The 224,919-nt window shown below is 64.1% G+C and carries 220 protein-coding genes, 5 tRNA genes, 2 pseudogenes and 1 riboswitch (1 of these 228 only partly in view); of the genes and pseudogenes, 110 read left to right on the forward strand and 117 right to left on the reverse strand.

The genetic code is table 11. The features are described from left to right. Window positions 1-346 precede the first annotated feature (346 nt). Window positions 347-691, reverse strand: coding sequence for a SorU family sulfite dehydrogenase c-type cytochrome subunit (gene sorU, locus CSC67_RS11855; protein WP_118994748.1), 345 nt, complete (start codon window positions 689-691; stop codon window positions 347-349). 168 nt (window positions 692-859) lie between these two features. Continuing rightward, on the reverse strand, window positions 860-2,092 hold the full coding sequence (sorT, locus tag CSC67_RS11860; protein WP_118994749.1) for a SorT family sulfite dehydrogenase catalytic subunit: 1,233 nt from the start codon (window positions 2,090-2,092) through the stop codon (window positions 860-862). Window positions 2,093-2,383: 291 nt separating this feature from the next. On the opposite strand from sorT, the gene miaB reads away from it, so the two are divergent. The 5 genes from miaB to lnt all read left to right on the forward strand — a co-directional run bounded on the left by miaB (window position 2,384) and on the right by lnt (window position 7,932). Continuing rightward, window positions 2,384-3,814 carry a tRNA (N6-isopentenyl adenosine(37)-C2)-methylthiotransferase MiaB gene (miaB, locus tag CSC67_RS11865; protein WP_118994750.1) on the forward strand — a complete coding sequence of 477 codons (1,431 nt, stop codon included), beginning with the start codon at window positions 2,384-2,386 and terminating at the stop codon, window positions 3,812-3,814. Then, window positions 3,811-4,824, forward strand: a complete 1,014-nt coding sequence (locus tag CSC67_RS11870) for a PhoH family protein (protein ID WP_118994751.1) — start codon at window positions 3,811-3,813, stop codon at window positions 4,822-4,824. The genes miaB and CSC67_RS11870 overlap by 4 nt, the downstream gene beginning before the upstream one ends. Further along, window positions 4,817-5,278 (forward strand): rRNA maturation RNase YbeY, encoded by a 462-nt coding sequence (ybeY, locus tag CSC67_RS11875; RefSeq protein ID WP_118994752.1) that lies wholly within the window; start codon window positions 4,817-4,819, stop codon window positions 5,276-5,278. Before CSC67_RS11870 ends, ybeY begins: the two co-directional genes overlap by 8 nt. Before the next feature lie 138 nt (window positions 5,279-5,416). Continuing rightward, complete coding sequence (locus CSC67_RS11880) at window positions 5,417-6,304, forward strand: CorC family transporter (RefSeq protein ID WP_118994753.1); 888 nt, start codon at window positions 5,417-5,419, stop codon at window positions 6,302-6,304. Continuing rightward, window positions 6,301-7,932: an apolipoprotein N-acyltransferase gene (lnt, locus tag CSC67_RS11885; protein ID WP_118994754.1), complete on the forward strand. Its 1,632-nt coding sequence runs from the start codon at window positions 6,301-6,303 to the stop codon at window positions 7,930-7,932. Before CSC67_RS11880 ends, lnt begins: the two co-directional genes overlap by 4 nt. A 43-nt stretch (window positions 7,933-7,975) precedes the next feature. Here the strand turns inward: lnt and CSC67_RS11890 are convergent, their stop codons facing one another. Beyond that, a complete protein-coding gene (locus CSC67_RS11890; RefSeq protein ID WP_118994755.1) occupies window positions 7,976-10,066 on the reverse strand; it encodes a putative bifunctional diguanylate cyclase/phosphodiesterase in 2,091 nt (696 codons plus the stop codon). 370 nt (window positions 10,067-10,436) lie between these two features. Between CSC67_RS11890 and CSC67_RS11895 the strand changes: the two genes are divergently transcribed. The 4 genes from CSC67_RS11895 to CSC67_RS11910 all read left to right on the forward strand — a co-directional run bounded on the left by CSC67_RS11895 (window position 10,437) and on the right by CSC67_RS11910 (window position 11,589). Continuing rightward, window positions 10,437-10,512: transfer RNA gene (locus CSC67_RS11895), tRNA-Ala, on the forward strand. A 136-nt stretch (window positions 10,513-10,648) separates the two neighbouring features. Beyond that, a tRNA-Glu gene (locus CSC67_RS11900) sits at window positions 10,649-10,724 on the forward strand. A 29-nt stretch (window positions 10,725-10,753) separates the two neighbouring features. Then, window positions 10,754-10,830 (forward strand) — tRNA-Asp (locus tag CSC67_RS11905). Window positions 10,831-10,926: 96 nt separating this feature from the next. Continuing rightward, window positions 10,927-11,589 (forward strand): dihydrofolate reductase family protein, encoded by a 663-nt coding sequence (locus CSC67_RS11910; RefSeq protein WP_118994756.1) that lies wholly within the window; start codon window positions 10,927-10,929, stop codon window positions 11,587-11,589. Window positions 11,590-11,623: 34 nt separating this feature from the next. Here the strand turns inward: CSC67_RS11910 and CSC67_RS11915 are convergent, their stop codons facing one another. The 6 genes from CSC67_RS11915 to CSC67_RS11940 form a co-directional block, all read right to left on the reverse strand. Continuing rightward, window positions 11,624-12,769 carry an alpha-hydroxy-acid oxidizing protein gene (locus CSC67_RS11915; RefSeq protein ID WP_118994757.1) on the reverse strand — a complete coding sequence of 382 codons (1,146 nt, stop codon included), beginning with the start codon at window positions 12,767-12,769 and terminating at the stop codon, window positions 11,624-11,626. Window positions 12,770-12,818: 49 nt separating this feature from the next. Beyond that, entirely contained in the window at window positions 12,819-13,964 is a 1,146-nt protein-coding gene (locus tag CSC67_RS11920) for a porin (protein WP_245220214.1), read from the reverse strand. A gap of 144 nt (window positions 13,965-14,108) precedes the next feature. Beyond that, on the reverse strand, window positions 14,109-15,254 hold the full coding sequence (locus tag CSC67_RS11925; protein WP_118994758.1) for a mandelate racemase/muconate lactonizing enzyme family protein: 1,146 nt from the start codon (window positions 15,252-15,254) through the stop codon (window positions 14,109-14,111). 75 nt (window positions 15,255-15,329) lie between these two features. Continuing rightward, window positions 15,330-16,802, reverse strand: coding sequence for a tripartite tricarboxylate transporter permease (locus CSC67_RS11930; protein ID WP_118994759.1), 1,473 nt, complete (start codon window positions 16,800-16,802; stop codon window positions 15,330-15,332). Between the two features lie 25 nt (window positions 16,803-16,827). Then, complete coding sequence (locus tag CSC67_RS11935) at window positions 16,828-17,283, reverse strand: tripartite tricarboxylate transporter TctB family protein (protein ID WP_135227463.1); 456 nt, start codon at window positions 17,281-17,283, stop codon at window positions 16,828-16,830. A 24-nt stretch (window positions 17,284-17,307) separates the two neighbouring features. Further along, entirely contained in the window at window positions 17,308-18,285 is a 978-nt protein-coding gene (locus tag CSC67_RS11940; RefSeq protein ID WP_118994761.1) for a tripartite tricarboxylate transporter substrate binding protein, read from the reverse strand. Between the two features lie 300 nt (window positions 18,286-18,585). Between CSC67_RS11940 and CSC67_RS11945 the strand changes: the two genes are divergently transcribed. Further along, window positions 18,586-19,518: a LysR family transcriptional regulator gene (locus tag CSC67_RS11945; protein WP_118994762.1), complete on the forward strand. Its 933-nt coding sequence runs from the start codon at window positions 18,586-18,588 to the stop codon at window positions 19,516-19,518. Between the two features lie 138 nt (window positions 19,519-19,656). Here CSC67_RS11945 and CSC67_RS11950 read toward each other — a convergent pair whose 3' ends face one another. Together CSC67_RS11950 and CSC67_RS11955 are read right to left on the reverse strand one after the other, a co-directional pair. Continuing rightward, complete coding sequence (locus tag CSC67_RS11950) at window positions 19,657-20,058, reverse strand: type II toxin-antitoxin system VapC family toxin (RefSeq protein WP_118994763.1); 402 nt, start codon at window positions 20,056-20,058, stop codon at window positions 19,657-19,659. Next, complete coding sequence (locus CSC67_RS11955) at window positions 20,055-20,327, reverse strand: antitoxin (protein ID WP_118994764.1); 273 nt, start codon at window positions 20,325-20,327, stop codon at window positions 20,055-20,057. Before CSC67_RS11955 ends, CSC67_RS11950 begins: the two co-directional genes overlap by 4 nt. A 247-nt stretch (window positions 20,328-20,574) precedes the next feature. Here CSC67_RS11955 and CSC67_RS11960 point away from each other — a divergent pair, with 247 nt between their 5' ends. Next, a complete protein-coding gene (locus CSC67_RS11960; protein ID WP_209304319.1) occupies window positions 20,575-21,576 on the forward strand; it encodes a PDR/VanB family oxidoreductase in 1,002 nt (333 codons plus the stop codon). A gap of 127 nt (window positions 21,577-21,703) precedes the next feature. Here CSC67_RS11960 and CSC67_RS11965 read toward each other — a convergent pair whose 3' ends face one another. The 5 genes from CSC67_RS11965 to CSC67_RS11980 all read right to left on the reverse strand — a co-directional run bounded on the left by CSC67_RS11965 (window position 21,704) and on the right by CSC67_RS11980 (window position 26,779). Then, complete coding sequence (locus CSC67_RS11965) at window positions 21,704-23,206, reverse strand: sodium:solute symporter family transporter (RefSeq protein ID WP_118994766.1); 1,503 nt, start codon at window positions 23,204-23,206, stop codon at window positions 21,704-21,706. Window positions 23,207-23,408: 202 nt separating this feature from the next. Next, window positions 23,409-23,543 carry a hypothetical protein gene (locus CSC67_RS21655; protein WP_280813374.1) on the reverse strand — a complete coding sequence of 45 codons (135 nt, stop codon included), beginning with the start codon at window positions 23,541-23,543 and terminating at the stop codon, window positions 23,409-23,411. 110 nt (window positions 23,544-23,653) lie between these two features. After that, complete coding sequence (locus tag CSC67_RS11970; RefSeq protein ID WP_167752880.1) at window positions 23,654-24,421, reverse strand: enoyl-CoA hydratase/isomerase family protein; 768 nt, start codon at window positions 24,419-24,421, stop codon at window positions 23,654-23,656. Continuing rightward, complete coding sequence (locus CSC67_RS11975; RefSeq protein ID WP_209304320.1) at window positions 24,418-25,599, reverse strand: CaiB/BaiF CoA transferase family protein; 1,182 nt, start codon at window positions 25,597-25,599, stop codon at window positions 24,418-24,420. The genes CSC67_RS11970 and CSC67_RS11975 overlap by 4 nt, the downstream gene beginning before the upstream one ends. Before the next feature lie 70 nt (window positions 25,600-25,669). After that, on the reverse strand, window positions 25,670-26,779 hold the full coding sequence (locus CSC67_RS11980) for an aromatic ring-hydroxylating dioxygenase subunit alpha (protein ID WP_118994768.1): 1,110 nt from the start codon (window positions 26,777-26,779) through the stop codon (window positions 25,670-25,672). Between the two features lie 233 nt (window positions 26,780-27,012). Between CSC67_RS11980 and CSC67_RS11985 the strand changes: the two genes are divergently transcribed. Then, window positions 27,013-27,936 (forward strand): LysR family transcriptional regulator, encoded by a 924-nt coding sequence (locus tag CSC67_RS11985; RefSeq protein WP_118994769.1) that lies wholly within the window; start codon window positions 27,013-27,015, stop codon window positions 27,934-27,936. Here the strand turns inward: CSC67_RS11985 and CSC67_RS11990 are convergent. From CSC67_RS11990 to CSC67_RS12020, 7 genes are read right to left on the reverse strand one after another with little or no spacing between them, the layout of a single operon-like run. Continuing rightward, the gene (locus CSC67_RS11990; RefSeq protein WP_118994770.1) at window positions 27,917-28,618 is read right to left on the reverse strand and encodes an ABC transporter ATP-binding protein; all 702 of its coding nucleotides are present in this window, start codon (window positions 28,616-28,618) and stop codon (window positions 27,917-27,919) included. The genes CSC67_RS11985 and CSC67_RS11990 overlap by 20 nt on opposite strands. Beyond that, the gene (locus tag CSC67_RS11995; RefSeq protein WP_245220215.1) at window positions 28,611-29,429 is read right to left on the reverse strand and encodes an ABC transporter ATP-binding protein; all 819 of its coding nucleotides are present in this window, start codon (window positions 29,427-29,429) and stop codon (window positions 28,611-28,613) included. Before CSC67_RS11995 ends, CSC67_RS11990 begins: the two co-directional genes overlap by 8 nt. After that, the gene (locus tag CSC67_RS12000) at window positions 29,426-30,415 is read right to left on the reverse strand and encodes a branched-chain amino acid ABC transporter permease (protein WP_118994771.1); all 990 of its coding nucleotides are present in this window, start codon (window positions 30,413-30,415) and stop codon (window positions 29,426-29,428) included. Before CSC67_RS12000 ends, CSC67_RS11995 begins: the two co-directional genes overlap by 4 nt. Next, window positions 30,412-31,287 (reverse strand): branched-chain amino acid ABC transporter permease, encoded by an 876-nt coding sequence (locus CSC67_RS12005; RefSeq protein ID WP_118994772.1) that lies wholly within the window; start codon window positions 31,285-31,287, stop codon window positions 30,412-30,414. The genes CSC67_RS12000 and CSC67_RS12005 overlap by 4 nt, the downstream gene beginning before the upstream one ends. A gap of 13 nt (window positions 31,288-31,300) precedes the next feature. Continuing rightward, window positions 31,301-32,197 carry an alpha/beta hydrolase gene (locus CSC67_RS12010; protein ID WP_118994773.1) on the reverse strand — a complete coding sequence of 299 codons (897 nt, stop codon included), beginning with the start codon at window positions 32,195-32,197 and terminating at the stop codon, window positions 31,301-31,303. Then, window positions 32,194-33,432 carry an ABC transporter substrate-binding protein gene (locus CSC67_RS12015; protein ID WP_118994774.1) on the reverse strand — a complete coding sequence of 413 codons (1,239 nt, stop codon included), beginning with the start codon at window positions 33,430-33,432 and terminating at the stop codon, window positions 32,194-32,196. The genes CSC67_RS12010 and CSC67_RS12015 overlap by 4 nt, the downstream gene beginning before the upstream one ends. 34 nt (window positions 33,433-33,466) lie before the next feature. Next, window positions 33,467-34,135 (reverse strand): cysteine hydrolase family protein, encoded by a 669-nt coding sequence (locus tag CSC67_RS12020; RefSeq protein WP_118994775.1) that lies wholly within the window; start codon window positions 34,133-34,135, stop codon window positions 33,467-33,469. Between the two features lie 137 nt (window positions 34,136-34,272). On the opposite strand from CSC67_RS12020, the gene CSC67_RS12025 reads away from it, so the two are divergent. Together CSC67_RS12025 and CSC67_RS12030 are read left to right on the forward strand one after the other, a co-directional pair. Continuing rightward, window positions 34,273-35,544 carry a LysR family transcriptional regulator gene (locus CSC67_RS12025; RefSeq protein WP_118994776.1) on the forward strand — a complete coding sequence of 424 codons (1,272 nt, stop codon included), beginning with the start codon at window positions 34,273-34,275 and terminating at the stop codon, window positions 35,542-35,544. Further along, complete coding sequence (locus tag CSC67_RS12030; RefSeq protein WP_118994777.1) at window positions 35,541-35,894, forward strand: winged helix-turn-helix domain-containing protein; 354 nt, start codon at window positions 35,541-35,543, stop codon at window positions 35,892-35,894. The genes CSC67_RS12025 and CSC67_RS12030 overlap by 4 nt, the downstream gene beginning before the upstream one ends. A gap of 98 nt (window positions 35,895-35,992) precedes the next feature. On the opposite strand, the gene CSC67_RS12035 is transcribed toward CSC67_RS12030, so the two are convergent. After that, window positions 35,993-36,511, reverse strand: a complete 519-nt coding sequence (locus CSC67_RS12035; protein ID WP_118994778.1) for a MarR family winged helix-turn-helix transcriptional regulator — start codon at window positions 36,509-36,511, stop codon at window positions 35,993-35,995. 202 nt (window positions 36,512-36,713) lie between these two features. Between CSC67_RS12035 and CSC67_RS12040 the strand changes: the two genes are divergently transcribed. Then, complete coding sequence (locus CSC67_RS12040; RefSeq protein ID WP_118994779.1) at window positions 36,714-37,643, forward strand: amidohydrolase family protein; 930 nt, start codon at window positions 36,714-36,716, stop codon at window positions 37,641-37,643. Window positions 37,644-37,736: 93 nt separating this feature from the next. Here CSC67_RS12040 and CSC67_RS12045 read toward each other — a convergent pair whose 3' ends face one another. From CSC67_RS12045 to CSC67_RS12065, 5 genes are all read right to left on the reverse strand, one after another. After that, window positions 37,737-38,141 (reverse strand): acyl-CoA thioesterase, encoded by a 405-nt coding sequence (locus tag CSC67_RS12045; RefSeq protein ID WP_118994780.1) that lies wholly within the window; start codon window positions 38,139-38,141, stop codon window positions 37,737-37,739. Window positions 38,142-38,183: 42 nt separating this feature from the next. Next, complete coding sequence (locus CSC67_RS12050) at window positions 38,184-39,356, reverse strand: ABC transporter substrate-binding protein (RefSeq protein ID WP_118994781.1); 1,173 nt, start codon at window positions 39,354-39,356, stop codon at window positions 38,184-38,186. Window positions 39,357-39,391: 35 nt separating this feature from the next. Beyond that, window positions 39,392-39,955, reverse strand: coding sequence for a cupin domain-containing protein (locus tag CSC67_RS12055; protein ID WP_167752881.1), 564 nt, complete (start codon window positions 39,953-39,955; stop codon window positions 39,392-39,394). A 76-nt stretch (window positions 39,956-40,031) separates the two neighbouring features. Continuing rightward, window positions 40,032-40,928: a beta-keto acid cleavage family enzyme gene (locus CSC67_RS12060; protein ID WP_118994783.1), complete on the reverse strand. Its 897-nt coding sequence runs from the start codon at window positions 40,926-40,928 to the stop codon at window positions 40,032-40,034. Between the two features lie 102 nt (window positions 40,929-41,030). After that, window positions 41,031-42,167, reverse strand: a complete 1,137-nt coding sequence (locus CSC67_RS12065; RefSeq protein ID WP_118994784.1) for an FAD-dependent monooxygenase — start codon at window positions 42,165-42,167, stop codon at window positions 41,031-41,033. 192 nt (window positions 42,168-42,359) lie between these two features. Here CSC67_RS12065 and CSC67_RS12075 point away from each other — a divergent pair, with 192 nt between their 5' ends. From CSC67_RS12075 to CSC67_RS12085, 3 genes are all read left to right on the forward strand, one after another. After that, entirely contained in the window at window positions 42,360-43,313 is a 954-nt protein-coding gene (locus tag CSC67_RS12075; RefSeq protein WP_118994786.1) for a LysR family transcriptional regulator, read from the forward strand. Between the two features lie 280 nt (window positions 43,314-43,593). Beyond that, window positions 43,594-44,628 (forward strand): biotin synthase BioB, encoded by a 1,035-nt coding sequence (gene bioB / locus CSC67_RS12080; protein WP_118994787.1) that lies wholly within the window; start codon window positions 43,594-43,596, stop codon window positions 44,626-44,628. A gap of 52 nt (window positions 44,629-44,680) precedes the next feature. Continuing rightward, window positions 44,681-45,577: an EamA/RhaT family transporter gene (locus CSC67_RS12085; RefSeq protein WP_118994788.1), complete on the forward strand. Its 897-nt coding sequence runs from the start codon at window positions 44,681-44,683 to the stop codon at window positions 45,575-45,577. 36 nt (window positions 45,578-45,613) lie between these two features. Here the strand turns inward: CSC67_RS12085 and CSC67_RS12090 are convergent, their stop codons facing one another. Beyond that, window positions 45,614-46,897, reverse strand: coding sequence for an MFS transporter (locus CSC67_RS12090; protein WP_118994789.1), 1,284 nt, complete (start codon window positions 46,895-46,897; stop codon window positions 45,614-45,616). A 208-nt stretch (window positions 46,898-47,105) separates the two neighbouring features. Further along, window positions 47,106-47,609 carry a peroxiredoxin gene (locus CSC67_RS12095; protein ID WP_118994790.1) on the reverse strand — a complete coding sequence of 168 codons (504 nt, stop codon included), beginning with the start codon at window positions 47,607-47,609 and terminating at the stop codon, window positions 47,106-47,108. 281 nt (window positions 47,610-47,890) lie between these two features. Here CSC67_RS12095 and CSC67_RS12100 point away from each other — a divergent pair, with 281 nt between their 5' ends. From CSC67_RS12100 to CSC67_RS12125, 6 genes are all read left to right on the forward strand, one after another. Then, window positions 47,891-48,283 (forward strand): hypothetical protein, encoded by a 393-nt coding sequence (locus CSC67_RS12100; RefSeq protein WP_118994791.1) that lies wholly within the window; start codon window positions 47,891-47,893, stop codon window positions 48,281-48,283. Between the two features lie 99 nt (window positions 48,284-48,382). After that, window positions 48,383-48,880 carry a cyclic pyranopterin monophosphate synthase MoaC gene (gene moaC / locus CSC67_RS12105; protein WP_118994792.1) on the forward strand — a complete coding sequence of 166 codons (498 nt, stop codon included), beginning with the start codon at window positions 48,383-48,385 and terminating at the stop codon, window positions 48,878-48,880. Then, window positions 48,861-49,112 carry a MoaD/ThiS family protein gene (locus tag CSC67_RS12110; RefSeq protein WP_118994793.1) on the forward strand — a complete coding sequence of 84 codons (252 nt, stop codon included), beginning with the start codon at window positions 48,861-48,863 and terminating at the stop codon, window positions 49,110-49,112. Before moaC ends, CSC67_RS12110 begins: the two co-directional genes overlap by 20 nt. 2 nt (window positions 49,113-49,114) lie before the next feature. Then, entirely contained in the window at window positions 49,115-49,573 is a 459-nt protein-coding gene (locus CSC67_RS12115; RefSeq protein ID WP_118994794.1) for a molybdenum cofactor biosynthesis protein MoaE, read from the forward strand. A gap of 10 nt (window positions 49,574-49,583) precedes the next feature. Then, window positions 49,584-50,123 (forward strand): molybdenum cofactor biosynthesis protein B, encoded by a 540-nt coding sequence (moaB, locus tag CSC67_RS12120; RefSeq protein WP_118994795.1) that lies wholly within the window; start codon window positions 49,584-49,586, stop codon window positions 50,121-50,123. A gap of 90 nt (window positions 50,124-50,213) precedes the next feature. Further along, window positions 50,214-51,419, forward strand: coding sequence for a molybdopterin molybdotransferase MoeA (locus CSC67_RS12125; protein WP_118994796.1), 1,206 nt, complete (start codon window positions 50,214-50,216; stop codon window positions 51,417-51,419). Window positions 51,420-51,509: 90 nt separating this feature from the next. On the opposite strand, the gene mobA is transcribed toward CSC67_RS12125, so the two are convergent. The 4 genes from mobA to CSC67_RS12145 all read right to left on the reverse strand — a co-directional run bounded on the left by mobA (window position 51,510) and on the right by CSC67_RS12145 (window position 54,832). Then, window positions 51,510-52,121: a molybdenum cofactor guanylyltransferase MobA gene (gene mobA / locus CSC67_RS12130; protein WP_167752882.1), complete on the reverse strand. Its 612-nt coding sequence runs from the start codon at window positions 52,119-52,121 to the stop codon at window positions 51,510-51,512. A 61-nt stretch (window positions 52,122-52,182) separates the two neighbouring features. Further along, window positions 52,183-52,386, reverse strand: a complete 204-nt coding sequence (locus tag CSC67_RS12135) for a tautomerase family protein (RefSeq protein ID WP_118994798.1) — start codon at window positions 52,384-52,386, stop codon at window positions 52,183-52,185. Window positions 52,387-52,601: 215 nt separating this feature from the next. Further along, window positions 52,602-53,699, reverse strand: coding sequence for a GTP 3',8-cyclase MoaA (gene moaA, locus CSC67_RS12140; RefSeq protein ID WP_118994799.1), 1,098 nt, complete (start codon window positions 53,697-53,699; stop codon window positions 52,602-52,604). A 23-nt stretch (window positions 53,700-53,722) separates the two neighbouring features. Then, window positions 53,723-54,832, reverse strand: coding sequence for a substrate-binding domain-containing protein (locus tag CSC67_RS12145; protein WP_118994800.1), 1,110 nt, complete (start codon window positions 54,830-54,832; stop codon window positions 53,723-53,725). A gap of 169 nt (window positions 54,833-55,001) precedes the next feature. Between CSC67_RS12145 and CSC67_RS12150 the strand changes: the two genes are divergently transcribed. The 5 genes from CSC67_RS12150 to CSC67_RS12170 all read left to right on the forward strand — a co-directional run bounded on the left by CSC67_RS12150 (window position 55,002) and on the right by CSC67_RS12170 (window position 61,139). After that, complete coding sequence (locus tag CSC67_RS12150) at window positions 55,002-55,493, forward strand: formate dehydrogenase subunit gamma (RefSeq protein WP_118994801.1); 492 nt, start codon at window positions 55,002-55,004, stop codon at window positions 55,491-55,493. Between the two features lie 2 nt (window positions 55,494-55,495). Beyond that, entirely contained in the window at window positions 55,496-57,067 is a 1,572-nt protein-coding gene (locus CSC67_RS12155) for a formate dehydrogenase beta subunit (RefSeq protein WP_118994802.1), read from the forward strand. 14 nt (window positions 57,068-57,081) lie between these two features. Then, window positions 57,082-60,024 carry a formate dehydrogenase subunit alpha gene (fdhF, locus tag CSC67_RS12160; RefSeq protein WP_118994803.1) on the forward strand — a complete coding sequence of 981 codons (2,943 nt, stop codon included), beginning with the start codon at window positions 57,082-57,084 and terminating at the stop codon, window positions 60,022-60,024. A 93-nt stretch (window positions 60,025-60,117) separates the two neighbouring features. Beyond that, complete coding sequence (fdhD, locus tag CSC67_RS12165; RefSeq protein ID WP_425337653.1) at window positions 60,118-60,885, forward strand: formate dehydrogenase accessory sulfurtransferase FdhD; 768 nt, start codon at window positions 60,118-60,120, stop codon at window positions 60,883-60,885. Beyond that, window positions 60,882-61,139 (forward strand): formate dehydrogenase subunit delta, encoded by a 258-nt coding sequence (locus CSC67_RS12170; RefSeq protein WP_118994805.1) that lies wholly within the window; start codon window positions 60,882-60,884, stop codon window positions 61,137-61,139. Before fdhD ends, CSC67_RS12170 begins: the two co-directional genes overlap by 4 nt. A 117-nt stretch (window positions 61,140-61,256) precedes the next feature. Here the strand turns inward: CSC67_RS12170 and CSC67_RS12175 are convergent, their stop codons facing one another. The 3 genes from CSC67_RS12175 to CSC67_RS12185 form a co-directional block, all read right to left on the reverse strand. Next, complete coding sequence (locus CSC67_RS12175; protein ID WP_118994806.1) at window positions 61,257-61,721, reverse strand: universal stress protein; 465 nt, start codon at window positions 61,719-61,721, stop codon at window positions 61,257-61,259. A 132-nt stretch (window positions 61,722-61,853) separates the two neighbouring features. Further along, entirely contained in the window at window positions 61,854-62,195 is a 342-nt protein-coding gene (locus CSC67_RS12180; protein WP_118994807.1) for a protein tyrosine phosphatase family protein, read from the reverse strand. A gap of 64 nt (window positions 62,196-62,259) precedes the next feature. Then, complete coding sequence (locus CSC67_RS12185; RefSeq protein ID WP_245220216.1) at window positions 62,260-63,087, reverse strand: ChbG/HpnK family deacetylase; 828 nt, start codon at window positions 63,085-63,087, stop codon at window positions 62,260-62,262. A gap of 24 nt (window positions 63,088-63,111) precedes the next feature. On the opposite strand from CSC67_RS12185, the gene CSC67_RS12190 reads away from it, so the two are divergent. Next, window positions 63,112-63,510, forward strand: a complete 399-nt coding sequence (locus tag CSC67_RS12190; RefSeq protein WP_118994808.1) for a GtrA family protein — start codon at window positions 63,112-63,114, stop codon at window positions 63,508-63,510. Window positions 63,511-63,622: 112 nt separating this feature from the next. Here the strand turns inward: CSC67_RS12190 and CSC67_RS12195 are convergent, their stop codons facing one another. Further along, complete coding sequence (locus CSC67_RS12195) at window positions 63,623-64,660, reverse strand: glycosyltransferase family 2 protein (protein ID WP_118994809.1); 1,038 nt, start codon at window positions 64,658-64,660, stop codon at window positions 63,623-63,625. A 359-nt stretch (window positions 64,661-65,019) separates the two neighbouring features. Between CSC67_RS12195 and CSC67_RS12200 the strand changes: the two genes are divergently transcribed. The 3 genes from CSC67_RS12200 to CSC67_RS12210 are packed head-to-tail and all read left to right on the forward strand — an operon-like array spanning window position 65,020 to window position 67,072. Then, window positions 65,020-65,424, forward strand: a complete 405-nt coding sequence (locus CSC67_RS12200) for a group III truncated hemoglobin (RefSeq protein ID WP_118994810.1) — start codon at window positions 65,020-65,022, stop codon at window positions 65,422-65,424. Further along, a complete protein-coding gene (locus CSC67_RS12205; protein ID WP_118994811.1) occupies window positions 65,421-66,629 on the forward strand; it encodes an NnrS family protein in 1,209 nt (402 codons plus the stop codon). Before CSC67_RS12200 ends, CSC67_RS12205 begins: the two co-directional genes overlap by 4 nt. Further along, window positions 66,626-67,072, forward strand: a complete 447-nt coding sequence (locus tag CSC67_RS12210) for an RrF2 family transcriptional regulator (protein ID WP_118994812.1) — start codon at window positions 66,626-66,628, stop codon at window positions 67,070-67,072. The genes CSC67_RS12205 and CSC67_RS12210 overlap by 4 nt, the downstream gene beginning before the upstream one ends. A gap of 71 nt (window positions 67,073-67,143) precedes the next feature. Here the strand turns inward: CSC67_RS12210 and serA are convergent, their stop codons facing one another. Beyond that, window positions 67,144-68,346 (reverse strand): phosphoglycerate dehydrogenase, encoded by a 1,203-nt coding sequence (serA, locus tag CSC67_RS12215; RefSeq protein ID WP_118994813.1) that lies wholly within the window; start codon window positions 68,344-68,346, stop codon window positions 67,144-67,146. A 187-nt stretch (window positions 68,347-68,533) separates the two neighbouring features. On the opposite strand from serA, the gene CSC67_RS12220 reads away from it, so the two are divergent. Then, entirely contained in the window at window positions 68,534-68,986 is a 453-nt protein-coding gene (locus tag CSC67_RS12220) for a hemerythrin domain-containing protein (protein ID WP_118994814.1), read from the forward strand. A gap of 71 nt (window positions 68,987-69,057) precedes the next feature. Here the strand turns inward: CSC67_RS12220 and CSC67_RS12225 are convergent, their stop codons facing one another. Further along, on the reverse strand, window positions 69,058-69,762 hold the full coding sequence (locus tag CSC67_RS12225) for a pirin family protein (RefSeq protein WP_118994815.1): 705 nt from the start codon (window positions 69,760-69,762) through the stop codon (window positions 69,058-69,060). A gap of 111 nt (window positions 69,763-69,873) precedes the next feature. On the opposite strand from CSC67_RS12225, the gene CSC67_RS12230 reads away from it, so the two are divergent. Beyond that, on the forward strand, window positions 69,874-70,776 hold the full coding sequence (locus CSC67_RS12230) for a LysR family transcriptional regulator (protein ID WP_118994816.1): 903 nt from the start codon (window positions 69,874-69,876) through the stop codon (window positions 70,774-70,776). Here the strand turns inward: CSC67_RS12230 and CSC67_RS12235 are convergent. Continuing rightward, on the reverse strand, window positions 70,773-71,201 hold the full coding sequence (locus tag CSC67_RS12235; RefSeq protein ID WP_118994817.1) for a RidA family protein: 429 nt from the start codon (window positions 71,199-71,201) through the stop codon (window positions 70,773-70,775). The genes CSC67_RS12230 and CSC67_RS12235 overlap by 4 nt on opposite strands. A gap of 250 nt (window positions 71,202-71,451) precedes the next feature. Here CSC67_RS12235 and CSC67_RS12240 point away from each other — a divergent pair, with 250 nt between their 5' ends. The 3 genes from CSC67_RS12240 to CSC67_RS12250 are packed head-to-tail and all read left to right on the forward strand — an operon-like array spanning window position 71,452 to window position 73,678. Further along, entirely contained in the window at window positions 71,452-71,712 is a 261-nt protein-coding gene (locus tag CSC67_RS12240; protein WP_118994818.1) for a hypothetical protein, read from the forward strand. Further along, a complete protein-coding gene (locus CSC67_RS12245) occupies window positions 71,709-72,038 on the forward strand; it encodes a hypothetical protein (protein ID WP_245220217.1) in 330 nt (109 codons plus the stop codon). The genes CSC67_RS12240 and CSC67_RS12245 overlap by 4 nt, the downstream gene beginning before the upstream one ends. Next, window positions 72,035-73,678: a PepSY-associated TM helix domain-containing protein gene (locus CSC67_RS12250; RefSeq protein ID WP_245220218.1), complete on the forward strand. Its 1,644-nt coding sequence runs from the start codon at window positions 72,035-72,037 to the stop codon at window positions 73,676-73,678. The genes CSC67_RS12245 and CSC67_RS12250 overlap by 4 nt, the downstream gene beginning before the upstream one ends. 96 nt (window positions 73,679-73,774) lie before the next feature. Here the strand turns inward: CSC67_RS12250 and fes are convergent, their stop codons facing one another. Both fes and CSC67_RS12260 read right to left on the reverse strand, forming a co-directional pair. Further along, a complete protein-coding gene (gene fes / locus CSC67_RS12255) occupies window positions 73,775-75,427 on the reverse strand; it encodes an enterochelin esterase (RefSeq protein ID WP_118994819.1) in 1,653 nt (550 codons plus the stop codon). Then, the gene (locus CSC67_RS12260; RefSeq protein WP_118994820.1) at window positions 75,427-77,559 is read right to left on the reverse strand and encodes a TonB-dependent receptor; all 2,133 of its coding nucleotides are present in this window, start codon (window positions 77,557-77,559) and stop codon (window positions 75,427-75,429) included. The genes fes and CSC67_RS12260 overlap by 1 nt, the downstream gene beginning before the upstream one ends. 281 nt (window positions 77,560-77,840) lie before the next feature. Here CSC67_RS12260 and sugE point away from each other — a divergent pair, with 281 nt between their 5' ends. From sugE to CSC67_RS12280, 4 genes and pseudogenes are all read left to right on the forward strand, one after another. Further along, the gene (gene sugE / locus CSC67_RS12265; RefSeq protein ID WP_118994821.1) at window positions 77,841-78,155 is read left to right on the forward strand and encodes a quaternary ammonium compound efflux SMR transporter SugE; all 315 of its coding nucleotides are present in this window, start codon (window positions 77,841-77,843) and stop codon (window positions 78,153-78,155) included. Between the two features lie 156 nt (window positions 78,156-78,311). Beyond that, the gene (locus CSC67_RS12270) at window positions 78,312-79,529 is read left to right on the forward strand and encodes an MFS transporter (protein ID WP_245220219.1); all 1,218 of its coding nucleotides are present in this window, start codon (window positions 78,312-78,314) and stop codon (window positions 79,527-79,529) included. Window positions 79,530-79,879: 350 nt separating this feature from the next. After that, complete coding sequence (locus CSC67_RS12275; protein ID WP_209304321.1) at window positions 79,880-80,428, forward strand: YqaA family protein; 549 nt, start codon at window positions 79,880-79,882, stop codon at window positions 80,426-80,428. Window positions 80,429-80,475: 47 nt separating this feature from the next. Beyond that, window positions 80,476-80,897 (forward strand): annotated as a pseudogene (locus CSC67_RS12280) (VOC family protein). Between the two features lie 19 nt (window positions 80,898-80,916). Here the strand turns inward: CSC67_RS12280 and CSC67_RS12285 are convergent. Beyond that, complete coding sequence (locus CSC67_RS12285; RefSeq protein ID WP_118994823.1) at window positions 80,917-81,582, reverse strand: hypothetical protein; 666 nt, start codon at window positions 81,580-81,582, stop codon at window positions 80,917-80,919. A 280-nt stretch (window positions 81,583-81,862) separates the two neighbouring features. Here CSC67_RS12285 and rssA point away from each other — a divergent pair, with 280 nt between their 5' ends. Together rssA and CSC67_RS12295 are read left to right on the forward strand one after the other, a co-directional pair. Beyond that, on the forward strand, window positions 81,863-82,774 hold the full coding sequence (rssA, locus tag CSC67_RS12290) for a patatin-like phospholipase RssA (RefSeq protein ID WP_118994824.1): 912 nt from the start codon (window positions 81,863-81,865) through the stop codon (window positions 82,772-82,774). Between the two features lie 212 nt (window positions 82,775-82,986). After that, a complete protein-coding gene (locus CSC67_RS12295) occupies window positions 82,987-83,352 on the forward strand; it encodes a COG4315 family predicted lipoprotein (protein ID WP_118994825.1) in 366 nt (121 codons plus the stop codon). Here CSC67_RS12295 and CSC67_RS12300 read toward each other — a convergent pair. Further along, window positions 83,349-84,419, reverse strand: coding sequence for a PA0069 family radical SAM protein (locus CSC67_RS12300; protein WP_118994826.1), 1,071 nt, complete (start codon window positions 84,417-84,419; stop codon window positions 83,349-83,351). The two genes, CSC67_RS12295 and CSC67_RS12300, sit on opposite strands and share 4 nt — an antisense overlap. Window positions 84,420-84,526: 107 nt before the next feature. Here CSC67_RS12300 and CSC67_RS12305 point away from each other — a divergent pair, with 107 nt between their 5' ends. The 3 genes from CSC67_RS12305 to CSC67_RS12315 all read left to right on the forward strand — a co-directional run bounded on the left by CSC67_RS12305 (window position 84,527) and on the right by CSC67_RS12315 (window position 85,487). Then, on the forward strand, window positions 84,527-84,724 hold the full coding sequence (locus CSC67_RS12305) for a hypothetical protein (protein WP_118994827.1): 198 nt from the start codon (window positions 84,527-84,529) through the stop codon (window positions 84,722-84,724). An 89-nt stretch (window positions 84,725-84,813) separates the two neighbouring features. Then, a complete protein-coding gene (locus CSC67_RS12310; protein ID WP_118994828.1) occupies window positions 84,814-85,062 on the forward strand; it encodes a type II toxin-antitoxin system Phd/YefM family antitoxin in 249 nt (82 codons plus the stop codon). Beyond that, window positions 85,059-85,487, forward strand: coding sequence for a type II toxin-antitoxin system VapC family toxin (locus CSC67_RS12315; protein WP_118994829.1), 429 nt, complete (start codon window positions 85,059-85,061; stop codon window positions 85,485-85,487). Before CSC67_RS12310 ends, CSC67_RS12315 begins: the two co-directional genes overlap by 4 nt. A 56-nt stretch (window positions 85,488-85,543) precedes the next feature. Here the strand turns inward: CSC67_RS12315 and CSC67_RS12320 are convergent, their stop codons facing one another. Then, on the reverse strand, window positions 85,544-86,887 hold the full coding sequence (locus CSC67_RS12320) for a carotenoid oxygenase family protein (RefSeq protein ID WP_118994830.1): 1,344 nt from the start codon (window positions 86,885-86,887) through the stop codon (window positions 85,544-85,546). A gap of 225 nt (window positions 86,888-87,112) precedes the next feature. Between CSC67_RS12320 and CSC67_RS12325 the strand changes: the two genes are divergently transcribed. The 6 genes from CSC67_RS12325 (at window position 87,113) to CSC67_RS12350 (ending at window position 91,275) form a co-directional block, all read left to right on the forward strand. Continuing rightward, on the forward strand, window positions 87,113-87,451 hold the full coding sequence (locus CSC67_RS12325) for a GNAT family N-acetyltransferase (protein ID WP_245220220.1): 339 nt from the start codon (window positions 87,113-87,115) through the stop codon (window positions 87,449-87,451). Between the two features lie 135 nt (window positions 87,452-87,586). After that, complete coding sequence (locus tag CSC67_RS12330) at window positions 87,587-88,807, forward strand: MFS transporter (RefSeq protein ID WP_118994832.1); 1,221 nt, start codon at window positions 87,587-87,589, stop codon at window positions 88,805-88,807. A gap of 60 nt (window positions 88,808-88,867) precedes the next feature. Then, the gene (locus CSC67_RS12335) at window positions 88,868-89,689 is read left to right on the forward strand and encodes an alpha/beta fold hydrolase (RefSeq protein WP_118994833.1); all 822 of its coding nucleotides are present in this window, start codon (window positions 88,868-88,870) and stop codon (window positions 89,687-89,689) included. A gap of 137 nt (window positions 89,690-89,826) precedes the next feature. Then, entirely contained in the window at window positions 89,827-90,726 is a 900-nt protein-coding gene (locus CSC67_RS12340) for a glycoside hydrolase family 18 protein (RefSeq protein WP_118994834.1), read from the forward strand. Beyond that, window positions 90,674-91,078 (forward strand): PIN domain-containing protein, encoded by a 405-nt coding sequence (locus tag CSC67_RS21765; RefSeq protein WP_118994835.1) that lies wholly within the window; start codon window positions 90,674-90,676, stop codon window positions 91,076-91,078. Before CSC67_RS12340 ends, CSC67_RS21765 begins: the two co-directional genes overlap by 53 nt. Further along, on the forward strand, window positions 91,066-91,275 hold the full coding sequence (locus CSC67_RS12350) for a ribbon-helix-helix protein, CopG family (protein ID WP_118994836.1): 210 nt from the start codon (window positions 91,066-91,068) through the stop codon (window positions 91,273-91,275). The genes CSC67_RS21765 and CSC67_RS12350 overlap by 13 nt, the downstream gene beginning before the upstream one ends. Window positions 91,276-91,326: 51 nt before the next feature. Here CSC67_RS12350 and CSC67_RS12355 read toward each other — a convergent pair whose 3' ends face one another. Then, window positions 91,327-92,976: a thiamine pyrophosphate-binding protein gene (locus tag CSC67_RS12355; RefSeq protein WP_135227464.1), complete on the reverse strand. Its 1,650-nt coding sequence runs from the start codon at window positions 92,974-92,976 to the stop codon at window positions 91,327-91,329. Window positions 92,977-93,361: 385 nt separating this feature from the next. On the opposite strand from CSC67_RS12355, the gene CSC67_RS12360 reads away from it, so the two are divergent. Further along, window positions 93,362-93,943, forward strand: coding sequence for a DUF2239 family protein (locus CSC67_RS12360; protein ID WP_118994838.1), 582 nt, complete (start codon window positions 93,362-93,364; stop codon window positions 93,941-93,943). Between the two features lie 593 nt (window positions 93,944-94,536). On the opposite strand, the gene CSC67_RS12365 is transcribed toward CSC67_RS12360, so the two are convergent. From CSC67_RS12365 to CSC67_RS12410, 10 genes are all read right to left on the reverse strand, one after another. Beyond that, a tRNA-Val gene (locus tag CSC67_RS12365) sits at window positions 94,537-94,611 on the reverse strand. Between the two features lie 57 nt (window positions 94,612-94,668). Continuing rightward, window positions 94,669-96,201 carry a class I adenylate-forming enzyme family protein gene (locus tag CSC67_RS12370; protein ID WP_118994839.1) on the reverse strand — a complete coding sequence of 511 codons (1,533 nt, stop codon included), beginning with the start codon at window positions 96,199-96,201 and terminating at the stop codon, window positions 94,669-94,671. Window positions 96,202-96,215: 14 nt separating this feature from the next. Further along, window positions 96,216-97,373 carry an acyl-CoA dehydrogenase family protein gene (locus CSC67_RS12375; protein WP_118994840.1) on the reverse strand — a complete coding sequence of 386 codons (1,158 nt, stop codon included), beginning with the start codon at window positions 97,371-97,373 and terminating at the stop codon, window positions 96,216-96,218. Between the two features lie 41 nt (window positions 97,374-97,414). Beyond that, window positions 97,415-97,915, reverse strand: coding sequence for an acyl-CoA thioesterase (locus CSC67_RS12380; protein WP_118994841.1), 501 nt, complete (start codon window positions 97,913-97,915; stop codon window positions 97,415-97,417). Between the two features lie 264 nt (window positions 97,916-98,179). Further along, window positions 98,180-99,076: a TetR/AcrR family transcriptional regulator gene (locus CSC67_RS12385; protein ID WP_118994842.1), complete on the reverse strand. Its 897-nt coding sequence runs from the start codon at window positions 99,074-99,076 to the stop codon at window positions 98,180-98,182. A gap of 41 nt (window positions 99,077-99,117) precedes the next feature. Then, the gene (gene dnaQ, locus CSC67_RS12390; protein WP_118994843.1) at window positions 99,118-99,828 is read right to left on the reverse strand and encodes a DNA polymerase III subunit epsilon; all 711 of its coding nucleotides are present in this window, start codon (window positions 99,826-99,828) and stop codon (window positions 99,118-99,120) included. A gap of 137 nt (window positions 99,829-99,965) precedes the next feature. Further along, window positions 99,966-102,998 carry an efflux RND transporter permease subunit gene (locus CSC67_RS12395; protein ID WP_118994844.1) on the reverse strand — a complete coding sequence of 1,011 codons (3,033 nt, stop codon included), beginning with the start codon at window positions 102,996-102,998 and terminating at the stop codon, window positions 99,966-99,968. A 13-nt stretch (window positions 102,999-103,011) separates the two neighbouring features. Further along, entirely contained in the window at window positions 103,012-104,112 is a 1,101-nt protein-coding gene (locus tag CSC67_RS12400; protein WP_118994845.1) for an efflux RND transporter periplasmic adaptor subunit, read from the reverse strand. 172 nt (window positions 104,113-104,284) lie between these two features. Then, a complete protein-coding gene (rnhA, locus tag CSC67_RS12405; protein WP_118994846.1) occupies window positions 104,285-104,752 on the reverse strand; it encodes a ribonuclease HI in 468 nt (155 codons plus the stop codon). Beyond that, window positions 104,749-105,549 carry a class I SAM-dependent methyltransferase gene (locus CSC67_RS12410; RefSeq protein WP_118994847.1) on the reverse strand — a complete coding sequence of 267 codons (801 nt, stop codon included), beginning with the start codon at window positions 105,547-105,549 and terminating at the stop codon, window positions 104,749-104,751. Before CSC67_RS12410 ends, rnhA begins: the two co-directional genes overlap by 4 nt. Before the next feature lie 31 nt (window positions 105,550-105,580). On the opposite strand from CSC67_RS12410, the gene gloB reads away from it, so the two are divergent. From gloB to fabI, 3 genes are read left to right on the forward strand one after another with little or no spacing between them, the layout of a single operon-like run. Further along, a complete protein-coding gene (gloB, locus tag CSC67_RS12415) occupies window positions 105,581-106,375 on the forward strand; it encodes a hydroxyacylglutathione hydrolase (protein ID WP_118994848.1) in 795 nt (264 codons plus the stop codon). Between the two features lie 7 nt (window positions 106,376-106,382). Beyond that, a complete protein-coding gene (locus CSC67_RS12420; protein ID WP_118994849.1) occupies window positions 106,383-107,780 on the forward strand; it encodes a transglycosylase SLT domain-containing protein in 1,398 nt (465 codons plus the stop codon). Between the two features lie 30 nt (window positions 107,781-107,810). Then, window positions 107,811-108,593 (forward strand): enoyl-ACP reductase FabI, encoded by a 783-nt coding sequence (fabI, locus tag CSC67_RS12425; protein WP_118994850.1) that lies wholly within the window; start codon window positions 107,811-107,813, stop codon window positions 108,591-108,593. A gap of 48 nt (window positions 108,594-108,641) precedes the next feature. Here fabI and CSC67_RS12430 read toward each other — a convergent pair whose 3' ends face one another. The 3 genes from CSC67_RS12430 to trhO are packed head-to-tail and all read right to left on the reverse strand — an operon-like array spanning window position 108,642 to window position 111,360. After that, window positions 108,642-109,409 carry a glutathione S-transferase gene (locus tag CSC67_RS12430; protein ID WP_118994851.1) on the reverse strand — a complete coding sequence of 256 codons (768 nt, stop codon included), beginning with the start codon at window positions 109,407-109,409 and terminating at the stop codon, window positions 108,642-108,644. An 8-nt stretch (window positions 109,410-109,417) separates the two neighbouring features. Next, a complete protein-coding gene (locus CSC67_RS12435) occupies window positions 109,418-110,380 on the reverse strand; it encodes an NAD(P)H-dependent flavin oxidoreductase (RefSeq protein ID WP_118994852.1) in 963 nt (320 codons plus the stop codon). An 11-nt stretch (window positions 110,381-110,391) separates the two neighbouring features. Continuing rightward, the gene (gene trhO, locus CSC67_RS12440; RefSeq protein ID WP_118994853.1) at window positions 110,392-111,360 is read right to left on the reverse strand and encodes an oxygen-dependent tRNA uridine(34) hydroxylase TrhO; all 969 of its coding nucleotides are present in this window, start codon (window positions 111,358-111,360) and stop codon (window positions 110,392-110,394) included. A 167-nt stretch (window positions 111,361-111,527) separates the two neighbouring features. Between trhO and CSC67_RS12445 the strand changes: the two genes are divergently transcribed. Further along, complete coding sequence (locus tag CSC67_RS12445; RefSeq protein WP_118995052.1) at window positions 111,528-112,580, forward strand: D-2-hydroxyacid dehydrogenase family protein; 1,053 nt, start codon at window positions 111,528-111,530, stop codon at window positions 112,578-112,580. On the opposite strand, the gene CSC67_RS12450 is transcribed toward CSC67_RS12445, so the two are convergent. After that, a complete protein-coding gene (locus CSC67_RS12450; protein ID WP_118994854.1) occupies window positions 112,552-113,511 on the reverse strand; it encodes a LysR family transcriptional regulator in 960 nt (319 codons plus the stop codon). The two genes, CSC67_RS12445 and CSC67_RS12450, sit on opposite strands and share 29 nt — an antisense overlap. A 115-nt stretch (window positions 113,512-113,626) precedes the next feature. On the opposite strand from CSC67_RS12450, the gene CSC67_RS12455 reads away from it, so the two are divergent. Continuing rightward, a complete protein-coding gene (locus CSC67_RS12455) occupies window positions 113,627-115,138 on the forward strand; it encodes a CoA-acylating methylmalonate-semialdehyde dehydrogenase (protein WP_118994855.1) in 1,512 nt (503 codons plus the stop codon). 100 nt (window positions 115,139-115,238) lie between these two features. On the opposite strand, the gene CSC67_RS12460 is transcribed toward CSC67_RS12455, so the two are convergent. Then, complete coding sequence (locus CSC67_RS12460; RefSeq protein ID WP_118994856.1) at window positions 115,239-116,447, reverse strand: amino acid aminotransferase; 1,209 nt, start codon at window positions 116,445-116,447, stop codon at window positions 115,239-115,241. 128 nt (window positions 116,448-116,575) lie between these two features. Here CSC67_RS12460 and CSC67_RS12465 point away from each other — a divergent pair, with 128 nt between their 5' ends. From CSC67_RS12465 to CSC67_RS12490, 6 genes and pseudogenes are all read left to right on the forward strand, one after another. Next, a complete protein-coding gene (locus tag CSC67_RS12465) occupies window positions 116,576-117,652 on the forward strand; it encodes a metal-dependent hydrolase (protein WP_118994857.1) in 1,077 nt (358 codons plus the stop codon). Between the two features lie 603 nt (window positions 117,653-118,255). Beyond that, window positions 118,256-119,353, forward strand: a complete 1,098-nt coding sequence (locus CSC67_RS12470; protein ID WP_118994858.1) for an LLM class flavin-dependent oxidoreductase — start codon at window positions 118,256-118,258, stop codon at window positions 119,351-119,353. Beyond that, on the forward strand, window positions 119,350-119,865 hold the full coding sequence (locus tag CSC67_RS12475; protein WP_118994859.1) for a flavin reductase family protein: 516 nt from the start codon (window positions 119,350-119,352) through the stop codon (window positions 119,863-119,865). Before CSC67_RS12470 ends, CSC67_RS12475 begins: the two co-directional genes overlap by 4 nt. Before the next feature lie 135 nt (window positions 119,866-120,000). After that, entirely contained in the window at window positions 120,001-120,999 is a 999-nt protein-coding gene (locus CSC67_RS12480) for an AraC family transcriptional regulator (protein ID WP_167752883.1), read from the forward strand. Between the two features lie 294 nt (window positions 121,000-121,293). Then, a pseudogene (locus CSC67_RS12485) lies at window positions 121,294-123,347 on the forward strand (putative bifunctional diguanylate cyclase/phosphodiesterase). A 120-nt stretch (window positions 123,348-123,467) separates the two neighbouring features. Beyond that, window positions 123,468-124,649, forward strand: a complete 1,182-nt coding sequence (locus tag CSC67_RS12490; protein WP_135227465.1) for a GGDEF domain-containing protein — start codon at window positions 123,468-123,470, stop codon at window positions 124,647-124,649. A gap of 11 nt (window positions 124,650-124,660) precedes the next feature. Here CSC67_RS12490 and CSC67_RS21250 read toward each other — a convergent pair whose 3' ends face one another. The 4 genes from CSC67_RS21250 to CSC67_RS12505 form a co-directional block, all read right to left on the reverse strand. After that, entirely contained in the window at window positions 124,661-124,852 is a 192-nt protein-coding gene (locus tag CSC67_RS21250) for a hypothetical protein (RefSeq protein WP_135227466.1), read from the reverse strand. 117 nt (window positions 124,853-124,969) lie between these two features. After that, window positions 124,970-125,060, reverse strand: a tRNA-Ser gene (locus CSC67_RS12495). An 81-nt stretch (window positions 125,061-125,141) separates the two neighbouring features. Further along, complete coding sequence (locus tag CSC67_RS12500; protein WP_118994862.1) at window positions 125,142-125,954, reverse strand: NAD(P)-dependent oxidoreductase; 813 nt, start codon at window positions 125,952-125,954, stop codon at window positions 125,142-125,144. A 9-nt stretch (window positions 125,955-125,963) separates the two neighbouring features. Continuing rightward, window positions 125,964-127,799: a thiamine pyrophosphate-binding protein gene (locus CSC67_RS12505; RefSeq protein ID WP_118994863.1), complete on the reverse strand. Its 1,836-nt coding sequence runs from the start codon at window positions 127,797-127,799 to the stop codon at window positions 125,964-125,966. A 231-nt stretch (window positions 127,800-128,030) separates the two neighbouring features. Between CSC67_RS12505 and CSC67_RS12510 the strand changes: the two genes are divergently transcribed. Beyond that, on the forward strand, window positions 128,031-128,768 hold the full coding sequence (locus CSC67_RS12510) for a GntR family transcriptional regulator (protein ID WP_118994864.1): 738 nt from the start codon (window positions 128,031-128,033) through the stop codon (window positions 128,766-128,768). Between the two features lie 37 nt (window positions 128,769-128,805). Here CSC67_RS12510 and CSC67_RS12515 read toward each other — a convergent pair whose 3' ends face one another. The 6 genes from CSC67_RS12515 to tyrS form a co-directional block, all read right to left on the reverse strand. Beyond that, complete coding sequence (locus CSC67_RS12515) at window positions 128,806-129,429, reverse strand: riboflavin synthase (RefSeq protein WP_118994865.1); 624 nt, start codon at window positions 129,427-129,429, stop codon at window positions 128,806-128,808. A gap of 27 nt (window positions 129,430-129,456) precedes the next feature. Further along, entirely contained in the window at window positions 129,457-130,608 is a 1,152-nt protein-coding gene (gene ribD / locus CSC67_RS12520) for a bifunctional diaminohydroxyphosphoribosylaminopyrimidine deaminase/5-amino-6-(5-phosphoribosylamino)uracil reductase RibD (RefSeq protein WP_167752884.1), read from the reverse strand. Between the two features lie 15 nt (window positions 130,609-130,623). Further along, window positions 130,624-131,100 (reverse strand): transcriptional regulator NrdR, encoded by a 477-nt coding sequence (nrdR, locus tag CSC67_RS12525; RefSeq protein WP_118994866.1) that lies wholly within the window; start codon window positions 131,098-131,100, stop codon window positions 130,624-130,626. A 39-nt stretch (window positions 131,101-131,139) separates the two neighbouring features. Beyond that, the gene (glyA, locus tag CSC67_RS12530) at window positions 131,140-132,384 is read right to left on the reverse strand and encodes a serine hydroxymethyltransferase (protein WP_118994867.1); all 1,245 of its coding nucleotides are present in this window, start codon (window positions 132,382-132,384) and stop codon (window positions 131,140-131,142) included. A gap of 210 nt (window positions 132,385-132,594) precedes the next feature. Further along, window positions 132,595-133,233 (reverse strand): YbhB/YbcL family Raf kinase inhibitor-like protein, encoded by a 639-nt coding sequence (locus CSC67_RS12535; protein ID WP_118994868.1) that lies wholly within the window; start codon window positions 133,231-133,233, stop codon window positions 132,595-132,597. A 15-nt stretch (window positions 133,234-133,248) separates the two neighbouring features. Continuing rightward, window positions 133,249-134,478, reverse strand: a complete 1,230-nt coding sequence (tyrS, locus tag CSC67_RS12540; RefSeq protein ID WP_118994869.1) for a tyrosine--tRNA ligase — start codon at window positions 134,476-134,478, stop codon at window positions 133,249-133,251. Between the two features lie 287 nt (window positions 134,479-134,765). Between tyrS and CSC67_RS12545 the strand changes: the two genes are divergently transcribed. Together CSC67_RS12545 and CSC67_RS12550 are read left to right on the forward strand one after the other, a co-directional pair. Then, a complete protein-coding gene (locus CSC67_RS12545; RefSeq protein ID WP_245220221.1) occupies window positions 134,766-136,127 on the forward strand; it encodes a M23 family metallopeptidase in 1,362 nt (453 codons plus the stop codon). A gap of 25 nt (window positions 136,128-136,152) precedes the next feature. Then, on the forward strand, window positions 136,153-137,271 hold the full coding sequence (locus CSC67_RS12550; protein WP_118994871.1) for an anhydro-N-acetylmuramic acid kinase: 1,119 nt from the start codon (window positions 136,153-136,155) through the stop codon (window positions 137,269-137,271). Between the two features lie 36 nt (window positions 137,272-137,307). Here the strand turns inward: CSC67_RS12550 and erpA are convergent, their stop codons facing one another. The 6 genes from erpA to pmbA all read right to left on the reverse strand — a co-directional run bounded on the left by erpA (window position 137,308) and on the right by pmbA (window position 142,323). Then, window positions 137,308-137,676 (reverse strand): iron-sulfur cluster insertion protein ErpA, encoded by a 369-nt coding sequence (erpA, locus tag CSC67_RS12555; protein WP_017525747.1) that lies wholly within the window; start codon window positions 137,674-137,676, stop codon window positions 137,308-137,310. Between the two features lie 61 nt (window positions 137,677-137,737). Next, window positions 137,738-138,508, reverse strand: coding sequence for a DUF6776 family protein (locus CSC67_RS12560; RefSeq protein ID WP_118994872.1), 771 nt, complete (start codon window positions 138,506-138,508; stop codon window positions 137,738-137,740). A 43-nt stretch (window positions 138,509-138,551) separates the two neighbouring features. Then, on the reverse strand, window positions 138,552-139,610 hold the full coding sequence (gene argC, locus CSC67_RS12565; protein WP_118995054.1) for an N-acetyl-gamma-glutamyl-phosphate reductase: 1,059 nt from the start codon (window positions 139,608-139,610) through the stop codon (window positions 138,552-138,554). A gap of 222 nt (window positions 139,611-139,832) precedes the next feature. Continuing rightward, window positions 139,833-140,225 carry a 30S ribosomal protein S9 gene (gene rpsI / locus CSC67_RS12570; RefSeq protein WP_017525744.1) on the reverse strand — a complete coding sequence of 131 codons (393 nt, stop codon included), beginning with the start codon at window positions 140,223-140,225 and terminating at the stop codon, window positions 139,833-139,835. Between the two features lie 9 nt (window positions 140,226-140,234). Then, a complete protein-coding gene (rplM, locus tag CSC67_RS12575; protein WP_017525743.1) occupies window positions 140,235-140,663 on the reverse strand; it encodes a 50S ribosomal protein L13 in 429 nt (142 codons plus the stop codon). 292 nt (window positions 140,664-140,955) lie between these two features. Further along, window positions 140,956-142,323, reverse strand: coding sequence for a metalloprotease PmbA (gene pmbA / locus CSC67_RS12580; protein WP_118994873.1), 1,368 nt, complete (start codon window positions 142,321-142,323; stop codon window positions 140,956-140,958). Window positions 142,324-142,383: 60 nt separating this feature from the next. Between pmbA and yjgA the strand changes: the two genes are divergently transcribed. Continuing rightward, complete coding sequence (gene yjgA, locus CSC67_RS12585; RefSeq protein ID WP_118994874.1) at window positions 142,384-142,935, forward strand: ribosome biogenesis factor YjgA; 552 nt, start codon at window positions 142,384-142,386, stop codon at window positions 142,933-142,935. Further along, window positions 142,932-143,606, forward strand: a complete 675-nt coding sequence (locus tag CSC67_RS12590) for an alpha/beta hydrolase (protein ID WP_118994875.1) — start codon at window positions 142,932-142,934, stop codon at window positions 143,604-143,606. Before yjgA ends, CSC67_RS12590 begins: the two co-directional genes overlap by 4 nt. 10 nt (window positions 143,607-143,616) lie before the next feature. Here CSC67_RS12590 and CSC67_RS12595 read toward each other — a convergent pair whose 3' ends face one another. Then, window positions 143,617-146,100 carry a bifunctional acetate--CoA ligase family protein/GNAT family N-acetyltransferase gene (locus tag CSC67_RS12595; RefSeq protein WP_118994876.1) on the reverse strand — a complete coding sequence of 828 codons (2,484 nt, stop codon included), beginning with the start codon at window positions 146,098-146,100 and terminating at the stop codon, window positions 143,617-143,619. A gap of 120 nt (window positions 146,101-146,220) precedes the next feature. Here CSC67_RS12595 and gltX point away from each other — a divergent pair, with 120 nt between their 5' ends. Next, window positions 146,221-147,636: a glutamate--tRNA ligase gene (gene gltX, locus CSC67_RS12600; protein WP_118994877.1), complete on the forward strand. Its 1,416-nt coding sequence runs from the start codon at window positions 146,221-146,223 to the stop codon at window positions 147,634-147,636. Window positions 147,637-147,661: 25 nt separating this feature from the next. On the opposite strand, the gene CSC67_RS12605 is transcribed toward gltX, so the two are convergent. Then, window positions 147,662-148,180, reverse strand: a complete 519-nt coding sequence (locus CSC67_RS12605) for a hypothetical protein (protein ID WP_135227467.1) — start codon at window positions 148,178-148,180, stop codon at window positions 147,662-147,664. A 165-nt stretch (window positions 148,181-148,345) separates the two neighbouring features. Here CSC67_RS12605 and CSC67_RS12610 point away from each other — a divergent pair, with 165 nt between their 5' ends. The 5 genes from CSC67_RS12610 (at window position 148,346) to CSC67_RS12630 (ending at window position 154,684) form a co-directional block, all read left to right on the forward strand. After that, on the forward strand, window positions 148,346-148,783 hold the full coding sequence (locus CSC67_RS12610; protein ID WP_118994879.1) for a CopD family copper resistance protein: 438 nt from the start codon (window positions 148,346-148,348) through the stop codon (window positions 148,781-148,783). 367 nt (window positions 148,784-149,150) lie between these two features. Then, window positions 149,151-152,066, forward strand: coding sequence for a ribonucleoside-diphosphate reductase subunit alpha (locus CSC67_RS12615; RefSeq protein ID WP_118994880.1), 2,916 nt, complete (start codon window positions 149,151-149,153; stop codon window positions 152,064-152,066). A gap of 19 nt (window positions 152,067-152,085) precedes the next feature. Next, window positions 152,086-153,258, forward strand: coding sequence for a ribonucleotide-diphosphate reductase subunit beta (locus CSC67_RS12620; protein WP_118994881.1), 1,173 nt, complete (start codon window positions 152,086-152,088; stop codon window positions 153,256-153,258). 156 nt (window positions 153,259-153,414) lie between these two features. Next, window positions 153,415-154,002, forward strand: a complete 588-nt coding sequence (locus tag CSC67_RS12625; protein WP_118994882.1) for a histone H1-like DNA-binding protein — start codon at window positions 153,415-153,417, stop codon at window positions 154,000-154,002. Window positions 154,003-154,120: 118 nt separating this feature from the next. Beyond that, window positions 154,121-154,684 carry a YggT family protein gene (locus tag CSC67_RS12630; RefSeq protein ID WP_118994883.1) on the forward strand — a complete coding sequence of 188 codons (564 nt, stop codon included), beginning with the start codon at window positions 154,121-154,123 and terminating at the stop codon, window positions 154,682-154,684. 168 nt (window positions 154,685-154,852) lie between these two features. Here CSC67_RS12630 and CSC67_RS12635 read toward each other — a convergent pair whose 3' ends face one another. From CSC67_RS12635 to CSC67_RS12670, 8 genes are all read right to left on the reverse strand, one after another. Continuing rightward, window positions 154,853-155,353, reverse strand: coding sequence for an outer membrane lipoprotein (locus tag CSC67_RS12635; RefSeq protein ID WP_118994884.1), 501 nt, complete (start codon window positions 155,351-155,353; stop codon window positions 154,853-154,855). Between the two features lie 31 nt (window positions 155,354-155,384). Further along, the gene (locus CSC67_RS12640) at window positions 155,385-156,323 is read right to left on the reverse strand and encodes a carbohydrate kinase family protein (protein ID WP_118994885.1); all 939 of its coding nucleotides are present in this window, start codon (window positions 156,321-156,323) and stop codon (window positions 155,385-155,387) included. 8 nt (window positions 156,324-156,331) lie between these two features. Further along, window positions 156,332-157,339 (reverse strand): zinc-ribbon and DUF3426 domain-containing protein, encoded by a 1,008-nt coding sequence (locus CSC67_RS12645; protein WP_118994886.1) that lies wholly within the window; start codon window positions 157,337-157,339, stop codon window positions 156,332-156,334. A 19-nt stretch (window positions 157,340-157,358) separates the two neighbouring features. Beyond that, on the reverse strand, window positions 157,359-158,273 hold the full coding sequence (gene prmA / locus CSC67_RS12650; protein ID WP_118994887.1) for a 50S ribosomal protein L11 methyltransferase: 915 nt from the start codon (window positions 158,271-158,273) through the stop codon (window positions 157,359-157,361). A gap of 59 nt (window positions 158,274-158,332) precedes the next feature. Further along, window positions 158,333-159,679 (reverse strand): acetyl-CoA carboxylase biotin carboxylase subunit, encoded by a 1,347-nt coding sequence (gene accC / locus CSC67_RS12655; RefSeq protein ID WP_118994888.1) that lies wholly within the window; start codon window positions 159,677-159,679, stop codon window positions 158,333-158,335. A 7-nt stretch (window positions 159,680-159,686) separates the two neighbouring features. Beyond that, window positions 159,687-160,130, reverse strand: coding sequence for an acetyl-CoA carboxylase biotin carboxyl carrier protein (accB, locus tag CSC67_RS12660; protein ID WP_118994889.1), 444 nt, complete (start codon window positions 160,128-160,130; stop codon window positions 159,687-159,689). 87 nt (window positions 160,131-160,217) lie between these two features. After that, on the reverse strand, window positions 160,218-160,652 hold the full coding sequence (gene aroQ, locus CSC67_RS12665; protein ID WP_118995055.1) for a type II 3-dehydroquinate dehydratase: 435 nt from the start codon (window positions 160,650-160,652) through the stop codon (window positions 160,218-160,220). Window positions 160,653-160,735: 83 nt separating this feature from the next. Continuing rightward, entirely contained in the window at window positions 160,736-161,233 is a 498-nt protein-coding gene (locus CSC67_RS12670) for a TlpA family protein disulfide reductase (protein ID WP_167752885.1), read from the reverse strand. Between the two features lie 100 nt (window positions 161,234-161,333). Between CSC67_RS12670 and mpl the strand changes: the two genes are divergently transcribed. From mpl to CSC67_RS12710, 8 genes are all read left to right on the forward strand, one after another. Beyond that, complete coding sequence (gene mpl / locus CSC67_RS12675; protein ID WP_118994891.1) at window positions 161,334-162,719, forward strand: UDP-N-acetylmuramate:L-alanyl-gamma-D-glutamyl-meso-diaminopimelate ligase; 1,386 nt, start codon at window positions 161,334-161,336, stop codon at window positions 162,717-162,719. Then, window positions 162,716-163,309: a YqiA/YcfP family alpha/beta fold hydrolase gene (locus CSC67_RS12680; protein ID WP_118994892.1), complete on the forward strand. Its 594-nt coding sequence runs from the start codon at window positions 162,716-162,718 to the stop codon at window positions 163,307-163,309. The genes mpl and CSC67_RS12680 overlap by 4 nt, the downstream gene beginning before the upstream one ends. Window positions 163,310-163,399: 90 nt before the next feature. Beyond that, entirely contained in the window at window positions 163,400-165,286 is a 1,887-nt protein-coding gene (locus CSC67_RS12685; protein WP_118994893.1) for a ribonuclease catalytic domain-containing protein, read from the forward strand. 12 nt (window positions 165,287-165,298) lie between these two features. After that, window positions 165,299-166,198: an energy transducer TonB gene (locus CSC67_RS12690; protein ID WP_118994894.1), complete on the forward strand. Its 900-nt coding sequence runs from the start codon at window positions 165,299-165,301 to the stop codon at window positions 166,196-166,198. After that, on the forward strand, window positions 166,195-167,049 hold the full coding sequence (aroE, locus tag CSC67_RS12695) for a shikimate dehydrogenase (RefSeq protein WP_118994895.1): 855 nt from the start codon (window positions 166,195-166,197) through the stop codon (window positions 167,047-167,049). The genes CSC67_RS12690 and aroE overlap by 4 nt, the downstream gene beginning before the upstream one ends. 3 nt (window positions 167,050-167,052) lie before the next feature. Continuing rightward, the gene (gene mtgA, locus CSC67_RS12700) at window positions 167,053-167,769 is read left to right on the forward strand and encodes a monofunctional biosynthetic peptidoglycan transglycosylase (RefSeq protein WP_118994896.1); all 717 of its coding nucleotides are present in this window, start codon (window positions 167,053-167,055) and stop codon (window positions 167,767-167,769) included. A 114-nt stretch (window positions 167,770-167,883) separates the two neighbouring features. Next, a complete protein-coding gene (lptG, locus tag CSC67_RS12705) occupies window positions 167,884-169,062 on the forward strand; it encodes an LPS export ABC transporter permease LptG (RefSeq protein ID WP_118994897.1) in 1,179 nt (392 codons plus the stop codon). Then, a complete protein-coding gene (locus tag CSC67_RS12710) occupies window positions 169,059-169,901 on the forward strand; it encodes a symmetrical bis(5'-nucleosyl)-tetraphosphatase (protein ID WP_118994898.1) in 843 nt (280 codons plus the stop codon). Before lptG ends, CSC67_RS12710 begins: the two co-directional genes overlap by 4 nt. Before the next feature lie 22 nt (window positions 169,902-169,923). Here the strand turns inward: CSC67_RS12710 and CSC67_RS12715 are convergent, their stop codons facing one another. The 4 genes from CSC67_RS12715 to CSC67_RS12730 are packed head-to-tail and all read right to left on the reverse strand — an operon-like array spanning window position 169,924 to window position 171,956. Further along, on the reverse strand, window positions 169,924-170,715 hold the full coding sequence (locus CSC67_RS12715) for a lysophospholipid acyltransferase family protein (RefSeq protein ID WP_118994899.1): 792 nt from the start codon (window positions 170,713-170,715) through the stop codon (window positions 169,924-169,926). 35 nt (window positions 170,716-170,750) lie between these two features. After that, window positions 170,751-171,167, reverse strand: coding sequence for a Holliday junction resolvase RuvX (gene ruvX, locus CSC67_RS12720; protein WP_118994900.1), 417 nt, complete (start codon window positions 171,165-171,167; stop codon window positions 170,751-170,753). Then, on the reverse strand, window positions 171,160-171,750 hold the full coding sequence (locus CSC67_RS12725; RefSeq protein ID WP_118994901.1) for a YqgE/AlgH family protein: 591 nt from the start codon (window positions 171,748-171,750) through the stop codon (window positions 171,160-171,162). The genes ruvX and CSC67_RS12725 overlap by 8 nt, the downstream gene beginning before the upstream one ends. A gap of 41 nt (window positions 171,751-171,791) precedes the next feature. Beyond that, window positions 171,792-171,956, reverse strand: coding sequence for a rubredoxin (locus tag CSC67_RS12730; protein WP_026068197.1), 165 nt, complete (start codon window positions 171,954-171,956; stop codon window positions 171,792-171,794). 164 nt (window positions 171,957-172,120) lie between these two features. Here CSC67_RS12730 and thiD point away from each other — a divergent pair, with 164 nt between their 5' ends. The 3 genes from thiD to hemL all read left to right on the forward strand — a co-directional run bounded on the left by thiD (window position 172,121) and on the right by hemL (window position 175,012). Then, a complete protein-coding gene (gene thiD, locus CSC67_RS12735) occupies window positions 172,121-172,927 on the forward strand; it encodes a bifunctional hydroxymethylpyrimidine kinase/phosphomethylpyrimidine kinase (protein WP_118995056.1) in 807 nt (268 codons plus the stop codon). Then, window positions 172,917-173,591, forward strand: coding sequence for a thiamine phosphate synthase (gene thiE, locus CSC67_RS12740; protein ID WP_118994902.1), 675 nt, complete (start codon window positions 172,917-172,919; stop codon window positions 173,589-173,591). The genes thiD and thiE overlap by 11 nt, the downstream gene beginning before the upstream one ends. Window positions 173,592-173,734: 143 nt before the next feature. Then, window positions 173,735-175,012, forward strand: a complete 1,278-nt coding sequence (hemL, locus tag CSC67_RS12745; protein ID WP_118994903.1) for a glutamate-1-semialdehyde 2,1-aminomutase — start codon at window positions 173,735-173,737, stop codon at window positions 175,010-175,012. Between the two features lie 781 nt (window positions 175,013-175,793). Here the strand turns inward: hemL and CSC67_RS12750 are convergent. The 6 genes from CSC67_RS12750 to CSC67_RS12775 are packed head-to-tail and all read right to left on the reverse strand — an operon-like array spanning window position 175,794 to window position 183,074. Beyond that, entirely contained in the window at window positions 175,794-176,204 is a 411-nt protein-coding gene (locus CSC67_RS12750) for a RidA family protein (RefSeq protein ID WP_118994904.1), read from the reverse strand. 26 nt (window positions 176,205-176,230) lie between these two features. Then, entirely contained in the window at window positions 176,231-177,874 is a 1,644-nt protein-coding gene (locus CSC67_RS12755; RefSeq protein WP_118994905.1) for an AMP-binding protein, read from the reverse strand. A 29-nt stretch (window positions 177,875-177,903) separates the two neighbouring features. After that, on the reverse strand, window positions 177,904-179,076 hold the full coding sequence (locus CSC67_RS12760) for an acyl-CoA dehydrogenase family protein (RefSeq protein ID WP_118994906.1): 1,173 nt from the start codon (window positions 179,074-179,076) through the stop codon (window positions 177,904-177,906). Beyond that, window positions 179,076-179,927: an enoyl-CoA hydratase family protein gene (locus CSC67_RS12765; protein ID WP_118994907.1), complete on the reverse strand. Its 852-nt coding sequence runs from the start codon at window positions 179,925-179,927 to the stop codon at window positions 179,076-179,078. The genes CSC67_RS12760 and CSC67_RS12765 overlap by 1 nt, the downstream gene beginning before the upstream one ends. A 28-nt stretch (window positions 179,928-179,955) precedes the next feature. Next, window positions 179,956-180,738 (reverse strand): SDR family NAD(P)-dependent oxidoreductase, encoded by a 783-nt coding sequence (locus CSC67_RS12770; protein WP_118994908.1) that lies wholly within the window; start codon window positions 180,736-180,738, stop codon window positions 179,956-179,958. Beyond that, window positions 180,735-183,074, reverse strand: coding sequence for a bifunctional salicylyl-CoA 5-hydroxylase/oxidoreductase (locus CSC67_RS12775; RefSeq protein WP_118994909.1), 2,340 nt, complete (start codon window positions 183,072-183,074; stop codon window positions 180,735-180,737). The genes CSC67_RS12770 and CSC67_RS12775 overlap by 4 nt, the downstream gene beginning before the upstream one ends. A 247-nt stretch (window positions 183,075-183,321) precedes the next feature. Here CSC67_RS12775 and CSC67_RS12780 point away from each other — a divergent pair, with 247 nt between their 5' ends. The 6 genes from CSC67_RS12780 to proB all read left to right on the forward strand — a co-directional run bounded on the left by CSC67_RS12780 (window position 183,322) and on the right by proB (window position 188,420). After that, window positions 183,322-183,810, forward strand: coding sequence for a MarR family winged helix-turn-helix transcriptional regulator (locus tag CSC67_RS12780; RefSeq protein WP_118995057.1), 489 nt, complete (start codon window positions 183,322-183,324; stop codon window positions 183,808-183,810). A 131-nt stretch (window positions 183,811-183,941) separates the two neighbouring features. Then, the gene (argJ, locus tag CSC67_RS12785) at window positions 183,942-185,168 is read left to right on the forward strand and encodes a bifunctional glutamate N-acetyltransferase/amino-acid acetyltransferase ArgJ (RefSeq protein ID WP_118994910.1); all 1,227 of its coding nucleotides are present in this window, start codon (window positions 183,942-183,944) and stop codon (window positions 185,166-185,168) included. A 150-nt stretch (window positions 185,169-185,318) separates the two neighbouring features. Continuing rightward, the gene (gene rplU, locus CSC67_RS12790) at window positions 185,319-185,630 is read left to right on the forward strand and encodes a 50S ribosomal protein L21 (protein WP_017525700.1); all 312 of its coding nucleotides are present in this window, start codon (window positions 185,319-185,321) and stop codon (window positions 185,628-185,630) included. Window positions 185,631-185,663: 33 nt separating this feature from the next. After that, complete coding sequence (rpmA, locus tag CSC67_RS12795) at window positions 185,664-185,924, forward strand: 50S ribosomal protein L27 (RefSeq protein ID WP_118994911.1); 261 nt, start codon at window positions 185,664-185,666, stop codon at window positions 185,922-185,924. Window positions 185,925-186,074: 150 nt separating this feature from the next. Beyond that, entirely contained in the window at window positions 186,075-187,199 is a 1,125-nt protein-coding gene (gene obgE / locus CSC67_RS12800; protein WP_118994912.1) for a GTPase ObgE, read from the forward strand. A 72-nt stretch (window positions 187,200-187,271) separates the two neighbouring features. After that, a complete protein-coding gene (gene proB, locus CSC67_RS12805) occupies window positions 187,272-188,420 on the forward strand; it encodes a glutamate 5-kinase (protein WP_118994913.1) in 1,149 nt (382 codons plus the stop codon). Here proB and CSC67_RS12810 read toward each other — a convergent pair. Continuing rightward, a complete protein-coding gene (locus CSC67_RS12810; RefSeq protein WP_167752886.1) occupies window positions 188,381-189,271 on the reverse strand; it encodes a helix-turn-helix domain-containing protein in 891 nt (296 codons plus the stop codon). The genes proB and CSC67_RS12810 overlap by 40 nt on opposite strands. 133 nt (window positions 189,272-189,404) lie before the next feature. Here CSC67_RS12810 and CSC67_RS12815 point away from each other — a divergent pair, with 133 nt between their 5' ends. Beyond that, the gene (locus CSC67_RS12815; RefSeq protein WP_167752887.1) at window positions 189,405-189,809 is read left to right on the forward strand and encodes a helix-turn-helix domain-containing protein; all 405 of its coding nucleotides are present in this window, start codon (window positions 189,405-189,407) and stop codon (window positions 189,807-189,809) included. 103 nt (window positions 189,810-189,912) lie between these two features. On the opposite strand, the gene CSC67_RS12820 is transcribed toward CSC67_RS12815, so the two are convergent. From CSC67_RS12820 to CSC67_RS12830, 3 genes are all read right to left on the reverse strand, one after another. Beyond that, window positions 189,913-190,590 carry a YiaD family glycine zipper/OmpA-like lipoprotein gene (locus CSC67_RS12820; protein ID WP_425337649.1) on the reverse strand — a complete coding sequence of 226 codons (678 nt, stop codon included), beginning with the start codon at window positions 190,588-190,590 and terminating at the stop codon, window positions 189,913-189,915. Window positions 190,591-190,797: 207 nt separating this feature from the next. After that, window positions 190,798-191,880 (reverse strand): amino acid ABC transporter permease, encoded by a 1,083-nt coding sequence (locus CSC67_RS12825; protein WP_118994916.1) that lies wholly within the window; start codon window positions 191,878-191,880, stop codon window positions 190,798-190,800. Between the two features lies 1 nt (window position 191,881). Next, window positions 191,882-193,066 (reverse strand): amino acid ABC transporter permease, encoded by a 1,185-nt coding sequence (locus tag CSC67_RS12830; protein WP_118994917.1) that lies wholly within the window; start codon window positions 193,064-193,066, stop codon window positions 191,882-191,884. Window positions 193,067-193,169: 103 nt separating this feature from the next. On the opposite strand from CSC67_RS12830, the gene CSC67_RS12835 reads away from it, so the two are divergent. From CSC67_RS12835 to mutY, 3 genes are read left to right on the forward strand one after another with little or no spacing between them, the layout of a single operon-like run. After that, window positions 193,170-193,841 carry a cell division ATP-binding protein FtsE gene (locus CSC67_RS12835; protein ID WP_118994918.1) on the forward strand — a complete coding sequence of 224 codons (672 nt, stop codon included), beginning with the start codon at window positions 193,170-193,172 and terminating at the stop codon, window positions 193,839-193,841. Beyond that, window positions 193,838-194,746, forward strand: a complete 909-nt coding sequence (locus tag CSC67_RS12840) for a cell division protein FtsX (protein WP_118994919.1) — start codon at window positions 193,838-193,840, stop codon at window positions 194,744-194,746. Before CSC67_RS12835 ends, CSC67_RS12840 begins: the two co-directional genes overlap by 4 nt. Further along, on the forward strand, window positions 194,746-195,864 hold the full coding sequence (mutY, locus tag CSC67_RS12845) for an A/G-specific adenine glycosylase (RefSeq protein WP_118994920.1): 1,119 nt from the start codon (window positions 194,746-194,748) through the stop codon (window positions 195,862-195,864). The genes CSC67_RS12840 and mutY overlap by 1 nt, the downstream gene beginning before the upstream one ends. Here mutY and rodA read toward each other — a convergent pair. The 5 genes from rodA to CSC67_RS12870 form a co-directional block, all read right to left on the reverse strand. Continuing rightward, the gene (gene rodA, locus CSC67_RS12850; protein ID WP_118994921.1) at window positions 195,843-196,979 is read right to left on the reverse strand and encodes a rod shape-determining protein RodA; all 1,137 of its coding nucleotides are present in this window, start codon (window positions 196,977-196,979) and stop codon (window positions 195,843-195,845) included. The genes mutY and rodA overlap by 22 nt on opposite strands. Next, on the reverse strand, window positions 196,976-198,868 hold the full coding sequence (mrdA, locus tag CSC67_RS12855; protein WP_118994922.1) for a penicillin-binding protein 2: 1,893 nt from the start codon (window positions 198,866-198,868) through the stop codon (window positions 196,976-196,978). Before mrdA ends, rodA begins: the two co-directional genes overlap by 4 nt. A gap of 16 nt (window positions 198,869-198,884) precedes the next feature. Continuing rightward, the gene (mreD, locus tag CSC67_RS12860) at window positions 198,885-199,469 is read right to left on the reverse strand and encodes a rod shape-determining protein MreD (protein ID WP_118994923.1); all 585 of its coding nucleotides are present in this window, start codon (window positions 199,467-199,469) and stop codon (window positions 198,885-198,887) included. After that, window positions 199,447-200,334 (reverse strand): rod shape-determining protein MreC, encoded by an 888-nt coding sequence (gene mreC, locus CSC67_RS12865; RefSeq protein WP_118994924.1) that lies wholly within the window; start codon window positions 200,332-200,334, stop codon window positions 199,447-199,449. Before mreC ends, mreD begins: the two co-directional genes overlap by 23 nt. Before the next feature lie 96 nt (window positions 200,335-200,430). Further along, on the reverse strand, window positions 200,431-201,474 hold the full coding sequence (locus CSC67_RS12870) for a rod shape-determining protein (protein WP_017525311.1): 1,044 nt from the start codon (window positions 201,472-201,474) through the stop codon (window positions 200,431-200,433). 172 nt (window positions 201,475-201,646) lie between these two features. Between CSC67_RS12870 and gatC the strand changes: the two genes are divergently transcribed. Genes gatC through gatB form a run of 3 tightly spaced genes read left to right on the forward strand, consistent with a single transcriptional unit; the run spans window position 201,647 to window position 204,935 of the window. Next, window positions 201,647-201,952 (forward strand): Asp-tRNA(Asn)/Glu-tRNA(Gln) amidotransferase subunit GatC, encoded by a 306-nt coding sequence (gatC, locus tag CSC67_RS12875; protein WP_118994925.1) that lies wholly within the window; start codon window positions 201,647-201,649, stop codon window positions 201,950-201,952. A gap of 2 nt (window positions 201,953-201,954) precedes the next feature. Continuing rightward, window positions 201,955-203,481, forward strand: a complete 1,527-nt coding sequence (gatA, locus tag CSC67_RS12880) for an Asp-tRNA(Asn)/Glu-tRNA(Gln) amidotransferase subunit GatA (RefSeq protein WP_118994926.1) — start codon at window positions 201,955-201,957, stop codon at window positions 203,479-203,481. Then, window positions 203,481-204,935, forward strand: a complete 1,455-nt coding sequence (gene gatB, locus CSC67_RS12885; protein WP_118994927.1) for an Asp-tRNA(Asn)/Glu-tRNA(Gln) amidotransferase subunit GatB — start codon at window positions 203,481-203,483, stop codon at window positions 204,933-204,935. The genes gatA and gatB overlap by 1 nt, the downstream gene beginning before the upstream one ends. On the opposite strand, the gene pyrE is transcribed toward gatB, so the two are convergent. Together pyrE and CSC67_RS12895 are read right to left on the reverse strand one after the other, a co-directional pair. Beyond that, window positions 204,904-205,602: an orotate phosphoribosyltransferase gene (pyrE, locus tag CSC67_RS12890; protein WP_118994928.1), complete on the reverse strand. Its 699-nt coding sequence runs from the start codon at window positions 205,600-205,602 to the stop codon at window positions 204,904-204,906. The genes gatB and pyrE overlap by 32 nt on opposite strands. 185 nt (window positions 205,603-205,787) lie before the next feature. Continuing rightward, a complete protein-coding gene (locus CSC67_RS12895; protein WP_245220222.1) occupies window positions 205,788-207,233 on the reverse strand; it encodes an iron-containing redox enzyme family protein in 1,446 nt (481 codons plus the stop codon). A 136-nt stretch (window positions 207,234-207,369) separates the two neighbouring features. On the opposite strand from CSC67_RS12895, the gene CSC67_RS12900 reads away from it, so the two are divergent. Next, window positions 207,370-208,332 (forward strand): methyltransferase, encoded by a 963-nt coding sequence (locus CSC67_RS12900; protein ID WP_118994930.1) that lies wholly within the window; start codon window positions 207,370-207,372, stop codon window positions 208,330-208,332. A 63-nt stretch (window positions 208,333-208,395) separates the two neighbouring features. Here the strand turns inward: CSC67_RS12900 and CSC67_RS12905 are convergent, their stop codons facing one another. Beyond that, window positions 208,396-209,775 (reverse strand): GGDEF domain-containing protein, encoded by a 1,380-nt coding sequence (locus tag CSC67_RS12905; protein WP_118994931.1) that lies wholly within the window; start codon window positions 209,773-209,775, stop codon window positions 208,396-208,398. A gap of 199 nt (window positions 209,776-209,974) precedes the next feature. On the opposite strand from CSC67_RS12905, the gene CSC67_RS12910 reads away from it, so the two are divergent. Next, window positions 209,975-210,676, forward strand: coding sequence for a hypothetical protein (locus tag CSC67_RS12910; protein ID WP_425337650.1), 702 nt, complete (start codon window positions 209,975-209,977; stop codon window positions 210,674-210,676). 192 nt (window positions 210,677-210,868) lie between these two features. Next, complete coding sequence (gene aqpZ / locus CSC67_RS12915; RefSeq protein ID WP_118994933.1) at window positions 210,869-211,612, forward strand: aquaporin Z; 744 nt, start codon at window positions 210,869-210,871, stop codon at window positions 211,610-211,612. Window positions 211,613-211,645: 33 nt separating this feature from the next. Here the strand turns inward: aqpZ and CSC67_RS12920 are convergent, their stop codons facing one another. The 5 genes from CSC67_RS12920 to metX all read right to left on the reverse strand — a co-directional run bounded on the left by CSC67_RS12920 (window position 211,646) and on the right by metX (window position 216,526). Next, window positions 211,646-212,224: a YceI family protein gene (locus CSC67_RS12920; RefSeq protein ID WP_118994934.1), complete on the reverse strand. Its 579-nt coding sequence runs from the start codon at window positions 212,222-212,224 to the stop codon at window positions 211,646-211,648. A gap of 144 nt (window positions 212,225-212,368) precedes the next feature. Next, the gene (locus tag CSC67_RS12925) at window positions 212,369-213,148 is read right to left on the reverse strand and encodes an exodeoxyribonuclease III (protein WP_118994935.1); all 780 of its coding nucleotides are present in this window, start codon (window positions 213,146-213,148) and stop codon (window positions 212,369-212,371) included. 114 nt (window positions 213,149-213,262) lie between these two features. Beyond that, window positions 213,263-214,516, reverse strand: coding sequence for a muropeptide transporter (locus tag CSC67_RS12930; RefSeq protein WP_425337654.1), 1,254 nt, complete (start codon window positions 214,514-214,516; stop codon window positions 213,263-213,265). Window positions 214,517-214,547: 31 nt separating this feature from the next. Then, complete coding sequence (metW, locus tag CSC67_RS12935; RefSeq protein ID WP_245220224.1) at window positions 214,548-215,219, reverse strand: methionine biosynthesis protein MetW; 672 nt, start codon at window positions 215,217-215,219, stop codon at window positions 214,548-214,550. Continuing rightward, window positions 215,216-216,526 (reverse strand): homoserine O-succinyltransferase MetX, encoded by a 1,311-nt coding sequence (gene metX / locus CSC67_RS12940; protein ID WP_209304323.1) that lies wholly within the window; start codon window positions 216,524-216,526, stop codon window positions 215,216-215,218. The genes metW and metX overlap by 4 nt, the downstream gene beginning before the upstream one ends. Further along, window positions 216,516-216,594, reverse strand: a riboswitch (SAM riboswitch). Its footprint overlaps the gene before it by 11 nt. Before the next feature lie 200 nt (window positions 216,595-216,794). On the opposite strand from metX, the gene CSC67_RS21660 reads away from it, so the two are divergent. Beyond that, window positions 216,795-217,079 carry a helix-turn-helix domain-containing protein gene (locus CSC67_RS21660; RefSeq protein ID WP_118994937.1) on the forward strand — a complete coding sequence of 95 codons (285 nt, stop codon included), beginning with the start codon at window positions 216,795-216,797 and terminating at the stop codon, window positions 217,077-217,079. On the opposite strand, the gene CSC67_RS12950 is transcribed toward CSC67_RS21660, so the two are convergent. Continuing rightward, window positions 217,006-217,533: a hypothetical protein gene (locus CSC67_RS12950; RefSeq protein ID WP_118994938.1), complete on the reverse strand. Its 528-nt coding sequence runs from the start codon at window positions 217,531-217,533 to the stop codon at window positions 217,006-217,008. The two genes, CSC67_RS21660 and CSC67_RS12950, sit on opposite strands and share 74 nt — an antisense overlap. 192 nt (window positions 217,534-217,725) lie before the next feature. On the opposite strand from CSC67_RS12950, the gene gshA reads away from it, so the two are divergent. The 6 genes from gshA to CSC67_RS12980 form a co-directional block, all read left to right on the forward strand. Then, window positions 217,726-219,306, forward strand: coding sequence for a glutamate--cysteine ligase (gene gshA, locus CSC67_RS12955; protein WP_118994939.1), 1,581 nt, complete (start codon window positions 217,726-217,728; stop codon window positions 219,304-219,306). Between the two features lie 40 nt (window positions 219,307-219,346). Then, complete coding sequence (locus CSC67_RS12960) at window positions 219,347-219,967, forward strand: glutathione S-transferase family protein (protein WP_118994940.1); 621 nt, start codon at window positions 219,347-219,349, stop codon at window positions 219,965-219,967. A gap of 28 nt (window positions 219,968-219,995) precedes the next feature. Then, window positions 219,996-221,321, forward strand: coding sequence for a sodium-dependent transporter (locus CSC67_RS12965; protein WP_118994941.1), 1,326 nt, complete (start codon window positions 219,996-219,998; stop codon window positions 221,319-221,321). 64 nt (window positions 221,322-221,385) lie between these two features. Then, entirely contained in the window at window positions 221,386-221,775 is a 390-nt protein-coding gene (locus CSC67_RS12970) for a DUF2946 domain-containing protein (RefSeq protein WP_167752888.1), read from the forward strand. 177 nt (window positions 221,776-221,952) lie between these two features. Further along, complete coding sequence (locus CSC67_RS12975) at window positions 221,953-224,121, forward strand: TonB-dependent receptor (RefSeq protein ID WP_245220225.1); 2,169 nt, start codon at window positions 221,953-221,955, stop codon at window positions 224,119-224,121. Between the two features lie 40 nt (window positions 224,122-224,161). Continuing rightward, a protein-coding gene (locus CSC67_RS12980; protein ID WP_118994943.1) for a PepSY domain-containing protein crosses the window boundary here: on the forward strand, window positions 224,162-224,919 show its 5' portion. Its footprint extends 880 nt past the window's final position; 758 of the gene's 1,638 nt are visible here — the first part of the coding sequence; it begins with the start codon at window positions 224,162-224,164; its stop codon lies off the right edge, out of view.

Consider the following 224,919-nt stretch of genomic DNA (forward strand, 5'->3'; position numbering starts at 1 on the left):
GGAGAACTCGACCTCCGCCGCTGCGCGGCTCCGGGACTCGGACAGGCTCTCGCCGACATCCCCCACGCCGGCGCGCTCAACGCGGCGCCCTCCAACGCCCGCTTCGAGCCTGCCCGCCTCCAGCGGCTTGCATTTGCGGCCTGCCGGCTTGCCCAAACATAAGCCGCTGGAGCAGGGGGTATTTGCGCCAGGCGTTGGAGGGCGCTGCCTCGGAACGCCCGACCGCCCGGCGCAAATACCCCCTGCTCCAGCGGCGTTTAAAGACCCAAAAAAACCGGCGGAATAAAACTCAACCAGGGCCGGCAGATAATATTCAAAAAGCCGGCACGATTAGATTCCGGCGTCCCTACTTGCCGCCACCCGTCGCATGCACGACATAGCTCGACACAGCATCCATCTCCTCTTCGCTGAGCGTAGCCGCAAACGAAGGCATCACGCCCACGCCCTCATGCAGTGCCTTTTTCACGGCCGCCATGTCCGGCTTTAGCTCATCCAGGTCGGGACCGATGGCGCCCTCCGAGCCCGCGTCGGCCAGGGTATGGCACACGGCACAGGCCGGAACCGCCTTGGTAAGGAATAGCTCTTTGCCCTGCTCCAGCACCGCTGGATCGGGCGCGTCCGAGGCGTGAGCTGAAAAGGCCGCGCCCGCGATGGACGCGGCGGCCAAAAAGAAACGTGCTGCTTGCTGCATTGAAGAGTCCTACGAAATTTTTTGTATGAAAAACAAGATTGGCCCCGCTCAAGCCATGCGGCTTGGCAGAGGCCGCCTAAGTTCGAGCCGCCTCGAGCGCAGAAAAGCGCCGGCCGGTTCAAGCCGCCTTGGCCTTGCCAAAGCGGCGACCGGCTCAGTGCGACTACTTCAAGCGACCTTGACGGTGACCATGTGGTCGCGCCAGCTGTTGTTGATGTAGCCGCGGTTATTCTCGACGCGCTCCTCGGGCTGGGTGTCGCCGTCGTCGTTGGTGACGCGCGAAGCCAGTTGATGTTCGCCGGCCGGCAGATCGACCGTCAGCGCAAAAGCGCGCCACGCATACTTGCCCAGATCTGGGCCGATGAACTCGGCTTTCTGCCAGTCTTTGCCGCCGTTGATCGACACCTCGATCTTCTCGGCTTCGCTCATGCCGCCCATGGCCACCCCATTGATGGTGACCTTGCCCGCCTTGACGGTCTGCTCGGCATCGGACGGATAATTGATCCACGACTTGGGCGGCATTTCCCAGACGGAATCGTGTTCGGGCGTGCCTTTGACACCCACCGGCGACATGCGATAGCTGTTCTGCTGGATGCTTGCGGGCGACTGCTCTTTGGTGAAAGCCAGCTTCTTCACATACTTGACGTTGTTCACGCCCGTATAGCCCGGCACGATCATGCGCAGCGGCCCGCCATGGGCCAGCGGAATGGGCTCGCCGTTGATTTCCCAGGCCAGCAGCGCGTCTTCGATCGCCGACAGGGGCACGGAGCGCTCGACCATGATGGTATTGGCGTCCAGGCCCGCGGGAATCTCCTCGCCGCCCGTGCCCGTCATGTATTCCATGCCGTCCACCATGCCGCCCGTGGCCTCGAGTACGGCCTTGACCGGCACGCCGGTGAACACCACGCAGCCCGCCGCGCCCACCGTCCATTGCGTGCCGCTGGGCTTGTGAGGAAAGTAGGCCCGGCCGTTGCCGGAGCATTGCAGCACCATGGCCACGGAAGTCAGGCCCAGCGTCTTGAGCTCGGCCACGGTGAAGCTGCGCGGCTTGTCCACGCCGTCGACCTGAACCTGCCATGCGTCGGGGTCCTTCACGATGTCGGCCGAGGGGGGCGTCACGTTATTGCGGATGAACAGCTTGTCCAGCGGCGTGATGCCGCTGGAGCCGAAGGCCGTGCGGCGCGTCTCGATGGTGTTGGCGCTGTGCACGATCATGCTGTCGGCGTCTTTCCATTGGGCATAGCCAGGCAGCGGCTTGGCGTCCGACACGGGGCCGGGATTTGACTGCGACGCGGGTTCGGTGGAGTCGGCCAGGGCCGGCGCCCCCAGGCCCGCCCAGGCGACGGCGCCTCCTGCGGTGGCCAGCAAGCGGCGGCGGATGATGTTCGTCTTATGTTCCATGATGATCTCCTTGTCGTAACCCGGCGGCGGTGCGCCTCTGAATGCTGGCCCTGTTTCCAGGGCCGAATTTCTTTCTCTCCCCTATATATGGCCATATATAGCCAGAGGAAATTAGCTTATTGCCATTAATAATATATCAATATATGCCCTCGCAGCCGCGCCGGCGCCGTCCGTTCGAACGAGGCGCAAGGCGTACGGGAAATGCGCCGCGCGGGCCGAGGAGCCCGGTTCGCAGTACAATCGTGGGTTTCCATCTGCCCCCGGGATCGACACCCGTAACGGCCGCTCATCATGCAAGAAACCACCCTCAAGCGCGCCGGTGGCGCGCCCGCCGACTCCGGCGCCACGCCGCTTTCACCGTCCGCCGCTGGATCGAGCCGCAAGCTCTTCATCAAGACCTTCGGCTGCCAGATGAACGAGTACGACTCCGACAAAATGGTCGACGTGCTGCGCAACGACCAGGGGCTGGAGCTCACCCAGGACCCTGAAGAAGCCGACGTCATCCTCTTCAATACCTGCTCGGTGCGTGAAAAGGCGCAGGAAAAAGTCTTTTCGGACCTGGGCCGGGTGCAGCACCTGAAACAGCTCAATCCCGACCTAATCATCGGCGTGGGCGGCTGCGTGGCCAGCCAGGAAGGCGAGGCCATTGTGCGGCGCGCGCCCTACGTCGACGTGGTGTTCGGGCCCCAGACGCTGCACCGCCTGCCCGCGCTGATTTCGCAGCGCAAGCAGTCCGGGCGGTCGCAGGTGGACATCAGCTTTCCCGAAATCGAAAAATTCGACGCCCTGCCGCCGGCCAGCATCAACGGCCCCAGCGCGTTCGTCTCCATCATGGAAGGCTGCAGCAAATATTGCAGCTTCTGTGTCGTGCCCTATACCCGCGGCGAAGAGGTGTCGCGTCCCTTCGACGACGTGCTGGTCGAGGTGGCCGACCTGGCCGACCAGGGCATCAAGGAAGTCACCTTGCTGGGGCAGAACGTGAACGCCTATCGCGGCCCCATGGGCGACAGCGCCGAAATCGCCGACTTCGCCATGCTGCTCGAATATATCCACGAGATTCCGGGCATCGAGCGCATCCGCTACACCACCTCGCATCCCAAAGAGATGACCACCCGCCTGATCGAGGCCCACGGCGCGCTGCCCAAGCTGGTGCCCTTTCTGCACCTGCCCGTCCAGGCCGGCAGCGACCGGGTGCTGGCGGCCATGAAGCGGGGCTATACCTCGCTGGAGTTCAAGTCCATCGTTCGCCGGCTGTGCGCCGCGCGGCCCGGCATGACCCTGTCGTCCGACTTCATCGTGGGCTTTCCCGGCGAAACCGAAGACGATTTCGAGAAAACCCTCGACCTCATCCGGCAAGTGGGCTTCGACCAGTCCTTCTCCTTCATTTACTCGCGACGTCCCGGCACGCCCGCCGCCGACCTCGAAGACAAGACCACCAAAGAAGAAAAGCTGGCTCGCCTGTACAGGCTGCAGGCGCTGGTCAACGACCAGGCGGCCGCCATCAGCCAAGCCATGGTGGGCGGCATCGAGCGCGTGCTGGCCGAAAAGCCCTCCAAGCGCGACCCCAACGAGCTGATGGGCCGCACCGAGAACAACCGCATCGTCAACTTCGCCGCGCCGGCGAACCTGATCGGCCGGATGGTGGACGTGCGCATCGTCTCCACCAACACCAATACGCTCAAGGGCGAGCTCGTTTCTTCCGAGGCGGGCCCGGGCCTATGAGCAGCGCCGCCCGCCACAAGCCCGTCGCCGTCGTGCTAGAGGGCGACAACACCCATCTGGCCAACCTGTGCGGCCCGCTGGACGAAAACCTGAGACAGATCGCCGACGGCTGGAACGTCAAGCTCAACCGGCGCGGCAATCGCATCACCATCGAGGGCGAGCAGGCGCGCGCCGCCGCCGACGCCCTGCGCCTGTTCCACCGCCGCTCGGTGCACAAGCCGCTCTCGGTCGACGACATCCAGCTGGGCATGGTCGAGCTGGGCGCGGGCCGCAGCCGCGACGAAGACGAGCCTGCCGACGCCCCCGCCCTGCCCGAACTGCCGCCGGTCGACGACCATAGCGGCGATATTTCGTTGCGAACGCGGCGCAGCGACCTGCGCCCGCGCACGCCGCGCCAGCGCGACTACCTCAACAACATCCTCAAGCACGACATCACCTTCGGAGTGGGGCCGGCCGGCACGGGCAAGACCTGGCTGGCCGTGGCCTGCGCCATCGATGCCCTCGAGCGCGAGTCGGTGCAGCGCCTGGTGCTGACCCGGCCCGCCGTCGAGGCCGGCGAGCGCCTGGGCTTCCTGCCCGGCGACCTGGCGCAAAAGGTCGATCCTTATCTGCGTCCCTTGTATGACGCCCTGTACGACCTCATGGGCTTCGAGCGGGTGCAGCGCCTGTTCGAAAAGCAGACCATCGAAATAGCGCCGCTGGCCTATATGCGCGGCCGTACCCTGAACCACGCTTTCGTCATCCTGGACGAGGCGCAGAACACCACCCCCGAGCAGATGAAGATGTTCCTGACCCGCATCGGCTTCGGCAGCAAGGCGGTGATCAACGGCGACCCGTCGCAGGTCGACCTGCCGCGCGGCCAGCCCAGCGGCCTGACCCATGCGCTGGACGTGCTCGACTCGGTCCAGGGCATCGCCACCACGCGCTTCACCAGCCGCGACGTGGTGCGCCATCCCCTGGTGGCGCGCATCGTCGACGCCTACGAAAAAGCGGGCTCGGGCGATGCATGAGCTTTCATTGGCGGTGCAGTACGCCGAACCCGCGCCCGAACTGCCGCGCTGGCGCTTGAGGCGTTGGGTGCAGCGCAGCCTGGACGTGGCCGGCGACACGCTGCCCGGACTGCGCGCCGCCGCCATTACGCTGCGCCTGGTCGGCCAGGACGAAGGACGCGAACTCAATCGGCAATACCGCGGGCGCGATTACGCCACCAATGTCCTCACCTTCGAATACGGCATGGACCCCGAGGGCACCCTTGCCGGCGACATCGTGCTGTGCCTGCCGGTGCTCGAGCGCGAGGCGCGGGAACAGGGCAAGACGCTGCTGCATCACGCCGCCCACCTCACCGCGCATGGCGTCCTGCACGCCTTGGGGCACGACCATCTGGACGCCGCCGAGGCGCGCGACATGGAAACGCTGGAAACACGCATTCTCGCTACTTTCGGCATCGCCGATCCTTACGCCTGATCACTGTGCCGGAACCCACGGCCGCGCCCGTGCGCCGCGCACTTCAGCGCCCATGCGAGCCCGCCGCAACAATCACTGCGACCGAAAAATTTTGCAATTTCGGTTATGCTAAATGCTTCATAACCAGTCCTGTGGACAATGTCAGAATCCCATCCCAACGACCCTGAGCCCCGATCTAGCAAGGCGTCCTCGAAATCCCTGCTCGCCAAAATCGTCTCCCTCATCCGGCCGGAACCGGAAGACGAAGAAGACATCAAGGCGGTACTCGAGGCCGCACACGACAGGCAAGTGCTGGACGGCGATGCCTTCACCATGATTTCCGGCGCGCTCAACGTCGCCAACCAGACGGCCGCCGACATCATGGTGCCCCGCTCCAAGATCGACATGCTGGACATCACCAAGCCCCTGTCCGATCTCCTGCCGGAAATCATCGAAACCGGCCATTCGCGCTTTCCGGTTTACGAGGGCGACCGCGACAACATCGTCGGCATCCTGCTGGCCAAAGACCTGCTCCTGACCCTTACCAACCCCTCCATCGACCTGCGTCCGCTGGTGCGGCCGGCGGTGTTCATTCCCGAGACCAAGCGCCTGAACGTGCTGCTGCACGACTTTCGCAGCAGCCGCAACCACCTGGCCATCGTCATCAACGAGCACGGCGGCACCGCGGGGCTGGTCACCATGGAAGACGTGCTCGAGCAGATCGTCGGCGACATCGAGGACGAATACGACGAGGACGCCGAAAAAACCATCTTCCAGACCGGCAGCAACAGCTGGCGCGCCATGGGCGCCACCGAAATCGAGATCTTCAACCGGGCGTTCAACACCAGCGTGCCGGACAATGACTACGATACGCTGGGCGGCTGGTTCACCGCCGAGCTGGGGCGCATACCCAAGCGCGGCGACACGCTCGATTTCGAAGGCCTGAACATGACAGTGGTGGGCGCCGACAACAAGCGCGTGCTCTGGCTTCACATCCAGCACGACGCGCAAAGCCCCCTGGCCCTGTCCGAAGCGGCCAAGCCTTGAAGCCCACGCTGCAATCATGGCGCCATGGCGCCAGCCTGCTCCTGCTGGGCGCGGCCCACGCCCAGGCCTTCGCGCCCGAGCCGCTGCCGGCCGTGCTCCTGCCCTACGTGCAGCTGCTCTGCCTGGCCTTCCTGGCCCGGGTGGTCTGGCGCGCGCCCAGTGTCAAGGGCGCGGCGGCGACGGGCTTCCTGTTCGGATTGGGCAGCTTCGCGGTGGGCCTGTACTGGATCTTCATCAGCCTGCATCGCTACGGCGGCATGGCGGCGCCCCTCGCCTCGGTCGCAGTATTGCTGCTGGCCGCGGGAGAGGCCCTGTTCTACGGGGCGGCCGCCGCGGCGGCCAAATGGCTGGCGGGGCGCGGCCTGCGGGAGGGGGACGGCTATGCCCGCCATTTTCTCGCGATAGCCGCCTGGGCCTCATGCTGGACCTTGGCCGAATGGCTCAGAGGCACGCTCTTTACGGGGTTTCCCTGGATGGCCGTCGGCTACGCCCACGTCGACGGTCCTCTTGCCGGCTGGGCGCCGATTATCGGCATGTACGGGCTCACCTGGCTGGCAGCCTTCATCTGCGGCGCGGTAGGCCTGCTGATGCACCTGCAGCGCTCCGGCCGCGAAGCCCCGGCTGCCGCCACCGTCGCCGGGGCCATCGCTCTGGCCCTGATCGGCTGGGTGCTGGGCGGGCTTTCCTGGGGCCAAGCCGACGGCAGGCCGGTGCTGATGCGCCTGGTCCAGGGCAATGTCCCGCAGTCCGAGAAATTCGACCCCGCCCTGATGCAGCAAGGCATAGAGACCTACATGCAGCTTGCCGCCCTGCCGCCCCGGCAGCCGGACATGAATCCCGCCGTCATCGTGCTGCCCGAAACCATCGTGCCCCTGTTCCAGGACCGTTACGCGCCGCAGTTCTGGGACCAGTGGCGCCAGATCGCGGCCCAGCGCGGCGCCGGCATCATCATGGGCGTACCCCTGCATTCGCGCGGTCCCGAAGGAGAACGCTACACCAACAGCGCCATCGGCTTCGACGGCGCCACTTCCGTAGAGCGGCTGGTCTCGGGTTCGACTGCCATGCGCTACGACAAGCACCATCTGGTTCCCTTCGGCGAATTCGTGCCGCCGGGGTTTCGCTGGTTCGTCGACGCCATGCACATTCCGCTGGGCGACTTCGACCGCGGCGAAACCCGCCAGACCCATTTCGAACTGGCCGGCCAGCGCTTCGCCCCCAATATCTGCTACGAGGACGTGTTCGGCGAGGAAATCATCCGCGGCGTGCGGGACAGCGCGGAACATGGTCCGGGCGCCAGCATACTCGTCAACATGAGCAATCTCGGATGGTTCGGCGAGTCGTGGGCTTTGCGCCAGCATCTGCAGATCTCGCGCATGCGCGCGCTGGAAACCGCCCGGCCGATGGTGCGCGCCACCAACACCGGCATGACCGCGGCCATCGACCCCGACGGCCATGTCAGGGCCGTACTGGACGCCCACGTGAAGGGCGTATTGGACGTCGAAGTGCAGGGCATGGCGGGCATCACCCCCTATGTCAGGGCGGGCAACTGGCCGGTACTGGCATGGAGCCTGTTGGCGGCTGCCGCCGTACTGCTGCGCCGCCGGACATCGGGGGCTGCTGGCGCGTAGGCGGAACCGCTCGTGCAGGTATCGGCGCGCCGGCGCCATACTGCTAATCGCCGAACGAGCGGTCCAGCAGCTTTTCAAAGCCCTGGGCATTGACGGGAGCCGAATACAGAAAGCCCTGGGCGAAGTCGCAGCCGGCCTCGGCCAGCACCTTGCGCTGCCCCGGCGTGGTGACGCCTTCGGCGATTACCGACAGCCCCAGCTTGCGCGCCATGAGGATGATGGCCTCGCACAGGCGCTGGTCCTGCGGGCTGCGTTCGATATTGCGCACGAAGGACATGTCGATCTTCAGATAGCCGATGTGATGGGTAAGCAGATAGGGCAACGATGAATAGCCGGTGCCGAAATCGTCCAGCGCAATCTGTATGCCGGCATCGCTGAAGGCCAGCAGCTTGTGGCTGATCTGTGGACTGATGTCCATGAGCAGCCTTTCGGTGATTTCCACCACCATGCCTTCGCCGGGCACACCGAGCTTGTGCAGGCTGGCCAGCAGATCGGCCGGATGCAGCTTGCGGCTGGCGAATTGCGCCGGCGACATATTGACCGCCATCTGGAAATCAGGCTGCCTTCGGCGCCACTGCGCCAGCTGACGGGCGGCTTCTCGGAACACCCAGTTGCCCATGTCGACGATAAGGCCGGTTTCTTCGGCCTCATGCATGAAATGCATGGGACTGAGCAGGCCGTTGCGCGGATGCTGCCAGCGCAGCAGCGCCTCGGCCTTGACCACCCGGCCGCTGAGCAGGTCGATGATGGGCTGGTAGTACAGGACGAGCTGCCCGGCGTCCAGCGCCCCGGACAGGTCGCGCACCAACTGGCGGCGCAGGCCGGCCTCGCGCCGCATGCCGGGCGCGTATACGCTGTAGCCGTTGCGGCCCTGGTCCTTGGCCGCGTACATGGCCAGATCCGCATTGTGGATGAGCTCGTCGGCGCTCTCGCCGTCGCGGGGGTAGAAGGCCGCGCCTATGCTGACGGATATTAGGCCGCGGTCGTCGCCCAGCAAATAGGGTTCGGCCACGGCGCGCACGATTTTCTCGCACAGGCCGCGGGTTTCCTCTTCGCCGCAGATGCCGTCGGCGACAATGCAGAATTCGTCTCCGCCCAGCCGGGCGACCAGGTCCGAGCGGCGCACGCAGGCCAGCAGGCGAGCGGCCACCTGACGCAGCATTTCGTCGCCCTTGCCGTGGCCCAGCGTGTCGTTGATTTCCTTGAAGAGATCCAGGTCGAGATACAGCAGGACGAACGCCGAACCGGTGTGGCGGGCATACAGCATCTTGGCTTCCAGCCCCTGTTGCAGCATGAGCCGGTTGGGCAGGCCCGTGAGATAATCGTAATGAGCCTGGTGCCAGATTCGCTCGTCGCGCCGTTTTTTTTCGGTGACGTCCGAGAACAGCCCGACCCGGCAGCGTACGCTGCCATCGTCGTTATAGGAAGTGCTGATCGTCAACCGTTCGGCGTACTCTTCGCCGTTCTTGCGCCGGTTCCAGATTTCGCCCTCCCAGCTTCCGCTGCGGCGGATGGATCTCCACATCGCCCTGAAAAAAGCCGGGTCGTGCCGGCCCGAACTCAACACGCTGATGCGGCGCCCCACCACTTCGTCCAGGCTGTAGCCGGTGATATCGGTGAACGCGGGATTGACGGTGATGACGATGCCGTTGGCGTCGGTCACGACCATGGCATCGCTGCTGTGCTGGTAAACCAGCGACGTGAGCTGCGCCATGGCTTCTTCCTGCTTGCGGCGCGTCACGTCGAGCATCACTCCCGCGATCAAGCGCCTGCCCTCGACATCCAGCCGCGAGCCGAAAACCTCCACGTCGATAAACGAGCCGTCCTTGCAGCGCGCCCTGCGTTCGTAGTGGATGTCTTTTTCTTCGGCGAGCGTCTGCTGCAGTTTCTCGGCCACACGCTGGCGCTCGTCGTGCGCCACCACGTCGAAGATGGAAATGCCCAGCATTTCGGCGCGCTGATAGCCCAGCATCCGTGCCAAGCGGTCGTTGACATACAGGAAGCGATCGTCTTCCAACAGGTACATGCCCACAGCGGCGTGATCGGCCAGGCTTGCGTGCATGGCCGGCGTCCATGGGGAAATGCGATCCAGACGGGAGAATTCGGGTCGATGACGTTGCCACTCTTCAACCATAGGCCGTCCATCCAAAAATAGGACTGCTGCTGTGAAGCCGCCCTGCTGCAAAGGCGGGCGCCGATCAAGTGCGCGGAATCAGGCGCATCTAAATTTGAATATCGGCATTAGACGTCTATTGTACGCTTTTCGAAACCCGTCGTTACAAAAGCTCGCAAGCAAAAATTCCTGTCTTCTTCCGCTTGCATTTCGGGGCGATCGAAACGCGCAAAAGCGCTTCAGTCCTTACTGGCCGCGGCCTCCTCACCGCTGTCGGCCCTGCCGCGAAGGCGCCAGCCATTTCCGTCGCACGCTCATCTGTTTCCTTTTCTACTTGCACAAAAAAATTTTATGGTGCATAATTTCGCTTCTTTGCTAGGCACCGCAACACGGGGGTATAGCTCAGCTGGGAGAGCGCTTGCATGGCATGCAAGAGGTCAGCGGTTCGATCCCGCTTACCTCCACCAGTTCCTACAAAGAAGCAGTAGAAAGGCTTGTTAAGCAAATAGCAGTAATGTGGGCCCAAACGCCCGGCGCTTGAAGAAGTTGCCGCCAAAAGCAGCGTACGCTTCGTGCTATAATTTACGGCTTGTTTGTCCTTGTGTCCCCTTCGTCTAGAGGCCTAGGACACCACCCTTTCACGGTGGGTACAGGGGTTCGAATCCCCTAGGGGACGCCAGCACTTTCTGGCAAGCAGTACACCGCTGCGGAGCGGTAGTTCAGTTGGTTAGAATACCGGCCTGTCACGCCGGGGGTCGCGGGTTCGAGTCCCGTCCGCTCCGCCACCGAATTCAGTAAAAAAGCACTTACAGCAAGTAAGTGCTTTTTTTTTCGCCTCGCTCGTGCCTTCCCATGCATGAAGAGGTTGCCGGAGGCAAACGATGACACGAGTTCGCGTCGAGGGCTTCACCATCTCGCTCGATGGATACGGAGCCGGTCCGCATCAAGACATCGACCATCCGCTCGGCGTTGGCGGGGCGGAACTGCATCAGTGGCTGATCCCGACACGCACGTTCCAGCGGACCTTGTTCGGCAAGGATGACGGCACGACCGGCGTCGACGATGACTTCGCCGCTCGCGGCTTCCTGAACGTCGGAGCCTGGATTCTCGGAAGGAACATGTTCGGGCCCGTTCGCGGGGAATGGCCGGACACGAGCTGGAAAGGCTGGTGGGGAGACAACCCGCCGTACCATGTACCCGCCTTCATCTTGACTCATCATGCTCGCGCCCCCATCGAGATGGAAGGCGGCACGACGTTCCACTTCATAACGGGGGGCATACACGAAGCGCTCGACCGCGCACGCGAAGCCGCCGGCGGACTGGATGTGCGGATCGGCGGCGGGCCGGACACGATTCGGCAGTATCTGCGCGAAGGCTTGATCGACGAGCTGCACATCGCCATCGCCCCCGTCCTGCTCGGCCGGGGAGAATCGCTGTTTCAAGAGGTCGACCTGCGGACGCTGGGATACGAATGCGTTGAATCCGTAGCAACGGAGAAGGCCACGCATATCGTCCTAAGGCGCCAAGGGCACACGGGCGCCTGACTGCCGCCATCGTCCTTCGGCGCCTTTCGCTTGGTCAGGGCGCCGGCCCGATCGTCGGGACGCCTCGCCGAACATATTCGGCGTCCAGCAACTTGGTATCGGGGCAACCCAGCTGGACGAGTGTGTTCCGGTACTCTTCCTGCAGCAGGCCCAAGGCATGGAATACGCCCGCTTCGCCGGCGCAGGCCAGGCCGTACAGCGCGGCGCGGCCCACCATGACGGCGCGCGCGCCCAGCGCCACGGCCTTGGCGATGTCGCTGCCGCGGCGTATGCCGCCATCGACCAGAATGTCGAAGCCGGGCATCGGCGCCAGCTGGGCCAGCACGTCCAGCGGCGCGCATGCGTCGTCCAGCTGCCGGCCGCCATGGTTCGACAGCACCACGCCGTCCATGCCCATCTTGCGGCAGCGCTCGACGTCGTCGGAATGCAGCACTCCCTTGACCAGCATTTTCCCGGGCCAGCTCTGGCGGATGGCGTCCAGGGCGGCCCAATCGAAGCTCTGGTCCATGGACCGGCTCAGCAAAGCCGCCCGCGCTTCGGGGGACGGCATCTGGGAGGCATGGAAGTTTCCCAGCACCGGAAGGCCATGGCGCAGATAGCGCCATGACCAGGCGGGATGGCAAAGGCCGTCCCAAAGCGTGCGGATTCCATAGCGCACGGGCAGCCCGAAGCCGTTGCGCAAGTCGCGCTCGCGCTTGCCGTTGGCCACGACGTCGGCGGTGACCACCAGGCATTCGTAGCCTGCGCTCTTCGCCCTCTCGACCAGCGACCGGGCCAGCCCCGGTTCGATGACATACAGTTGGAACCAGAGCCGCCCCGCGCTGAGTCCGGCTACCTGCTCCAGCGACATGCTGGACGCCGTGGACAAGGTGAAGGGAATGCCGCAGCGCTGCGCCGCGCGCGCCAGGGCCAGGTCGGCCTGCGGCCAGAACAGGGAGTTCAGGCCAGTGGGCGCCACGACGGCGGGAAACGCAATGTCCCGACCGAACATCGGGGTTTCGGGCCTGACGGCGCTCAGGTCGACCAGGCGCCGCGGCAGGAAGCGCCAATTCCGGTATGCCGCCGGATTGTCCCGCAGCGTACGCTCATCCAGGGCCCCGCCCTCGAGATAGTCATACACCATCTTCGGCAAAGTGCGACGCGCCTGCCGGCGCATGTCATATACGCTTACCCATTTCATGTATCAACTACCGCCTTCATTTCGCCTCGCACTCATGGCCCTTGCCACGTCAGAAATGGTGGGTCAGCCCTACCGCCACGCTGGTCTGGCTCCCTCCCGCCTCGGCCTGGAAACCCGCGCCAGACGTGCCGCTCGAGGCCGAGTTGGCGGCATAGCCCTTGTTGTCCATGTAGGCAGCCGATATGAAGACATGGGTACGCTTGGAGAACAGATAGCGGGCGCGAGCCACATAGAACCATGACTTGGAGCCGACGTCCGCGTCCTTGTAGCGCAAATAGTTCACCGAACCGTCCAAGACCACGGCAGGACTCGCCTGATATGCCGCGTTCAGGGACCACATGTCGCTGCGATCGCCCAGAGACCCCGCATAGCTGGCCATCCCCGCATCGTTCTTGCGGTTCAGGTAGATCAGGCTGAGCTTGAGGTCGTCGAACTTGACGTAGCCGTTGAGCGTCCAGTGCCTGTCCTTTTCGTCCTTGAGCAGGGGCGCTCCGGCGCCATACCATTCGTTCCAGGCGCCGCCGCCGGCGTCCGTGCCTTGCAGGACGTCGTAGGCCGCCGCGACGCCCCAGTTCGCCGCATCGTAGCCCAGCATCACCGACCAGGCCTGGCATGCGGTCTGGTCGGTGTAATCGACTCCGCAGCCCTTCAGCGTCTCGCGGCCGCGCGCGTAGGCGGCGCCGAAGCGCAAGCCGTCGAACTTGCCGAGATAGGTGATGGAGTTGTCCATTCTCGTATTGGGTATGTAGCTGTTCAGCGACGCCAGGCCGTGCGTATTGGACCCAAGCAGGTCGGCCTCCGCCAGGCCCCGCTTGAGCATGTTGTATTGCCGGCCGAAGGCAAGCTGGCCGAAATCGCCCTTCAGGCCGACCCATGCCTGGCGGCCGAACAGGCGCTCCCCTTGCCGCGCAACGCCCGTGGCGGTGTTGAATCCCGACTCCAGTACGAAGGCCGCGCTCAGGCCATTGCCCAGGTCCTCTTTGCCGCGCAGGCCCCAGCGGGACGAGATGGAAGACGTGACGTTGTTGAAATGGACCGAACTGTGCTTCTTGCCGGTCTCGACGTCGTAGACGTTGTTGACGTACTCGATTCCCGTCCCGACGATGCCGTACAAGCTCACGTTCGTCGAGCTCTGCGCACTTGCCATCATCGGAAGTACGGATGCAATACCGATTGCAATAGTTTTTGGTTTCACTGCTATCTCCTCCATTGGCGGTCAAAAGGGTTCAATATCGTTGTCGCGGGCAACACGCCGCCAATCGGGACGCCAGTCGGACGCCCGTTGCGGCCCTGAGCCGCCGCTTGGCTCAGGGAAAGCTATGGATGCAAGCGGAAGGGGTCAGGACGGCCGCGTGGCAAACTCGCTCAGCGCGTCACGATTCAAGGTGAATCCGAGGCCTGGAGTGTTCGGCAGCTCGAGCCATCCGTCGCGAGGGACGGGAAGATCATTGAATATCTTGCTCAGGCATTCGACCGAAAAGATGTGGTACTCGATCATTCCTCCGTTGCGCAGGCCGGCGTGCAGATGCATGTTGTGGAAGGGCCATGCCCCGCCGTTGTCGATGTTGACGCCAAACCCTTCCGCCATGGCCGCAATTTTGCGGCACAAGGTGATGCCTCCGGTGATGGCCACGTTGGGCTGCAGCACATCCAGCGAACCATGAAGGAGGAAATCCCTGAACTTCTGGATCTGCCCTTCGTTCTGCCCACCCGCCAGGGGGATTCTCGTTTTGCCGCGCAGTTCGCGCAGGCCGTGCACGTCGTTCGCGACCAGCGGCTCTTCGAAGAACGAGATGTCGAAAGCCTCGATGCGTTGGGCCAACCACGTCGCGTGATAAAGGTCCAGATTGCAGTTCGCATCGACGAACAGCTCGGCCTCCTCGCCCGCCGCCTCGCGCAGGATCTCGACCCGCTTGATGTCCTCGCGCATCACATCCATCAGGGGACGCGGCTCGTCCCGCCGCTTCAGGCCATTGTGTCCCACCACCATCTTGAACTTGCTGAACCCCCTCGCCTTCCAGGCGGTGGCCACTTCAGCCAGCTGCTCGCGATCGAAGAAGTCGAATCCGATGGTGGCATAGGTCTGCACTTTCGGACGCGCCCCGCCCAGCAGCCTCCAGACGGGCAGGCCCAGCTCCTGTCCCTTGATGTCCCACAGGGCCAGGTCCACGGCGGCGATGGCATGCATGGCATAGCCCGATTGTCCGCGAGGCGTCATCATCCAGTAGAGCTTGTCCCAGATTCTCTCGATATTCAGCGCGTCCTGGCCGACCAGCGCCGGCGCCGCGATGTCGTTGATCGCGCATGCGACGACGCTTTCCTCCGTGATCGCGGTCATGCCGACGCCGACATGGCCCGCCTCGGTCGTGATTTCAACGATACAAATACCCAGCTCGTGCTGGTTCTTCCGACCGCAATAGTCGAAGGAAGCGGGAACAGAGAGGGCCGTCGCCCGGACCTCGGTGATTTTTGTCGACTTGCTCATGACTGCAATAACTCCTGATGAGTGATGCGTCGCCGGCTACTCGCCGGACCGGACGCATCCATTCCAAAAAACAGATCAAGCCTTTCTGGATTCGCGCAGGGCGCTTATGGCCACCCAAAGCAATGTCGCGACCGACGCGGCGACGAAGAACAGGCTGATCGGGCGTGTCAGCAGCGGCAGGTAGCTGCCGTCATACAAGACCAGGCCGGATCTCAGATTGACTTCCGCGATCGGGGTCAGAATGTAGGCGATGATGAACGGACCGACGGGCATCCTGGCCTTCTGCAGCAGGAAACCGAAGACACCGAAGCCCAGCATGACCAGGACGTCGAAGAAGTCGTTCGACACGGAGAAGGCGCCGATCACGCAGAACACCACGATCACGGGAAACAAGACCGATTTGTCGAGATACATCAGCTTGGCCAGAAGCGGCGTCGCGATCCACATGATGAGGAAAACGATGATGTTCGCCAGCAAGGCGCCCGCAATGATGGTGTAGGCGATGTCGGGGTTGGAGCTGAACAGCAGGGGCCCCGGATTCAGATCGTGAATCACCATTGCGCCCAGCAGTATGGCGGTGGTCACCGAGCCCGGTATGCCCAAGGCGATGAGGGGCGCCAGAGAGCCCACCGCGGCGGCGTTGTTGGCCGTCTCGGACGCGACAATGCCCTCGCTGGCCCCCTTTCCGAATTGATCGGCGTTCTTCGAGGTGGCCTTGGCCACGCCATAGGAAACGATGGAGGCGGTGGTGGCGCCGATACCCGGCAAGATCCCGATCCATGTCCCGATGACCGAGGAACGGATCAGGTTCCAGCCGTTGATACGGAAGTCCCTCAGCTTGAAGGCCACTTTATTGGACACGCTGTCGACGATCTCCGCCACAGCCGCCGTCTTCGACACGTCGATCAGCACCTGGCTCAGGACCAGCATCCCGAGCATGACCGGCAAGAGTGAAAAGCCGTTGTCCAGGGCGCTCACGCCGAAGGTCAGCCTCAGCGATCCGGAGACGGGGTCGATGCCCGGGAAGGACAACAAGGCGCCGAGTCCCGCCGAGATGAGACCGTTGACGAATCCTCCCTTGGAGATCGCCGCGATCAGGACCAGCGCCACCAGCGTCATCGAGAATATCTCGTACGGACCGAACCGCACGGCGAAGTCGGAAAGCGGCGGGGAGAATACGGCCAGAACCACCCATGCCAGCATGCCTCCCGCCAGAGAAGCGCCCACTCCCAGTCCCAGGGCCCGCGAAGGCTCTCCCTTCTGGGCCATCGGGTAACCGTCCAGCGTCGTCATGATCGCGGACTCTGTCCCCGGCATGTTCATCAACGTGGCGCTGATCAGCCCGCCGGTCGTGGCGCCTATGTATATCGTTATCAGAAGAATCAGCGCATCGCTCGCGCTCATGAAATAGGTCAGCGGCAGCGCCAGCGCAATGACCATCGCGCCGGACAGGCCCGGAATGGCGCCCACGAAAATACCAAGGCTCGCGCCGACTGCGGCCCAAAGCAAGCCGTTCACCGAAAAAGCGGCGAGATATCCTTCCATCATGTCTTAGCCCTCTCTGGATTCCCGCTCACAGGAAGAAATGAAAAACCCGGGTGGCGACATAATCGACGGCGGCGGAGAAAATCGCCGTGGCGACGACCGCCTTGATGATCGTTCCGGCCGTGCGCAGCCTGACCAGATACAGGAAGGAAACGGTCAGAAAACAGAACACTGCTATACCGAACCCAAGCTTGAACACATCGATCGCGAGGACGAACAGCACGATGAGGCCCAGCATGGCCAAAGATCTGAGCAAACCGCTTTCAGGCTGGCCGGCCTGCATGCCCCGCCCTTTCAGCATTGCGGCCAGCTTGGCCAGGGCCATGACAAACAGGAAGACGGCTACCGCCTTGGGCAGCGAGGCCGCCCCCAGGGGCTCGTAGGCGCTCGGCTCGATGCTTAGCGACGAGGCATAGAACAGGGCCGCCAAGCCCAAAGAGAGCACAACGCTGATCCAGTCGTATCGGACACGTGGAGTAAACATGGCTTATCTCGCTATCGCTTGGTTTTATTTGGATGCGGACGTGCCTTTCACAATGTCCACGACATCTTCGAAAGACTTGAACTCCGCCGCCACGCGCTGCTTGAGCGCATCGCCGCGCACTATCTTGAGTTCTTCGCCGGTGCGCGAGAGATAATCACCGACGCCTTTCGAATGAGCGGCTTTCTCGATAGCGTCGGCGATGACGTCGATACGCTCGGCGGGCGTGCCTTTGGGCGCCCAATAGCGGCGGTTGATGCAAGAGGAAATCGGGTAGCCCAGCTCTTTCGCCGTGGGCAGGTCCGGCGCGATCGCCGAACGCTCCGGGCTCATCATCGCCAAGGGCCGCAGATCGGCCTCGCCTCGCTTGATCCACAATGGAGACATCAACGCCATGTCCGTGAAGCCGCCTTTCAGCGACACGAATCTTTTCGCCGTCGAGCCGACGGGGACGATGGACCACTGCGTCCCGAGTAGCTTCATCAGTTCGGCCGACGGAAAATGCGTCACGCCTCCGATCTCGTCAGCCTGCTTCAGGCCCCTGCCCTCTTTCTTGACGGCGGCGACGAAACCCTCGAAGTCCTGGATCGGAGATTTTTTCGGCACGGCCATGAACATGCAGGCTTCGCTCACCTGGATCACCGGCTCGAAGTCATCGACGGAGTAGTCGACCCGGCCCATCGCCATCGAGCTGAACATCTCCTGGTGTATCTGCAGGATGGTGTATCCGTCGGGGTCGGCCTTCAACACCTGGCGGGTTCCGACCGCGCCACTCGCCCCCTCGGCGTTGGTGATGACCAGGGGAACGGGCAGGAGCTTGTCGGTTTCGATGACGTTCTGAATGGCACGCGCCAAGCCGTCGGAGCCGCCGCCGGCACTGAAAGGAACGACCAGATGGACGGGCTTGCCCGGAAACGCGTCTTGCGCGATCGCATGCTGCGCCGCGGCCATCTGGGTGAGCCCCAGCACGGCGGCGGCAAGGCTCGAGGTTACAGCTTTCTTCATAATGCCTCCTTGTAAAGCGCCCAGTCCTTCCACCTCGTGGTGTTCGCCTGGCCGGCATCTGATTCCATTGTCCAGCGCCGCCTTCATGGCCGGCCTTCCCGCTTGGGAAGGAAAGGCTCGTCGGCGATGAAGCGCCGGCGGCCATGGACAAGGTTTGTCTCGGATGTAGAAATTTTTCTCGGATCCCCTGAACGCTGCGTCGCCTTGCCGGCGGCCGCATCCTTTTTTCAGGTTGAATCTATTGTGTGGTGAACATCGATATAAGACAATAAACATGAACTAATAAACAACATTAGCCAAATGAATGTTAATGATCTCGACCTGAACCTATTGCGGCTCTTCAATGCGATATACACGCGCAACAAAGTCAGCCTCGCGGCGGACAGCCTGGGAATCAGCCAGCCCGCGGCCAGCCAGGGGCTGGCTCGCCTGCGGGTTCTGGTCGGCGATCCACTGTTCGTGCGCGCGCCGGGCGGGGTGCGGCCCACGCAACGCGCCGAAAGGCTTGCGGCGGCGGTGCGCAACGCACTCGACATACTCGACCTCGCGCTTGCCGATACGGACGCCTTCGATCCGGCCCAGTCGCAACGCGTGTTCCGGATTCAGATGATGAGCGACATGGGCGAAGACCGGTTTCTTCCCGGCCTGCTGGCCGAGATAGAGCGCCAGGCGCCAAGAATCGGATTGAAGTCCATATCGCTCGAAACGATTGAACTGGCTCAGGCCATGGACAACGCGCAAGTGGACTTCGCCTTCGGCTATTTTCCCCGCCTCAACGGTACCCGGCGCGTGCCGCTGTTCAACGACCGCTACGTCGTCCTGCTGCGCAAGCGCCATCCCCTGTTGTCGCGCGCCAAAGACCACCGCGTACCCGCGGCGCTGCTGCAGCAAGTGGAATTCGTGGCGGTCGAAACCCATCTCGATACGCTGCGCATGCTCAAGCTGCTCGGCCTGGAGCAGCGTTTGCGCCTGGTGTCGCAGCACTTCATGACGCTGCCGTCCATTATCCGCGCGACCAATCTATGCGCCGTCGTGCCTCACACCACCGTGGGCGAGTTCAATCGCCACGGCGAATTCGCGTATATCGAGCCGCTGGATCTCCCCCTGCGCAATTTCACGGTGTCGCTGTACTGGAGCCGGCGGTTCGAACAAGATGCCGGCATCATCTGGTTCCGCGATCTGGCAAGCCAGCTGTTTGCGCGCTCGCCTTATGGCGGCAAAGACGGTCAATGAGCCGGCTTGGCCAGCCAACGGCGGCGCGGCGATCGAAGTGGATTGACTGGTTGCAAAGTGGTATTGGAGTAGTGCCGCTCCACCATAGACCTCAAAAAAGCCTGATCGCTCATCGAGCACCGGGCTTTTTTTCATTTTTCAGATAAGCCAGTTTTCCACTGCCAGGCCGCGAATTCGCTCGAACTCTCTGACATTGCCCGTCACGAGTGTCATGCCAAGCGCGTAGGCGTGGGCGCCGATCAACAGATCGTTGGCGCCGATGGGCTCTCCAGCTGTTTCAAGTTCGGCGCGAATGCCGCCATATTTAGTATCGGTCGGGATGTCCAGAGGCAGAACGGGAATCGTCTCCAAAAGACTTTCAACCCGGGCCAGGAGTTTGGCGGAGCCCTTCTTCGCGCAGCCATAGCGCAACTCGGCCGCGACGATGATGCTGGTGCAGATTTCTTGGTGGCCGACGCGCTCGATGTGATGAGCAGCAGGGCCGTCCGGGTCGCGCAGAAGCGCACTGATGATGTTGGTGTCCAGCAGATAGCCGCTCACAGGAGGTCTTCCGGCGCAGTCGGTGTGTCGGAGATGTCGGGGAATTGGTCTTCAGGAGCAAGCGGCTCGTCTTTTCTCCATTGGACCAAAAGCTCGACGATGTTCCTTGGTCCGGTCACAGGCTCGATGATGAGCTTCGTGCCTTCTCGCCGTATCAACACGCGATCGCCCGGCAGTTCAAATTCTGCCGGAATCCGCACAGCCTGGCTGCGGTTGTTCCGAAAGAGCTTGGCTTCCCGCGGTCTGGAATTAGTGGTCGTGGCGGTCATGTTCTCGCTCCTGGAATGCATATGCCACATTGTATATGCCAAAACATGAGAACAAAAGTAAGGCAGGACAGTTTTTGCCGTCGGATGTATTGCATTCTCGATCGAGCGCCTGGCGCAGGCCTCATACATCAAATAATTTGAGGTAAAACCGAAAAATAACTTGTTTGAACTTCATGCACGCGCTTCCTATACTGGACTGAACACCAGCGGCTTCTTTCCGGCCGCAATTCAAGACCAGCGAGGAGCCATGATGACTGTAGCGGCAGCGACAAACTCGATCGGCGAACGCCATGAAAATCGGAAAACGGCCATCGCAGTCAGGGTGGCCGATGTGCAGAAGATCGCCGAGGACATCTACAGCTACGAGCTGGCGGCCGACGGCCTGCCCGCGTTCACCGCGGGTTCGCATATAGACCTCTATTTACCGAACGGGCTGATACGGCAGTATTCCCTGTGCAACGATCCCGCCGAACGGCATCGCTATGTGATCGCCGTGCAACGGGAACAGGAGGGGCGCGGCGGGTCCATCTACATCCATGAAAACCTGCATGCGGGCTGTGAACTGAGCATTTCCGCCCCGCGCAACCACTTCCCTCTGGAAAGGTCGGCCCGACGCTTCACATTCATCGCCGGCGGCATAGGCGTGACGCCGCTGGCGGCCATGGTCAAGACCTGCTTGCGGGAGCAGGCTGATTTTCATCTCCATTATTGTGTCCGTTCGCGCGCGCGCGCGGCGTTCATGGAAACCCTCCTGCCTCTTGCCGCGAAGGGCCGGGTCTCCCTGTACTTCGACGATGAAGGCGGCCGCCCCGACTGGGCCGAAATATTGAAGCATCCCGGTGAAGGCGAGCATGTGTATTACTGCGGCCCTTCGGGCTTTCTGGACATCGTCGGCGCGGCATCGGCTCATTGGCCGGCGGGCCACGTCCATTTCGAACGGTTCAGCGCGGGCAGTCCTTCAAGCACAGAGGCGCCCGGCGAAGCGGACGAGCCCTTCGACGTCCGGCTGGCGCAGAGCGGCGAAACCTATACCGTGGGCGCGGATGAAACGATTGTCGAGGTGCTCGAGCGCAACGGCGTGCACGTCGACGTATCCTGTGAGGAAGGCTATTGCGGCACCTGCATGACTCGTTATGTGGGCGGGGTGCCCGAGCACCGGGATTCCGTCCTGGACGACGCAAACCGGAAAAACTACGTGATGGTATGTTGCGCCCGCGCCAAGCAAGGCCCTCTGGTCCTGGACATCTGAACGCCGCCGCATCCGAGCGGGGTCTTCACGAAGACCCCGATTAAGCAACCCATGCAAGTACGACTGCCCGAAAGCCGGACGGCGCGTCCGGCTTTCGGGGCAAAGCCGATGCAGCGCGGTCAAGCCTTCACTCGGCGTGAGCCATGTACTCTTGCGGCACGCTGACCCGGCTCGTCGCCAGGCACACCACGATCATCAGCACAAAACCCACGATCGAGCTTATGCCCAGCGCGACGAAGACGTTCTCCTGTATCCCCGTCACTGTAAGAACAATGTAGCACCCCGCCCCGCCGATGGTCGAAGCCAGGGCCCCCAGGCGATTCGCCTTCTGCCAGACGTATCCCAGCGCGATGGGGGCGATGACGCCGCTGATGATCGCCGATATGCCAAATTGCGTCAGCAGCGCCAAAGAGTCCGGCCGCTTGAACGACATGATCATCGACACCACGCCGACCACGATGAGACCCGCCCTGGACACCACGAGTGTGCTTTTTTCGATCTTGTCGCTGTCCGCGTTGGCGTCACGATAGATCAAGGGCGCGATCAAAGGCTTGTAGATGTCGTTTCCAATGATGGCGGACATGCCCAGATAAAGGCTGTTGGTGGTCGAAAGAATGGCCGACAGCAGCCCTCCTATCATCAGCGCAACCACAATGGTGGGGAACGCGTGCTCAATATAGACGGGGATGGCGCTGTCCGCCGAGGCCAGGTTGGGCATGATCACCCGGGCGGCCATGCCCGCAAACACGGCAAAACAGGACAACAGGAACAAGGTGATGCCCGAAGACAAGATGAACGGCCTCAGGTCTTCTTCCTTTTCTATTGAAAGGACTTTGTTCATCAGGTGCGGCAACAGCCCGAAGGTAAACAACAGCCAGCTGATGGAGATGATGGCCAGCCAGCTGTAGAAGGGACCGGATTGCGCCACCGGCGCCGTCAGATTCGGATCGATCGCATGCAGCTGTGCGCCGAGCTCGCCCAGAAAATTCCATCCGCCGCCGATGGTCCAGGCGAGGGAAACAAATATGGCCAGTCCGGCCACGCACATAAAGACACCCTGGATGCCGTCCCCGATATACTGCGCATAGGCGCCGCCTACGAACAGATAGGCGACTGTCACGGCCACGCCCAGTATGACACCCCAGGCATACGGCAGGCCCATGATCGCTTCGAACGTGGTGGCCAGGCCCACGTTCTGGCCGACGACATAATAGATATTGAACAGCGCCAGCAGCCCCACCAGCACCTGTATCGACACACTGCCATACCGGATCTTGAGCCAGTGAGGCAGCGTCAGGGCGCCTTCCTGTTTCTGGCCGTCGCGCCAGAACTTGCGCGCGAACAGCACCAGGCCGCTCCATGTCAGGACAAAACAGCCGAACGTCCACCACAAGGTGGGCGCGCCATAGGTATAGGCCCAGCCGGGGACACCGAGAAACAGATTGGCGCTCGCATAGGTTGCGCCGAAGCTGATGCCGATGATCCACGGGTTGACCTGCCCGCGCGCAATGGAATAGCCGCGCATGGATCTGCTGTGCTTGGCCCCGAGCTTTCCCACCCATAGTATGACCACTAGGTACAACAGCAGAAAGGCTGTGATAGACCATATGAGAAAGGTTTTATCAGCCATAGTCGCCTCCAAATATTATGTAAGTACTTCATCTCTCTGCGTTAGTAGCTACCCATAAAAACAAACCAATAACCCGCGCGCACATCTTCCCGGACGCCTTGAGAAAAGCGCCTTCTTTCAATGTCTTGCTGAACTTTCTAAGTTGGCCGCCCAGGCGGCGTTACAGCCGCCCTGAGCGGCGCCGATACGGCTCGTCGAACGCTTAATGCGGATGTGCGATATAGCGCGACCGGTGTGCCTTGCTCAACCCCGCGCTCGATCGCGGATACATATGGTTCCAGATGGCGACCACGATTCCGCCACAGACGACGATGCCTATCCAATACAGACTGAACATGAGTTTTACCTCCTCCTTTCAAATAAACCAGCTCGACCGCAACGACTGTTATTGTTGTAGAAAGCTTGAAACTCGATACATCACACTGCTTGCGACGGCCCGCTGCGTCTTCAACTTCTGGCGGCAGACTGTTTGACGCTCGCCCAATATTCCTGCATTCGCCTCTTCAAGCCCGGCTCGGCCACCGTTCCGGCCAAGATGCCCATGTCCAGGTCGGCCTGCCGGGAGTCGCGCCTGAACAGGCGCGCCCGGGTTCCGGAGGGTATGCGCGTCAGCGATTCATATTGCCGGGTAATGGCTTCATCCAGTTCGTGGCCGTCCATCACCTGATGCACCAGTCCCAGATCCACAGCCTCCTGGGCAGTGATGCGCTGCTGCTCGACCACCGCCCGGTATGCGTGATCGCCGATCAAAGCCGCCAGGCGATTGGTGCCCAGCAGGATGCCGAAACGGATGCCGGGGAAACGAAAGGACGCGTCCGGCGCGGCAAGGCGCACCCGGCAGGCGGCCATGAGGTCGGCGCCCGCGCCCATGACGGGCCCATGCGCGTACACCAGCGTCTGACAGGGCGCATAATGGAGTTTCTGCAACAGCGTTTCCAGCCGCAGGAAACGATGGGCGAGGCTGGCGTCGGACTCGCCGTCCAACCCTCTTAGATCGAACCCGCCACATAGCGTGGAGCCGTGGCCGCGCAGGACGATGAGCGCCACCCCGCTGTCTATGCTTTGCTGCAGGCTGGCCGACAGCGCCTCGACCATCTCGACATTCAACGCATTGGCGAACCGTGCGCGGTTCAGGCAGATTTGCGCGACCGCGCCCGCATGGCTGAAAGCCGTTTCGACGAGCCCTCCGCCCGAGGCATCGGACAGGTCGTTCACGATTGAGCCTCCGCCTTGCTGGTCCATTCGTTGAGGACGGCCTGGTTGTGCTCTCCCAAGCGAGGAGGAGTCCGTCGGACCTTGAACGCGTAGCCGCTCATTCCTATCGGAAAGCGCGTGGTCCTGGTCGACACGCCATTGGGCAGCATCAGGTCCTCGACGATTCCCATATGCCGGACATGCGGGTCGGCCATCACATCCGCAAAGGAATTGATGGGGCTTGCCGGGACGCCGCGCCGATCGAACTCGGCCAGCCAGTATTCCGCCGTGCGTTCGACGAACTTCGATTGCAGGATTTCCGCCAGGCGCTCTTGATTCTTCGCCCGCGACAGCTGGTCGATGAAGTCCGGTTCGCTCGCGAGCTCGGGCTTGCCCACCGCCTCGCATACTTGCAGCCACAGCTTGTCGGTACCGGCGGCAATTACAAAGTAATCGTCGCTGGCCTTGAAAGCCTGGTACGGCGCATTGCGCGGATGCGCCGAGCCCAGGCGCCCCGCCGGAACGCCATTGCCGAAGAACTCGCTGGTCTGAAGCGCGGAAATCCCGATGAGGCTTCCCAGCATCGAGCAATCGATATGGCAGCCCTCGCCCGTTTCACGAGTGCGCAGCAGGGCCGCCGTCACGGTGTACGCGGCGTACAGCCCGGCGCAGAAGTCCCCTACCGGAACACCGCATTTGACGGGGCCGCTGGCCGGCTCTCCCGTCACGCTCATCAGCCCGCTCATGGCCTGCACCGTGACGTCGAAAGCACCCCGTTCGGCGTAAGGGCCCGTCTGGCCGTAGCCGCTGATGGAGCACATGACGAGACGCGGATTCAACGCCTTCAGCGCCTCGTACCCCAACCCCAGGCGCTCCATGACGCCGGGGCGGTAGTTTTCGACCAGGGCGTCGGCCGCCGCGCACAAGTCCTTCAAGGCCTCGACGTCCTTCGGGTCTTTGAGATTCAGCGCAACGCTGCGCTTGTTGCGATTGAGCGAAGCGAAGTTCTCGCTGTAGGTCTCGCCGTCCGCGCCGTCCGCAAGAGGCGGCCACGACCTCATCCCATCGCCTTGGCCCGGGCTTTCGATCTTTACCACGTCGGCGCCGAGATCCGCGAGCAACGAGCCGGCGAAAGGCCCGGCCGCGATCTGCCCGAGCTCCAGGACGCGAATCCCAGCAAGAGGGCCAGGAATGTTCATGCTGATACCTCATGCACTGATGGTTGGCGGCAGCCGCAGCGAGTTGCCTGGTGGCTGCACGGGGAAGCAGTCAAGCGATGGTTTCTTGCGCCACCCGGACGCGGCGGGGCGCCGGCTCGGCCTGGCGTTCCGCCCGCTGCATGCTCAGCATGATCTGACGCGCCCGCCGCAGCGCCGCGTCCGAACCCAGGAACAGTTCGGAATAGCCCTCGTCGGGGTACTCCATCATTTTCTGCTGCCGCTCCAGGGCCCATTCATCCTCGGCCACCACGGCATGGAACATGTCGGCGATTGCCTGCGTGGTCGAACGCGATGTGTCGTTCAAGGGGGTATGCCCCTTCCTGCTGGAAATCAGGATTCGCCACACCAGATTGCTCTTGTCGACCGGATAATGCAGATGCAGCAGCGTGTAGCCGCGCTCCATGTCGGTGCCCAGCTGTCCGGGAGGCGCCACATTCATGACCACCCGGGTCAGCCCCGGCGTCACCATGGTGTGCGTGTGAACCCGGTCTATCACCTCGTAGTGGAACCACTCGCGGAAATAAGGCGGCTGCTTGTAGTTTTCCACTTCACGGATCGTCCGCACATACTTGAAGCCATCCTGCTCGCCCTCTTCGAGCTGCACCGGTATGTCGCTGTTGGCGCGATCGCCGATGTTGCCGTCATGCAGCGGATAGAAGTGGCTGATGTCGAGCAGGTTTTCGATCAGCAGCAGATAGTTCGATGGCGAATGGACCACCTGGGGCAGCGGCATGGCCGTCAGGTTCTCGTCCACCGCTTCTTGGGTGCGAGGCGGCGCAATCCCCTCGCAGGCGCTCGGATCGCCCGGCCACATCCACACAATTCTGTCCTGCTCGCAAACCGGGATATTGCGCAAATGAGCCTGCTTGGGAATGGGGCGGTCTGCCTGCGAGGGAATCTCGACGCACTGTCCGCTGGAGTCGTATTGCAGGCCGTGGTAGGCGCATTCCAGATTGCCGTTGTCGAGCAGCTTGCTCTCCGACAATGGGAAGCGCTTGTGACAGCACCGGTCGTCAAAGGCCACCACTTCGCCTTCTTCGGTGCGCCAGACCACCACCGGCTTGTCGGCGATCTTCAGCCCTTTGAGCTTCGATGTCTCGAATTCTTCGGAAAAGCCTATCGGATACCAACAGTTCCTCACGTACTCAAACTCAGACATTAGTCTTCCTCCTTGCTGGACTCGTTCGTGTCAAGACCGTTTCAGCCAAGACCGCTTCGGTGATTCATTCTGGTTTGAATACAGCATAGGGGCTGGATTTATTAACAACAAGCGATATATTATGGGGTTAAGCATCAAAATTATTGATCTGTTTATGCCGGGGCAAATCGAGCTTTTGGTCCAGATCGATGTCTCGCTGACATGCGGAACCCTTATCAAGGCGGTGACTGACTATGTCGTTCCAGCAGATTGAAGCCTTCTACTGGGTGGTTGTGCTGGGCAGTTTCGCTGCCGCGGCCGATCGCCTGTATGTCACCCAGTCCACCATTTCAATGAGGATACGAGAGCTCGAAAAGCATCTCGGCGTAGAACTGTTCGACCGCTCCAACCGGTCGGCCCAGCCCACCGCCACGGCGCTTGAATTGATGCAGTACGCGCGCCGCCTGCTCGGGCTGAACACCCAGCTGAAGCAGAAGATCATGTCCGCCACGGCCTTTACCGGACAGGTGAGGCTGGGCGTGGCCGAGGTGGTGTCCCTGACCTGGCTGCCAAAGCTGATCGAGGCCATATCCGCGTCCTATCCCCGGGTCAGGCTGGAAATCGAACAGATGCTGACCGAGGACCTGATGCACAGCCTCAGGAAAGGCGCACTGGACCTGATTCTGGCGCCCGGCCGCGAGCCCGAGCCGGGGCTCGACACGACGTCTTTGGGCAGCGTCGAGTTCTCGTGGATGGCCAGCCCCAAACTGCGCCTGGGCGGCGCGAAGCGAAGCGCGCAAGAGCTCGCCGAGCAGCCGGTGATCGGGCTGGCGCGCCAGTCCTATCACCACGCAATGATCGAAGACTGGTTCAGGAAGGGGCATGCCTACTGCTACTACCAGCTGCGCTGCACCAGCATGCTCGTGGCGGCCTCCATGGCCGTCAGCGGTGTCGGCTGCGCCTATCTGCCGGCACGGTGCTTCAGAAAAGAACTTCAGGCGGGCGAACTGGAGCTCATCAACACCACCATGAACTCCCGCGTGGGATTCATCACGGCGATGTCGACCGATGAAATAGACCCTTTGCTATTGCGCATCGTCGACCTGGCTCTGGAGGCCAGTGATTTCGACGATAAAGAAATCAAAGAAGGCGCGGCCGTCAAGCCACTCCCAACATAGAATCCAGCAACGCTTCGTCCGCGGCGAGCTCATCGCTGGCCGCCCTGTGGCAGATGCGCCCGCGCTCCAGAACAATGGCCTGCGAGGTCATCTTCAGCGCCACGATGGGATGCTGCTCGACCACGATGGCGGTGACCGTGCCTTGGCCTATCATTTTTTGAACCGCCACGGCCACTTCTTCGGCGACGATGGGCGCCAGGCCTTCCAGCGGTTCGTCCAGCAGCAGCAGAGCCGGGTTGGTCATGAGGGCGCGGCCGATGGCCAGCATCTGTTGTTCGCCGCCCGAAAGCTGGTCGCCGTAATGGTGTCTGCGCTCCTTGAGCCGGGGGAAGAGCGTCCATACGGCATCGAGGTTCCAGTGCCCCGGCCGCGCGACGACCGACAGATTCTCTTCCACCGTCAGCGACCTGAACACGCCCCGCTGCTGGGGTACCCAGCCCATGCCCATGCGGGCGCGCCGGACGGCGTCGACGCCGGCCAGCGAATCGCCGCGCCAGCGTATGACGCCGCCTGTCTGCCGGGTGGCGCCCAGCAAGGTGCGCAGCAAGGTGGTCTTGCCCACGCCGTTGCGTCCCAGCACCGCCAGGCTGGCGCCTTCTTCGATCGTGAGGGAGATGTCTTCGATGATGGTGGCATCGCCATAGCCGGCGTCGATTTCTTGCAGGGTCAGGAGTTCAGGCATGGCTGTGTCCCAGATAGCTTTGGCGCACTCGCTCGTCATGCGCGATTTCCTGCGGCGTGCCCTGGGCCAGCAGCGCGCCTTCGGCCAGCACCGAAATGCGCGACGCGAACTGGAACACCAGCTTCATGTCGTGCTCGATGAGCAGAATGGTGAGTTCGTCGGGAAGCTCGGCCAGCGTCTGGAACAGGCGGCGGCTTTCGGCCATGGGCACGCCCGCGGCGGGCTCGTCGAGCAGCAGCACGCGCGGCCGGCAGGCCAGTGCCAGCGCAATCTCCAGCAAGCGCTGATGGCCATAGGCCATGAAGCGCGTTTCGTCGCGCGCATGCTCCAGCAGGCCCACGGTGCGCAGGATCTCGGCCGCCTCGTCCACCGCTCCGGCATGGGCGGCCGAGGCGCCCACGAAGGAAAGGCCCGCGCCGTTCGCCTGGCACACCGCCAGCGCCACGGAGTCCAGCGGCGTCATTTCTCCGAACAAGGCGGTGATCTGAAAGGTCCTGACCAGCCCCCGCCTGACCCGCTGGAACGGCGCGAGCTTGTTGATGCGTTCGCCTTCGAGCAGGATATCGCCGGACTGAGGCTGCAGAGCGCCGGCCAGCAAGTTGACCAGGGTGCTTTTACCGGCGCCGTTGGAGCCGATCAGGGCATGGCGCTCGCCCGCCCTCAGTTGGAAGTCGACATTGCGCGTAACCTGCAGGGCGCCGAAGCTGAGGCATAGCTTGCGGGTCTCGAGCACCACCCTGGCCGAGGCGCCGGCGGCCGGCGGCGAAGTTGCGGCGTCGGCGGACTGCATGGCGGTTGAAGCCGGGCTCATGGCTGCCTCCGTTGCATGCGGCGGCCCAGGCGCTGGGCCATCCGGCGCACCACGGCCACGACGCCGCCCCGCACGAACAGCACCACCAGGATCAGCACCAGGCCCAGCCAGAATTGCCAGTAGACCGGATTGACGGCGGCGAGCGAGTCCTGCGCCACCAGAAAGCCCGTGGCCCCCACCAGCCCGCCGTAGAGCTGGCCCAGGCCGCCGATGATGAGCATCGTCGCCACGTCGGCGCTGCGCTGGAAGGACAGCACGTCGATGGCGACGAACTGATTGGTTTGCGCCAGCAGGCCCCCCGCCACGCCGGCCATGGCGGCCGACAGAATATAAATGCGGCTCAGGGCGCGCGTGTTGTCGATGCCGATGGCGCCGGAACGGACGGGGTTGAGCCGCACGGCATGCAGCGCCAGGCCGAAGGGCTGGCGCACCAGATGCCGCGCCAGCAGGAAGCCGAGAAACAGGCAGACGGCCGAGTAGACATAGGCGGTGCGCCCCCACATGTCGAACTCGAACGTGCCGAACAGCGGAGCAATGACGATGTCCAGCATGCCGTCGAGGCCGCCCGTGAGGCTGGCCGCCTTGTTGGCCACCTCGTAGAACAGCATGCCCAGGCCCAGGGTGATCATCAGCCGGCTGAGGTCGTTGCCGCGGCAGACCAGGCGCGCCGTCAGTGCGGCGATGAAGGCCGCTGCCGCCGCGGCGATGAACAGGCCCGACAAGGGCTCGGTCCACCCCTGCTGGCCCAGCTTGCCCGCCGTGTAAGCGCCTATGCCGAAGAAAGCCGCATGGCCCAGCGTGACGATGCCCGCGTATCCCATGACCAGGTCGAGCGACAAGGCGAACAGGGCCGCGATGAGGATCTGGGTGCCCAGCACGAGATAGCCCGGAAATACGAACCAGGCGGCGGGCACCAGAAGCCAGAAGACGATTTCGGCCCAGTGCCAGCGCCGCTGTTCGCGCAGATATTCCGCCCCGCCGTTCATGGATGCCTCCTTCTCACGCTGCGCAAGCCCGTCGGACGCAAGGTAAGCACCACGATCATGACCAGATAGATGATGAACGCCCCCATGGCCGGCACGTAGTAGGCTCCCGCTATGATGACGATGCCGATGAGCATGGACGACAGGAAGGTGCCCATGATGGAGCCCGCGCCGCCCAGCACGACGATGAGCAGCGCCAGAACGAGATATTTCAGCCCGAAGCTGGTGTCCAGCCCCATGGCCTGCACACTGAGCGCCCCGCCCAGGGCGGCCAGCGCCGACCCCACCGCAAAAGCGCCCATGAAGACCCTGTCCACCGGAATGCCCAGGCTGCGCGCGACATCCTGGTCGTCGACCGAGGCGCGCACCATGGCGCCGAAGCGCGTGCGCACCATGCCCAACTGCAGCAGGACGAGCACGGCCAGCCCTACCACCAGCAGGAAAAGCCGGTAGCGCGAGAAGCCGAAGGGTCCGATGCGCAGGCGTCCCTGGAGGAACTCGGGAATGGTGACGGCCTGCAGGCCCGGCCCCCATATGTAGGTGGCGGCGGCGGCGATCATGAAGAGGGCGCCTACCGTGAGCAGCACCTGGGCCAAGGGCGGCGCGCCGTAGACGAAACGGAACAGCCCCCTCTCGAGCACCACGCCGAACAGGCTGGTCAGGACAATTGCCAGCAACAGGGCGGGAAAGAAGGACCAGCCCAGCATGGACATGCCGCTGATGAGCGCATAGCCGCCCAGCATGGCGATGGCCATGTGGGCCAGGTTGACGAAGCCCATGAGGCCCAGGGTAATGGACAGGCCGACCGACATCAGGAACAGCAAGGCGCCATAGGCGAACCCGTCGAGCAATACCGCAATGCCGTTGATCAGCATGAAGCCATTCCTTTTACGCGCCTTCCAGGCCCAGCCAGGCCGCCATGGGCCGGCCGAATCGGGCTTCGGGCCCGTCGAGCGCCGCGATCATGGACAGATGATTCAGGCCCGCGCCTTCCTGGTAATCGACGTGGGCATGGCCGAGCAGGTGCCTGGCGTATGCGCGCGACTGGGCAATGAAGGCCTCCGGCTCATCGGCCCCCACGGCCACCATGACAGGCGCCCGCAATGGCGGAGGCGCTTGGCACAAAGGGCTGAGCCGCAAAGCCTGCTCGGCGTCGAGGCGCAGCCACTCCTGCGCCGGCGTGGCGACCACCGGACGCAAGTCGTACAGGCCGCTCAGCAGCATGCAGCCCGCAATACGGCATGGCGCCTCGGTCGGCAGGGCGTCGACCAGGGCCTGCGCCACCAGATGCGCGCCCGCGCTGTTGCCCGCCAGCACGACGGGGCCTTCGACCATTTCGAATGGCGACCCGCCGCTGACGACGGCGTGCAGCGCGCCGCCGATCTGGCGGGTGATTTCAGGCAGGGGCGTGTCGGGCACCACCGGGTAGCCCAGATTGATCCATTGCACGCCGGCCTTCACCCACGCGGGCGCCAGAAATGCCCGATTGGGACGCCCCTTGCCCTTCCAGTAGCCGCCGTGCACGAAGACGATGGTGCCGCGAACCGGCCCTTGGATGGGCCGGAAGATGTCGGCCGCGGCCAGCGGGTCGGCACCATACGAGACAGTCGTATGCTGGATGCCGGGCTGGGCCCGCGCTGCTTCGCTGAGCTGCTGGAAGCGCGCCAGCTGCCCGGCGGCGTCGGGCGTGCGCGCATCGATGTCGTAATCCTCGAAGCCGTTGCCCAGGCCGGAAATATCCAGCCCGGCCCAGGCAGGCGATTGTGCATCGGACGCCGTGCTCATTCTTGCGTGGTTCCTACATTGGGGATGGTTTCGAACTCGACGTTGGCCAGCTTGCCATCGACCTTCTCGACACGCCGGATGTACATGTTCTGGACGATGTCGCGGTTCTGGTCGATGGAAATGGGCCCGCGCGGGCTTTCGGACTTGAAGCTCTTGAGCGCTTCGATGGCTTTGTCGCCGTCTATCTTGCCGCCGAGTTTTTCGATGGTGTAGTAGATGGCGGCCATGCCGTCCCACGCGCCGGTGGCGTACCAGTTGGGCTGCTCGTTCTGGCCGTAGGCGGCCTTCCAGGCCTTGACGTACTTGCGGTTTTCGTCGGAATCGTGCGCCACCGAATAATGCATGCTGGTGATCAGGCCGACGGCGTCGTCGCCCAGACTGTCGAGCACGACTTCGTCGGTGAGCTCGCCGGTGGACAGGAGCTTGATGTCTTTTTCCATGCCGCGGCCGCGGAAGGTCTTGAGGAACTGCAGGCCCTGGTCTCCGGAGGGGCTCATGAAGAAAATGGCATCGGGTTCGGCCGCCGCGGCCCGCTGCAGGTAGGGCGCGTACTCGACCCCGCCCAGCGGCGTCTTGACCGAGCCCACCATCTTGCCGCCCGCCGCCTCGAAGGCCCTGGAAAAGTATTTTTCGACGTCGATGCCGGGCGCGTAATCGGGCACGATGGCATAGACGGACTTGATGCCCTGCTTGGCCGCCCATTCGGCCAGGGGTTCGGCAACCTGCTGCTGGCTGAGCGACACCCGCGCAATGTAGGGGGAACGGGTCGGCACGAAAACCGTGGCCGCGGCGTTCATGACGATCATCGGCGTCTTGGTCTGGGTGGCTACCGGAGCTACCGCCAGCGCATTGGGCGTCAGGCCGAAACCCGCCAGGAACTGCACGTGCTCGCGGGTAACCAGCTCTTGCGCGGCCCGCCGCGAAACTTCGGGATTCAGGCCGGTGGTGTCGCGATAGACCACTTCGACACGGGTCGACCCGGCCTTGTCGCCGTGCTCTTTCATGAAGAGTTCGATGGCGCGGCGCGACTGCTGCCCGTATATCGCATATGCGCCGGAGAATTCGCCGATGACGCCCACGCGCACGACGTCCTCGGCCCAGGAGGGGGCCGATCCGCCGGCCAGGAAGGCGCCGGCCGCAAGCGCCGCCATCGCGGCCCCGAAGCGGCGGCGGGACGGGCGCGGCCCGCCGGGTGCGGCATGGGAATCTAAAGAGAGATGTCCGGATGTCTTCATTTTTTGTCGCCTCCTTGGCTAGGGCCCGTTAACACTAACGCAGCACTTCATCGAGCATCTCGTCGGACGTGAGCACGTCGCCGAAGCTCTGGAATACCGTCGTGAAACCCGCTTGATGGTCTTCGGGATAGCGGGCGGCGTTGGCGTCGGACACCATGGCCACCTTGTAGTCGAGCATCATGGCGTCGCGCGCCGAGGTTTCACAGCAGAAGTTGGTGACCACGCCGCCTATGGCGACGTTCTCGATGCCCCGGGCGGCCAGTTGCTCGTGCAGATCGCACACGCCCGGAAAGAACGCGCTGAACCGGGTCTTGCTGGCCTGGATGTCGCCGGCCTGGACATCCAGGCCGGGATGCAATTGATGCCCCGGGTCGCCGGGCGTGAGGCCGTCGCGGTGCCGCGCGCCGTTGTCGGCCGAGAAGAAATAGTCGTGGTACAGAGGCCAGAGGCTCTTGCCGTCCTCCCCGGCCGTCATGCTGACCCAGGCCACGCTGGCGCCCTTGGCCCGGAAGCCCTGGGCTAGACGATTGATGACGGGAATGATGCGGCTGGCGGGCGGCAAGCCCTCGACATAGAATCGCTGCATGTCGATCACGACGAGGGCCGTGCGGCTGGGTTCGAAGCGGTCGAAAATGCGCATGCGCCCCCGTTTTTGCATGACACGCTCGACGACGTGGCTGGGCATGAGCTGCGATGTGGTCATGGCAATCGGCACATCCGTAAAGTTGATCGGTCTAGTGCGGCGGGCCCTTCGGCATAGGGCCAGTTTTTTTTAGTCTAGGGTGGAAAAACCCCTCTGAATAGACGAAAATCGCCTCATTCACTATCGAAAAAACTTATATGCACCTGCCCGTCACCCGTCCCGCCGAGCCCGCCGCGCCGTCCGTGTCGACCCGCCACTTGCGGGCGTTTCATGCGGTGTGCCTGCATGGCAGCGTCTCGCAGGCCAGCGCCGCGCTGTGCCGCGCGCAGTCGGCAGTGACGCGGGCCGTGCTCCAGCTCGAAAGCGAACTTGGCGCTCCGCTGTTCGAGCGCTCGGTGCACGGCATGCTGCCGACGCGGTTCGGCCAGGTGCTGCTGCGCCGCGTCGAGCGCGCCTTCGCCTACATGGACACCGCCTACCGCGACGTGGCCGTGCTGTCCCGCGACGCCCGGCGCAGCGGGCTGTACAGCCTGCACATGAACGAACGCCGCCTCAAGGCGCTCATCGAGCTGTCGCGGCGGCGTCACATGGGCGCCGCGGCCGAGGCGCTGGGCATTTCCCAGCCGGCGGTGAGCCTGATGCTGCGCGACATCGAGCAGGAAATCGGCGCCACGCTGTTCGAGCGCGGCGTTCGCGGCCTTTATCCCACCCAGGCGGGCGAAACGGTCATCTGGCAGCTCAAGCTGGCCCTGAACGAGATCCGCATCGCCGCGGACGAGGTTGCCGCCATTCGCGGGCTGAAGCAAGGCGAGGTGCGCGTCGGCGTGCTGTCGTTGGGCCGCAGCTACGTGCTTCCGGTGGCCATCACCCGGCTGCTGCGCAAACATCCCCAGCTCAAGGTCTCGACCATGGAGGGCGCGTTCGAAGTGCAGGTGAATGCCCTGCGCGCCGGCGAGATCGACTTCGTGCTGGGCGCCCTGCGGCCGCCCCAGCACTGCAAGGGCCTGAGCCGCGAGCCGCTGCTGAACGACATGATGGCCGTCGTATGCCGCGCCGGCCACCCGCTTTGTGCCCGGGCGGGCGTTTCGCTGGCCGACACGCTGGCGCACGAATGGGCGCTGCCCCATGCCGGAACGCCCACGCGCAGCCTGTTCGAGACCCTGTTCAGCAGCCGGGGCATCGGCCAGCCGCAGATCACGCTCGAAACGACAGACCTTTCCATCATCCGCGAAGTCTTGCTGGAAAGCGATATGCTCTCGCTCGTATCGCCGCATCAGTATCGGCGCGAATTCTCGTCCGGCATGCTTTGCCAGCTTCCGCTGGCCCTGCCAGAAACGGCCCGGCAAGTGGGCCTGCTGCGGCGCACCGACGACCGGCCCTCTCCCGGCGCGCAATTGCTGCTCGCCGAAGTGCGCGCCATCACATCCATACCCGAAGTGCCCCTAACGGAGCTCGAGCTTTCACTATGACCCACACCCCCCAAGTCCAGTTTCGCATGCGCATCTATCGCGACGGCACGATCGCCATCGGCCCCGGCCGGATCACGCTGCTCGAGGCCATCGACCGTACCGGCTCGATTTCCGCCGCCGCCAGGCACTTGAAGATGTCCTACAGGCGGGCCTGGCTATTGGTCAACGACACCAATAACGCTTTGAAGCAGCCGGCCGTCACATCGTCCGAAGGCGGTGCGTCGGGCGGCGGCAGCCGGCTGACCGAAACGGGGCAGGCGCTGATACGGCATTACCGCAACATCGAAGCCATCGCAGCCCAATCGGCACAGTCCGACATCGACGCGCTCACCGCATTAATCGCCCGCTGACCTGACAGAGATACTATTTTCGGGCGCTTGCAGCGCAGGCCGTTTAAGTTGAGGCGAGCGCCGGCGTGCCGTTGATGTTCCACAGGGACGCTGTCGACTCATTTGTCCGCGGCGACCTTGCCCAGCAGCTTGATCAGCGTCGCGCGTTCGCGGCCGGTAAGCTGCGCCGCGATGATGTCTTCGTAGCGGCGCGACAGCGCCGTCAGCCGGCGCAGTTCGGCATGCCCTTCGGAGGTAACCGCCAGCGCGTAGCTGCGCCGGTCGTCGGGTATGCTTTGGCGCTCCACGTAGCCCACCGATTCCAGGGCGTCGATGACCTTCACTACGCTGGCCCGGTTGACGCGCAAGGCGTCGGCCAAGGCCGACTGGTTGATGCCGGGCTGGGTGCCGATGATGCACAGGGCCGTCATGCGGGCTGGCGACAGCGCATCGGGGCCGAAGAGTTCGAACAGCACTTCGTACGACCGCACCTGGGCCTTCTTGATCTCGTAAGCCAGGGAATCGCGCAACAGATCGATATCGTCTTCCTTGCCCCGGCCCGAGTGCGCGTCGCGCTCGCCGGAGGCGAGCGGTTGTGGAAGGTCGCCGGCCGCGCCGGCGGAATGGTATGTGTTCATCGATAGCGCCACTGGAAGTACGCGGCAATCCTCCGTCGAATCCGGGCCCCAGGCCAGGGTTAGCACCGATGGAAGGCAGCCATCCGAGATAATATGATCTTTATAACTGTTAACCAGCCTAACAATATATTAGTATCGGCCCTGATGGACAAGCGCGCATCTCCGCGCAAGCCCATGCAACACGAATCTTCCAAGGACACCCATGACCGGCCTTAATCAGGTAGTGGCCATCGACATCCACACCCACGCCACTGTTTCCACGCGCAACGCGCCCGACGAAGTCGCCATCGCCTTCGATGCCGCCATGGCGGCCTATTTCAAAGAGAAAATGCCGCGGCCGACCATTGCCGAAACCGCCGACTATTACCGCGAGCGCAATATGATGGCCGTGATCTTCACGGTGGACACCGAGAGGGCCAACGGCCAGGTGCGCATCTCGAACGAAGAAGTGGCCGAAGAGGCCGCCCAGCATCGGGACGTGCTGATTCCCTTTGCCAGCATCGACCCGCTGCGCGGCAAGATGGGCGCGCGCGAGGCCCGCCGCCTGATCAAGGACTTCGGCATCCGGGGCTTCAAGTTCCACCCCTCGCAGCAGGAGTTCTACCCCAACGAGCGCCGCGCCTATGATCTGTACGAGGTCATCGCCGAAGCGGGTCTTCCGGCCATTTTCCACAGCGGCCAGACGGGCGTGGGCGCGCGCATGCGCGGCGGCGGCGGCGTGCGCCTGAAGTATTCCGATCCCATGTTCCTGGACGACGTGGCGGTGGACTTTCCCGACATGCCCATCGTCATCGCCCACCCATCGTTTCCCTGGCAAGAGAACGCCCTGGCGGTGGCCACGCACAAGCCCCAGGTCTATATCGATCTGTCGGGCTGGTCGCCCAAGTATTTCCCGCCCATTCTCATCCAGTACGCCAACACCGTCCTGAAGGACAAGATGCTGTTCGGGTCAGACTTCCCGGTCATCACGCCCGACCGCTGGCTGGAAGACTTCGACAAGATCGGCATCCGCGACGAGGTGAAGCCGCTGATCCTGCGCGACAATGCCATCCGGCTGCTGGGGCTGGACAAAGACCCGGTCTACGGCCGCTACGTGCGCCTGCAGCCCCCGGCGGGCGACGGCTGCTGCTAGAGCGGGTAGCGGCGTTCATCCAGGCATGCAGCGCATGCCTGCGTATAAGCCCCGGCCGTGACCGGGGCTTGTCGTTGCCATGCGGCGATGGGCTCAGGAAAAACAAGCCTTGAACTCGTCTGGAACGGCGGCGCCCTTCAGGCGGCCTTCGCCGACGAGTTCGGCCCAGGCGCGCAGTTCGTGGCCCGTGGCCACGAGCCGGTCGCCGCATTTCACGGTATAGCCCACCTTGAAGCGGCGCTCGGCCCACTCGACGATGTCGGCTTCGACGGTGATGACGTCGTCGTAGGTGACGGGAGAGCGGAACACGCTGCCGGCATCGACCAGCGGCGTCACCGCATTGAAGCGCGAGCGGATGATGCGCTGGCTAAGGCCCCGGCTGCGGCAAAGCCCTTGATAAGTGCTGTCGTACCAGTAAAAGAAAGTGGGGTAAAAGACGATGCCGGCATCGTCGCAATCGCCCCACTCCACGGTAAGGCTACGTTCAAACAGGCTCATTGTCGCCATGCTCCGCAATGCAAAAGGTCTGATGATAGCCTTTTACGACATCGAGCACTGCTCGTGATAGACGTCTTTATGCATTTCGAGCGGGGTGTCGATCTTCTTTAGCACCACATCGTCGCCCTCGCCCTTGACCGCTTCGAAGGCATAGTAGTTCTGGATGGGCATGTGGTTGTTATTGAACTTGAACGGCCCCCGCACCGACTTGAGCTCGTCGCCCGCCGCTTTGACCGCCTGCGCGAACGCCTTCTTGTCGGAGACGTCGCCGTTCAACTTGCCGACTGCAATGTCCAGCAGGTTGCCCGCATCGTAAGCCGCAGCCGCGTACATGCTGGGAGCGCGATTGTATTTTTCCTTGAACGCCTTGACGAATGCATTGTTCTCGGGGCTGTCGTATCCCGCGCTCCACATGGCGCCGGCGATGACGCCTTCGGCCAGGTTCTTGAGCGCCGGCAAGGTGGTGCCGTCCACCGTGAACACCGACAGCACGGGCAGCTTGCCCAGCATTCCGGCCTGGCGCATCTGCTTGACGAAATTGATGCCCATGCCGCCCGGATAGAACACGAACAAGGCATCGGCGCCCGAGGTTTGCAGCTGGACGATTTCGGCCGAGTAGTCGGTCTGGCCCAACTGGGTGTACAGCTCTTCGACCACCTCGCCCTTGAAGTAGCGTTTGAAGCCTTCGAGCATTTCCTTGCCGGCCTGATAGTTGGGCGCCATCAGGAACACCTTGCCATAGCCCTTCTTTTGCGCATACACGCCCATGGATTCGGCGGGCCCGTCGCTTTGCCAGGCGGCGGCGAAAATATTGGGCTTGCACCCGTCTCCGGATATGGCGCGGGCCCCGGAGTTGGTGGAAATGGCCACCACGCCCGATTCGACGATTTGCGGAAGCTGGGCCATGAGCACATTGGTGTAGCCCATGCCCACAATGGCATCGACATGGTCGCGTTCGATCAGCTTGCGCGCAATCTGCACCCCTGTTTCGGGCTTGACCTGGTCGTCTTCCTTGATGACGGTCACGGCCTGGCCGCCCAGCTTGCCGCCATGCTGGTCGATAGCCAGCATGAGGCCGTCGTACTGGTCTTGCCCAAGGGCGGCGCCCGGCCCGGACAAGGGGCCGCTGAAGCCGATCTTGATGTCGGCGCTGGCCGGCGAAGCCAGCAGCGCGAGCGAGCTCGTCAAGCCCGCGATAAGCATTTTGCATTTCATGTTTGTCTCCTGGGGAAACTCAAACCGAGTGATTGTTATGGGTTTGAGACGGGCACTGCATCGATCAAAACGAAGCCCACCATGCAGGGCTTGTCGCTTCTGTTGCTCCACGAATGGTTGGTGCCCCGCTGGACGAGCACGTCGCCGGCGGTCATGCGCACTTCGCCCTCGTCCATGACGGCCCAGATCTCGCCTTCGAGGACGAAGGCGTAATCGACCGAGTTCGTCCGATGCATGGCTTCGTGGCGTTCGCCGCTTTCATGCATCGCGTCCGCGCCGGAATCGCCCATCGAAGCGAAGGCCTGGTCGCGCTTCCATTTGCCGACGTATTCTTTGTCGGGAGGAAACTGCACCACCCTGAACACCGAGCCGGAGGGCGGCGGCGCCAGGCTGATCTGGGCCGAGCACGGGTCGGCGCTGCCCTCGTTGCTGGCCGGCGCCCGGTCGGTCTTCCAGATGTCGGTGACGCCGAAATTGGACACCCCCGCCAGCGCCATCGAGTGCGGCGACGGCGCGTCGGAAATGATGATGGACCTGCCCCGGGCGTCATGCCCCGTAACGATGCGGCGCACGGGCCGGATGTCGCTGCCAGTCTCCATGATGGCTCCTCCGATTGTTGTTGTATGTGTAGCAGGAACAGGGGGGGTGCCGCCTGGGCGCCCCGCCCAGACACGGCTATTGCTTGAGCGGCGCCAGGCCCATGATCTCGCGCGCCTCGGTTGCCGTGGCGGGCTCGTGACCCAGCTCGCGGACGATGCGCACCAGGCGCTCGACCAGCTGCACATTGGTGGCCAGCACGCCGTGTTCATAATACAGGTTGTCTTCCAGGCCGGTGCGCGCATGGCCGCCCAGCAGGATGCCCTGGACCGTGGCCGGCAACTGCGCGGGACCGATCCCGCTGACGTTGAAGATGGAGTCGGGCGGCAGATGGTCGACCATCATCTGCAGGATGCGGGGGGTGTAAGGCAGCGCGCCCTGAAAGGCGTTGACGCCGATGACTATGTTGATGAAGTACGGCGCCTTGTCCTGTCCGGCCTTGATGGCCCTGCTCACATCCTGGACGATGTCCTCGAGGCTGAAGACCTCCCATTCGGGCTTGATGCCGCGCGCCATCATCTTCTCGGCCAGTTCCTGGATGCGCGTGGGAGTGGTGGGAACCAGAATCTCCTTGCCGCCGAAGCTGGCGCAGATGGTCTGCGCATCGAGCGTGCACATTTCGGCGCCGGGGGCTTCCATGCCCTTGAGGCGCTCTTCGAAGTTGATTTCCCACAAGCCGTTGTTGAGCTGGTGAATCATGTCGCCGTTGATGCCGCCGCCGGTCGAGTTGTTGAGCACGATGTCGCATTTGTCGCGGATCAGGGCGTTCATTTCGCCGTAGACCGCCGGATCGCAGGTGGCCTCGTCGTCGCTGGCGCGGCGCGCATGCAGGGCCACCACACTGGCGCCCGCGTTGTAGCACCGCAGCACGTCTTCGGCGATTTCCTTGGGCTGGGTGGGCAGGTTCGGGTTCTGCTTTTTGCTGGCCATGCCGCCGGTGGGAGCGACGGTGATGATGACTTTGCGCTTGCTCATTGTTTGTCTCCTGGTGCAATGCGGCCGATAGCGGATCTTTGCATCGTATCGGCCATGAGGTGGCTTGAATAATGCCCGAAGGCTATATGCGCTATTCAGTTTTCAAGTATCGGACGTCAGCTTTTCGTATGCCGAGGCCAGTTCGGGGTCGATGCGGCGCATGTCTTCGTGGGACACGCGGCCGGTGCGGGTCATGTAGCTGTAGGCAAATTCTACTGGACTCATGGAGGGCACCAGCCGGTCCATTTTTTCGTACCATTCGATGCTTGCGTTCGCGGCCTCCCAAATCTTGCGCATGGGCGGCAGGCGCAGTTCGCGGAAGCGCTCGCGCGCTTGCGCGACGTCCTCGCCCTTCTCTTTGAAGGCCTTGAACAGCGCGACGGCGTCCTCCATGGCCAGGCGGGTGCCCGACCCGATGGAGAAATGCGCCGTGCGCAGCGCATCGCCCACCAGCACGACGTTGTCGAAGCCCCAGCGCTCGTTCCAGATGACGGGAAAATTGCGCCAGTAAGAATGGTTGCTGACGATGGGATGGCCTTCGAGGTCTTTGGCGAACACCCGCTCGCAGTAGGCAATGGTGTCTTCCGGGCTCATGGTGTCGAAGCCCGCGCGCCGCCAGGTGTCCTCTTCCACTTCCACCAGGAAGGTGCTCATGTCGGGCCGGTAGCGGTAATGGTGGGCGCAGAACACGCCCTGCCCGGTTTCGCGAAAGGTGAGCGTGAGACTGTTGAACGCCTTGGTGGTGCCATACCAGATGAACTTATTGGGCCGCCAGTCGGTGGTGGTGCCCAGTTTTTCTTCGTTCTCGGCACGCAGCCAGGACGACACCCCGTTGGCGCCCACCACCAGATCGGCCTCGCCGAGTTCTTCCAGGCCGGCGACTTCGGTCTGGAAGCGGATATGGACGCCCAGTTTTTCGACATATTCATACAGCAGAGTCAGGAGCTCGAGCCGGCCGATGGAAGCGAAGCCGTTGCCGGCGATGGGAATTCGGGTGTCGTTATGGACCACGGTGATCTCGGGCCAGTTCTCCAGATGGGGAGTGAGATAGTGGTAAAGCTGCTCGTCGTCGCCCTTCAGGAACTCCAGCGCGCGGTCGGAGAACACCACGCCGAAGCCCCACGTGGCGTCGCGCGGATTGCGCTCATAGATGACGATGTCGTGCGCCGGGTCGTGCTGCTTCATCAATGCGGCAAAGTAGAGCCCGGCCGGGCCGGCCCCGATGATCCTGATCTTCATTGAACTGTCTCCTTGACTGCGTTCGCCCTTTGGGCGCCGCGCATACCGCCATAGTAGTGCAAGCCGGGGTTATAAAAATAATGCCTGAGTGATATAGTCGTTATTCGAAATTCGGTTAACCCTGCCGCCTCCTGGCCGGCGCCGGCCTCTTTCGCATCGACCGGTTTCCGTCTTTTTTTCAGCCCACCCACCATGCACACACGCCTGCTCGAATACATGCTGCGGGTCGCCGAACTGGGCAGCATCAACAAGGCCGCCCTCGACCTGAACCTGTCGCAACCCACGCTTTCGCGCCATATTGCGGCGCTGGAAAAGCTGATGGGCACCGCGCTGTTCGTGCGCACCCAGGGCGGCGTCAGCCTGACGGAGGCGGGCAGGCTGCTGGCCGATCGCGCCCGTCCCCTGCTGAGGCAGTTCTCGATGCTGAAGGACCAGGTGGGCGAAATGGCGACCGGGCAATTGTCCATAGGCGTGCCCACATCATGGCAAAAGGTCTTTACCTCGCGCTTCGTGGGCACGCTCGTCAAGCAGCATCCGGAAATCAAGCTGCGCGTCCACGAAGGCGTCAGCAATATATTGCGCGACCATCTTCTGGCCGGCGTGCTCGACCTGTGCATCATTCCCTTCGACCCTTCGCCGCCCACCGGCTATGTGCAGACTCCGCTGGTTCGCGAACCCCTGATCGTATTGGGCAACCGCGCCGAAAATCTCGACCCGGGCGAACCCACTCCCATATCGCGCGTCGACGGCGCCAAGCTGATTCTGCCCGGACGTCCCAACGCCATCACTTCGCAGATCGAGCACATGCTCAAGCGCAAGGGCATGCATTTCAACATCGCGGTCGAAACCGACACCTTGGCGCTGTGCCTGGACCTTGCCCGCGAAGGCCTGGGCCTGACCATCGTTCCCGCCTGCGCGCTATACGAGCACGGCATGTCCGACATCAGCTGGAGCCCTTTGCGCGGGCTGTACCTTACGTGGTCGCTGTTCGAGAGCCTGGCGCGCTCCCACTCGCAGGCCGTGCACGAAGGGCGCCGCCTGGTGCACAGCACGGTCGCCGAGGCAGTCGGGCAGGCCGCCTGGCACGGAGTGGAAGCCACACGCCAATTGGCGCATGCGGCGCCGGACGTAGAGCCGGCGGGATGAGCTTCTTCAAAGGGTGAATGGCCCGTCCCTCTTAAAAGGCCCCGCCAACCTGCTGGTGCGGTTTACTCATGCCGTTTAGATACATTTAGAAACCCTTTCGCCAGGGAAACGTTCGCCTCATCGGACGCAATGTTATAGCCAATTTTTAGGCGAAAATACGAGAAATTAGGAGTTTAAGATAGCAACTTGACGAAAGTTCCATCCTTATCAGAATTTGCCGAATGGTGCCGGCATCCCTAACATAGCCGGATACCTTCAACATTTTCACTCCCCGACTTCCATGACCGCCATCACCACGCTCGAAGTCCGCCGCAAAAAAGACGCGGCGTCCGTTCGCTGGACCATAGGCCAGATCGTCGAACTGTACGAATTGCCCTTCCTCGATCTGCTCTTCCGCGCCCAGACGGTGCATCGCGAACATCATGAGCCCAATACGGTGCAGCTTTCCAGCCTGCTGTCGATCAAGACGGGCGGCTGTCCGGAGGACTGTTCGTACTGCCCTCAATCGGCGCGCTATGAAACCGAGGTGGAACGTGAAAAGCTGATGCCGCTGGACGAAGTGCTGGAAGCCGCGCGCCAGGCCAAGGCCGGCGGCGCGCAGCGCTTCTGCATGGGCGCGGCCTGGCGTTCGCCCAAGCCGCATCAGATCGACGCGGTGGCCGAAATGGTGGCCGCCGTCAAGGCGCTGGGCCTGGAAACCTGCGTCACGCTGGGCATGCTTAAAGAGGGACAGGCCGAACAATTGCGCGACGCGGGACTCGACTACTACAACCACAACCTCGACACCTCGCCCGAGTTCTACGGCCAGATCATTTCCACGCGCACTTATCAAGACCGTCTCGACACCCTCGAGCGCGTGCGCAACGCCGGCATCAATGTCTGCTGCGGCGGCATCGTCGGCCTGGGCGAATCGCGCCGCGAGCGCGCCGGGCTGGTCGCGCAACTGGCCAATATGAATCCCTATCCCGACTCAGTGCCCGTCAACAATCTCGTCAAGGTCGAAGGCACGCCGCTGTACGATACGCCCGACCTCGACCCGTTCGAGTTCATCCGCACCGTCGCCGTGGCCCGCATCACCATGCCCAAGGCCGTCGTGCGCCTGTCCGCCGGACGCGAAGCCATGAGCGAGACGATGCAGGCCCTGTGCTTCGCGGCCGGGGCGAACTCCATCTTCTACGGCGAAAAGCTGCTTACCACCGGCAACCCGCAATACGTGCAGGATCGCGCCCTGTTCGAGCGCCTGGGGCTTCGGGAAGCCGGCCACGAGGGCCACGATACTGCCGCGACGGTGCATGAAGCATTGAATCAGGCCTGATCCCGGCGCGGCGGAACCGAAACCGAAGCCGGAAAACACCGAACTCAGCCCTATGTTCAATCTTGCGGCGAGCGTCGCCTCCAGCGTCGCCGTCTCCGTCCTGCTCAAGGTCGCGCGCCGCCGGGACATCCGGGTCGACCAAGCCATTGCCGTCAATTATCCCGTTGCCGCCCTGCTCTGCCTTGCGCTGCTGCGGCCCCATCCCGGGCAATTGCTTGCTCCCGGCACGCCGTGGTGGGTGCTGATTCTGCTTGGCCTGCTGCTTCCCGGCATTTTCCTGGCCATGGCGGGCGCGGTGCGCCATGCGGGCATCGTCGTCAGCGACGCCGCGCAGCGGCTCTCGCTGCTGATTCCCCTGGCGGCGGCCTTCCTGCTGTTCGGTGAAAGCGCTTCCACCACGAAACTTGCGGGCATGGCCGTGGCGCTGGCGGCGCTGGCTTGCCTGCTGTGGCAGTCCGGCGGAACGAATGCCGCGACGCAGGACGGCATGAACATCGCGACGCAGTCCGCCGGCGGACGTTCGGGAAGCAGGAGCGGCACCCTGGCCTTGCTGCTGTGCGTCTGGGCCGGCTACGGTGCGATCGACATCCTGTTCAAGCAGATGGCCCGCAGCGCCGTGGATTTTTCCAGCAGCCTGTTGGCCTCCTTCGTGCTTGCCGGCCTGCTCATGGGGGCCTGGCTGTTTCTACGCGGCACCCGGTGGCGGCTGCGCAGCGTGACGGCGGGCGTGCTGCTGGGCGCCTTGAACTTCAGCAACATCTATTTCTATCTGCGCGCCCACCAGCAGTATCCCGACAACCCCACCCTCGTCTTCGCCGCCATGAACATCGGCGTGATAGGCCTGGGTACCCTGGCGGGCGCCTGGATGTTCAAGGAAAGCCTGCCGCCTCGCAAACTGGCGGGCCTCGCCTTGGCGGTGGCCGCCATCGGCCTGCTGATGCCGCGCTAGGGCCGTTGACGCCAAGGCCTGCGGCCAGAAACGATCTCAGGTCGCCGCAGGCGCTTCTTCGGGCAAGGGCTCGCCGGAGACGTCGCTCTCGACATCCACGCGAGGATCCAGCGCGGCCACCACCGGGGTGGCCTGCACTTCGGCCATGGGCACGAACTGGGTCGGCGCGTCGGGACTGAGGTGATCGCCCTTGACCTGCTGCGGCCGCACGTACAGCACCAGAATGGCTGCGCAGGCCGACACGAAGATGAAGAAGGTTTCGGTGCCGATATCGCGCATCAGGGCGCCCGCCGCCAAAGGCCCCAGACAGGCGCCCAGCCCATAGGCCGTGAGCACGATGGCGCTCAGGCCCACGCGGCGCTCGGGTTCGATATTGTCATTGGCAAAGGCCACGCCTATGGGATAAAGGGTGAACTGCAATATGCCGAAAGCGCAGGAAATCAGCAGCAAGACCCAATAGGGCAATTGTCCCCAGCCCCACAGCGGCACCCCCACCAGCAGCAAGAGCAGCGAATTGACGCGTATCAGGCCGGCGCGGTTCACCCTGTCGGCCAGCCAGCCCAGGGGGCCCTGGGCCAGCAGGCCCGCCGCCACGGCCGCCGCCACGAAGATGGCCGCCTGGTTGTTGTCCAGCCCCTGCTTCACCGCAAAGACGGGCCCGAGGCCGTAGAAGGCCCCCGTCAGCAGGCCGCTGATGAAGACCGTCGCCAGCGACATGGGCACCAGCGAAAGGTAGTAGCGCGGCTTGATGGGCACGGGCACCTGCATGGCGGGGTGCAGGCGGCGCGTCAGGGCGACGGGCACCAGGCACAGCACGGAGCAAATGGCCGCAAAGACGATGGGCTTGTAGTCCAGTTCGGGAAACATGGCCAGGGCCAGCTGGCCCAGCACGGTACCCAGGCCGGAAAAAACCATGTACAGCGCGAAAATGCTGCCGCGGATCTCGTTCTCGGCCTGCTCGTTCAGCCAGCTTTCCACCACCATGAGCTGGGCGACCATGGCCAGACCCACCAGAAAGCGCAGCGCCAGCCAGATCCAGAGGTTGTCCACCAGGGCCATGGTCAACAGCGCCACCGTGACGATGGCCGCGCCCGTGGAATAGGCGCGTATGTGCCCGAACAGGATGATCAGCTTGTGGGCCACCCGCGCGCCCGCCACGAGGCCGAAGTAATACGCCGCGATCTGCGCCCCGACCCACATCTCGGACACGGAAGCGGCCGTCAGCCACAGGCTGAGGAAAGTGTTGAACAGACCGGTGCCCAGCAACATCAGCAGCGTTGCCAGGTAAAGAGAGAAAAAGGACGCTACGTTCTTCAGCATGAATAAGCACTGCCGCCCGGCAATGCCGGACGGCAGATCGATACTCCCACATTAAAAGTCCCGACATTGCAGCGCCGGCCCGGCGGGCGGCGCCGCAATGGGCCGACTTTGCAAGGGAAGCACTCGGCGTGCCGGAAGGCGTTCCCGCGGCTTTCACATGCCAGGGCCTGCGACGCCACAAGGGCAGCCGCGCAGGCTCCTGAGCCGGTCAGATCTGCTTGAGCAGTGTCTGGGCATCGCTGACGCTCAGCCCCGGGCCGTTCTCGAGATTCAGTTTCTCGACCACGCCGTCGCGCAGCAGGGCCGAATAGCGCTGCGAACGCACCCCCAGGCCCTTGTCGACCAGATCGAGCTCCAGCCCCAAGCTCTTGGTCCAGGTGCCGCTGCCGTCTCCGAGCATGCGCACACGGCCGTCGACGCCCAGGCTCTTGCCCCAGGCTCCCATGACGAAGGGATCGTTGACCGCCACGCACCAGATCTCGTCCACGCCTTTGGCCTTGAGCTGGTCGGCTGCCTCGACATAGCCGGGCAGGTGTTTTTCAGAGCAGGTGGGCGTGAAGGCTCCCGGCACCGCAAACAGGGCCACTGTCTTGCCCTTGGCTTGCTCGGCCACCTTGAAAGGATTGGGCCCCAGGCCGCAGGCGTCGGTCTCCACCTGCACGTATTCGGCCAGCGTGCCGTCGGGAATTCGATCGCCTTCTTTGATGGTCATGGTGTTTCTCCTGTTGGATGGTGGCTTGCCGCGGACATGCGTCCGAAGCACTGTATTGAGGATTTACGCAATGTTGTTTGTAGCATGTTCCGATGCTGCCCGAGGGGGAAAACCCTAGGCGGAGCATAGGCAAAACAGGGCTTTATTCAGAAGGACATGCTTGAATTCAATTAGAAACATCTGAACACGCGGCTTTCACTTTTCGGCAATGTAAGTTGTGCACAATAGCCATCCATCGTGCTCCCGGCGCGCCGCCACACAATCATAAGCAGAGACTTCGCATGATACTGCCCAAAATGTCCGCCGCCTTGCTGTCCATGAGTTTCTTCGGCAGCGCCTATGCCTGCGCCGAACTGCATGGCCATACTTCGCTCGATCAATGGATCGTGATATGCGGCGCCGCAAACGGCGCCGCCGCCGTTTTTCACGCATTGCCTCACGATCTGGCCCTGCACCGCGAGACGGCCAAGACGCACATCAGCCGCTTCGCCGCCGAAAGCGGCGCCGGCTCGCTGGAGTTCGAGCCTCTGTTCGAGCGCGGATTGACCGAGGGCCAAAGGCTGGTCTCCAGCCGCAGCAACCTTTTCGTGCCCAGGAAAGGAACGCTGCTCGACGGCTTCCACCATGACAAGCACATCGACTACGCCGACGTGCAACGCGCGCTCAGCGCTTAGCATCCGTTGACGCCGCCAGGGCGGCCGCACGGCCCTGGCGAACCATACTCGCGGGTATCGCGTATAGTATAAGGTTCTGATCCTTATCCAGTTTTTGACATGAGCCACACCCCGTCGGCCGAGCCCGCGCTCAGCCATCTCGACGATGCCGGCCAGATCCGTATGGTCGACGTCAGCAGCAAGGTCCCGACCCAGCGCAGCGCCACGGCGCAATGCCGCGTCCGCATGAGCGCGCAGGCCTATCGCTTGCTTACCGCACAAGAAAATAGCAAGGGCGAAGTCCTCAACACCGCCCGTGTCGCGGGCGTGCTGGCGGCTAAGCGGTGCGCCGAGCTCATCCCCTTGTGCCACAGCCTGCCGCTCAGCTTCGCCGGCATCGAGTTCTTCCCCGAAGACGAGCACCACGCGATCACGGTGCGGGCCACCTGCCGCACCGACTACAAGACCGGGGTCGAGATGGAGGCCATGACCGCCTGCAGCGTGGCGGCGCTTACCATCTACGACATGTGCAAGGCGGCCGACAAGGGCGTCGTCATCGAAGACGTGCGGCTCAAACACAAATCCGGAGGTAAAAGCGGTGAGTGGCACAGCGATTAATGTTCTGTATTTCGCCCAGGTCGCTGAACTGACCCAGGTGCGCCAAGAGTCATGGCCCCTCGAAGGCCCCATCAGCGGGGCCGACTGGCTGACCCAGCTCGAACAGCGCTATCCCCAGCTTGCGCCCGCCAAGCGCCTCAAGCTGGCCGTCAATCAATTCCACGCGCGGCCCGACAGCGTCATCCAGCCGGGCGACGAGGTCGCCGTATTCGAGCCCGTGACCGGAGGCTAGCCATGGTCATCGTGCAGCAACAGGATTTCGATTCCGCGGCGCTGGTGGCACAGATCCGTGAACGCACGGCGGGCACGGCCGGCGCGCTCGTCACCTTCACGGGCTATGTGCGCGACTACGCGCCCGACCAGCCCACGCAGACCCTGTATCTCGAACACTACCCGGGCATGTGCGAACGCGAGATCGCCGAAATCTGCGATACCGCGCTGTCGCGCTGGGACGTCGCCGAAGTGCTGGCCGTGCACCGCTACGGCGAATTGCACCTGAAAGACCAGATCGTCTTCGTCGCCGTGGCCAGCGCGCATCGCGGCCAGGCCTTCCTGGCATGCGAGTACGTCATCGACGCGCTCAAGACCCGCGCGCCTTTCTGGAAGCGCGAAACGTTGGCCGGCGGCGAACGTTTCTGGGTGCAGCAGCGCGAGGCCGATGCCGAAAAAACCGAGCAATGGAAGCAACCCTAGAGAGCGAACAATGAGCAAGGCAGATCCAAACGCCCCCCGCGTATCGTTGAACTGCGCCGTACTGACCATTTCCGATTCGCGCACGGCCGAGAACGACACTTCGGGCGATTACCTCGGCGAAAGCATCGGCGCGGCGGGACATCGCTGCGTGCGCCGCGCCCTGTCCTCGGGCAATATGTACGAGTTGCGCAAAATCGTCAGCGACTGGATCGCCGACGGCGAAGTGCAGGTCGTGATCACCAACGGGGGCACGGGCTTCACCCATCAAAAATCAACCGGCGCCGCCATCACGCCGCTGCTCGACATGACTCTGGCCGGATTCGGCGAACTGTTCCGCCATCTGTCGTATCTGGAGATCGGCAGTTCCAGCCTGCAGTCGGACGCCTTCGCCGGGGTGGCCAACGATACCCTGATCTTCTGCGTGCCCGGCTCCACCAATGCCTGTAAAACGGCCTGGGAAGGCATCATCAAAGAACAGCTCGACAGCACGCATCGCCCGTGCAACTTCGCGACGCATTATCTCAATGCTGCCGATACGCTGAGCCTGTAGAACCGCGTCTTGCGGCGCTGCCGCCCGGCCATCGACCCACTGCGGCTGCCCATGCGGCCGCAGCCGACAACATTAACCGCTGATAACGACATGCTTGATTTCGACGTCGCCCAGGCCCAGCTCGCCCAGGCCGGAAACGCCCCCCGACAAACCGAGGACTGCCCGCTGCACGAGGCAACGGGCCGCATCCTGGCCAGATCGCTGACCGCGCATCTGGACATGCCGCCGGCCGACAACAGCGCCATGGACGGCTACGCCATCCGCTTCGCCGACTACCAGCCGGGCCGCGGCCTGCCCGTGCAGCAGCGATGCTACGCCGGAGAGCAGCCCCAGCCGCTGCAGGCCGGCCAATGCATCCGCATCTTCACGGGCAGCCTCATCCCAGAGGGCGCCGACACGGTGGTCATCCAGGAAGACACCAGCGAAACCGACAATGTCCTGCTCATCAACGAGGCTCCCGAGCTGGGCGCCCACATCCGCCGGCGCGGCGAGGATGTCCGGAAGGACAGCATCCTGCTCGAAGCGGGCAGGCGGATCGGCGCGGCCGAAATCGCCCTGCTCGCCTCCCAGGGCTACGCCAGGGTGCCCGTCCATCCCCGGCTGAAGATCGGCATCCTGACCACCGGCGACGAGCTGGCCGAACCGGGCACGCCGCTGAAAGCAGCGCAAATCTACAACTCCAACGGTCCCATGCTGGCCACCCTGGTGGCGGGGATGGGCGCCCTGCCCGTCCACGTGCTGCATGCCAGGGACACGCTCGAATCGCTCGAGCAGGCGCTGGACACCCTGATCGCCGACTGCGATCTCATCCTCAGCGTCGGCGGGGTGTCCGTGGGCGAGAAAGACCTGGTCAAGCCCGCCATCGAGAAGGCCGGCGGCGAACTCGACCTGTGGCGCGTCAGGATGAAACCAGGCAAGCCGGTCGCCCTGGCCCACGCCCAAGGCAAGCCCATCGTGTGCCTGCCGGGCAATCCCGTCTCGGCCTTCGCCGTGTTCGCCCTGCTGGTGTCGCCGCTGGTGCGCCGCATGCAGGGGCGCGAGCAATGGCTGCCGTCCATCGAATACGCCCGGCTCGACAGCCAGCCGCCCTTCAATGACATACGCGATGAGTTCATCCGCGTCCGGGCCGAGCGCGGCGACGACGGCAGTACGCGGCTGGGCGTGTTTTCGCGCCAGGGCTCCGGCGTCATCAGTTCGCTGCCCTGGTCCGACGGCCTGGCACGGATTCCCGCGGGCAGGCAGTTCGAGGCGGGCGACCTGGTGCCCTACTACAGCTGGTCGACCTGGCTGGTGTAATCGCAGTGCGCGGACACCGTGTTGCCGCGCAATACCGCCTGCCTGCGCGCGCACAGGCCCCGCTCCGCTTGCAGAGACATCAGTGAAAGCCTAGGGGATCTTCTTCCCGCCGACCATGCGCCACTCATCAGGCGTATTGATGTTGCGGAACAGATCCGGGCCCTCACCGAAATCTACCGGCACGGCGCCATGGCGCCGATGCCAGTCCAGCACCTTGCGCCCGCCGTCCAGCAAATAGGCTCGCAGGTCTTTTTCCAGCTCTCGTCGCACCAGCATGCACAACGGATGCGCCTTGGGCCCGGCACAGGCGTAGGCCAGCGGCGCGGCGCCGGCCACGGCCTCGCTGAGACGCGCGGGCAGCTCCGGAGGCAGATGCGGCACATCGACCGGCGACACGAGCAGCCACGGCCGCCGGGACCGCGCCATGACGCTGGCCACGCCGGCCAATGGCCCGGCATCGCCGCCGAATTCAGGGTCGTCGGAAACACACTGGCCGTAACGGCCGTAGGCATCGAGGCGGCGGTTGGCGCTGATATAGACGGTGTCCACCCAGGGCCTCATGTACTGCGCCACCCATTGCACCAGCGGCGCGCCGTCGAGCATCAACAGCCCCTTGTCGACCGCAGGCCCGCCTTCTGACCGCATGCGGCGCGACTGGCCGCCCGCAAGCACCAGGCCGTCGATTTCGTTGCGGTGAATCATGCGTCGACGACCGGGCCGAAGCTTGCACATGCCGTGTCTTGCCCGGTTTGATATCGGCGCCTCACGCCCCCTCGCGGTCGAACTTCGTGCGCAGGCTTTCGCCGGCCACCCCCCAGTATTGCGGATCGACGAGCTCGATCAGCACATTGACCGATTCGGGCGGCACCTGCAATTCTTCGATCAGCACGTCGGTCAGGCGGCTGATCAGGCGATCGCGCGCCTGCGCATCGGGATGCTTGGCGCAACTGAGTTTCAATATCGGCACGGCGGGGATTCCTATAAAAGACAAATACAAAGAGAGGGGAACGAACCTGGTCGAGCCGGATCGTCCGTCTTTCGCGCCCGACGGAAAGAATCCCTTTCACAATGGGGTGGTATGTCGCAGTCGAAAGCGGTCCCTTGCGCAATGAAGCCCAGCTTCGCTCCGTCACATTGAGCCGATTCCATTTCCCATCGCAACGAACTGAAGCGCGGCGGCCCTTATCCGCCTATATAACTCATTTCGACCTTGTCGCGCCGTGCGGTCTCTTGGCCGCGCAGTTCAGAGTAGTGGTCGTCGCGGCCGTGCCAGATGGCGGCCAGGCGGTCGCGGATCTGTTCGTCGCTGGCGCCGCCGCGCAGCAGCGAGCGCAGGTCGTGGCCGGAGTCGGCGAACAGGCACAGAAAGATGCGGCCTTCGGGCGACAGGCGGGCCCGGGTGCAATCGCCACAGAACGGCTGGGAAACACTGGTGATGACGCCGATTTCGCCGCCGCCATCGGCATAGCGCCAGCGCTCGGCCACCTCGCCCCGGTAATGGGCATCGACGGGCTCGAGCGGGAACTCGCTGCCGATGAGGTCGAGAATCTGCTTGCCGGTCAGGACCTCATCGAGATTCCACCCGTTGGTCGAGCCGACGTCCATGTATTCGATGAAGCGCAAGATGTGCCCGGAATGGCGGAAATGCCTCGCCATGGGCAGAATCTGCCCGTCGTTAAGCCCCTTGCGCACCACCATGTTGACCTTGACGGGCGCCAGGCCCACGCGAGCGGCCTCTTCGATGCCCTCGAGCACCGTGGCGACACTGACGTTGCTGTCGCTCATGCGTTCGAACATGGAGTCGTCCAGGGCGTCCAGGCTGACGGTAACGCGTTCCAGGCCGGCGTCTTTCAGCGCCCTGGCCTTCTTGGCCAGCAGCGTGCCATTGGTGGTAAGAGTCAGGTCGACCGGTTCGCCGTCGGGCGTGCGCAGGTCGGCCAGCAGGGCGATGAGGTTCTCGAGGTGCTTGCGCAGCAGCGGCTCGCCGCCGGTGAGGCGTATCTTGCGCACCCCCAGACCCACCGCGATGCCCGCCACCCGCGCAATTTCTTCGAAGCTGAGCAGGGAGGCGTGCGGCATGAACTCGTAGTCGCTGCCGAAGACCTCGCGCGGCATGCAGTAGGTACATCGGAAATTGCAGCGGTCGGTCACCGAAATGCGCAGGTCGTGCAAGGGCCGGCGCCGCAGGTCGAGCAGCGGCCCGCCGGCGAAGGGCGCGTCGGTGCCCGCCGCGTGCGGCGTGCCGGTAGATTGCTGGGTTAGGTAAATGACTTTGCTCACGGCTTCATGGTAATCGTTTTTGCTCAGGCACGGGCGGCGCTGCGACCGGCGGCGGCGCCGAAAGCCTGCTGCAGGCTCAGCACCTTGCCGATGTCGGCGGCATCATAGCCCACCAATTGAGACACATAGCCGCGGTAAGCCTCGCTGTCGAGCAGGTCCAGCAACCGGCGCATTAGGGGGCTTTCGAGGCTGTCGCGCTGCACGGCGAAGAAATAACGCTCTTTGGCCAGCGGGATGAAGTCGAGCCCGCATCGCCAGGCCGCGGTTTCGACGCCTATGCCCGCGTCGGCCATGCCGCTGGCGATATGGGCGGCGATGGCCATGTGGGTGAACTCGCTGCTGTCGTAGCCCTGGATGCGCCGGGTATCGATGCCCAGTCGCTCGAGCATGAGGCCCACCAGCAAGCGGGTGCTGGACCCGACCTGCCGGTTGACGAAGCGCACGCCGGGCTTAACGAGGTCTGCGATGGTATGGATCTGCTTGGGATTGCCGGGCTGCACGAACATGCCGGTGTCGCGCTGCGCCAGGTAGATGAGGCAGTGCCGCTCGCCGTCGAGCCGTGGGCTGTAGTGCCCCAGGATGGCGTCTTCGAACTCGCCCGCCGGCACCTGGAACCCCGCCAGATCGCACTCGCCGCGATTGAGCGAGGCCAGCGCTTCGAATGCCGTGCGATAGCGGAGCTCCACCGGCGACATGTCCTGGTCGTTGGCCATCTGCATCAGTCCCTCGACCGCAAAGCCGTGGCTGGCGTGCAGCCGCAGGCGCGGCCGGCTTTCGGGGTACAGGCTTTCGAGCTCTTCCTGGAGTTCGGACGCCATGCTTTCGAGCATGGGCGTCAGGCGCGCGTCCATGCGGCGGTTGGCCCACAGCAGGTGGCGGGCGAAATCGGTCAGCTTGCTGCCCTGGCGGCGGCTGGTTTCGAGCAGGGCCATGCCGAATTCTTTTTCGGCATGGCGCAGCAGGCCCCAGGCGTGGCGGTAGGAAATGCCGCAGGAACGACAGGCCCCCGCGATGTGGCCGACGGCATCGATGGCGGCCAGCAGGCGCAGTATTTCGCCCAGAGCGAATACCGCGCCGCTGGGCTTCTCGAGCACCCATTCGGAATTCAGGCGGGCCTGGAACTTATATGTCATTTTGTGCCTATTGAAAGCAGGCTACATACCTAGTAGATTAATATTTCCAGCATGCGGTTATTATGCACTCATACTCATAATAAAGCACCCGGCCCCACCCCAAGCGCCGCCCTTGCGCGCATACCGGCCCGTCGCATCGCGCATACGCCACGTATTACCAAGGAATCCTATGAACACGCCGCACAAGGCCCCTCTTTCCGAAGACACGGTGCAGCAAGCCACCCAAGAGGCCCTGCACCGCCACGCCGGCCAGAAAGGCAATCTGCTGCCCATCCTGCACGACGTCCAGCACGCCCTGGGCCATATCCCCGAGGCAGCCGTGCCGCTCATCGCGCGGGCCCTGCAGCTGTCGCGCGCCGAAGTGCACGGCGTGATCAGCTTCTATCCCCATTTCCGGCAAACTCCCTCGGCGGACCTCGTGCTGGAAGTCTGCCGCGCCGAGTCCTGTCAGGCCATGGGCGGCGACCAGCTCGCCGCCCATGCCCAGCAAAAGCTCGGCTGTGGTTTTCACGCAACCAGTACCGACGGCAAAGTCACCCTCGAACCGGTCTACTGCCTGGGGCTGTGCGCCCAGTCTCCCGCCGTCATGATCAACGGCAGGCCCCACGCCCGCGTCACCCCCGCCAAGCTCGACCAATTGCTGGGCGCCCAAGGAGCCTGACCATGACCGATACCGTCAAAATCTTCATTCCCCGCGACTCGGCCGCGCTGGCGGTCGGCGCCAACGACGTCGTCCAGGCCATCGAACGCGAAGCCGCCGCGCGCGGGCAATCCATCCAGATCGTGCGCAACGGTTCGCGCGGCCTGCTGTGGCTCGAACCCATGGTCGAAGTCCAGACCCCGCAGGGCCGTATGGCCTACGGGCCCGTCCAGGCCGAAGACGTGCCCGACCTGTTCGATGCCGGCTGGCTGCAGGGCGCGTCGCATCCGCTGGCGCACGGCCTCACCGACGAAATTCCCTATCTCAAGAACCAGCAGCGCCTCACCTTTGCGCGCGTGGGCATCACCGACCCGCTCAGCCTCAGCGACTACCAGGCGCACGGCGGGCTGACGGGGCTCAAGCGGGCCGCCACCATGGAACCCGCCGCCATCGTCGACGAAGTCATCGAGTCGGGCCTGCGGGGGCGCGGCGGCGCCGCCTTCCCCACCGGCATCAAGTGGAAGACGGTGCTGACCACGCCCGCTCAGCAAAAATACATCGCCTGTAACGCAGACGAAGGCGATTCGGGCACGTTCTCCGACCGCATGATCATGGAAGGCGACCCCTACACCCTGATCGAAGGCATGACCATCGCCGGGCTGGCGGTGGGCGCCACCTATGGCTACATCTACGTGCGCTCCGAATACCCCGACGCCGTCGCCACGCTCAACAGCGCCATCCAGAACGCGCGCGCCGCGGGCTGGCTGGGCCACGACATCGCCGGCACCGGCCGCGCCTTCGACCTCGAAGTGCGCGTGGGCGCCGGCGCCTACATCTGCGGCGAAGAAACCTCCATGCTCGAAAGCCTGGAAGGCAAGCGCGGGCAAGTGCGCAGCAAGCCGCCCCTGCCGGCCATCAAGGGCCTGTTCGGCCAGCCCACCGTCATCAACAACGTCATTTCGCTGGCCACGGTGCCCATCATCCTGGCCAAGGGCGCAGCCTACTACCGCGACTACGGCATGGGCCGCTCCAAGGGCACGCTGCCCTTCCAGCTGGCGGGCAATCTCAAGCACGGCGGCCTGGTCGAGCGCGCCTTCGGCCTGACCCTGCGCGAACTGCTGTACGACTATGGCGGCGGCAGCGCCTCCGGGCGGCCGCTGCGCGCGGTGCAGGTCGGCGGCCCCTTGGGCGCCTACCTGCCCGAATCCCAGTGGGACACCCCCATCGACTACGAAGCCTACGTCGGCATCTCGGCCATGGTCGGCCACGGCGGGCTGGTGGCCTTTGACGATACCGTAGACATGTCTAAAATGGCTCAATACGCCATGGAATTCTGTGCCGTCGAGTCCTGCGGCAAATGCACGCCCTGCCGCATCGGCGCTGTACGCGGCACCGAGGTCATCGAAAAAATCCGGGCGGGCAACGAACGCGAACAGCAAATACACCTGCTGCGCGACCTGTGCGACACCATGCTGGGCGGATCGCTGTGCGCCCTGGGCGGAATGACTCCCTATCCGGTTCTTTCCGCGCTCGATCATTTCCCCGAAGACTTCGGCCTGGCCAAGTCCTCACAACCGGCCGCCAGCGCCGTCTGACTCCGGAGCCCAACATGCTAGAAACCATCGTCCAACGCGAACGCGACTTCGGCACCCCCGCTTCGCTCGCTGCCGAAACCGTCACCCTCACCATCGACGGCGTCGAATGCGCCGTGCCCGCGGGCACCTCCGTCATGCGCGCCGCCGCCATCGCCGGCATCAACATTCCCAAGCTGTGCGCCACCGACAGCCTCGAGGCCTTCGGCTCCTGCCGCCTGTGCCTGGTCGAAATCGAAGGCCGGCGCGGCTACCCGGCCTCGTGCACCACACCGGTCGAAGCCGGCATGGTCATCCGCACCGAAACGCCCAAGCTCCACGACTTGCGCCGCAACGTCATGGAACTCTACATTTCCGACCACCCGCTCGACTGCCTCACCTGTCCTGCCAACGGCGACTGCGAACTGCAGGACATGGCCGGCGCCGTGGGCCTGCGCAACGTGCGCTACGGCTACGAGGGCGCCAACCATCTGGACGACGCCACCGACACCTCCAATCCTTATTTCGACTACGACCCCTCCAAGTGCATCGTGTGCAGCCGCTGCGTGCGCGCCTGCAACGAGGTCCAGGGCACCTTCGCCCTCACCATCGACGGCAAGGGCTTCGCCTCGCGCGTCGCGGCCGGCCAGAACGAGCCCTTCCTGGACAGCGACTGCGTCTCCTGCGGTGCCTGCGTGCAGGCCTGCCCCACGTCCACCCTGGTCGAGAAAACCGTGGTCATGATGGGCCAGCCCGAGCACTCGGTCATCACCACCTGCGCCTACTGCGGCGTGGGCTGCGCCTTCAAGGCCGAAATGAAGGGCGACCAGGTCGTGCGCATGGTGCCCTGGAAAGACGGCCAGGCCAACCGCGGCCACTCCTGCGTCAAGGGCCGTTTCGCGTGGGGCTACGCCACCCACCAGGACCGCATCACCAAGCCCATGATCCGGGCCAGCATCCACGAGCCCTGGCGCGAAGTCAGCTGGGACGAGGCCATCAATCACGCCGCGTCCGAGCTCAAGCGCATCCAGGCGAAGTACGGGCGCGATTCCATCGGCGGCCTGACCTCCTCGCGCTGCACCAACGAAGAAACCTACCTGGTGCAAAAACTGGTGCGCGCCGCCTTCGGCACCAACAACGTCGACACCTGCGCACGGGTCTGCCACTCGCCCACCGGCTACGGCCTCAAGACCACGCTGGGCGAATCGGCCGGCACGCAAACCTTCGACTCCGTCATGTTCACCGACGTGGTCATCCTCATGGGCGCCAATCCCAGCGCCGCGCACCCCGTGTTCGCCTCGCGCCTCAAGCGGCGCCTGCGCGAAGGCGCCAAGCTCATCGTCATCGATCCGCGCAGCATCGAGCTGGTCGACTCGCCCCACATCAAGGCCGACTTCCACCTGCCGGTCCGTCCGGGCACCAACACGGCGCTGCTCACCTCCATGGCCCACGTCATCGCCACCGAGGGCCTGATCGACGAGGCCTTCGTGGCCGAGCGCTGCGAACTGCCGGCCTTCGAGCAATGGCGCAGCTTCGTCTCGCAGCCCGAGAACTCTCCCGAAGCCATGGCCGAGATCACCGGCGTGCCGGCCGCCGACGTGCGCGGCGCGGCCCGCCTGTTCGCCACCCAGGGCAACGGCTCCATCTATTACGGCCTGGGCGTCACCGAGCACAGCCAGGGCTCCACCACCGTCATGGCCATCGCCAACCTGGCCATGGCCACCGGCAACCTGGGCCGCGAAGGCGTGGGCGTCAACCCGCTGCGCGGCCAGAACAACGTGCAGGGCTCCTGCGACATGGGTTCCTTCCCGCACGAACTGCCCGGCTATCGCCACGTGTCCGACGACGCCGTGCGCGGCGAATTCGAACGCGACTGGGGCGTCACTCTGCAGCCCGAACCGGGCCTGCGCATCCCCAATATGTTCGACGCGGCGCTTAGCGGCTCGTTCAAAGGCCTGTACTGCCAGGGCGAAGACATCGCGCAATCCGACCCCAACACGCAACACGTGGCAGCGGCGCTGTCGGCCATGGAATGCGTCATCGTGCAGGACATCTTCCTGAACGAAACGGCCAAGTACGCGCACGTTTTCCTGCCCGGCTCCAGCTTCCTGGAAAAAGACGGCACCTTCACCAATGCCGAGCGCCGCATCTCGCGCGTGCGCAAGGTCATGGAGCCCCTGGGCGGCCTGGGCGACTGGGAAGCCACGTGCGCCCTCTCCAACGCCATGGGCTATCCCATGCACTACAGCCATCCCAGCGAGATCATGGACGAGATCGCGCGTCTTACGCCCACTTTCCAGGGCGTCTCGTTCGCCAAGATCGACGAACTGGGCGGCAGCGTGCAGTGGCCCTGCAACGAAGAGGCGCCCGCCGGCACCCCCACCATGCACGTCGAAGAATTCGTGCGCGGCAAGGGCCGCTTCGTCATCACCAAGTACGTGCCCAGCGACGAACGCAGCACGCGCAAGTTCCCCTTGCTGCTTACCACCGGCCGCATCCTGTCGCAGTACAACGTGGGTGCGCAGACCCGCCGCACGGCCAACAGCTTGTGGCACAAGGAAGACGTGCTCGAGATGCATCCCCAAGACGCCGAAGACCGCGGCATCTCGCAGGGCGACTGGGTGGCCGTGCAAAGCCGGGTGGGCGAAACCGTGCTGCGCGCCGACATCACCGAACGGGTGCAGCCAGGGGTCATCTACACCACGTTCCACTTCCCCGAGTCGGGCGCCAACGTGGTCACCACCGACAGCTCAGACTGGGCCACCAACTGCCCCGAGTACAAGGTGACGGCGGTGCAGGCGCGGCGCGTGTCCCAGCCCTCCACCTGGCAGGCCGGCTGGTCGCGCTTCAGCGACGTGCAGCAAAAGCTGCTGCACGAGCGGCAGCGCGAAGGCGAGGCGCTGCCTGAAAGCACGGCCCAGGCCAAGCCCGGCAACGAGCGCCCGACAGAGCGCGAAGGCGAAGCCGCCGAACAGGTGTAGGCGGTGCAATCGGCCGACCCCAAGCGCGACACGCCCCCGCCTGATGAACAGGCGGGGCATGCCGCCCATACCGTCCACCGGCAGGGGCCGGGCATGCCTTTCGTCGCCGAGCCGGACGAACTGGCCCGCGAAGTGCCCATTGCGCTGGAGTACAACGGCATTTCGCACGCCACGGTGCTGGCCACGCCCTGCGATCTCGAAGACTTCGCCTTCGGTTTTTCGTACACCGAAGGGGTGGTGCGATCCGCCCGCGACATCTACGACGTGGAACTCGCCACGCGCGACAAGGGCATCGTGGTTCAGCTGACGATCGCCAGCGCCTGCCTGAACCAGCTCAAGCTCAGGCGCCGCAGCCTGGCGGGCCGCACCGGCTGCGGCCTGTGCGGGCTGGAAAGCCTGGACGAGGTGCAGCGCACGCTGCCCGCGCTGCCGGCCCGGCCGGCTTTTGTCCATGCGCGGGCGGTATCGGCGGCGGTCGAGGCGCTGCGCGACCTTCAGCCGCTGCACCTGGAGACGGGGGCGACGCACGCGGCGGGCTGGGCCGATCTGCAGGGCCGCATACAGGCCGTGCGCGAGGATGTCGGCCGCCATAATGCGCTGGACAAGCTCATCGGCCATTTGCTGCGCGAAGGCCACGATACGTCGGCGGGCTTTGCCGTGATTTCCAGCCGCGCCAGCTTCGAGATGGTGCAAAAGGCGGCCTCGGCGGGTATTTCCGCGGTGGTCGCGGTGTCGGCCCCCACCACTTATGCGGTGCAGATGGCCACCGACCTTAATGTGCTGCTGGCCGGTTTTGCGCGCAAGAACGGCTTCACCGTTTATGCGCATCCCGAATTTCTCATTTCTTACGAATCACCATGAACAATATCGACCACCTGATCCAGATGGCCAATCGCATCGGCGATTTCTTCGAAGCCCTGCCCGATCGGCAAGAAGGCCTGGACAGCATTGCAGACCACATCAAGAAGTTCTGGGAGCCGCGCATGCGTACCGCGATGCTGGATTTCCTGGCAGAGCATCCCGAGGGCCGCACGGAAAGCGCCGAGCTGAGCGAGATCGTCAAAGAGGCGATTGTTAACAATCGCGAGAAGCTGACGCCTAGAGTGGTGAGTTAGCATTTCGCATGGCGCAAAAAACCCTTTAAGGGTTTTTTTGCCGGGGCGCCGAGCCATGGGGGTCCGGCTGCAAAAAAGGCGGCAATCATGCCGCCTTTTTGTATAAAGTGCTAAACGCTATTCCACCGGATCCTTCACCCGGTAGACCAGCACCGCCGTACGCGCCAGGCCAAGCACCTTGACGGTTACGCTGCCCAGCAGCAAGCGCGACAGGCCCGTGCGGCCGTGGCTGCCGATGAAGATGAGGTCGCAGCCGTTGTCGGCGGCGGCTTGCACGATGCCGTCGGCTACGTTGAAGCTGGACACGGTTTGGGAAGTGGCCGTGACGCCCGCGGTGGACGCACGGTCGAGAACCGCCTTGAGATACTTTTGCGCCTGTTCGGCGGCCGTCTTCTCGTAGTCTTCGTCGGTGATGGCGTAGGCTGCCGCCATGCCATCGAAGCCGACCGTGGCGGCAAAGGGCTGCGTCACGTACAAGGCAACGACTTCGGCACCGATCTGACGCGCCAGGCAGACGCCCTTGTTGGCGGCCTGCGCCGCGAGAGGCGAACCATCGGTGGGGATGAGTATCTTTTTAAACATTGCGGTTCCCGTGGTTGAAAGATGCTTCTATCCTAGCCATAACCGCGTCAAAAACATACAGGTAATAACGCGGATGTTTGCGTCTGGTCAACTTCAAGCCAACCAGAGCCCAGGGCCTAGGGCCTGTTGACACTAGCCGCCCTTGGCCGCGCGGTAAAGCGTGGTACAGCGGGTGCCGGTGCGGCAATAGGCCAGCACCGGGGCCGGAAGTTCTTCGAGCAGCTGGCTGAAGCGTTCGACATCCTGCTGCGTCATGGCGCCGCTGACGACGGGCTGATATTCCACCTGCAGGCCGGCGGCGCGCGCAGCGGCCATCACGTCGGCCGAAGTGGGTTGATCGGCCCCGCCTTCGAAATCGGGCCGGTTGATGATGACGCTTTTATAGCCGGCTTGCGCGACCGCCTGCATGTCGTCGGGCCTGAGCTGGGGCGCCACCGCGAAATCGGCGCTGAGCGGGTTGAGAGGGACTGCCATTGCATTTCTCCATAGTTGTTCGGTGCCTTGCACCCATGGCTTCGGCGCTGGATGCGGCGTGAAATCAGGCGTCGTGCCCGAAGCGGGCACGACGTGCTTGTATTCTGTTTTCCTGCAGCCAATGTCCGGCCTCGTCTCCGGCCAGCACATTGAATTCTGCGAGGCGCTGGCGGCCCAGAGGGTCGGTGGCGTCGGCGTAGGCGGCCGGATGGCACATCAGCAGATCGCCGTCCCGCATGTGCCGCAGCCAGTTCGGCAACAGGCGGCGATAGGCCGCCTCTTCGCCTCGAAAATCATACACTCCCGCAAACCGGGCATTCAAGTGAAATCCGTATCGACGGGCACTGTGATTGAACGTCGCCGCACCCAGGGCCTGGATGATCATCGCCTTGGCCCGTTGGCCCGCGGGCAGCCGTGGAACCGGGCGCGTGCTGCGCAGCCATGGCCTCGACCGGCCTGTGAAACGCCGAGCCAGCACGTCGAGCAGGACATGGCGAATTTGCGGCAGCTGGTGGACATGCTGGTGGCCATCGACGAAGTCGGGAGCCCTGCCAAGCACGGATTCGAACGCTTCGAGCTGATCGAGAATCTGGTTGCGAACCACCTCGCCGTCGAGCCGGCGGCCATAGGCGCGGCGGATCAGCACCGGCAGAGGCAGGTACAATCCCGGCTGCCCCAGAGCTTCGGTGAAGTTCAGGTGCAGGCCCGCCTGTATGCCCGTCTCGGCCAGGGCCGGCGCATGCCGCGCGAAGGTGGGGCCCTGCGACAGGCAGCTCGCGGCGCTGAGACGGCCCTGGGTAGCCAGGCGTATGATGCCGGTGTCGATGGCCTCGCTCATGCCGAAATCATCGGCGCACAGAACCACCCGCTTGATCCCCTTGTCGACGCTCAAACCCTCTTTCGGAAACCGCTGCACATGATCAATCTGTTCAGGCAGATAGGCTGGTTCGTGGCCACGGGCTGCGCCGCCGCCCTGACCCACTGGCTGGTGGCGGTGCTGTGCGTGCGCGAATTCGGCCTCGATCCATTGCTGGCCAATCTGGCCGGTTGGCTGGTGGCCTTCTGCGTGTCTTTTCTGGGTCATTACAACTTTACCTTCAGGCATCAACGCGGGCCGTGGGCCAGCGCCGCGTGGCGCTTCTTCGTGGTGTCGGCCGTGGGTTTCTGCGTCAATGAACTCTCTTACGCCTATCTGCTTCGCGCCACGGCCGTCCGCTACGACCTGCTGCTGGCGATGATACTGATCGGCCTGGCGATGTTGACCTTCATTCTAGGGCGATTCTGGGCGTTCCGTCATAAAGCGGGACGCGCATGAACCGCCCTTGAACTGGATGGCGGTTTCGTGAGGCGGAAAAGGAAAACGAAGCCGGCAAGCGTCGCGGAGAAGGCGGCGCCCGACGCCGCCCGCACCGGCCATGCCGGCGCCACTATTGATTGATGGCGCGGTTGACCGCCTGGGGCCGCCGGTCGGCGGCGAAGAATTCGGGCTGTGTCAGCGATATGCGCTGGCCGAGGCCCTGACCCTTGTGGGTGCGGACCAGGTACAGGGGACGGTTCTTGACCTCGCCGAATATGCGGGCGATGTATTCGCCCAGCACACCCATTGAAATGAGATTGATGCCGGCAAAGAACAGCACCACCGTGATCAGCGAGGCCCAGCCCTGAACCGGATCGCCGTGGATGAAGTACTTGACGACGATGAACAGCCCATAGGCGAAGGACAGCAGCGACAGGCAGATGCCCGCCATGCTGAGCAGGCGCAGCGGCCAGGTGGTGAACGAGGTAAGGCCGTCGAGCGCAAAATGGAAAAGCTTGAACGGCTTGAAGCTGGTGGTGCCGTACAGGCGCTGCGGCGGCGCATAGGCGTAGGGTTCGGTCTTGAAGCCGACCCAGGCGAAAAGCCCCTTCATGAAGCGGTTGCGCTCGGGAAGCAGCAGCAGGGCGTCGACCACCTTGCGGTCCATGAGGCGGAAATCGCTGGCGTTCTCGGGCACGGTCAGGCCGCCCGACGTACGCATGAGCCGGTAGAAAAACTTGGTGCCCAGCCGCTTGAAGATGGATTCGTCTTCGCGCGTGGCCCGCACTGCATAGACCATGTCGATGCCCTGCTGCCAGCGCTTGAGCATGGGGGCGATGAGGGCTGGGGGATGCTGCAGGTCGGCATCGAGCGTGACCACGACCTGGCCATGCGCGGCCTCGAGCCCCGCGCTGAGGGCGGCCTCTTTGCCGAAGTTGCGCGACAGCTGCAGATAGACCACTTGCGGATGCTGCCGCGCGAGTGTTTCCAGGAGCTCCTGCGTGCCGTCCGTGCTGCCGTCGTCGACGACGATGATTTCGAATGCGGTCGCCAGCGGCGACAGGGCCGAAACCAGGCTCGGAACCAGCACGCCGAGATTGGCCGCTTCGTTGAGGCAGGGCACGACACAACTGATGGAGGACGGATGTTCGGAAATCTTATCGGGCATGGAAGGGCTCGCGAGCGCAAGCACTGTAACGAAACTTGCAACTATAATTAACAACTTGAATTCAAGCGTGTTGCGTCCAATGTAGAGCACTCCAGGCAACCATGCAATGAAAACCGGTCGAATCTAGGGTAAGCCTGTATGCGTGACGCCACAAAAACGTAACAGCGGCGGGCAGTTACGGATTTTGGACGAAGAAACGATTCCCCTGCCATATGCCGATTGCCGCCGCGATGCCGCATTGACGTCAAGAGGCCTTTTGTTTAAGATTCATTGTAAATATATCTTTATGTTCGCGGCGCCGGTCCAGCCTCATCGTTGACCGCCCGCGTCTTCCTCTTGACGCTTTATCGGAGCCGCGCATGGCCACTCGAGACGAAATCTGCACCGAAGACGAGATCGCCACGCTCGTTTACAGCTTTTACGACCGCGTGCGCGCCGATGCAAAGCTCGGGCCCATCTTCGATGCTCACATCAGCGACTGGGACACCCACCTCAAGAAGATGGTCAGCTTCTGGTCCTCGCTGATGCGCGGCACGGGCACGTATAATGGCACGCCCATGCCCAAGCACATCGCCCTGCCCGACCTCAGCGCCGAGCTCTTCCAGCAGTGGCTGGCCCTGTTCCACGACACCACGCAAACCCTGCCCAACCGCGCTTTCGCCCAAAGGGCCGAAGACTTCGCCCATCGGATCGCGCGCAGCCTGTGGTATGGCTATCAATTGCACAACCAGCCCGACCAGCCTCTTACAGAAGTCTTTTCATGACCAAGGCCAGAGCCATCCCGGTTTCCTTGCACGAACCCGGCGAACCCCTTCCCCGGGGACCGCGGCTCGAGGCTTTTCTGGAGCTGGGGTTTCGCCCCCTGTATATCGCGGGCTGCGCCTGGGCCCTGCTCTCCGTCGCGCTATGGATCTATGCGCCGCAATGGCTTTCCGCGCCGCTGAGTGGCGTGGCCTGGCATGCGCATGAAATGCTGTGGGGCTTCGTCGCCACCATCGCGGTGGGCTTCCTGCTGACGGCCAGCGCCACCTGGACGGGCGTCAATCCCCTCAAGGGGCTGCCCCTGGCCGCCGCCTGTCTGCTATGGCTCGTGGCCCGCATCGGCTATCTGGCCGGCGGCAATATCGCCTTCTACGTTGCGGCGGCGGCCGAAACCGCTTTTTTCCTGCTCAGCGCCCTGGCGCTGCTGCGGGTCATGTTCAAAGGCAAAAGCAAGCGCAACTATGGCATTCCCTTCCTGGTATTGGGCCTGGGCATCGCCAACTGCCTGTACCTGCGGGCATCGCTGTCGGGCAATTACATGGTGCTGATGCAGCATTTCGAAACCGGCCTGATCTGCATGGCCGTGATCGCCCTGCTGGTGGCGCGGCGCGTCATTCCCTTCTTCGCCATGCGCGCCATTCCGGGCCTGGCCATACCCATGCTGACGCGCAGCGGCCAGGCGCAGATGGTTCTGGGCATCCTGGCGATCGTGCTGGGCCTCGCCGGCCAGAAAGCCCCCATGGCGCTGGCGCTTGCGGCAACCGGTCTCGTCGGCCTGTACCAGATCGCCAACTGGAAGCCGCAAGCCGTACTGCGCAAGCCCATACTCTGGATTCTGTATCTGGGCTATGCGGCCATGGGCCTGGGCCTGCTGCTCGCGGCGGCTCATGTGGCGGGCTTCGGCTCGGCGGCCTTTGCGCGCGCAGCCGTCCATGTGCATGTCATCGGCATGGCGGGCTTTTCGGTGCTGATCATCGGCATGGTCACGCGCACCGCCCTGGGCCATCTGGGCCGCCCGCTGCAACTGGATCAAAGCATGGTGGCCAGCTACTGGCTGATGCTGCTCGCCGTGGTTCTGCGGCTGGCTGCCCTGGTTCCGTCCAGCGCCATGCAGCCGCTGCTGCATGCGTCGGCCGCCGCATGGGTGGCGGCCTTCATTCTGTATTTGTGGCGCTTCGCGCCCCTGCTTATAAGGCCCCGTCTATGAGGCTTACCCAGCACAGCGACTACGCCATGCGCCTGCTCATGTATGTGGGCGGGCACCCCGACAGGCTTTGCACCATCTCGGAAGTGGCCCGGGCCTACGGCATTTCCGAACCCCATCTCATGAAGGTCACCCATCGCCTGAGCCAGCATGGCTGGCTCGAAACCGTAAGGGGCAAGAACGGCGGCATGCGCCTGGCCATGCCGCCCCAGGATATCCGCCTGGGCGCCGTGGTGCGCGACACCGAGGCCGACCTGGCGCTGGTCGAGTGCCTGGGGCCCAACAACAGCTGCACGCTGGTCGGCGGCTGCGGCCTGACAGGCGTCGTGCATGGCGCGCTGCAGGCTTTTCTGCAGCACCTGGATCAGTACACTTTGGCCGATATCCTGAGCAAGGCGCCGACAGAAGACGCCTCGCCGGCTCAAGTCGTGAATTGGGTTAAATAAAGCCGGGGGCTTTTTTGCCTTGTGCGGCCCGGCGGCAAAAAAAACAAGGGCGGCCGTGCCGCCCCGTTGCTTCAGACGATCAGGTCGCAGCGCACCGTGATGGGATGCGCCCGCAGGTCGGCCATGACGGCGTCGTCGACCTTGCCTTCGACATCGGACACCACATAACCGATCTGCCCAAGCGTTTGCAGCTGCTGGCTGACGATGTTGAGCCCGTGCTCGGCCATCAGGCTGCTGAGCGTGCCCATGGCGCCGGGCAGATTGCGATGCACGTGAAGAATGCGGGCCGCGCCGGCGGGCTCAATGTAAGGCACTTCGGGGAAGTTGACCGCGCCCTTGGTGGTTCCGCTCTGGATGAAGCGCACCAGCTTCTCGGCGACCTCTTTGCCGATGTTCTCTTGGGACTCCTGCGTGCTGCCGCCGATATGGGGGGTGAGGATGATGTTGCGCATGCCGATGAGCGGACTGTCGAGGGGTTCGTCCACGCTCTTGGGTTCGGTGGGGAACACGTCGATGGCCGCGCCCGACAGATGCCCGGCCTGCAAGGCCTCGCGCAATGCGTCGATATCGACCACGGTGCCGCGCGACGCATTGATGAGGATGGCGCCCTTGCGCATGGTGGCCAAGGCTTCGGCATCGATGATGTTGCGGGTGCCGCGGCCGCCCGGCACGTGCAGCGTGACCACGTCGGACTGGGCCAATAGCTGCTTGAGCGTGGTGCAGGCGCGCGCATTGCCCAGCGGAAGCTTGGCCTCGATGTCGTGGAACAGCACCCGCATGCCGACGGCCTCGGCCAGCGTGCCCACTTGCGAGCCGATATTGCCGTAGCCGACGATGCCCAGGGTCTTGCCGCGCGCCTCGTAGGCGCCTTCGGCGGTCTTGTCCCAGAAGCCATGGTGCACCCGGTCGTTTTTTTCGGGTATGCGGCGCAAGAGCAGTATCGACTGGCCCAGCACCATTTCGGCGACCGAGCGGGTATTGGAGAACGGCGCGTTGAACACCGGCATGCCGCGCAGCATGGCCGATTCGAGATCGACCTGGTTGGTGCCGATGCAGAAGCAGCCGATGGCGCGAAGCTGCGGCAGATCGGCCAGCAGCGCGCCGTCGAGATGAGTGCGGGAGCGGATGCCCACCAGGTGCGCGTCGCGCAATTCGTCGCGCAGCATGTCGGGCGGCAGGGCCGAAGCGTGAGTCGTGATGTCGTCAAAGCCCGCCGCTTCGAATACTTCGCGGGCGCTTGCATGGATATTCTCAAACAGAACGATACGAGTCATGTGTGCCTTTCCAGAGCTAACGGCCAAAAGCATATTGTGACGCATAGCGCCGCTTTCGTCGCCCACGGCCCTTCGACGATAAGGGGTAAAGCTTGTTATGATAAAGTCACGCACGATGGGCCATACCGCCCGTCTTCGGCACCGGCGCACGCAACGCGCCACACGCCCATCCATCTCTAGAACCGCCATGATCACGACCGACGAACTCACCTGGACGGACGCTTTCCTCGTCGGCTATCCGCCGATGGACGACACTCATCGCGAATTCGTCGATATCGTGGGCGCCATGCTGCAAGCTCCGGACGAAGCCCTGCTGGGCCGCCTGAAAGAACTCATCGTCCACAGCGAGCAGCACTTCTCGCAAGAAGAAGCCTGGATGCAGAAGACCAGCTTCCCCGCCACCGAATGCCACACCAACGAGCATAATGCCGTCCTGACCTCGATGCGCGAAGTGGCCGCCTACGTCGAAGGCGGCGGCGCCCCCGACGAAGCACGCCGCCTGGCCGTCGAACTGGCGCGCTGGTTTCCCGGCCATACGGACTATCTCGACGCATCGCTGGCGCAGTGGGTGTCCAAGAAGCAATTGGGCGGCGTGCCCATCGTCGTGCGCCGCGGCGTAGCCAACCACGACGACGCCTGACCGGCGTCAGGCCGACGCGGCCGGCTTTGGCCGCCGCCGCGCTGGCGGCGACCGCCGCAGCCGCGCAAAGCTTACACGGGCAGGTCGAACAACAACACCTCGGCCCGTTCCGCATCCGACAGAACCACCTGCGATCCGTCATCGATGGTGGCGGCATCGCCCGCCGAAAGCTTCACGCCATTCACGGATAGACCGCCGCGCGCTACGTGCACATACACGAGGCGCCCCGGCGCCGGCTCGTGCACCAGCGGCCTGTCGCCTTGCTCGAGCAGGGAGGCATAGACGCTGGCATCCTGGTGAATGCGCACAGAGCCGTCCCGGCCGTCGGCCGAGGCGATCAGGCGCAGCCGCCCCCGCTTCGACTCGGAATCGAAATACTTCTGCTCGTAGCTGGGCTGGACGCCGGCGACATCGGGCATGATCCAGATCTGCAGGAAGTGCACCGGATCCGTTTCCGAATGGTTGAACTCGCTGTGCCTGACGCCGCTGCCCGCGCTCATGCGCTGCACGTCGCCATGGCGGATGACCGAGCCCGTGCCCATGCTGTCCTGGTGCGCCAACTCGCCATCCAGCACATAAGAGATGATTTCCATGTCGCGATGGCCATGGGCGCCGAATCCCTTGCCCGGCTGCACGCGATCTTCGTTGATGACGCGCAAAGGGCCCACGCCCATGTGGCGCGGGTCGTGATAATCGGCGAACGAGAACGTATGCCGGGAGCTGAGCCAGCCGTGCTCGGCAACGCCCCGCTCTTCGCTTCTTCTGATGGTAAGCATGGGGATACCTCCGTATGTGTTGATGCCTACCATTCTATTGGCCTTCAGGACGAACAAATAGCCCTGGGTTCGGTTATTATTATTTCAATTTTGGAACAATGGGCCGATGCCATGCCTCTGACAGCCAATGATCTGATTCTTTTCGCCCATGTCATCGAGGCCGGCAGTTTTTCGCAGGCTGCCGAGCGCACCGGCCTGCCGAAATCCACGTTGTCCCGCCGCATCATGCAGCTCGAGAATCAACTGGGCGAACGCCTGCTGACGCGCAGCACGCGCAAGCTCGCCATCACAGACTTCGGCGAACGCATCCTCGAACATGCGCGCCGCCTGCTCGACGAAACTGAAGCGGCCAAATCGCTGGCCCTGCATCGCCAGGTGATTCCTCAGGGAACGCTGCGCGCGTCCCTGCCGCCCGAGTTCAATGAACTGTCGGTGGTGCCGTTGATCTGCGAGTTCCGCCGCAGCTATCCGCAGGTCAGGCTGGAGCTCGACCTTTCATCGCGGCGTGTCGACCTGATTGCCGAGCGCTTCGACGTCGCGGTGCGCATCGCCGACCGCCTGCCCGACGACGGCACACTGATCGCTCGCCAAATCGCCGTGCTTCGCAATGCCCTGTACGCCAGCCCCGCTTATGTGTCCGCGCACGGCATGCCCCGCGAACCGGCCGACCTGGCAAAGCACACGGGGTTGATGGTGATTCCCAGCAGCGGAGAAGCCCAGCCCTGGCGCCTTTCCCGAGGCGCCGAACAATGGCAGGGCGCCCCCGACTGCATACTGCCCTCGAACAGCATGGGCCTGCTGCAGGCGCTTGCCATCGAGGGGATGGGCATCGTGGGGCTGTCCGAAAGATTCGCGCGCGCCCACACCGAGTCGGGCGCCCTGCTGCCGGTGCTGCCGGAATGGTCGCTGCCCACCATGACAGTGTGGTGCGTCATGCCGGGCCGGCGGCTGCTGCCCGAGCGCACACGCGCCTTCGTCGAACTCTTCAAGAAAGTGCTGGAAGAAAGGCCCTAGGCCTTTGCCGGCTTGTAGGCGATTGCCTTGATCTCGATCAGCAGGTGGGGATGCGGCAATTGGTGCACGGCCACCGTGGTGCGCGTCGGGCCGTCGACATCGAAGTACTGGCCATACACTTCGTTGTAGCCGCCGAAATCGTTCATGTTGACGAGATAGCTGCTGATCTCGACCACGTCGGCCAGCGATGCCCCTTCGCTGGCGAGGATGTCCTTGATGTTCTCGATGACGGCCCGCGTCTGCTCGCGGATGTCGAGCTGGGTGGTGCCCATGGCATCTGCCTGCGCGCCCACGATGCTGTTGTCGGGACGGCGCGAGCTGGTTCCGGACACGAACAGGAAATCTCCCGCGCGGCGGATGTGGGGGAACTTGCCCCGAGGGGTGGCCTTGCCCGCCACGAGTCCGGTGTTGGACGCTTGATTCAAGATGCTTCTCCTATCCAGTTGAGTTGTAGTCGCACGAGTATAGGAAGGCAGCCCCGGCAACGTCAACGCGGCGCCGGCACATCCGTTGCGGAAGCGCTTGCCGCTGCGCCGCTCTGGCATCAACCGCCCTCGGACCATGCCGCAAAAATTCGAGAAATCCCATACAATGGCACACGCATGAAAACAACAACCATTATCATTACTGTTTAAAACGCCTCTCTTGCGGGCCACTTCATCGTAGAAAAGTACCATGTCCGGTTTTCTGGCTTTCATGCTGACGCTCGCGGGCGCCGCATGCTTTTATCTGGGGTGCCGCCACCAGCGCTGGCGCCTCAACCCCCTGCCGCTCAAGGCGGCCGCGCCGGCCTCGGCGCTCTTGCTGCTTCTGGGCCTGGCGGCATGGACACACGCCACCCGGCTCGACACGGGCATATTCATCTTCCTGACGCTGCTGATGCTTCTCTGGTCCTGCTTTCCCTTCGTGGGTATCTACAAGAGAGGCCGGCAATGAGCCATACACGCAGCAAGGAAGCACCACGCCACGCAGGCCGCGCCAAACAACGCAACGACCTCGGCAAAGGCTGGCTGGGCAAGACCCTGGCGGGGAGTCTGTGCGGCTTGGCCCTTGCCTTGATCGCCAGCGGCTTTTTCATGCTGCCCGACACCAAGCACAACACCGTCTACGACAAGTACCAGATCGCCATGTGGATGGTGCCGCCGATCTGGCTGGCGGTGCTGTCATTCTGCTATCTGTTCCGCGACGCGCTGCGCGCCTGGCTCTGGCTGGGCGGTGCAAGCGTGCTGGGTTTCGCACTGTTCAAGGTATTGGCCCCATGAAGATCAGGAAAGACGTCCTCGACATCTACAAGGCGGTCCACACCTGGACGGGAATCATTGCCGGGCTCGCCCTGTTCGTCGCCTTCTACGCCGGCGCCTTGACCGTGTTCAAGCACGATCTGGCGGCCTGGGTGGCGGCCCCCGTGCAGGACGCCGGCCCCGTCGACGTGAACGATGCCGGCCGGCTCATGGAAGAAACACTGAGGGCGCGGCCCGACGCGGCGAAGGATCTGACACTGAACCTGCGCGCCACCGATGCCGAGCCCGCCCAGCTTTCATGGAAGACTCCCGATGGGTCGCGGCAGTATCTCGCGAACTTCGATGCCTCGGGCGAGCTGATGGTCCGCGAGCGCGAACCCACGGCGGTCGCCGACCTGGTCGACAATCTGCACCGCACGGCGGGCTTCGTGCCCGGCGACGTCGAGCTCGGCATTCTCGCCATCGGCTTCATCGCCATGATGTACGGCCTGGCGCTGGTGTCGGGCCTGATCATCCTGCTGCCCAGCCTGGTCAAGGACGTGTTCGCCCTGCGCCTGGGCAAGAACCTGAAGCTGATGTGGAAGGACTCCCACAACGCCGTCGGTTTCTTCAGCCTGCCTTTCCACCTCGTCATTGCATTGACCACGGTGGTGTTCGCATTTCATGACCAGATCTACGATACCCAGGACGTCTTCATCTATGAAGGCGCGATGATGGATCAATGGACTCTGCCCCCTCCGCGGGTGGCCGCGCCCAGCCTGGCCGCTGCGGCGCCCGGCACGGCGGCGGCATCCACCCCCGGCGGCGCCGCGCCGGGCGCACAATCCGCCGCGCTGGCTTCGCCGGCAAGAATGCTGGCCGACCTGCGCGAGCTGTCCCCGGGCTTCGAGCCGCATTACATGCATTACCGCAATCTGCAGGGCGAACGCCCCACTGTGTGGGTCCATGGGGTCGACCCCGATTACATGATGCGCTATGACGCCTTCGCCATCATGCAGCCCTACACGGGCGAGATCGTCAACGCCAGCTATCTGCCCGGCCATACCGATGGCTGGACCAGTTGGCTCACTGTCTTCTTTGCCCTGCACTTTGCCACCTTTGGCGGCGCGGCCGTGCAATGGATCTACTTTCTGCTCGCCATCAGCGGGGCCTTCCTGTTCTATTCGGGCAATCTGCTCTGGATAGAGTCGCGCCGGCGCCGCGCGCAGAATGCGGGCCTGCCGGAGCAGAAGACCTCGGTGCGGGTCATGTCGGCGCTAACCGTAGGCGTCTGCCTGGGCTGCATCGCGGGCGTCTCGACCAGCCTGGCGGCGGGCAAATGGCTGCACGGACACGTCGCCAGCCTGAACACCTGGCACGTCATCGTGTACTACGCCGTGTTCTTCCTGAGCATTGCCTGGGCCTTCGCGCGTGGCGCCTCGCGCGGCGCTGTGGAGCTGCTATGGCTTGGCGCCGCGGCAACGGCCGCCATTCCCCTGACCAGCCTGCTCGGATGGCTCGCGCCCGCCTCGGGGCTGTGGGCCAATACATCGCCAGCGGCCACGGCGGTGGACATCGGCGCCCTCGCGGGCGCGGCATGCCTGGCATGCATGGCCCGCGCAACCCGCCGGCGCCAGAAGCACGGCCAGCCCGACAGCGTCTGGGCGCTGGCACGGGCGTGACGGGCCTTCGAAGCAGCACGCCTTAACGTCCGGAGCCGGAGGGCCGCTCACCGCCCGATGCTCTTCCAGCGTCAATAGGCCCGGAGCCGATGAAACCTAGAATCGATCCGGCCTGGCGACATCTTGAGCGCAGCCTGGCAAGCCGCTCTCGTATGCGGACGGATTGAGCAGCGCGACCAGGCCGCAGCCCAGCGAGCCCTGCCAATGCAGGTAATCGTGCCCGGTATCATGCTCCACCTGGGTCACCGCATACCCCTTGGCGCGCAGCACGTCGCCCAGGTGGCGGCTGGTTTCGAGTATGCCGTCGCGCCCGCCGCGGCTGGCCTCATAGCGGCCGGCATCCAGATAGAAGCGCAGCTTCCTGGCCGGCTCCTTGGCATACTGGCGCATCATCCAGCCGGGGACATCGCCGTCCGGCGACCACCAGTACGAGCCCGACAGGCTCAACACATTGCCGAAACGATGCGGGCTGCGCAGGCCCGCGTAGGCGGATGCCAACCCGCCGTAGCTGGAGCCCGCTATCACTGTGCGCGCAGGCGGCTGCGCAAGGCCCTGCCTCTCGACCCAGGGCATCAATTCTTCGTCCAGGAAACGGGCGAACGGCTCGTTCGGCGGCAGTTCGCGCCCCCGCGCCTCGGGGCCGGCATTGCCGATGAGCACCACGGCGGTGGACGGTATCAAGCCTTCCGCCATCAGGTTGTCGACGATCGCCGGCGTGGGCACCTGCTCGACATAGGCGTGGGCGTCGAACAGCACCAGCAGCGCCTCGGGCGCCGCGGGCCGGTAGACCCATATGTCGCGCCGGTTGCCCAGCACGGCGCTGTCGAATTCATGCCGGGCCAGCGTACCCGACGCCCGCCCCGCCCTGCGCGCCACCCATGGCTGGGGCGGCGCATCCGGCAGCGTCAGCACGGATGAGCCCTGGTACACATCGATGCGCGTGTCCTCCGTATCGGGAAAGACATGGGGGTTCAAGGGATCGCGCTGCGCGGTCGCCAGGATGACGCGCCGCTGGTCCATGGGGCTGCCTTGCACGCGCGGCACATCAGGCGCAATGCGGTAGCTGAGACGCGCGGTGTCGGGCATGCGAAACGTGGCCCACCAGACATCGCTGTCGCCCAGTCGCCGCATGGGGTCGTGATTGCCCGAGGGACTGCCGAAGAGGCGCACATTGTCGCCCTCCCCCCGCCATAGGAAAGTAACGAGCGATTCGCCGTCAGGCAAGGGCTCCACCAGAGGGGTGCCGGCACGCGCCCTTTCCACCCAGAATGCGTCGGTGCCTGCGCCGGCCGCCAGGGCCTGCTGCAGCGAGCGCAATCCGGGGCTTTCGAGTTTGGACGCTTCGCCGCCGCCGGGCTCGGCCCGAGGCGCCAACGTTCTGACCAGATGCAGCTCGAACGTGCCGGGAGCGCCGCCCACTTGCCGCACCGCAAGACGCCGCGGCGCTTTCGATGCAACCCACATCCATTCCTGCGCGGTGGTGTCGGCGCGGCCCAGGCGGCGCAGGTGCGCTCCGCCTTCGTCCTGCAGGTCGAGCACGGCATTGCGGCCATGGAATTCGCCCTGGACGACGTAGCCCGCCGGCACGTCCAGGCTGAACACATGAGCGCCGGCCATGGGCACCCGGCCCTGCACACTGCGTCCGACCTCCAACGCCGGCGGGGCGCCGGCGCCGGCGGCCCAGACCCACAGACTCAGCGCCACGCCCAGGGCCAGTTTCGGGGCGCGGCGCCACGGCAGCATCGCCATCAGAACTGGAAGGTAGCCGCCAGGCGGATCGTGCGCGGCGAAGCCGGCATCAAGTAGCCGCTGGTGAACAGGCCGGACCAATACTGGCGGTCGGTGAGGTTCTCGACATACAGATTGAAGGTGACCGGAGTGCCCGCGACCTTGGTGGCATAGCGCGCGTTCAGGTCGAAGCGGTGCCAGTCGGGCAGCTCCAGCGTATTGCCCGTATCGGCCCATTGCTTGCCGGTATAGACGACGCGTCCGCCCACGCTCAGGCCGGTGACCGGGGTTTCCCAATCGAGCCCGAGGTTGGCGGTCCATTTGGGCGCGGCAAAAGTCCGCAGGCCCGTGTCGCGCTGGCGCGCATCCAGGTAGGAAATGCCGCCCAGCACGCTCAGCGAAGGCGTAATCTTGCCGAACATGCTCCATTCCACGCCGCGCAGGCGCTGCTTGCCGCCCTCGACCATCATGCGTCCGCCGTCGACGTCTTCGTCTATCACCGTGGGCCGATCGATCTGGAAAGCGCTGACCGAGTGCGTAAAGCCGCCCAGGCGCTGCTTGACGCCCACCTCCGCCTGTTTGGTTTGCAAGGGCTTGAATGTCTGTCCGGCGTTCACATACTGTCCGTTGTCCGGCACGGTTTCGCCGGGCGAGAGGCCTTCCATATAGTTGGCGAACAGCGAGGTGTTTTCTCCCCAGGGCTTGACGACCACGCCCACCGAAGGCGACAGCCGCGACTCGTCGTAGTCGGCCAGCTTCTGCCTGACGCGCTGCAGGCGCGCGCCCAAGGTCAGCAGCACCCGGCCTTCGGCGATGTCCAGCGTGTCGGCCAGGGCGAACGATGTCATGACGTTGTCGACCGAATAGTCGGGCACGCCCGGATCGTCCGGGAACATCGGCGGGGCGACCGGGTTGTAGATGTTCTGCGGCCAGCCTTCGTTGGGGTTGTTGGCCGTGCCCTCTTTGTAGTTCAGCCACGACGCCGACGCCACTACATTGTGCACCACGCCGCCCGTGTTGAAGCGCCCTTTCAGGCCGGTTTCGGCCGTGCGGCCGCGCGTGACCGTATTGACGTTGTAGACATAGCCGGCCGCCGTTCCATCCGGGTCGGTGACGATGACGCGGGTGCCGAACATCAGTCCCTTGCCGGAACTGTTGGCCGCCCCCACCGCCGCATAGGCGCTGAGATTGTCATTGAGCTTCAGATCGCCGCGCAGCGCAAAGCCGTTGTCTTCATACGTGCCGTGCGTGCCCTTGAACATATTGCTGTCGGCGTCCGGCACGTCGACCAGCTCGCCCAGGCCTACGACCGCACGGCGCGTGGCGACGAGTCCGTACATGCCCTGGCTGCCGTTCTCGATCTTCTCGCGCGAGGTGTATGCGTCCAGCGCCAGGCCCCAATTGTCGCCCTGGTAATCCAGCGCCAGCGCGCCCAGGCGCCGCCCTTTCTTCTGATCGGCGACGCCGGTGTCGCCCGAGCCGTACGCGCCATTGAAGCGCAGGCCCAACCGCTGGTCGTCTCCAAAGCGGCGCCCCACGTCGGCATGCCCCTGGAAATAGCTGTCCGAGGAATAAGATGTGGTGAAATTCGTAATGGGCTCTGCCGTGGCGCGCTTGGTCACCACATTGACGGTGCCGCCGAGATTGTCCACCGGCGCCATGCCGCTCAACAGGCCGCTGGGGCCGCGCAGCACTTCGACGCGCTCGAGAAATTCGGTGGGAATGTGCCCCTTGGGCGCAATGCCGTACAGACCGTTGAGCGCTACCGAAGGGCCGCTTACGTCCAGCCCGCGTATCGTGAAGTGCTCGAGCATGTGGCCGCTGTTGGTGGTGAATCGCACCGAGGGGTCGTTCTGCAATACATCGGCCAGCGTGCGGGCCTGCTTCTCCTGGATGACCTGCGAAGTGTACGAGTTGATCGTGACGGGAGCATCGAGCACGTCGACATTGCCCAGCATGCCCAGCCGGCCGCCCGTTGCGGCCTGGCCGCCGGGCGCCGCGGGCGGCAGGAAATCCTCGCCATCGCCCTGGACGGTGATGGAAGGAAGCGTCTGCGTCGACTGTGCGTGGGCGCCGCCGAGGGCGCCCAGCACGGCCAGCACAATAGCAAAGCCGACCGAAGCGTTGAAGGCGCACGGGGGTTGTTTGAGCATGATTGAAATCCGGTTGAGTTTTTTGGAAAGCTTTTTTGAAGCGTATGAGCGAATGTGAGTCGTGTGGCTTGGACCGCCAGTTCTAATTTAGGAATCACAACGATAATTATTATCATTAATAGAAACCTCTGCAAGGCGGACGTAGCAGCCATACAACGATATTGCGTCGGTCATAGCCGGCATTGCTTCTGAACGGGAAGCTTGGAGTTATCATTCCGAGGCGGGGACGACCCCGCCTTCAGAGCCATTCGGGACGGCCCGGCTTTCTCAAGGAGAACCGCATGGCTTGGATTTCACTCACCCTGGCCGGCTTGCTGGAGGTCGTCTGGGCCTTCTACATGAAACAGTCGCACGGCTTCACCAGGCTGACTCCCTCCATCATCACGCTTGTCGCCATGTTCGCCAGCTTCGGACTGCTGTCGTTTTCGATGCGCAGCCTGCCGCTCGGAACCGCCTACACCATCTGGACCGGCATCGGCGCCGTCGGCGCCTTCGTGGTGGGCCTGATGGTGCTGGGCGAACCCGCGAACCTGCTGCGCATCGTCGCGGCCGGCCTGATCGTGAGCGGCTTGATCCTCATGAAAATGGCATCGTAGAAGGCCGAACCGCCGCGTTCGTGCTCGTATCGCCCGCCGCGGCTTTGCGCCGCAAGCAACACGCGTTCATTCGGGTAGGCACGCCGCAGGCGGGTTAAGCGCGCCATATCAGGCCATGGGAAGTAGAATAAGGGTTTTCCCTCATTCCACTTCCTCGTGAGCATATCTTCTTCCACCCGCCCCGCCCGGAAACCCTCTCCCGGCTGGGTGATCTTCGCCCTGGCCATCGGCGCCTTCGCCATCGGCACGACGGAATTCGCCACCATGAGCCTGCTGCCCTATTTCGCCCGGGACCTGGGCGTGGATGCGCCTACGGCCGGACACGCGATCAGCGCCTATGCCCTGGGCGTCGTGGTGGGCGCGCCCGTTCTCACGGTATTGGGCGCGCGCGTGGCGAGGCGCACGCTGCTGGTGTGGCTGATGGGCGCCTTCGCCGTATTCAATGCGCTCTGCGCCTGGGCGCCCAGTTTCGAATCGCTGCTGGTGCTGCGTTTTCTCAGCGGCCTACCTCATGGCGCCTACTTCGGCGTCGCCGCCCTGATGGCGGTATCGCTGGTGCCGTTGAAGCAGCGCAACCAGGCTGTCGGCCGCATGTTCCTGGGTCTGACCATTGCCACCATCGTTGGCGTCCCCCTAGCCAACTGGCTCGGACAGGCGGCCGGATGGCGCTGGGGCTTCGTGCTGGTCGCGGCGGCGGGGCTGCTGACGGCCGTGATGGTGGCCCTGCTGGCGCCGCTCACCCCCGCAAGCTCGGGAGCCAGCCCACTGCGCGAACTGGATGCGCTCAAGCGCGGGCAGGTCTGGCTCACACTGGCCGTGGGCGCCGTGGGCTTTGGCGGCATGTTCGCCGTCTATACCTACCTGGCCGACATCCTGGTCGAGGTGACCGAGGTCTCGCCGGCGACCGTACCGCTCGTGCTGGGCCTTTTCGGCGTGGGCATGACGGTGGGCAGCCTGGTCGTGCCCCGTTTCGCCGACCGGGCCCAACTGCCCACCGCCATGGGCCTGCTGGTGTGGAGCGCCATCGCCACGGGCCTTTTCACCTTTACCGCCTACAACGTCTGGACGATTTCCCTCACCGTCTTTCTCATCGGCATCGGCGGCTCGCTGGGCACCGTGCTGCAGACCCGTCTCATGGACGTCGCCCGAAACGCCCAGGGCCTGGCCGCCGCGCTGAACCACTCCGCCTTCAACCTGGCGAACGCCCTGGGACCTTTCCTGGGCGGGCTGGCGATCTCCCACGGACTGGGCTGGACCTCGACCGGCTGGGTGGGTTCCCTGCTGGCGCTCGGAGGCCTGGCCTTGCTGATGGTGTCGGTACGCATCGAGCGGCAGGCCGCCGCTTCCACGCCGGCGTCCGGCCGGACCCGATGAGCGGATATGGCTGATACTGATGGGCGAGAGCCTGTTTCGGACGGACGTCACGACCCGGTTGAATCGAGGAGCGGGATACCTGATTCACCGAAATACGGGCCGCTATTGGTCAGCGGAGGCTTGGTCATCCGCTGCTCGTCATCTTCCCCGCGCCGGCCTTGTAGCTGCCGATGCGGACGAGCTTGCTATGAAATCATCCGGCACACATGCAGTCAAATGTATCGGCTTGAGGGAAAAGAATTGAGTTAGCATCGTCTTGCAGCACCCGCTATCGCGGGCTATGACCGCAGCCCTGTCTTTCCTCATACCCAAGCTCAATGCGAATCTTCTCGCCCCTTTACGCATACGCGATGAATTGGTCGCGGCATCCCAAAGCACCCTGGTATCTGGTAACGCTCAGTTTTTCCGAGTCGGTGTTCTTTCCCGTTCCGCCCGACGTCATGCTGGCCCCCATGTGCATGGCCGATCCCAAGCGTGCGTGGCGCCTGGCCCTGCTCACCACGCTCGCTTCCGTGATCGGCGGATTCTTTGGCTACCTGATCGGGTACTTCGCTATCGACGCGATCCTGCCCTGGCTGCGGACGACCAGCTATTTCCCCGCTTACGGGACAGCCGTCCAATGGTTCAAAGACTACGGTTTCTGGGCCATATTCGTTGCCGGCTTCTCGCCTATTCCCTACAAAGTGTTCACCATTGCCGGCGGCGCGATGGCGATGACACTGGGCCCCTTCATGCTGGCTTCGCTCATCGGAAGAGGGATGCGTTTTTTCTTGGTCGCCGGTCTGCTTGCCTGGGGCGGACCCCGCATGGAGGCCCTGCTTCATCGATATGTCGACCGGATAGGCTGGACCATGGTGGCGCTTGTGGCCGCCGTGGCTGCATGGTCGGCCCTGAACTGAAGCATGCGGCGCAGGCCTGTCCGCAATCAACATGAAACGGAGCGCTTATGAAACCACGGCTTAGCGTCATTACCCTCGGGGTCGACGACCTTGAACGTTCGCTCAAGTTCTACCGCGATGGGCTGCGCCTGCCCACGGAAGGAATAATCGGCGCACAGTTCGAGCATGGCGCCGTCGCGTTCTTTGATCTGCAGGCGGGCCTGAAATTGGCCCTCTGGCCGCGAGAAAGCCTTTCAAACGATTCAGGCATCCCGTTGGCAAGCCCCAGCGCCACCGAGTTCACGCTCGGGCATAATGTTTCCTCCAAAGCCGAAGTGGACGAGACGATGGCCCAGGCAGAAGCCGCCGGAGCGGTCATCGTCAAGCCGGCGCAAGACACTTTTGGGGCGGCTATGCCGGCTATTTCCAGGACCCCGACGGCCACCTATGGGAAGTCGTCTGGAATCCTGAGTTGCTGCCCTCGGATTGAAAGGACTGGCCTGGTCCAGTCATGACGACGTGACTATGACATAAGGACCGCCCTGGAACTGAATAAGCCTGGACTGCATCGTACGAAGAAAACGTACGGTGGATTTATCGTACTCTTTGATCAGCCTGTCGGCCTCTCTTACGAGGTCACCATACGCCTGCATGTTGTCGATGAAACTCGACATGCCCTCTTTCGACATCGCAAAATCATTGGCGGACCGGGTCACCGCCGCCATACGCAGACGGCATTCCGCCAATCGGGCCAGTTTTTCTATATCGAGGCTGTCGCTTGCACCATATGACGAGCAAGGGTCCAAAGAGCCCAAGTCGGCCGCAGCAGGATCAAGGTCTATTTCGTCGACATGGATCAACTCGTCGGCGAGGTCCTTGCCGAAGTAGCGGACCAGCTGAAAATGGTGCGCAATGAGCTGCTGGCGCCAGCGCCGATGAAAGCCCATGAACTCGCGCCATGGACCACTGTTTATTTCTTCCCATGTTTTCCCATGGGAATCGCGTGAAAGCTTGACCAGGGCATTGTAGCCATCGCTCAATAAATGACTTGTTTCCTGCGCCGTATTCTGCGCGCCGCCCAGCAGCCGGACTTTCTCGAATTGCCGGCTCTGTTCGTTCAACTGCCACGCAATGCCCACCAGGGAAATCAGCGCCGTGAGCCCTGCTGCGACCACAGAAGGCCACCATGATGTATATGCCTTGCACTCCCTTCCTTCGCTCCTCCTTTTCTGAAGCGGGGTACACCTGACCCTGTGACGCCTGAATCGCATGCAACATCTCCCATATGAACGGGCATACTTTTTAACATTCAAGACAGGCGGGCGGGAACGCTCCGGACGGACCTCATCGCAAGAAGGAACGCAACGGAGCCGCCCCCAGCGTATGAGCACCACTTAATCGATACAAATCTGCCTACAATTCAACTTTCCGGGCTCGGCGTACAAAAGGATAGCCATGCGACTCGCAAAACCCACGATCGGACTCGCCCTGGGCAGCGGATCGGCGCGAGGCTGGTCGCACATCGGCATCATCCGGGTGCTCGAAGAGGCCGGCATCGTGCCCGACATCGTTTGCGGCACGTCGATCGGCGCCTTGGTGGGGGCCGCCTATGCGGACGATCAGCTCGCCCGCCTCGAGCAGTGGGTCCGCGGCCTGACATGGCAGAACGTCATGGGGCTGCTGGACTTCACCATCAACGGCGGCCTCATCCACGGCGAAAAGCTCTTCACCTTTCTTCGCTCTCATGTGGGCGACAAGGACATCGCTGCCTTGCCCAAAGCCTTCGCTGCGGTGGCCACCGAGCTCGTCACCGGCCGCGAAGTCTGGCTGCGCGAAGGCTCGGTGATCGACGCCGTACGCGCCTCGGCAGCCCTGCCGGGCCTGTTCAAGCCATCGCAACTCAATGACCGCCTGCTGGTCGACGGCGCCCTGGTCAACCCCGTGCCGGTCTCTTTGTGCCGCGCCATGGGGGCCGACCTTGTCATTGCCGTGGATTTGAATTCGGACCTCATCGGACGCCACTTCGACCTGAGCGACGCACCCGAAGAACCTGAACCCGAGGCGCCGAGCACCTTTGCAACGGTGCTGGATAAACTGCCCTTGAAGCTGGGCCGCCTGAAAAGCGGCCCCTCCGCCTCGACCGCCATGCCGTCCATTTTCGACGTGCTGAGCATCAGCCTGAACATCATGCAGGTGCGCATCACCCGCAGCCGCCTGGCGGGCGAGCCGGCCGACGTCCTGATCCGCCCGCGCCTGGCCAACTTTGCCCTCATGGACTATCACCGCGCTGCCCATGCCATCGAAGAAGGCGAGCGCGCGGCGCACCATGCGCTGCACGAAATCAATGATCTTCTTGGCCGGCGCTGACGCCAACTGCTTGCCGAAGCCGCCTCTTGCCTCTCGGATGCGGACCTTGGCCGACTCCGCCGCGCGCCTGCTGTTTCGATCCCGTAACACTTGGCGGGCGAAGAATCGTCTAACATGAAAAACGCCTCTTGCAGGCGTTCAAGCAGTGTGCCCGTCCTCTGGCGCGCAGGCTCCGGAAACTGGCCGGGCAATCCCCCCAGAAAGGAGTCATCATGAGTACCAGCAAAACGCTTTTCCTGCTGCTCCTGGGCACCGCGCTGTCCGGTCCAGCCCTGGCCGACCCGCCCAAGACCCAGAACGGCCACTTCATCGATTCCAACGGCGCCACCCTCTATACCTACGACAAGGATACGGGCGGCAAAAGCGCCTGCACCGACAAATGCGCCCAGAACTGGCCGCCCGCCCTTGCCGGGCGAGACGACACAGCCAGCGGCGACTGGACCTTCGTGGAGAGCCATGACGGCAAGCGGCAATGGGCCTACAAGGGCAAGCCTTTATACCTCTTCGCCAAAGACGCGAAACCCGGTGACACCACCGGAGACGGCGCGGGCGGCGTGTGGCATCTGGCCAAGCCCTAAAAAAGCGTCAACTGAGGCTGCTGTTCTGGCGGCCTTGAAAAAAGGGTCGTGTCCAAAGGGTGCCGGGTCTGGTTCAACCCGGCTTTGAGACACGCCCTTTTGAACCTCTGTTCGAGCAGTTGGGCAAATACCCCGGTTCCTTTCATCCTGGTCCGGTAATCGGAATCGTATATCTTGCCGTTGCGCATCTGCCTGACCAGGTTCATGACGTGGGCTTCCTTCAGGGGATGGTGGGCCGCCAGCCATTCTCGAAACAGGTCCGCGATTTCCAAGGGCAGCCTCAGCAGGACATACGCCGCACTCTTCGCGCCTGCGTCTTTAGCGCTGAACAGAATTTTTTCCATGTCATGGTCGGTCAAGGCGGGAATGACGGGCGCCACGATCACGCCCGAAGGAATGCCGGCCTCGCTGAGTGCGCGGATAGCCTCTATGCGCGCCCCCGGCGTACTGGCGCGCGGCTCCAGAGTTCTTGCAATGGTTCGGTCCAGCGAGCCCACCGACATGAAAACCCGAACCAAGTTCTTGCGCGCCAATCGGGCAAGCACATCGATGTCTCGCGTCACGGACGCGGACTTGGTGGTAATGGCGACGGGATGGTTGAATTCTTCCATGACCGCCAATACCGAAGCCGTTATTCCCAGCCTGCGCTCTATGGGCTGATAGGGGTCGGTGTTGGCGCCCAGGGCGATGAGCTTGGGTACGTAGGACGGCTTTGAAAATTCCTTGCGTAGCAGGTCGGCCGCATTGCTCTTGGCGTAGAGCCTGGTCTCGAAATCAAGACCGGGCGAGTGATTCAAATACGCATGCGTAGGCCGGGCATAGCAGTATATGCAGCCGTGCTCGCATCCCCTGTACGGATTGATCGACTGCTCGAACCCGATATCGGGCGAATCATTGCGCGAAATGATCGACCTTGCTGTTTCCAAAGAGACTGTCGTAGCCGGCTTGGGCGTGGTTTCCGGTTCAGCTTGGGCCCATTCATCGTCAAACCGTTCGCGCTGAAAATGCTCGAAACGGGGCGTTCTGTTCGAGATGCTGCCTCTGCCTTTGATGGGAGTCGTTTTCATGATGCCCCCCGATTACTGTATAAATAAACAGTATATAACAGGAGCATAATGACAGTACGGCAGTGCGAGTACCATCTCGGCTTTCAAGGCCAAACAAGGAGCAAAACATGGGAAAAAAGAACAAGCCCGATCCGGACGAACTGGCACTGATCGAGTGGTGCACTGAAGTCGAGGGGTTCCTGGTCGCCGCGGGCGCATCGCTGCGCGAAGCGCAGGACCACATCGAGGAGCAGGCCGAATGGTTTACGGATCAGTTCTATAACGGCCTGACGCCTGAAGAGGCGGCCAAGGAAGCTTTGAATTGAGAGACTGGACCATTTCATCCAAATCCTCTTGAATAGACCGCAGGACCCATTTAGAATCTGACTATACTGGTCAGATTAAGGAGCATCCTATGCAAAGCTGGCAAATCCAGGAAGCCAAAGCGCGGATGTCTGAACTTATCAAGCGGGCGCAAGAGCAGCCGCAAGACATCACATTGCATGGCAGATCCGTCGCCGTGGTTGTATCGCGCACCGAGTTCGATCGTCTCTCGCGAACAGAGGACTCCCTTGTGGATTTCATGCGCCGGTCACCACTTCATGATTTGGATGAAATAGACCTGGAGCGAGACAAGAGCCCGACGCGCGAGGTCGCGCTTTGAGCTATCTGTTGGACACCAACGTGCTCTCCGAGCTAAGGCGCAAAATGCCGCATCCGGATGTGCTGCAGTGGTTCGAGGGCAGGCCGGCCTCGACACTCTTTTTAAGTGTCCTGACTCTGGGTGAGATCCGCAAAGGAATCCAGGCCCTGCCGCAAGCAGGTCGCCGCGAGATGCTCGTGGATTGGCTTGAAACCGAGCTTACCGCCTTTTTTTCACGACGCATTCTGTCCGTGGATGCCGCGGTGGCGGACCGATGGGGCCGTTTGGTGGCTGACGCAGGCAGACCCGTGCCCGCGATAGACAGCTTGCTGGCTGCCACGGCTCTCGAGCACGACTTGACGCTCGTTACTCGCAATACCAAAGATTTCGAGGGCTTGGGCGTTTCGCTCGTTGATCCGTGGGCTGGAACCAGATATAGACGGTAGAAATTCTGAGTGGCGTCAAGACTCCTTCCGGGGCCGGCATCCTCTCCCGCCGACCGTCACATCGGCACCCACGAACCATGCAATCCCGCGGGCACCCGGCGCGGCAGGCGTATGACGGCTATTGGACCGCGTTCGATATGGCGGGCGTCCAGGATGGCGAAGCTGCCCTCGGAGCTTCCCTCCGTATGGACGAACGTGACAATGAAGCCATCATCCTCGCGCCCGCCCTCGGCCTCCGCCACGAACACCGGCTCACCCACCGTGACCCCTGGGGAAAACTGATGAACCACTTTCTCGCCCGTAGCCAGATCGTAACGGGCGATCGCTTCGAAGGTGCCCATCTGAGGCGTCCGACCAGGCTGCGGGATACGCAGACCCACATAGCAATAGCGAGCCTTGCTGCCTAGGAACGAGTCATTGATGCGGCCGAACTCGCAGGCCTGTTCATCGATTGTCTGGTCTTCCACCGTGTTGGCGTCGGCATCGACGATCATCCGATGCAGCTCCAGCTTTCTGTCGCCCCTGGTCAGTGAGAGGGAGTCGTACCAAGGCAGCACCACTTCGATACGGCCGCCTTCTTCATGTGCGTTGATGACATGCCAATGAAAAAAAGCGGGGCCCTTGATCCATCTCACATCTTGCGCCGCTCGTGCGTCGCGCGGAATCAGCGCAACCATTGAGCCCCTGTCCGGCTGCCAAGCCGCGGGCGGGCCGGAGCGCGAGAAATCGAATACCAAGGGGCACACGAAGATGACGACATAATGCTCTGTCAGTCCGATGTCGTGAACCATGGCCGGCCACGGCGACTGAAACGGTACGATGCGATCGAGCCGTCCGGCCTTGTCGGCGCGCAGGTAAAGCAATTCGCCCGTTTCCAGGTCGTATTGCACCGAAAACAGCGCGCCGCTGACCGGATCCGCCTTGGGATGAGCGGACATCACGCCCGGCAGCATGCCGTCGTAGTCGAAGACGTCTATCGTGTTGAGGTCGCGGTCCAACTCGTAAGGTTCACCGCCTTCAAAAAGAGCCAGATACCGGCCCGCGTGATGGATGATATGGGTATTGGCGAGATTCGCGTGCGGTGGCACCGAAAGCGTGGAATGATAAAGCCGCCGACCGGCCGCCCTCTCCTGCGCCAGCTCCTTGGTCAACACCCAGCGGTTGCGATAGCGTGCCCGGCCATCCTCTATGTAGACCGCGTGGATCATTCCGGTTCCGTCGAACGGGTAGGCATAGTGATCGTCAGGCCTGAACTGGGGGTTGGGCCCATTGCGCATGAACACGCCCCGCATGCCCGAAGGTATCCTTCCCTCGACCGCCAGGCCAGTGTCGTCTCGCTCATCGAAGACGGGCGCGAACGCGCGGGTCAAAAATGGGTTGTCGCTGGTCCAGGGTTCCATATATTTCACGCAGGTGGGGTTGCGGGATGCCGCCGGGGGCTCTGGCTGCGCATTTCGGGCACGTCACATTGCAATGATACTGCGGGTTTCCCTGGCGCTGGCGCGTGCCAGTCGCGCATCGGACCTGAGCCACGATACGGCGGCCGCCGAACGTGCTACAACAATATAGGCTGGCAAAAGCATTATTGATCGTCGCCGGGCTTAGGCCATGGCGCGGCAAAGTAGATGCGCTGCGCATTCCTGTTTACAGAGGTTGAAATGACTGACAAGCCCACAGTTCAAGTTTCATACGAAGACAATGACCAAAAGGGCCGTTTCGTCGCCCGCATCGAAGGTATTGACGAAGAAGGCGAACTGACGATCTCCAAGGTTTCAGAAACGCTCGTCATCGCCGACCACACCTTCGCTCCCGATGCCCTGCGTGGCACAGGCGCCGCTTTGGCCATGGTGAATGCGCTCATCGCCGACGCCCGCGCCAAGGGCTATCGCATCGTGCCGCTGTGCCCCTACGTACGCGCGCAGTCGCAGAAACATCCGGAATGGTCAGATGTCATTCAGCTTTGATGAACGCGGCGCCGCAACCGGGGCGGCGGCTGAATACCCGCAGGGTGAGGACATAAAAGGGCAGTCGGCCGTGCTTTAGCGACAACATAGCGTATCCTTCGCAAACGCAATTGTTTTACCGTTTGTGGGAAATCCATGTCGCCCTCCCTGCCGCCATCTCCTTCTTTGCCCGACCCGGCCGCTGAACGCTTGGCGCAGCGCCCTCCTGGCGGCAAGGCCACCCTGGCCTTGTTTGCCTCGATCCTGCTGGCGTTCGTGTCCGCATCCAGCGCCCCCTCGCCTTTGTATCGCTTGTACCAAAGCGCCTGGTCGTTTGGCTCGACGTGGGTGACGGTGGTTTTCGCCGTCTATGCCCTGGTGCTGCTGCTGTCTTTGCTGATAACGGGCCGGCTGTCCGACTACCTTGGACGCAAGCCCGTGATGGCGGTGGCCCTGATAACGGAAATCGTCGCGATGAGCATGTTCTGGAATGCCGACAGCCTGAGCGACCTGATTGTCGCGCGCATGCTGCAAGGTTTTGCCACCGGGATGGCGACCACCTCGGTGGGCGCGGCGCTGATCGACCTGAACAAAGAGCGCGGCGCGTTTATCAACAGCATGGGACCCATGTTCGGCACGGCACTGGGCGCGTTGGGCAGCACCGCGCTGATGGTGTATTTTCCCGCCCCCACGCAGACGGTGTTCGGCGTGTTTCTGACGGTGTTCGCCCTGCAGGCGATCGCCTTGTTCTTTGCGCCGGAGACAGCCCGACGCCGCCCCGGCGCCTGGGCCAGCTTGCGGCCCCGCATTGCGGTGCCCGCTCAGGCAAGGAGCGCATTGCGCGCCGTCAGCCCCAGCAATATGGCCGTATGGATGCTGGGCGGCTTCTATCTTTCGCTGATGCCGTCGCTGGTGCAGGGCGTAACCCAGGTGCGTACGCCCTGGCTTAGCGGCCTGGTGATCGCCGCCCTGACCGCAAGCGGCGCCATAAGCGTGATCTGCCTGCGGGCCAAAGAACCCGCGTGGCTGCTGCGCACGGGCCAACAGGCGCTTATGTCGGGTATTGCAATCATCTTGCTGGGCGCCAACTTCAGCCAACCCGGCTTGCTGCTGATCGGCTCTCTGACTGCGGGATGCGGTTTTGGCGTCACCTTCCTGGGCGCATTGGGCCGCCTTCTACCCCTGGCAAAGCCGCACGAGCGCTCGGCCTTGATGGGTGTGTTCTACACGCAAAGCTACCTGGCCCACAGCGTGCCCACCATCGCGGCGGGTTATCTGGCCCAGCGCACGAACTTGCTTACCGCCGCCAATGTGTATGGCGCCGTGATCGTGGCGCTGGTGCTGGGGACATACATGAGGACACGGCGTAGCGCCTGAAGCAGTGCTTGGTACACGCTTGGGCTAGAATCCTAGCGTCTCCAACTTCTTCGACAACCCATGCCCGTACTGGAAACCGACCACCGGCGCATCGACTATCTGGACGAAGGCAGCGGACCGACCGTGCTGCTGATTCATAGCGCCTCGAGCAGCAATCGGCAGTGGCGCGCCCTGATCGACCGGCTCGCGCCGTGCTATCGGGTGGTCGCCATCAACCTCTTCGGTTACGGCCAGACCTCGCCTTGGCCCGACAGCCGGCCCCAGACGATTCACGACCACGCCGAACTGGTGTTCGCGCTGATGGACAAACTACCCGGTATGGTTCATCTGGTAGGCCATTCCTTGGGCGGCGTCGTGGCCATGGAAGTTGCCCGGCTGCGGACCGATCGCGTAGCCAGCCTGGCCTTGTACGAACCCAACCCCTTCCATCTGCTACAACATCATGGCGACCCAAGCGGCTTCGAGTGCATGGTGGAAATGATGGACGAGGTGGAGGGGCTTTACCGGCAGGGTCGACTGGAACATGCCGCGCGGCACTTCATTGTGTTCTGGTCCAGCGAGGCCAACTGGAATGCGCTGCCGGAAGAACGTCGCGCGCGCTTTGCGGCGACCATCGGCGCCAGCGTGCATGAAGGGCGGGCGCTGCAAAACAACACCACACCACTTGGCGACTACGCCGGCCTGCGCCTGCCCTGCCTGCTGATGTATGCGCGCGACACCTTGCCCGCCCTCTATGCCGTACAACAGGTACTCGTCGAAGCGTGCCCGCATTGGCAGGTTCAGTTCCTGGATGAGGGCGGTCATATGGCGCCGCTGACCCGCGCTGATGAGGTGAATGCACGGTTGGAGACATTTCTCGAGGCGTGGACAGTACACACATAGATAGAGCGCCTGCATTGCAGGCTTAAGGCACCTCTGCCTCTTTTCGGAAGTCACTCGAAGTTGTCATTATCTAATTTAGTAAACTTTGAGCGACATTTTGTTGACTCAGATAGTTCCCGCAACGCTCTTGGACTCGCATGCGCTCTCTTCTTGCCTACCTAAGCGCCCTATTCCTGCTGGCCGCCTGCGGCGGCACCGGCGGCGAAACACCGGCGCCGCCCGCCCCCATCGCCGCCGCCTGGTTCTATTTGTCCGACGACCATGACTACTTCGACATCCCGGCCGAATGGCAAGAGATCGCCTTCGACAAGGTGGACGTGCTGTACGTGGGCCCCGGCGGCATACAAGAACACAACCGCTTCGGGCTCTTCGAAAGCGCACAGACCGGCCCGCTGCGCCATCGCTTCGAGTGGCTGGTCGATAGAGCCAGGCAAGACAACCCGGATATCAAGATCGTCATCTCGCAATGGTGGGGCAAGGGCCAGGGCGTATGGGGCAAGCCGCTGTCGGCTTTGCAGGGTCAAGCCGAGCTGAACACCTACGTGCAATCCGTGGCCGACTTCATTGGCTATTATCAATCCTATGCCGGCGGCCGGTATGCGCTGGACGGCTTCGACATAGACTACGAAGACAACAACGTCACCGCCGACTTCCCCGCGCTGGCGCACAAGCTGAAGGACGCGCTGCAAGCCTTGACGGGCGAATACGGAAAGCCCTTCCGCTTGACGCTCTCGCCCGCCGAGGGCGAGTATCTGAACCCCGACAGCCTGTCGCCCTTCGATTACATCAATATGCAAAGCTACGCCGGCGGCATGGACATCCCGCCCGAAGCTTTCTTTCAGGAAGGTGTGCCGGCCGGCAAGATTCTCTACGGCATCTGCCCGGAGACCAACTGCGACACCTATGGCGTAGAAGACGTGCTGGCCAAGTACCGTCAATACGGCCTGGCGGGCGTGCACCTGTGGCGCCTGAACTCGGACAACCATGTCTACGAGGGGCAGGTACAGGAACGGATATATTCAGCGCTGCATCCGTAGGCGCCGTATCCTGCTTGGCAGGTATTTGCCGCTATTTGGCAATGCCTTATGGCTGGAGTACGAAGACCTGCTTGGTCGCCCCGTCTGGACAGACGCAACCACAGCCCGGGAGCGTCGCGAGATTTTAGCCGCGCTTGCCCAAGCTGGGCGATGGGTATCAGTCTATTACGGTTGGCGGCCGAACTTGCCTGATGAAAGCGACAATCATCTTATCGAACTGGCCATTGCCGGTGGCGCACAGACCATTGTCACGCACAACGTCCGCGATGTGGCACGCGGAGAGCTGGCCTGGAAGGAGTTGCGGGTACTGACTCCTGCACAATGTTGGGAGAATCTACCATGCGCACACTGACAATACGTTTGCCGGACGATACCGCTCAACGCCTCAAGACGTTGGCGCGGTCACGCGGGCTCAGCGTCAACAAACTGGTCGAAGAAATGAGCACCCAGGCCATTGCGGCATTCGACGTAGAAATGCGATTCAAGACGTTGGCCGCCGGAGCTGATCGGGAGAAGGCCCTTGCGATCCTCGATCGGCTGGACGAGTGAACCGCACGTGGATAGCTTCTCCCGTCGGCCGTGCTTAAGCCATGATTCCGCCTACGGACGCGCAATGGCGGTCCCGCCATATACGGACGCTGGGTCGATCTTGACGTCGATCACCAATGGGCGCTTGCGGTCGCGCGTGGCCACAGCGGCCATCGCGGCCTGCAGTTCGGCGCTGCTGGTCACGGTCAACGCCTTGCAGCCGAAAGCCTCGGCGATGCGTGCGAAATCGCGCGACGGCAGCAGCGAGATGTCTGGATCCATGTTGTGCATGGTCAGGGCAATGTGCTCCGCGCCGTAGCTGCCATCGTTGGCAACGACAACCACCAGGTCCAGTTCCTCGGCTACGGCTGTGGCCAGTTCGCTCAGGCCGCTGAGCATGAAGCCGCCGTCACCGGTAACAAGCAGGGTGGGCCGATCTGCGGCCGCTACGGCGGCACCCATGGCCGTTGCCTCGCCGATACCGATGGAGGAAAAGCCGTTGCCGTCGACGTAAGAGCGCGGATTCGGCACCGAAATCACGTTCCAGAAGGCGAACATGAAGCGCCCGGAGCCGGTGACGAACACACGGTCCTTGGGCAGCGCCTCTTCCAGTGCGAAGGCCACCTCGTAAAGATCGACGGTGCCGGCCGGCGTCGAACGCACGAGTTTCTTTTGCGCCGTCTCGTGATAGGTCTTGAGTTCCTCGAGCAGGTCGTCGTTGCGCGCACCGGAGCCAGGAATCTCGGCTTCATCCAACCACTTGACCATGGCGTCGGCCGTCAAACCGGGATCACCGACCAGACCGACCGTCACCGGCGTGCAGCGTCCGAGTTCGCTCGCCAACGGATTGATCTGGATAATGCGTTTGCCGCGGGTCAAGCCCCGTTCGCCCGACGTGTATTTGTTCAGGCTGGCGCCAAACACGATCAGGCAGTCGGCGCGGCCGATGACGTCGGAGGCCACATCATGGCTGACGGTTCCGGAGATACCGAGGTGGAATGGATCATCATTAAAAAGACCTTTCCCACGCAACGAGGTTGCCACGGGCGCCTCGATGCGACGCGCGAAGCGCAATACCGCCTCCTCGGCTTCCGGGTCACTCACCCCGCGCCCGGCGATAACGACCGGCAGGTGCGACGAGGCGATGATGCCGATGGCGTCATCCATGTCGTTGCTGCTTGCAATGGCGCTGCGCGTCTCGGGCAGACGCAGATAGGGTTTCTGGTATTCGACTTCTTGCCACTGGAACTCTACCGGTATGTTGAACACGATCGGTCGATGCTCGGACTGTGCTCGATAAAATGCACGAGCCAAATCCTCGGCCACGGTTTCCGGGCTGCGCAGCGGCTCGAAGCCTGCGCCAGTGGCGGCGACCAGCGCCCGCTGATCTACGTTCTGGGCATGTTCGCGGTCAATCATCGGGGTATCACCGGCCAGCAGCACCATGGGCGTGCCTGCCTTGGCGCCTTCGACCAGGGCCGTGACGGTGTTCGTCAAGCCAGGACCGTGGGTGACTGCAGCCACGCCGACCTTGCCGGCCACACGCGCCCAACCCTGTGCCATCAACACCGCGCTACCTTCATGAACTGCCGCTACATAGCGCCCGTTGCAGTCACGGCGAAAGCTGTCGATGATGTACACACAACCGTCTCCAAGTACTCCAAACAGCTCCGTACAACCCAGATCCGACAATCCGCGGGCAATGGCTTCATAGACTTTCACAATTTCACCTCGATTATTCAATTTCGGACGAATCTTATTGGCGCCTATCCGGTTAGAGTTTAGACCCGCTCGGGAATACTATCAGCATTGACCCTGCAGAGAACGTGCTTTAAGTTCGCGGTGCATATGCGCGAGGTAAGGGCGGGATGGGCGTGTGATTGTCACACCGATGTAGGCGATGACTGGCTCGATCGCAAAATCCACACGACCGGTACGAGAGCCGTCTCAGTCGGCATGACCGGCGAAATTCTGGAGGTCGGCGCTCACCCAATTAGAGCGGTTGGCGTTCCAAGCTTCTTTGGTCAATCTACCCGGGTAATATTGTTATTTTAATAATACCCGGGTAAAATGTCTCCGTGATTAAAAATATACGGAAAAGATAGCCATGCCGGATTCAAACCGATACTCAGCTTTCGCGGGGTCGCGCCTTGTTCTGACAGGTGGCCCAAGCGATGTGGCCATTGCAGTCAGGAATACGCTAATGCGTGAGCAGACCGACACAATTCTTATTTTCGATAATCAAACAGGCCGGCAGGTCGACTTTGACTTGCGGGGCACCGATGAGGAAATTACGGCGCGCCTGGAAAGCCAGGACGAGATGCAGCACCACCCTGCTCCAAGATCGCCCGGACGTCCAAAGCTGGGGGTGGTTTCCCGAGAGGTCACGTTGCTTCCGCGACATTGGGATTGGCTTTCTGAGCAGCCAGGCGGTGCTTCAGCAACGCTACGCCGACTGGTGGACGCAGCTCGCAAGAGTAAGGATCACGGTCAGCTGGCACGCCAAGCTCAGCAGGCGTCGGATCGCTTCATGATGGCCATGCTGGGTAACCAGCCCGGCTACGAAGAGGCTGCGCGGGCACTCTATGCGTGCGACAGGGCCCGCTTTTTTGCCATGAGCGACAGTTGGCCAGCCGATTTGCGTGATCATGCGCGCCTCTTGGCGGAACCGGCATTTGGCGGATGCTGACCTGCCAACATCAGAGAGTTTTCACACAGCCTCGACCCAAAGCAGTCAGTCAGCGCTTTGTCGTTATCTCTTGGATCTGGACCTATGTGACTGAACATACCAGGCCAAGACGCTTGCGCTGCATAGGGTGGATAAAGCCAGAGGCAGGAGAAACGTCATATCTTCAAACGGCATGCCTGTAATAAGCTGGTTTGGCATGAATACAAGCGCCGTCAGGGCGGTTGCAAAGAACATTGCAACCACTATGCACGCAACAAGAATAATAAGTTTGAAAAGGCTTGGCTCGTGTATTGCCGCTTTGTTCATTGTCTTCCCCTTTTTGTTTTAGTTTTCTGCTATTAGTCGATCATAGGCTGCCAGATACGGTGCAAATAATCACTTGCGAAAAACTTGTTGTGTAATTTCCAGCAGCGTAGGGGATACCGATTGACGGGTCAAGCATCCGTTCCTGGAGCCAAGGCGAAGTCGGAGACTATCCGACCCTGACCATACTCTTTATCTCCGTAGGACGAGAGCAGGGCAAACACAAGGAGAAGAAAGAAGACATCATAGGCTACAAGTTCATAACCTATTAATTTTTAAAGGGGATTTCTTGGTGGGCGGTACTGGGTTCGAACCAGTGACCCCTGCCGTGTGAAGGCAGTGCTCTACCACTGAGCTAACCGCCCCAAAGCGCCGAAAGCTTGAATGCCTTGGGAAGTGAAGTCCGTTATTCTAACACAACGTCACACAAGCTGCCGCTTCAGCACCTTGCCCGCCGGGCTGGTGGGCAGGGAATCCCTGAACTCGACGATGCGCGGCACTTTGTGCCGGGCCAGGCGCTGCTCGCAATGGGCGATGATGTCGGCCGCGTCGACGCGGCAGCCGTCCTTGAGCACCAGGACGGCCTTGATGACTTCGCCCAGGATCTTGTCGGGGCTGCCCACGACGGCGGCCTGGGCGACCGCCTCGTGCAGCAGAATCTGGTCTTCGACCTCGGCGCCGGAGATCTTGTGGCCGCCGGATATGACTTGGTCGCGCTCGCGGCCGACCACGTGATAGAAGCCCTCGGCGTCGCAATAGGCCAGGTCGCCGGTGTTGAACCAGTCGTTCACGAAGGCCATGGCATTGCGCTCGGGGTCGAGGTAGTAGCCGGGCATGAGGCGCTCGGAACGGACCAGCAGCCTGCCCGTCTCGCCCGCGGCCACGGGCTTGCCTTCGTCGTCCAGGATCTTGACCTCGGCGCCGGGCACGAGCTTGCCGGACGAGCCGATGGGCGGCATGACTTCGCTGAAGTCGAACGAGAAGATGGGCGTGCACTCCGACAGGGCATAGTATTCGAGCAGGGGCACGCCCATGCGGCGATGGAACTCTTTCTTGGTGATGGAGGCGATGGGCGCACCCGAGGAGGCCATGAAGCGCACCCGGTCCAGCTTGTATGTCTTCCCGGTTTGATCCACATGCTCGAGCATCATGGCGTACATGGCGGGCACGCCGACCATGTAGCTGGCGCCGTGTTGCTGGACACCCTCGAGCACCCGCACGGGGTTGAACTTTTTGAACAGCAGCACCGTGGCGCCGGCGCACAAGGCGACGAACGAGGCGGTGAACAGGCCGAAAGTGTAGGAAAGCGGCAAGGCGCAGACGGACATGTCTTGGGGGCCGAGCCGCCATGCTTGTATCAAGGCCCGGGCGGAAGCGACTTCCATACGGTCGGTGGCCACCACGCCTTTGGGCAGCGCCGTCGTACCCGAGGTGTGGATGACGACGGCGACACTGTCCGGCTCGCGGCGCGGCCAGTCTTCGCCGCCGGGCGCGCTCGCTTGGCGCAGGTGCGCGCCGCGTTCGAACAGCTCGTCCAGGAGGCAGTGCGGCGCGTCGATGGCATTCCGGCTCCATGTATCGAGTACGGCCTGCCGGCAGTCGTCGTCGTGAATGACGAGCGCGGGATCCGATTTTTCGACGATGTAGGCGATTTCGTTGCGGCTGAGGTCGGAATTGATGGGAAACAGCGTGCCGCCGGCCCTCAAGACACCCAGGTAGGCCGCGTAGTAATCAGGACAATTGCGGGCGATGATGCAGACGCGGCTGCCTGCGCCCACGCCTTTCTCGCGCAGCGCCAGGGCCACGGCGTCGATGCGTTCGCCCAGCTCACGATAGCTGAGAGGCCGGCCCTCGAACAGCACGGCCGCGTGGTCGGGTCGCTCGCGAATATGGCGGTCTATCAGGCTCAAGGCGTTCAAGGCTTCTGCCTGGGCCAGCTGCGGGGCGTCGTTCATGCGTGTCTCCTTGCTTACAGGCCGAGGGCTTCGGCGTCGCCCGCCTGCATGCGCTTGGCGATGATCAGCTTCTGGATTTCGTTGGTGCCTTCGGTCACGATGAAATAAGGCGCTTCACGATAGTAGCGCTCGGCCGGAAAGTCGGAGACGAAACCGCCGCCGCCGTGGATGCGCACGCAATCGAGCGCGACCTTGGCGCAGGTCTCGCCGGCGAAGAGCTTGGCCATGCCGCAGACCATGTCCGCGCGCTCGCCGCTCTGCTTGACAGCCGCCGCGGTCTGCACCAGGGACTGCGCCGCCATGGTCTGGGTGGCCATGTCGGCAAGATGCATCTGTATGGCCTGGTGGTTGATGATCTCGGTGCCGAAGGCCACGCGTTGCATTGCGAAATCTTGCGCAGCCTTGAGCGCCGAACGCGACAGGCCCACGGCCGTGGCCGCCATGGCGATGCGGCCGGTTTCCAGGGCGTCCAGCATCTGTTTCAGGCCCTGCCCCTCGACCTGCCCTATCAGGCTCCCGGCGGGCAGCTTCACATCTTGGAAGACCAGCTCGGCCACGTCGATATGGCGATGGCCCAGGGTGCGTGCATTGGCGCCCACGGTAAAGCCGGGCAGGCCTTTCTCGATCATGAACAGGCTGATGCCGTCCTTCCCGTCTGCGGTGCGGGCCAGCACCACGACCGCGCCGGCGCGCGCGCCGTTGGTGATGAATATCTTCGAGCCGTTCAGCACATAGCCACCGCCGGCTTCTTTGCGCGCCTTGCTGCGTATGGCCTGCAGGTCGGAACCCCCATTTGGCTCGGTCAGGGCGATGGCCACGCGCAGTTCGCCGGTGGCCATGCGCGGCAGCCACTTCTGCTTCTGCGCCTCGGTGCCGTGCCTGGCCAGTATGCTGGACGCGGAGGTATGGCTGTTGAGAAAACAGCTGAGCGTCGTCCAGCCGGCGGCGAGCTCTTCCATGATCCTGGCATAGGTGGGCACGGAAAGCTCCAGCCCGCCATACTCCTGGGGCACGGCGATGCTGAAGAGCCCGAGCTCCTTCAAGGCCGAAACGATTTCTTCGGGGTAGCGCTGGTCGGCCTCGAGCTCCTGCGCGCGGCCGACGATCTTCTGCTGGACGAAGCGCTGCACGCCCTGCACCACTTCGTCGTCCCATGGTTTCTGGATAGGCATCTGAATACTCTCAAAAGTGTCTTTGGTTTTGCCGCGACCCGTTATGGGGCCACGGCGCCCGCTTTGGCGGGCAAGCCGCCGCCCTCGTCGCCCTCGGCCGGACAACGCTGCCGGTATTCGCGGATGCGCTCGGCGATGGGCTCGGGAATGGGAATGGAGCGCATGGCGGCGCCGTCGACGAAGACCACGGTGAAGGTGCCCGAGAAGGAAGGTGTGCCGTCCGCGCGGGCGCCCAGTATCCGGAAGGTAAGCGAGGAGCGTCCCAACGCCTGGACCAGCACGGTGACGGCCAGCTCGTCGCCCGGCCGCAGGGCCGATTGGAAGTCGATACCGGCGTGCACGAAGGGACAACTGATGCCGTGCTCCACATTCAGGCTGTACAGGCTGAGGGTGAGCACGTCGGCGTACCAGGCGTCGATGGCGTCCAGCGCGTAGTCGAAAAAGCGCACGGTATAGACGATGGCGGCGGCGTCGGTCTCGCCGAAGCGGACTGTGCGGCGGTGTATGTAGGGTGCGCCGTAGTCGGCGTTCTCGACTTGCATTGTGTCTCCGTGGCGGTTCGCCGCCTGATTCGATGATGGCTGCCTTCGCTACCTGAAAAGGGAACGCTTCTTCGAGCCATCCATGATTCATCGCCAATGTACCTTAACTAATATATGTTCGACAAGTTATTTATTGCCGTGCCTTTTCCATGCATGCATGGCGAAGCCGCCGAGCTCATGGGGAAAGCAGTGAATGCGAGGGAGCGGAACGGGGAGAAGCGCCAGGACGAGCCGTGTCGCGCCGCCAGTTGCCTTGGCTGCCGGCTACCGGACCCGCTGGAAGCCGTAGCCGAAGACGATGCGTATGAGTTGCCGGCCGATCTCTTCGGCGGACAGCGGCCCCGAAGGCCTGTACCACACCCTCGTCCAGTTGAGGGCCCCCAGCAGGGTCAGGCGCAGCAGCGTCCGGTCGGCCTTGGCGTGCAGGGGCAGCCCGTCTATCAAGAGGCGGAAGCGGTCTTCGTACGACGCGCGGTCGGCATCGATGCGCCGCTGCAGCCGGGCCGGATAGCGTATGCCGGGGTCGACGCGCACGACGACGGCCAGCTCGCTGGGGTTCAGTTGGAATTTCAAGGCCGTGGCGCAGGCCTCTTCCAGCCGTTTCCAAGGGTCTTCGTATGAGGCGATGGTGGCATCGAGCGCATCGTTGACGCGGCTGATGCCGAGGTGGTGGACCGTTGCGAACAGGTCTTCCTTGGAAGCGAAGTGATAGTACAGCGAGGCGGGCTGTATGCCGGTCGCCGCGGCCACTTCGCGCAGCGAGGTCTCGGCATATCCCTTGGCGGCGAAGATGCGCGCCGCCGCCAGCAGCACCTCTTCACGCCTCAGAGCCGATACGGCCTCGTCCTGCCCCTTGGCTTTCGCGGCCAGGCGTCGATTGCGTCGTTCGCGCTTGAGCTGGCTGAGTTCGTCCTGGTTGAGTTCGGCCTTGCCGCCGCCTTCCGAGCCCTTGGACTTGGCGAGCAGGCGCAGATAGCTCGTCTCCAGTCCATGGCGCTTCCAGATGTTGCGCACCGTCGAGGCCGAGACCTTCAGGCCTTCGGCCTGCAGGGCCTGGGCGACCGAAAACTGGCCCAGGGTGGGCTGCTCCAGGCCATACTGAAGCACCCTGGCCTCGATGTCCGGCTTGGAGCGGCTGCTGGCGGAAGGGCTTGTGGTCATGAGGGGCCGGGACGGGTCCTATGACAGGACGCCGAGGGCGCTCAATTCGCCGCCTGGGCGCGCCACACGCAAGGCTTGCCGGCGGCCTTGTCCAGCGCATCCAGGTAGGCCTCGTGCGCCGCGAGTTCGTCTGCGCCGGCGGACAGCACCTGCAGCACCGAGGCGTCGAAGCGCTCCAGCTGCACGCCGTTGCCGCTTTGCGTTTCGGCGCCGCCGAAATCCATGATCAGCGCGTCCTGGCCGCGCGTCATCGCCAGCCACACCTCGGCCAGCAGCTCCGAGTCGAGCAAGGCCCCGTGCAGCGTGCGGTGTGCATTCGATATGCCGTAGCGTTCGCATAGGGCATCCAGGGAATTGCGCTTGCCCGGATGCAGCTCGCGCGCATGCAGGAGGGAATCGATCACCTTGCCGCACAAAGTGTTGAAGGCCGGCCGTCCCACGCGCTGCAGTTCGGCGTCCAGGAACTTCAGGTCGAAGGCGGCATTGTGGATGATGATTTCAGCGCCTTGCACGAAATCGCAGATATGATGCGCGACTTCTGAAAACCTGGGATGGGTGGACAGAAATTCGGTGGTCAGCCCATGCACCGCCAGCGCCTCGGGGTCGCTGTCGCGGTCGGGATTCAGGTACAGGTGCAGATGGTTGCCCGTGAGGCTGCGGTTGACCATCTCGACGCAGGCCACTTCGACGATGCGGTGGCCCTGCGCCGGGTCCAGTCCCGTGGTTTCGGTATCGAGAATGATTTGACGCATGAACGGCTGACCCTGGCTGAAAAAACTCGGGCCGCCTCATGACGGCCCGCCACAGATTGTAGAACGGTCTGCGCATCCATGCAGCATGGCTGCTGCCGGCCCGCCACGCGCGCCGGGGCGCCGGCGGGCGCCTCTCTCTATTTGCGGCTCACCTTGCCCGCGATCAGCGTGTAGGCCACCGGCACCACATACAGCGTCAATATGGTCCCCAGGCACAGGCCGCCCACCAGCACCCAGCCTATCTGCTGGCGGGACTCGGCGCCCGCGCCGCTGGCGTAGGCCAGCGGCAGCACGCCCAGCACCATGGCGCCGGTGGTCATCAGGATGGGGCGCAGGCGCAGTATGCTGGCCTGGATGACCGCGTCGAGCTTCTCCATGCCCTCCGCCCTCAATTGGGTGGCGAACTCGACGATGAGAATGCCGTGCTTGGTGATCAGGCCCACCAGCGTGATCAGGCCGATCTGGCTGTAGATGGACAAGGTTCCACCCGACAGCCACAGGGCCAGCAGCGCGCCGGTCATCGACAAGGGCACGGACAGCATGATGATGAGCGGATTGCGCCAGCTTTCGAACTGGGCCGCGAGCACCAGGTAGATGAAGACCAGCGCCATCAGGAAGACCAGGTAGATGTTGCCCGACGAATCCCGGAATTCGCGCGACTGGCCGTCCAGGTCGGTCTGCACGGTTTCAGGCAGCATCTCGGCCGCCACGGCGTTCATGTGGTCCAGCACTTCGCCCAGGGCGTAGCCCGGCGCCACGGCCGCCTGGATCTTGACGGCCCGCAGGCGGTTGAAGTGGTTGAGCGACTGGGGCGACACGCTTTCGTTCACGTCCAGGAAGTTCGAAAGCTGCCCCATGCCGCCGTCGCGCGTCCGCACGTAGATGTCGGCAATGTCGCGAGGATCGGCGCGGTCTTCTTTCTTGACCTGGACGATGACGTCGTACTGCTCGCCGCCGTCGCGAAAGCGCGTCACCTGCCGCCCGCCCAGCATGGATTCCAGGGTGCGGCCGACCGTGCCGACGTCCACGCCCACGTCGGCCAGCCTGTCGCGATTGACCAGCACCTGCAGCTCCGGCGTGTTCAGGCGAAGGTCGGACTCGATGTTCTGCAGGCCGGGATATTCGGCCAGGCGCGCCATGAAGGCGTCGGACAGTTGCGCCATCTCGGGATACGAAGCCTGGCTGAGCAACACGAACTCTATTGGCTTGGACGTGGCGCGCTGGCCCAGCGACGCGGGATTGGTGGGAAAGGCCCGCACTCCCGGCAAGGCATCGAAGCGCGGCCGCAGTTCGGCCGCGATGCTTTGCTGCGACTTGTCGCGTTCGTTCCAGTGCTTGAGGCGCAAGATCGCGAAGCCGTCCACCACGGTCGGAAAGCCGATGACCGTCTGGTTGCCCGAGGCCTCGGGAATATCGGCGTACATGGCCTCGATGCGCCGCATGCTTTGCAGGGTGTAGTCCAGTGTAGAGCCATCGGGCGCGGTGACGATGCCGTAGATGACGCCGCGGTCTTCGACCGGGGCCAGTTCGCTTTTGACCGTCTTGAACAGCACGCCGCTGGCCAACGCCACCAGCAGCCCCAGCACGAGCACGATGGCCCGGTGCCGCAAGGCCAGCTTGAGGCTGCGCTGGTAGCGGTCCGTCAGGCCCACCAGCAGGTTCTCGATGAAGGTGTAAAGGCGCCCATGCCCGCTTTGGTGCCGCAATATCGTGGCGCACATCATGGGCGTCAGCGTCAGGGCCACGAAGCCCGACACCAGCACGGCGCCGGCCAGGGTCAGCGCAAATTCGATGAACAGCCGCCCGGTGCGCCCGGTGGCGAAGGCCAGCGGCGCGTAGACGGTGACCAGGGTCAGCGTCATGGCCACGATGGCGAAGCCGATCTCCTTGGAACCGATGAAGGCCGCCTCGAGCCGCGTCTTGCCTTCCTCGATGTGCCGGTAGATGTTCTCGAGCACGACGATGGCGTCGTCCACCACTAGGCCGATGGCCAGCACCATGGAAAGCAGTGTCAGCGTGTTGATCGAGAACCCCAGGAAAAACATGATTCCGAAGGCGCCGATCAGCGACACCGGAATGGTGACGATGGGAATCAGGCTGGCGCGCACGCTGCGCAGAAAGAAGAAGATCACCAGAATCACCAGGACGATGGCCTCGCCTATGGTGTGATAGACCGACTTGATCGATTCTTCGATGAACACCGAGCTGTCGTAGGCCACGTCGATGCTCATGCCCTGGGGCAGGCCTTCGTTGATGAGCTCGACCTCCGACCGCATGGCCTTGGAAAGGTCCAGCGGGTTGGCAGTGGACTGCTTGGTAATGCCGATCAGCAGCCCGTCGCTGCCGTTGAAGCGCGCCATGATGCGCTCGTCGGCGGGGCCTATCTGCACGTCGGCCACATCGCTCATCCTCACCGAATAGCCTTGCTCGTTGGCGACGATGACATCGCGGAACTGCTCGACCGTCTGCAGGTCGGTCGTCGACACCACCGAGAATTCGCGCATTTCGGATTCGATGCGTCCGGCCGGAATCATGACGTTCTGAGAACGCAGGGCGTCTTCGATGTCCTGCACGGTAAGGCGATACGCCGCCAGCTTGGCGCGATCGACGTAGATGCGCATCGAAGGCAGGCGTTCGCCATAGATGCGCACCTCGGCCGCTCCCGGAAGCACCGACAGCCGCGTCTTCACGTAGCGCGTGATGTAGTCCGAGGCTTCGAGCGTGGACATGCCGCCGGCGTTCACCGCCAGGAAAATGATGGGCGAGGAATCGGCCTCGACCTTGCTGATGATGGGCTCGTCGATTTCGTCCGGCAAAAAGCGCCGGGCCCGCGCCACCTTGTCGCGCACGTCGGCGGCCGCCGCGTCGGGGTCGCGGTCGAGGCCGAACTTGATATTGATGAAACTGGTCTCGGAGCGGCTGCGCGACGTCATGACGTCGACCCCTTCCATGCCGGCCAACTGGTCTTCCAGCGGCTTGGTGACCTGCGATTCGATCACCTCGGGCGAGGCGCCCTTGTAATCGGTGCGCACCGACACCACCGGCTCGTCGATGGCCGGATACTCGCGCACGGTCAGGCGTTCGTAGGAAATCAATCCTATCAATACGATTACCAGGGACAGGACGGTGGCGAATACCGGGCGCTTGATGCAGACTTCGGATAGAACCATGGGGCGGCCCGCCTCAAGACTCGGCCGGGGTCGCGGCCCGGCCGATCACCTTCACCGGCGCGCCGTCGATGACTTTCTGCAGGCCGGCCACCACCACCTCGTCGCCCTGCGACAAGCCCGAGGTGACCTCGATGCGGCCGCCGCGGCGCTGGCCGATGCGCACCGCCAGCCGTTCGGCCTTGCCGTCGGCCACACGATATACGTAGCGCTCTTCGCCCGAGGGAACCAGGGCGGTTTCGGGAATGGTCAGCACCTGATCGTCGGCAAACTGCAGATCGACCCGCGCGAACATGCCGGGCCGCAGCGCATCGTCGGCATTGCCCACATTGGCGCGCAGCAGGATAGAGCGCCCGCCCACGTCGATGGAGGGGCTGACCGCGCCGACCTCGCCCTCGCGGACCTGGCCGGGCAGGGCATCGAAGCGCAGGCGAAGCTTCAGGCCGGGATGCACCAGCGACAGATATTGTTCCGGAATACGGAAGTCGACCTGAAGAGGATCGACGGACTCGATGGGCACCAGGACATCGCCCGGGCCGACATAGTCGCCGACCGACACATTGCGCAGGCCGATCAGGCCGTCGAAAGGCGCCACGATGGCGGTTTTCTGCAATTGCGCCTTGGCCAGCGCCAGCGCCGCCCGCTGCACTTGCAACTGGCTGGCGGCCTCGTCGCGGGCCTGCTTGCTGATGAAACCCTGCCGGGTCAGTTCGCCGGCCCGCCGGTCCTGGCTGACGGCCAGGGCAAGACTGGCCTGGGCCTGCTGCACCTGGGCCTTGGCGACGCTGTCGTCCAGCCGCACCACCACATCGCCACGCTTGACCTTGCCGCCCTCTTCTATATTGATCTCGGTGATGCGGCCAGTGATTTCGGAACGCAGCACGACCGAATCCTTGGAACGCAGCGTACCCACCGCCGTGGCGCTGCGCGGCATGGACTCGAGCCTGACCTCGGCCACCTCGACCTGCGTGCCGCCTTCGGCCTTGGCGGGCTGCGCGGCAGCGACCGGGCCTTGCGGCTGCGACGCCTGCTTCCCCGCCCACCATCCGGCTCCCGCCACGCCCAGCACCACGCCCGCGCCCAGTGCGACGATCCATCCCAAGGTATTTGCTTTCATGAAATTGACAATCTGTATCCTACCGTCGCAGATAGTAGCGCAGTTGCAGCGGCGCAGCGCCAAAAAATAGGTAAGACGCCGCACGCCCGGCGGACGTCGCCGGCCGCCCGCGCGCGGCCGCCCCGCCTGGACTTCATCGGCCGGTGCAGTCGCCCTTCAGCGCCGACGGAATCTAGCCCGCATCCGCCGAGGCGGCCATGGAGCGCGCCTGCTGGACGCCCATATTGGCCAATTGGTCGGCCATCTCGTTGCCGGCGTCGCCGGCATGGCCGCGCACCCACTTCCATGTGACCTCATGGCGCCCGACAAGTTCGTCGAGTTCCTGCCAAAGGTCGGCGTTCTTGACTGGCTTCTTGTCGGCGGTGCGCCAATCGCGCCGCTTCCAGTTGACCAGCCACTGCGTCATGCCCTTCTGCACATACTGAGAATCAGTGTGCACGACCACGTGGCAAGGCCGTTTGAGCGCCTTCAACGCCTCGATGACGGCCAGCAATTCCATGCGATTGTTGGTGGTGTCGGCCTGGCCGCCGAAAAGCGTCTTCTCGTGACGGCCCTGGCGCAGCAACGCGCCCCATCCGCCCCAGCCGGGGTTTCCCTTGCAGGCGCCGTCGGTCCAGATTTCAACAGGATTACTGCTCATGATTGCTTTGATTCACTATGGCCGGACGCCCGCATGGCGCCCGAATGGCGTCCCGCGACCACCGCCGCGCGCCGGACGCGCTGTTTCTTGTCTTTCCAGGCGGGCCCGATGATCTGCATGCCCGCCACCCGTTTGACCGCCGACACCACATAGGCGGCGCCGCACACCGGCCACCACCGGTCGCCGGCCGACTCCATGAACGCCCAGCGCGACAGCCATTTGGTGCTGAGCGCGGGCGGCGCATAGCAGCCGAAATGGCCCCGGTCCGCTTCAAAGGACAGCAGCTTGAACCAGTCTTTGAGCCGGCCCAGCGATACCTGCATGTGGGCCGGCACCGGAACGATGGGATCCAGCCCCGGAATGCGTTCGTGCGCGCCCCAGAGGCTCCAGGGGTTGAAGCCGGAAATCACCACCCGCCCCTCGGGCACCAGCACCCGCTCGGCCTCGCGCAGCACCTGGTGCGGACTATTGGAACACTCCAGGACATGGGGTAATATCAGCAGGTCGATGCTCTGGCTTTCCAGAGGCAGGTTCTCGGGTTCGGCATACAAGGCGACATCAGAATCGTTTTGCCGCGCGTCGTCCCAGCACGAATGCGTGCGCCCCTTGTTGGGAATACGATTGGCGCGCAACAAATCCCACTGAGGCTGTCCGATCTGCAGGGCATGGTAGCCAAACACATTGGCCACCATGCCGTCGATCTTTTTCTGTTCCCAGCTTTGTACATATTGGCCGACCGGCGTGGTCAGCCATTGGGCTAGCTCTACGGCCAGAGGCTGGTCCGACGAAACAGACACATGAGCTCCTTGCGTTAGGGTGGAAACTACGATGGCACACACAAGCAGCCGGCTGACGCCCGTACCCGCGTTCAGCGACAACTATATCTGGGTGCTGAGCCGCGATGGCCGCGCCGTGGTGGTCGACCCCGGCCAGTCCGCACCGATCGAGTCCTTCCTGGAAGAATACCAGTTAAGGCTGGACGCCATTCTACTGACACATCATCATCCCGACCACGTCGGCGGCGTCGAGGCGCTCAAGAAACTCACCGGCGCAACCGTCTATGGCCCCCTGGGCGAAACCCTGCCGGTGTGCGACGTGCGTCTCAAAGAAGACGACGAGGTCTATATACAAGAACTGGACCTGCGGCTTTCCGTGCTGGACGTTCCCGGCCACACGGCTGGCCACATCGCCTACTTCGGCTACATGGACGACGACACGCCCCTGGTTTTCTGCGGTGATACACTATTTGCCGCCGGATGCGGACGCCTTTTCGAGGGCACTCCCGCCCAGATGCTGAATTCGCTGAGCAAACTCAAGGCGCTGCCGCTCGAAACCCTGGTGTGCTGCGCCCACGAATACACCTTGTCGAATCTGCGCTGGGCCTTGCAGGTCGAGCCGGGCAACGCCGCGCTGCAGCGGCGCTGGGAGTCGGCGCAGCAGCTGCGCGAGCAGGGCCTGCCCACCGTCCCGTCCACCATCGGCGACGAACTTGAAACCAATCCCTTCCTGCGGCCTCTGCAGGAAGGTGTCTCGGCCGCCGCGCGCGCGCATGCGCAAGCGCCGCTCGATTCGGCCGTTGCGGTCTTTGCCTGTCTACGCGAATGGAAAAACAGCTTTCAATAAATCACCAATGAACTGCCTACGACTATTCATCCTGCTCTTCGTGGCAGTTCTGGCGGGTTGCGCCAGCAATGCTCCCCACGGCAACCACCGCCCCGTCAAAACAAGCTATAGCGCCTCCGACACCTCGCGCACCATCGACCTCACGCACGCGCCGCGCGACATGTGGGACCGCATCCGGCGCGGCTTCGCCATTCCCAACCTGCATTCCGACCTGGTGGAAGAATGGACGGCCTACTACGCCTCGCATCCGGAATCGGTCTATCGCATGAGCGAGCGCGCGGGCAAGTATCTGTATTACATCGTCGATCAGCTCGAAGAGCGCGGCATGCCCTCCGAACTGGCCCTGCTGCCCTTCGTCGAAAGCGCTTACGATCCCACCGCGTACTCGCGCGCCAAGGCGTCGGGCCTGTGGCAGTTCATTCCCAGCACCGGCCTGCACTACAACCTCAAGCAGGACACCTGGCGCGACCTGCGCCGCGACCCGGTCGCCTCCACCAATGCCGCGCTCGATTACCTGACCTATCTGTACGATTTCCAGGGCGACTGGTATCTGGCTCTGGCCTCCTACAACTGGGGCGAGGGTGCGGTCAAGCGCGCCATCGACCGCAATGCCGGACAAGGCCTGCGCACCGACTACATGGCGCTGGCCATGCCGGACGAAACCCGCAACTACGTGCCCAAGCTGCAGGCCATCAAGAACATCATCGCCGATCCCGCCAAGTACGGCATCACCCTGCCGCTGGTCGACAACCAGCCCTATTTCACCACCGTCATCGAGCCCCCCTCCCTCGACCTGGCCACGGCGGCCCGCCTGGCCGAGATGCCGCTCGACGAGTTCAAGGCGCTCAACGCGTCGTTCAACCGGCCCATCTTCCTGGCCGAGCACAAGCCCACGCTGCTGCTGCCCACCGACCGCGTCGACGTCTTCAACGCCAACCTCGAAGCCTATAAAGACCAGCTCGGCGGCTGGACCACCTACAAGAGCAAAAAGGGCGAATCGTATGCGTCCATCGCCAAGAGGTTCGGCGTCTCGCTCGAGCAACTGCGCGCTCTCAACGGCCTGAGCCGGAAAAGCACGCGCGCCGTCGCCCAGACACTGGTGGTGCCGGGCAAACCGTCCGGCGGCGGCATCATGCTGGCCTCGCTCGAACTGCCCGCGGCCGACGCCACCGCTCCCGCCTCGCGCGGCGCCGCCAAATCCCCGGGCAGGCGCGATGTGGTGGTCGTGCGCGGCGGCAGCAGCAATGTGCGCACCCACACGGTCCGCAAGGGCGACACCCTGTTCGCCCTGGCCAAGCGCTACAACACCTCGGTCAGCGCACTGCGCCAGCTCAACAACCTGCCCAGCAACAATCTGTCGCGAGGCAAGCGCCTTCGCATCCCCGGCACCAATGTGCACGGCTGACGTCCACTTCTATACAACAGGATCTTCAACATGGGTTTCTTAAACGGCAAGCGCATCCTGGTCACCGGCGTGCTGTCCAACCGCTCCATCGCCTACGGCATCGCGCAGGCCTGCCGCCAGCAAGGTGCTGAACTGGCTTTCACCTATGTGGGCGAACGCTTCAAAGAGCGCGTGGAAGGCTTTGCCGCCGAGCTCGGCAGCAACATCGTCCTGCCTTGCGACGTTGCCGAAGACGCCCAGATCGAGGCCGCCGTCGAGCAGCTTGGCCGGCAATGGGACGGCCTGGACGGCCTGGTCCACTCCATCGGCTTTGCGCCGCGCGAAGCCATTGCCGGCGACTTTCTCGAAGGCCTGTCGCGCGAGGCCTTCCGCGTCGCGCACGACATCTCCGCCTACAGCTTCCCGGCGCTGGCCAAGGCCGCGCTGCCGCTGCTCAAGGGCCGCAACAGCTCGGTCCTGACCCTTACCTATCTGGGCGCCGAAAAAGTTGTTCCCAACTACAACACCATGGGGCTGGCCAAGGCTTCGCTCGAAGCTTCGGTGCGCTACCTGGCGACCTCCCTCGGCCCGCTGGGCATACGCGCCAACGGCATCTCCGCCGGGCCCATCAAGACGCTGGCCGCAAGCGGCATCAAAGACTTCGGCTCCATTCTCAAGTTCGTCGAGTCGCACGCCCCCCTGCGCCGCAATGTCACGATCGAGGACGTCGGCAATGTCGCGGCGTTCTTGCTGTCGGACCTGGCGGCCGGCGTCACGGGCGAGATCACCCACGTCGACGCGGGCTTTTCCACGGTCGTTCCGGGCATGGAATAAGGCTGGAGCCAAAGGCGGGCCCGTCCCGCCCCGGGCGGCTTCGCCTTCCTAAGGAAACAGCTCTGCGGGCGCGTCCGGCGACCAGGGCCGATACTTGGCCATGACGCGGGCGAACAGGTCCGATTCCATCCAGGCAGTCAGCCAGGCCCGCAAGGCAGGCCACGGACAGGTCTCGAACCAATCCCGGTCCACGTGCGCATACTGGCGCACGAAAGGCGCGATGGCCATGTCGGCCAGCGAGGCGCGTTCGCCGAGCAGGCAGGCGCTTTGCGCCAATCTCGCCTCCAGTGTTTCCAGCCAGCGCGCGCCGGCATCGCGATGCCCGGCCGCCCACAGCCTCAACGCTTCCTCGCTCTCGCTGCCCGAAACATCAACGCGGCTGCTATCGATACCGTTGCTCCCGTTCCGGGCCCCGGCGGCGGGTTCGCCATTGTCCGCCGCTGACGCGTCGCGCTCCCGCGCGAAGCGTTGCGGGTATTTATAACGATCGAGCCGGGGCTTGAAATGCCGGTCGCATTCGCGGATCAAGGACAGCATCGCGTCGAGGCCGTCGCGTTCCGGCGCAAGCCATCCTAGGGGATCACGCAGGCGCAGCGCCCAAAGCATGATGTCCAGGCTCTCGGCCAGCACGCTTCCATCGGGCAGGACCAGCACGGGAACCGTGGCCTTGGGCGAAGCCTGAAGCAGCGCCAGGGGCTTGTCGCGCAGCACCACTTCGCGCAGTTCGCAGCGCTGGCCGCTCGCGACAATGGCAAGCCGGGCGCGCATCGCATAGGGGCAGCGCCGGAAAGAATAGAGAATGGGCAGCCCGGACACCGGCCGGCCTATTCCAGCAGGCCCGCGGCCGAGCGCAGGCGCAGTTCGGCCTGGGCGGAAACCTGCTCCACCACCTCGGCGGCGGAGGGAATGGAATCGATGAGATCGATCGCCTCGCCCGCCCAGACCATGGCGACGTCGTAGTCGCCGTCGGCCGCCGCCGCCCAGAAGGCCGGCCCCTCGATATCCACGCCGCGGGCCAGTTCTTCTTCGCGGCCTTCCCAGCGCTCGATGAAACGGTTGCGCAGCGCCCGGCCGGTATAGCCCGCCGGCCAGTCGTAGCCGCGCACGATGTCGAACACCCTGGTGCGCTGGGTGGCGTCGCCTTGCCCCTGGACGATGCGCTGCTTGGCCTGATCGTGACCCAGCGCTTCGCGCGTGGCATAGAAACGGGTGCCCAGCAGCACGCCCTGAGCGCCCAGCATGAGAGCCGCCGCCAGGCCCCGGCCATCGGCGATGCCGCCCGCCGCCAGCACAGGCGTCGGCGACACTGCATCGACCACCGCGGGCAGCAAGGCCATCGTGGCCCGTGAGCCGCCATGTCCGCCCCCCTCGGTGCCTTGGGCGACGATCACGTCGGCGCCGGCCGCCTGCGCCAGGCGTGCGCCGGCCACGTCCTGCACCTGGCAGATCAGCCGGCAGTCCGCCGCCTTGATGGTGGCGGCGTACTTGCCCGGATCGCCGAAAGACAGCATCAACACCGAAGGCCGGGCCTCCAGCACCAGCTCCAGAGCCGCTTCGGAAATATTCCAGGTGATGAAGCCCGCGCCCCAGGGACGGGTGGACAGCTCTTTGGCCAGCGCCAGTTCGGTCTTGAGCCAGGCCAGGTCGCCGTAGCCACCGCCCACCAGGCCCAAGCCGCCGGCGTTGGACACCGCCGCGGCCAGGCGCCCGCCCGCCACGCCTCCCATGGGACCCAGCACGATGGGGTGCCGCAGGTCGAAGGATTCGGTAAAAGGCGTGGTGATCATGGCGTACTCCTTCAGGCGTCGGTTTCCGGTTCGAGCGCCGGCCTGGCCGGCATGGTTGCGCCGATATGGCGGGTCTTGCGCCGGCGGGCCAGTTCGACCTGCTTCTGGCGGTCGCGAAAGCGCCTCATCTGGTCTTCGGTATGCGTGCCGTGGCAATGAGGACAGCTGACGCCCTCTTCGTACAAAGGCGAGGCCTTGTCGGCTTCGGACAGCGGCAGGCGGCAGGCCCGGCACAATTCGTAATGGCCCGGACGCAGGCCGTGTCCCACCGAGACCCGCTCGTCGAAGACGAAGCACTCGCCGTCCCAGCGGCTTTGCACGGCGGGCACGGTCTCGAGATACTTGAGAATGCCGCCCTGCAGATGATAGACCTCGTCATAGCCCTGGGACCGCAGGTAGGCGGTGGACTTCTCGCAGCGTATGCCGCCGGTGCAGAACATCGCCACCTTGGGTTTTTTTTGCCGATCGAGCAGCCCGCCGCTTTGCGCCTGCTGCGCCACCCATTCGGGAAATTCGGTGAAGCTGCGCGTGTGTGGATTGACGGCGCCCTCGAACGAGCCGATGGCCACCTCGTAGTCGTTGCGCACGTCGATCAACACGACATCGGGGTCGGCGATGAGTTCGTTCCATTCGTCCGGCGCCACATAGGTGCCCGCCATCGTTTCGGCCTGGACATTGGGCACGCCCATGGTGACGATCTCGCGCTTGAGCTTGACCTTGAGCCGGTAGAAGGGCTGATTCTGCGCCCAGGATTCTTTGTGTTCAAGACTGCTCAGGCGCGGATCGCTGCGCAGATACTGCAGCACGGCCCGCACCCCCGCCTCGGGGCCGGCAATGGTGCCGTTGACGCCCTCCTCGGCCAGCAGCAAAGTGCCCCGCACTTCGTGCGCCCGGCAGAATTCGAACAAGGGTTCGCGCAGAGCGCGATAATCGGCAAGCGGCACGAATTTGTACAGCGCCGCAACGAGAAACTGGGCCATGGCTTAAAACACAGAACTGGGCGGAAACCGCCATTTTACCCCGCCCCCCGGTTGTATCCGCCGTGGCGAAACCGTAAGATAGCCTATCGGAGTCCTGCGCAAGACACTTGAATCAAGACTGCTTCGCCACCATGGCTTCGCCGGGCGAACCGGCATCGGGTCCGCCTATGCACATCATCATCCCCGACGACTACCAGGATTGCGTACGCTACCTGTCCTGTTTCGAGAAACTGCTTGGGCACAGCGTACAGGTGTTTCACGACTCGCCCAAAGACCTGGCCTCGCTCGCCTCTCGCTTCGCCCTGGCCGAGGCGCTGGTGCTCACCCGCGAGCGCACCCAGATATCCGCCACCCTGCTCGAACAGCTGCCCCGGCTGCGCCTCATCAGCCAGACCGGCCGGGCCGGTTCGCACATCGACGTGGAAGCCTGCACGCGGCACGGCGTGGCGGTGGCCGAGACCCACAGCACCGGCACCGCAACCGCCGAATTGACCTGGGCCCTTGTGCTCGCCAGCCGGCGGCATCTGGTGGCCGAGGCCAATCGGCTGCGCGACGGCCTGTGGCAAGGGCATCTGGGCTGCAAGCTGCAAGGCGCCACCCTGGGCATCTGGGGCTATGGGCGCATCGGCAAGCAGGTGGCCGCCTACGGCAAGGTCTTCGGCATGCGGGTGTGGATATGGGGCAGCGAAAACTCCAGAATGCAGGCTGCCGCCGACGGCTTCGAGGCGGCCCCGTCGCGCGAGGCCTTTTTTGCCGAAAGCGACGTGCTCAGCCTGCATCTGCGGCTGCTGCGCGCCACCCACGGCCTGGTCACACGCAGCGACTTGCAGCGCATGAAGCCCTCGGCGCTGTTCGTCAATACCAGCCGCGCCGAGCTGCTGCAGCCCGGCGCGCTCGAACGGGCCGTGCGCCACGGCCGCCCGGGCTTCGCCGCGGTCGACGTCTACGAGAGCGAGCCCGTGCTGGGCGCCCGCCATCCCCTGCTGCACCTGCCCAATGTGCTGTGCACCCCGCATCTCGGCTTCGTCGAGCGCGACAATTACGAGTCCTTCTATGGCCAGGCCTTCGACAATATCCTCTGGTACCTGCAGGGGCGGCAAGATCATCTGTTGAATCCTCAGGCAATCAGCCACCCGCGTCAGAAAGCGGCGCTCGCCGGCTTTACCGTGGGAACCAGCCCGAAGGGCTACCCTAAGTTGATGAACCACCCTCAAGGGTGAAGCCGTTCCTGAATGCATCACGCAAGTACGCGACCAGCAATTGGGCCGCCCGAGGCACATGGGTGGTATAGGGCCTGATGACATAAAGCGCCTCGCCGAACACACCGACCGGACGCCAGTCCGGCAGCACCTGGACAAGGTCGCCCCGGGTCAGCGCCCCTTGCGCGGAGAAATCGGGCAATATCGTCAAGCCAAGGCCCGCCTGCGCAGCCTCCCGCAAGCCTTCGCTGTTGTTGACCGCAAAAGGCCCACCCACCGCGACAACATGGCGCCGCGGCTCCGCCCTGCCTTTGGCAGCCGCCTCGAATGTCCACACAGCATTGCTTTGCCGGCGCGGATAATGCAGGCAAGCATGATCGGCCAAGGCTGACGGATGCTCGGGGGTACCGCAACGGTCCAGATAGGGCTGGCTGGCCACCAGCACAGACCGGACGCCACACAGCGCCCATGCCACATAATTGTCGGGCGGCGTCGAGGTGTGGCGGATCGCTAGATCGAACCCCTCGCCGGACAGCGAGCTGAGGTGATCCGAGAGCACGAGTTCGATACGGATGCGCGGATTCTCTTTCAAGAAGGCGGCAAACAACGGCACCAGTTGTTGACGCGCCAATGCAACCGGTGCGCTCAAGCGCAGCGTTCCCTGCGGGGAAATCGCCAGTTCACGTACCGCCTCGAAGCTGTCAGAGATCTGATCGAACGCGCCTTGTGTGTTTTCGGCAAGCTGCTGGCCCGCTTCAGTAAGACGCACGCTGCGGGTCGTGCGCTGCACGAGTGGCACGCCGGCGGCCTGTTCAAGTTCGGCAATGCGCTGGCTCATAGCCGCCTTGCTGACGTTCAGATAGGCCGCAGCACTGGAAAAGCTTCCCTGCCGGGCCAACACCGATAACCAATGCACATGTGACCACAGCGACGCTATTTTCTTGTCTTTCATAACGGGCATTATTCAATATACTGAACAATGAATCCAGTGTTCCGATCTATCGCATGGAGACACTGGCCGCGTAAACTGAGATCCTCCGCAACCGGAAAATCCCTTCGACAATACAATGCAAGCCTACAACGACACCGCCGACGTCGGCCACTTCATCAACGGCCGGGCCACATCCGGAGCCGCCCGGCGCCGCCAAGACGTCTACAACCCCGCGCTGGGCCGGCCGGCCCGTCAGGTGGTGCTTGCAGAATCCCAGGACATCGACCAGGCCGTGGCCGGAGCCAAAGCGGCTTTCAACGAATGGGCCGACACCTCGCCTCTGCGGCGGGCGCGCATCATGTTCAAGTTCCTGAGCCTGATGAACCAGCATCGCGACGCCCTGGCCGCCATCATTACCGCCGAACACGGCAAAGTATTCAGCGATGCGCAGGGCGAAGTCTCGCGCGCCATCGACGTCATCGAGTTCGCCTGTGGCATTCCGCAGCTGCTCAAGGGCGATTTCACGGATCAGGTCTCGCCCGGCATGGACAACTGGACCTTGCGCCAGCCGCTGGGCGTGGTCGCCGGCATCACGCCCTTCAATTTTCCCTGCATGGTGCCGTGCTGGATGTTTCCCGTCGCCATTGCGGCCGGCAACTGCTTCATTCTCAAGCCCAGTGAACGCGACCCTTCGGCCTCGCTGTACATGGCCCGCCTGTTTCAGGAAGCCGGCCTGCCCGACGGCGTGCTGAACGTCGTGCAAGGCGACAAGGCTGCGGTCGACGCCTTGCTCGCCCACCCCGACGTCAAGGCGGTCAGTTTTGTCGGTTCAACGCCCATCGCCCATTACATCTACGAGCAGGCCGCGCATTTCGGCAAGCGCGTGCAGGCATTGGGCGGCGCAAAAAACCATCTCGTCGTCATGCCCGACGCCGATCTGGACCAGGCCGTCGACGCCCTGGTCGGCGCCGCCTACGGCTCGGCCGGCGAACGCTGCATGGCCATCTCGGTCGCCGTGCTGGTCGGAGACGTCGCCGACCGCATCGTTCCCCGCCTCGCCGAACGGGCAAGGCAGCTCGTGGTGCGCAACGGCATGGATCCGCAAGCCGAGATGGGGCCCATCGTCACCCGGCAAGCGCTTGAACGCATCGAAGGCTATATCCAGTCGGGCGTGGACGAAGGCGCCGAGCTCGTCGTCGATGGGCGCGGCTATGCCGTGCCGGGGCACGAGCAAGGCTTTTTCACGGGCGGCACGCTGTTCGATCGCGTCGAGCCCCACATGCGCATCTACAAAGAAGAAGTGTTCGGCCCGGTCCTGGCCTGCGTGCGGGTCGCCGACTTTGCTTCCGCGCTGGAACTGGTCAACAGCCATGAGTTCGGCAACGGCGTGTCGTGCTATACCCGCGACGGCCACATCGCGCGCGAGTTCGGCCGGCGCGTCCAGTGCGGCATGGTGGGCGTCAATGTGCCCATTCCAGTGCCCATGGCCTGGCATGGCTTCGGCGGCTGGCAGAAATCGCTGTTCGGCGACATGCACGTCTATGGCGAGGAAGGAGTGCGCTTCTACACCAAGCAAAAAAGTATCATGCAGCGCTGGCCCGAAAGCACCGGAAAAGGGGCGGAGTTCGCCATGCCGGCGCCGAAGTAGGCCGTGAAGCAATTCGCGGGCGCCACATCGAGCCCCATCCGGGCGCCCGTTTCGCTGCGCAGGCGCCGACAGGACGCCGCGGCAGACCGGCGCATCGTCCTCAGGCGGCCGGTGCTTCTTTCAATACGGCGGCAAACGCCTGGGCGACGCGGTCCACATTCTGATTGTTGAGCCCCGCGATACAGATGCGGCCCGACTCGATGATGTAGACGCCGTGCGCCTGGATGAGCCTGTCCATGTGCGGCGCCAGGACCGGCGCATAGCTGAACATGCCGCTTTGCGCCAGCAGGAAGTCCCAGTCGTAGTCGGGGTGATGGCGCACCAGCCCTTGGTGCAGGCGGTTGCGCATGGCGTGGATGCGGTCGCGCATTGCCGTGACTTCGGTTTCCCACATGGCGCGCAGCGCAGGGTCCAGCAACACCGTCTCGACCAGGTGGCCGCCATGGGCCGGCGGACTCGAATAATTGCGCCGCACGGCCTGCTGCATCTGGCCCAGCGCGCGGGATGCCTCGTCCGCGTTCGCGCACACCATGCTCAGCGAGCCGCAGCGTTCGCCGTACAGCGAAAAAATCTTGGAAAAAGAATTGGCCACCAGAAAGGCCACATTGGCCGCCGTCAGCGCGCGCACCAGATAAGCGTCGCGCTCGAAGCCTTCGCCCAGGCCCTGATAGGCCAGATCCAGGAAAGGGATGAGCCGACGCTCGATCACGATGTCCACGATCTCGTCCCACTGCTCGGTGCTGAGCTCGGCGCCGGTGGGATTGTGGCAGCAGGGATGCAGCACGACCACGGTCTCTTCCGGCAGGGCGTACAGATAGCCCGCCATCGCGTCGAAATCGAGGCGTTGCGCGGCATGGTCGAAATAAGGATAGACATCGACGGCGAACCCCGCGCCCTCGAAGATGGCGCGGTGGTTGTCCCAGGTGGGACCGCTTATGCGCACGGTCGAATCCGGAAAGAAACGGCGCAGCACATCGGCGCCCACTTTCAGCGCTCCCGATCCGCCGACCGTCTGGATGGTGGCTACCCGGCCCGCCTGCAGGGCTTCGGAATCGGCGCCGAACACCAGGCCCTGCGCCGCGCGGCAATAGGCCGGGCTGCCGCTCATGGGCAGGTAGACGCAGGGCGCCGTCGAAGCGTTCACGACCTTGGCCGCCTCGCTGACCGAAGGCAGGCGCGGGATGCGGCCTTCTTCGTCGTAATAGAGGCCGATGCTCAGGTTCACCTTGTCGGGCCGTTCGTCGTCACGGTAGGCAAGCTGCAAAGAAAGTATCGGGTCGCCCGCATAGGCCGAAAGCGTACTGAACAAGGTTCTTCCTTGGGCCGGGGCCAAGGGCGTCGAAAGACGCGGCATGCCGCCGGCAGAGCATTGATGACAAAGCGTATATTCTACCTCCGCCTGTTATCCTTGGCGCTTTCCGAATTTGCTTGATCGACATGGATTCCATTACGCAAGCCGCACTGGGAGCCGGCATCTGCGGCGCCATGCTGGGCCGCTTCCATGGCCGCAAGGCCATCGTGGCCGGCGCCGTGCTGGCCACCCTGCCCGACCTGGACGTGGTCATACGCTACGCCGACCCGGTCTCGGCCATGATCAACCATCGCGGCTTCTCGCATTCGCTGTTCGTGCTGACCGTATTGTCCATTGCGCTGACCGCTGCGTTGCGGCACTGGAGGCCATCGCCCCACTATGGCGCGGGCCGCCTGTTCTGGGCTATATGGCTGACGCTGATCACCCACCCCCTGCTCGACGCCTTTACCGCCTACGGCACCCAGCTGCTGTGGCCCCTGCGCCCAACGCCCACCGCCTGGTCCACCCTTTTCATCATCGACCCTTTCTTCACCGCGCCCTTGACCCTGGCCGTCATCGCCGCCCTGTTCGCCGGCCCCGGCGAACGCACCCGGCGCGCCATGCGATGGACCCTGGCCTGGTGCTGCGTCTATCTGGCCGCCTCGATCGCCTTCAAGCAGGTCGTCGAGAACCGCGTCCGGAATCGCCTCGAAAGCAACGGCGTCGTGGTGCAGGCCATGTTCTCCACGCCCCAGCCGTTCAACATCCTGCTATGGCGCGTCGTCGCGCGCACTCCCGACGGCCAGTACTATGAATCCACCACCGGGATCCTGGACCGCCGGCCGTCGGAACAGCTGCGCCTTCCTCTGAATACCGAGCTGGCCCGGGCCATGCCCCCTTTCGAGCCGCTCGAAGGCCTGCGCTGGTTCTCGGGCGACTGGCTGCGCTACGACGACATCGACGGCAAGCTCGTGGTCTCGGACCTGCGCATGGGTCTGGGCGCGGGCTACTATTCCTTCCGTTTTCTGTTCGCCCACCGCGCCTCGCCGGGTGCTCCCTGGCAACCCCGGACGCCTGAATTCTGGCCCACCCGGCGCGGCACCTCCGAACTGTCGGCTGTCGTGCGCCGTGTCTGGCAGCAGACCCCGCCCTTGCCTCTGGCGACCTGGGCGGAGCGCATGACGCAAGCTCCGGCTGGCGAGGCGAACACGCAAGATGAGTAGGCAAATGGTCTCTGCGATGTGTATTCTTGAATCCGCCGCTGATCTGGGTTCTAAAACGCCGCCGTGGACGATGCTATTTAGCCCGGGCGGTCGGGCGGACCGAGGCAGCGCCCTCCAACGCCCGGGCTAAATAGCATCGCCCCCGACGGCTCGCATTGGCGGATTGCCACGGATGCCGAACTCTCAAGATTGTGGTCTAACGAATTTGGCGAGGCTTCAATACTCTCCAGCCCGACAATAGAACGCCGGCTTGTGTGGCTTGCCCAGCTATAAGCTGATGTGGGCGGCCTGGCTTGTACCGGGCGTTGGAGGGCGCTGCCTCGGTCCGCCCGACCGCCCGGTACAAGCCAGGCCGCCCACAGCAGCGCTCAAGAACCCAAAATCGGCCGCGCTTAAAGAACCCAAAATCGGCCGCACTTAAAGACGCAACAAAAAACGTCCCGATACGCATGAAGCCACCCTCTTGGGCAAATAAAATTCCTGCACGAATCAGACAGCCATCTGCACAGATCCGATAGCCCCGCCGCCGCCTCCCGACTTACCTTTGAGCCACAAGAACCATCACCACAAAACGCTCAAGCACACATAAAAACGGAGACAGGCATGCACACCCATCCCTTCCTGCAAAAAGACCACTTCCTGCTCGGCACCTTCGCCAGCAATTGCTCCGGCGGCATGACCGTCTCCAAGCTGCCCGGCCGCTGGCCCGCCGACTGGGAAAGCAACCTCAAGCTCGGCAAGCTGCTGGACGACGCCGGCATCGATTTCATGCTGCCCATCGCACGCTGGATAGGCTACGGCGGCGAAACCAATTTCCATGGCTACGTGCTCGAGACCATCACCTGGGCCGCCGCCCTGCTGGCGCACACCCGGCGCATCACCGTCTTCGGCACCATCCATACCATGGCCAACCACCCCGTCATCGTCGCAAAACAGCTGGCCACCATCGCCCAGATGAGCAACGACCGCGTCGGCCTGAACGTCGTCGCCGGCTGGAACAAGCCCGAGTACGAAGCCCTGGGCCTGACCCTGCCCGACGACCACGAGACTCGCTACGGCTATGCCCAGGAATGGTTCGACATCATCCAGAAGCTGTGGACCCACGACGGCCCCTTCGACTGGGACGGCAAGTACTTCCATCTCAAGAACACCTACGGCTATCCCCAGCCCGACGCCCTGCCTCCCATCTTCAACGCCGCCGGCTCGGGCCTGGGCCGCGAATTCGCCTCGCGCAACGCCAACTTCCTGTTCACGCCCGCCATCGACCTGAACCGCTCCAAGCAGGAAGTCGCCGAACTCAAGCAGCAGGCGGCCGACCTAGGCCGCAAGGTGGGCGTGCTGACATTTGCCCATGTCATCTGCCGGCCCACCCAGGCAGAAGCAGAGGAAGGCTGGCAGCTGCTGCAGGACAATGCCGACTGGGCCGCCGTCGACAACCTCGTCCGCCTGCAGTTCGCCCACGCCCAATCCTTCCCGCACGACCTGCTGGCCCTGATCCGCGAGCGCTTCGCCGCCGGCCATGGCGGCTTTCCCCTGGTCGGCACGCCCGAGCAGGTCGCCGACGGCATCATCCAGCTGCACGAAGCGGGCTTCAGGGGCACCACCCTGTCGTTCTTCCATTACGCCGACGAATTTCCCTATTTCCGCGACACGGTGCTGCCCATACTCGAAAAACGCGGCATCCGGAAGAAGCAGCCATGAATCAAGACCAGAACCAGGATCTGAACCAGGCGTTCAGGCAGGCCATGCGCCAGATGGCCGGCGGCGTCTGCGTCATCACCGCCAATGACGGCGAGCAGCGCACCGGGCTGACCGCGACCTCGGTCGTGTCGGTGTCCATGGACCCGCCCGAACTGCTCATCTCGGTCAACAGGACGTCCTCTACCTGGCCCGTATTGGAGAAGGCAGGGCGATTCGGCATCAATGTGCTGAGCCGCGCGCAGCAGCATGTCGCCGAGAACTTCTCGGGCAAGGGCGGCCTGCGCGGCGCCCAGCGCTATGCCGACGATGGCTGGACCCAGACGGCCGAAGGCGTATGGCTGTCGCGCAAGGCGCTGGCCGTCTTCGCCTGCGACGTCGAGAAAGTCGTGGAGCACCGGCAGCATGCGCTCATCGTGGGCAAGGTCACCTTCATCGGCGTACTGCCCGGCGATTCTCCGCTGACTTATTGGCAAGGCCAATATGGCTCCTTCGCCCCGCCGGCGGCGCCCTGACCCCAGGAAAACCCCGGGGCGCGGCGGAATGGTTTAGGACTAAACTGTTCTTTTCCATCCTCAGGCACCCCGGGCCGCCGCACCGACCCGGCCCGCGCCGCCAAGCGGAGCCGCCCGGCGCCAAAGGCAATGCACATGCAGACGGCACTCTCCCCTCATTTGCGCAGCCATTTGTTCAGCCGCTTCCCGCGGTTCACCTCGCGCGACGCCGACGAGGTGCGCCACGAGGTCAGCCAGATTTTCTGCGAACACGACCTGCGCGTCGTGGGCAGGTCGCAATCGCTCAATACCGAGCTGCATTTCCGGCGCGGCAAGAAAGTCAGCTACGGCCGCATGCTGTACGGCGCCACGGTGGACATCGAACCGGGCAGGCTCGACGACTTCTATCTGATCCAGCTGCCCATTTCAGGCCAGGAAAACATCCACTGCGGTGCGCAAAGCGTGCTCTCCGACGCCGGCATGGCCACCATCATCAGCCCCGCGCTCGAATTCCGCATGCGCCACGAACGCAATGCCGAGAAACTGTTCATCCGCGTCGAGCGCTCGGCCTTCGAGCAGCAATGCGCGCAGTATTACGGCCGCCCCACGGGCGGGCCGCTGAATTTCTCGCCCGCCATCCCGCTGCACAGCCCCGCCACCCGCTCATTGAAGCGGCTGCTCGAATGGCAGCTTACCGAGGCCTCGGAAGGCTCGCTGTTCGACCAGCCCCTTATCGCCGCCCAATTCGAAGAAGCGCTGATGGTGTCCCTGCTGGGCACGCTGCCGCACAATCAGGACGCCGCGCGCGAGCCGCTCGGCGCCATCGCGCCCGGCTTCGTCAAGCGTGCCGAGGCCTATATCGAACACAACGCCCATCTGCCGCTTACGGCGGGCGACATCGCCGACCACGTCGGCGTCAGCATGCGCAGCCTTTTTGCGGGCTACCGCAAGTACCGCAACACCTCGCCCATGCAGCAGTTGAAAGAGATCCGGCTCAACGCGGTCCGCGCCGAGCTGTCCGCCCCGCAGCCGGACACCACCGTGACCCAAACCGCGCTGCGCTGGGGCTTCGGCCACCTGGGCCAGTTCTCGGCCGCCTATCAGCAGCGTTTCCACGAGCTGCCTTCCGCCACGTTGAAACGCCACAAGGGCTGAACACGAGATGCCGAAGCGGCGGCGCATGAGGGGCCGTGATACCGCGCACCGAAGGTAACGACAAGCAAGAATCCTTTTGACACCATTTATTTCAATACTTCTGCTTTTACATGGCGAGCCGGTGCAGACCTGCCGTTTGTTACGACACTTTCCTCATGCAGCAGCCTGGAATCATGAGAACGGCTCATATAAATGAAGGCGCTTAGCCTCGGCGCAATGCTGCGCCGAGGCTAAGCTCGATGCGCGAGATACACTTGCACACAAAACAGTTCAACGACGCGCTCGCGCCTCCTCATGCTTGAAAGCAGCTATAACGCCATCCTGGTCGTTTTCTCTTTTCTGGTCGCCATACTGGCTTCGTACACTGCGTTGAGCATGGCCAGCCAGATCAGCAAGACACGCGGCAGAACCGCGGCGTGGTGGCTGGGCGGCGGCGCCTTCGCCATGGGGTTGGGCATCTGGTCCATGCACTTCATAGGCATGCTGGCCTTCAGCGTGCCGATAGAACTGGGCTACGACCCGTGGCTTACCCTGCTTTCGCTGCTGGTCGCCATTGCGTCGTCCGCCTTCGCCTTGTGGGTGGCCTGCCGGCGCCGCCTGACGGCGCGTCGCCTTTGCGTGGGCGCCCTCGTCATGGGCCTCGGCGTGGCCGGCATGCATTATCTGGGCATGGAGGCCATGATGATGCTGCCGCGCATCGTCTACGATGCCGGCTGGTTTGCGCTGTCGCTGTTCATCGCCGTCACGGCGTCTGGGGCGGCCCTGTGGATCACCGCCTATCTGAGCCGCCATGGGTCGCATCGCACCACCCTGAAGATCGCCGCGGCCATCGTCATGGGCTGCGCCATCGTCGGCATGCACTACAGCGGCATGGCGGCCGCTCGCTTCCCGCTGGGCAGCCTATGTCTGGCGGCCAATGCCGGCGTGGATACCAACTGGCTGTCCGTGCTGGTCACCATGGTCACGATCGCGGTGCTGGCCATCGCGCTGGTCATCACCGTACTCGACAGCCGCCACGCATCGCGCACAGGCGCGCTGAATCTATCACTGCACAAGGCCAACAAAGCCTTGGAACACATGGCCCTGCATGATGTGCTGACGCATCTTCCCAATCGCGCGTTGCTGGAAGACCGCATCGAGCAGGCCAGGCAGACGGCGCTGCGCAACAACAGCCGCTTCACCATATTGTTCATGGATCTGGACGGCTTCAAGACGGTGAACGATGCCTATGGCCACGCCGTCGGCGATGAATTGCTCATCGAAACCGCAAAGCGCATCAGGTCCGGCATCCGCGGAGAAGACACCGTGGCCCGTTTCGGCGGCGACGAATTCGTGGTGCTGAGTCAGATCGACGGGGCCGAGGACATCGCCACGCTCGCCGCTGAGATCGTCGACCTGGTGGCCCGGCCTTACAACATACGTGGATTCGAACTGCGCCTTTCCGCCAGCATCGGCATCGCCATTTATCCCGAAGACGGCCTGGATGCGGACGCCCTGCTCATCAACGCCGACGCCGCCATGTATTATCGCAAGGACATGGGACGCAACGGCTATTCCTTCTTCGATCCCTCGATGAACGCCAACGCGGAAGGACACCTGCAGTTGGTGCAGGACCTGCGCAAAGCGGTAGAACAAGGAGAGCTGCTGCTTCACTACCAGCCCCGGTTCGACGACCCGAACGGCCCACCGCAAGGCGCGGAGGCGCTGGTGCGCTGGCTGCATCCGCGGCGCGGCCTCATCATGCCCGACGACTTCATCCCCACGGCCGAAAAAACCGGCCTCATCATCGACATCGACAACTGGGTGCTGAACGAAGCGTGCCGCCAACTGAAGGAATGGCGCGATCAAGGCCATGACTGGACCGTATCGGTCAACCTGTCGCCGCTGCAGTTCGCCCACGCCGACCTGATCCAGACGGTCGGAAGCGCGCTCAGGCGCCACGGGCTTCCGCCGGGCTGCCTGGTGCTCGAAATCACCGAGTCGACCGCCATGCGCAACGTGGACGCCAGCATGACCATCCTCCGGCAGCTGGACGAGCTCGGCGTGAAGATCTCGATCGACGATTTCGGCACGGGCTATTCGAGCCTGCTCTACCTCAAGCGCCTGCCGGCCAGCGAATTGAAGATCGACCGGGGATTCATCAGCGAGCTGGTGCGCGACACGGAGGATGCGGCCATCGTCTCGGCCATCATTGCGCTGGGCAAGGCGCTGCAGCTGAAGATCGTCGCCGAAGGCGTGGAGACGCCGGCTCAGCAGAGTTCCTGAGCGAACTCGGCTGCGATTCGCTGCAAGGCTATCTATTGGGGCATCCGGTGTCCGGTGCGGAATTTCCCGGCCTGCACGCCTGAGGGCGCAGGGCCGCCTTCAGGCCCAAAGTAGAATAGGCAAATTTTTTCGCTCGGCCGGACGGGCGCGCAGCAAGCGACCGAGCGCATGACACCCGCGAACCTCCGACGGCATGGCGCGGTGTGAAACTTCGGGGTAGTTTCGACGTGGACGCAAAGACGGTCTTCACCATCATTTCATTGACGATACTCGCCAACGGCACGGTCCTGGCCATCGCCTACCGCAGCCTGCCCGACCTGTTGCGACCGGCCGCAAGGTTCTGGCAATGGGGCACGCTGCTGATCGCGCTCGGCTGCGCCCTTTTCGCCTTCGGAGAACCACTGCCCCGCTTCGTGATGCTGACTCTGGCCAACGGCTGCATGGCTTTCGGGCTGGCCTTCTACAGCCTGGCGCTGCACGAGGTGAACGGCATCCGGCCCGATCCTTCGCTATACGCGCCGGCCCTGGGCGTCACGATCGGCATTTTCTGGTTTTCGGCGGTATTTCCCGATTTCAAGATCCGGGTGGTCATTGCGGCGCTCGCATGGCTGGCCCTCGCGCTGACGGCCCTGCAGACCCTCTTCAAGCGTCCCCCTGAGCAATTCTCCTCGAGCCGCAAGCTGCTGATCGCGCTGTTTTCATTGCTCTTCATCTGCACCGCCGTGCGGCTCGGCATCTACACGTCGATGGATCTTCCCGCCGACTTCCACATCGAGACAGGCGCCAGCGGCTGGAACCTCGTGTCCGCCATCGTCCTTACCATGCTGCCGATCGTGGGCACCACGGCATTCCTCATGCTGTGTTCGGACATGCTCAGGGTCAGGCTCGAACATGCCGCCGCTACGGATTTCCTCACCAATCTGCCCAATCGCCGCGCCGTCACCGAACGCGGGGCGCACATGTTCAACGAAGCCGCCGACTCGCTGGGAGGATTCGCGGTGGCGGTGCTGGACATAGACGACTTCAAGTCCATCAACGACGGATTCGGCCACGAAGCGGGCGACCAGGCCCTGGTCCACATCGCCAATCGCCTGCGTCAGCAGATTCGCTCGGCCGACATGGTGGCCCGCTCGGGGGGCGAGGAGTTCATCGCCCTGTTCAAGGATATGGACGCCGTCCACGCAAGGGCCGTGGTCGAGCGCATGCGCCGCAGCATCGAAGGCGGACATTTTCGGCATGCGGACGAGGCCATCCCCATAACGGTATCCGCCGGTCTCTCGGCGCGGCGGCACGATGACAAAAGCTTTGAAGACATTTTGCGGCGCGCGGACAAGGCCTTGTTTCTGGCCAAGTCGCGAGGCCGCAATTGCATAGAAGTCGCGTAGCGGGCGAAGAACTAACCCGCCCTGCCGGCCGCATCGCAGCAGCCCAGACGGTCGAAAGAAATGCGGCACAAAAACCGCTGCATCCAGCCCGCGCCGCTCGGGCGTTCGATTCCGGCCAGGGCGATCAGTCCGAGCAGCAGCATGGCGCCTATCGCCAGCACCGCCGCGGTCGCCAACAAGACTGAAATTAATAATTCATTCATGATTCAGCCTCCTAAGGGTTAACCCTTATTCTATAGAGTTGAACCTTTTACTTCAAGCTCATGGCGTCCGGCGCAAAAACAAAAAGGCCGGCTAAGCCGGCCCATTGTCGAAATTTCTGGCGGACAAGGGGGGATTCGAACCCCCGATACGCTATTCACGTATACACGCTTTCCAGGCGTGCGCCTTCAACCACTCGGCCACCTGTCCTATTTCCATGCGCTCTGCAAATAAAGCAGCAAAGCGAAGTCCGCCATTTTAGCAGAATCGGGGGGCTTTGGCGCGGGCCGGCTAGCGTCCGTACTCCTCCAGGCGATAGCGGCGCGGCTTCAGGGCGCGGCAGACTTCGCGCACCACGCCCGACTGCGGCAGCGAGAGTCCGCTTTCGACGGCCATTTCCGAGACGATGGCCATGTCGTCCTCGGCCCAGGCCATGGTCTGCTTGCCCCAGGCGGCCAGCGAACCGTTGGTGGCGCTGCTGCTGAGCAAGGCCTGGCGCAGCGCAACGATGTTCACGTCGTAGGTCTGGGCAAGCGCCAGGGCCTCGTGGTTGGCGACCAGGCAGGCCCACAGTATCTGGTTGTTGGCGGCGCGCGATGCCTGAGCCGTGCCGATGCCGCCGGTGTGCACCACGTCCGATGAATAAGCTCGCATGACCGGCTCGAGCCTGTCGACCACTTTTTCTTCGCCGCCGACGAAAGACAGCAGCGTGCCTTCGTCCGCCGCCCAGGCGCCCCGGCACACGGTCGAATCCATGATGATGAGATCGCGCTCGTCGCCCAGCCGGGCGAATTCGATCATGGACTTGGGATGGGTGGTGCTCATCACGGCAATGATGGCGCCCGGCCGCGCCAGTTCGATCAGCCCGCCGGGCGCGCACAGCAGCTCGCGCACCTCGACCTCGTAGCCGACGCAGATCAGCACCACCTCGGCTCGGGAAGCCAGTTCGGCCAGTTCGACGCACTGGCCGCCGCGTTCTTTGATGTCCGCCAGGCGCCCCGAGTCGCGCTCGCTGACGAGCACCTCGAAACCGGCGCGATTCAGGTGTCCGACGATGGGCATGCCCATGCGTCCGGCGCCTATGACTCCTACTGTCTTGATCATGATGAACCTTCAGCTCTTGAATTCAAATCGCTTCTGCGTGATGGTGTCGAGCAGGGCCGGCTTGCCCGCCTTGACCTGCTCGATGGCCCGGCGCAAGGCGGGCCCGACGTCCCCTGCGTGTTCGATGGGGCCTTCGGCATACCAGCCCATGGAGCGTGCCAGGGCGGCGAAATCGGGCGCCGGGTCGTCCATGTCCATGCCTATGTGGGCCCGGTCCAGCGCAGTGCCGCGATGCTTGGCCATGCGCACCTGATGCTCCCAATCGTTGTAGTAGGCGCGGTTGTTGTACATCACCACCAGCATGGGAATCCTGTGCTTGGCCGCCACCCATAGCGCGCCCGCATCGAACATCAGGTCGCCGTCGGGCTGGATGTCCACCACCAGGCGGCCATGGTCGCGATGGGCCAGGGCGACGCCCAGCGATATGCCGAACTGCGTGGCCGTGCCCAGCGACTTTCCGGGGTGCCGGTAGGGCTTGTCGAAATCCCAGAGCTTGCGCGTCCAGTCTTCGAGCGTATTGGCGGTCAGCACCCAGTCTTCGTGCCGGATGACTTCCCAGATCTCGCTGGCCAGGCGCGGCGCGGTCATGGGGCTCGCGTCCCAGTCGCGTCGCGCCTGCTCCTGCCACTTGGCGCGCGCGGCGCGGTGCCTGCCCGCCGTCTCCTCGCCGCGGCGGGCAATGCGGCCGGCCAGATCGGTGTCCCGCCCGATGCGCTCGTGCAGCAGCCCTGTCAGGGCGGGAATGGCCACGGCCGTGTCCGCCAGGATGCGAAGGTCGGCATGCAGCAGGCGCTGGTAGTCCATGGCCCAGCTCGACAACTCGACATCGCTGAAGCCGATGTCTATCCACTTGGCCGAGACCGGCACCAGTTCGCCCAGCTGGCGGGTGGTGCTGACGAGCTCCGTGGTGGGCTTCTCCCAGTCGCGCACGTCCAGGCACAGCATGAGGTCGGCATCACGGAACACGTCCTTCACCATGCTCATGTTCAAGGGATGGCGATTGGGAAAATTCAGGCGCGCGTTGATGTCGAAAACCGGCGCGCCCAGCGTCTCGGCCAGTTCCACCAAGGCATCGAAGGAAGGGTGATGGCGGCCGGCATATTCCACCAGGATGACGGGACGCTGGGCCTGGGCCAGCATGTCGGCGGCCTTGCTCAAGGCCGCGGGGTCGGGCGCCATGGGCGTCGGCACGGCCATGGCCTCGGCGGGCGGCAACGGCACATCATGCTCCAGCGGCTTCTCCTGCAGCCAGGCGTCATAGCACATGTAGATGGGGCCTTGCGGCTCCGTCATCATCACCCCGTAGGCGCGGGCGAACGATTCGGGCACGCCGTCCACCGTGTGGGGCTGGTAGTCCCATTTGGTGTAATCGCGCACCGCCTGGCCCTGCACATGGGCGGTGTGGATCCAGTCGATGTGAGGGCGCCGCTTGGATTCGTCCATCGGCCCGGTGGCGCCGACGATGAAGATCGGAGCCCGGTCGACGTAGGCGTAGTACACCGCCATATTGGCATGCAGCAGGCCGACCAGGTTGTGAAGAATCGCCACCATCGGCTTGCCGCTGGCTTTTGCATAGCCGTGCGCGATCTGCACCGCGGTTTCCTCATGCTGGCACAGCATCATGCGGGGATAGTTGTCGCCGTAGTTGACGATGGAGTCGTGCAGGCCGCGATAGCTGGCGCCCGGGTTCAGCGCGGCATAGGGCATCTTGTACTGGTGCAGCAGGTCGACAATGACATCGGAGCCCCAGCGCTGGGCCGACGGCACGACGGCGGGGGGAGGCGCGTCGTTGCCGATATCGTCGGCCGGCGGCAGGACTTCCGTGGGTCTGGCGAGGGTGTTCATGGGTCTCCTTGCTCTCATTTTCGAGCCGCAGCCTGCGCCCGGCCTTCACGATGCGGCGTCTTCCGCACAGCGCCGCGTCGAAGCGGCCATCATAAGATCGCGGGGCCCGCCAAGTCAACTATATGAGTTGTATAACATGGATGAAACGACCAACGTGTGAACAGAGCGCTTGGCTATAATCGGCGGACCCAGGTTCTTCGTCCGCCGGACGCTCTCGCCATGCAAAGCCCCATGCCCACTCTCGATCCCGCCTCCTCTTCCGGATTGCCCCTTTACAAAGAGGTCAAGCGCCAGATCGTGCAGGCGCTGTCCGTCGGCGAATGGAAGCCGGGCGATATGATCCCATCGGAAAAACAGCTGTGCGCGCGCTTCGGCGTGTCGATCGGCACCCTGCGCAAGGCGATCGATGAACTCGTGTCCGAGAACATTCTGGTCCGGCATCAGGGCCGGGGCACTTTCGTGGCGGTTCATAACCGCGGCCCGCGTCTGTTCCGCTTTTTCAACCTGATCGACAGCGACGGGCAGCGCACCTATCCGCAATTGGAGATAGTGGGTTTCTCCAAGGGCCGGGCGGATAGAACGGTCGCCGCCAAGCTGGGCATCGCCGTCGGGACGCGCACCTATCGGATCGCCACCGTGCGTTCAATCGACGGCAAGCCGCTGCTGATCGAGGACATCACGCTTTCACAAGCGCTGTTCCCCGACCTGACGGCCGAGAAAGTGCATCGGCGGCCCAGCACCCTGTACAACCTTTACCAGGTCGCGTACGGCATCAATGTGGTGCGCATCGAAGAGGGCGTCCAGGCCTGCATTGCCGAGGGCGAACATGCCCGCCGGCTGGGCGTCGAGCCCGGCCTGCCCCTGCTGCAGGTGCGCCGGGTGGCCTATTCGTACAACGATCAGCCGGTGGAGTATCGGGTCTCGCACATCGACAGCCGCCACCACGAGTATTTCCGGGCGGTGTCTTGAGGCGTCCGGAGCCTTTTAGCTTTTAGTATTGACGGCGTCAGCCTTTGGCAGCCAGCGACACCATGCGCTCGACATAGCGGGCAATGGTGTCCACCTCGAGGTTGACGGCCGCGCCGGCATGCAGGTGCTTGAGTGTCGTGACCTGGACGGTGTGGGGAATGAGGTTGATGCGGATGCGGCAGCCTTGCGCGTGGTCTTCGACCTGATTGACCGTAAGGCTTACGCCGTTGACGGTGATCGATCCCTTGTAGGCCAGGTATTTGGCCAGATGCACAGGCGCGTCTATGCGCAGGTCCCAGGACTCGCCCACCGGCTCGAACGCCGCCACGGTGCCCACGCCGTCGACGTGGCCGGAGACCAGATGCCCATCCAGCGAATCGCCCAGGCGCAGGGCGTGCTCCAGGTTTACTTCGCCCGGCGCATCCAGGCCGACGGTGAGGTTGAGGCTTTCGCGCGAGACATCGACGCTGAAGGAATCGCCCTCGAGCTCGACGACGGTCATGCACGCGCCTTGTATGGCGATGGAATCGCCCAGCCGGGTCGACTGCAGGGGAAAGCCGGGCGCGTGGACGGCGAGCCGCAGGCCGGCTTCCCGGTCGCCTTCGCCCAGGGGCTGGACCTTGGTGATGGTGCCGACCGCGGCCACTATGCCTGTGAACATGAATTGCTTCCTTGTAGTGTGTAAAGATCAGGATACGGCGTCGAGCAAGCCGCGCCATGCCTGCGGCTTTCTGGCCAGGAGGCGCACGTCGGCGCCCAGGCCGGCCAGGTCATGGAACTCGAAGCGCAAAGCCTGTTCGAGTTCTTGCAGCACCGGCAGTTCCGCCATGGGCCGCCCCGCGCCCAGCAGCATGGGGGCCAGATATACCAGCAACTGGTCCACGCAGCCGGCTTGAAGCAAGGCGCCGCTCAGGACGGAGCCCGCTTCGACGTGCACTTCGTTGACGTCATGCTCGCCCAGCCAGCGCATCACCGAAGGCAGATGCACCCTATCGTTGTCCAGCGGCATGCGCACCACCTGCACATTGCGGTCGGCCAGCCGCTGCGCCTTGACGGGATCGTCGCTGGCCGTAAACACCCATGCGGGCGAACCGTCGAACAGGCGGGCGTTCTCGGGCACCTGCAGGCCGGTGTCGATGACGGCCTTGACCGGCTGGCGCGGCGTGTGCACCTCGCGCACATTGAGTAGCGGGTCGTCGGCCAGCACGGTGCCGGCGCCGGTCAGCACCACGCAACTGCGCGCGCGCCAATGGTGGCCGTCGGCGCGGGCCTGCGGCCCGGTGATCCACTGCGACACGCCGTTGCCCAAGGCGGTGCGCCCGTCCAGCGATGCGGCGGTCTTGAGCCATACCCACGGAGTGCCGCGCGTCATGCGCGCCACGAAGCCGGGGTTGACCTCCAGCGCCTCGCCGGCGCAAAGCGGACCGCTTACGGCGATGCCGGCCGCCTCGAGCTTGGCCAGCCCCCGGCCGGAAACGAGCGGATTGGGATCGGTCATGGCCACCACCACCCGCTCGGGGCGGGCCTCGATCAAGGCATCGACGCAAGGCGGCGTGCGGCCATGGTGGCTGCAGGGCTCCAGCGTGACGTAGAAGGTGGCGCCCTGCGTCGATATGCCGTGCTCTTTTGCCTGGCGCAGGGCCATCACCTCGGCGTGCGGGCCGCCCGCCTTCTGAGTGACGCCCGAAGCAAGCAAGCGGCCGTCGCGCACGATCAGGCAGGCGACGCGGGGATTGGGCGTGGTGATGTAAAGAGACTGCCGGCTGAGGGCGATGGCGCGCCGCATCCATTCTTCGTCTGCATCGCAGCGGCCTGCGGGGGTGGGCAGGGGCTCGTTCATGCTGCCGACCCGCCGCTATGAGCCATTGCCCTTGGGCTTGGGCGGCACCTTGATTTCATCGATGGCCCTCACGAATTCGCTGATGTCTTCGAAGCTTTTATACACCGACGCGAAGCGCACATAGGCGACGTGGTCGAGATGCTTGAGCTCGTCCATCACCAGTTCGCCCAGGCTGCCCGAGCTGATTTCGCGCCGGCCGCTGGTGAGCAGTTTTTCTTCGATGCGGGCAACGGCGGCGTCGACCTCTTCGGTGTCCACAGGCCGTTTGCGCAAGGCGAGATTGAGGCTGCCGCGCAGCTTGGCCGGGTCGTATTCGACGCGCGTACCGTTGCGCTTGACCACCGCAGGCATCACCAGCTCGACCCGCTCGTAAGTGGTGAAGCGGCGGTCGCAGGCGGCGCAGCGCCTGCGCCGCCGAATGGTGTCGCCCTCTTCGGAAACCCGCGAGTCGATGACCTGCGTATCGAAACTGCTACAGAAAGGACATTTCATGGCAGCCTGTGCCCGGGTACCCCGGGCGGTGAGGGGTGGCTAGCTGTAGACCGGCAGGCGCGCGGTCAGCTCGTTGACCCGGGCGCGCACGTCGGCGATGGCGGCTTCGTTATCGGGGTTGTCCAGCACGTCGGCGATGAGATGGGCGGTGAGTTCGGCCTCGCCTTCTTTGAAGCCCCGCGTGGTCATGGCCGGCGTACCCAGGCGGATGCCGCTGGTGACGAAGGGCTTTTCGGGGTCGTTGGGAATGGCGTTTTTATTGACCGTGATGTGCGCCTTGCCCAACGCTTCTTCGGCAGCCTTGCCGGTGATGCCCTTGGCGCGCAGATCGACCAGCATGACATGGCTTTCGGTGCGGCCCGACACGATGCGCAGGCCGCGCTCGACCAGCGTGCGGGCCAGGACGTCGGCGTTCTTGACCACCTGGGCCGCGTATTCTTTGAATTCGGGCTGCAGGGCTTCCTGGAAGGCAACGGCCTTGCCGGCGATGACGTGCATCAGCGGGCCGCCCTGGATGCCGGGGAAGATGGCCGAATTGACGATCTTTTCGTGCTCGGCCTTCATCATGATGACGCCGCCGCGCGGACCGCGCAGCGACTTGTGCGTGGTGCTGGTGACGAAATCGGCGTAAGGCACGGGATTGGGATAGGCCCCTCCGGCCACCAGGCCGGCATAGTGGGCGATGTCGACCATGAACAGCGCGCCGTTGTCGTGCGCGATACGGGCCATGCGTTCAAAATCGATGCGCAGCGCGTAGGCCGAGGCGCCGCCCACGAGCAGCTTGGGCTTGTGCTGCTTGGTGAGCTCTTCGAGCTGGCCATAGTCGATTTCTTCTTTGTCGTTCAGGCCATAGGACTTGAAGTCGTACAGCTTGCCGGAAGCATTGACCGACGAGCCGTGCGTGAGGTGGCCGCCTTCGGCCAGGCTCATGCCCAGCACGGTATCGCCGGGCTTGAGCACCGCCATGTAGACGCCCTGATTGGCCTGCGAGCCCGAATTGGGCTGCACGTTGGCCGCTTCGGCGCCGAACAGCTTTTTCAGGCGGTCGATGGCCAATTGCTCGACGATGTCGACGTATTCGCAGCCGCCGTAGTAGCGCTTGCCGGGATAGCCCTCTGCATACTTGTTGGTCAGTTGCGTGCCCTGGGCCTGCATGACGGCAGGGCTGGTGTAGTTCTCAGAGGCGATCAACTCGATGTGTTGCTCTTGACGGACGTCTTCTTTCTGGATTGCGGCCCACAGTTCGGGGTCGACTTGGTCAAGAGTGCGTGAACGGTCAAACATGAGGCTTCCTAGATTGTATGGCTTGGTATGGCGCAGATACTGCTCGGCGGGAACGCCATTTTAGCGCGAATGCGCGACGTTCCCCGGCGAAAAGCGTCATAGGCTGCCTGAAAGCGGTTCTTTTCGGGTTTGGCGGCTGCCTGCGCCAAATAGACTCAAGCCAGCATGAGCGACGCTCATGCTGGCTTGTCGTGCCTGACGCTTTTTTATTTAGTCGGCGCTGGGCAGCAGACGCGGATTGAGCGTATACAGCCCGGTCATGCTGCACTGGGCAAGAATGTGGCCCTGCATGGCCTTGAGCACATCGGCGCCGGTAAACGCTCCTTCGACCGGAAGCTCGGCGATGTCCAGCGCATAAAGCGTGAATATGTAGCGATGGACGATGGAGTCGTTCCAGGGCGGGCACGGGCCGTCGTAGCCGAAATAGTCGCCCTGCATGTCGCGGTCGCCTGCGAACCAGCCCGTGAAATCGTTCAGGCCCTGGCGGGTGTCGTTGGGGGCCACCGGGCCGCCCTTGCCGCGCGGAGTGATGCCGTTCGAATAGGCGCCTTCGGCGATCTCGGCCACGCCGGGCGCGATGTCGATGAGCACCCAATGGAAGAAATCGACCCGCGGCAGGTCGGCGGGTATCTCGCGGTCTTCCTGGTTGACGTCGTCGGGCTTGCTGGGAACGTCGGGATCGTGGCAGATGACGGCGAACGACTGCGTGCCCTTGGGCGCCTCGGACCAGGCCAGATGCGGATTGGCATTGCCCGCCAGCGCAACGTGAGCCGGCCCGTCCGCCTTGCCGAAAGCATTGCGCTCGGACATGAACAACTGATCGACGAATGATGTGCTGGTGAGCTTCATGAGAGTACTCCTTGACTAACCGTTGAGTGTCACGCGGGCGAACTTGCGCTTGCCCACTTGTATCACATAGGTGCCGGCCGGCAATTGCAAAGACTTGTCCTCGATGCGCGTGCCGTCCACCCGCACGCCCCCCTGCTCGACGTTGCGCTGGGCTTCGGCGCCCGAGGCGGCCAGGCCGGCCTCGCGCAGCACCTTCAGGATGCCCAGCGGCGCCGCGCCGATCTGCACCTCGGGCATGTCGTCGGGGACGGCCCCGTCGCGGAACCGCGCCTCGAACTGGGCCAGCGCGTCGTGCGCGGCCTTGATGGAATGGAAGCGGGCGACGATTTCCTGGGCCAGCAGCACTTTCATGTCGCGCGGATTGGCCCCTTCGGCCACCCGTGTCTCGAGCTGGGCGATCTCGTCCATGGAGCGGAAGGACAGCAGCTCGAAGTAGCGCCACATCAGCGTATCGGAGATGGACATCAGCTTGCCGAACATCGAATCGGGGCTTTCGGTGATGCCGATGTAATTGCCCTTGGACTTGGACATCTTGTCGACGCCGTCGGTGCCCTCGAGCAGGGGCATGGTCAGGACGCACTGGGGCTCCTGGCCGTATTCTTTCTGCAGTTCGCGGCCCACCAGCAGGTTGAACTTCTGGTCGGTTCCGCCCAGCTCGAGATCGGAGCGCAAGGCGACCGAATCATAGCCCTGCATGAGCGGGTACAGGAACTCGTGCACCGAGATCGGTATGCCGCCCTTGAAGCGGCGGGTGAAGTCCTCGCGCTCCATCATGCGCGCCACCGTGTAGCGCGAAGCCAGCTGGATCATGCCCCGCGCGCCCAGCGGGTCGCACCACTCGGAGTTGTAGCGGATTTCGGTTCGGGACGGATCGAGCACCAGGCTCGCCTGAGCGTAATAGGTCTTGGCGTTTTCCTGGATCTGCTCGGCGGTAAGCGGCGGGCGCGTGGCGTTGCGGCCGCTGGGGTCGCCGATCATGGAGGTGAAGTCGCCGATCAGGAACACCACATTGTGGCCGAGGTCTTGCAGCTGCCGCATCTTGTTGAGCACCACCGTATGGCCGAGGTGGATGTCGGGCGCGGTGGGATCGAGCCCCAGCTTGATGCGCAGGGGCTGGCCGGTCTGATGGCTGCGCGCCAGTTTCTGGGCGAACTCCGATTCGACCAGCAGTTCGTCGCACCCGCGCTTGACGATACGTAAATCAGCTTCGACTTCGGGCGTGATGGGCAGGGGCGAGGACGACATAGAAAAATTAAGATGAAATAAAAATCGAAAAACACTCGATAAAATGAAGCGAATGCGCTAGCATAACGCGTTAATGCGATCGCCCCTTCGCAGCTTCGGCGCAACAAAGGGGCATTTTCTTAGTGCTTGGCGCAACACCATCTTATCAGAGTGTTTGGGTCTGGCTAACCCGATCGGGCCGCCCATCGCTCTGGCGTGCGTGCACTTTTCGGACGAATCCATTTATCGAATACGACTGACCAGGCTCCAGCTTTATGTCCAGAAAAGGGATCCCCGCTACTCCCTCCATGGCTGACAAGAATCTTGTCCGCCCCACCAACCGTCATCACTATGTAACCGGGGGCCTGGCCACCATCGCACTCGGGCTCTTCGTGGCAGCAGCGGCACTGGCCGTGGTCAAGCCCTCCAGCCAGATCGACCTGCCCGCCGTCACCGAAACCAGTCGCAGCCTCGCCCTGCCCTCGCCCTTCCCCGAAGCCTCCGCCAAGTTTTCCTCCCCCTTCATCGACGAAACCCGCATCAAGCCGGGCGACACGGTGTCCGCGCTGCTTCAGCGGCTCGACGTCGATGAATCCGGCCTGCTGGCTTTCCTGACGCACGACAAGTCCGCGCGCTCCATCTATAAGCTGTATCCGGGCCGCACCGTCCAGGCGGCGCTCGACGAGGCGGGCCAGCTCGTCTGGCTGCGCTACTACCATACGCCCGCCTCCAGCCAGGACGGCAAGCCACTCTCGCAGTGGCTCGAAGTGCGCCCCGACGGAAGCGGCGGCTTCGAAGCGGCCGAGCAGTCCGAGCAGGCCCATACCCACGTACGCGTGGCCGAAGGCGAGATCGAGTCGTCTCTGTTCGGCGCCACCGACAAGGCCGACATTCCCGATTCCATCACGCTGCAAATGGCCGAGATCCTGAGCAGCAAGATCGACTTCATGCGCGACCTGCGCAAAGGCGACCGCTTCCGCGTCGTGTACGAGACCCACAATGCCCAGGGAAGCGATGTCGGATCAGGGCGCATCCTGGCCCTGCAATTCATCAACCGCGACAAAAACTACGACGCGGTATGGTTCAAGCCCAGCGACGCCAGCGGCGGCTACTACGACTTCGACGGGCGCAGCATGCGCGGCGCCTTCCTGCGCTCGGCGCTGAAGTTCACCCGGGTCAGCTCCACCTTCGGCGGCCGCAAGCACCCCATCCACGGTACTTACCGCAACCACAAGGGCGTCGATTACGCCGCCCCGGCCGGCACGCCCATACATGCCACCGCCGACGGCACGGTGTCCTTCATCGGCGCCCAGCGCGGCTACGGCAACGTCATCATCCTGCAGCACCACGGCAAGTATTCCACCCTTTATGCCCACCAGCGCGGCTTCGCCAAAGGCCTCAAGAAAGGCAGCAAGGTCGAACAGGGCCAGTTGATCGGCTACGTCGGCTCCACCGGCTGGGCCACGGGGCCGCATCTGCATTACGAGTTCCGCATCGGCAACCAGCACGTCGACCCGCTGTCGGTCGACCTGCCCATCGCGCGCACCCTCGAAGGCCCCGACCGCAAGGCGTTCGAAACCATGCTGGCCGGCTACAAGCAGCAGATCGACATGCTGGCCGCCCTGCAAGAAGACCAGATCCAATTGGCCGGCCTGGCGTCCGGCGGCTAAGGCCGTTCGACAAGCGAGCGGCCCCATGTCCAGCACCGGCTCCGCGCCGCTGTTCATCGGGCTCATGTCGGGCACCAGCACCGACGGCGTGGACGCGGTGCTGGCCGAATTCCCTTCCACCCGGTCCCCTCGCCTCCTGGGCGACGCCTCGCTGCCGATGCCCGCGGCCCTGCGCAAAGAATTCCTGGCCCTCAATTCGCCGGGCCGCGATGAACTGGCCCGCGGCGCCCGTGCCGGCAACGAGCTGGCGCAGCTCTATGCGCAAGCCTGCCGTCAGCTCATCGACGAGGCCGGCATCACGCCGGCGGATGTCCGCGCCATCGGCGCCCATGGCCAGACCGTCAGGCATGATCCCGGGGCGGGTTTTTCCATTCAGATCAATGCGCCGGCCCTGCTGGCCGAGCTCACCGGCATCGATGTGGTGGCCGATTTTCGCTCGCGCGACATCGCGGCCGGCGGCCAGGGCGCGCCCCTGGTTCCCGCCTTCCATCAGGCCGTTTTCCAAAGCGACCAGCCCCGCGCCGTATTGAACCTGGGCGGCATCGCCAACATCACCGTCCTCGAGCCGGGGCAGGCCTTGCGCGGTTTCGATACCGGACCCGCCAATGTGCTGCTCGATCTCTGGTGTCACGAGCACACGGGGGCGCTCTTTGATGCCGACGGCCGCTGGGCGGCCTCCGGCCGCACCCACGAAGGCCTGCTTGCGGCCCTTTACGATAGCGAGCCGTGGTTCACGCAGCCGCCGCCCAAGTCGACGGGCCGCGACCTGTTCAACCGGACATGGCTGGAAAAAAGGCTGGAGCCTTTCCAGAACGCGGGGTTGGCCAAAGAAGACGTGCAAGCCACCCTGCAGAGCCTGACGGCCCTCAGCATCCAGAAAGCGGTGGCGCAGCATGCGCCGGCCACGCGCGAAGTGCTGGCGTGCGGCGGCGGCGCGCTCAATGGCGGCCTGATGAACGAGTTGGAAGAGCGCCTGGGGCGTCCCGTACGCCCCACGAGCGAACTGGGCGTGCCGGTGCAAAGCGTGGAAGCGCTGGCCTTTGCCTGGCTGGCTTACGCTCATGTGAAAGGCATTGCCGCGGGCCTGCCAAGCGTAACGGGCGCCCGCGCACCCAGGGTGCTTGGCGCCCGTTATCCCGCCTGAACGGCGGGTGCCGCCGGCGGCATGCCGGCGGATCGATCAAGCAGTGAAGGACGAACCGCAGCCGCAGGTGGAGGTGGCGTTGGGGTTGCGGATGACGAACTGCGCGCCTTCGAGATCGTCTTTGTAGTCGATTTCGGCGCCGAACAGATATTGAAAGCTCATGGGGTCGATCAAGAGCTGGACGCCTTCTTTATCGATGGTGGTGTCGTCTTCGTTGATGGTTTCATCGAAGGTGAAACCGTACTGGAAGCCCGAGCAGCCGCCGCCCTGCACGAAAACGCGCAGCTTGAGGTCGGGGTTGCCTTCTTCGAGCAGCAGGTCTTTGACCTTGGCCGCGGCGGCGTCGGTAAAGACGAGGGCCGGCGGGGGAGCTTGCAGGTCGACGGATTCGGTAAGGGTGGACATTGAGTACTCCTGCAGCCATGGGGCTGCAAAAAAACAGTCTGTTATGACTATATTGTAAGGTCTATTCGCCGGGTGGCAAATTGACGGTGCGCGACACGCGCAGGGTTTTTCCTTCGAGCACGTTGAGGGTGACCGAAGAGGGTTCGAAACCCTCGGGCAGGCTGAGCAGGCCCTCGCTGCGTTGGAACTGCTCGAACTCCAGAGCCAGCGGCGTCTGCTCCAGAGCGGGGCTGCCGGCGTCGGAGACATCGGTGGCCGCGTCTTCGGCAGCCGGCGCCGTGGCCGGTTCAAGGGTAAGTGTCGCGGCCTCGCCGTTCAGCCTTCCCTTGGCGACGAACTGCATCTGGCCCGCGAATGCGTCGGCGCCCGGCGCATTGCGCATCAACAGCACCTTGTATAACAAGGTGGGGCCGCGATGCTCGAAATCAAGCGCCCGTATGCTGACCGAGCCGTTGGGGCCGGGCGGCAGCAAACGATCGAAAAAAGCCAATTGATCGCGCGCCCTGCCCAGTTCGGCCTGGGTGGACTGCAGCGCCGCCTCGAGGCTTCTGCGGGTGCTTTCCTCGACCAGCATCTGTCCCTGCAAAGCGTCGAGCCGGGTTTGCAATGCCTGGTAATCGTGGCGATTCTGGGCAGTGACCAGTTCGAATTGCGACTTGAGCTGGCGATATCTGATCGCGGCCGTCTCTTCGCCGACGGTGCTGGCCGCCCAATACCCTGCGCCGCCGCCGGCCAGTGCCGCCAGCAGCAGCCAGACCCAGATCCAGCCGCTGCGCCGGCGACCTGCCGCAGGGCCCGGCGGGGTGTCTTGCCCGGTTTGTGCTTGATTCATTTACCAACAGACCATGCCCGGGCGCTAAAGTTCTGCCTTGTCCTTAAGGCAGTACGGCAATGGCGCCAAGGCCGGCGTCCTCGGGCAAGCCGAACATCAGGTTCATGTTTTGCACGGCTTGGCCGGACGCCCCCTTGACGAGATTGTCCTGCACCACCAGCACCACCAGCTGGTCGCCGCCGTCCGGACGATGCACCGCAATGCGCAGGGTATTGGCGGCCCTGACCGAACGCGTCTCGGGCAGGCTGCCGGCCGGCATCACGTCGACGAAGGCCTCGTTGGCGTAGCGTTGCTCGTACAGGGCCTGGAAATCGGTGTCCATGGCCTCGGGCAGAATGCGCGCGTACAAGGTCGAGAACATGCCCCGTATCATGGGCACGAGGTGCGGCACGAAGGTAAGCCCGACCCGGCGGCCGGCGATTTTATCGAGCTGCTCGGAAATTTCGGGGTGGTGGCGATGCCCCGCCACCCCATAGGCCTTGAAGTTGTCGCCGGCTTCGGAATACAGGGTGCCGACCGAAGCGGTACGGCCCGCGCCGGACACTCCGGACTTGGAGTCGGCGATGACGTGGCCGACATCGATCAGTTCGCGTTCGCCCTCGAGCAGGGGAAGCAGCCCCAGGATGACGGTAGTGGGATAGCAGCCGGGATTGCCGATGACCTTGGCGCCGGCGATGCGCTCGCGATTGAGCTCCACCAGCCCGTAGACCGAGTCGGCCAGGATCTGGGGGCAGGCATGCGGCATCTTGTACCACTGCTGGAAGACCTCCGTGTCCTGCAGGCGGAAGTCGGCCGCCAGATCGATGATGCGCACTCCTTTGTCGAGCAGGGCTTGCGCCTGGCTCATGGCCACCCCGTGAGGCGTGGCGAAAAAGACCACGTCGCATTGATCGAGCTGGGCGGTCTCGGGCGTCTGGAAGCGCAGGTCGACCTTGCCGCGTAGGCTGGGATACATGTCGGCGACCGGCATGCCGTCCTCTTTGCGCGAGGTGATGGCGCGAAGCTGCACGTTCGGATGCTGGGCCAGCAGGCGCAGAAGCTCCACCCCCGTATAACCCGTGCCGCCCACGATGCCCACTTTGATCAGACTGCCTGCCGCCATGATGTCGCCCCAGAAAATCGAAAACAATTAAACCAGATTATGCAAGATGGAAATGCGCTTGGGGCGACCCTGAAGGTTCGCCCGCCCCATGCGTACGATTCCAAGTATATGCCGCCGCGCCCGCCACGATGCGCATGCCCCGAAACGGCAAAGGCCCCGGCGCGAGCCGGAGCCTTTGTGCCACGATGCAAAAGGCGGCGGGCCGCCCTTGCCTCGCCTTGATTAGCGCTTGCTGAACTGCTTGCGGCGACGCGCCTTGTGGAAACCCACTTTCTTGCGCTCGACTTCGCGCGCATCGCGGGTGACCAGGCCTGCCTGCTTCAGCGAGGGCTTGAGCGTTTCGTCGTAGTCGATGAGCGCACGGGTGATGCCGTGGCGCACCGCGCCGGCCTGGCCGCTTTCGCCGCCGCCGTGCACGTTGATATGAAAATCGAACGACTCGAGGTGGCCGGTGAGTTCGAGCGGCTGACGCACGATCATACGGCCGGTTTCACGAGCGAAGTACTCGTCGACGGGCTTGCCGTTGACGACGATCTTGCCCGAACCTTTCTTCAAGAACACTCGCGCCACCGAAGTTTTGCGGCGGCCGGTGCCATAGTTCCAATTACCGATCATGACCTATCCTTAGATTTCGAGAGGCTTGGGCTGCTGCGCGGCATGGGGATGCTCGGCGCCAGCGTAAACCTTGAGTTTCTTGGCCATGGCGTAACCCAGCGGGCCCTTGGGCAGCATGCCCTTGACCGCCTTTTGCAGGGCGCGACCCGGAAAACGCTGCTGCATTTTCTCGAAGTTGGTCTCGGTGATACCGCCGGGATAGCCCGAGTGACGGTAGTAACGCTTGTCTTGTGCCTTGTTACCGGTCACGACGATATCAGCTGCGTTGATGATGACGATGTAATCGCCGGTGTCAACGTGAGGCGTGAATTCTGGCTTGTGCTTGCCGCGCAAACGGCGTGCGACTTCGCTGGCCACACGACCCAGGACTTTGCCCTTGGCGTCAATCACGTACCAGTCACGCTTGACTTCATGCGGCTTGGCCACGAAGGTCTTCATGATGGTTCCTGATAAATTTAAAAAACGGGATGCAAAAGCGGCCGGACCATCCGGTGCGCTTTTTGTTGCCGGTTTTTGGCGCCGACACACGCAAGCCCTTGTAAATCGACCCTGAACCCAGCCAAAGCGTTGTGATTCGCCCGTGCCAGGCCCTTAAAAAACCCATCAATATGGGCCCCAGGATCAAAGTAAGCCCTCTATATTAACATATCTTCTTGTTTTTCCAAGGATATGTTGCATGCACGCCAAGGGGGACCGGCACCGCTCCGCCCGGACGGTGCATGGGGCGCCCTTATTGCCCGGCGATCGCCATCTGCTCGATCAGGATCGAACCCGTGGTCTTGGAACCGCGCGTAATGGCGTCCGAGCCGACGGCCACGATCTGGCGCAGCATGTCGGCCAGGTTGCCGGCTATGGTGACCTCTTGCACCGCGTGCTGGATTTCACCGTTTTGCACCCAGTAGCCGAAGGCGCCGCGCGAATAATCGCCGGTGACGTAATTGACCCCCTGGCCGATGAGTTCGGTGACCAGAAAGCCCGTGCCCATTTTCTTCAGCATGGCTTCGAGGTCGTCGCCGGATCGCGTCAGCCGCGACGCCAGCCTGAGGTTGTGGGAGCCGCCCGCGTTGCCGGTGGTCTGCATGCCCAGCTTGCGCGCCGTGTACGACGAAAGAAAATAGCCTTGCAGCACGCCCGAGGCCACCACGTTGCGCGCCTGGGTGCGCACGCCTTCGTCGTCGAACGAGGAACTGCCCATGGCTTCGGGCACATAGGGATTCTCGATCACCGCGAGGTGGTCGGCCATGACCTGCTTGCCCAGCGAGTCGAGCAGGAAGCTGGCCTTGCGGTAAAGCGCCCCGCCGCTGGCCGCCTGCACCAGCGAGCCCAGCAGGCCAACGGCCAGCGGAGCCTCGAACAGCACCGGAAACCGGCCGGTCTTGATACGGCGCGCCGACAGCCTGGACAGGGTGCGCTGCGCGGCATAGCGCCCGACTTCCTGCGGCTCGGCCAGGCGGCGCGGATCGCGATGCGAGCTGTACCAGTAATCGCGCTGCATATTGGCCCCCCGGCCGGCGATGGGCGCCACCGACACCGTATGCCGGGAGTAGGGATAGCCTCCCAGGAAGCCGCGGCTGTTGCCCAGCACGAAGTGGCCTTCGAAGGTGCCCACCGATGCTCCGTCGGTATTGCTTATCAGGGGACTGAGATCGCGCGCCGCGCGCTCGGCCCGCAGGGCGATGGCCGCGGCGGCCTCGGTGTCGATGTCCCAGGGATGATGCAGCTGCAGGTCGATGAAGTCGGACGCCAGATATTCGGCCTCGGGCAGTCCCGCGGCCGGGTCGGCGGCGGTATAGCGGGCGATATGCCAGGCCGCGTCCACGGTCTCGCGCAGGGCCTGGTCGGAAAAGTCGGAGGTGGACGCCGACCCGCGCTGCTGTCCGGCGAACACGGTCACGTCCAGCGAACGGTCGCGTGTCTGCTCGACGGTTTCTATGTCCTGGTTGCGCACCGAAACAGAAAGGCCGCGGCTTTCGGACAGTTCGGCGGCGGCGTCCGACGCACCCAGGCTTTTGGCGTAGTCAAGCGCTTTTTGCACCAGCTCGCGAAAGACCTGCTGATTGTGTTCGATGGGTAGATGGGGGGAAGGTTGGTCGCTCATTGCTGCTCATGAAAATGTTACCCAGTTATCATATCGCTAATCACGAATATTTTTGTCCTCATGGCATCAGAATCCACCCCGCACGACGACGATACCTTTCCGGATCGTCCCAGCAAGTCGCAGGTCAAGCGCGACATGCATGCGCTGCTCGACCTGGGCAGGCAGCTTGTCGACCTGCCCGCCGACAAGCTGAAGCAGCTTCCGCTGTCCGAAGCGCTGTACGAAGCCATACGCCTGGCTCAGCGCACCACCAGCCGCGAAGGCCTGCGGCGCCAGGTGCATTACGTCGGCAAGCTCATGCGCCAGGCCGACGCCGAAGCCATCCGCGTCCAGCTTGCGATCTGGCAAAACGGCTCGCGCGCCGAAACGGCCGCCCTGCATCGCATCGAGTCCCTGCGCGACGAGCTGCTGCGCGACGACGACGCTTTGACTGAACTGCTGCGCGAGCACCCCGCGGCCGATGCCCAGCAACTGCGCACCCTGATCCGCGAAGGCCGCAAAGAAGCCCAGCGCAATGCGGTCCTTCAACCCGGCCAGGATCCCCAGCGCAAGCACTACCGCGCCCTGTTCCAGGCCTTGAAATCACTCGGCGACGAACCAAGCACACAATGAAACCCGAACTGCTCGACGCTCTTGAAATAGAGACCGCCCCCCAGCCCACCCACGCCGTCATCTGGCTGCACGGCCTGGGCGCCGACGGCCACGACTTCGCGCCTATCGTCCCCGAATTGCGGCTGGGCCGGGCGCCGGCCGTCCGCTTTGTGTTTCCGCATGCGCCGGTTCAGCCGGTGACCATCAATGGCGGCATGGCCATGCGGGCGTGGTACGACATCCGCAACGCCGACTTGGCCCAGCGCGAAGACGCCCAAGGCATTCTGCAATCGCAGAAAGCGGTGCGGGCCCTGATCCAACGCGAGAACGAGCGCGGCATTCCCACGGGCAACATCGTGCTGGCGGGCTTCTCGCAGGGCTGCGCCATGACACTGCAAACAGGCCTGCGCCTGCCCGAAAAGCTGGCGGGGCTCGTCGCCCTGTCGGGCTACCTGCCGCTGGCCGAATCGCTGCGGGCCGAATTCAGCCCCGCCAACCGGGACACGCCCATCTTCATGGCTCACGGCACCCAGGACCCCGTCGTGCCTCTGCAGCGCGCGCAGATGTCTTGCCGGCTGCTGCAGGAAATGGGCTACCAGGTCGACTGGAAGACCTATCCCATGCCGCACTCGGTCTGCCTGGAAGAAATCAACGACATCGCGGCCTTCCTGAAGCAAGTCATGAACGGCTGAGTCTTCCGCCCTATGCGTCGGCTGTCCGCGGGCCCAGATTCAGCCACACGCGCCGGGTGCCCGGATCGTCCGGGATGCTGTCGTTGCGGAATCCCAGGCTCTGCATGAGCCGCAGCATGGCGCGGTTGGACGACAGCACATAGCCGTCTATATAAGAAAACCCCTGTATCTGGGCCGCTTCGATGAGGCCCTGCATCAGCACCGTGCCCAGGCGGCGGCGCTGCCATTCGTCGCCCACGACCAGGGCGTACTCGGCGCCGCGCCCGTCGGGATGGCGCAAGTAGTGCGCAAAACCGATGATCTGCTCGCGGGGATGCCCCCTGTGTTCGGGATTGGGCACCTGCACCGCCGCCACCAGGGCCAGTTCGCGGTCGTAATCGATGCGCGTGTAGCGCGCCAGCATGCGCGGCGTCAGTTCGCGCAGCATCGACACGAAACGCATGTAGCGCGCCTCGGTCGACAGGCCGCGTATGAATGCCTGCAGCGGCTCGGCGTCTTCCGGCCGGATGGGCCGCATCGTCCAGGCGCGCCCGTCATCGAAGCGCTTGTGCTGCACCAGCCGCCGCGGATAGGGATGGATGGTCATGTGGCGATAGCCGGACGATTCGGGCAGCACCAGCACTGTCGACGAGGACAGGCTCACTTGCGCGCCATGAGCCGTCACGTGGCCGGCGCCGGCGACCAGCGGGTCGAGGATCAGGCTGTCGATCTCGGGCAGTTCGCTGACCAAGTCTGAAATGCGCTCGAGGGTTTCGCGCAGAGTATCGAAGGCCGCGGGCGTCATGTCGCGCGACAGGACACGGTTCCAGACCAGGCTGCGCTCGATGAGCTGGCGCGCCAGGAAACTGTTGAGCGGCGGCAGCTCGACCGCCCTGTCGTTGGTCGACAAGGCCCCCGTGCCTCCGGTTCCGAACTTGATATAGGGCCCGAAACGCGGATCGCGGCGGGCGCGGATGGCCATCAAGGGCTCCTCGGCGGTCCAGGTGTCGACGCCGGCGCCACCTTGCGACCGATGCAGGGGAAGATGGAAGCAATCGAACAACTCCCAGCATTCCGCCGGCGTCAGTTCGCTGCGGCGCTCGGCGCGCACCCGTGCAACCAGCGCGCGCGCCTGCTCCAGCAGGGGTTGGCGGCGCAAGGGCTCGGGCGGCAGGGTCTGCTGCGACAGCAGTTGGTTGTAGTGATACGAAGCCAATACACCGAACGCATTGGCGGCCGACTCGGGCGTGCGGAACGCGGGCGTGCCGACTTCGTCGAGCAGGTGGCGTAGCGGTCGAACGGTTTCCTCGCCCATGAAGCAGGTGATGACGGGCTTGCGCGCCGCCGGCGCGCTGAGCGCAAGCTGGTGCGCGACCCGCGTCATGTCGGCCAGCGGATCGGGCGCCAGCAGCACCAGCACACCGTCCACCGCGGCATCGGCGGCCAGTATCTCGACCACCGATCGCACGGTGTCGGGCGTGAGCGGCACAGACGTGGCAACGGGGTTGTCCACCTGCGCGCCCGGTTCGAGCACATCCTGCAGCGCCTTGATCGTGGGCTTGGTCAACTCGGCGCGCAGCACGGGAAAGCTGGGGCCGATGACCGTCATGGCCAATTGGGCCGCGCCATCGCCATTGGAAAAGACGGCGATGCGGCGGCCGCGCGGCCAATAGGTATAGCGCAGCACCTTGATGGCCGAGAACAGCTGCACGAAATAAGGCACGCGCACGGCGCCCGCCCGGCGCAGCATGGCGTTGAAGACCGCCTCGCCGGCCTCGGACGCCCGGCCGAGCTGGCCCGCCTTGAGCACCACGACGGGTTTGACGCTGGCCGCCGAGCGCAGGGCGCTCGCCAGGCTTCGCGCCGTGAACGTATCCTCGAGATACAGCGCGATGCTTTCGGTGCCGCGGTCGTTGGCCAGGTAGTCGAGCACCTGGGCGACCTCCAGGCCGGCCTCGTCGCCCAGCGAGACGACGGTGGAGAAGCCCAGCCGAACGTCGGTGGCCCAGTCGAGCACCGCGGCCACCAGCGAGCGCGACTGTGTCACCAGCGCGACCTTGCCGGGCTGGGCCAACTGTGCAATATGGCTGAAATTGAGTCCGCTGGCCGGATTCTGCACGCCGAAGGAGCGCGGGCCCAGCAGAGCGCAATCATTCAGCCGGGCCCAGCTGCGGCAATAGACCATGTCCTCCAAGGCATTGTCGGGAGCCGTTTCGGTGGACAGCAGAATCAGCGCGCGGGGCCGGTGCGGGCCAATGGCCTCAAGGGCCTGGGGAAGCTGCCGGGAAGGCACGCACAACAGGGCCAGGTCGACCCGTCCGCCCGGCTCGACGCCGGCCAGCTCCCGTGGCACGGAGCAGTCCGAACCGGTCGCGGCGCCTTCGGCCGGCAGCTCCACGAAAGTGGCCGCCTTGGCCAGCGCGGGCGGCAGGCTCCGGGCCACCGGCAAGGGCCGATAGCTGAGCACGAGCAGGGAGCGCGGCTCGAATAGCGCGGCAAGATGGTGTCGCAACATAAGGCCCCGTTTTTCGGCAATGAATCTTCAGTACTCTAAAATACGCCAAGCCATGCGGTCCGGCGGCGCCCATGCCGGCCAACCGCAGCGCATTCAACACGAAAGCCTAAAGCACAATCTATGTCATCGTCCATACCCCCCGTCGTACGCACCCGCTTCGCCCCCTCGCCCACCGGCTATCTGCACCTCGGAGGTGCGCGAACCGCCTTGTTCTCCTGGGCCTATGCGCGCCATCACCAGGGCGTTTTCGTGCTGCGCATCGAAGACACCGATCTCGAGCGCTCCACCCCCGAGGCGGTGCAGGCCATCCTGGACGGCATGCAATGGCTTGGCATGCAGCCCGACGAAGGGCCCTTCTATCAGATGCAGCGCATGGACCGCTACCGCGAAGTCATCGCCCAGATGCTGCGCGAGGGATCGGCCTACCTGTGCTACAGCACGCCCGCAGAAGTCGAGGCCATGCGCGAGAAGGCCCGCGCCGCGGGCCTGAAGCCCCGCTATGACGGCACCTGGCGGCCCGAAGCCGGCAAGACCCTGCCGCCCGTGCCGGCCGATCGCAAGCCGGTGGTGCGTTTTCGCAGCCCGCTGGAGGGCAGCACGAGCTGGGACGACGTCGTCAAGGGGCCGATCAGCTTCGACAATGCCGAGCTCGACGACCTGGTCATCGCCCGCGCCGACGGCACGCCCACCTACAACTTCTGCGTCGTCGTCGACGACTGGGACATGCGGATCACCCACGTGCTGCGCGGGGACGATCACATCAACAATACGCCGCGCCAGATCAATATCCTGCGCGCCCTGGGCGCCGAGCCCCCGCGTTACGGCCACCTGCCCATGATTCTGGGCCCCGATGGCGAAAAGCTCTCCAAGCGCCATGGCGCCGTCAGCGTCATGGAGTACGACAAGCAAGGCTATCTGCCCGAAGCCATGATCAACTACCTGGCCCGCCTGGGCTGGAGCCATGGCGACGACGAGCTCTTCAGCCGCGAACAGCTGATCGAATGGTTCGACACGCGCAACCTCAGCAAATCGGCGGCCCAGTGGGACCCGAAAAAACTCAACTGGGTCAATGCCCACTATATTAAGCACAGCAAGGACGAAGACCTGGCCGCCCGCGTGGCGCCCCGCGTCGCCGAGCTGGGCGGCGATCCGCAAGGCGCCGACCTGCCGGCCGTCATGGCCCTGCTCAAGGACCGCGCCGAAACCTTGAATCAGCTGGCGGAAGGCGCCATGCTGTTCTGCGCGCCGCCGGTCCAGATCGACGCCGAACTGGCGGCCCAGCACCTTACGCCCGAGACCAGGGAAATTCTGCGCGACTTCGCCGAGCACGCCCGCGCACTGCCCGCCTGGGACGCCGCCAGCCTGGCCGGGCTGATCCAGGAAACCCTGGCCCGCCACGGCATCAAGATGCCCAAGCTGGGCATTCCGCTGCGCCTGGCGACCACGGGCCGCAAGCAGACGCCGGCCATCGACGCGGTGCTGGCCCTGCTGGGCCGCGATACGGTCCTGCAGCGCCTGGCGGCCATACACGGCTAGGGCCTGTGACGCTAAAGGACAGACCCTAGAACATCGGCATACGATAATCGTCGGGCATGCGCTTGAGGCTCAAGGGGCCTTCGGGGCCGTTCAGCACCAGTTGCCCGGCGCGCATCTGCACCTCGTACTCGTTGGTGTAGATGGGGTCGCCCTGCTCTACCGCCACCGCATTCGAATGCGTGGTGCGCATGACCAGGGTTTCTCCGTCGCGCTGCCAGCAGCCGGTTTCGTTCAAGGCCTGGGGCGATTTGCCGGCGCGCTTGAGCTGCTCGGCGTAGGCCATGCTGCCGTCCTGCTTCAAAGTCATGAGTACGTGCAGTTCTCCGGCAATGCCCTTGCGCTTGTTGACGCCCAGCCAATTGCCCACCCAGGCGTCGCCCGGAGCGGCCTGGCGGCAGCTCGTCTGGTCCTGCGCCGCCTGGCCCGGAGCCGGCTGCGGGCCAGGCTTGACGGCGCAACCCGCTGCCAGCACCGCGGCCGCCGTCAAGGCGGTCCATGTCCGCAAGCCGGCTTTTCCTGCCTGCTTCCCCTCTGCGTCACTCATGTGATCTCCTGCGTGATGTCCGCCGCATCATTGCGGCCATGCCCTCGGCCATCGAGGCGTGTCGTCGGGCATAACCACAAGCCCGATGCGGCTACGGCCAGCAACGCGCGGGCCCGGTCCTACAATGGCATCCAAGACACCATTCTATAAAAAGGGAATCGCGCCGTGGACTACTTCACCCTGCTCGTGTTGCATCTGTTTGCCGCCATTCTCTTCGTGGGCACGGTCTTCTTCGAGGTGCTGATGCTCGAGGGCATACGCCGGCACGTGCCGCGCGAGGCCATGCGGGCGGTCGAATCGGCCATCGGGCAGCGCGCCCGCCGGCTCATGCCGTTTGCCATACTCGTGCTGTACGGCGCCGGCCTGGGCATGGCCTGGCGCTACCACGCCGTGCTGGCCCGGCCTTTCGACAGCACCCTGGGCACGCTGCTGAGCCTGAAAATACTGTTGGCGCTCAGTGTGCTCGGCCACTTCATCTACGCCGTGAGACTGGGCGCGCAGGGGCGGCTCAAATCCCGGCAGTCCCGCCTGATCCATCTGAGCGTATTTACGCATGTGGTGCTCATCGTATTTCTGGCCAAGGCCATGTTCTATCTCGGCTGAGCCCTCCGCTTGTCCCGCACCGCGGACCGAAGCCGTCGAATACGAAGAGACACAAAAAATTTTTTATCTTCCCATGCTGCAACGCAAGAAGACCGCAAGGCAAAGACTGGCGCGCCTCGGCGGGAAATCGGCCCTCTCGCGCCGCCCCGCCATGCATATTCGTAGAAAAAATCAAGCCCCAAATGCGCTTGCCTAGGTCCTGCACACTCACTACAATTAGTGCCTGAAACAAACCCAACCACTATATATTGTGGTTGGCCCCACAAGAGCGGCCCTTCTCCCACAGCCGCCGGTAACCCCCTAGATTCCACCCAGAACGCACGCACCGCCGCCCGCCGGCGGGCCATTGACTATCCCAGGAGCCTTCATGCAAACGCCCACCATCGCTGAGTCCCGGCCAGAAAGCCTTCCTCCGTCCACACCCGCGCCGAAAGAGCAGGTGTCGGCCGGAGGCCAATGGCACAATTTCAACATCATCCGCCGCAACGGCGCCGTGGTCGGCTTCGAACCCAGCAAGATCGCTATCGCCATGACCAAAGCCTTCCTGGCGGTCAACGGCGGCCAGGGCGCGGCATCGGCGCGGGTGCGCGAACTCGTCGACCAGCTCACCTCGCAAGCGGTCAATGCGCTGGTGCGCAATCGGCCCAGCGGCGGCACTTTCCACATCGAAGAAATCCAGGACCAGGTCGAACTGGCGCTCATGCGCTCGGGCGAGCATGACGTCGCGCGCGCCTATGTGCTGTACCGTGAAAAGCGCTCGCAAGAGCGCGCCCGCGCCGGCCAGCAAGAGGCTCCCGTCGAAAAAAGCACGCTCAACGTCAACGACAACGGCACGATGCGGCCGCTCGATCTGGCCAAGCTGCGCACCACCGTCGTCGAAGCCAGCCAAGGGCTGCCCATCGAGATCGACGTCGACGGCATCCTGAAGGAAACCGTCAAGAACCTCTACGACGGCATCCCCGTCGACGAAGTCTACAAATCGGCCATTCTGTCGGCGCGCGCCATGGTCGAGACCGACCCCGCCTACAGCCAGGTCACGGCCGGCCTGCTGCTGCACACCATCCGCAAAGAAGTGCTCGGCCGGGAAGTCGCCCAGTCCGCCATGGACGAAGGCTACGCCGAATACTTCCCCCGCTTCATCAAGAAAGGCATCGAAAACGGCCTGCTCGACAACAAGCTCAGCCAGTTCGACCTGCCGCGCCTGGGCCGCGCCCTAAAGGCTCAGCGCGACCTGCAGTTCAACTACCTCGGCCTGCAGACGCTGTACGACCGCTACTTCCTGCACGTACGCGGCCGCCGCATCGAACTGCCCCAGGTGTTCTTCATGCGCGTCGCTATGGGCCTGGCGCTCAACGAAATCGACCGCGAAGCCCGCGCCATCGAGTTCTACGAGATCCTGTCCTCGTTCGACTTCATGAGCTCCACCCCCACGCTGTTCAACTCGGGCACCCTGCACTCGCAGCTGTCGTCGTGCTATCTCACCACCGTGTCCGACGACCTCGAAGGCATCTACGACGCCATCAAAGAGAACGCGCTGCTGGCCAAATACGCCGGCGGCCTGGGCAACGACTGGACTCCCGTGCGCGCGCTGCGCAGCCACATCAAGGGCACCAACGGCGAAAGCCAGGGCGTGGTTCCCTTCCTCAAGGTGGTCAACGATACCGCCGTGGCGGTCAACCAGGGCGGCAAGCGCAAGGGCGCGGTCTGCGCCTATCTCGAAACCTGGCACCTGGACATCGAAGAGTTCCTCGAGCTGCGCAAGAACACCGGCGACGAACGCCGCCGCACGCACGACATGAACACGGCCAACTGGATCCCCGACCTGTTCATGAAGCGCGTCATGGAGAACGGCGACTGGACCCTGTTCTCGCCCTCCGACGTGCCCGACCTGCACGACAAGTACGGCATCGAATTCGAAAAGGCCTACACGGCGTACGAAGCCAAGACGGTCAGCGGCGAGCTGCCCCTGTTCAAGACCATCCCGGCCATATCGCTGTGGCGCAAGATGCTATCCATGCTGTTCGAGACCGGCCATCCCTGGCTCACCTTCAAGGATCCTTGCAACATCCGCTCGCCGCAGCAGCACGTGGGCGTCGTCCACAGCTCCAACCTGTGCACCGAGATCACGCTCAACACCAACGAGTCCGAAATCGCCGTGTGCAACCTGGGTTCGGTCAACCTGGCCGCCCATCTCAAGCAGGATGCCGACGGCCGGTACGTGCTCGATCACGACAAGCTCCAGCGCACCATCGACACCGCCATGCGCATGCTGGACAACGTCATCGACATCAACTACTACGCCGTTTCCAAGGCGCGCAACTCCAACGTGCGCCATCGCCCCGTCGGCATGGGCGTCATGGGCTTCCAGGACTGCCTGCACATGATGCGCGTTCCCTTCGCTTCTGACGCGGCGATCGAATTCTCCGACCGTTCGATGGAAGCCGTGTGCTACTACGCCTACTGGGCCTCCAGCAAGCTGGCCATCGAGCGCGGCTCCTACGCCTCGTTCAAGGGCTCGCTGTGGGATCGCGGCATCCTGCCCCAGGACACCCTGGCCATGCTGCGCGAGCAGCGCGGCGGCTACGTCGAGATCGACGACAGCAGCTCGCTCGATTGGGACACCCTGCGCGGCCACATCCAGCAGCACGGCATGCGCAACTCGAACTGCATCGCCATCGCTCCGACGGCCACCATCTCGAACATCATCGGCGTCTCGCCGTGCATCGAGCCCACCTACCGTAACCTGTACGTCAAGTCCAACCTGTCGGGCGAGTTCACGGTGGTCAACGACTATCTGGTGCGCGACCTCAAAGAGCGCGGCCTGTGGGACGAAGTCATGGTCGCCGACCTCAAGTACTTCGACGGCAGCCTGGCGCGCATCGACCGCATCCCGGCCGACCTGCGCGAGCTCTACGCCACGGCGTTCGAAGTCGATCCCCAGTGGGTGGTCGAGTGCGCGGCGCGCCGCCAGAAATGGATCGACCAGGCCCAGTCGCTCAATATCTTCATGGCGGGCGTGTCGGGCAAGAAGCTGGACGACACGTACAAGCTGGCCTGGCTGCGCGGCCTGAAGACCACCTACTACCTGCGCTCCAGCGGCGCCACCAATGCCGAGAAATCCACCGGGCGCGGCGGCGAACTCAATGCCGTTTCGACGGGCAGCTCGCCCAGCGCAGCCGCCGCGGCTCCCGCTGCCGCGCTGCCCGAAGCCGAGGTCGTCGGTGCGGTATGCACCATGCGCCCCGGCGACGAAGGCTTCGAAGAATGCGAAGCCTGCCAGTAACAGCAAGAGGTCACACACTATGTTGAATTGGGACGACACCCCTCAAACTCCGGCGGCGCCCGCGGCGCGGCCGGCCACCGCCACCCCGCAGCCTTCGCGCGTGTTCGACGACACCGCCATGCCGGCTCCCGCCGCGCCCCAGGCCGCCACGGCGCAAGCCGCCGGCGGCGCCGGCCAGCGCGTGCGCGCCGCCGACAAGCGCATCATCAACGGCGAGACCGACGTCAACCAGCTCGTGCCGTTCAAGTACAAATGGGCTTGGGAAAAATACCTCGCCACCTGCGCCAACCACTGGATGCCGCAAGAAATCAACATGTCGCGCGACATCGCCCTCTGGAAGAACCCCACCGGGCTCACCGAAGACGAACGGCGCATCGTCAAGCGCAACCTGGGCTTCTTCGTGACGGCCGACTCGCTGGCGGCCAACAACATCGTCCTGGGCACCTACCGGCACATCACCGCTCCCGAGTGCCGCCAGTTCCTGTTGCGCCAAGCGTTCGAAGAGGCCATCCACACCCATGCCTACCAGTACATCGTCGAAAGCCTCGACCTCGACGAGTCGGAGATCTTCAACGCTTATCACGAGGTCCCGTCGATCAGGGCCAAGGATGAATTCCTGATCCCCTTCATCGACGCCATCGCCGACCCCAACTTCAAGACCGGCACACCCGAAGCCGACCAGAAGCTGCTCAAATCGCTCATCGTTTTTGCATGCCTGATGGAAGGTTTGTTCTTTTATGTTGGTTTTACGCAAATACTTGCGTTGGGCCGCCAGAACAAAATGACGGGCGCCGCCGAGCAGTACATGTACATCCTGCGCGACGAATCCATGCACTGCAATTTCGGCATCGATCTCATCAACACGATCAAGCTCGAGAACCCGCATCTCTGGACTCCCGCCTTCCGCGAAGAAATCCAAGAACTCTTCAAAAAGGCCGTAGACCTTGAATATGCTTACGCTGAGGACACCATGCCGCGCGGCGTGCTGGGTCTGAACGCGTCGATGTTCAAATCGTATTTGCGCTTCATCGCCAATCGCCGCTGCCAGCAAATCGGCCTCGAACCTTTGTTTGCACAAGAAGAAAATCCCTTCCCATGGATGGCCGAGATGATCGATCTTAAAAAAGAACGCAACTTTTTTGAGACACGTGTCATCGAATATCAAACCGGAGGCGCACTTAGCTGGGAATAATGCTTGGAGACATCAACTCCTTACGTTAGACTCTAGGCGTGCAAGATGCTTATGCATCTTGTGCGCTTGCGCCATTTGAGATGGGTCGCACCCTTTCGTGGGGGCCATATCAAATGGGTGAACGTACTCTACGATTCATTCTCAAGGAGCCTGACCATGGCAACAGCCAAGAAGGCCGCGAAGAAAGCGGCTGCCAAGAAAGCAACAGCAAAGAAAGCAGCACCGGCCAAGAAAGTAGTCGCCAAGAAAGCAGCACCCGCCAAGAAGTCCGTCGCCAAGAAGGCGCCCGCCAAAAAAGCGGCAGCCAAAAAAGTAGCCACCAAGAAGGTCGCAGCCAAGAAGACGGCAAGCAAAAAAGTCGCAACCAAGAAAGTCGCAGCAAAGAAGGTCGCGGCAAAGAAAACCGTAGCCAAGAAAGCAGCCGCCAAAAAAGCGCCCGCTAAAAAGGCAGCAGCCAAGAAAACCGTAGCCAAGAAAGCGCCCGCCAAAAAGGCCGTGGCAAAGAAGGCTGTCGCCAAGAAAGCTCCGGCCAAGAAAGCCGTAGCCAAGAAGGCAACCGCCAAGAAAGCGCCTGCCAAGAAGGCGCCCGCTAAAAAGGCCGCGGCCAAAAAGGCAGCTCCCGCCAAGAAAACCAATGCCAAGGCCAGCGCCAAGGCAAACAAGGACACCGCAGCGGCAACTCCCGCGACCAAAACGGTAAACCCCGCCGCGTCGTGGCCCTTCCCCACCGGCGGCCGTCCTTAATCCATGGCCTTACAGTAGAAGCAAGCATCAAACTGCCCGGCAAGCCCGGGCAGTTTTTTTTCCAAGGGAAATTCAGTCATGCGACAATGGCGCTTTGCAACCATCCAAGTCTGAACCCATGATCAGCGGCATACTCGGATTCGTCTTCGACATCGTCTTCTTGCTGTTCGGCATCGCATTGATCGTACGCGCCTGGGCCTATGCAATACGGCTGCACCCTTTCAATCCCTATTCGCAAGCGGTCATCCGCCTGACCGACTGGCTCGTGCAGCCGATACGCAAGCTGGTGCCTCCTCGCGGCAAGGTCGATCTGCCCAGCCTGCTGGCCTGCTGGCTCACCGCGCTCGTGTACCTGCTGGCCACGTGGATCGTGCTGACCGGGCAGCTTCCGCTCGCACAGGCATGGCTTCCCGCATTGATCGCCAGCTTGCTGACCGTACTGAAATGGGCCTTGAATCTCGTCGTGTGGCTGACGCTGATCCAGGCCATTTTGTCGTGGGTCAATCCCATGGCCCCCATCATGCCGGTGCTGCATACGCTCACCGCCCCGCTGCTGGACCCCATACGCCGCATCATGCCCAATCTGGGCGGCCTCGACCTGTCGCCGCTCGTCCTGCTGATTCTGGCTCAGGTCGCCATGATGATCGTCCAGCGTTTCGCCTTCGCCGCATTGGCGGTATAGGGCGGCCGCGGTATCCGAAGGCGACCACGCGCAGTCTTGAAACTGGCTGCCGCGCCAAGACCCAAAAAAACACCCCAGCATGGAAACGTGCATGGGGTGTTTTGTTTGGCCGGTGCAGGCCAGGCCGCGACATTGAGGGGCCGAGGCAGCCCCTCGCCGCGCGCCGATTTACATGGGCACGACGCGCGTCGGACCGCCGCCGCTGATGAGGCGCACGCGCTGGCCCGATGACAGCGCCACGTCGGCCTCTTGGGCGACGACGCGGGTCTCGCCGTTGTCGAGCTGAACGGTGATTTCAAGGCCCTGCTTCTTACCCACCTGGTTTTCGACCGTATTGCCCAGCAGGCCGCCCAGGATGGCGCCGCCGACCGTGGCCAGCGCCCGGCCCGAACCGCCGCCCACCGCATTGCCCGCTACGCCGCCCAAGGCGCCGCCGGCCAGCACGCCGGCCCCGCTGGAGCGGTCGTCCTGGATGGTGATGGAGCGCACCGACACCACGGTGCCGGTACGCACGATCTGCTCTTGTTGCGCTTGCCCATAGGTGTAGACCGAGCTGGACGCCGAGCGGTTTGCGCAACCCGCCACCACGGCCAAAGAGGCGGCAACGACCGTTACCGCCAGCAGGCGCCGATAAGCCGTACCGGATCGCATTACAGATGTTGAATTCATGGAAGACTCCTTTCGGTGCACGACCGCCGGATCACGACAGGTCGATGCCATAGTGTTGTTTGAGCAATGCACCGATCTCGGCGCGAGATGGTTGATGATTCTGGGGACCCTTTGAAGAGATTTTAATGGCACCCATCACATTCGCCAAGCGACACGCATCAGCCAGCGGCCAATCGTTGACCAGCCCGTAGAGCAGTCCGGCGCGGTGGGCGTCGCCGCAACCCGTGGGGTCGACCACCTCGTCCACGCGGACCGGATCGATGTGGGTGGCGGCGCCGTCGGCATACAGAATGGCTCCTTCGCCGCCGCGCGTCACAACGGCCGCCTGCAGCGACTTGGAAATTTCGAGCATGCTGCGCCCGGTGCGCTGCTCGATGACGCTGGCTTCGTAATCGTTGGCCGTAAGCATCTGCGCCATCTCCAGCATCTGCAGCAGGTCGTCGCCGCTGAACAGCGGCATGGCCTGCCCCAGGTCGAATATGAAGGGCGTGTTCTGCGCCTTGAGGCGCTGCGCGTTGGCGAACATGCCTTCTTTCGAGTCGGGCGCGACGATGGCCCATGCCGCCTGGGTGCCGCTCAGGTCGTTCTCGGACGAGCGGGACATGGCCCCCGGATGGAAGGAAGCGATCTGGTTGCTGTCCAGGTCGGTTGTGATGAAGCACTGCGGCGTGAAGGTATCCGGCAGCACCTTGACCAAGGAAGTGTCGATGCCCAGGCGCTGCATGTACTCGAGATAGTCGCCCGCATCCACGCCCACCGTGCCCACCGGGACCGCATCGGCGCCCAGCAGTTTGAGGTTGTAGGCGATGTTGCCCGCGCAGCCGCCGTACTCCTTGCGCATTGAAGGCACGAAGAAGGACACGCTGAGCGATTGAATGCTGTTGGGCAGGATGTGGTCTTTGAAATGCCCTTCGAACACCGTGATGGTATCGAAAGCCACTGAACCGCAAACCAGAATCTTATTGGACATTTTCACCCTTACGGAAAGAACTTATCGAGCTGATAACCGTTGATCTGCGCGCCCTGGACCGTGATCGGCACGGACACCCGGACCTCGCTTGTGGCGGGAAAGGGCCGCTGCAAGGAAATTTCGGGCAGATAATCGGAAGGCGCCAACAGCCGCCTTGCCGCTACAGTACCCGAGAAATCCACCAGTTCGACGGACAGCGTCGGCCATTGCTGCGGCCGGTCGTAATTGTTGCGCAACACTACGTTGAGCATCAGGCGGTTTCCATCCGGGGGTTCGTTTTCGTCCCGTATCGCCTGCAGCGAAGAATCCATGATGGCGATCTGGGCGATGCGGCGCGGGTACTCCACCGTGCAGCCCAGCGTTTCGCAGTAGCGCTCCAGGGCCGGCCGCAAGGACGGCAGCTCGCTGGCGATCTGGACCCGATAGATATATGCGGCCTGCAGCACCGCCGCCGCCAGGCCAAGCACCACGAGCAGGCTCCAGAACACGCGTCCCAGGCCGATGCCGCCGGGCTGTTCATCGTCGTGGACGAATTCGGGGCCCGCTTCATGGCCATGGCGAGGCTCTACATACAGCCCAGATCCCGTGTCGCGATAGCCGTCATGCTCGCCCGGCGGCACAGGATCGCCGATGGTATGCCGTCCGCCATCGTCCGGCCGGTGATCATGGTCGCGCACGGTAAACGCGGCCGGCTCGGCGCTCGCCGCCTCGCGGGTGCGGATGGGAATGCCCGCGCCGGAGTGCTCGGGGCCGGAAACGATGAACCGGGGTTCGCCCGCGGCAGGCGCGGCCGGAACGCCGGAAGCGGAAAACCTGGGTTCGGTCTGTGGGGCGGGCGCCGCGGGGGCAGTCGTCGGGACGGTGGGCTCCGTCCCCGCGGCGGGCACCACCGCTTCGTAGCCGTCGAAGATGTGAGCGCAATTGATACAGCGGATATAACCCTTGCGTAGCTGCAATTGCTGCAAGCTGACCGGAAACTCGGCTCCGCATTGGGGACAGCGGGTGGTTAGATCCATATGCAAATATTGAACGTCGTCAGGTGCGTCGCCCGCTCAGGCACACCCATCCTTCTCGTGCGCGCCATACGCTCAGATCGAGCCAGGGCGCATAGGCTTGGGCGACTTCCTGTGCCTGGCGCTCGAGCACGCCCGACAGGACCAGCCACCCGCCCGGAGCGACGCGATTGGCCAGCATGGGCGCCAGCACCTTCAGGGGGTTGGACAATATGTTCGCCACCACGACTTCGAACCGCCCTTCGGGCAGGTCGTCCGGCAACATGGCGCGCAGCTCGCTGCGATTGACCTCTGCATTGTACTCGGTCGCCCGGACGGCCTGCTCGTCGATATCGACGCCCGTGGTGGACCCGGCGCCCAGCAGCTTGGCCGCGATGGCCAATATGCCCGAACCGCAGCCATAGTCCAGCACCGATCGTCCCGCCTCGAGATGCTGTTCGAGCCACTCCAGGCACAGATGGGTGGTGGGATGGCTGCCGGTGCCGAACGCCAGCCCGGGATCGAGTTCGATGTGGACGGCGCCCGCGGAAGCGGCCCGGGCCGGTACGGAGGGATCGTCCCGATGCCAGCTCGGCACGATCCAGAGCCGCTCGCCGACATGAATGGGCCCGAACTGCGCCTGCGTCAGCTTGACCCAGTCGGCGTCGGGCACGTCGCGGGTCGTCCATCCGCTGGCCATGAAGTCCAGCCCGCTGGCCACCCGCGCCTGCTCGAGCACCTGCTCGGGATCGATGCCGTCGGGCAACAGGGCCACGACACGATTGCGGCGCCACGCCTGGACCTCGGGCTCGGATCCCGGTTCGCCGAACAGAGGCTGCTCGGCCTCGGTGTCGCTGTCGGCATCTTCGACGGATACGGACAGCACGCCCGCGGCGAGCAGTGCATCCGATAGGGCTTCCGCCTGGGCTTCCTGGCAGTGCAGCACGAGTTCACGCATGGTTTGTTCCTGAAGGGGCCGAAGCGCCGCCGCATTGACGGCGGCGCTGCCCTTTAGCCCTAGGGGCGTTGCGACAGTTTGTGCTCGAGATAATGGATGCTGGTCCCGCCCTCGACGAAATGTCCGTCGCGCATCAGCTCGCGATGCAGGGGGATATTGGTCTGGATGCCCTCGACCACCATCTCGGACAAGGCGATCTCCATGCGCGCTATCGCCTGGCGGCGCGTGTCGCCATAGGTGATGAGCTTGGCGATCATGGAGTCGTAGTTCGGCGGCACCGTGTAGCCGCTGAAGACGTGCGAATCCATGCGCACCCCCGGGCCGCCCGGCGTATGCCAGTTGGTGATCTTGCCGGGACTGGGGATGAACTTGAACGGATCTTCGGCGTTGATGCGGCATTCGATGGCGTGGCCCCGAAACTGCACGTCGCGCTGGCGCAGGGTGAATTTCTCGCCGGCGGCGATCAGGATCTGCTGCACGACCAGGTCGACGCCCGTGACCATCTCGGTCACGGTGTGCTCGACCTGAATGCGGGTGTTCATTTCGATGAAGAAGAACTCGCCGTTTTCGTACAGGAACTCGAACGTGCCCGCGCCGCGATAGCCCATTTTGCGGCAGGCGTCCGCGCAGCGCTCGCCGATGCGCTCGATGAGCCGGCGGGCAATGCCTGGCGCCGGCGCTTCTTCGATGACCTTCTGGTGGCGGCGCTGCATGGAGCAGTCGCGCTCGCCCAGCCATACCGCGTTGCGGCCGCCATCGGCCAGCACCTGGATCTCGATATGGCGTGGGTTCTCGAGGAACTTCTCCATATAGACTTCGGGGTTGCCGAAAGCCGCGCCCGCCTCGGTGCGCGTCATGGACACGGCATTGAGCAGGGCCGCTTCGGTATAGACGACCCGCATGCCGCGTCCGCCGCCGCCGCCGGCCGCCTTGACGATGACCGGATAGCCGATATCGCGCGCAACGCGCTGGATCTCTTCGGGATCGTCGGGCAGCGCGCCGGGCGATCCGGGTACCACGGGCACGCCGGCCTCGATCATGGCCTGCTTGGCGCTGACCTTGTCGCCCATCATGCGGATGGTGTCGGGGCGCGGACCGATGAAGACGAAGCCGCTTTTTTCGACGCGCTCGGCAAAGTCGGCGTTCTCGGCCAGGAAGCCGTAGCCGGGATGGATCGCTTCGGCGTCGGTGACCTCGGCCGCCGAGATCAGCGCCGGCATGCTCAGGTAGCTGTCGCGCGCGGCGGCCGGACCGATGCACACGGCCTCGTCGGCCAGGCGCACGTATTTGGCGTTGCGGTCGGCTTCCGAATAGACGACGACCGTCTTGATGTCCAGTTCGCGGCAGGCTCGCTGTATGCGCAGGGCGATCTCGCCCCGGTTCGCGATGAGGATTTTCTCAAACATGGATTAATCAGCCGATGACAAAGAGAGGTTGACCGTATTCGACGGGCTCGCCATTTTCGACCAGAATCTCTTTGATGACGCCCGCCTTGTCGGCCTCGATTTCGTTCAGCAGCTTCATGGCCTCGATGATGCACAGGGGCTCGCCTTCTTTGACCGACTGTCCCACTTCGACGAAAGGCGAAGCGCCGGGGTTCGGCGCCCGATAGAAGGTGCCTACCATGGGCGACTTGACCACGTGTCCTTGAGGCGCGGCAGGGGCCGCCGGCGCAGCGGGAGCCGCGGGCGCCGGGGCGGGCGCAGCCGCGGCGGGCTCGGGCGCATAGGCCACCGGCTGGGGCGCCGGCACGGACTTGACGATGCGTACCTTGCCCTCGCCTTCGGTGATTTCGAGTTCGGCAATGCCCGATTCGGCAACCAGGTCGATCAGGGTCTTGAGTTTTCTGAGGTCCATACAGACTTTCCCATGTCATTTCACTGTGGCCGGCGTCGGCCCGCAGCGAAAGAAAATATTGATGAAAATGAAAACGGCATGCGGCATTCAGTCCGCCATCGCGTGGCGCAACGCGGCTTCATAGCCAAAAGGGCCCAGTCCCGCGATCACCCCGACAGCCAGGTCGGACAAATAGGAGTGATGGCGGAAGGGCTCTCGCTTGTGAACATTGGATATATGTACTTCGATGAACGGGATGGCGACCGCGGCCAGGGCGTCGCGCAGCGCGACGCTGGTATGGGTATAGGCCCCGGCATTGATGACAATGTAGTCGGTGCCGTCGCCGCGCGCGCTATGGATGCGATCGACCAGTTCACCCTCGTGATTGCTTTGAAACGTCGCGCATCTTGCGCCGTTTTCGGCCGCCACCTGCTGGAGCCGGGCATCGATGTCGGCCAGGGTCTGGCGGCCGTATACCTGCGGTTCGCGGGCGCCAAGCAGATTGAGATTGGGGCCGTGCAAGACAAGGATGTTTCGGGCCATGTTGGTTTCGGTCAAGGATCAGAACGTCTTTTTACGCCAAAAGGCGGGTGTTTGTCCACGAAATACGTTGTTTTTGCAGGGTTTTACGCCAATAGGCCTTGAATGGTTTTTTCGAGTTCGGCGGGCTTGACCTGGCCCAGTATGGTCTCGGCGACCTGCCCTTTTGCGTCGTAGACCACCGTGAACGGCAGGCCTCCGGCGCGGTTGCCCATGGAGCGCATGCGCTCGATGCCGCCATGCCCGATCATCAGCAAGGGATAGCTGACCTGCACTTTTTCGTTGAACTTGCGCACATTGACGGCGGTGTCCACCGCCAGCCCCAGGAAGTTCACGTCCGGATACTTTTGATGCAATGCCTCGAGATCGGGCATCTCTTTGACGCAGGGCGGGCACCAGGTGGCCCAGAAATTGACCACCACGGGTTTGCCCAGCCATTGCTTCATGGGCTGTTCGGCGCCGTCGACATCGGGAAAGCTGGCATCAAAGAGGTTTTCCGCCGCCAACGAAGGCAACGGAAATGCCGCGGCAAGGCCGGCGCCGGCCAGCAGGCCGGCTCGCAGAAGAAAGCCGCGCCGCTTCATGGCGCGACCTTGGGAAGGAGGTTTTTCATCATGAGCAACGATTTTATCATCGCAGCCCGCGCCTGCCAGAATCACTACAATACCGCCTGGAGGGATACACATGCATTTACACATCCTGGGCATCTGCGGCACCTTCATGGGCGGCCTGGCGCTGATCGCGAGGGCGGCCGGCCACAAAGTGACCGGCTGCGACACCGGCGTCTACCCGCCCATGAGCACCCAGCTTCAACAGCAAGGCATCGAACTCATCGAAGGCTTCTCGGCGGACCAGGTATCGCTGCGGCCCGACCTGTACGTCGTCGGCAACGTGGTCAGCCGCGGCAACCCCCTGATGGAAGCCATTCTGGACCAGGGCCTGGCCTATACGTCGGGGCCGCAGTGGCTGGGCGATGCGATTCTGCGCGGCCAGCATGTCATGGCCGTCGCGGGCACCCACGGCAAGACCAGCACCAGCTCCATGCTGGCATGGATACTGCGCGAGGCGGGGCTGGCGCCCAACTTCCTCATCGGCGGCATCGCGCCGGGCCTCGAAGTGTCGGCCCGCTACGACCGCGGCGGCTCCCTGTTCGTCATCGAGGCCGACGAATACGATACGGCCTTCTTCGACAAGCGTTCGAAGTTCGTGCACTATCGGCCGCGCACCGCCATCCTCAACAATCTGGAATACGATCACGCCGACATCTTCCCCGATCTTCAGGCAATCCAGACCCAATTCCATCACTTGGTGCGCACCATACCGTCCTCGGGGGCCATCATCCGGCCCCATGCGGACGAGGCCCTGGACGCCGTCCTGCAGCGCGGCTGCTGGACGCCGGTGCAAACCTTCGGCCCGGACGGCCGCTGGAGCGCCCATGATGCCGGCGAGCATCCCGGCCATTTCGAAGTACGCGTCGACGGCAAGGCCACCGGCACCTTGACATGGGGGCTCGGCGGCGAGCATAACCGCCTCAATGCGCTGGCCGCTCTGGCCGCCGCGACGCAGGCGGGGGTCCCGCCCAAGGCGGGCATCGAGGCCCTTTCCCGCTTCGGCGGCATCAAGCGCCGCATGGAGCTGCGCGGCACCGTGCGCGACATCGCCGTCTACGACGATTTCGCCCATCACCCCACGGCCATCGCCACCACCCTGGACGGGCTTCGTCGCCAAGTGGGCGGCGCGCGCATTCTTGCCGTGCTGGAACCCCGTTCCAACACCATGAAGCTGGGCGCCATGGCGGCCCGCCTGCCCGGCGCGCTGGAACAGGCCGACCTGGTGTTCTGCTACGGCGAAACCGAGGGCAAGCACGCGCTCGGTTGGGATCCGGCCCAGGTGCTGGCGCCCCTGGGAGAACGCGCTTTTACGCATTCCGACCTGGACGCCATGGTACAGGCCATCGCCGCCCGGGCCCGGCCGGGCGACCACATTCTCGTCATGAGCAACGGCAGCTTCGGCGGCGTACATCAAAAAATACTCGATCGCCTGGCCCTGCCGGCACAGGCCGGCGCATGATTCTCTATCTGCACGGATTCCGGTCTTCGCCATCGTCCGCCAAGGCAGTCATGCTGGGCCGTGCGCTGCGGGAACGGGGGCATGGCGGGGAATGGCACTGCCCGCAACTGCCCGCCAGCCCGGCGCAGGCCATCGCACTGTGCGATGCGCTCATCGACCTGCATCACGATGGCGGCAAGAACGGGCCGCTGACCCTGATGGGCTCGTCGCTGGGAGGTTATTATGCAACGTGCCTGGCCGAAAAAAGACAGTGCCGCGCGGTCGTCCTGAATCCCGTCGTTCATGCGGCGCGCGACCTGGCCACCCAGGTGGGCGAGCACACGCAATACCATAGCGACGCACCTTTCGTTTTTCTTCCCGAGCACGTCGACGAACTGGCGCGGATGGCCGTCGGCCGGCCCGCCGACCCGAAGCGCTATTTCCTGTTGGCGGCCACGGGGGACGAAGTGCTCGATTGGCGCGAGATGGCGCAGTGGTACGCGGGCAGCCACGGGCGCATCATCCAGGGCAGCGACCATGGCATATCGGATTTCGAACAATGGATGCCCGAAGTGCTGCGGTTCGTGCTGGAGCCGCAATACCGCTCCTAGAACCTGTTAATACTAAAAGGGCAGTCGTGCAGTCCATCCGGGCCGCCCTCCCATTCACCCTGGTGCCGCCGGCACCGCACTGATCGATCTATGTACGTCCTCTACGAAGACAGCGGAAGCTTCAAAGCCGAGAAGATCTTCTCCGAAAGCGACTCCACCTTGCAGGTGGAGTCCGCTTCGGGCAAGCGCAGCAAAATAAAAAGAGCCAACGTGCTGTTTGCGTTCGAGCATCCCGAACCGGCGGCCCTGCTCGAGCAGGCGGGCGACCTGGCCGCGACGCTCGAGATCGACTTTTTGTGGGAGTGCGCCCCCCAGGAAGAACTCGACGCCTGCGAGTTCGCCCAGGAATACTTCGGCCATCCGCCCAACGCGGTCGAGAAAGCCGCGCTGATTTTCGCGCTGAACAGCGCCCCGGCCTACTTCCATCGCCGAGGCAAGGGCCGCTACCGACCCGCGCCGCCAGACATTCTCGAGGCCGCCCTGGCGGCCATAGAAAAAAAACGCCTGCAGGCCGAGCAGCAGCAGCAATGGACCGAACAGATGGCGGCCGGCCAGCTGCCCGAGCCCATCGCCGAGGTGGCCAAGACCCTGTTGACTCGCCCCGACAAGAACACGCTGCAGTGGAAGGCCTTCGAAGCCGCCTGCGCGCAGACCGGCGCCACGCCCGAGCAGTTGCTGCTGCGCCTGGGCGCCTGGCCGCATCCGCTCGCCCTGCATCGGCATCGTTTCCTGGCCCAGAACTTTCCCAAGGGCACGGGTTTTCCCGCCGTCGAACTGCCGCCGCCCGACTGGGACTTGCCTTTCGCCGACGTCGAAGCCTATTCGGTGGACGATGCCTCGACCACCGAAGTCGACGACGCGCTTTCAGTGCAGGCCATTTCGGATGAAGTCGTGCGCGTCGGCGTGCACATTGCGGCGCCGGGCCTGGCGATCATCCGCGGCAACCCCCTGGACGATATCGCGCGTTCGCGCATGTCGACCGTCTACGTGCCCGGCGAAAAAATACCCATGCTTCCCCAAGGCTTGATCGAGCGCTTCTCGCTCGACGCGGGCGCGCCTCGGCCGGCGCTTTCGCTGTATGTACAGGCCAACCTGACCACCGGCGAAATCATTGAATCCGAAACCCGGGCCGAGATGCTGCAGGTGCGCGAGAACCTGCGCCTGAATACGCTCGACCCGCTGGTGACCGAGGAAGCGCTGGACGATCCGCAGGCCGAACTGCCCTATGGCCATTGGCTGCGCCCCTTGTGGCGGCTGGCCAAGGCGCTGAGCGCGCAACGCGATGCCGTGCGGGGCAAGACCGAGAGCAATAACCGGGTCGAGTATTCCTTCCAGCTGGAAGGCGCGCCGGACGATCCGGACAGCATCGTGCGCATCGTGCCGCGGCGGCGCAACGCGCCGCTGGACCGCCTGGTTGCCGAGTACATGATTCTGGCGAATAATTTGTGGGGCGGACTGCTGGCCCAGCATGGCGTCCCGGGCATCTACCGCTCTCAGCAGGCGGGCCGGGTGCGCATGTCGACCCAATCCCTGCCTCACGAAGCCATCGGGGTTCCGCAGTACATCTGGTCGACCTCTCCGCTGCGCCGCTACGTCGACCTGATCAACCAGGGCCAGATACTGGCCGCCGCGCAGCACGGCGTCTCGGCCCGGCTCGTGGCGCCGTTCAAACCCAAGGAGGCCGACCTGTTCGCCATCATCGGGGCTTTCGACTCGCAGTATGCCGTCTGGAACGACTTCCAGAACGACATGGAGCGGTATTGGTGCCTGCGCTGGATTCAACAGAATGACGTCAAGCGGGTGCAGGGCCAGGTATTGCGCGACGACCTCGTGCGGCTCGACGGCGTGCCGCTGGTCATACGGGTGGCGGGCATGCCCGAATTCGAGCGCGGCCAGGCCGTCGACCTCGAAGTAATGGGCTGCGACGAACTGTCGCTGGAGCTGCAATGCCGCTATCTGGGTACAGCCGCTCCTTGAACCGGGCCCGCCATGAAGACCGCGACCGGCCCCCTCTTGATATGGACGCTGATATCGCGGCCCCATGCCCGGGGCGGCTATCTGCCGCTGGCGCTGGTGCTGTCCCTGTGCATTCACGCCGCGCTGCTGGCGCTGCGCTTCCATGGCGCCTCGTCGGCGCCCGTGCGCTCCGACAGCAGGCTCGAAGTCACGCTGGTGAACGCTCGCACGGAAACCGCGCCGGCGCAGCCGCAAGTGCTCGCGCAGCAGCAAGTGAACGCCGGCGGCGACGGCGGCCGTGACGTCGCCTCGTCGCCCCTGCCGCGCACGGCGGCCGATTCTCCCGACCAGATCGTGCTCGAGGCGCTGCGCAAGCGCCAGGCGCAGCTGGAGTCAGAACAGGAAAGGCTTTATGCGCAATTGCAGGCCAGCCAGGCCGTCCCCGAGGCGCGCAAAAAGCCCGATCTGCTGCAGCAGTCGGACGCACCGGGAGAAGACGCCCTGGTGCAGGACAGCCTGGTGCTGAATGCGCGCATCAACGCGCTCAAGGAAGAGATAGAGCGCTACAACGCCCAGCCGCGCCAGCGGTTCGTCGGCCCGGCGGCCCAAGAGGTGGACTACGCCCAGTATGTCGAAGCCTGGCGCCAGCGGATAGAACTGCTGGGCACCGAACACTATCCCGCCGAAGCGCGCGGCAGGGTCTACGGCACGCTGCGGCTTACCGTCTACATCAAGAGCAATGGCGACCTTCAGCGCATCGACATCGATCGGCCCTCCGAGCATGCGGTGCTGAATCTCGCCGCGCAGCGCATCGTGCAGCTTGCCGCGCCCTTCGCCCCGCTGCCCGATTCGATCGCCCGCCGCACCGACGTGCTGGCCATCACGCGCACCTGGCATTTCACCCATAACCGATTGTCCACGGAAACCCCATGAACGACTCCCCTTCCACACGGCGTTTCGCCGTGGTCGGCAATCCGGTCAAGCACAGCCGGTCGCCGGCCATCCATGAAGCGTTCGGCCGCCAGACCGGCATCCCCCTGCGCTATGGGCTGCTCGAAAGCCCGCTGGACGGATTCGCCCGCAGCGTGGACGGCTTCTTCGCCCAGGGAGGCTGGGGCCTGAACGTGACCGTGCCGTTCAAGGAAGAAGCCCATGCATTGTGCGGCACGGGCCTGTCCGAGCGCGCCCGCCTGGCCGGCGCCGTCAACACCCTGTGGATGCAGGACGGCGGGCTGCGGGGCTGCAATACGGACGGCGTGGGCCTGCTCGCCGACATTGCCCGACAGGGCATCGACGTGGCCGGCAAACGCGTGCTGCTCATCGGCGCCGGAGGGGCGGCCAAGGGCGTCCTGTTTCCCTTGCTCGAGGCGGGCTGCGCCCGGCTTCGCATCGTCAACCGCAGCGCCGGGCGGGCACAAGGTCTGAAAGACCATCTGGACGCCCAACTGGCCGAGCATGCCGGCAAGGTTTCGGCCGGAGCCCTGGACCGGGCCGAGGGCGAATGGGACATCGTCATCAACGCCACCTCGAGCAGCCTGGCGGGCGAAGCCCCCGCCATTGCCAGCGCCCGGTACGCCCCCGGCGCCCTGGCCTATGACATGATGTACGGGCCTCATCCCACCCCCTTTCTGGTCCAGGCTCGCGCAGCGGGGGCCGGCCATGTCGCCGACGGGCTGGGCATGCTGGTCGAACAGGCCGCCGAAGCTTTCTTCATATGGAACGGCGTGCGGCCCGACGCAGGGCCCGTGCTGGCGCATTTGCGCAGCCGGATGCAAGGGCGCTGACCCATGGCGCGGCGGATCTCCAAGCTCAAGGTGGCGGCCACCGCCCTGCTGCTGGCGCTGTTCGCCTTTCTGCTGTACCAGTTCGGGCTGTTCGTGATGGTGGTGTGGCTGTGTTTCCACGACCCGGGCAGCAGCGCCTTCATGAAGGCCACCCGGGCCGAGCTCAGGCGCGAAAACCCGGATGCCGTCATCCGCTATCAGTGGGTGCCGTACGACCGCATCAGCAACAATCTCAAGCGCGCCGTAATCGCTTCGGAAGACGCCAATTTCGTCGCCCATGACGGGGTGGAGTGGGAGGCGATCAAGAAAGCGTGGGAATACAATGCGCGCCAGGCCGAACAGGGCCGCAACCGGGTGCGCGGCGGGTCGACCATTACCCAGCAGCTGGCAAAAAACCTCTTTCTGTCCAGCGAGCGCTCGTACTGGCGCAAGGCGCAGGAACTGGCGCTGACCTACATGATCGAATCCGTCATGAGCAAGCAGCGCATCCTGGAGCTGTATCTGAATCTGGCGCAATGGGGAGAAAACGTGTTCGGCGCCGAAGCGGCCGCGGCGCATTATTACCGCGGCAGCGCGGCGCGCCTCGGCAGCGCCCAGGCGGCCAGGCTGGCGGCGATGCTGCCCAATCCGGCGTACTATGACAAACGCGGCGATACATCGTACTTGCGCTCGCGCACCGCCACCATCCAGAAGCGCATGCGGCTGGTCGAGATTCCCTGACCCGCCCCTTCCTGCCTGGATGCGAAAACGCCCGATGACAGCCCCGCATTTGTTAAGCTTCCGTGTATCCGCCCGACGGGGCGGGTGCCTCCTATGAGTCCAGAATAGTTGCCCATGCGTACCGCCCGCCGTTATCTTGCCCGCGAAATCTATCGCTCCTGCGCCGTCGTGCTGCTGGCGCTGGTGGGCTTGTTCACCTTCTTCGCCCTGATCGAAGAGCTCGACAACGTCGGCTCCAAGTTCACCCTGCTCAATCTGTTCTATCTGCAGGCCTTGCAGCTGCCGACGAGGCTGTACGAACTGCTGCCGATCGGCCTGCTGATCGGAGCCATTCTTGCGCTCGCCAGCCTGGCGCAGCGCAACGAACTGGTCATCCTGCGCGTCTCCGGAGTCAGCGGCATCAAGCTTCTGGCCATGCTGTGGATCATCACCGTGCCCTGGGTCATCGGCGCCTTCGTGCTGTCCGAGGTGGTGACGCCGGCGGCCGAGATCAAATACAGCGAAGCCAACCTCTCGCTGCTGGGCCGCGCCGGCGGGGGCCGGCTCAACAGCGGCTACTGGTTCAAAGAAGAAGGCTCCACCGGGGGCAACCGCATCATCAATATTTCAGAACTCAAGGCCAATGGCGGCGTCAGCGACGTCACGGTGTACGAGTTCCGCAAGGACCAGGAGCTGGCGCGCCTGTCGCGAGCCAAGGACGGGCACTTCGAGCAGGGCAAGCTGGTGCTCACGGGCGTCACCGAAACCCACATCGACGACAACGCCCTGATGGCGCTGGCCGACGCGCAGGCGCCCGCCACGCCCCTGACCCAGATACATCAGGTCGAAAAGCGCGAGCTCTCCACCACGCTCACCTCCGAACGCCTGATCGCCCGCATCCTGACGCCCGAACGGATGTCCATCTCGGTGCTGCTCGACTATATCGACTACCTCGCAAGCAACAATTTGCAGACCGAGCGCCAGATCGTGGCGCTGTGGCGCAAGCTCGCCTATCCCTTCACCCTGCTCGTGATGATCACCATCGCGGCTCCGATCGGCTTCATGCAGACGCGGCGCGGCGGCGTCGGAGGCAAGGTGTTCATCGGCATCCTGCTCGGCGTGGGCTTCTTCATGATCAACCAGCTGGCGCTCAATGTGGGCATGCTGGGCAAATGGCCTCCATGGGTCACCGCCCTGGTGCCCAATCTGGCGGCGCTCGTCCTGGCATTCGGCGGCCTCATCCTCATGGAGAACCAGCATAATGTGCGGCGCGCGGCGCAGGCGCGCTGGCCCTGGAGCAAGGCGGCGGCATGAGCGCTTCCGATATCTGGATGGTGGGCGACCTGCAGGGCTGCTGCCGCTCATTGGAAGCGCTGCTCGATCACCCCGACATCGCAGCCGGCGACGAGCCCCGCTTCTGGTTCGCCGGCGACCTCATCAACCGGGGCCCGGCCTCGCTGCAGACCCTTCGCCGCGTCATGGCCATGGGCGACCGCGCCATCTCCGTACTGGGAAACCACGACCTGCATCTGCTCGGCATCGCCGCGGGCGTGCGCAAGCCGGGCAAGTCCGACACTTTCGACGAGATTCTGGACGCGCCCGACGCCGAAGATCTGCTCGATTGGATCCGTCATCGCCCGCTGGCGCATCATGAACACGGCCATCTGCTGGTGCACGCCGGCGTGCTGCCGCAATGGCGCGTCGCCGACGTCGCGAGGCTGGCCGCCGAAGTGCAGCGCGACCTGCGGGCGCCCGATTGGCGCGAACGGCTTCAAACCATGTATGGCAATGAGCCCTCGCAATGGCGGGACGACCTCGAGGGCGACGAGCGGCGGCGCATCGTCATCAATGCCCTCACCCGGCTACGCATGTGCGATGCGCAGGGCCGCATGGAGTTTCGCCACAAGCTGGCGCCCACCAAGCAGGACTGGGAAATCTCGGGGCTGCTGCCCTGGTACGATGCGCCGGAACGCCGCACACGGGACGAAGCCACCATCGTGTTCGGCCACTGGTCCACGCTGGGCCTGCTGATGCGTCCGGACGTCATCTGCCTGGATACCGGCTGCGTATGGGGACGGCGCCTGACGGCGGTGCGGCTGGCGGACCGCAAAGTGATCCAGATAGATTGCGGCAATCACGCCGATGCATCCTGACCGCCCGACGGGTGATCGGACGTCAGGCGGGCTCGCGTGATGAAGACGCCAGCGTTTCGGCTTGGCAATCGGGCGCAAGCTGCACGGCCTGGCGGATCGCCTGCTCGGCGTGGCGGGCCACTTCGTTGCGGCCCAATTCCCGGCATTGCGCCGCGCTGATCATCGGCAGAAACTCCACCTCGACCGATACCTCCGTAGCGCGCAAGAGGGTCCACAGATTGGCCACCAGCGTTTCCTCGCCCACGAACGATGCGAAATCGCTGCGCCGGCCCCGATACATGAAACGCAGTGCGACCGGTTGTATGTCCACCTGAGCGCGTATGGCCGGGTCGAACAGGCTGGAATGGAACGGCAGCACATCGAAGCCCGTGGACGTGGTGCCCTCGGCAAAAAGACCGATGATCTCGCCACGCTGGAAGCGGACCTGCATCTGCTCGCCGACCTGGCGCAGCGAATGCCGCTGGCCGCGCTGCAGAAACACCGTGCCCACCTTGGCCACCAGCCAGCCCACCACCGGCCAGGAGCGGATCTCGCTCTTGGCCACAAAAAAAACGCTGCGCACGCCGGCGAGGATGAAGATGTCTATCCATGACACATGGTTCGCCACCCATAATGCCGGGCCCGGCATGTGCGGCTCGCCCACGACATCGACCCTTACGCCGCAGAGGCGCACCAGTGTCCACGACCAGGCTTTGTTCATGCGGCCCCGCATCGCGGGCGACACCAGGGGATAGATCGTCGCAACCGACAACAGGCTGGACACCAGCCACACCAGGATGAAGGGCAGCCGCAGCAAGACAAGCAAAAAACTCAAAATGGGACTCTCTGTTCCGACGACTTGTTCTGAGGTTAGGGCGTAATGATATTACCTTTCGGCAATGCGTCGAAATAGCGCTGCAGGATGATGGCTGCGGCCATGGCGTCGTCGGCCTCGTTGTTGCCCAGTGCAAGCTGGGCCTCGATGCTGCTGCCGCGCTCGTCGACGAGCTCGGCCGCGACGCCGAAGCGGCCCCGCAACTGATTGGCGAAGCGGCGGCAGCGCAGCGAGTGGTATTGCTCACCGCCGTCGACCGCCAGCGGCAGGCCCACCACCACGCGATCGGGCTGCCATTCGCCAAGCAGCGCGGCAATGGCTTCGAAACGCTGTTCGCGTGTAACAGGAACCAGTATCTTCAGAGGCCTGGCCTGGCGAGTCAGGGTGTTGCCCACCGCGACACCGATTTTTTTCAACCCGTAATCGAAGGCCAGCAGGGTTTCCTCAGGCATGGCCCGCGTCGCCCGCCAGCATGGCGGAACTGATGCCCAGGACGCCGAGGGCCGCCTCGTAGCGCTCTTCGGGCGGGACGCTGAAGAGTATGTCGTTGGATGCGGTGACGTTGAGCCAGGCGTTCTGGGCCATTTCGCTTTCGAGCTGGCCGGCGCCCCAGCCCGCATAACCCAGGGTGACGAGCAGATGCTTGGGACCGCGCCCCTCGGCGACTTCCTGGAGCACGTCGCGCGAGGTGGTAAGGGCCAGTTCGCCCAGCGGGATGCTGGAACTGTATTCGCCGGCGGGCGCATGCAGCACGAACCCGCGGTCGGTCTGCACCGGCCCGCCGAAAAAGACAGGGGTATCCTGGACGGGCCCGATCTCGAGGGAGAGGTCGAGGTCGATGCGCTGCAGAAGATTGCCCACGGTGAGATCGGTGGGGCGATTCACCACCAGCCCCAAAGCTCCGTGGTGAGTGTGTTCGCAAACATAGATGACGGTGTTGGCCAGGTTGCCGCCCACCATGCCGGGCATGGCGAGCAGGAACTGCCGGGATAGGTCGACGATCGGTCCGGTACCTGAATCTTTACTAGCTGACATGGTATTGCCTCCTGTCTGCGGAAATCGCCGTTTCAATAAGCTTACACCTCCACGAGCTCGAAGTCTTCCTTGCGGGCCCCGCACTCGGGGCAGACCCAGTTGGGCGGTACGTCTTCCCAGCGTGTGCCCGGGGCGATGCCCTCTTCGGGAACGCCGGCTTCTTCATCATAGATCCAACCACATATCAGGCACATCCAGGTACGCATGTTCGTTACTCTCAGAAAAAAATAGGGGGCTCGAAGCGGCGAATTTCTCGTCCGGATTCTCAACGCTTCTATTAGAATGGGGTCAATATTACTAAACCCAATAGCCTTCCTTCTTGATCCGCACCAAAGTTTCCAAACAATTCCCCAACTCCGCTCCAAAGTCCGTGCCCTCCCCTGACCCCACCCTGGTTCTTTTTTTTGGCCCGTTCGACCCGAGCGGGTCGGGCAATCTGCCGGCCGACGCCGTGACCTGCGCCAGCCTCGGCGGCCATGCGCTCAGCGTGGTCACCGCGATCCATGTGCAGGATACTGCCAGCATCGAAGACGTGTGCGCCATGACGCCCGAGTTCATCGACGACCAGGCGCGCTGCCTTCTCGAGGACATGAATGTGCAGGCCATCAAGGCCGGGCCGCTGTACAGCACCGACGCGGTGCGGGTGCTGGCGCAGATCGCCGCCGACTACAGCCAGCTGCCGCTCGTGCTGCAGCTCGGTACGCCGCTCGATACCGAGGCGGCCGACGACAGCGACCCGGAAGAAGTCCTGGCCGCCATCTTCGAACTGCTGCTGCCCCAGGCCGACCTGGTGTTGGCCGAGCACGGCCTGCTGGCGCACTGGCAGAACGACGGCATACTGCCCGCCATCGAGAACGGCACGCCCGCCGTGGCGCTGCGCCAGTTCGGAGCCCAATGGGTGTTGACTACGGGCACCCCCATCCGGCCCGGGCAAGGCGCCCATTTGCTGCACGGGCCCGAACAAGCCACCTTCAACTGGCTCTGGCAGCCGCCCAGCACGCGGCTCAGCGACAGCGACGGCCCGCTCGCCTGCGCCGCAACGCTCGAACTCGCCCGCGGGCTGCCCATGCCCCATGCGGTCGATAGCGCGATCAAGAAGGTTGCCCATCTTGCAACCTCGACGTTCCAGCCCGGCATGGGCTACCGCATCATCGACCGGTCCACTCATGAAGAATAGTTCCTGCTCCACACGCTTTCCACGCGGACTCTACGGCATCACGCCCGACTGGCATGACACCGACCGGCTGCTTGCGGCCGTGGAACGAGCGGCGCAAGGCGGCATGAGCGCGCTGCAATGGCGGCGCAAGACGGGCGATCCGGCAGACCGGCTGGCCCAGGCGGCCAGCCTGCGCGACCTGTGCCGCGCGCTCGGCGTGGTCTTCATCGTCAACGACAGCGTGGAAACCGCCTTGCGCCTGGACGCCGACGGCGTGCATCTGGGGCGCGACGACGGACCCCTGCACCTTGCGCGCCGCGCGCTGGGCCCGGGGCGCATCCTGGGCGCTTCCTGCTACAACCAGCCCGAACTCGCCGTCCAGGCGCTGCGGGACGGCGCCGACTATGTCGCCTTTGGCGCGGTGTATCCGTCGCAGATCAAGCCCGATGCCGTGCATGCCACGCTCGACCACATCCGCGCCGGGCAAGGCCTCGTCGTGCAGGCGGAAGAATCAATGCAAACCCCGCGCGCCGCCGTGGTGGCCATCGGCGGCATCACGGCCGAGAACGCCGGCCCGGTGGTCGATGCGGGAGCCGACAGCCTCGCCGTCATCAGCGGCCTGTTCGAGGCGCCCGACATCCGGGCGGCGGCCGCGCGTTTCAGCGCTCTGTTCAACGCGGGGTAAGGCTCCGGCCAGCCGCCGAAAGGCGCTTCCCGCGCCGCGCCGCTTTCCATGCCGCATACGTGCGCTTGGTATGCTTATGACTTTGACGCGATCCGCGCCCGAGCGCGTCGCGACTGCATCACTTTTGATCCGGACTCTTCATCATGCCCCGTAACGCCTCTTTATTCGAACGCGCCTGCCAGACCATTCCGGGCGGCGTCAACTCGCCCGTGCGCGCCTTCCGCTCGGTGGGCGGCGTGCCGCGCTTCGTCAAGCGAGCCCAAGGCCCCTATATCTGGGATGCCGAAGATCACCGCTACATCGACTACGTCGGCTCGTGGGGCCCCGCCATCCTGGGCCATGCCCACCCCGACATCGTGCGCGTCGTGCAGGAAACCGCCGTCAACGGCCTGTCGTTCGGCGCACCCACCGAGGGCGAAATCGAGATTGCCGAGGCCATCGTCGCGCGCATTCCGTCCATCGAGAAGGTGCGCCTGGTCAGCTCGGGCACCGAGGCCACCATGTCGGCCATACGGCTGGCGCGCGGCGTCACCGGCCGTTCCAAGATCATCAAGTTCGAAGGCTGCTACCACGGCCACGCCGACAGCCTGCTGGTCAAGGCGGGCTCGGGCATGCTCACCTTCGGCAATCCCACGTCGGCCGGCGTGCCGCCGGAGTTCATCCAGCACACGCTGGTGCTGGACTACAACCGCCTCGAGGCGGTCGAAGCCGCCTTCAAGGAGTTCGGCAGTGAAATCGCCTGCATCATCGTCGAGCCCATCGCGGGCAACATGAATCTCGTCAAGCCGGCGCCGGGCTTTCTCGAAGGCCTGCGCCGGCTTTGCACCGAGTACGGCGCGCTGCTGATATTCGACGAGGTCATGACCGGCTTTCGCGCCGGGCCGCAGGGCGTTCAGGGGCTGACCGGCGTCACGCCGGACATCACCACGCTGGCCAAGGTCATCGGCGGCGGCATGCCGGTGGGCGCCTTCGGCGGGCGCGCCGACATCATGGAGCACATCGCGCCCCTGGGGCCGGTCTACCAGGCCGGCACGCTGTCTGGCAATCCGGTGGCTGTCGCCGCCGGGCTCACCACCCTGCGCCTGCTGTCCGAGGAAGGTTTCTACGACAGGCTGTCGGCCCAGACCGGGAAGCTGGCCGATGGCCTGGCAGAACGGGCTCGCGCGGCAAAGGTGCCCTTCAGCGCGGATCATGTCGGCGGCATGTTCGGCATTTATTTTCGCGAGGGCGTTCCCACGACCTTCGAGGAAGTGTCGGCGTCCGATGTGGAGCGCTTCAAGAAGTTCTTCCATGGCATGCTGATACGGGGCGTGTATCTTGCCCCATCGGCGTTCGAGGCAGGCTTCGTGTCGTCCACGCACGACGATGCGGTCATCCAGGCTACGCTGGATGCGGCTGAAGAGGTGTTTGCCACGCTTTGAGATAAGTGTCCCCACGCTGTGGGAGGCTGATGTCCGCCCGCTATCCCGATTTCGGCCCACGCATGTCGATGATTGGGATTCGCCAGTGCGGCCATTGTCACAAAAGCCGTCCTGGACCCAGGCTCGCCTGTCTCCCCGCGCGTTGGAGCTCGTTTGTGATAGTGTTTTTGGGTTTTTAAACGCCGCTGGAGGCGGGCGCATTTGGGCCGGGCGGTCGGGCGGTCCGAGGCAGCGCCCTCCAACGCCCGGCCCAAATGCGCCCGCCTCCAGCGGCTTGTGTTTACGCAGGCCGCACATGCCGGCAAGCCGGCGTTAAACGCGTGTATGGAATATCGGCTCTCGTGCACATCACGTTCTGGCTGCGTCTATGGTCAATGGCAAACTCGAGTTTCTGCCACGTCCCAATGAGCCGCAAGCTCGAGAACTCACTACATTAGAGTGCCGCAATTAAGAGGCCCACATCCATGGCCAGCCGCTACCGCAAGCCGTCGGAGGCGATGCGGTTTAGGCCGGGCGTTGGAGGGCGCTGCCTCGGACCGCCCGACCGCCCGGCCTAAACCGCATCGCCTCCGACGGCTCTCAAGAACACAAAGCCGGACGCCGACTATTTCACCAAACACATTCAAGAACACAAAGCAGAACGTCAAATACCCTGAAACGCGCTCAAGAACACAAACGAACCAGCATCAGCCATTCAAAGCAAAAGCCCACGAAGACATGTCTTCGTGGGCTTTTGCTTTGAACTGGCCCGAATACCGCGCGGGCCCGGCGTACGTGCCGCTTACTGCGCGGGAGGCACGACGGCCGTGACTTCGATCTCGACCTTGGCGCGGTCTTCGACCAGGTCGGCCACCTCGACCGCCGTCATGGCCGGGAAGTTGCGGCCGATGATTTCACGGTAGTGCTGGCCGATCTCGCGCAGCGATGCGACGTACTCCTTCTTGTCGACCACGTACCACGTCATGCGCGTGATGTGCTCGGGGCCCGCGCCGCCTTCCTTGAGGATGGCCACGATGTTGCGCAGCGTCTGGCCGACCTGTTCGGCCAGGTCGTCCGACTCGAACTGCTGCTGGGCATTCCAGGCGACCTGTCCGCCCACGAAGATGATGCGGCTGCCGACGGTCAGTTCGCTCATGATGCCGTTGGAGTAACCGCGCGGGGGAGCCCAGTCGGATGGTTGCAGGATTTTCATTCATTCCTCTCGTTAAAAAGAAAAAGCTATTTCTGGCGCAGCACGAAACGCTGGAGCTTGCCGGTTTCCGTGCGCGGCAGGGACGCGACGAACTCGATGGCGCGCGGGTATTTATAGGGCGCGATCTGGGCCTTGACGTGGTCTTGCAGCAGCTTGACCATGGCGTCGTCGCCGTCGAAGCCGGGCTTGAGCACCACATAGGCTTTGACGATGTTGCCGCGCTGCTCGTCGGGCAGGCCGATGACGCCGCACTCGGCCACCGCCTCGTGCGTCAGCAGCGCATCTTCCACCTCGGGGCCGGCAATGTTGTAGCCGGCCGAGATGATCATGTCGTCGTTGCGCGCCTGGTAGAAGAAATAACCGTCGTCGTCCTGTATGAAGGTGTCGCCCGGCAGGTTCCAGCCCTGCTGCACGAAGACGCGCTGGCGCTCGTCGTCGAGATAGCGGCAACCGGTCGGCCCCTTGACCACCAGGCGGCCCACCGTGCCGTTGGGCACCGGCTTGAGATTGTCGTCCACCACCTGGGCCACATAGCCCGGCACCACGGTGCCGATGGCGCCGCGGCGCACGTCCTCAGGCGCGCTGGCCACGAAGACGTGGATCATCTCGGTGCCGCCGATGCCGTCGATCATCTCGATGCCGCTGGCCTGCTTCCACAGCTGGCGGGTGGCATCGGGCAGCGCTTCGCCGGCCGACACGGTCTTCTTGAGGGAAGACAGGTCGTACTTGGACACCCGCTCGGCCATCTGCCGATAGAAGGTGGGCGCGGTGAAGGTCATGGTGACGCCGAAGTCTTGAACCGTGGCAAGCAGCGAGTCGGGTGTGAGCTTTTCGCACAGCACGGTCGAACCGGCCACGCGCAGCGGGAAGCACAGCAGGCCGCCCAGGCCGAAAGTGAAGGCCAGCGGCGGCGTGCCGCATACCACCTCGTCGGGCGTCATGCGCAGGACGTGCTTGGAGAAGGTATCGCACATGGCCAGCACGTCGCGATGGAAGTGCATGCAGCCCTTGGGCTTGCCGGTGGTGCCGCTGGTGAAGGCGATGAGACAGACATCGTCGACCGCCGTGTCGCAGGGCGTGAACTCGGCCGGCTTGCTCCGCGCGATGCTGTCGAGCGAATCGGGAGCGTCGTCGTGGAAATACAGCGCCTGCTTCAGGTCGGCGCAATAGGCCGGGTGCGAAGCGTCGAAGCAATGCTCGAGCTCTTCGGACAGGCGCTTGTCGCACAATACGGCGGAAATGCGCGCCTTCTCGATGATGGGCTTGAGCTCCACCGCGCGCAGCAGCGGCATGGTGGGCACCACCACGAGCCCCGCCTTGACGACGGCCAGCCACGACGCGGCCATCATGACGTTGTTGGGGCCGCGCAGCAGCACCCGGTTGCCGGGCACCAGCTTCATGTCTTCGGTCAGGACGTGGGCGATGCGATTGGTCAGTTCCGCCAATTCGCGATAGCTCATGCTGCGTTTGTTGCCGTCATCGTCGCGCCAGCGCAAGGCGATACGATCGCCGTCGCCGCGGCCGACGTGCGCGTCGACGAGTTCGACGACGCAGTTCAGGCGGGCGGGATAGGCGACGTCCGGATTGCCTTCGAGCAGAAACTCGGGCCATTCCGACTCGGGCGGCAGGTGGTCTCTGGCGAAGGTGTCTATGTGAGCAGAGCGTTCCATATTGTTGTCTCCTGGTTGATCGGCCGGTATCAGGCTTCCTTGAGCAGTTCCCGGGCTATGATGAGGCGCTGTACTTCAGTGGCGCCCTCATAGATGCGCAAGGCGCGTATTTCTCGATAGAGTCGTTCGATCGGCACGCCGGACATCACGCCCAGGCCGCCGAACATCTGCAGCGCCCGGTCGATGACCCGCTGGGCGGACTCGGTGGCCGCCATCTTGGCCATCGCGGCCTCGCGGGTAGTGCGCACGCCCTTGACGTCGCGCATCCAGGCGGCGCGATAGGTCAGCAAAGCCGCGGCGTCGATCTCGGTGGCCATGTCGCCCAGCGCAGCCTGGGTGATCTGCAGGTCGGCCAGCGTCTGGCCGAACATGCGCCGCGACCGGGCGCGGTCCAGGCCTTCTTGCAAGGCGCGCCGGGCGAAGCCCAAGGCCGCCGCCGCCACCGAAGCGCGGAAGATGTCCAGCGTCATCATGGCGATCTTGAAGCCCTGCCCCGCCTCGCCCAGCCGCTGCGATACCGGCACGCGGCACTGGTTGAAGCGCAGCCGCGCCAGCGGATGCGGCGCGATGACGTCGATGCGCTCGGCGATTTCCAGCCCCGGCGTGTCGGCGTCGACCACGAAGGCCGAGATGCCGCGAGCGCCCGGCGCCTCGCCCGTGCGCACGAAGACGCAATAGAAGTCGGCGATGCCGCCGTTGGAGATCCAGGTCTTTTCGCCGTTGAGGACGTAGCTGTCGCCGTCCAGCACGGCTTCGCAGGCCATGGCCGCAACATCCGAGCCCGCATCGGGTTCGGACAGCGCGAACGCGGCAATGGCTTCGCCGGCGGCCACGCGCGGCAGATAGCGTTGGCGCAGTTCGTCGCTGCCGGCGATGGAAATAGCGCCGCTGCCCAGGCCCTGCATGGCGAAGGCGAAGTCGGCCAGGCCGTCGTGGCGCGCCAGGGTTTCGCGCATGATGCACAGGGCGCGCGAGTCGATTTGCGGCCAGCGCCCGCCCCACGAGCCGTCCGGCCCCTGCGGCACCGCCACGCGCAGCCAGCCCGCCTGGCCCAGCGCCTTGACCAGATGCCGGCAGGCGGCGTCGGTGTCGGAATGATCGACCTCGGCCAGCGCCTTCCGGCACCAGTCGTCGAGCTCGCGCGCCATCTCGGGATGGCGCTCGTCAAAGAATGGCCAGTCGAGCCAGGAGGTATCGCTCATCAATCGCCCTCGAAAACAGGTTTCTGCTTGGCCACGAAGGCTTCGTAGGCGCGGCGGAAGTCTTGAGTCTGCATGCAGATGGCCTGAGCCTGGGCCTCGGCCTCGATCGCCTCGTCGACACCCATGCTCCACTCCTGGTGCATGGCTTTCTTGGTCATGCCGTGGGCGAAGGTGGGGCCGGCGGCAATGCGGCCGGCCAGCGTCTGCGCGGCTTCGAGCACCTCTGCCGAAGGATGCAGCGCATTGAAGAAGCCCCACGCCAGCCCTTCGTCGGCGGACATGGCGCGGCCGGTGTAGAAAAGCTCGGCCGCGCGGCCCTGGCCGATGATGCGCGGCAGTATGGCGCAGGCGCCCATGTCGCAGCCCGCCAGGCCAACCCGCGCGAACAGGAAGGCGGTGCGGGTCTCGGGGCTGCCCAGGCGCAGGTCGGAGGCCATGGCAAGAATGGCGCCGGCGCCGGCGCATACGCCATCGACCGCCGCCACGATGGGCTGGGGGCAATTGCGCATCGCCTTGACGAGGTCGCCCGTCATGCGCGTGAATTCCAGCAACTGGGGCATGCCCATCTTGGTAAGGGGCCCGATGATCTCGTGCACGTCGCCGCCCGAGCAGAAGTTGCCGCCCGAGCCCGTGATGACCACCGTCTTGATGTCGCTGGCGTAGCTCAGGCTGCGAAACAGATCGCGCAGTTCGGCGTAGGAATCGAAGGTAAGCGGATTCTTGCGCTCGGGCCGGTTCAGCGTAATGGTGGCCACCTTGCCGTCGTCGGAAACCGACCACAGGAAATGCCTGGCCTCGTAGCCCGCCAGGGGACCCGTGTGGTGCGCCATGGTGTGCTCTGTCTGTTCCATTATTGATGTGCTCCTTGTGCGGCGGGAATCAGCCCGCCATGACCTCGCCCCCGTCGACGGGGATGGATTGTCCGTTGACCGCCGAGGCGCCTTCCTGGCAGAGCCAGGCCACCGCGTCGGCCACCTGTTCGGGCTGCACGAGGCGGCCCTGTGGATTGCTCTTGGCCAGCTTGGCCTTGGCTTCGTCGGCAGACATGCCGGTCTTGTTCATGATGTTTTCGATCGCCTCGTGCACCAGGTCGGTCTCGGTGTAGCCGGGGCAGACCGCATTGACGGTGACGCCCTTGCGCGCCACTTCGAGCGCCAGTGAGCGCGTGAGCCCGACCACGCCATGCTTGGCCGCGCAATAGGCGGACACATAGGCATAGCCTGTCAGGCCGGCCGTGCTGGCCACGTTGACGATGCGGCCCCACTTGGCCGACACCATGTCGGGCAAAGCCGCCTGGATGCAATGGAAGGTGCCGGTGAGGTTGACCGCGATCATCTGCTGCCAGCCGGCTTCGTCCAGTTTGTCGAAGCGCTCGCTGACGGCCTGGCCGGCGTTGTTGACCAGGATGCCGATCAGGCCGAAGCGCTGCCTGGCCTCGTCGAAGGCGGCCTGCACGTCGGCCCGTTGCGAGATGTCGCCCGTGACGAAGCCCACCCGGTCGCCGCCGCCCAGTTCGGCGCAGGCCTTCTGCAAAGCAGCTTCGCCCCGGCCCATGAGCGTGACGCGCGCGCCCTGCTGCAGCAGGCGCCGCGCCACGACCAGGCCGATGCCGCGCGACGCGCCGGTGACCAGGGCGTGGCGCTCGGGGGTCGGCGCGGTCATGACCCCACCTGTTCGGCGTAGGCCGCAGCCCGCTCGAAATTGGTCTCGAGCTGACGCTTGGCCGGGAAGTACTGCTTGGGCCAGGTGATGTCGGTATAGCCGATGCGGGCGGTTTCGCGCAGCGTCCAGGCCGCGTCGGCCAGGTGCGGGCGGGCCAGCGCGCACAGGTCGGCGCGGCCCGAGGCGATGATGCTGTTGACGTGATCGGCCTCGAAGATGGCGCCCACGGCGATGGTGGGGATGCCGGCCTCGTTGCGGACCCGGTCGGCGAAAGGCGTCTGGAACATGCGGCCATACACCGGATGCTCGGCCTTGCTGACCTGCCCCGACGAGCAGTCGATCATGTCGGCGCCGGCCGCCTTGAAGATGCGCGCGATCTCGACCGCGTCGTCGGGCGTGATGCCGCCCTCGACCCAGTCGTGGGCCGAAATACGCACCGACATCGGCAGGTGCTCGGGCCAGGCCTCGCGCACGGCGTGGAACACCTCGAGCGGGTAGCGCATGCGGTTTTCGAGCGAACCGCCGTATTCATCGTCGCGCTGGTTGGTAAGCGGCGAGATGAAGCTGGACAGCAGATAGCCGTGGGCGCAGTGCAGTTCGAGCCAGTCGAAACCGGCTGCTGCCGCGCGGCGGGTGGACGCGACGAACTCGTCGCGGATCTCGTCCATCTGCTCGCGCGTCATGGCCTGGGGCACTTGCGATACGCCCTCGATGTAGGGGATGGCCGAGGCCGACACCAGCGGCCAGTTGCCCGACTCGAGCGGCAGGTCGGTGCCTTCCCAGCTGACCTTGGTGGAACCCTTGCGGCCGGCGTGGCCGATCTGCATGCCGATCTTGGCGGTGGTGTTCTCGTGCACGAAATCGACGATGCGCTTGAAGCCGGCCGCCTGCTCGTCGTTCCACAACCCCGGGCAGCCCGGGGTGATGCGGGCCTCGGGGGACACGCAGGTCATTTCGACCATGACCAGGCCCGCCCCGCCCATGGCGCGCGAGCCCAGGTGCACCAGATGGAAATCGCCCGGCACGCCGTCCACGCAGGAATACATGGCCATGGGCGACACCACGATGCGGTTCTTGAGCGTGGTGCCGCGCGCCGTAAAGGGCGTGAGCATGGGCGGCACGGGACGCTCGGAAAGCGAGCTGGCGCCGGCCTTGTCGGCCAGCCAGCGCTCGTAGCCTTCGATCCACTTGGGATCGCGCAGGCGCAGGTTCTCGTGCGAAATGCGCTGCGAGCGCGTCAACAGCGAGTAGCTGAACTGCTCGGGCTCGAAATTAGCGTAGCGCGCCACATTCTCGAACCACTCGGTGGAGTTGCGGGCGGCGTTCTGGATCTTGAGCACCTCGACGCTGCGCACCTCTTGATAGTGCGCAAGGCCCGCCTCGAGGTCGTTGTTCTGGGCGACGATGGAGCGATTGAGCTCGATGGCGTCCTCGAGCGCCAGCTTGGTGCCCGAACCGATCGAGAAGTGAGCGGTGTGCGCGGCGTCGCCCATCAGCACGATGGGCACGCGGCGGCCGTCGGGCAGGTCCTGGTAATGCACCCAGGTATCGCAGATGACGCGCGGGAAGCGGATCCAGATGGCGGAGCCGCGCAGGTGCGTGGCGTTGCTGACCAGCGGATTGCCGTCGAGCCACGGCGCGAACAGTTTCTCGCAATAGGCGATGCCCTCTTCCTGGCTCATGGAGTCGAGGCCCGCAGCCTTCCAGGTCTCGTCCAGGGTCTCGACGATGAAGGTCGACATGCCGGCTTCGAATTGATAGGCATGCGCCTGGAACCAGCCGTGCTCGGTGTTGACGAAGGCGAACGTAAAGGCGTCGAACTTTTTCTCGGTGCCCAGCCAGACGAAGCGGCACTGCCGCGTGTCGATGTCGGGCTTGTAGGTGTCGGCGTAGCGGGTGCGCACGCGGCTGTTCAGGCCGTCGGACGCGATGACCAGGTCGGCCTTGTACTTCTGCGCGATGTCCTGGTCGTCGGTAACCTCGGTTTCGAACACGAGCTTGACGCCGACCTGCTCGCAGCGTTCTTGAAGGATGTTGAGCAGCTTTTTACGGCCGATGCCGATGAAGCCGTGGCCGCCGCTGCGGATGCTGCGGTCGCGGTAGTTGATCTCGATGTCGTCCCAATGGTTGAAGGCCTCGCTGATCTGTTCGGCCGACACCGGATCGGCCTCGCGCAGATTTCCCAGGGTGGCATCGGAAAACACCACGCCCCAGCCGAAAGTGTCGTAGGGCCGGTTGCGTTCGATGACGGTGACTTCGTGCCGCGGATCGCTGAGCTTCATCAAGAGGCCGAAATACAAGCCTGCGGGCCCGCCGCCGATACAAACTATGTTCATGCTATCTCCGAGTGTTAGCCTATGAGAAGCGAAAGGTCGGGTGCCGGCCCCCGCCACAACTGCAAATTTAGTTTAGGCTTAAACTATATAGGCAAAAAACCCGCTGTGCAATAGGTTTTTTCAGCTATGCGGAAGGGTCCTGCTTTTTCAGATATTTACAGTTATGATGTTAGTTGAAGATTAAAATAACCCATCGTCAACGGGCTTTGCCGCAACCGCCATGAACGACATCCTCTCCCCGGCCGCGATTGAAGACACCCCCGATCTCGAGACGCTCACGGGGCCCGACGATCACGACGATCTTCGCCTGTGGCTGCGGCTGCTCACCTGTTGCAATCTCATCGAGGGCGACATCCGGGGCCGCCTGCGCACCGAATACGAGACCACGCTGCCGCGCTTCGACCTCATGGCCCAGTTGCACCGCGCGCCCGAAGGCATGAAGATGAGCGAACTGTCGCGCCACATGATGGTCACCAACGGCAACATCACCGGCATTACCGACCAGCTCGAAAAAGAAGGCCTGGTCCAGCGCAACAAGGTGCTGACCGACCGGCGCAGCTCGCTGATCAAGCTCACCGCCAAGGGCAAGCGCACCTTCAGGAAAATGGCCGATTCGCACGAGCAATGGATCCAGGACCTGCTTTCAGGCCTATCCGAGAAAAGCCGCAAAAACCTTTTCGAAGCCCTGGGCGAACTCAAGCTGGTCGCGCAGACCCGGCTCACTCCGCGCCCCTGAAGGCCGTTGCAGCAGGCGGGGCCGGCCTGTCCGCCGCGCCGGCCCGCTTCTAGTAAACTGTCCACCTGCGTCCCAGGGGCCGCACACCTGCATGCAGGTGTGCGCCTCATCCTCTTTCATCGAACCGCGCCATGGCCGTCAACCTGATCATCCCGCCCGAATCAGAAATCCATTCCGTCGACGGAGTCGAAATCGGCATCGCCGAAGCCGGCATCCGCAAAGCTCATCACAAAGACCTGACTGTATTCCGCTTGGCCCAAGACAGTACCGTGGCGGGCGTCTTCACGCGCAACCGTTTCCGGGCCGCGCCGGTGCAAGTGTGCGAAAGCCATCTGGCCTCGGGCAATGCGATCCGCGCCCTGGTCATCAACACCGGCAATGCCAACGCGGGCACCGGCGAAGCCGGCATGCGGGTCGCCCAGGAAACCTGCCGCGCGGCGGCTTCGCTGCTCGGCCTGCAGCCTGAGCAGGTGCTGCCCTTTTCCACCGGCGTGATTCTGGAACCCCTGCCCCTCGACCGCTTGCTGGCGGCCCTGCCGGCGGCGATCGATAATCTGGCGGCGGCCAACTGGCTGCCTGCGGCCCACAGCATCATGACCACCGACACCCAGCCCAAGGTGTCCTCCCGGCGCCTGCAGGCGGGCGGCCATACCGTCACCATCACGGGCATCAGCAAGGGCGCGGGCATGATACGGCCCAACATGGCCACCATGCTGGGCTTCATGGCCACCGATGCCGCCATCCCCGCCGAATTGCTGGCCGACATGACGCGACGCATCGCAGACCGCTCCTTCAACCGCATCACGGTGGACGGCGACACCTCGACCAACGATTCCTTCATCATCGTCGCCACCGGGCGCAGCGGCCTGAGCGTGGACTCGACCTCGTCCCCGCATTACCAGGCCCTTTTCGACGCGCTGGCCGCGTCGGCCCTGGAACTGGCCCAGAAAATCGTGCGCGATGCCGAAGGGGCCACCAAGTTCATGACCATACAAGTCGATGAAGCCGGCAGCGCCGAAGAAGCGCTTCAGGTCGCCTATGCCGTGGCCCACTCGCCCCTGGTGAAAACCGCCTTCTATGCCTCGGATCCCAACCTAGGCCGCATCCTGGCCGCCATCGGCTATGCCGGCGTCGCGGACCTGGACGTTTCGGGCGTCAGCCTGTGGCTGGGCGACGTGCTGGTCGCCAGCCGGGGGCAGCGCCACCCCGACTACCGCGAGGAAGACGGCCAGCGGGTCATGAAAGAAGCCGAAATCCCCATGCGCATCGCGCTGGGCCGCGGCCAGGTCTCCGAAACCGTCTACACCTGCGACTTCTCGCACGACTACGTCAGCATCAACGCCGATTACCGTTCCTGAGGCCTGCCGCCCCATGCCGGGCGGCTCGCCCCGCCCAGGCGGCCCGCCGCCAAGCACCTGCAGCTACGCTATGTGCTTGACTTAACTGATAAAACCCAGTTAACATAGCAGGCTTGGCATTTTGCCAATACATTTTTATCGAGGTTACCCATGTACGCGGTCATAAAAACCGGCGGTAAGCAGTATCGCGTTACCGCAGGCCAAAAACTCAAGGTAGAACAGATACCGGCAGACATTGGGCAAGAAATCACCCTGGATCAGGTTTTATCCGTTGGCGAAGGCGAGCAGCTGCAAATCGGCGCACCCCTCGTTTCCGGAGCCCTGGTCAAGGCAACAGTTCTTGCGCAAGGCCGGCATGACAAGGTCAAGATCTTCAAGATGCGCCGTCGCAAGCACTATCAAAAGCGCCAGGGCCATCGTCAGAACTACACCGAACTTCGCATCGACGCCATCACGGCCTGATCGAATCCCGGTATTGCATAGCAGGAGCTAAACATGGCACAGAAAAAAGGCGGCGGCTCGACGCGTAACGGTCGCGACTCAGAAGCGAAACGGCTGGGTGTGAAGATGTACGGTGGCCAGGCCATCCGTGCGGGTTCCATCATCGTTCGCCAGCGCGGCACCCAGTTCCATCCCGGCACCAACGTCGGCATGGGCAAGGACCACACGCTGTTCTCGCTGGTCGACGGCACCGTCAAGTTCGGCATCAAGGGCGCTCTGAACAAGCGCACCGTCTCGGTCGAAGCCGCCGAGTAAGCTTCGGTCCGAACGAAGCCGCAAGCCCTGCCGTCCAGGCAGGGCTTTTTTGTTTAGAATAGTCCGATCGTTCCGGCTCCTTGCCGCATTGCAGGCGAGCCGGCGCTTTTCCGCAGCGCTTGCGGCTCTTGTGTTCACAGATACCCCATCATGAAATTCGTAGACGAAGCCACCATCGAGGTCATCGCCGGAAAAGGCGGCAATGGCGTCGCCAGCTTTCGCCGCGAAAAATTCATCCCCAAGGGCGGGCCGGACGGCGGCGACGGCGGGCGCGGCGGCAGCATCTACGCCGTAGCCGACCGCAACATCAACACCCTGATCGACTTCCGCTATGCGCGGCTGCACCGGGCCAAGAACGGCGAAAACGGCCGCGGCTCCGACCAGTACGGCGCGGCGGCGCCCGACATCGTGCTGCGCGTGCCGGTGGGCACCACCATCCTCGATGCCGACACCGGTGAGCAACTGTTCGACCTGGACAAGCACCAGGAAAAAGTCACCCTGGCCGCCGGCGGCGAAGGCGGGATGGGCAATCTGCACTTCAAATCCAGCACCAACCGAGCGCCGCGCCAATGCACGCCCGGCAAGGCCGGAGAGCACCGCAAGCTGCGGCTGGAACTCAAGGTGCTGGCCGACGTCGGCCTATTGGGCCTGCCCAATGCCGGCAAGTCGACGCTGATCAGCAAGATCTCCAACGCCCGCCCCAAGGTCGCCGACTACCCCTTCACCACGCTCCACCCCAACCTGGGCGTGGTGCGCACCTCCGAGTCGCGCAGCTTCGTGGTGGCCGACATCCCCGGTCTGATCGAAGGCGCATCCGAGGGGGCCGGCCTGGGCCATCTGTTCCTGCGCCACCTGTCGCGCACCCGGGTGCTGCTGCATCTGGTGGATGTCTCCTCGCCCGACCCCGACCTCGACCCGGTCGAGCAGGCGGCCGCCGACGCCCGCGCCATCGTCGAAGAGCTTCGGCTGTACGATGCCGAGCTCTACGCCAAGCCGCGCTGGCTGGTGCTGAACAAGCTCGACATGGTGCCCGATGGGCAAGACGTGAAACGGCGCCTGTGCGAGGCGCTGCAATGGGAAGGCCCCGTCTTCGCCATCTCGGCATTGTCGGGCGAAGGCACGCAGGAACTGGTCTGGCAGCTGCAGGACTGGCTCGACGAACAGAAAGCGCGCGAACAGCGCGAGGCGGACATCGCGGCCGGCATGCCCGTGGACGACGACCCGCGCTTCGATCCCGCGCGCGGCGGCCCTCCGGGCGGCCCTACATTAAAATAGCCGATCTTCCGCGGCGCCTGGCTTTCGCCCGCCAGTGCGGCAGCCCTTTTAGTGTTAACAGGCCCCAGCCAGATGTCCTCCGTCCATTCGTCCACGCCGGTCGTCACTCAGTCCAAGCGCCTCGTCGTCAAGGTAGGCTCGTCGCTCGTCACCAATGAAGGGCGCGGGCTGGATCAGGCGGCCGTGGCGCAATGGGCCGCGCAAATAGCCGCGCTGCACGCACAGGGCAAGCAGGTCGTGCTCGTGTCCAGCGGCGCCATCGCCGAGGGCATGGCCCGGCTGGGATGGGCGCGCCGGCCCAACACCATGCACGAATTGCAGGCGGCCGCCGCGGTGGGCCAGATGGGGCTGGTGCAGGCTTACGAAGTCGCCTTCGCCGGCCATGGGCTGCGCACGGCCCAGATACTGCTGACCCACGAAGACCTGTCCGACCGGCGCCGCTACCTGAACGCCCGCAGCACGCTCTACACCCTGCTGGATCTTGGCGTCGTACCCATCGTGAACGAGAACGACACCGTCGTCACCGACGAGATCCGCCTGGGTGACAACGACACCCTGGGCGCGCTGGTGACGAATCTGATCGAGGCCGAAGCCCTGGTCATTCTTACCGACCAGTCCGGCCTGTATAGCGCCGACCCCAGAAAAGACCCGGCGGCCGAGCTCATCGCCTCCGCTCAGGCAGGCGACCCCGCCCTGGAGGCCATGGCCGGCGGCGCGGGCAGCGGCATCGGCACCGGCGGCATGCTGACCAAGGTGCTGGCGGCCCGGCGCGCGGCCAATAGCGGCGGCAGCACCGTCATCGCCTCGGGACGAGAACCCAACGTATTGCTGCGCCTGGCCCAGGGAGAACGCATCGGCACCGAGCTTCGGGCGCTGCTGCCGGTCCGCTCGGCGCGCCAGCGCTGGCTGGTGAACCAGTTGCGCCTGCGCGGACGCGTCATGCTCGACAAAGGCGCGGTACAGGCCCTGACACAGGGACATAAAAGCCTGCTGCCCATCGGCGTGATCGCCGTCGAAGGCGAATTCGAGCGCGGCGACGTGGTAGCCTGCATCGACGAAAACGGGGTGGAATGCGGCCGCGGCCTGATCAATTATTCCGCCAACGACGCTCGCCGCATCATGCGCCAGCCCAGCAGCAGAATCGCGGACATTCTGGGCAGCATGTCGGACACCGAGCTGATTCACCGCGACAATATGGTGTTTCTACGCCGCCCCTCTTGAGGCTTGGCCTTGTGCGGCGCCACCCTGCCGTCGGAGCCGGCCGGCGTTGCAAAGCCCCACACGGCGAGGTTGCCGGTGAACATATATCCCCAGTTGTGCAAGGACTTGAGCGGCAGTTCGTCGCCGCGGCCCGCCACTTTGCGGCGCAAGCGGCTGACCAGCACGCCGAGTCGCCGCTTGGCTACTTGAGCGTCCGCCGGACGCTGGCCGCGTCGTTGAAAGAGATCGATGTGGGTGGCCGTTTTGTCGGGCTGCTCCAGCAGCTTCAACATGAAATTGCGCTCGGACGAGGTGAGCCGCAACTGCTGTCCCGCCGGCGTTTCGAGCACCCACGCCTGCTCGCGCAACAGCCACTGCCCTTCGGCCGCCAGTGGCGGCCCGCTCGACGATGCCGGGCCTTGCAAGGCCTGGCTTTCGACTTGGCTCGCCGGGCCCGAAGCGGGCACGGCCGCGCCCGCACTGGCGTGTTCGAGCCGGCGCTTGAGATTGTGCAAGGCTAGAGCCAGGACTTCGGACGAGCAGTTACGGGGACACCAGGCGTCTATTCCCAGTTGCAGCGTGGCGACCAACGCAGCGTCGTCGCACGCGTCGAGTTGCGCCAATACCCCCACCTGGGGCCAGCCCGCCAAGATACTGGCCGCGGCGCGGTTGAGCGGCGTGGCATTGGCCAGCACCGCCAGAACGGGTTCGCTGCTTTGCGCGGATTCGTCCACCGCCTGCCTGACATGCAGGCGCAAGGCCGCCGCATTGGGGCAATGGCGTACTTCGTAGCCATGCAGCGCCAGTGCTGCTGCGTAGCGGCTTGCGTCCGGACTGGACTCGAAAGTGTAAAAGAGGACGACCGGCCTCATGCGCATACCCTTCTGAGCAAACGAAACACCACAGTGGGAACAGCAACGTTGTTACATCATTTTACATGAGAATATTTCGTATGTGTTCAAAATTATCGCCAACGTGATTGAATAAGCCGATTCAATCACGTATGTGAATACGTTTGCCGAACGACTCTCTTTTGCCCGCCGCCTGCGCCGATTGACGCAGGCCCAGTTGGCACGCGCGGCCCACATGTCTCAAGGCGCCATCGCCAACTACGAAAGCGGCTCGCGGCAATCCCCCCGGAATATCTTCCCCTTGGCCACGGCCCTGAGAGTCAGCGCACAATGGCTCTCCGAAGGCGTCGGGCCCATGGAGTACGACGCCCCGGCGCTGGCGGGTTCACGATATGGGCTGTCCGAAAGCGATCTCCATCCGACCGTACTGGACTGGCCCTTCAAGGATATTTCGCCCGAAATATATTGGTCGCTGTCGGAGGCCGACCGCGAGCTCATCGAAAACACCATCGCGGGGCTCATTGCGTCGCTGCTTCACAAGCCGCAGAATCAGGGCTGAGCTTTCGGCCCCGCCTTTCCGCTTTCCGACCTTTTTCCGAACGCCAAGAAAAACGGCCGGACGCCCATCCGGCGTCCGGCCGTAGCCATGCATTCAGAGCTGCTTAGCGCTGCTGAACGGCATACAGGAAAAGCTCTACGCGGCGATTCATCGCGCGTCCTTCCGCGGTGTTGTTGTCCGCAATGGGGTTGTTCGGGCCGCGTCCTTCCAGCGACAAGTTGCCGGCGGGCACGCCCTTGCTGCTCAGATAGTTGGTGACGGCCTGGGCGCGGTTGACGGAAAGCGTCTGGTTGACCGATGCGGGGCCCGTGCTGTCGGTGTAGCCGATCGCTTTGGCGCGCAGTTCGGGATGCTGAACCAGGGCGCGGGCCACGCTGTCCAGCACCGGCAGCAACGCCGGTTTCAGAGCGTATTTACCCGTATCGAAGGACACATTGCTGGGAATATTGACTTTGAGCGTGCCGTCCGGCATTTCGATGACGTCGATGCCCAGGCTGCTGGCACCCGACTGCTGCACGTCCTGCTTCACCCCGGACCAGTTGTATCCGGCAATGCCGCCGGCCACGGCGCCGATGCCGGCGCCGATCAATGCCGCCTTGCTGCTATCCCCAATCAGCGCGCCCAAGCCCGCGCCCACCGCGGCGCCGGCTCCGGCACCCGTCGCCGTTCGACCGCCGGTGCTCATCCCACCCATGGTTTCGTTGACGCTTGCGCAGCCGGCCATCAGGGCCACCGCGCACAAGCATACCGCCGTGCGATTCACACGCGTAGATAAGTTCATTTTTGATTCTCCTTGTCTCAGTCAACAAAATGCTCACTGCATCCGTATGCTAGCAATGCATGTTCCGGGGTAGTGTTACCGATTGATTCCTTCGCAAGAACGCGTTCCTCTGTCCCGGAGCCACCCGGCATACCTTACCGCTCGCGGGCTCGATCTTCGACGAGAGGGCCCCGCTTCTTGACGATTCTTTTCATCCGGCTCTGCCCGCTACCACATGGCGTCCGGCCGCCGCTGGCGCTCCAGCGCGCGGCTGTAGCGGGACATGGCATAGCAGAACACAAAATAGATGCCCCCTATGAAAAGATAGGCTTCGGTGCTGAAGCCCTGCCACTGCGGGTCGGAGAGCGCCACCTTGGCGGCCTGGGTCAGATCGAAGATGCCGATGATCATGACCAGCGAGGTGTCCTTGAACAAGGAGATGAATATGCCGACCAGCGGCCCGATGACGATGGTCAGCGCCTGAGGCAGTATCACGCTGCTCATCGTGCGCCAGTAGCCCAGCCCCAGCGAAGCCGCGCCCTCGAACTGGCCCTTGGGTATGGCCTGCAAGCCGCCGCGCACCGTCTCGGCGATGTAGGCGGCCGCGAACAGGATGATGGCGATCTGGGCTCGGAGCAGCTTGTCTATGGAGACGCCCTCCGGCAGGAACAGCGGCAGCATCACCGACGACATGAACAGCAGGCTGATGAGCGGCACTCCGCGGATCAATTCGATGTAGACGACGCAGACTCCCTTGACAGCGGGCATCTCGGAACGCCGGCCCAGAGCCAGCAGCACGCCCAGCGGAAATGCGCCGGCCACGCCGAACGTCGCCAGCATCAGCGTCAAGGGCAAGCCGCCCCACAAGCGGTTCTCGACGTAGCTCAGGCCGAACACCCCGCCCCACATCAATATGCCGGCGCAGGCCAGGGCGGCCGCCCACAACCCTGCCAGCCAGGCATGCCGAAAGCGGCGCAGGCAGCTGCATACGACGAGGGCGATGAGTATGAGGCTGGCCAGCAGAGGCCGCCACTGTTCGTCGTAGGGATAGATGCCGAACAGGATGAGCCGGTGCTTGTGGGCGATGAAGGCCCAGCAGGCTCCCGCGGAGGCGCGGCACTCTTGCGCCGTGGCGGCATGGAAGTCGGCGTTGATGAACAGCCACTCGACGGCGGCGGGTACGGTCATCAACAGCAGCCACGCCATCAGCGCCGTCATCATCGTGTTCAGCGGCGTCGCGAAGAGGCCTCCGGCCAGACGCCGAAGCGGGTTGCCGCGCGGAAGCGGAGCCGGGACGGCGCGTTCGGCCATGTCAGCGCTCCACCAGCGCGATGCGCCGGTTGTACCAGTTCATCAGCACGGAGATGGTCAGGCTGACGGTCAGATAGGCGGCCATGATGATGAGGACGCCCTCGATGGCCTGCCCGGTCTGGTTCAGAGTGGTATTGGCGATAGAGACGATGTCTGGATAGCCGATGGCCACGGCCAGCGAACTGTTTTTCGTCAGGTTGAGATACTGGCTGGTCATGGGAGGCACGATGACCCGCAGCGCCTGGGGCAGTACGATCAGCCGCAGCACCTGGCCCGGAGCCAGCCCCAGCGCCCGCGCGGCATCCCGCTGGCCCCGGCCTATGGCCTGGATGCCGGAACGGACCACTTCGGCCACAAAGGCCGAGGTGTAAAGCACCAGGCCGATCAGCAAGGCGGCAAACTCGGGGCTGAGCGTGGCGCCCCCTTGGAAATTGAAACCCTTGAGCTGCGGCGTCTGCCACTGAGGCGAGCCATTGACGGAAAACCACGCGGCAAGCGAGAGCGCCAGCAGCAGAAAGGCCGGCGTCCAGGCTACAAGAGGCCGGCGCATGCGCAAGGCCCTGCCCCGCTCCGAACAGAGCAGAAACACGATGCAGGCCGCCAGGGCGGCCAAAGCGGCCCAGGCCGGAAGCTGCGCGCCCGAGCCCTCGAACCATGGCACGGCAAGCCCCCTGTTCGACAGAAAGACGCCAGGCAAGGGGTTTAGCGCCTGGCGTGGCCCCGGCATGCTTTCCGTGATGAGGGCATACCAGAAGAAGAGATGCAGCAGCAGCGGAATATTGCGCATGGTCTCGATGTAGGCGCCCACAGTGCCCGACACGAGCCAGTTGCGAGACAGACGCGCGATGCCCAGCAGGACGCCCAGCACGGTGGAGGCGATGATGCCCAGAGCCGCCACCCGCAAGGTATTGAGCACGCCTATCCATAGCGCGCGGCCGTAGCTGTCGGTGGGCGTGTACGGCAGCATCGATTCGCCGATGGCAAAGCCGGCCTCGTCTTTCAGGAAGCCGAAGCCGGTCGATATATTGCGCGCCTGCAGGTTGGCGAGGGTGTTGGCGACCAGATACCAGGCGACAAGGCCCACGGCGGCCAGCAGCAAAGCCTGGTAAAGAAGCGGCCGCAGGCGCAATCCGCCCGCCGGGCGGGTCGGACGGCGGGATGGGGTCAGAGACGCTTTGCTCTTCATCGCAACGTTTTGTTAGCCCATTCGATACAATTCTCAGGCAAGATATCATATCCCTCAGACAGAACCACTCGAGAGCTACCCAGGCCTGCCCGCGCCAGCCACCATGATCGAATTCCAGCACGTGTTCAAATCCTACGGACGAGGCCGCAACATTCTCTCGGACATCAACTTCCGCGTGGATCCGGGCGAATTCATCTTTGTGTCAGGCCCTTCGGGCGCCGGCAAGTCCACGCTGCTCAAGCTCATAGGCGGCCTCGAGCCGCCCAGCCGCGGGTCCATCGCCGTCAACAACCAGCGCATCGACAAGATGCCGCCCAGGGCCCGCCCTTATCTGCGGCGCGCGGTGGGCATCATTCTGCAGGACACCCACCTGCTGTACGATCGCAACGCGATCGAGAACGTCCTGCTGCCGCTCAAGGTGATCGGCCTGGAAAATACCGTGGCCTATACCCGCGCGCGGGCGGCCATCGAAAAGGTGGGCCTCTCGGGCAAAGAAGACATGAACCCGGTCGAACTGTCGGGCGGCGAGCAGCAGCGCCTGGCGATCGCGCGGGCCATCGTCAACCGTCCCGCCATCCTCATCGTCGACGAGCCCACGGCCAACCTGGACCAGGACACGGCGCGGCGCATCATGGACGTCTTCAGGGACTTCAATCGCGTGGGCGTCACCACGCTCATCGCCTCGCACGACCGCCGCCTGATGGCTTCATACGCGTCGCGCACCTTCCTGATCGATCACGGCAGGTTCAACGACGTCAAAGGGGTGGCGGCATGAAGCGCTGGCTCAGGCAACACCGCTACGCCATCGCGGTCGCAGTGCGCCGGCTGCTCGCCCAGCCCTTCTCTTCTCTGGCGAATCTGCTGGTCATCGCCCTGACCCTGACCGTGCCCATACTGGGGGCCTCCATCCTGATCACGGCGCAACCCGTGGCGCGTCAGCTGTCGGTGTCGCCCGAAATGACGATTTTCCTGTCTCCCAAGGCCGACGCCGAGGCGGGCGCCGGCGTCGCTCAGCGTCTGAAGGACGAGTTCCCGGAGGATGTCGATTCGGTCAATGTGGTAAAGCGCGACGCGGCGCTGGCGAAATTGCGGGCGAACCCGAACTGGGCGCAGGCCCTGGCGGCCCTGCCGAGCAACCCGCTGCCCGACGCGGTGGTGGTCACGCTGCGCGACCATCCCGATCTCGCGCGCCATGCCGATACGCTGGCCACGCAGTGGCGCCAATGGGAGCAGGTGGATCTGGTGCAGCACGACAGCGCCTGGGTGCAGCGCCTGGAAGCCATACTCAGCTTCGCACGCATCGGCCTGGTCCTGCTGGCGATAGGGGTTGCGCTGGTGGTGCTGGCCACGGTCTTCAATACGGTGCGCATGCAGGCCCTGACGCAGCGCGAAGAGATCGGCGTGGCCCGCCTGGTGGGTGCGACCGAGTCGTTCGTGCGCCGGCCCTTCCTGTACCTGGGCGCCCTCACCGGCCTGACCGCCGGCCTGGGGGCCATCGTCCTGGCCTACTTTGCCTTGATGCCGCTGAATACGGCGCTGACCCGCCTGGCGCACAGCTATGGCACTACGCTTGCGCTACGCCTGCCCGACGCGGTCAGCCTGGCGCTGGCGGTCATCGTGGTCGCCATCCTGGGCGCGCTGTCGGCCCGCTGGTCGGTGACACGCAATACACGCTTCTGATGTCCGCACCGGTTTCCTCCGCGCCGGCCGGGCTGGCCGGCTTTGCTTCCACCGTCGTGCAATGGCAGCGCGCGCATGGCCGGCACGGCCTGCCCTGGCAAGGCACTACCGACCCGTACCGGATCTGGCTTTCGGAGATCATGCTGCAGCAGACGCAGGTAGCTACTGTCATTGGCTACTACGAGCGCTTCCTGCAGCGCTTTCCCACCATACGCTCGTTGGCCCAAGCCAGCCAGGACGAGGTCATGCCCTACTGGGCCGGTCTGGGCTACTACGCCCGCGCCCGCAATCTGCATCGCTGTGCCCAGGCCCTATGCGAATCATGGGAAGGGGAGTTCCCGCGCCATGCGGCCGAGATCATGACGCTGCCGGGGATAGGCCGCTCGACCGCGGCAGCGATCGCGGCGTTCGCGCACGGCGAGCGCAGTCCCATCATGGACGGCAACGTCAAGCGCGTATTCACCCGCTATTTCGGCATCGAGGGCGAGACGTCGACCCGCGCGGTGGAGCAGTTGCTGTGGCAAACGGCGGAACAGATCGTGGAGGCGGCGCCCGCCGACCTGGACATGGGCGCCTACACGCAAGGGTTGATGGACTTGGGCTCGGGGGTTTGCACGCGCAGCCGTCCGGCCTGCGAGGCCTGTCCTCTGGCAAGCGGCTGCCAGGCGCGGGCGCAGGGCCGGCAGCATGAACTGCCCACGCCCAAGCGCCGCAAGCAGCAGGCTGAGCGCCATTGCGCGGTGCTGATTCTGGAGAATTCAGGCTCCATCCTGCTGCACCAGCGCCCTTCTTCGGGAATCTGGGGCGGGCTGCTGAGCCTGCCGCAGTTCGACACGGCCGAGCAGCTGGAAGGCGCCTGCACTCACTGGGGACTGACACTGGGCCCGGGGCAGAAGATGGCGGGGCTTTCGCATACGTTCACGCATTTCAAGCTGCATATCGAGCCTTGGCTGGTGGTGTGGAACAAGGGACTCGTCATGGAACCGGCGGCGGATCACCTCTGGCTGCCGATATCGGACCTGCCGCAAGCGGCCTTGCCGGCGCCTGTGCGCAAGCTGCTGGATGGCTTGTATGCGCGGGATGATTTGCTGCGAAGCTACCGCCGGACCGGCCGATAAGTGCTGATGTTCATCAATATCCCGCAGGCAATCCCCAGCGTCAGCAAAGCCGTCCCCCCATAGCTCATGAACGGCAGCGGCACCCCCACCACCGGCAGGACGCCCATCACCATCCCCATGTTCACGAACACATAGACGAAGAACATCATCGCCATCGAACCCGCCAGCAGACGCCCGAACTGCGTATGCGCCCGCATCGCGATGGCCAGCCCACGCAGGATCAGCAAGCCGTACAGCACCAGCAGCATGATGCCGCCGTAAAGGCCGAACTCCTCTGCGTAGACCGCGAAGATGAAGTCGGTGGTGCGCTCGGGGATGAAGTTCAGGTGCGATTGCGTGCCCTGCATATAGCCCTTGCCATAGATGCCCCCCGAGCCGATGGCGATCATGGACTGGATGGTATGAAAGCCCTTGCCCAGGGGATCGGAGCCGGGATTGAGCAAGGTGCATACGCGATGCTTCTGGTAGTCGTGCAAGACGACCCAATCGACTTCCGGCTGGCAGATCTGGTCTTCGTAATAGACCACGGTGCCCAGGACGATGACGACCGCCAGAAACACGGGGGTCAGCAGCTTGAACGAAAGCCCGCCGAAGTAGATGACGCAAAAGCCCGAAGCGAACACCAGCAGGGCGGTGCCCAGGTCGGGCTGCAGGACGATGAGCGCGAAAGGCACCGCCAGCAGGAATGCCGCCGCGAGGAAGTCGAGGATGCCGATCTTGCCTTGATGGCGATGGAAATACCAGGCCAGCATCATCGGCACCGCTATCTTCATCATCTCGGAAGGCTGTATGCGGGCAAAACCCAGGTCGAGCCAGCGGGTGGCGCCCTTGCTGGTTTCGCCGAAGAATTCCACGCCCAGCAGCAGCAGCACCCCTATGCTGTAGAACCAGGGCGCCAGCTGCATCAAGCGCGGCAGGGGAATGATGGCTACGACCCACAGGGCGACGAAGGCCAGCAGGAAATGCCGCGACTGGTCGGCGAAGCGCCAGTCCGTGCCTCCCACGGCCGAATGCATCACCGTAAGGCCCAGCAGGGTCATGAGCACCAGGATGGCCAGCAGCGGCCAGTCGAGGCTTCTCAAGGCCTTCAGCGCGGCTTGCAGCAGAATCTTCATGAGCCGTCCTTCACGCGCTCGACCAGCCGCTGGCGTTCGGCGATGCGCTCCGGATCGAGCCAGTAGTCGAAGACGGTGCGCGCGATGGGCGCCGCCACAGTGGCGCCCCAGCCGCCGTTCTCGACGATCAGGGCCAGGGCGATGCGCGGGTTGTCGACCGGCGCATAGGCCATGAAAAGAGCGTGGTCGCGCAGGCGCTCTTCGATGTGTGCGGCGTTGTACTTGGCGCCGCGCAGGCTGAATACCTGGGCCGTGCCGGTCTTGCCGGCCGCCAGGTAACTGGCTCCGGCAAAGGCCTTGCGCGCCGTGCCCGACTTGAGCACGTCCACCATGGCGTCGCGAATGACCTTGAGGTTTTGGGGCTTGAGATCGATGACGTGGGTGGGCGCGGTGGACGTGGCCACGGTGTCGCCCGTTTGCGGATTGTGTATTTTGCTGACCAGGTGCGGCTCGACGTAGCTGCCGCCATCGGCCAGGACGGCTGTGGCCTGGGCGAGCTGCAGCAGCGTGAAGGCGTTGTAGCCCTGGCCGACGGCGACGGACACCGACTCGCCCGCATACCAGCGCTGCTGCTCGGGCTTGCGGTACGACTGGCGCTTCCAGTCTGTGGAGGGCAGGACGCCGCGCCGCTCGCCGTCCAGGTCGATGCCGGTCAACTGGCCGAAACCGAACTGCTTGCTGAAGTCGTGCAGGGCATTGACGCCGATTTCGGGGCCCAGCGAATAGAAATAGGTGTCGGACGACACGACGATGGCGCGATGCATGTCGGTGGGGCCGTACACGGCGCCGGCGGCATTGCGGAAGCGCTGCCCGCCCAGTTCGTAGTAGCCGGGATCGGGAATGCGCAAGGTGGGCGGACGCACGCCCAGTTCCAGCGCGGCCAGCGCCACAAAAGGCTTGTAGGTGGAACCGATGGGATACGTGCTGTACAGCGGCCGGTTGATCAGGGGATAGTCGGGCGATTCGTTCAGTTCGCGCCAGCTGTCGACGTCGATGCCGTCCACGAACAGATTGGGGTCGAACGAGGGCGCGGAGACGAAGGCCAGCACTTCGCCGGTGCCCGGCTCGATGGCGACCAGCGCGCCGCGCTTGCCCTCGAACTGCGCTTCGGCGATTTTCTGCAGCCCGATGTCCAACGACAGCCTCAGGTCGGAGCCGGGCACCGGGTCGGTACGCTGCAATGTGCGTACGGGCCGGCCCGAGGCCGTGACCTCCACTTCCTCGACCCCCGTCTTGCCATGGAGAGTCTGCTCCCAGGTCTTCTCGATGCCCTTCTTGCCTATGGTGTTGGTGCCCCGATAGTTGCCCAGCTCTCCGCTCTCTTCGAGCCGCGTCATGTCCGCCTCGGAGAGCCGGCCCACATAGCCGAGGACGTGCGCCGCGGACGCCCCCTGAGGGTATTCGCGCACCCAGCGCGCCTTCAGTTCGACGCCCGGAAACTTATAGGCATGGGCGGCGAACCACGAGGCCTCCAGGTCGCTGAGGTTATTGCGCAGAATGACGCTGGCATAGCGCCCCGACTGGGCCAGCGCCTGTTCGAAACGGCGCCGCTGGTAGGGGCTGATATAGACGATGGGGCTCAGTTCTTCCAGCAGCGCGTCCATGTCCTTGACGTCGGCCGGCACAACCTCGAGCGTGTAGTCGCGATAGTTGCGGGCCAGCACCACGCCGTTTCGATCCAGGATCTCGCCGCGGCGGGGCGGCACCGGCACCACGGCGATGCGGTTCTGGTCGGCACGCGCGGCAAAGCCCTCGTAGCGCTCGACCTGCAGATACCACAGGCGCCCCACCAGTCCCACGAAGCAGGCCAGCGCAAAGACGCCCGCCACCCAGATGCGCAGCATCATCCGGCGCTTCTGGTGCAGAGTGGTTCTTTTGTACTCGAACATGGCCTCGGTATTGACGCTAGCCCGCGCCGGCGTCGATTTCGTCCTGGCGCCGCTGGGGTAGATGCAGAAGAATGTCGGCCAGCGGCCACAGGGCCACCGTGAACAGGGCCGACCACACCCATGCCCAGCCCGTCCACTCGCCCGCCAGCCAGGCATGGATGATGCGCGTCACGGCTTCGGACGCCACGACCACGGGCAGGATGTGCACGGCCTGGGCCAGCGCGCTGAAGCGCTGCAGGCGGCGCGTCAGGACAATGGCCCCATAGGCGGCCAGCACATAGTTCAAGGCCTGCTCGCCGAGCAGGCCGGCGTCATGCACGTCCATCAGCAGGCCGAATACGAAAGCCGTGGTCAGGCCGATGCGTCGCGGCTCGTTCAGGCACCAGAAAAGAATGACGAGCAGCAGAAGGTCGGGCGCCGGCTGCCACAAGCGCCAGGGCAGCAGCGAAATCAGCCACACCAGCACGATGGTGCCCCAGATGAACACCCCTCCGGAAGGCCGGCGGAAAGGCGCGACGTCGATCGGCTCGAGCGAGCTGAGCGACGACTTGCGCTGGACGGGCAGAGCCGCCCGGGAGCTATTCGGACGGCGCTGATCCATCGGACTCGTCCTGTGTGGCGTCGCGGTGGCTGGGCTCGACCCTCAGCACCAGAAAATGGCGGTAGCGCTCGGGGTGCGACAGCGGCGTCGCCACCGCCATCGAAAACCCCGACGCGCTGTCGCGCTGGATTTCATCCACCTTGGCCACCGACAGGCCGGCGGGAAACAGCCCGCCCACCCCGCTGGTGACCAGCACGTCGCCGGGCTCGATGTCGGTGTCGTTGGTGAGGTAGCGCACCTCGACCTTGCCGCCGGGATGGCCTCCGAATGCGATCAGGCGCAGGCCGTTGCGCAATACCTGCACCGGGATGGAGACTTTGTCGTCGGTAAGCAGGGCGGCTTCGGAAGTAAAGGGCGTGACCCGGACGATCTGACCCACCACGCCGCCCTCATCGATGACGGGCATGCCGGGCAGGATGCCGCTGTTGCGGCCCTTGTCGAACACCAGATGGCGGGTAAAGGCGTTGGGCGGCTCGTACAGGACCTCGACCGCGACCGAAGGCTGGACCACCATGTCGGCCACGCTGAGCAGGCGGCGCAACTGCTGGTTCTCGGCCGACAACTGGGCGGCGTGCGTGGCGATTTGCGCCAGTTCGATGCGCTGGCGCTGCAGGGCTTCTTTCTCGGTGCGCGCCACCGACGCGGCGTCGGTCCAGTTGCTTACGGAGGCAATCAGGTCGCGCGGCACCATGACGGCCCGCTGGAAGGGATAAAGACCGATGGATACCGCCTCGCGGGCCGGATCGAGCACGCGCCAGCGCGTGTCCACGATGAGCAGGGCCAGCGACAGGACTACGAAGATGAACAGCCGGAGCTCCGCGGTCGGTCCACGCTTGAATAGCCTGATCGTCCCTTGTTCTTGCATTGTCTATCGCGCTTGCCTGGAAACACGCCCGGCGGCATGGGGCCTGTCAACGCTAAAAAACCGCGATGCCCCGGCGCGAAACCGGGACATGCCGCGTCAATCGTAAATGAAAACGGTGCCCAGCCGCTCAAGATGCTCGAGGGCCTCGCCGCAGCCGCGCACGACGCAGGTGAGCGGATCGTCGGCGACCACCACGGGCAGGCCGGTTTCTTCCTGGAGCAGGCGGTCGAGATCGCGCAGCAGCGCCCCGCCCCCGGTCAGGGCGATGCCCTTGTCGGTGATGTCGGCGCCGAGCTCGGGCGGCGTCTGTTCGAGGGCCGTCTTGACCGCCGAGACGATCTGGTTGAGCGGATCGGTGAGGGACTCGAGGATTTCGTTGGAGGACACCGTGAAGCTGCGCGGCACGCCTTCGGAAAGATTGCGGCCCTTGACCTCGATCTCGCGGATTTCGGCGCCCGGGAAGGCCGAGCCGATTTCCTTCTTGATCAGCTCGGCGGTGGGCTCGCCGATGAGCATGCCGTAGTTGCGGCGTATGTAATTGATGATGGCCTCGTCGAACTTGTCGCCGCCGACGCGGACCGAGCCCTTGTACACCATGCCGCCCAGCGAAATGACCGCCACCTCGGTGGTGCCGCCGCCGATGTCGACGACCATGGATCCGCTGGCGTCGGAAACGGCCAGGCCGGCGCCGATGGCGGCCGCCATGGGCTCTTCGATGAGGAACACCTGGCTGGCGCCCGCGCCCAGGGCGGATTCGCGGATGGCGCGGCGCTCGACCTGCGTGGAGCCGCAGGGCACGCAGACGATGATGCGCGGGCTGGGCGCGAACATGCTGCGCGGATGCACCATGCGGATGAATTGCTTGAGCATCTGCTCGGTGACGGTGAAGTCGGCGATGACGCCGTCTTTCATGGGGCGGATGGCTTCGATGTTGCCCGGCACGCGGCCCAGCATCTGCTTGGCCTCGCGGCCCACGGCCTGGATGATCTTCTTGCCGCTGGCGCTGCCGTCGTGCCGGATAGCCACCACCGACGGCTCGTCGAGCACAATGCCTTTGCCTCGGACATAGATGAGCGTGTTGGCGGTACCCAGGTCGATCGCCATATCGCTGGAAAAGTAGCTGCGCAGAAATCCGAACATGTGCTAAGAAGAGGAGTCTGAAGAGATTGGAATACGAGGACGGCCAGCCATTGACGGCTAAGCTTTTAATGATAACTTATAATTTACTCAAGTTAGCAGTCATTTATCGTCCCCTTACAGTTAATTCAGGGCATTCCCCCAATTCAGGGGCGCTCCCCAAAAGACCCTCTTCATGGCTATCACCGACCAAGACGTCGCGCGCATCGCCCATCTGGCGCGCATCGCCCTCTCGCCCGAGGACGCCGAGCAAACCCGCCAAGAGCTCAACGGCATCCTCGGCCTGATCGAGCAGCTGCAGGCCGTCGACACCCGGGGCGTCGAGCCCCTGGCCCACCCGCTTTCCGCGCACCAGGACATCAGCCTGCGCCTGCGCGACGACAAGGCGGCGCCGGGCGATGAATCCCAACGCTCCGCCCTCATGGCCAACGCGCCCGCCACGGCCGAGGGGCTTTTCCTCGTGCCCACGGTCATCGAATAAACATGCCCACCATGCCTTTGCACACTGAATTCGATTCCATCGAAGCCCTGGGCGCGGCCCTTCGACAGGGCAAGGTCAGCGCGGTCGAGCTGGCTGACAGCGCCCTGGACGCCGTCCAGGCCCGTTCCGACCTGAACGCCTTCCTGCACGTCGATGCCGAACTGACCCGCGCCCAGGCGCGGACGGCGGACGCCCTGCTGTCCCAGGGCCGGGGCGGCAGCCTGACCGGTATCCCCATCGCCCACAAAGACGTCTTCGTCACCCGCGGCTGGCGCACCACCGCGGCCAGCAAAATGCTGGCCGACTACACCAGCCCCTTCGATGCCACCGTGGTCTCCCTGCTGGAACAGGCGGGCGCGGTGTCGCTGGGCAAGCTCAATTGCGACGAATTCGCCATGGGCTCCGGCAACGAGAACTCCGCTTTCGGGCCTGCCCGCAACCCCTGGGATGCCGATGCCGTGCCCGGCGGCTCGTCCGGCGGCTCGGCCGCGGCCGTGGCCGCCGGCCTGGTCATGGCCGCCACCGGCACCGACACGGGCGGTTCGGTACGCCAGCCGGCCGCCCTGTGCGGCGTCAGCGGCATCAAGCCCACCTACGGCACGGTATCGCGTTTCGGCATGGTGGCCTTCGGTTCCAGCCTGGACCAGGCCGGTCCCCTCGCCCGCCACGCCCGCGATCTGCTCGAGCTGCTCGACCCCATCAGCGCCTTCGATGAGCGCGACGCCACCAGCCTGCCCGACTGCGACGGCGCGGCCAACAAGCCCGGGCGCGTCCGCGCCGACTTCGACGCCGCCCGGTCGGCCCAGCAGGGCGGCAAGCCTTTGCAGGGCCTGCGCATCGGCGTGCCCGCCGAGTTCTTCAACGAGGGGCTGTCCCCGGAAGTGGCCCAGGCGGTCGAGACCGCGCTGCAAACCTATGAATCGCTCGGCGCGCGCCGCGTCGAGGTCTCGCTGCCCCGCACCAAGCTGTCCATTCCCGCCTACTACGTGATTGCGCCGGCCGAGGCCTCCAGCAACCTGTCGCGCTACGACGGGGTGCGCTACGGCCACCGCAGCGCCTCTTACGGCGACCTGGCCGACATGACCAGCCGCTCGCGCGCCGAAGGCTTCGGCCCCGAGGTCCTGCGCCGCATCCTGGTGGGCACCTACGTCCTGTGCCACGGCTACTACGACGCCTACTACCTGCAGGCCCAGCGCATCCGGCGCCTGATCGCCCAGGACTTCCAGCAGGCCTTCGCCGACCACTGCGACGTCATCATGGGGCCCGTCACACCCACGGTCGCCAAGCGCATCGGCGAGAACCGCGACGATCCGACCGCCGACTGGCTGGCCGACGTCTATACGCTGGGCGTCAGCCTGGCCGGCTTGCCGGCCATGTCCATTCCCTGCGGCTTCAGCGGCTCGGCCAAGCCTCTGCCCATCGGCCTGCAGCTCATCGGCAACTACTTTCGCGAAGGCCAGCTGCTGGCCATCGCCGACCGCTTCCAGCAGGCGACCGACTGGCATCAACGTAAACCGGAACAGCAATGATGGAATGGGAAATCGTCATCGGGCTGGAGACCCACACCCAGCTCGCCACCGAATCGAAGATATTCTCCAACAGCAGCACGCGATTCGGCGCTGCGCCCAATACGCAGGCCAACGAAGTGGACATGGCCCTGCCCGGCAGCCTGCCGGTGCTCAACCGGGGCGCGGTCGAGTGCGCCATCCGCTTCGGCCTGGCCATCGGCGCCCATATCGCCCCGCGTTCGGTCTTTGCCCGTAAAAACTACTTCTACCCCGACCTGCCCAAGAACTACCAGATCAGCCAGTTCGAGCTGCCGGTGGTGCAGGGCGGCTCGCTGCGCTTCTTCGTCGGCGACCAGGAGCACACCGTCAATCTCACCCGGGCGCACCTCGAAGAGGACGCCGGTAAATCGCTGCACGAGAACTTCACCGGCCCGCATGGCGAGTCGTCGACCGGCATCGACCTGAACCGGGCCGGCACCCCCCTGCTCGAAATTGTTTCCGAGCCCGAGATGCGCTCCGCCGCCGAGGCCGTGGCCTATGCGCGCGCCCTGCACGCCCTGGTGGTGTGGCTGGGCATTTGCGACGGCAATATGCAGGAAGGCTCGTTCCGCTGCGACGCCAACGTATCCGTGCGTCCCAAGGGCCAGGCCGAATTCGGCACGCGCTGCGAAATCAAGAACCTCAACTCCTTCCGCTTTCTCGAGCGGGCCATTCAGTACGAGGCCCGCCGGCAGATCGAGCTCATCGAGGACGGCGGCACCGTCCGGCAGGAAACCCGCCTCTACGACGCCGACCGCGACGAAACCCGCAGCATGCGCAGCAAAGAAGATTCGGACGACTATCGCTATTTCCCCGACCCCGATCTTCCCCCTCTGGCCATCACGGCCGGCTGGGTCGAGCGCATCAAGGCCGAGCTGCCCGAGTTGCCGGACGCCAAGCGCCGGCGCTTCGAGACCGAGTTGGGCCTGACCGCCTACGATGCCGCGCAACTGACGATGGACCGCGCCTACGCCGACTACTTCGAACAGGCGGCCGCGCAACTGCCGCAAGGCCAGGCCAAGCTGGCGGCCAACTGGATACTGGGCGAACTGTCCGCCACCCTCAATCGCGATGAAATCGACATTGCGCAAAGCCGCGTGGCCCCCGCGGCGCTGACGGCGCTGATCGCGCGCATCATCGACGGCACCATCTCGAACAAGATCGCCCGCGACGTGTTCGGCGCCATGTGGGCCGGCGAACAAGACGGCAATCCCGACGCCATCATCGAGGCCCGCGGCCTGAAGCAGATCAGCGACAGCGGCGCGATCGGCGCCATGATCGACGAGGTGCTGGCCGCCAATCCGGCCATCGTCGAACAATACCGCGCGGGCAAGGACAAGGCCTTCAATTCACTGGTGGGCCAGATCATGAAGGCGGCCAAGGGCAAGGCCAACCCTCAGCAGGTCAATCAGCTTCTGAAGGAAAAGCTGAGCTGACGCCGTATTTGTCGCGATAGGCGGCAACGGCGTCGCGGTGTTCGCCGAACTGGGCGTCGCCGTCCATCAACGCCATGATGTCGCTCAGCGAAGCAATGCTGACCACCGGTATGCCGTAGGTCTTGGCCACGTCCTGCACGGCCGAATGGCTGGACAGGGCGTCGTCGGCGCCGGCGCGCTCCATGCGGTCCAGGGCAATGAGCACGGCGGCCGGCTGCGCGCCAGAATGGCGGATGATCTGCACCGACTCGCGCACCGAGGTGCCCGCGGTGATCACATCGTCGATGATGACGACCCGGCCCTGCAGCGGCGCCCCCACCAGCACGCCTCCCTCGCCATGGTCTTTGGCTTCTTTGCGATTGAAGGCGAAGGGAATGTTGCGATCGGCCGTGGCTGGATGGTTGGCCAGGGCGACCGCCGTGGCGGTGGCCAGGGGTATGCCCTTGTAGGCCGGGCCGAAAAGCATGTCGAATTCGATGCCCGATTCGACCAGCGCCTCGGCATAGAAATTGGCCAGCCGGCCGACGGACGACCCCGAGTTGAACAGGCCCGCATTGAAGAAATACGGACTGATCCGTCCTGACTTGACCTTGAACTGGCCAAAGCGCAATACGCCCTGCTCTAGTGAAAAACGAACGAAGTCGGTGCGGGAATTGGTGTCGGCCATGACTCAACTGATAAATGCTGGAAAAGCCATATTATCGAACATAAAGCGCCGGCCATAAAACCGGGATGCCGAGAAGGCCGATAATCAGTGCTTGAAAACGCGCATGCGCCGGCCCACCGGGCGCGCTCGCCAACGCTCGCACAGCGGCATCCAGCCCCCCCGTCCGGTTGCAGTGCTGGCCGCTGCTATGCCAGATCCAGCATGCGGCCGAACATGCGCGTGGCCATCAGGCCGATGGGCGTATGATGGCCGGCCGGGCTCATCATTCCCGTCAATCTGTCCATCACTTCGTGTCTGCCGCCCGCCTGCATGATCTCATCCTCGAAGCGGCGCATTTCTGCACCGAAGTCTCCCGGCGACTCCGAAGGCAGGACCGCCTGGCCGGTTCGAAGCGCGCGCCGCGCCAGCAGCGCCGTCCTGCGGCGATCTCGCTCTTCCTGCGGCGTCGCTCCGGGCCCCGTCGGGCTTCCGGCCTGCCAGTCGCCTGAAATCCAGTCGTATATGACCTGCTTCTCGTAGCCGCTGAAAACGCCGAACATGTCGGCGCACTCGCCCTCGATCAGGCGCCAGAAGCGGCTTTGCAGCGGATCGCAATGCCGCTTGATCCAGCCATGACGCTCGAGTTCGCGCAGAAAAGCGGGCACGTCGCCGGGGCGCATGAGCCAATCGTTGACGGTGCGGCCCGCCACCTTGCAGTAGTTGGAATGCATGTGGCGGCCGTGCACGCTTTTTTCCGCCAGCACGCGCGTCACCTCGGCTTGCAGGTCGAAGGAGGCGATGACCGAGACGGTACCCGCGCCCAGTTCATTCAGGCAATAGCCCCGCCTGACGCGGCTGTAATAGTTCCGTTCGTCGTCTGCGGGGCACAAGGCCCGCACGGACTCCAGGGCTTTGCGCGCATGGCCGGTTCCCGCATTGTCGACCGTGACGTGGACCTGGAAGTAATAAGGATCGATGCCGAGCTCTTTCAATTCGTGCGTCGTGATCAGAAGATGCAGGGGCAACTGCTCGTAGCCCAGGTTGAATCCCACCACTTCGGGCAGGTAGTGCGCCGCATTCCCCGCCAGGCTCAACTGTATGGCCCCCTGCACGTAGTGCCCGTCGGACAGAGGCATGCCGTGTTCGCATCCGTTGGTCGCCAGCAGCTTGCGATACATGGAAACGTGGTTGTCCTCCACCCTGCCTTCACCCAGCTCTTCCAGGTAGATGCGGATCAGGTTTCGGTAACGGTCGTCCCGCCATTGCGGCAGCAGGCCATAGAGCCATGAGCCGTCGACGAACTTGGTCGGCGCCACGCCCTGAAGGAAATACAGCGCGTGGGACCGGCTGCCGAAATAGCGCCGCGGCGCGCCCGCCTCTCGTTCGGCCAGATAATCGAGATACTGCCGGCCCACGGCCTCGTGCCGTTGCGCCATCCATTCTTCCAGCCGGTCCCAGTCTTCGGGCAAGTCGCAGGGCAGGCCGCCGGCCTGCTCCAGGCATTCGTCCAGATAAGCGCGGCCCGTTTCGCCCGCGCGGGTGTCCGGAATGCTCCGGTATAGTTCTTCGTACAAATTGCGCACTCTGGCGTCTTCCAGAGCCGCTTTCATGCCGTCCTGCTCGGCTCGATACATCGGTAGGGCTGACATCATTCCAAACTCCGCTCGCCTCATGGGCCGTGGCGAAGTTCAGCAATCGACATGCCCATGCGGCGGCAGGCAAGGCGGTTTGTCGCCGCATCCATCGGCGTGCTATGTTGTCGGCTCTTCATCGTGATCGAGCCGTACCATGCACGCTCAGTCCAGCCCGCCACTCGACGACACCGAGCGCGCCCTGGTTCGCCTGGCGCTTGCCGCGCGCGAGCGGGGCTACCGCTTCGTCACCCCCACGCCCGCCACGCACGAGCGCGTCAATTCTCGCCCAGGCAATCGGTGGGCCGGCGATCTGCGCGGCATACTGGGCTGGAGCCGTCCCTTCAAGGCAGAGAATCTGCCCGGCGAGCTTTTCGCACTGATGCAGCAGGCCCAAATCCTCGACTCCGCCGAGGGCGGCTGGCGAAGCCGCCTGCGCCTTTCCTCGCTCGACGGCCAACTCTACTGGCATTCCGCCTATCCGACCACAGAAGCGGACGCGGTCTTCTTCGGGCCCGACACCTACCGCTTCGTCCAGGCCATCGGGCATTATCTGGGCAGCTGCAAGACGCCGATCGCCCGCGCCTTCGACATCGGCTGCGGCACGGGCGCCGGGGCGCTGAGCATCGCCCTGGCACGGCCCGCCGCGCAAATATGGGCCGGGGACATCAACGCCTCGGCCCTGCGGCTGGCCCGAATAAATGCCGCGGTAGCGGGGGCGGACAATATGACTGTCCGCCATAGCGACATGCTCGGCGGGGCGACGGGCGCTTTCGACCTCATCGTCGCCAACCCGCCCTATCTCAACGATTCGATGCAACGCGCCTACCGGCACGGCGGAGGCAGCCATGGCCAGAAGCTTGCCGCGGCCATGCTCGCGGCGGCGCTGCCGCGCCTGGCTCCGGGCGGCACGATGCTGCTCTATACCGGCACGGCCTTCGTCGACGGCCGCGACACCTTCCTGGAAGCGGCCAGGCGCGTGCTGGACGATGGCTCGCACAACCGGCGATGGAGCTATCGGGAAATGGACCCCGACGTGTTCGGCGAGGAACTGGACAGCCCGGCCTACCGGGACGCGGAAAGAATAGCGGCCGTGGTGCTGCAGGTGGACAGCCGCTAGATTCCGCCCCTCGAGCCCGTGAGCCGATGACGGCGATACCCGCCGGCAGGTCGAGCCGCCGGCTCAGTCCCGGGCGGCCGCCACGCGGTTGCGGCCGCCTTGCTTGGCCCTGTACAAGGCGCGGTCGGCTCGCCGCATGACATGCTGGTAATCGGGATGGCCGTCGTACATGGCCACGCCTATGCTCAGCGTAAGCGACAGCTTGTGTTCGCCCGGCAGGTCGAACTGCTCGTTCTCCACCACCTGGCGCATGTTTTCGGCCACGCGCAGCGCCGCCTCTTTGTCCAGGTCGACCAGCAGCAACATGAATTCTTCGCCGCCCAGCCTGAATATGTAGTCGCCCGCCCGGCTGTTATTGCTGAGCAGGACGGCCAGCTGCTGCAACACCAGGTCGCCGGCTTCGTGGCCATGGGTGTCGTTGATGCTCTTGAAATGGTCGACGTCCAGCGCCAGGACGGCAAAGTTGGTGTCGTGCTGGCGGGCGTAGGCCAGCTCTTTGGACAGCACCACGGGCAGGAACTTGCGGTTCAGCAAGCGGGTAAGCGCATCGCGTCCCGCCTCGAGCTCATTGGTCTGGCGAAACATCGCCTCCAGCCCGAGGCCTATGGCCTGCGCAAGGCTGCGCAGCTCGCGCAAACGCGTCGAACGCTCCAGAGGCGTCGCGTCTTCGCGGCTGAAACCGGGTATCAGCACTTCGTCGATCGTCCGCATGGATTTGAGAATCTCCGCCACCTCGTCCATGCCTCCGAACGCGTGCGCGCCCTTGTGCCGGAACCACAGGCCGAATTCGCTCGCGCCTATGCGCGGCAACAGCGCGGCCGTCTGGCCCACGGCCAGATCGAACATCAGCTTGTTCTCCCAGTCGAGCAAGGCGGCACGCTGGCGCTGCCTTTCGGTCGCGACGTTCTGCACCACCGCGAACAGCCTGTAGGCCTCCTGGGTCCGGCTGTAGCGATCATGGGAACTGGAATAGGTCTGGCCCATGATTTCCATGGTCAGGTCCACCACCAGCTGGATCAGCCTGGCGGCCTCCAGTTGTTCCGCTTCGCTGAAGGCGCCATCGTCGTGGACGAATTGCGCGAATCGTTCTTTCAGGTGCCGGGCGCCGCGCAACACGAGATGGATCGGCACATCGATGCGCGCGTGCACCTGGCCGACGTGCTTTTGCTGCGCCACGAGCGGCTTGAGATCGTCGCCGTCGCGCGCGGCGAACACCTTGGCGATCCAGCCGCACAGCGAGCTGTGCAGCTGGGTCTTGACCTGCTCATGCGAGATCAGCTTGGACGCCGCCGCGTCGCTCAGCAGACAGGCGTAAAAATGGTCGGCCAGCGCAACCTGGTGGCGAATGGCCAGCCCTCCCACCCGCTCGACGAGGTCGAGCGGAAAACGCTGAAGCAGCCCCCGCCATTCAAGGGCAAGCTGCTCGGTGGAAAAGCTGAACATAGATCGATTCCTGGTTGATGGGCCAGACCGGCATCCGCGCCGCCGTCCGGCGACGCACGACCGGCGCCGGCTGCGGTCCGCTACCGGTTTTCTGATAAAGTCATGAGCGGCAGGACCGGACGACGTCCAGCCTGGCGCTCGCAAAGTAAAAGCATGGAATGTACAACAGGACAGAATGAATCATAGCCGGATTGCGCTGATGATCTTGACTGCGGGGATGGGATTGACCGCCTGCACGAGCCCCGCGCCTGTCACCCATGGCGAAGGCCCGGCCGCGGAGGACATGTCGTTCGACCAATTGGCCCAGACCGACTTCAACCGGACGGTCACCATCGCCATGCGCGACAACCTGGACAGCCTGGCGCGTCTGCTGGAAAAATTATATCGCCGCAACCCGCGGGAATGGCGCAAGACCGGCGCGCCCGACCTGGATGCCGCCGTCCGGCAGGGCCGCAAGGCCATCGAGTCGGGCCACACTCCCGCCGACCTGCAGGGCCTGCGCGATATCCAGATACTGTCGGTGTCGCTCGATCCGCAATATCAAGGCGACCGGGTCGCCGCCTTCGTGCTGGGCCTGGCCGACATGGTCATCCAGTCGCACGGCGGCAAGACGCGCTTCTACGTGTCGGACGTGCTCGACGCCCGGCGTGTCTACAACGCCGCCCGCAACGTGGAGATCGCCGCATGGCTGCTGGCCAGCCGCCGCGACGAACACGGCAACCTCCTGCTGCTGGCCAACGAGATGTCCGACGAAGCCACCAACCTGAGCTTCGAGCGTGAATTCGGCCAGTTGGTCGGCAGGCTCGACCTGGTGGCCAACCTGTTGGACGAGAACGTGCGCCGCGTGGGCATCAACTACATGCAGGGCCTGCTGTTCTTCAACTTCCTGCCGGTTCGCTGAGCCGGCGCACCACGGAAGGCAAGGTCTCCGCCGGTCACCCCGCCCGCCGCGGCCTTCATGTCAACAAGTGTCAATTTCAGGGGCCGCAAGAGCGGTCCGCCCCCATCGCGTGGATAGAATCGCTTCGACCGAGCCGCAGGAAGCCCTGCAGACCGCGGCCTTTTCACACCAACCATCACACGCGAGACAATCATGAGCTTGACGAAACGCACGCTGGCCGAACTCATCGGCACATTCTGGCTGGTATTGGGCGGCTGCGGCAGCGCCGTGCTGGCCGCCGGATTTCCCGAACTGGGCATCGGCTTTGCCGGAGTGGCCCTGGCATTCGGCCTGACCGTACTCACCATGGCCTACGCAATCGGCCATATATCGGGCTGCCACCTGAACCCCGCCGTATCCATCGGCCTGGCGGCCGGAGGGCGCTTCGACGCCAGGGAGCTGCCCGCCTACATCATCGCGCAGGTGATCGGCGCCACCATCGCCGCCGCCGTGCTCTATGTCGTTGCCAGCGGCCAGGAAGGCTTCAGCCTTGCCGGCGGCCTGGCCTCGAACGGCTACGGCGAGCACTCGCCCGGACAGTACTCCCTGTGGGCGGGCCTGATCATCGAGATCGTGCTGACCGCGGCTTTTCTGTTCGTCATCATGGGAGCGACCGACAGGCGCGCCCCGGCCGGGTTCGCGCCCATCGCCATCGGCCTGTGCCTGACCCTGATCCACCTGATTTCCATTCCCGTCACCAACACCTCGGTCAACCCGGCGCGAAGCACGGGGCCGGCCCTGATCGTCGGCGACTGGGCGCTGGACCAGCTGTGGCTGTTCTGGCTTGCCCCCATCGTAGGCGGCATCCTGGGCGGCGTCTTGTATCGCTGCGTGTGCGAACCCCGAAGCGGCGCCGCACCCGCGGGCCAGCACAACGAAAGCCCCGCGACGGCATAAGCCCGCCGCCGGGCTTTCTTCGGGGCCGTCCGGTTACTGCTGCTGGACGGCCTCGATCTGTATCAGCAGCCGCACGTCGTCGGGCACGCCCATGTCGATGCCCCAGTTCATGCCCCATTGGCTGCGCTTGATGGTGGTTTCGAAGTCTCCGCCGCACACCGGCGCCTTCAGGACCGGCTGGTCGTAGCAGTTGAAGCGCTTGCCCTCGAGCGTGACCGGATGAGTCTGGCCCAACAGCGTCAATTCGCCCTCGATCGATTTGAGCTCATCGCCCTCGAACTTGAACGACTTGTTGACGAAGGTGGCCTCGGGATGCTTGGCCACGTCGAAGAAATCCGCGCTCTTCAGGTGCTTGTCGAAGTCGGGCACCCCTGAACTGATGGAGGACGCATCGATGGCCATTTCGGCGCGGCCCTGGCCGGCCTGCCTGTCGAGCTCCACGAATCCCTTGATGGTGTCGAAGCGCGCGCGCACGGTCGACGTGTTGAAGTGCGTCACTTCGAACGTGACGAAGGTGTGGTCGGGGTCGACCTCGTAGCGCAAGGGCGCGGCGTGGGCGCTGCCGGCCGCGGCAATGGCCGCCGCGGCAAGGACGCTGGCAACAATCTTCATGATGGCTCCTGTTCAATATGCGGGGGAAAACTACGTCCGATACAGACAATGTCCGCAGCGGAACGTTCAAGCTATTGTCAGCATAAACGATGGCTGCCCGCCTTGATGGGCATCAAAAGGCCTATTGATGCTAAAAGGACAGGCCTAAAGCTTCCAGTCGTAGTCGATCGTGAGGGGAGCGTGGTCGCTGAACCATTGCTCTTTGTAGATGGAGGCCTGCCTTGCCGCCGACGCGATGTCGCGCGTGGCGATCTGGTAGTCGATGCGCCAGCCGACGTTCTTTGCCCTGGCCTGGCCGCGATTGCTCCACCACGTATAGGCGTCGCCCGTCGCCTCGGGATACAGCGACCGATACACGTCCACCCAGCCCAGCTCGTCGAAGACCCGCGTCAGCCAGGCGCGCTCCTCGGGCAGGAAACCGCTGTTCTTGAGATTGCCTTTCCAGTTCTTCAGGTCGATTTCCTTGTGGGCGATGTTCCAGTCGCCGCACAGGATTACCTGGCAGCCGCGCCGGGCCAGATCGTGCAGGTGGCCGAAGAAATGTTCCATGAAGGCGAATTTGGCGGTCTGGCGATGTTCGCCGCTGGAGCCCGAAGGCAGGTAGACGGAAATCAGCGCCAGCTTGTCGTAGACCAGCTCCAGATAGCGGCCTTCGGCATCGATTTCCGGCACGCCCAGCCCTTCGATCACGTCGTTGGGTTCGTGACGGGCGTAGACGCCGACTCCGCTGTAGCCCTTTTTCTCGGCGTAATGAAAGTAGCCCTTGCAATCCGGCAGCGCCAGCATGTCGGGAGTCATGTTGGCCGCCTGGGCCTTGAGTTCTTGAAGGCAGATGAAATCGGCGTTCTGCTCGGCCGCCCAGGGCAGGAAACCCTTGCTGGTCGCGGAACGGATTCCATTCAGATTGGCGGAAATTACACGCATGACATCACCCAAACTTTAAAGACAGACAAAATAACGCCGGAATTCCGGTATATCGTAGCGGCCGCGCAGGACCGTGCTGGCGAGCCGCTCTTGCCGCCCGCCGTGCACCGCGGCTCAGGCAGCCGCCTCGTCGGTGCTATCGAGGCCGCGGATATCGCGGCGCTTCCACCATAACAGCACCAGGCCGGGCACGGCGATCAGCACCGTCAGAATGAAGAACGTGGGCCACCCCAGATTCTCGACCAGGGGCGGGGTCAGCGGGCCCGCCAGATAAGTGCGGCCCACCGCCGACAGGGCGGACAGCAAGGCGAACTGGGTGGCGGAAAAACGCTGATTGCACAGAGCCATCAGCAGCGCCACGAAGGCGGCCGTGCCCAGCCCGCCGCAGATGTTCTCGACGCCCACCACCACGGCCATGGAATACAGATGGGGCGGTGTGACCGCCAGCACCCAATAGCCGAAGTTGGACACGGCCTGCAGCAGGCCGAAGCACATCAGCGAGCGATAAAGCCCCATGCGCGACATCAGGGCCCCGCCCGCCAGCGCGCCCACTATCGTGGCGGCCAGGCCGAATATCTTGTTGACCATGCCGACTTCTTCGGTGCTGAAGCCGGCGCCCCGCAGCAGGAAGGTGGTGGACAGCGCTCCGGCGAAGGCGTCGCCCAGTTTGTACAGCACGATCAGCAGCAGAATCATGAGCGCGCTGCGGCGGCTGAAGAATTCGGCCAGGGGCTGGACCACCGCCTGCCCGAGCGTGCGCGGCGGCTGCGCCACCACTTCGGGCTCCGGGGCCAGCAGAGTCGCCACGGCGCAGACCAGCATGAAGGCGCCCATGAGCATATAGGTGTGCTCCCATCCCAGCCAGGTTCCGGCCAGCACCAGGGCCAGTCCGCCCGAGACGATCATGGCCAGCCTGTAGCCCAGCACCTTCAGTGCCGCCCCCGCCGCCCGTTCGCTGTCGCGCAGCACGTCGGTGCTGTAGGCGTCGAAGGCGATGTCCTGAGTGGCCGACAGAAAAGCCACCAGCACCGCCAGCAGCGCCAGCCAGCCCAAGTTGTTCGCGGGCGACAGCAGGCCCATGCAGGCAATGGAAAGCGCCAGCAGCACCTGGCAGCAGAACATCCAGCTGCGCCGGCGTCCGAGAAAGGGCGGCGCATAGCGGTCCACCAGCGGCGCCCACAGAAACTTGAGCGTGTAGGCCGTGCCCACCAGGGTGAGAAAACCGATGTTCTGCAGCGATACGCCCGCAACGGTGGCCCAGGCCTGCAGGGTGCCGCTGGTGAGCGCCAGCGGCAGGCCGCTGGCAAAGCCCAGCACCAGCAGCGGCATGACGCGCGGGCTGGCATAGACGTTGGTCAGTGAAGCGATGGTCGCCCCCGGAATTGAATTTGGATTGTTCTTACTTCGCCGCCATGGGCGATTCGAAGCGGTAAACAGCCAGCGTGCTGCGCCAGCCCGCCAGGAACTTTACCTCTTTTCCGCCATTGAAAGTGGCCAGGTGGGTGATGCGCAGCTTGAGCTTGGCCGCCAGCGCCTCGAAGTCCTTCAGAGTGCACAGGTGGATATTGGGCGTGTCGTACCATTGGTAGGGCATCTCGCCGGTGACCGGCATGCGTCCGCGCAGGATGGAAAAGCCGTGCGGCCAGTAGCCGAAATTGGGAAACGACACGATGCCGTAGCGGGCCACCCGCGCCATCTCTCTCAGGATGTGCTCGGTGTGATGCATGGCTTGCAGCGTCTGGGACAACACCACCGAGTCGAACTGCTGGTCGTCGAACAGCGCCAGGCCTTCTTCGAGGTTCTGCTGTATGACCCTGACCCCGCGCCGCACGGCGCTGATGACTCGCGCGTCGTCGAACTCGACCCCCGCGCCCTCCACCTGCTTCTGGTCGCGCAGATACGCCAGCAGCGTGCCGTCGCCGCAGCCCAGGTCCAGAACCCGGCTGCCGGAGTCTATCCAGCTTGCGATGCGGGCCAGGTCGGGGCGTATGGCTCGCGTGGCCGCTTGGCTCGGCGCTTCGTCGGCGCGCCGCAGCGCGTCCCGCGCGGCAAGGGTGCGTGTCTCGCTCATGCCAGCACCCCGTTCACCGCTTGCCGCCCGGGCAGGCCCAGTTGGGCCGCGATACGGTCATAGTAGCCCTGCACCACCGCATGGTATCGCGGATCTCCCTGCAGGAAGGCATCATGCCCGTGGGGAGCGTCGATCTCGGCATAGGTGACCGGCGTCCGGTTCTTAAGCAGCGCTTCCACGATTTCTCGCGACCGCGCAGGGGGAAAGCGCCAGTCGGTGCTGAACGACACCAGCAGGAATTCGGCGCTGGCAACGGCGAGCGCCTTGGCCAGATCGCCGCCATGGGCGCGCGAAGGATCGAAATAGTCCAGGGCGCGCGTGATCAGCAGGTAGGTGTTGGCGTCGAAATAAGTGGAGAATTTCTCGCCCTGATAGCGCAGATAGGACTCAACCTCGAACTCGACGTCGTAGCCGTAATGGTATTCGCCATTCTGCGCCGGCGAACGCTGTGTGCGCCCGAACTTGGCCGCCATGTCGTCGTCTGAAAGATATGTAATGTGGCCTATCATGCGGGCCACCGACAAACCCTTTCTGGGCACGGTGCCATGGGCGTAGTAATCGCCCCCATGGAAGTCGGGGTCAGAAATAATGGCCCGCCGCGCCACTTCGTTGAAACCGATGTTCTGGGCCGAAAGCCGCGGCGTGCTGGCGATGACGATGCAGTGCGCTATGCGTTCGGGGCAGGTGATGGCCCATCCCAGCGCCTGCATCCCGCCCAGCGACCCGCCCATCACGGCGGCGAACTTCTCGATGCCGAAGTGATCGGCCAGGCGAACCTGGGCCAGCACCCAGTCTTTGACTGTCAGCATGGGGAAGGCCGCCCCCCAGGGCTTGCCGGTGTCCGGATTGATGCTGGCCGGCCCGGTCGACCCGAAGCATGAACCGATGTTGTTGACGCCGATCACGAAAAATCGGTCGGTGTCCACGGCCTTGCCCGGACCGACCATATTGTCCCACCAGCCTATGTCCTTGGGATTGTCGGCGGACATGCCCGCCACGTGGTGCGAGGCATTGAGCGCATGGCAGATAAGCACCGCGTTGTTGCGCTCGGCATTGAGCATGCCATAGGTCTCGACGGCGAGTTCGTAGCACGGCAGCACCTGGCCGCTGCTTAGCTGCAGCGGTTCGTTGAAGGCGATGAAGCGGGGAGAAACCAGGCCGACGGACCCCGGCGGGACTGCCACGGGCTGGACGGCGCCGGACAGGCTGGCTCCGGGCGGCGGTGTTCCGTGCTGAACGCCCTGGGACGGCGCCGGATCGGAATATGTGGATGCGTCGGTTTCGGTAGAAGTATGCAACGGGACCATGCGGACCTCTTTAGCTGGATTTATCAGGCGCCCGCAAGCGGATCAGGCAAATCGGCGCCACAAACATCGCCTTATTCTAGCACCAAGCGCCCCGCCGCCGGCCGATGCGCCGCTTGTCGATCCCGACCGGGCCCCGGATGTCCCGCTTTGGCGCGACGTGCTTTTGTCCGCGCCGGATTTACCCGTTCGCATAAAATTGATACATTTAAATATGTATAGCAATAAAAAGTTGGACGGCGTTTTTTTGCCGCAGAACGGAGGACACTGAATGAAGCCGCTGACGGCTCGCGAGCTCGAATGTCTTCACTGGGCCGCGATGGGAAAAACCAGTTGGGAAATCGGCATGATCCTCGGCGTGACCGAACGCACCGTCAACTTTCACATCCAGAATGCCAGCCACAAGCTGCAGGTGCGCGGCCGACAGGCAGCCATCACCATCGCGTATCGAACCGGCCAGTTGCCTGCCCGCCAGCAGGCGGTCAGCGTCCCTTTGCGACCGAATCAAGAAACTCCTGAGCGGCGGCGCCAGGAAAGCGGTCGGCAGGCCCCATGACGATGCCCTCCACCAGCCCGCCTTCGGCAAGCCAGACTCGCGCCTGAAGCCGCATGCCGGGCGGCGCTGGGCCGGTCACCTCGAAAAGCTGTCCGAACTCGGGCAGTTCGGCGGGCGCCTCGCGGCCCAGGTTCCGGTACAGCGACGCCATCACCTCTTTGCCCATGCCCTGGCGCAAACCTTCGTCCGCCCGCATGGGTTCGGGCCAGGGAGCGTGCCCCACGGCGAAAATGGTGCCGCCGATATCGGCGGTGGTAAGGGTGAAGCGCAGCGCATGTCCCGCGAAGCTCAGGCTGCGTTCCTGCCTTCGGGGCTTGTCGGGAAACATCACCATGCCGACCCCGTCGTCCACCGTAACCTCGCGCCAGTTGTATTCGGGCGAACAGGCCGCGACCAGCGCCAAGGACAGCGCCGCCGCAAAAATCCGTACCGACCTCTTTCTGTTTTTCCACATGCCTGACATCCCGCAGCGGCGAATTTCCGCCTTGTACCCAAAAATCGCCGACAATAAACCCATCCGGGCATTTTAAGGGAAGCTCGGGACACGCCGCCGCGCCCCGTGCATGTGCGAATCGCTTATTCAATGCTTCGCAAGCGCTCGGGTAAAATCGCCCGAAATATCCGTATAAAGCGAAAGAATCCTCCAATGACTGACAGCCTTCCACGCCACAGCCTGCTGCGGCCCCACATTCCGATGCTCGCGGGCATACTTCGCGGCATCGAAAAAGAAGGCCTGCGCGTGGACGCGAGCGGCGCCCTGGCCCTGACGCCCCACCCTCCGGATCTGGGCAGCGCGCTGACCAACCCTCATATCACGACCGATTACTCCGAGGCCCTGCTCGAGCTCATCACCGGCACCCACGGCACCGTGCCCGGCCTGCTGGCCGAACTCGAAGACATCCATAAATTCGTGGCGGCGCGCATCGGCGGCGAGCTGATCTGGAACCAGTCCATGCCCGGCCGCCTGCCGGCCGAGGCCGACATTCCCATCGCCTGGTACGGCACCTCCAACACCGGCATGCTCAAGCACGTCTACCGGCGCGGCCTGGCCGAACGCTACGGCAAGGCCATGCAATGCATCGCCGGCGTCCATTACAACTTCTCGCTGCCCGATGCCATCTGGGACATCCTGGATACCGAAGGCGCCAGCCTGGCCGAACGCCGCTCAAAGGGTTATCTGGCGCTCATACGCAATTTCACCCGCTATTCCTGGCTGCTGATGTATCTGTTCGGCGCCTCGCCGGCGGTGTCGCGCGGTTTCCTGGGCGATGCGCCGCATGGCCTGCACATTCTGGACGGCGATACGCTTTATCTGCCGCATGCCACCAGCCTGCGCATGAGCGACCTCGGCTACAACAACAAGGACAAGGCTCAATCCGAGCTGCAGCTTTGCTATAACGATATCGAGACCTTCCTGCGGCGCATCTACGATGCGGTCACCACGCCCTGGCCGGCCTATCAGGCCATCGGCACGCATCGCGACGGCCAATGGATACAGCTCAATACCAATGTGCTGCAGATCGAGAACGAGTTCTACTCCAGCATAAGGCCCAAGCGCAGCGTCGAGCGCTGCGAGCGCCCGTCCACCGCGCTGGCGGCCCGCGGCGTCCAGTACATCGAAGTGCGCTGCCTGGACATCGACCCTTACCAGCCCCTGGGCATCAGCGCCGAAACCAGCCGTTTCATGGACACCTTCCTGCTGTTCTGCGCCGTCGAGGACAGCCCTTTCTTTCCCCAGAACGGCTTTTGCCCCGACAGCCACGACAACTTCGCCGTGGTCTCGACCGAAGGGCGCAAGCCCGGCCTCATGCTTGCGCGACGCGACGGGCCTGTGAGCCTGCGCGACTGGGGCGACGAGCTGCTCGGCCGCATGCTCGATTACGCCGACCTGCTCGATGCCGGCGTGTCCGGCGATGCACACCGGCAGGCCGTGCTGGCGCAGCAGAAAAAAATCGATGATCCCAAAGCCACTCCGTCGGCGACGCTGCTGCGGCAGATGCGCCAGGAGGGCGTCAGCCTGCACGAGCTCACCCTGCGCCAAAGCCGCGCGCATCGCGATGCGCTGCTCGCCTCGCCGCTGAACCATGACGCCGAGAAAGAGCTCCGGCAGGCAGCGGCCGAATCCTTGCGGGTCCAAGCGCAACTCGAACAAAGCGATACTGAAAGCTTCGACGACTACGTCGCGCGCTATCACGCCGGCCTGCTGCGCCCCGCCGCGGCCGCCTGAACCCGCCCGCCGCCGGCGGGCACCACACCAAGGAGTCGCCATGCTGAAGATATGGGGCAGGACCAACTCGGTCAACGTCAAGAAGGTGCTGTGGTGCGCCGAAGAGCTCGGCCTTTCGTACGAACGCGTCGATGCCGGCGGCCCCTTCGGCGTGGTCGACGAACCCGCCTACCGGGCGCTCAATCCCAACGGCCTGGTTCCCGTCATCGAGGACGACGGCCTCGTGCTGTGGGAGTCCAACGTCATCGTGCGCTACCTGGCCGCCAGGCACGGCGCCGTCCACCTGTATCCGGCCGGCGCGGCGGAACGTGCGCGGCTCGAAATGTGGATGGACTGGGTGGCAAGCACGATCATGGAGCCCTATCGCCAGCTGTTCTGGAATACCGTGCGACTCGCGCCGGAACGGCGCGACCATGCCGCCGCCGAAAAAGGCCTGCAGGACCTCCGGGGCCTTCTGGCCATCGCCGACCGGGCGCTGTCGAAGCAGCCCTTCCTGTCGGGCGAGGCGCTGGGCGTGGCGGACATCCCGCTTGGCTGCATCGCCTACTCCTGGTTCAACATGCCCATCGAACGGCCCGACCTGCCTCACCTGCAGGCCTGGTACCAAGGCCTGACCGGCAGGCCCGCCTACCGGAAAAGCGTGATGATCCCGCTCACCTGAGCACCACGCCCCGCATCAAAGGACTCGCATGGACCGTGCACGCTGGGGTTCGAATCTGGGTTTCATTCTTGCCGCCACCGGCTCGGCGGTGGGCTTGGGCGCCATCTGGAAGTTCCCCTACGTTACAGCCCATCAGGGAAGCGGCGCCTTCCTGCTGCTGTTCACCGCGCTGACCCTGACCATAGGCCTGGCGCTGCTGCGCGTCGAGATGACCATAGGCAGGGCCGGCAACGCCGGGGCTTTCGGCGCCTACCGCAAGCTGGGCGGCACCGGCTGGGGGCTGGTGGGACTGCTGGGCGTGCTGGCCAGCGCCACCATCATGTCCTACTACAGCGTGGTGGGTGGCTGGACCATCGCCTACATCTGGCAGAGCATGACCACCGCGCTGACGCGCGACCCCGACACGCTGCGCGCCAATTTTTCCGCCCTGGCCGAACATCCCTGGCTGCCGCTCGTCTATCATGCCCTGTTCATGCTGGTCACCGTCGCCGGCGTGGCGGGCGGCGTGCGCGGGGGCATCGAGCGCATCGCCAAGGTGCTGATGCCCTGCCTGTTCCTGATGATGTGCCTGTTGATCGTGCGCGGGCTGATGGTGCCCGGCGCCTGGGCGGGCGTCTCGGCCTTCCTGGTCCCCGACTTCAGCGGCCTGACCATGCAGTCCGTGCTGGACGCCCTGGGACTGTCCTTCTTCACCTTGTCGCTGGGACTGGGCATCATGTCCACCTACGGATCCTATCTGCCGGCCAGCGCCGACATCAACCGCTCGGCCCTGACCGTGGCGCTGTTGACGCTGCTCAGCTGCGTGCTGGGCGGCCTGCTCATCCTGCCGCCGGCCTACGCCCTGGGGCTGGACCAGGGCGCGGGCCCCAGCCTCACCTTCGTCACCATGCCCATCGTGTTCTCCTACCTGCCCTGGGGCAATCTGTTCGGCACGGTCTTTTTCGCGCTGCTCTTCATCGCCGCCCTCACCTCCTCCATCTCCATGCTCGAGGTGGTGGTGGCCTTTCTGATGGAGCATGCGGGCATGAGCCGTCGCGCCGCCTGCGCCGTGGCGGGCGTCGGCCTGTTTCTGGTGGGCGTGCTCGCCTCGCTGAGCATGACCGGCATGCCCGCGCTGCAGTGGGGCGATCGCAACGCCTTCGATTGGCTCGATCTCGTCGCCACCAACATCATGCTGCCCGTGGGCGGCCTGTTCACCGCGCTGTTCGGCGGCTGGGTGATCTGGCGTGTGCTGCAGAAAGAGTGGTACGGCGCGCCGCGGCAAGGTCCCGCCGCTGCCTGGCGCCGCATCCTGATCGGCGTGATCACGCCCATCGCCATCGGCATCATTCTGTGGAACGGGCTGCGCGGCTAGGACCTGTTGACAGGCCCTAGGCCCATGCTAAGATTTCACGCTTAGTCCGGTACCCTCGATGCCCATGGCACGCTTCAAAGCGCGACAGCCCACCAGTTGGCTGGTCCTCATCGCAGTCCTGTTCGCAACGCTGGCCCCTTCCCTCGGAATGGCCCTGGGCGGGCATGAGGCATCGCGCACGGTCTGGACTCAGCTTTGCAGTGTGGACGGCCCCGAACTGGTCGCCATCCAAATCGACGGCGACCCGGACTCCGCTTTCACCGACGATGGCAGCGCCCATCAGGGCCATTGCCTGCTCTGCTTCCAACCCTCCACCACGCCCCAGCTTCCCTCGCTCGCGCCGGCTGCGAGCGCCGCCGTCGTGCTGCGCATCGCCGCGGCTGAAACCTCGCCGGCGCGTGGCTCCGCCACCTGGACCATCCCGCTCGCCCGGGCGCCTCCCGCCATTTCCTGATTCCGTCCAGCCTGCACGCATCGGTCCATGCCGGCCGATGCATCCGGCAGGCACTCCCTTCCCGAATCACACATGCCGCCACGCCACGGCCGGCGGCGCTGCGTGATCTGCTCGACGGCGGCGGCGGGCTGCGCGCCCCTGCCGCATCGCCGGATCGCGCCTCATCAGGAAATAGCCATGACGGCCTCTTCTTTCATGCTCTGCGAGCAGATGCTTCGCACGCGCCCGCGCGCCGCCGGACCCGCCGCCGCGGGACTCATTGCGGCGCTGGCGCTCGGCCCCGTCCAGGGCCTGGCGCAAAACCAGCCCGACACGCTTGCACCCATTGTCGTATCCAGCGAACAAACGCCGAACCTGGACAGGCCGGCCCAAACCGGCTCGAACCTGGATCTCACCCCGCGCGAGACGCCCGCCAGCATCGACATCATCGACCGCCGGCAGATCGAGGCGCGCGGCCAGGCCAGCGTGACCGAGGCCATTACCCGCGCGGGCGGCATCAGCGCCATGGGCCACCCCGGCAATGGCGGCTCGTCGCTGTCCTCGCGCGGATTCACCGACAGCACTTCGGTCATGCGCCTGTACGACGGGTTGCGCCAGTATGGCGGCGTGGGCGTCACCTTTCCATTCGACACCTGGCCGGTGGAGCGCATCGAAGTGCTGCGCGGGCCCGCCTCGGTAATATACGGCGACGGCGCCATAGGCGGCGTCGTGAACATCGTGCCCAGAAAGCCGCGCCATGGGCCCATAGAGAATGAAATCCAGGCCACTGCCGGCACGGACGACACCGCCAGGCTCGGCCTGGACAGCAGCGGCAGCCTCAGCGACACCGTGTCGTATCGCGTCGATCTAAGCGGCAACCGCTCCGATAACTGGGTAGATCGGGGCGAGTCGCGCGACGCCACGTTCTCGGGCGCCCTGCAATGGGAGGCCGCGCCCGACCTGAGCCTGAGGCTCAGCCACGCCTATGGCTACCAGAAGCCCATGGCCTATTTCGGCACCCCGCTGGTCGACGGCCGGCAGCTGGACGCCCTGCGCAAGAAGAACTACAACGTCGAGGACGGCGTCATACGGCACCGCGACCAATGGACCGAGCTCGATGCCTTGTGGACGCCCGGCGAATCGGCCACGATACGCGCCAAGCTCTACCACGTGCGCAGCAAGCGCGACTGGCGCAACGCCGAACGCTATATCCACGACCCGGCCTCGGGCCTGATCGACCGGTCGGACAATACCGAGATCCATCACGACCAGAAGCAGACCGGCTTCACGGCCAACGCTTCCTTGGAGGGGCGCCTGGGCTCGCTGCCCAATACCGTTTCTGTCGGCTTCGATGTCAATCGCAGCAGCTTCCAGCACAGCAACAATACCTACACCGGCAGTTCCGGCCCCGTCGACCCTTATGACCCCGTACCGGGCTACTTCCACAGCGACGTTCCGACTCTGCCGCGCTATCGCAACGAGGCTGTCCAATACGCCTTGTTCATGGAAGACCGCCTCAAGCTGACGCCCAAGTGGTCGATATTGGGGGGCGTGCGCTACGACCACGCCGCCGTGCGGCGCGACGACCTGATCGCGGATGCGCGGACGCTGGACCGCAGCTATTCGAACGTGGGCTACCGCCTGGGCACCGTCTACGAACTTCGCCCCGATTTCACGATCTACGCCCAGTACGCCCAGGCGGCGGACCCGGTCAGCGGCCTGCTCATGCTCAGCCCGGCCAACAGCGAATTCGAGATGGCCGAAGGACGGCAGATCGAGGTGGGCCTGAAACAGGGCTTCTGGCAAGGCAAGGGCGAATGGACGCTGGCCGCCTACCACATCAAAAAAACCAACCTGCTGACCCGCGATGCCGACGATCCCAGCCAGCGGGTGCAGGTGGGCGCGCAATCGTCGCGCGGCATCGAGGCGTCGCTGGCGCTGGAGTTCGCCCGCGGCTGGACGCTGGAAGCCAACGGCACGATACTGCGCGCCCGCTACGACGACTTCGACGAGTCGGCGGGCTCGCCGCCCGCCGCGGTATCGCGCCGGGGCAATGTCCCGCCCAACGTGGCGCAAAAGCTTGCCAATGTGTGGTTGAGCTGGAACTTCCGTCCCGGCTGGACCGCCATGGGAGGAGTGCAGTACGTGGGCAAGCGCTATGCGGACAATGCCAACACCCTCGAGCTTCCTTCGTACACCAGCACCGATCTGGCGCTGCGCTGGCAAGTCGACAAGCGCACCACCATCACGGCGCGCGGCTACAACGTGTTCGACAAGGCCTATTACACCACCGCCTACTACACGCCGACGCAGTGGCTGTATGGGCCGGGGCGGCGCTTCGAGCTGACGCTGAACCATCGCTTCTGAGCCGGACCCAGGGCTTGTCGACACGAAAAGGACGGAGCGCATGAGCACAGCCTCGAAGGCAAAGCGCCTGATGTACCTGGCGCACCGATGGACGGGCATCGCGGGCTGCCTGCTGATGCTCGCGTGGTTCGTCAGCGGCATCGTCATGCTGTACGTTGGCTATCCCAAGCTCACGCCCTGGGAGCGGCTGGCCGCCCTGCCCGAGCTCGATCCGCAAAGCTGCTGCGCAGCGCTGGACGACGCGGCGGATGCGGCGGGCCCCGGCCGGACGGGAACAATGGCCTCGTCCGGCAAGCTCGTCTTGACCTCGATCGCCGGCGTCCCGGTCTATGTCGCCACCGGGGGCGGCAAGCCCAATGTGTATGACGGCGCATCGGGGGCGGCGCGGAAAGCGCAGGCAAATGCTGAAGACGCCATGCGGGCCGCTCAATGGTTCATCCGGGAAACGAGCGCCTCAAGCATGCAAGCGGAGCAACTTGCCGCCGCCTGGCAAACGGACGGGGCAGACCGGAGCGAAGAGCGGGTTGCCATGCAGAGGTCTGCGGCACAGACGCGGGTCCACGCGGTTTACGGGGGCCTCGTCCAGGAAGACAGATGGACCCATTCGCGCGGCCTCGATGGCCACCGCCCGCTGCACAAGGTCGAGATCTCGGCCCCCGAACCCGCCACCCTCTATATCTCTTCCCGCACCGGACAGGTGGTGCTGGATGTATCGGCGGCGCAACGGCAATGGAACTACGTCGGCGCCTGGCTGCACTGGCTCTACGCTTTCCGCACCACCTCGGCCGACCCTGTCTG

Origin of the sequence: Pusillimonas caeni (assembly GCF_003545815.1) — a bacterium.
Taxonomy (GTDB): Bacteria; Pseudomonadota; Gammaproteobacteria; order Burkholderiales; family Burkholderiaceae_B; genus Pusillimonas; species Pusillimonas caeni.

Coding starts and splice junctions, on each gene's coding strand:
- sorU (WP_118994748.1), bottom strand. CDS start 691: ATGCAGCAAGCAGCACGTTTCTTTTTGGCCGCCGCGTCCATCGCGGGC.
- sorT (WP_118994749.1), bottom strand. CDS start 2,092: ATGGAACATAAGACGAACATCATCCGCCGCCGCTTGCTGGCCACCGCA.
- miaB (WP_118994750.1), top strand. CDS start 2,384: ATGCAAGAAACCACCCTCAAGCGCGCCGGTGGCGCGCCCGCCGACTCC.
- CSC67_RS11870 (WP_118994751.1), top strand. CDS start 3,811: ATGAGCAGCGCCGCCCGCCACAAGCCCGTCGCCGTCGTGCTAGAGGGC.
- ybeY (WP_118994752.1), top strand. CDS start 4,817: ATGCATGAGCTTTCATTGGCGGTGCAGTACGCCGAACCCGCGCCCGAA.
- CSC67_RS11880 (WP_118994753.1), top strand. CDS start 5,417: ATGTCAGAATCCCATCCCAACGACCCTGAGCCCCGATCTAGCAAGGCG.
- CSC67_RS11890 (WP_118994755.1), bottom strand. CDS start 10,066: ATGGTTGAAGAGTGGCAACGTCATCGACCCGAATTCTCCCGTCTGGAT.
- CSC67_RS11910 (WP_118994756.1), top strand. CDS start 10,927: ATGACACGAGTTCGCGTCGAGGGCTTCACCATCTCGCTCGATGGATAC.
- CSC67_RS11915 (WP_118994757.1), bottom strand. CDS start 12,769: ATGAAATGGGTAAGCGTATATGACATGCGCCGGCAGGCGCGTCGCACT.
- CSC67_RS11925 (WP_118994758.1), bottom strand. CDS start 15,254: ATGAGCAAGTCGACAAAAATCACCGAGGTCCGGGCGACGGCCCTCTCT.
- CSC67_RS11930 (WP_118994759.1), bottom strand. CDS start 16,802: ATGATGGAAGGATATCTCGCCGCTTTTTCGGTGAACGGCTTGCTTTGG.
- CSC67_RS11935 (WP_135227463.1), bottom strand. CDS start 17,283: ATGTTTACTCCACGTGTCCGATACGACTGGATCAGCGTTGTGCTCTCT.
- CSC67_RS11940 (WP_118994761.1), bottom strand. CDS start 18,285: ATGAAGAAAGCTGTAACCTCGAGCCTTGCCGCCGCCGTGCTGGGGCTC.
- CSC67_RS11945 (WP_118994762.1), top strand. CDS start 18,586: ATGAATGTTAATGATCTCGACCTGAACCTATTGCGGCTCTTCAATGCG.
- CSC67_RS11955 (WP_118994764.1), bottom strand. CDS start 20,327: ATGACCGCCACGACCACTAATTCCAGACCGCGGGAAGCCAAGCTCTTT.
- CSC67_RS11960 (WP_209304319.1), top strand. CDS start 20,575: ATGATGACTGTAGCGGCAGCGACAAACTCGATCGGCGAACGCCATGAA.
- CSC67_RS11965 (WP_118994766.1), bottom strand. CDS start 23,206: ATGGCTGATAAAACCTTTCTCATATGGTCTATCACAGCCTTTCTGCTG.
- CSC67_RS21655 (WP_280813374.1), bottom strand. CDS start 23,543: ATGTTCAGTCTGTATTGGATAGGCATCGTCGTCTGTGGCGGAATCGTG.
- CSC67_RS11975 (WP_209304320.1), bottom strand. CDS start 25,599: ATGAACATTCCTGGCCCTCTTGCTGGGATTCGCGTCCTGGAGCTCGGG.
- CSC67_RS11980 (WP_118994768.1), bottom strand. CDS start 26,779: ATGTCTGAGTTTGAGTACGTGAGGAACTGTTGGTATCCGATAGGCTTT.
- CSC67_RS11985 (WP_118994769.1), top strand. CDS start 27,013: ATGTCGTTCCAGCAGATTGAAGCCTTCTACTGGGTGGTTGTGCTGGGC.
- CSC67_RS11990 (WP_118994770.1), bottom strand. CDS start 28,618: ATGCCTGAACTCCTGACCCTGCAAGAAATCGACGCCGGCTATGGCGAT.
- CSC67_RS11995 (WP_245220215.1), bottom strand. CDS start 29,429: ATGAGCCCGGCTTCAACCGCCATGCAGTCCGCCGACGCCGCAACTTCG.
- CSC67_RS12000 (WP_118994771.1), bottom strand. CDS start 30,415: ATGAACGGCGGGGCGGAATATCTGCGCGAACAGCGGCGCTGGCACTGG.
- CSC67_RS12005 (WP_118994772.1), bottom strand. CDS start 31,287: ATGCTGATCAACGGCATTGCGGTATTGCTCGACGGGTTCGCCTATGGC.
- CSC67_RS12010 (WP_118994773.1), bottom strand. CDS start 32,197: ATGAGCACGGCGTCCGATGCACAATCGCCTGCCTGGGCCGGGCTGGAT.
- CSC67_RS12015 (WP_118994774.1), bottom strand. CDS start 33,432: ATGAAGACATCCGGACATCTCTCTTTAGATTCCCATGCCGCACCCGGC.
- CSC67_RS12020 (WP_118994775.1), bottom strand. CDS start 34,135: ATGACCACATCGCAGCTCATGCCCAGCCACGTCGTCGAGCGTGTCATG.
- CSC67_RS12025 (WP_118994776.1), top strand. CDS start 34,273: ATGCACCTGCCCGTCACCCGTCCCGCCGAGCCCGCCGCGCCGTCCGTG.
- CSC67_RS12030 (WP_118994777.1), top strand. CDS start 35,541: ATGACCCACACCCCCCAAGTCCAGTTTCGCATGCGCATCTATCGCGAC.
- CSC67_RS12035 (WP_118994778.1), bottom strand. CDS start 36,511: ATGAACACATACCATTCCGCCGGCGCGGCCGGCGACCTTCCACAACCG.
- CSC67_RS12040 (WP_118994779.1), top strand. CDS start 36,714: ATGACCGGCCTTAATCAGGTAGTGGCCATCGACATCCACACCCACGCC.
- CSC67_RS12045 (WP_118994780.1), bottom strand. CDS start 38,141: ATGAGCCTGTTTGAACGTAGCCTTACCGTGGAGTGGGGCGATTGCGAC.
- CSC67_RS12050 (WP_118994781.1), bottom strand. CDS start 39,356: ATGAAATGCAAAATGCTTATCGCGGGCTTGACGAGCTCGCTCGCGCTG.
- CSC67_RS12055 (WP_167752881.1), bottom strand. CDS start 39,955: ATGGAGACTGGCAGCGACATCCGGCCCGTGCGCCGCATCGTTACGGGG.
- CSC67_RS12060 (WP_118994783.1), bottom strand. CDS start 40,928: ATGAGCAAGCGCAAAGTCATCATCACCGTCGCTCCCACCGGCGGCATG.
- CSC67_RS12065 (WP_118994784.1), bottom strand. CDS start 42,167: ATGAAGATCAGGATCATCGGGGCCGGCCCGGCCGGGCTCTACTTTGCC.
- CSC67_RS12075 (WP_118994786.1), top strand. CDS start 42,360: ATGCACACACGCCTGCTCGAATACATGCTGCGGGTCGCCGAACTGGGC.
- bioB (WP_118994787.1), top strand. CDS start 43,594: ATGACCGCCATCACCACGCTCGAAGTCCGCCGCAAAAAAGACGCGGCG.
- CSC67_RS12085 (WP_118994788.1), top strand. CDS start 44,681: ATGTTCAATCTTGCGGCGAGCGTCGCCTCCAGCGTCGCCGTCTCCGTC.
- CSC67_RS12090 (WP_118994789.1), bottom strand. CDS start 46,897: ATGCTGAAGAACGTAGCGTCCTTTTTCTCTCTTTACCTGGCAACGCTG.
- CSC67_RS12095 (WP_118994790.1), bottom strand. CDS start 47,609: ATGACCATCAAAGAAGGCGATCGAATTCCCGACGGCACGCTGGCCGAA.
- CSC67_RS12100 (WP_118994791.1), top strand. CDS start 47,891: ATGATACTGCCCAAAATGTCCGCCGCCTTGCTGTCCATGAGTTTCTTC.
- moaC (WP_118994792.1), top strand. CDS start 48,383: ATGAGCCACACCCCGTCGGCCGAGCCCGCGCTCAGCCATCTCGACGAT.
- CSC67_RS12115 (WP_118994794.1), top strand. CDS start 49,115: ATGGTCATCGTGCAGCAACAGGATTTCGATTCCGCGGCGCTGGTGGCA.
- moaB (WP_118994795.1), top strand. CDS start 49,584: ATGAGCAAGGCAGATCCAAACGCCCCCCGCGTATCGTTGAACTGCGCC.
- CSC67_RS12125 (WP_118994796.1), top strand. CDS start 50,214: ATGCTTGATTTCGACGTCGCCCAGGCCCAGCTCGCCCAGGCCGGAAAC.
- mobA (WP_167752882.1), bottom strand. CDS start 52,121: ATGATTCACCGCAACGAAATCGACGGCCTGGTGCTTGCGGGCGGCCAG.
- CSC67_RS12145 (WP_118994800.1), bottom strand. CDS start 54,832: ATGACATATAAGTTCCAGGCCCGCCTGAATTCCGAATGGGTGCTCGAG.
- CSC67_RS12150 (WP_118994801.1), top strand. CDS start 55,002: ATGAACACGCCGCACAAGGCCCCTCTTTCCGAAGACACGGTGCAGCAA.
- CSC67_RS12155 (WP_118994802.1), top strand. CDS start 55,496: ATGACCGATACCGTCAAAATCTTCATTCCCCGCGACTCGGCCGCGCTG.
- fdhF (WP_118994803.1), top strand. CDS start 57,082: ATGCTAGAAACCATCGTCCAACGCGAACGCGACTTCGGCACCCCCGCT.
- fdhD (WP_425337653.1), top strand. CDS start 60,118: ATGCCTTTCGTCGCCGAGCCGGACGAACTGGCCCGCGAAGTGCCCATT.
- CSC67_RS12170 (WP_118994805.1), top strand. CDS start 60,882: ATGAACAATATCGACCACCTGATCCAGATGGCCAATCGCATCGGCGAT.
- CSC67_RS12175 (WP_118994806.1), bottom strand. CDS start 61,721: ATGTTTAAAAAGATACTCATCCCCACCGATGGTTCGCCTCTCGCGGCG.
- CSC67_RS12180 (WP_118994807.1), bottom strand. CDS start 62,195: ATGGCAGTCCCTCTCAACCCGCTCAGCGCCGATTTCGCGGTGGCGCCC.
- CSC67_RS12190 (WP_118994808.1), top strand. CDS start 63,112: ATGATCAATCTGTTCAGGCAGATAGGCTGGTTCGTGGCCACGGGCTGC.
- CSC67_RS12195 (WP_118994809.1), bottom strand. CDS start 64,660: ATGCCCGATAAGATTTCCGAACATCCGTCCTCCATCAGTTGTGTCGTG.
- CSC67_RS12200 (WP_118994810.1), top strand. CDS start 65,020: ATGGCCACTCGAGACGAAATCTGCACCGAAGACGAGATCGCCACGCTC.
- CSC67_RS12205 (WP_118994811.1), top strand. CDS start 65,421: ATGACCAAGGCCAGAGCCATCCCGGTTTCCTTGCACGAACCCGGCGAA.
- CSC67_RS12210 (WP_118994812.1), top strand. CDS start 66,626: ATGAGGCTTACCCAGCACAGCGACTACGCCATGCGCCTGCTCATGTAT.
- serA (WP_118994813.1), bottom strand. CDS start 68,346: ATGACTCGTATCGTTCTGTTTGAGAATATCCATGCAAGCGCCCGCGAA.
- CSC67_RS12220 (WP_118994814.1), top strand. CDS start 68,534: ATGATCACGACCGACGAACTCACCTGGACGGACGCTTTCCTCGTCGGC.
- CSC67_RS12225 (WP_118994815.1), bottom strand. CDS start 69,762: ATGCTTACCATCAGAAGAAGCGAAGAGCGGGGCGTTGCCGAGCACGGC.
- CSC67_RS12230 (WP_118994816.1), top strand. CDS start 69,874: ATGCCTCTGACAGCCAATGATCTGATTCTTTTCGCCCATGTCATCGAG.
- CSC67_RS12240 (WP_118994818.1), top strand. CDS start 71,452: ATGTCCGGTTTTCTGGCTTTCATGCTGACGCTCGCGGGCGCCGCATGC.
- CSC67_RS12245 (WP_245220217.1), top strand. CDS start 71,709: ATGAGCCATACACGCAGCAAGGAAGCACCACGCCACGCAGGCCGCGCC.
- CSC67_RS12250 (WP_245220218.1), top strand. CDS start 72,035: ATGAAGATCAGGAAAGACGTCCTCGACATCTACAAGGCGGTCCACACC.
- fes (WP_118994819.1), bottom strand. CDS start 75,427: ATGGCGATGCTGCCGTGGCGCCGCGCCCCGAAACTGGCCCTGGGCGTG.
- CSC67_RS12260 (WP_118994820.1), bottom strand. CDS start 77,559: ATGCTCAAACAACCCCCGTGCGCCTTCAACGCTTCGGTCGGCTTTGCT.
- sugE (WP_118994821.1), top strand. CDS start 77,841: ATGGCTTGGATTTCACTCACCCTGGCCGGCTTGCTGGAGGTCGTCTGG.
- CSC67_RS12275 (WP_209304321.1), top strand. CDS start 79,880: ATGAATTGGTCGCGGCATCCCAAAGCACCCTGGTATCTGGTAACGCTC.
- rssA (WP_118994824.1), top strand. CDS start 81,863: ATGCGACTCGCAAAACCCACGATCGGACTCGCCCTGGGCAGCGGATCG.
- CSC67_RS12295 (WP_118994825.1), top strand. CDS start 82,987: ATGAGTACCAGCAAAACGCTTTTCCTGCTGCTCCTGGGCACCGCGCTG.
- CSC67_RS12300 (WP_118994826.1), bottom strand. CDS start 84,419: ATGAAAACGACTCCCATCAAAGGCAGAGGCAGCATCTCGAACAGAACG.
- CSC67_RS12305 (WP_118994827.1), top strand. CDS start 84,527: ATGGGAAAAAAGAACAAGCCCGATCCGGACGAACTGGCACTGATCGAG.
- CSC67_RS12310 (WP_118994828.1), top strand. CDS start 84,814: ATGCAAAGCTGGCAAATCCAGGAAGCCAAAGCGCGGATGTCTGAACTT.
- CSC67_RS12320 (WP_118994830.1), bottom strand. CDS start 86,887: ATGGAACCCTGGACCAGCGACAACCCATTTTTGACCCGCGCGTTCGCG.
- CSC67_RS12325 (WP_245220220.1), top strand. CDS start 87,113: ATGCGCTGCGCATTCCTGTTTACAGAGGTTGAAATGACTGACAAGCCC.
- CSC67_RS12330 (WP_118994832.1), top strand. CDS start 87,587: ATGTCGCCCTCCCTGCCGCCATCTCCTTCTTTGCCCGACCCGGCCGCT.
- CSC67_RS12335 (WP_118994833.1), top strand. CDS start 88,868: ATGCCCGTACTGGAAACCGACCACCGGCGCATCGACTATCTGGACGAA.
- CSC67_RS12340 (WP_118994834.1), top strand. CDS start 89,827: ATGCGCTCTCTTCTTGCCTACCTAAGCGCCCTATTCCTGCTGGCCGCC.
- CSC67_RS21765 (WP_118994835.1), top strand. CDS start 90,674: ATGTCTACGAGGGGCAGGTACAGGAACGGATATATTCAGCGCTGCATC.
- CSC67_RS12350 (WP_118994836.1), top strand. CDS start 91,066: ATGCGCACACTGACAATACGTTTGCCGGACGATACCGCTCAACGCCTC.
- CSC67_RS12360 (WP_118994838.1), top strand. CDS start 93,362: ATGCCGGATTCAAACCGATACTCAGCTTTCGCGGGGTCGCGCCTTGTT.
- CSC67_RS12370 (WP_118994839.1), bottom strand. CDS start 96,201: ATGAACGACGCCCCGCAGCTGGCCCAGGCAGAAGCCTTGAACGCCTTG.
- CSC67_RS12375 (WP_118994840.1), bottom strand. CDS start 97,373: ATGCCTATCCAGAAACCATGGGACGACGAAGTGGTGCAGGGCGTGCAG.
- CSC67_RS12380 (WP_118994841.1), bottom strand. CDS start 97,915: ATGCAAGTCGAGAACGCCGACTACGGCGCACCCTACATACACCGCCGC.
- CSC67_RS12385 (WP_118994842.1), bottom strand. CDS start 99,076: ATGACCACAAGCCCTTCCGCCAGCAGCCGCTCCAAGCCGGACATCGAG.
- dnaQ (WP_118994843.1), bottom strand. CDS start 99,828: ATGCGTCAAATCATTCTCGATACCGAAACCACGGGACTGGACCCGGCG.
- CSC67_RS12395 (WP_118994844.1), bottom strand. CDS start 102,998: ATGGTTCTATCCGAAGTCTGCATCAAGCGCCCGGTATTCGCCACCGTC.
- CSC67_RS12400 (WP_118994845.1), bottom strand. CDS start 104,112: ATGAAAGCAAATACCTTGGGATGGATCGTCGCACTGGGCGCGGGCGTG.
- rnhA (WP_118994846.1), bottom strand. CDS start 104,752: ATGAGCAGTAATCCTGTTGAAATCTGGACCGACGGCGCCTGCAAGGGA.
- gloB (WP_118994848.1), top strand. CDS start 105,581: ATGGCACACACAAGCAGCCGGCTGACGCCCGTACCCGCGTTCAGCGAC.
- CSC67_RS12420 (WP_118994849.1), top strand. CDS start 106,383: ATGAACTGCCTACGACTATTCATCCTGCTCTTCGTGGCAGTTCTGGCG.
- fabI (WP_118994850.1), top strand. CDS start 107,811: ATGGGTTTCTTAAACGGCAAGCGCATCCTGGTCACCGGCGTGCTGTCC.
- CSC67_RS12435 (WP_118994852.1), bottom strand. CDS start 110,380: ATGATCACCACGCCTTTTACCGAATCCTTCGACCTGCGGCACCCCATC.
- trhO (WP_118994853.1), bottom strand. CDS start 111,360: ATGGCCCAGTTTCTCGTTGCGGCGCTGTACAAATTCGTGCCGCTTGCC.
- CSC67_RS12445 (WP_118995052.1), top strand. CDS start 111,528: ATGCACATCATCATCCCCGACGACTACCAGGATTGCGTACGCTACCTG.
- CSC67_RS12450 (WP_118994854.1), bottom strand. CDS start 113,511: ATGAAAGACAAGAAAATAGCGTCGCTGTGGTCACATGTGCATTGGTTA.
- CSC67_RS12455 (WP_118994855.1), top strand. CDS start 113,627: ATGCAAGCCTACAACGACACCGCCGACGTCGGCCACTTCATCAACGGC.
- CSC67_RS12465 (WP_118994857.1), top strand. CDS start 116,576: ATGGATTCCATTACGCAAGCCGCACTGGGAGCCGGCATCTGCGGCGCC.
- CSC67_RS12470 (WP_118994858.1), top strand. CDS start 118,256: ATGCACACCCATCCCTTCCTGCAAAAAGACCACTTCCTGCTCGGCACC.
- CSC67_RS12475 (WP_118994859.1), top strand. CDS start 119,350: ATGAATCAAGACCAGAACCAGGATCTGAACCAGGCGTTCAGGCAGGCC.
- CSC67_RS12480 (WP_167752883.1), top strand. CDS start 120,001: ATGCAGACGGCACTCTCCCCTCATTTGCGCAGCCATTTGTTCAGCCGC.
- CSC67_RS21250 (WP_135227466.1), bottom strand. CDS start 124,852: ATGAATGAATTATTAATTTCAGTCTTGTTGGCGACCGCGGCGGTGCTG.
- CSC67_RS12500 (WP_118994862.1), bottom strand. CDS start 125,954: ATGATCAAGACAGTAGGAGTCATAGGCGCCGGACGCATGGGCATGCCC.
- CSC67_RS12505 (WP_118994863.1), bottom strand. CDS start 127,799: ATGAACACCCTCGCCAGACCCACGGAAGTCCTGCCGCCGGCCGACGAT.
- CSC67_RS12510 (WP_118994864.1), top strand. CDS start 128,031: ATGCCCACTCTCGATCCCGCCTCCTCTTCCGGATTGCCCCTTTACAAA.
- CSC67_RS12515 (WP_118994865.1), bottom strand. CDS start 129,429: ATGTTCACAGGCATAGTGGCCGCGGTCGGCACCATCACCAAGGTCCAG.
- ribD (WP_167752884.1), bottom strand. CDS start 130,608: ATGAACGAGCCCCTGCCCACCCCCGCAGGCCGCTGCGATGCAGACGAA.
- nrdR (WP_118994866.1), bottom strand. CDS start 131,100: ATGAAATGTCCTTTCTGTAGCAGTTTCGATACGCAGGTCATCGACTCG.
- glyA (WP_118994867.1), bottom strand. CDS start 132,384: ATGTTTGACCGTTCACGCACTCTTGACCAAGTCGACCCCGAACTGTGG.
- CSC67_RS12535 (WP_118994868.1), bottom strand. CDS start 133,233: ATGAAGCTCACCAGCACATCATTCGTCGATCAGTTGTTCATGTCCGAG.
- tyrS (WP_118994869.1), bottom strand. CDS start 134,478: ATGTCGTCCTCGCCCCTGCCCATCACGCCCGAAGTCGAAGCTGATTTA.
- CSC67_RS12545 (WP_245220221.1), top strand. CDS start 134,766: ATGGCTGACAAGAATCTTGTCCGCCCCACCAACCGTCATCACTATGTA.
- CSC67_RS12550 (WP_118994871.1), top strand. CDS start 136,153: ATGTCCAGCACCGGCTCCGCGCCGCTGTTCATCGGGCTCATGTCGGGC.
- erpA (WP_017525747.1), bottom strand. CDS start 137,676: ATGTCCACCCTTACCGAATCCGTCGACCTGCAAGCTCCCCCGCCGGCC.
- CSC67_RS12560 (WP_118994872.1), bottom strand. CDS start 138,508: ATGAATCAAGCACAAACCGGGCAAGACACCCCGCCGGGCCCTGCGGCA.
- argC (WP_118995054.1), bottom strand. CDS start 139,610: ATGGCGGCAGGCAGTCTGATCAAAGTGGGCATCGTGGGCGGCACGGGT.
- rpsI (WP_017525744.1), bottom strand. CDS start 140,225: ATGATCGGTAATTGGAACTATGGCACCGGCCGCCGCAAAACTTCGGTG.
- rplM (WP_017525743.1), bottom strand. CDS start 140,663: ATGAAGACCTTCGTGGCCAAGCCGCATGAAGTCAAGCGTGACTGGTAC.
- pmbA (WP_118994873.1), bottom strand. CDS start 142,323: ATGAGCGACCAACCTTCCCCCCATCTACCCATCGAACACAATCAGCAG.
- yjgA (WP_118994874.1), top strand. CDS start 142,384: ATGGCATCAGAATCCACCCCGCACGACGACGATACCTTTCCGGATCGT.
- CSC67_RS12590 (WP_118994875.1), top strand. CDS start 142,932: ATGAAACCCGAACTGCTCGACGCTCTTGAAATAGAGACCGCCCCCCAG.
- CSC67_RS12595 (WP_118994876.1), bottom strand. CDS start 146,100: ATGTTGCGACACCATCTTGCCGCGCTATTCGAGCCGCGCTCCCTGCTC.
- gltX (WP_118994877.1), top strand. CDS start 146,221: ATGTCATCGTCCATACCCCCCGTCGTACGCACCCGCTTCGCCCCCTCG.
- CSC67_RS12605 (WP_135227467.1), bottom strand. CDS start 148,180: ATGAGTGACGCAGAGGGGAAGCAGGCAGGAAAAGCCGGCTTGCGGACA.
- CSC67_RS12615 (WP_118994880.1), top strand. CDS start 149,151: ATGCAAACGCCCACCATCGCTGAGTCCCGGCCAGAAAGCCTTCCTCCG.
- CSC67_RS12620 (WP_118994881.1), top strand. CDS start 152,086: ATGTTGAATTGGGACGACACCCCTCAAACTCCGGCGGCGCCCGCGGCG.
- CSC67_RS12625 (WP_118994882.1), top strand. CDS start 153,415: ATGGCAACAGCCAAGAAGGCCGCGAAGAAAGCGGCTGCCAAGAAAGCA.
- CSC67_RS12630 (WP_118994883.1), top strand. CDS start 154,121: ATGATCAGCGGCATACTCGGATTCGTCTTCGACATCGTCTTCTTGCTG.
- CSC67_RS12635 (WP_118994884.1), bottom strand. CDS start 155,353: ATGAATTCAACATCTGTAATGCGATCCGGTACGGCTTATCGGCGCCTG.
- CSC67_RS12640 (WP_118994885.1), bottom strand. CDS start 156,323: ATGTCCAATAAGATTCTGGTTTGCGGTTCAGTGGCTTTCGATACCATC.
- CSC67_RS12645 (WP_118994886.1), bottom strand. CDS start 157,339: ATGGATCTAACCACCCGCTGTCCCCAATGCGGAGCCGAGTTTCCGGTC.
- prmA (WP_118994887.1), bottom strand. CDS start 158,273: ATGCGTGAACTCGTGCTGCACTGCCAGGAAGCCCAGGCGGAAGCCCTA.
- accC (WP_118994888.1), bottom strand. CDS start 159,679: ATGTTTGAGAAAATCCTCATCGCGAACCGGGGCGAGATCGCCCTGCGC.
- accB (WP_118994889.1), bottom strand. CDS start 160,130: ATGGACCTCAGAAAACTCAAGACCCTGATCGACCTGGTTGCCGAATCG.
- aroQ (WP_118995055.1), bottom strand. CDS start 160,652: ATGGCCCGAAACATCCTTGTCTTGCACGGCCCCAATCTCAATCTGCTT.
- CSC67_RS12670 (WP_167752885.1), bottom strand. CDS start 161,233: ATGAAGCGGCGCGGCTTTCTTCTGCGAGCCGGCCTGCTGGCCGGCGCC.
- mpl (WP_118994891.1), top strand. CDS start 161,334: ATGCATTTACACATCCTGGGCATCTGCGGCACCTTCATGGGCGGCCTG.
- CSC67_RS12680 (WP_118994892.1), top strand. CDS start 162,716: ATGATTCTCTATCTGCACGGATTCCGGTCTTCGCCATCGTCCGCCAAG.
- CSC67_RS12685 (WP_118994893.1), top strand. CDS start 163,400: ATGTACGTCCTCTACGAAGACAGCGGAAGCTTCAAAGCCGAGAAGATC.
- CSC67_RS12690 (WP_118994894.1), top strand. CDS start 165,299: ATGAAGACCGCGACCGGCCCCCTCTTGATATGGACGCTGATATCGCGG.
- aroE (WP_118994895.1), top strand. CDS start 166,195: ATGAACGACTCCCCTTCCACACGGCGTTTCGCCGTGGTCGGCAATCCG.
- mtgA (WP_118994896.1), top strand. CDS start 167,053: ATGGCGCGGCGGATCTCCAAGCTCAAGGTGGCGGCCACCGCCCTGCTG.
- lptG (WP_118994897.1), top strand. CDS start 167,884: ATGCGTACCGCCCGCCGTTATCTTGCCCGCGAAATCTATCGCTCCTGC.
- CSC67_RS12710 (WP_118994898.1), top strand. CDS start 169,059: ATGAGCGCTTCCGATATCTGGATGGTGGGCGACCTGCAGGGCTGCTGC.
- ruvX (WP_118994900.1), bottom strand. CDS start 171,167: ATGCCTGAGGAAACCCTGCTGGCCTTCGATTACGGGTTGAAAAAAATC.
- CSC67_RS12725 (WP_118994901.1), bottom strand. CDS start 171,750: ATGTCAGCTAGTAAAGATTCAGGTACCGGACCGATCGTCGACCTATCC.
- CSC67_RS12730 (WP_026068197.1), bottom strand. CDS start 171,956: ATGCGTACCTGGATGTGCCTGATATGTGGTTGGATCTATGATGAAGAA.
- thiE (WP_118994902.1), top strand. CDS start 172,917: ATGAAGAATAGTTCCTGCTCCACACGCTTTCCACGCGGACTCTACGGC.
- hemL (WP_118994903.1), top strand. CDS start 173,735: ATGCCCCGTAACGCCTCTTTATTCGAACGCGCCTGCCAGACCATTCCG.
- CSC67_RS12750 (WP_118994904.1), bottom strand. CDS start 176,204: ATGAAAATCCTGCAACCATCCGACTGGGCTCCCCCGCGCGGTTACTCC.
- CSC67_RS12755 (WP_118994905.1), bottom strand. CDS start 177,874: ATGGAACGCTCTGCTCACATAGACACCTTCGCCAGAGACCACCTGCCG.
- CSC67_RS12760 (WP_118994906.1), bottom strand. CDS start 179,076: ATGAGCGATACCTCCTGGCTCGACTGGCCATTCTTTGACGAGCGCCAT.
- CSC67_RS12765 (WP_118994907.1), bottom strand. CDS start 179,927: ATGGAACAGACAGAGCACACCATGGCGCACCACACGGGTCCCCTGGCG.
- CSC67_RS12770 (WP_118994908.1), bottom strand. CDS start 180,738: ATGACCGCGCCGACCCCCGAGCGCCACGCCCTGGTCACCGGCGCGTCG.
- CSC67_RS12775 (WP_118994909.1), bottom strand. CDS start 183,074: ATGAACATAGTTTGTATCGGCGGCGGGCCCGCAGGCTTGTATTTCGGC.
- argJ (WP_118994910.1), top strand. CDS start 183,942: ATGGCCGTCAACCTGATCATCCCGCCCGAATCAGAAATCCATTCCGTC.
- rplU (WP_017525700.1), top strand. CDS start 185,319: ATGTACGCGGTCATAAAAACCGGCGGTAAGCAGTATCGCGTTACCGCA.
- rpmA (WP_118994911.1), top strand. CDS start 185,664: ATGGCACAGAAAAAAGGCGGCGGCTCGACGCGTAACGGTCGCGACTCA.
- obgE (WP_118994912.1), top strand. CDS start 186,075: ATGAAATTCGTAGACGAAGCCACCATCGAGGTCATCGCCGGAAAAGGC.
- proB (WP_118994913.1), top strand. CDS start 187,272: ATGTCCTCCGTCCATTCGTCCACGCCGGTCGTCACTCAGTCCAAGCGC.
- CSC67_RS12810 (WP_167752886.1), bottom strand. CDS start 189,271: ATGAGGCCGGTCGTCCTCTTTTACACTTTCGAGTCCAGTCCGGACGCA.
- CSC67_RS12820 (WP_425337649.1), bottom strand. CDS start 190,590: ATGAACTTATCTACGCGTGTGAATCGCACGGCGGTATGCTTGTGCGCG.
- CSC67_RS12825 (WP_118994916.1), bottom strand. CDS start 191,880: ATGGCCGAACGCGCCGTCCCGGCTCCGCTTCCGCGCGGCAACCCGCTT.
- CSC67_RS12830 (WP_118994917.1), bottom strand. CDS start 193,066: ATGAAGAGCAAAGCGTCTCTGACCCCATCCCGCCGTCCGACCCGCCCG.
- CSC67_RS12835 (WP_118994918.1), top strand. CDS start 193,170: ATGATCGAATTCCAGCACGTGTTCAAATCCTACGGACGAGGCCGCAAC.
- CSC67_RS12840 (WP_118994919.1), top strand. CDS start 193,838: ATGAAGCGCTGGCTCAGGCAACACCGCTACGCCATCGCGGTCGCAGTG.
- mutY (WP_118994920.1), top strand. CDS start 194,746: ATGTCCGCACCGGTTTCCTCCGCGCCGGCCGGGCTGGCCGGCTTTGCT.
- rodA (WP_118994921.1), bottom strand. CDS start 196,979: ATGAAGATTCTGCTGCAAGCCGCGCTGAAGGCCTTGAGAAGCCTCGAC.
- mrdA (WP_118994922.1), bottom strand. CDS start 198,868: ATGTTCGAGTACAAAAGAACCACTCTGCACCAGAAGCGCCGGATGATG.
- mreD (WP_118994923.1), bottom strand. CDS start 199,469: ATGGATCAGCGCCGTCCGAATAGCTCCCGGGCGGCTCTGCCCGTCCAG.
- mreC (WP_118994924.1), bottom strand. CDS start 200,334: ATGCAAGAACAAGGGACGATCAGGCTATTCAAGCGTGGACCGACCGCG.
- CSC67_RS12870 (WP_017525311.1), bottom strand. CDS start 201,474: ATGTTCGGATTTCTGCGCAGCTACTTTTCCAGCGATATGGCGATCGAC.
- gatC (WP_118994925.1), top strand. CDS start 201,647: ATGGCTATCACCGACCAAGACGTCGCGCGCATCGCCCATCTGGCGCGC.
- gatA (WP_118994926.1), top strand. CDS start 201,955: ATGCCCACCATGCCTTTGCACACTGAATTCGATTCCATCGAAGCCCTG.
- gatB (WP_118994927.1), top strand. CDS start 203,481: ATGGAATGGGAAATCGTCATCGGGCTGGAGACCCACACCCAGCTCGCC.
- pyrE (WP_118994928.1), bottom strand. CDS start 205,602: ATGGCCGACACCAATTCCCGCACCGACTTCGTTCGTTTTTCACTAGAG.
- CSC67_RS12895 (WP_245220222.1), bottom strand. CDS start 207,233: ATGATGTCAGCCCTACCGATGTATCGAGCCGAGCAGGACGGCATGAAA.
- CSC67_RS12900 (WP_118994930.1), top strand. CDS start 207,370: ATGCACGCTCAGTCCAGCCCGCCACTCGACGACACCGAGCGCGCCCTG.
- CSC67_RS12905 (WP_118994931.1), bottom strand. CDS start 209,775: ATGTTCAGCTTTTCCACCGAGCAGCTTGCCCTTGAATGGCGGGGGCTG.
- CSC67_RS12910 (WP_425337650.1), top strand. CDS start 209,975: ATGATCTTGACTGCGGGGATGGGATTGACCGCCTGCACGAGCCCCGCG.
- aqpZ (WP_118994933.1), top strand. CDS start 210,869: ATGAGCTTGACGAAACGCACGCTGGCCGAACTCATCGGCACATTCTGG.
- CSC67_RS12920 (WP_118994934.1), bottom strand. CDS start 212,224: ATGAAGATTGTTGCCAGCGTCCTTGCCGCGGCGGCCATTGCCGCGGCC.
- CSC67_RS12925 (WP_118994935.1), bottom strand. CDS start 213,148: ATGCGTGTAATTTCCGCCAATCTGAATGGAATCCGTTCCGCGACCAGC.
- metW (WP_245220224.1), bottom strand. CDS start 215,219: ATGAGCGAGACACGCACCCTTGCCGCGCGGGACGCGCTGCGGCGCGCC.
- metX (WP_209304323.1), bottom strand. CDS start 216,526: ATGGTCCCGTTGCATACTTCTACCGAAACCGACGCATCCACATATTCC.
- CSC67_RS21660 (WP_118994937.1), top strand. CDS start 216,795: ATGAAGCCGCTGACGGCTCGCGAGCTCGAATGTCTTCACTGGGCCGCG.
- CSC67_RS12950 (WP_118994938.1), bottom strand. CDS start 217,533: ATGTGGAAAAACAGAAAGAGGTCGGTACGGATTTTTGCGGCGGCGCTG.
- gshA (WP_118994939.1), top strand. CDS start 217,726: ATGACTGACAGCCTTCCACGCCACAGCCTGCTGCGGCCCCACATTCCG.
- CSC67_RS12960 (WP_118994940.1), top strand. CDS start 219,347: ATGCTGAAGATATGGGGCAGGACCAACTCGGTCAACGTCAAGAAGGTG.
- CSC67_RS12965 (WP_118994941.1), top strand. CDS start 219,996: ATGGACCGTGCACGCTGGGGTTCGAATCTGGGTTTCATTCTTGCCGCC.
- CSC67_RS12970 (WP_167752888.1), top strand. CDS start 221,386: ATGGCACGCTTCAAAGCGCGACAGCCCACCAGTTGGCTGGTCCTCATC.
- CSC67_RS12975 (WP_245220225.1), top strand. CDS start 221,953: ATGACGGCCTCTTCTTTCATGCTCTGCGAGCAGATGCTTCGCACGCGC.